230 protein-coding genes, 1 riboswitch and 1 other annotated feature (2 of these 232 only partly in view) are annotated in these 230,686 nt (G+C 47.5%); of the genes, 205 read left to right on the top strand and 25 right to left on the bottom strand.

Features of this window, described 5'->3' with window-relative positions:
- The 11 genes from LQ247_RS10355 to lepB all read left to right on the top strand — a co-directional run.
- Positions 1 to 1,424, top strand: partial view of an ABC transporter ATP-binding protein gene (locus LQ247_RS10355; RefSeq protein ID WP_023857282.1) — the 3' portion only. 334 nt of this gene lie to the left of the window's left edge; only the last 1,424 of its 1,758 coding nucleotides appear in the window; the start codon falls outside the window, past its left edge; it ends in the stop codon at positions 1,422 to 1,424.
- A gap of 12 nt (positions 1,425 to 1,436) precedes the next feature.
- A complete protein-coding gene (locus LQ247_RS10360; protein WP_026579782.1) occupies positions 1,437 to 3,257 on the top strand; it encodes an ABC transporter ATP-binding protein in 1,821 nt (606 codons plus the stop codon).
- Between the two features lie 125 nt (positions 3,258 to 3,382).
- Positions 3,383 to 4,078 (top strand): Yip1 family protein, encoded by a 696-nt coding sequence (locus tag LQ247_RS10365; protein WP_231006027.1) that lies wholly within the window; start codon positions 3,383 to 3,385, stop codon positions 4,076 to 4,078.
- Positions 4,079 to 5,215, top strand: a complete 1,137-nt coding sequence (locus tag LQ247_RS10370; protein ID WP_075213220.1) for an efflux RND transporter periplasmic adaptor subunit — start codon at positions 4,079 to 4,081, stop codon at positions 5,213 to 5,215.
- Positions 5,212 to 5,904 carry an ABC transporter ATP-binding protein gene (locus LQ247_RS10375; RefSeq protein WP_020451222.1) on the top strand — a complete coding sequence of 231 codons (693 nt, stop codon included), beginning with the start codon at positions 5,212 to 5,214 and terminating at the stop codon, positions 5,902 to 5,904. Before LQ247_RS10370 ends, LQ247_RS10375 begins: the two co-directional genes overlap by 4 nt.
- Positions 5,901 to 7,094 (top strand): ABC transporter permease, encoded by a 1,194-nt coding sequence (locus LQ247_RS10380; protein WP_231006029.1) that lies wholly within the window; start codon positions 5,901 to 5,903, stop codon positions 7,092 to 7,094. Before LQ247_RS10375 ends, LQ247_RS10380 begins: the two co-directional genes overlap by 4 nt.
- A gap of 252 nt (positions 7,095 to 7,346) precedes the next feature.
- Positions 7,347 to 7,994 (top strand): Yip1 family protein, encoded by a 648-nt coding sequence (locus LQ247_RS10385; protein WP_020451224.1) that lies wholly within the window; start codon positions 7,347 to 7,349, stop codon positions 7,992 to 7,994.
- A gap of 265 nt (positions 7,995 to 8,259) precedes the next feature.
- Positions 8,260 to 9,015: a DeoR/GlpR family DNA-binding transcription regulator gene (locus LQ247_RS10390; RefSeq protein WP_020451225.1), complete on the top strand. Its 756-nt coding sequence runs from the start codon at positions 8,260 to 8,262 to the stop codon at positions 9,013 to 9,015.
- On the top strand, positions 9,012 to 9,923 hold the full coding sequence (gene pfkB, locus LQ247_RS10395) for a 1-phosphofructokinase (protein ID WP_020451226.1): 912 nt from the start codon (positions 9,012 to 9,014) through the stop codon (positions 9,921 to 9,923). Before LQ247_RS10390 ends, pfkB begins: the two co-directional genes overlap by 4 nt.
- Positions 9,924 to 9,936: 13 nt before the next feature.
- Positions 9,937 to 11,835 (top strand): PTS fructose transporter subunit IIABC, encoded by a 1,899-nt coding sequence (locus LQ247_RS10400; RefSeq protein WP_020451227.1) that lies wholly within the window; start codon positions 9,937 to 9,939, stop codon positions 11,833 to 11,835.
- Positions 11,836 to 11,998: 163 nt separating this feature from the next.
- Positions 11,999 to 12,559, top strand: coding sequence for a signal peptidase I (lepB, locus tag LQ247_RS10405; RefSeq protein WP_020451228.1), 561 nt, complete (start codon positions 11,999 to 12,001; stop codon positions 12,557 to 12,559).
- A 45-nt stretch (positions 12,560 to 12,604) separates the two neighbouring features.
- Here the strand turns inward: lepB and LQ247_RS10410 are convergent, their stop codons facing one another.
- Both LQ247_RS10410 and LQ247_RS10415 read right to left on the bottom strand, forming a co-directional pair.
- Complete coding sequence (locus LQ247_RS10410) at positions 12,605 to 12,874, bottom strand: hypothetical protein (RefSeq protein ID WP_020451229.1); 270 nt, start codon at positions 12,872 to 12,874, stop codon at positions 12,605 to 12,607.
- A 12-nt stretch (positions 12,875 to 12,886) separates the two neighbouring features.
- Positions 12,887 to 13,129 carry a hypothetical protein gene (locus tag LQ247_RS10415; RefSeq protein WP_020451230.1) on the bottom strand — a complete coding sequence of 81 codons (243 nt, stop codon included), beginning with the start codon at positions 13,127 to 13,129 and terminating at the stop codon, positions 12,887 to 12,889.
- A 172-nt stretch (positions 13,130 to 13,301) separates the two neighbouring features.
- On the opposite strand from LQ247_RS10415, the gene LQ247_RS10420 reads away from it, so the two are divergent.
- Positions 13,302 to 14,921 carry an ABC-F family ATP-binding cassette domain-containing protein gene (locus tag LQ247_RS10420; RefSeq protein WP_101560812.1) on the top strand — a complete coding sequence of 540 codons (1,620 nt, stop codon included), beginning with the start codon at positions 13,302 to 13,304 and terminating at the stop codon, positions 14,919 to 14,921.
- Positions 14,922 to 14,977: 56 nt separating this feature from the next.
- Positions 14,978 to 15,352 (top strand): YybH family protein, encoded by a 375-nt coding sequence (locus LQ247_RS10425; RefSeq protein WP_020451232.1) that lies wholly within the window; start codon positions 14,978 to 14,980, stop codon positions 15,350 to 15,352.
- Positions 15,353 to 15,476: 124 nt separating this feature from the next.
- On the opposite strand, the gene LQ247_RS10430 is transcribed toward LQ247_RS10425, so the two are convergent.
- From LQ247_RS10430 to mreBH, 3 genes are all read right to left on the bottom strand, one after another.
- Positions 15,477 to 16,709, bottom strand: a complete 1,233-nt coding sequence (locus LQ247_RS10430) for an aminopeptidase (protein WP_020451233.1) — start codon at positions 16,707 to 16,709, stop codon at positions 15,477 to 15,479.
- Positions 16,710 to 16,798: 89 nt separating this feature from the next.
- Positions 16,799 to 16,930: a protein YkpC gene (locus LQ247_RS10435; RefSeq protein ID WP_003181378.1), complete on the bottom strand. Its 132-nt coding sequence runs from the start codon at positions 16,928 to 16,930 to the stop codon at positions 16,799 to 16,801.
- A 73-nt stretch (positions 16,931 to 17,003) separates the two neighbouring features.
- Entirely contained in the window at positions 17,004 to 18,011 is a 1,008-nt protein-coding gene (mreBH, locus tag LQ247_RS10440; RefSeq protein ID WP_020451234.1) for a rod-share determining protein MreBH, read from the bottom strand.
- A gap of 305 nt (positions 18,012 to 18,316) precedes the next feature.
- Here mreBH and LQ247_RS10445 point away from each other — a divergent pair, with 305 nt between their 5' ends.
- The 4 genes from LQ247_RS10445 (at position 18,317) to ade (ending at position 22,684) form a co-directional block, all read left to right on the top strand.
- Positions 18,317 to 18,604, top strand: a complete 288-nt coding sequence (locus LQ247_RS10445; RefSeq protein WP_020451235.1) for an AbrB/MazE/SpoVT family DNA-binding domain-containing protein — start codon at positions 18,317 to 18,319, stop codon at positions 18,602 to 18,604.
- Between the two features lie 167 nt (positions 18,605 to 18,771).
- The gene (locus tag LQ247_RS10450; protein ID WP_020451236.1) at positions 18,772 to 20,109 is read left to right on the top strand and encodes an ATP-binding protein; all 1,338 of its coding nucleotides are present in this window, start codon (positions 18,772 to 18,774) and stop codon (positions 20,107 to 20,109) included.
- 63 nt (positions 20,110 to 20,172) lie between these two features.
- Positions 20,173 to 20,835 carry a potassium channel family protein gene (locus tag LQ247_RS10455; RefSeq protein ID WP_020451237.1) on the top strand — a complete coding sequence of 221 codons (663 nt, stop codon included), beginning with the start codon at positions 20,173 to 20,175 and terminating at the stop codon, positions 20,833 to 20,835.
- A gap of 127 nt (positions 20,836 to 20,962) precedes the next feature.
- Positions 20,963 to 22,684: an adenine deaminase gene (ade, locus tag LQ247_RS10460; RefSeq protein ID WP_101561227.1), complete on the top strand. Its 1,722-nt coding sequence runs from the start codon at positions 20,963 to 20,965 to the stop codon at positions 22,682 to 22,684.
- Between the two features lie 47 nt (positions 22,685 to 22,731).
- Here ade and rnjA read toward each other — a convergent pair whose 3' ends face one another.
- Entirely contained in the window at positions 22,732 to 24,399 is a 1,668-nt protein-coding gene (gene rnjA, locus LQ247_RS10465; protein ID WP_020451239.1) for a ribonuclease J1, read from the bottom strand.
- Between the two features lie 4 nt (positions 24,400 to 24,403).
- A complete protein-coding gene (locus tag LQ247_RS10470) occupies positions 24,404 to 24,613 on the bottom strand; it encodes a DNA-dependent RNA polymerase subunit epsilon (RefSeq protein ID WP_020451240.1) in 210 nt (69 codons plus the stop codon).
- Positions 24,614 to 25,011: 398 nt separating this feature from the next.
- Between LQ247_RS10470 and LQ247_RS10475 the strand changes: the two genes are divergently transcribed.
- Complete coding sequence (locus LQ247_RS10475) at positions 25,012 to 25,788, top strand: Cof-type HAD-IIB family hydrolase (protein ID WP_026579777.1); 777 nt, start codon at positions 25,012 to 25,014, stop codon at positions 25,786 to 25,788.
- A gap of 37 nt (positions 25,789 to 25,825) precedes the next feature.
- Here LQ247_RS10475 and def (LQ247_RS10480) read toward each other — a convergent pair whose 3' ends face one another.
- Entirely contained in the window at positions 25,826 to 26,380 is a 555-nt protein-coding gene (gene def / locus LQ247_RS10480) for a peptide deformylase (protein WP_101561228.1), read from the bottom strand.
- Between the two features lie 120 nt (positions 26,381 to 26,500).
- Positions 26,501 to 26,632, bottom strand: a complete 132-nt coding sequence (locus tag LQ247_RS10485) for a YjcZ family sporulation protein (RefSeq protein WP_003181399.1) — start codon at positions 26,630 to 26,632, stop codon at positions 26,501 to 26,503.
- A gap of 257 nt (positions 26,633 to 26,889) precedes the next feature.
- Between LQ247_RS10485 and LQ247_RS10490 the strand changes: the two genes are divergently transcribed.
- The 5 genes from LQ247_RS10490 to lpdA all read left to right on the top strand — a co-directional run bounded on the left by LQ247_RS10490 (position 26,890) and on the right by lpdA (position 32,921).
- Positions 26,890 to 27,558, top strand: a complete 669-nt coding sequence (locus LQ247_RS10490) for a YkyA family protein (protein ID WP_105978951.1) — start codon at positions 26,890 to 26,892, stop codon at positions 27,556 to 27,558.
- A 397-nt stretch (positions 27,559 to 27,955) separates the two neighbouring features.
- Positions 27,956 to 29,071, top strand: coding sequence for a pyruvate dehydrogenase (acetyl-transferring) E1 component subunit alpha (gene pdhA, locus LQ247_RS10495; protein ID WP_020451244.1), 1,116 nt, complete (start codon positions 27,956 to 27,958; stop codon positions 29,069 to 29,071).
- 3 nt (positions 29,072 to 29,074) lie between these two features.
- Positions 29,075 to 30,052 carry a pyruvate dehydrogenase complex E1 component subunit beta gene (gene pdhB / locus LQ247_RS10500; RefSeq protein ID WP_020451245.1) on the top strand — a complete coding sequence of 326 codons (978 nt, stop codon included), beginning with the start codon at positions 29,075 to 29,077 and terminating at the stop codon, positions 30,050 to 30,052.
- A gap of 159 nt (positions 30,053 to 30,211) precedes the next feature.
- A complete protein-coding gene (locus tag LQ247_RS10505) occupies positions 30,212 to 31,504 on the top strand; it encodes a dihydrolipoamide acetyltransferase family protein (RefSeq protein WP_026579774.1) in 1,293 nt (430 codons plus the stop codon).
- Positions 31,505 to 31,508: 4 nt separating this feature from the next.
- Entirely contained in the window at positions 31,509 to 32,921 is a 1,413-nt protein-coding gene (gene lpdA, locus LQ247_RS10510) for a dihydrolipoyl dehydrogenase (RefSeq protein ID WP_020451247.1), read from the top strand.
- Between the two features lie 90 nt (positions 32,922 to 33,011).
- Here lpdA and LQ247_RS10515 read toward each other — a convergent pair whose 3' ends face one another.
- Positions 33,012 to 33,392, bottom strand: coding sequence for a hypothetical protein (locus LQ247_RS10515; protein WP_020451248.1), 381 nt, complete (start codon positions 33,390 to 33,392; stop codon positions 33,012 to 33,014).
- Positions 33,393 to 33,769: 377 nt separating this feature from the next.
- Between LQ247_RS10515 and LQ247_RS10520 the strand changes: the two genes are divergently transcribed.
- Positions 33,770 to 33,889, top strand: a complete 120-nt coding sequence (locus LQ247_RS10520; RefSeq protein ID WP_020451249.1) for a GapA-binding peptide SR1P — start codon at positions 33,770 to 33,772, stop codon at positions 33,887 to 33,889.
- A 45-nt stretch (positions 33,890 to 33,934) separates the two neighbouring features.
- Here LQ247_RS10520 and LQ247_RS10525 read toward each other — a convergent pair whose 3' ends face one another.
- Positions 33,935 to 35,407, bottom strand: coding sequence for an aminotransferase class I/II-fold pyridoxal phosphate-dependent enzyme (locus LQ247_RS10525; protein ID WP_231006101.1), 1,473 nt, complete (start codon positions 35,405 to 35,407; stop codon positions 33,935 to 33,937).
- A gap of 248 nt (positions 35,408 to 35,655) precedes the next feature.
- Here LQ247_RS10525 and LQ247_RS10530 point away from each other — a divergent pair, with 248 nt between their 5' ends.
- A complete protein-coding gene (locus LQ247_RS10530) occupies positions 35,656 to 35,931 on the top strand; it encodes a UPF0223 family protein (RefSeq protein WP_020451251.1) in 276 nt (91 codons plus the stop codon).
- Between the two features lie 52 nt (positions 35,932 to 35,983).
- On the opposite strand, the gene LQ247_RS10535 is transcribed toward LQ247_RS10530, so the two are convergent.
- On the bottom strand, positions 35,984 to 36,619 hold the full coding sequence (locus LQ247_RS10535) for a YktB family protein (RefSeq protein WP_023857270.1): 636 nt from the start codon (positions 36,617 to 36,619) through the stop codon (positions 35,984 to 35,986).
- 243 nt (positions 36,620 to 36,862) lie between these two features.
- Here LQ247_RS10535 and LQ247_RS10540 point away from each other — a divergent pair, with 243 nt between their 5' ends.
- From LQ247_RS10540 to LQ247_RS10550, 3 genes are all read left to right on the top strand, one after another.
- Positions 36,863 to 37,051, top strand: coding sequence for a hypothetical protein (locus tag LQ247_RS10540; RefSeq protein WP_003181425.1), 189 nt, complete (start codon positions 36,863 to 36,865; stop codon positions 37,049 to 37,051).
- Positions 37,052 to 37,192: 141 nt separating this feature from the next.
- On the top strand, positions 37,193 to 37,987 hold the full coding sequence (locus LQ247_RS10545) for an inositol monophosphatase family protein (protein ID WP_020451254.1): 795 nt from the start codon (positions 37,193 to 37,195) through the stop codon (positions 37,985 to 37,987).
- Positions 37,980 to 38,435: a GNAT family N-acetyltransferase gene (locus tag LQ247_RS10550; RefSeq protein ID WP_020451255.1), complete on the top strand. Its 456-nt coding sequence runs from the start codon at positions 37,980 to 37,982 to the stop codon at positions 38,433 to 38,435. The genes LQ247_RS10545 and LQ247_RS10550 overlap by 8 nt, the downstream gene beginning before the upstream one ends.
- A 147-nt stretch (positions 38,436 to 38,582) precedes the next feature.
- Here LQ247_RS10550 and LQ247_RS10555 read toward each other — a convergent pair whose 3' ends face one another.
- Positions 38,583 to 38,771 carry a YlaF family protein gene (locus tag LQ247_RS10555; RefSeq protein ID WP_020451261.1) on the bottom strand — a complete coding sequence of 63 codons (189 nt, stop codon included), beginning with the start codon at positions 38,769 to 38,771 and terminating at the stop codon, positions 38,583 to 38,585.
- Positions 38,772 to 38,931: 160 nt separating this feature from the next.
- Between LQ247_RS10555 and typA the strand changes: the two genes are divergently transcribed.
- Positions 38,932 to 40,770 (top strand): translational GTPase TypA, encoded by a 1,839-nt coding sequence (gene typA, locus LQ247_RS10560; protein ID WP_020451262.1) that lies wholly within the window; start codon positions 38,932 to 38,934, stop codon positions 40,768 to 40,770.
- 57 nt (positions 40,771 to 40,827) lie between these two features.
- Positions 40,828 to 41,148, top strand: coding sequence for a YlaH-like family protein (locus tag LQ247_RS10565; protein ID WP_003181448.1), 321 nt, complete (start codon positions 40,828 to 40,830; stop codon positions 41,146 to 41,148).
- A 21-nt stretch (positions 41,149 to 41,169) separates the two neighbouring features.
- On the opposite strand, the gene LQ247_RS10570 is transcribed toward LQ247_RS10565, so the two are convergent.
- The 4 genes from LQ247_RS10570 to LQ247_RS10585 form a co-directional block, all read right to left on the bottom strand.
- Positions 41,170 to 41,676 (bottom strand): MarR family transcriptional regulator, encoded by a 507-nt coding sequence (locus tag LQ247_RS10570; RefSeq protein ID WP_020451263.1) that lies wholly within the window; start codon positions 41,674 to 41,676, stop codon positions 41,170 to 41,172.
- Positions 41,677 to 41,748: 72 nt separating this feature from the next.
- Positions 41,749 to 43,245, bottom strand: coding sequence for a monooxygenase (locus LQ247_RS10575; protein WP_231006031.1), 1,497 nt, complete (start codon positions 43,243 to 43,245; stop codon positions 41,749 to 41,751).
- 138 nt (positions 43,246 to 43,383) lie between these two features.
- Complete coding sequence (locus tag LQ247_RS10580; protein WP_003181456.1) at positions 43,384 to 43,590, bottom strand: YlaI family protein; 207 nt, start codon at positions 43,588 to 43,590, stop codon at positions 43,384 to 43,386.
- Between the two features lie 119 nt (positions 43,591 to 43,709).
- The gene (locus tag LQ247_RS10585; protein ID WP_020451265.1) at positions 43,710 to 44,324 is read right to left on the bottom strand and encodes a YhcN/YlaJ family sporulation lipoprotein; all 615 of its coding nucleotides are present in this window, start codon (positions 44,322 to 44,324) and stop codon (positions 43,710 to 43,712) included.
- Positions 44,325 to 44,479: 155 nt separating this feature from the next.
- Here LQ247_RS10585 and LQ247_RS10590 point away from each other — a divergent pair, with 155 nt between their 5' ends.
- Positions 44,480 to 45,808 (top strand): PhoH family protein, encoded by a 1,329-nt coding sequence (locus tag LQ247_RS10590; protein WP_020451266.1) that lies wholly within the window; start codon positions 44,480 to 44,482, stop codon positions 45,806 to 45,808.
- Between the two features lie 142 nt (positions 45,809 to 45,950).
- Here LQ247_RS10590 and LQ247_RS10595 read toward each other — a convergent pair whose 3' ends face one another.
- Positions 45,951 to 46,433 (bottom strand): hypothetical protein, encoded by a 483-nt coding sequence (locus tag LQ247_RS10595; RefSeq protein ID WP_101560816.1) that lies wholly within the window; start codon positions 46,431 to 46,433, stop codon positions 45,951 to 45,953.
- A 102-nt stretch (positions 46,434 to 46,535) separates the two neighbouring features.
- On the opposite strand from LQ247_RS10595, the gene glsA reads away from it, so the two are divergent.
- The 4 genes from glsA to pyc all read left to right on the top strand — a co-directional run bounded on the left by glsA (position 46,536) and on the right by pyc (position 52,961).
- A complete protein-coding gene (gene glsA, locus LQ247_RS10600) occupies positions 46,536 to 47,480 on the top strand; it encodes a glutaminase A (protein WP_371268713.1) in 945 nt (314 codons plus the stop codon).
- Positions 47,481 to 47,612: 132 nt separating this feature from the next.
- On the top strand, positions 47,613 to 47,894 hold the full coding sequence (locus tag LQ247_RS10605) for a YlaN family protein (RefSeq protein WP_003181465.1): 282 nt from the start codon (positions 47,613 to 47,615) through the stop codon (positions 47,892 to 47,894).
- A gap of 333 nt (positions 47,895 to 48,227) precedes the next feature.
- Positions 48,228 to 49,439: an FtsW/RodA/SpoVE family cell cycle protein gene (locus LQ247_RS10610; RefSeq protein ID WP_231006033.1), complete on the top strand. Its 1,212-nt coding sequence runs from the start codon at positions 48,228 to 48,230 to the stop codon at positions 49,437 to 49,439.
- Between the two features lie 78 nt (positions 49,440 to 49,517).
- On the top strand, positions 49,518 to 52,961 hold the full coding sequence (pyc, locus tag LQ247_RS10615; protein WP_020451270.1) for a pyruvate carboxylase: 3,444 nt from the start codon (positions 49,518 to 49,520) through the stop codon (positions 52,959 to 52,961).
- A gap of 81 nt (positions 52,962 to 53,042) precedes the next feature.
- Here pyc and LQ247_RS10620 read toward each other — a convergent pair whose 3' ends face one another.
- Positions 53,043 to 53,951, bottom strand: a complete 909-nt coding sequence (locus tag LQ247_RS10620; protein ID WP_020451271.1) for a COX15/CtaA family protein — start codon at positions 53,949 to 53,951, stop codon at positions 53,043 to 53,045.
- 402 nt (positions 53,952 to 54,353) lie between these two features.
- On the opposite strand from LQ247_RS10620, the gene cyoE reads away from it, so the two are divergent.
- The 6 genes from cyoE (at position 54,354) to ctaG (ending at position 60,416) form a co-directional block, all read left to right on the top strand.
- The gene (gene cyoE, locus LQ247_RS10625) at positions 54,354 to 55,280 is read left to right on the top strand and encodes a heme o synthase (protein WP_020451272.1); all 927 of its coding nucleotides are present in this window, start codon (positions 54,354 to 54,356) and stop codon (positions 55,278 to 55,280) included.
- Between the two features lie 278 nt (positions 55,281 to 55,558).
- Positions 55,559 to 56,626: a cytochrome c oxidase subunit II gene (coxB, locus tag LQ247_RS10630; protein WP_020451273.1), complete on the top strand. Its 1,068-nt coding sequence runs from the start codon at positions 55,559 to 55,561 to the stop codon at positions 56,624 to 56,626.
- 32 nt (positions 56,627 to 56,658) lie between these two features.
- On the top strand, positions 56,659 to 58,527 hold the full coding sequence (gene ctaD, locus LQ247_RS10635; RefSeq protein ID WP_023857264.1) for a cytochrome c oxidase subunit I: 1,869 nt from the start codon (positions 56,659 to 56,661) through the stop codon (positions 58,525 to 58,527).
- Positions 58,527 to 59,150, top strand: coding sequence for a cytochrome c oxidase subunit III (gene ctaE / locus LQ247_RS10640; protein WP_020451275.1), 624 nt, complete (start codon positions 58,527 to 58,529; stop codon positions 59,148 to 59,150). Before ctaD ends, ctaE begins: the two co-directional genes overlap by 1 nt.
- Positions 59,151 to 59,152: 2 nt before the next feature.
- Positions 59,153 to 59,482: a cytochrome c oxidase subunit IVB gene (gene ctaF / locus LQ247_RS10645; RefSeq protein ID WP_020451276.1), complete on the top strand. Its 330-nt coding sequence runs from the start codon at positions 59,153 to 59,155 to the stop codon at positions 59,480 to 59,482.
- A 34-nt stretch (positions 59,483 to 59,516) separates the two neighbouring features.
- On the top strand, positions 59,517 to 60,416 hold the full coding sequence (gene ctaG, locus LQ247_RS10650) for a cytochrome c oxidase assembly factor CtaG (protein ID WP_025811368.1): 900 nt from the start codon (positions 59,517 to 59,519) through the stop codon (positions 60,414 to 60,416).
- 56 nt (positions 60,417 to 60,472) lie between these two features.
- Here the strand turns inward: ctaG and LQ247_RS10655 are convergent, their stop codons facing one another.
- Positions 60,473 to 60,832, bottom strand: coding sequence for a YugN family protein (locus LQ247_RS10655; RefSeq protein WP_020451278.1), 360 nt, complete (start codon positions 60,830 to 60,832; stop codon positions 60,473 to 60,475).
- Between the two features lie 168 nt (positions 60,833 to 61,000).
- Here LQ247_RS10655 and LQ247_RS10660 point away from each other — a divergent pair, with 168 nt between their 5' ends.
- From LQ247_RS10660 to coaD, 10 genes are all read left to right on the top strand, one after another.
- A complete protein-coding gene (locus LQ247_RS10660) occupies positions 61,001 to 61,447 on the top strand; it encodes a CBS domain-containing protein (protein ID WP_023857262.1) in 447 nt (148 codons plus the stop codon).
- A 141-nt stretch (positions 61,448 to 61,588) separates the two neighbouring features.
- Positions 61,589 to 62,632, top strand: coding sequence for a CAP domain-containing protein (locus LQ247_RS10665; protein ID WP_231006034.1), 1,044 nt, complete (start codon positions 61,589 to 61,591; stop codon positions 62,630 to 62,632).
- 178 nt (positions 62,633 to 62,810) lie between these two features.
- Positions 62,811 to 63,209, top strand: a complete 399-nt coding sequence (locus tag LQ247_RS10670) for a YlbD family protein (RefSeq protein WP_020451281.1) — start codon at positions 62,811 to 62,813, stop codon at positions 63,207 to 63,209.
- Between the two features lie 14 nt (positions 63,210 to 63,223).
- Positions 63,224 to 63,463: a YlbE-like family protein gene (locus LQ247_RS10675; protein WP_020451282.1), complete on the top strand. Its 240-nt coding sequence runs from the start codon at positions 63,224 to 63,226 to the stop codon at positions 63,461 to 63,463.
- A 78-nt stretch (positions 63,464 to 63,541) separates the two neighbouring features.
- Positions 63,542 to 63,670 (top strand): hypothetical protein, encoded by a 129-nt coding sequence (locus LQ247_RS22045; RefSeq protein ID WP_269146005.1) that lies wholly within the window; start codon positions 63,542 to 63,544, stop codon positions 63,668 to 63,670.
- A gap of 72 nt (positions 63,671 to 63,742) precedes the next feature.
- Positions 63,743 to 64,192, top strand: coding sequence for a YlbF family regulator (locus LQ247_RS10680; RefSeq protein WP_095290416.1), 450 nt, complete (start codon positions 63,743 to 63,745; stop codon positions 64,190 to 64,192).
- A gap of 70 nt (positions 64,193 to 64,262) precedes the next feature.
- Positions 64,263 to 64,535 carry a YlbG family protein gene (locus LQ247_RS10685; protein ID WP_009328559.1) on the top strand — a complete coding sequence of 91 codons (273 nt, stop codon included), beginning with the start codon at positions 64,263 to 64,265 and terminating at the stop codon, positions 64,533 to 64,535.
- A gap of 108 nt (positions 64,536 to 64,643) precedes the next feature.
- Complete coding sequence (locus LQ247_RS22050; RefSeq protein ID WP_256163752.1) at positions 64,644 to 64,778, top strand: hypothetical protein; 135 nt, start codon at positions 64,644 to 64,646, stop codon at positions 64,776 to 64,778.
- A 48-nt stretch (positions 64,779 to 64,826) separates the two neighbouring features.
- Positions 64,827 to 65,393 carry a 16S rRNA (guanine(966)-N(2))-methyltransferase RsmD gene (rsmD, locus tag LQ247_RS10690; protein WP_020451284.1) on the top strand — a complete coding sequence of 189 codons (567 nt, stop codon included), beginning with the start codon at positions 64,827 to 64,829 and terminating at the stop codon, positions 65,391 to 65,393.
- Positions 65,386 to 65,880 carry a pantetheine-phosphate adenylyltransferase gene (coaD, locus tag LQ247_RS10695; protein ID WP_020451285.1) on the top strand — a complete coding sequence of 165 codons (495 nt, stop codon included), beginning with the start codon at positions 65,386 to 65,388 and terminating at the stop codon, positions 65,878 to 65,880. Before rsmD ends, coaD begins: the two co-directional genes overlap by 8 nt.
- Before the next feature lie 8 nt (positions 65,881 to 65,888).
- Here coaD and ylbJ read toward each other — a convergent pair whose 3' ends face one another.
- On the bottom strand, positions 65,889 to 67,109 hold the full coding sequence (gene ylbJ, locus LQ247_RS10700) for a sporulation integral membrane protein YlbJ (RefSeq protein WP_020451286.1): 1,221 nt from the start codon (positions 67,107 to 67,109) through the stop codon (positions 65,889 to 65,891).
- A gap of 322 nt (positions 67,110 to 67,431) precedes the next feature.
- On the opposite strand from ylbJ, the gene LQ247_RS10705 reads away from it, so the two are divergent.
- Positions 67,432 to 68,454 (top strand): SepM family pheromone-processing serine protease, encoded by a 1,023-nt coding sequence (locus LQ247_RS10705; RefSeq protein WP_231006035.1) that lies wholly within the window; start codon positions 67,432 to 67,434, stop codon positions 68,452 to 68,454.
- A 19-nt stretch (positions 68,455 to 68,473) separates the two neighbouring features.
- On the opposite strand, the gene LQ247_RS10710 is transcribed toward LQ247_RS10705, so the two are convergent.
- A complete protein-coding gene (locus LQ247_RS10710; protein ID WP_105980923.1) occupies positions 68,474 to 69,724 on the bottom strand; it encodes a nucleotidyltransferase in 1,251 nt (416 codons plus the stop codon).
- 218 nt (positions 69,725 to 69,942) lie between these two features.
- Here LQ247_RS10710 and LQ247_RS10715 point away from each other — a divergent pair, with 218 nt between their 5' ends.
- From LQ247_RS10715 to gerR, 3 genes are all read left to right on the top strand, one after another.
- On the top strand, positions 69,943 to 70,458 hold the full coding sequence (locus LQ247_RS10715) for a YceD family protein (protein WP_023857255.1): 516 nt from the start codon (positions 69,943 to 69,945) through the stop codon (positions 70,456 to 70,458).
- 23 nt (positions 70,459 to 70,481) lie between these two features.
- Positions 70,482 to 70,655: a 50S ribosomal protein L32 gene (gene rpmF / locus LQ247_RS10720; protein ID WP_003181522.1), complete on the top strand. Its 174-nt coding sequence runs from the start codon at positions 70,482 to 70,484 to the stop codon at positions 70,653 to 70,655.
- 147 nt (positions 70,656 to 70,802) lie between these two features.
- Positions 70,803 to 71,408, top strand: a complete 606-nt coding sequence (gene gerR / locus LQ247_RS10725) for a sporulation-specific transcriptional regulator GerR (protein WP_144497609.1) — start codon at positions 70,803 to 70,805, stop codon at positions 71,406 to 71,408.
- Between the two features lie 36 nt (positions 71,409 to 71,444).
- Here the strand turns inward: gerR and LQ247_RS10730 are convergent, their stop codons facing one another.
- On the bottom strand, positions 71,445 to 71,924 hold the full coding sequence (locus tag LQ247_RS10730) for an N-acetyltransferase (RefSeq protein ID WP_231006036.1): 480 nt from the start codon (positions 71,922 to 71,924) through the stop codon (positions 71,445 to 71,447).
- 182 nt (positions 71,925 to 72,106) lie between these two features.
- On the opposite strand from LQ247_RS10730, the gene LQ247_RS10735 reads away from it, so the two are divergent.
- The 55 genes from LQ247_RS10735 to LQ247_RS11005 all read left to right on the top strand — a co-directional run bounded on the left by LQ247_RS10735 (position 72,107) and on the right by LQ247_RS11005 (position 132,638).
- Positions 72,107 to 72,994 carry a 2-dehydropantoate 2-reductase gene (locus tag LQ247_RS10735; RefSeq protein ID WP_144497610.1) on the top strand — a complete coding sequence of 296 codons (888 nt, stop codon included), beginning with the start codon at positions 72,107 to 72,109 and terminating at the stop codon, positions 72,992 to 72,994.
- Between the two features lie 78 nt (positions 72,995 to 73,072).
- Positions 73,073 to 74,689 (top strand): bacillithiol biosynthesis cysteine-adding enzyme BshC, encoded by a 1,617-nt coding sequence (gene bshC, locus LQ247_RS10740; RefSeq protein WP_079289142.1) that lies wholly within the window; start codon positions 73,073 to 73,075, stop codon positions 74,687 to 74,689.
- 125 nt (positions 74,690 to 74,814) lie between these two features.
- Positions 74,815 to 75,246: a division/cell wall cluster transcriptional repressor MraZ gene (mraZ, locus tag LQ247_RS10745; protein ID WP_009328555.1), complete on the top strand. Its 432-nt coding sequence runs from the start codon at positions 74,815 to 74,817 to the stop codon at positions 75,244 to 75,246.
- A 66-nt stretch (positions 75,247 to 75,312) separates the two neighbouring features.
- Entirely contained in the window at positions 75,313 to 76,251 is a 939-nt protein-coding gene (gene rsmH, locus LQ247_RS10750; RefSeq protein ID WP_020451294.1) for a 16S rRNA (cytosine(1402)-N(4))-methyltransferase RsmH, read from the top strand.
- Positions 76,252 to 76,282: 31 nt separating this feature from the next.
- Positions 76,283 to 76,636, top strand: coding sequence for a cell division protein FtsL (gene ftsL, locus LQ247_RS10755; RefSeq protein ID WP_020451295.1), 354 nt, complete (start codon positions 76,283 to 76,285; stop codon positions 76,634 to 76,636).
- Between the two features lie 6 nt (positions 76,637 to 76,642).
- The gene (locus LQ247_RS10760) at positions 76,643 to 78,778 is read left to right on the top strand and encodes a penicillin-binding protein (RefSeq protein WP_020451296.1); all 2,136 of its coding nucleotides are present in this window, start codon (positions 76,643 to 76,645) and stop codon (positions 78,776 to 78,778) included.
- Positions 78,779 to 78,924: 146 nt separating this feature from the next.
- Positions 78,925 to 80,859 (top strand): stage V sporulation protein D, encoded by a 1,935-nt coding sequence (locus tag LQ247_RS10765; protein WP_035338833.1) that lies wholly within the window; start codon positions 78,925 to 78,927, stop codon positions 80,857 to 80,859.
- A 208-nt stretch (positions 80,860 to 81,067) separates the two neighbouring features.
- Positions 81,068 to 82,534: a UDP-N-acetylmuramoyl-L-alanyl-D-glutamate--2,6-diaminopimelate ligase gene (locus LQ247_RS10770; RefSeq protein WP_144497612.1), complete on the top strand. Its 1,467-nt coding sequence runs from the start codon at positions 81,068 to 81,070 to the stop codon at positions 82,532 to 82,534.
- A gap of 127 nt (positions 82,535 to 82,661) precedes the next feature.
- Entirely contained in the window at positions 82,662 to 83,636 is a 975-nt protein-coding gene (mraY, locus tag LQ247_RS10775; RefSeq protein WP_020451299.1) for a phospho-N-acetylmuramoyl-pentapeptide-transferase, read from the top strand.
- A complete protein-coding gene (murD, locus tag LQ247_RS10780) occupies positions 83,637 to 84,992 on the top strand; it encodes a UDP-N-acetylmuramoyl-L-alanine--D-glutamate ligase (RefSeq protein WP_231006037.1) in 1,356 nt (451 codons plus the stop codon).
- A 52-nt stretch (positions 84,993 to 85,044) separates the two neighbouring features.
- Positions 85,045 to 86,145: a stage V sporulation protein E gene (gene spoVE, locus LQ247_RS10785; protein WP_020451301.1), complete on the top strand. Its 1,101-nt coding sequence runs from the start codon at positions 85,045 to 85,047 to the stop codon at positions 86,143 to 86,145.
- Positions 86,146 to 86,216: 71 nt separating this feature from the next.
- Positions 86,217 to 87,317 (top strand): undecaprenyldiphospho-muramoylpentapeptide beta-N-acetylglucosaminyltransferase, encoded by a 1,101-nt coding sequence (murG, locus tag LQ247_RS10790; protein ID WP_231006038.1) that lies wholly within the window; start codon positions 86,217 to 86,219, stop codon positions 87,315 to 87,317.
- 28 nt (positions 87,318 to 87,345) lie between these two features.
- Positions 87,346 to 88,257 carry a UDP-N-acetylmuramate dehydrogenase gene (murB, locus tag LQ247_RS10795; protein ID WP_144497614.1) on the top strand — a complete coding sequence of 304 codons (912 nt, stop codon included), beginning with the start codon at positions 87,346 to 87,348 and terminating at the stop codon, positions 88,255 to 88,257.
- Between the two features lie 206 nt (positions 88,258 to 88,463).
- The gene (locus LQ247_RS10800; protein WP_020451304.1) at positions 88,464 to 89,252 is read left to right on the top strand and encodes a cell division protein FtsQ/DivIB; all 789 of its coding nucleotides are present in this window, start codon (positions 88,464 to 88,466) and stop codon (positions 89,250 to 89,252) included.
- Positions 89,253 to 89,281: 29 nt separating this feature from the next.
- Positions 89,282 to 89,941, top strand: coding sequence for a DUF881 domain-containing protein (locus LQ247_RS10805; RefSeq protein ID WP_371268716.1), 660 nt, complete (start codon positions 89,282 to 89,284; stop codon positions 89,939 to 89,941).
- A gap of 25 nt (positions 89,942 to 89,966) precedes the next feature.
- Positions 89,967 to 90,692: a DUF881 domain-containing protein gene (locus LQ247_RS10810; protein ID WP_020451306.1), complete on the top strand. Its 726-nt coding sequence runs from the start codon at positions 89,967 to 89,969 to the stop codon at positions 90,690 to 90,692.
- The gene (locus LQ247_RS10815; RefSeq protein ID WP_003181559.1) at positions 90,692 to 91,045 is read left to right on the top strand and encodes a small basic family protein; all 354 of its coding nucleotides are present in this window, start codon (positions 90,692 to 90,694) and stop codon (positions 91,043 to 91,045) included. Before LQ247_RS10810 ends, LQ247_RS10815 begins: the two co-directional genes overlap by 1 nt.
- Before the next feature lie 183 nt (positions 91,046 to 91,228).
- Positions 91,229 to 92,527, top strand: coding sequence for a cell division protein FtsA (gene ftsA / locus LQ247_RS10820; RefSeq protein WP_020451307.1), 1,299 nt, complete (start codon positions 91,229 to 91,231; stop codon positions 92,525 to 92,527).
- Positions 92,528 to 92,561: 34 nt separating this feature from the next.
- Positions 92,562 to 93,695 carry a cell division protein FtsZ gene (gene ftsZ / locus LQ247_RS10825; RefSeq protein ID WP_231006039.1) on the top strand — a complete coding sequence of 378 codons (1,134 nt, stop codon included), beginning with the start codon at positions 92,562 to 92,564 and terminating at the stop codon, positions 93,693 to 93,695.
- Between the two features lie 369 nt (positions 93,696 to 94,064).
- A complete protein-coding gene (locus LQ247_RS10830) occupies positions 94,065 to 95,573 on the top strand; it encodes a S8 family serine peptidase (protein ID WP_331000501.1) in 1,509 nt (502 codons plus the stop codon).
- A gap of 191 nt (positions 95,574 to 95,764) precedes the next feature.
- Positions 95,765 to 100,063 (top strand): S8 family peptidase, encoded by a 4,299-nt coding sequence (locus LQ247_RS10835; protein ID WP_231006040.1) that lies wholly within the window; start codon positions 95,765 to 95,767, stop codon positions 100,061 to 100,063.
- Between the two features lie 184 nt (positions 100,064 to 100,247).
- A complete protein-coding gene (spoIIGA, locus tag LQ247_RS10840) occupies positions 100,248 to 101,177 on the top strand; it encodes a sigma-E processing peptidase SpoIIGA (RefSeq protein WP_026579754.1) in 930 nt (309 codons plus the stop codon).
- 59 nt (positions 101,178 to 101,236) lie between these two features.
- Positions 101,237 to 101,956 (top strand): RNA polymerase sporulation sigma factor SigE, encoded by a 720-nt coding sequence (gene sigE, locus LQ247_RS10845; protein ID WP_003181573.1) that lies wholly within the window; start codon positions 101,237 to 101,239, stop codon positions 101,954 to 101,956.
- Between the two features lie 139 nt (positions 101,957 to 102,095).
- Entirely contained in the window at positions 102,096 to 102,875 is a 780-nt protein-coding gene (sigG, locus tag LQ247_RS10850) for an RNA polymerase sporulation sigma factor SigG (RefSeq protein ID WP_003181576.1), read from the top strand.
- Between the two features lie 133 nt (positions 102,876 to 103,008).
- Positions 103,009 to 103,806, top strand: coding sequence for an ABC transporter ATP-binding protein (locus tag LQ247_RS10855; protein ID WP_106070707.1), 798 nt, complete (start codon positions 103,009 to 103,011; stop codon positions 103,804 to 103,806).
- Between the two features lie 264 nt (positions 103,807 to 104,070).
- Positions 104,071 to 104,958 (top strand): putative RNA methyltransferase, encoded by an 888-nt coding sequence (locus tag LQ247_RS10860; protein ID WP_231006041.1) that lies wholly within the window; start codon positions 104,071 to 104,073, stop codon positions 104,956 to 104,958.
- Between the two features lie 84 nt (positions 104,959 to 105,042).
- Positions 105,043 to 105,276 (top strand): YlmC/YmxH family sporulation protein, encoded by a 234-nt coding sequence (locus LQ247_RS10865; protein WP_011197962.1) that lies wholly within the window; start codon positions 105,043 to 105,045, stop codon positions 105,274 to 105,276.
- A 222-nt stretch (positions 105,277 to 105,498) separates the two neighbouring features.
- Positions 105,499 to 106,338 carry a peptidoglycan editing factor PgeF gene (gene pgeF, locus LQ247_RS10870; RefSeq protein ID WP_223254791.1) on the top strand — a complete coding sequence of 280 codons (840 nt, stop codon included), beginning with the start codon at positions 105,499 to 105,501 and terminating at the stop codon, positions 106,336 to 106,338.
- Positions 106,339 to 106,345: 7 nt separating this feature from the next.
- Positions 106,346 to 107,041: a YggS family pyridoxal phosphate-dependent enzyme gene (locus tag LQ247_RS10875; protein WP_020451316.1), complete on the top strand. Its 696-nt coding sequence runs from the start codon at positions 106,346 to 106,348 to the stop codon at positions 107,039 to 107,041.
- Positions 107,038 to 107,490, top strand: a complete 453-nt coding sequence (gene sepF / locus LQ247_RS10880; RefSeq protein ID WP_003181594.1) for a cell division protein SepF — start codon at positions 107,038 to 107,040, stop codon at positions 107,488 to 107,490. Before LQ247_RS10875 ends, sepF begins: the two co-directional genes overlap by 4 nt.
- Positions 107,491 to 107,500: 10 nt before the next feature.
- Entirely contained in the window at positions 107,501 to 107,767 is a 267-nt protein-coding gene (locus tag LQ247_RS10885) for a YggT family protein (RefSeq protein WP_025811370.1), read from the top strand.
- 134 nt (positions 107,768 to 107,901) lie between these two features.
- Positions 107,902 to 108,678 (top strand): YlmH family RNA-binding protein, encoded by a 777-nt coding sequence (locus tag LQ247_RS10890; RefSeq protein ID WP_023857245.1) that lies wholly within the window; start codon positions 107,902 to 107,904, stop codon positions 108,676 to 108,678.
- A 96-nt stretch (positions 108,679 to 108,774) separates the two neighbouring features.
- Positions 108,775 to 109,269: a DivIVA domain-containing protein gene (locus tag LQ247_RS10895; RefSeq protein ID WP_020451319.1), complete on the top strand. Its 495-nt coding sequence runs from the start codon at positions 108,775 to 108,777 to the stop codon at positions 109,267 to 109,269.
- Positions 109,270 to 109,330: 61 nt separating this feature from the next.
- Positions 109,331 to 109,560, top strand: a binding site (T-box leader).
- A 51-nt stretch (positions 109,561 to 109,611) separates the two neighbouring features.
- Positions 109,612 to 112,380, top strand: a complete 2,769-nt coding sequence (gene ileS, locus LQ247_RS10900; protein WP_231006043.1) for an isoleucine--tRNA ligase — start codon at positions 109,612 to 109,614, stop codon at positions 112,378 to 112,380.
- A gap of 223 nt (positions 112,381 to 112,603) precedes the next feature.
- Positions 112,604 to 112,969, top strand: a complete 366-nt coding sequence (locus LQ247_RS10905; protein WP_023857244.1) for a TraR/DksA family transcriptional regulator — start codon at positions 112,604 to 112,606, stop codon at positions 112,967 to 112,969.
- 44 nt (positions 112,970 to 113,013) lie between these two features.
- The gene (lspA, locus tag LQ247_RS10910; protein ID WP_223254792.1) at positions 113,014 to 113,553 is read left to right on the top strand and encodes a signal peptidase II; all 540 of its coding nucleotides are present in this window, start codon (positions 113,014 to 113,016) and stop codon (positions 113,551 to 113,553) included.
- A gap of 1 nt (position 113,554) precedes the next feature.
- Positions 113,555 to 114,469: an RluA family pseudouridine synthase gene (locus LQ247_RS10915; protein ID WP_023857242.1), complete on the top strand. Its 915-nt coding sequence runs from the start codon at positions 113,555 to 113,557 to the stop codon at positions 114,467 to 114,469.
- 176 nt (positions 114,470 to 114,645) lie between these two features.
- Positions 114,646 to 115,194, top strand: a complete 549-nt coding sequence (pyrR, locus tag LQ247_RS10920; RefSeq protein ID WP_020451324.1) for a bifunctional pyr operon transcriptional regulator/uracil phosphoribosyltransferase PyrR — start codon at positions 114,646 to 114,648, stop codon at positions 115,192 to 115,194.
- Positions 115,195 to 115,387: 193 nt separating this feature from the next.
- Positions 115,388 to 116,692, top strand: coding sequence for a uracil permease PyrP (gene pyrP / locus LQ247_RS10925; RefSeq protein ID WP_035338811.1), 1,305 nt, complete (start codon positions 115,388 to 115,390; stop codon positions 116,690 to 116,692).
- Between the two features lie 144 nt (positions 116,693 to 116,836).
- A complete protein-coding gene (locus LQ247_RS10930; RefSeq protein WP_023857239.1) occupies positions 116,837 to 117,757 on the top strand; it encodes an aspartate carbamoyltransferase catalytic subunit in 921 nt (306 codons plus the stop codon).
- A complete protein-coding gene (locus LQ247_RS10935; protein ID WP_020451327.1) occupies positions 117,741 to 119,027 on the top strand; it encodes a dihydroorotase in 1,287 nt (428 codons plus the stop codon). The genes LQ247_RS10930 and LQ247_RS10935 overlap by 17 nt, the downstream gene beginning before the upstream one ends.
- Complete coding sequence (locus tag LQ247_RS10940) at positions 119,024 to 120,118, top strand: carbamoyl phosphate synthase small subunit (RefSeq protein ID WP_023857237.1); 1,095 nt, start codon at positions 119,024 to 119,026, stop codon at positions 120,116 to 120,118. The genes LQ247_RS10935 and LQ247_RS10940 overlap by 4 nt, the downstream gene beginning before the upstream one ends.
- Positions 120,103 to 123,315, top strand: a complete 3,213-nt coding sequence (carB, locus tag LQ247_RS10945) for a carbamoyl-phosphate synthase large subunit (RefSeq protein WP_020451329.1) — start codon at positions 120,103 to 120,105, stop codon at positions 123,313 to 123,315. Before LQ247_RS10940 ends, carB begins: the two co-directional genes overlap by 16 nt.
- Positions 123,312 to 124,082, top strand: a complete 771-nt coding sequence (locus LQ247_RS10950; protein WP_023857236.1) for a dihydroorotate dehydrogenase electron transfer subunit — start codon at positions 123,312 to 123,314, stop codon at positions 124,080 to 124,082. Before carB ends, LQ247_RS10950 begins: the two co-directional genes overlap by 4 nt.
- Positions 124,082 to 125,017, top strand: coding sequence for a dihydroorotate dehydrogenase (locus tag LQ247_RS10955; protein ID WP_231006103.1), 936 nt, complete (start codon positions 124,082 to 124,084; stop codon positions 125,015 to 125,017). Before LQ247_RS10950 ends, LQ247_RS10955 begins: the two co-directional genes overlap by 1 nt.
- On the top strand, positions 124,986 to 125,705 hold the full coding sequence (gene pyrF / locus LQ247_RS10960; protein ID WP_020451332.1) for an orotidine-5'-phosphate decarboxylase: 720 nt from the start codon (positions 124,986 to 124,988) through the stop codon (positions 125,703 to 125,705). Before LQ247_RS10955 ends, pyrF begins: the two co-directional genes overlap by 32 nt.
- A complete protein-coding gene (gene pyrE, locus LQ247_RS10965; protein ID WP_269146006.1) occupies positions 125,702 to 126,331 on the top strand; it encodes an orotate phosphoribosyltransferase in 630 nt (209 codons plus the stop codon). Before pyrF ends, pyrE begins: the two co-directional genes overlap by 4 nt.
- A gap of 162 nt (positions 126,332 to 126,493) precedes the next feature.
- A riboswitch (SAM riboswitch) is annotated at positions 126,494 to 126,600 on the top strand.
- A 102-nt stretch (positions 126,601 to 126,702) separates the two neighbouring features.
- On the top strand, positions 126,703 to 126,819 hold the full coding sequence (locus LQ247_RS10970) for a YezD family protein (RefSeq protein WP_369878884.1): 117 nt from the start codon (positions 126,703 to 126,705) through the stop codon (positions 126,817 to 126,819).
- 85 nt (positions 126,820 to 126,904) lie between these two features.
- Entirely contained in the window at positions 126,905 to 127,606 is a 702-nt protein-coding gene (locus LQ247_RS10975; protein ID WP_023857233.1) for a phosphoadenylyl-sulfate reductase, read from the top strand.
- An 11-nt stretch (positions 127,607 to 127,617) separates the two neighbouring features.
- On the top strand, positions 127,618 to 128,682 hold the full coding sequence (locus LQ247_RS10980; RefSeq protein ID WP_231006047.1) for an inorganic phosphate transporter: 1,065 nt from the start codon (positions 127,618 to 127,620) through the stop codon (positions 128,680 to 128,682).
- Between the two features lie 25 nt (positions 128,683 to 128,707).
- Positions 128,708 to 129,844 carry a sulfate adenylyltransferase gene (gene sat, locus LQ247_RS10985; protein WP_020451336.1) on the top strand — a complete coding sequence of 379 codons (1,137 nt, stop codon included), beginning with the start codon at positions 128,708 to 128,710 and terminating at the stop codon, positions 129,842 to 129,844.
- Positions 129,845 to 129,857: 13 nt separating this feature from the next.
- Complete coding sequence (cysC, locus tag LQ247_RS10990) at positions 129,858 to 130,451, top strand: adenylyl-sulfate kinase (RefSeq protein WP_231006049.1); 594 nt, start codon at positions 129,858 to 129,860, stop codon at positions 130,449 to 130,451.
- Positions 130,452 to 130,602: 151 nt separating this feature from the next.
- Entirely contained in the window at positions 130,603 to 131,376 is a 774-nt protein-coding gene (cobA, locus tag LQ247_RS10995; protein ID WP_095290449.1) for a uroporphyrinogen-III C-methyltransferase, read from the top strand.
- Between the two features lies 1 nt (position 131,377).
- On the top strand, positions 131,378 to 132,163 hold the full coding sequence (locus LQ247_RS11000; protein WP_105978923.1) for a sirohydrochlorin chelatase: 786 nt from the start codon (positions 131,378 to 131,380) through the stop codon (positions 132,161 to 132,163).
- A complete protein-coding gene (locus LQ247_RS11005; protein WP_231006051.1) occupies positions 132,144 to 132,638 on the top strand; it encodes an NAD(P)-dependent oxidoreductase in 495 nt (164 codons plus the stop codon). The genes LQ247_RS11000 and LQ247_RS11005 overlap by 20 nt, the downstream gene beginning before the upstream one ends.
- Before the next feature lie 18 nt (positions 132,639 to 132,656).
- On the opposite strand, the gene LQ247_RS11010 is transcribed toward LQ247_RS11005, so the two are convergent.
- Positions 132,657 to 134,369 (bottom strand): Rqc2 family fibronectin-binding protein, encoded by a 1,713-nt coding sequence (locus tag LQ247_RS11010; protein WP_144497624.1) that lies wholly within the window; start codon positions 134,367 to 134,369, stop codon positions 132,657 to 132,659.
- 146 nt (positions 134,370 to 134,515) lie between these two features.
- Here LQ247_RS11010 and LQ247_RS11015 point away from each other — a divergent pair, with 146 nt between their 5' ends.
- The 17 genes from LQ247_RS11015 to spoVM all read left to right on the top strand — a co-directional run bounded on the left by LQ247_RS11015 (position 134,516) and on the right by spoVM (position 152,126).
- Positions 134,516 to 137,188, top strand: a complete 2,673-nt coding sequence (locus LQ247_RS11015) for a calcium-translocating P-type ATPase, SERCA-type (RefSeq protein WP_020451342.1) — start codon at positions 134,516 to 134,518, stop codon at positions 137,186 to 137,188.
- Between the two features lie 109 nt (positions 137,189 to 137,297).
- Positions 137,298 to 138,173 carry a YicC/YloC family endoribonuclease gene (locus tag LQ247_RS11020; protein WP_020451343.1) on the top strand — a complete coding sequence of 292 codons (876 nt, stop codon included), beginning with the start codon at positions 137,298 to 137,300 and terminating at the stop codon, positions 138,171 to 138,173.
- Between the two features lie 75 nt (positions 138,174 to 138,248).
- On the top strand, positions 138,249 to 138,518 hold the full coding sequence (gene remA, locus LQ247_RS11025; RefSeq protein WP_003181657.1) for an extracellular matrix/biofilm regulator RemA: 270 nt from the start codon (positions 138,249 to 138,251) through the stop codon (positions 138,516 to 138,518).
- A 7-nt stretch (positions 138,519 to 138,525) separates the two neighbouring features.
- Entirely contained in the window at positions 138,526 to 139,140 is a 615-nt protein-coding gene (gene gmk / locus LQ247_RS11030; RefSeq protein ID WP_003181659.1) for a guanylate kinase, read from the top strand.
- A gap of 2 nt (positions 139,141 to 139,142) precedes the next feature.
- On the top strand, positions 139,143 to 139,343 hold the full coding sequence (rpoZ, locus tag LQ247_RS11035; protein ID WP_020451344.1) for a DNA-directed RNA polymerase subunit omega: 201 nt from the start codon (positions 139,143 to 139,145) through the stop codon (positions 139,341 to 139,343).
- 81 nt (positions 139,344 to 139,424) lie between these two features.
- On the top strand, positions 139,425 to 140,642 hold the full coding sequence (gene coaBC, locus LQ247_RS11040; RefSeq protein WP_020451345.1) for a bifunctional phosphopantothenoylcysteine decarboxylase/phosphopantothenate--cysteine ligase CoaBC: 1,218 nt from the start codon (positions 139,425 to 139,427) through the stop codon (positions 140,640 to 140,642).
- Positions 140,639 to 143,056 carry a primosomal protein N' gene (priA, locus tag LQ247_RS11045; RefSeq protein WP_146873476.1) on the top strand — a complete coding sequence of 806 codons (2,418 nt, stop codon included), beginning with the start codon at positions 140,639 to 140,641 and terminating at the stop codon, positions 143,054 to 143,056. The genes coaBC and priA overlap by 4 nt, the downstream gene beginning before the upstream one ends.
- Before the next feature lie 29 nt (positions 143,057 to 143,085).
- A complete protein-coding gene (gene def / locus LQ247_RS11050; RefSeq protein ID WP_020451347.1) occupies positions 143,086 to 143,568 on the top strand; it encodes a peptide deformylase in 483 nt (160 codons plus the stop codon).
- 4 nt (positions 143,569 to 143,572) lie between these two features.
- A complete protein-coding gene (gene fmt / locus LQ247_RS11055) occupies positions 143,573 to 144,523 on the top strand; it encodes a methionyl-tRNA formyltransferase (RefSeq protein WP_020451348.1) in 951 nt (316 codons plus the stop codon).
- The gene (gene rsmB / locus LQ247_RS11060; protein ID WP_020451349.1) at positions 144,513 to 145,859 is read left to right on the top strand and encodes a 16S rRNA (cytosine(967)-C(5))-methyltransferase RsmB; all 1,347 of its coding nucleotides are present in this window, start codon (positions 144,513 to 144,515) and stop codon (positions 145,857 to 145,859) included. The genes fmt and rsmB overlap by 11 nt, the downstream gene beginning before the upstream one ends.
- A complete protein-coding gene (rlmN, locus tag LQ247_RS11065) occupies positions 145,859 to 146,944 on the top strand; it encodes a 23S rRNA (adenine(2503)-C(2))-methyltransferase RlmN (protein ID WP_020451350.1) in 1,086 nt (361 codons plus the stop codon). The genes rsmB and rlmN overlap by 1 nt, the downstream gene beginning before the upstream one ends.
- Positions 146,945 to 146,951: 7 nt before the next feature.
- Positions 146,952 to 147,716 carry a Stp1/IreP family PP2C-type Ser/Thr phosphatase gene (locus LQ247_RS11070; protein ID WP_195258059.1) on the top strand — a complete coding sequence of 255 codons (765 nt, stop codon included), beginning with the start codon at positions 146,952 to 146,954 and terminating at the stop codon, positions 147,714 to 147,716.
- The gene (gene pknB, locus LQ247_RS11075; protein WP_023857224.1) at positions 147,710 to 149,683 is read left to right on the top strand and encodes a Stk1 family PASTA domain-containing Ser/Thr kinase; all 1,974 of its coding nucleotides are present in this window, start codon (positions 147,710 to 147,712) and stop codon (positions 149,681 to 149,683) included. Before LQ247_RS11070 ends, pknB begins: the two co-directional genes overlap by 7 nt.
- A 12-nt stretch (positions 149,684 to 149,695) precedes the next feature.
- Positions 149,696 to 150,580 (top strand): ribosome small subunit-dependent GTPase A, encoded by an 885-nt coding sequence (gene rsgA, locus LQ247_RS11080; RefSeq protein ID WP_096748089.1) that lies wholly within the window; start codon positions 149,696 to 149,698, stop codon positions 150,578 to 150,580.
- Between the two features lie 3 nt (positions 150,581 to 150,583).
- Positions 150,584 to 151,240 (top strand): ribulose-phosphate 3-epimerase, encoded by a 657-nt coding sequence (gene rpe / locus LQ247_RS11085; RefSeq protein WP_039072720.1) that lies wholly within the window; start codon positions 150,584 to 150,586, stop codon positions 151,238 to 151,240.
- 75 nt (positions 151,241 to 151,315) lie between these two features.
- A complete protein-coding gene (locus LQ247_RS11090) occupies positions 151,316 to 151,960 on the top strand; it encodes a thiamine diphosphokinase (RefSeq protein ID WP_025811376.1) in 645 nt (214 codons plus the stop codon).
- Positions 151,961 to 152,045: 85 nt separating this feature from the next.
- Positions 152,046 to 152,126: a stage V sporulation protein SpoVM gene (spoVM, locus tag LQ247_RS11095; protein WP_003221545.1), complete on the top strand. Its 81-nt coding sequence runs from the start codon at positions 152,046 to 152,048 to the stop codon at positions 152,124 to 152,126.
- A gap of 122 nt (positions 152,127 to 152,248) precedes the next feature.
- Here the strand turns inward: spoVM and rpmB are convergent, their stop codons facing one another.
- Positions 152,249 to 152,437: a 50S ribosomal protein L28 gene (rpmB, locus tag LQ247_RS11100; RefSeq protein ID WP_003181685.1), complete on the bottom strand. Its 189-nt coding sequence runs from the start codon at positions 152,435 to 152,437 to the stop codon at positions 152,249 to 152,251.
- Between the two features lie 286 nt (positions 152,438 to 152,723).
- Here rpmB and LQ247_RS11105 point away from each other — a divergent pair, with 286 nt between their 5' ends.
- The 78 genes from LQ247_RS11105 to LQ247_RS11490 all read left to right on the top strand — a co-directional run.
- Positions 152,724 to 153,086, top strand: a complete 363-nt coding sequence (locus LQ247_RS11105) for an Asp23/Gls24 family envelope stress response protein (protein WP_003181687.1) — start codon at positions 152,724 to 152,726, stop codon at positions 153,084 to 153,086.
- A 17-nt stretch (positions 153,087 to 153,103) separates the two neighbouring features.
- Complete coding sequence (locus LQ247_RS11110) at positions 153,104 to 154,777, top strand: DAK2 domain-containing protein (protein ID WP_023857220.1); 1,674 nt, start codon at positions 153,104 to 153,106, stop codon at positions 154,775 to 154,777.
- Positions 154,778 to 154,956: 179 nt separating this feature from the next.
- Positions 154,957 to 155,619 (top strand): L-serine ammonia-lyase, iron-sulfur-dependent subunit beta, encoded by a 663-nt coding sequence (sdaAB, locus tag LQ247_RS11115; RefSeq protein WP_020451357.1) that lies wholly within the window; start codon positions 154,957 to 154,959, stop codon positions 155,617 to 155,619.
- A 17-nt stretch (positions 155,620 to 155,636) separates the two neighbouring features.
- Positions 155,637 to 156,539: an L-serine ammonia-lyase, iron-sulfur-dependent, subunit alpha gene (gene sdaAA, locus LQ247_RS11120; RefSeq protein ID WP_020451358.1), complete on the top strand. Its 903-nt coding sequence runs from the start codon at positions 155,637 to 155,639 to the stop codon at positions 156,537 to 156,539.
- The gene (gene recG, locus LQ247_RS11125; RefSeq protein ID WP_020451359.1) at positions 156,517 to 158,565 is read left to right on the top strand and encodes an ATP-dependent DNA helicase RecG; all 2,049 of its coding nucleotides are present in this window, start codon (positions 156,517 to 156,519) and stop codon (positions 158,563 to 158,565) included. The genes sdaAA and recG overlap by 23 nt, the downstream gene beginning before the upstream one ends.
- A gap of 117 nt (positions 158,566 to 158,682) precedes the next feature.
- Positions 158,683 to 159,249, top strand: coding sequence for a transcription factor FapR (gene fapR / locus LQ247_RS11130; RefSeq protein ID WP_020451360.1), 567 nt, complete (start codon positions 158,683 to 158,685; stop codon positions 159,247 to 159,249).
- Positions 159,250 to 159,266: 17 nt separating this feature from the next.
- Positions 159,267 to 160,259: a phosphate acyltransferase PlsX gene (gene plsX, locus LQ247_RS11135; protein ID WP_231006053.1), complete on the top strand. Its 993-nt coding sequence runs from the start codon at positions 159,267 to 159,269 to the stop codon at positions 160,257 to 160,259.
- Positions 160,260 to 160,276: 17 nt separating this feature from the next.
- Positions 160,277 to 161,236 (top strand): ACP S-malonyltransferase, encoded by a 960-nt coding sequence (fabD, locus tag LQ247_RS11140; protein WP_101560832.1) that lies wholly within the window; start codon positions 160,277 to 160,279, stop codon positions 161,234 to 161,236.
- The gene (gene fabG / locus LQ247_RS11145) at positions 161,223 to 161,966 is read left to right on the top strand and encodes a 3-oxoacyl-[acyl-carrier-protein] reductase (RefSeq protein ID WP_231006055.1); all 744 of its coding nucleotides are present in this window, start codon (positions 161,223 to 161,225) and stop codon (positions 161,964 to 161,966) included. Before fabD ends, fabG begins: the two co-directional genes overlap by 14 nt.
- Before the next feature lie 76 nt (positions 161,967 to 162,042).
- Positions 162,043 to 162,276 (top strand): acyl carrier protein, encoded by a 234-nt coding sequence (gene acpP / locus LQ247_RS11150; protein ID WP_003181706.1) that lies wholly within the window; start codon positions 162,043 to 162,045, stop codon positions 162,274 to 162,276.
- Positions 162,277 to 162,420: 144 nt separating this feature from the next.
- On the top strand, positions 162,421 to 163,170 hold the full coding sequence (gene rnc, locus LQ247_RS11155) for a ribonuclease III (RefSeq protein WP_023857216.1): 750 nt from the start codon (positions 162,421 to 162,423) through the stop codon (positions 163,168 to 163,170).
- A 99-nt stretch (positions 163,171 to 163,269) separates the two neighbouring features.
- A complete protein-coding gene (smc, locus tag LQ247_RS11160) occupies positions 163,270 to 166,830 on the top strand; it encodes a chromosome segregation protein SMC (RefSeq protein WP_231006057.1) in 3,561 nt (1,186 codons plus the stop codon).
- Positions 166,831 to 166,846: 16 nt separating this feature from the next.
- Positions 166,847 to 167,833, top strand: a complete 987-nt coding sequence (gene ftsY / locus LQ247_RS11165) for a signal recognition particle-docking protein FtsY (protein WP_020451366.1) — start codon at positions 166,847 to 166,849, stop codon at positions 167,831 to 167,833.
- Between the two features lie 133 nt (positions 167,834 to 167,966).
- Positions 167,967 to 168,290: a putative DNA-binding protein gene (locus tag LQ247_RS11170; protein WP_020451367.1), complete on the top strand. Its 324-nt coding sequence runs from the start codon at positions 167,967 to 167,969 to the stop codon at positions 168,288 to 168,290.
- 15 nt (positions 168,291 to 168,305) lie between these two features.
- Entirely contained in the window at positions 168,306 to 169,646 is a 1,341-nt protein-coding gene (gene ffh, locus LQ247_RS11175; protein WP_231006059.1) for a signal recognition particle protein, read from the top strand.
- 107 nt (positions 169,647 to 169,753) lie between these two features.
- On the top strand, positions 169,754 to 170,026 hold the full coding sequence (gene rpsP, locus LQ247_RS11180; RefSeq protein WP_006638197.1) for a 30S ribosomal protein S16: 273 nt from the start codon (positions 169,754 to 169,756) through the stop codon (positions 170,024 to 170,026).
- Positions 170,026 to 170,271, top strand: a complete 246-nt coding sequence (locus LQ247_RS11185; protein ID WP_023857213.1) for a KH domain-containing protein — start codon at positions 170,026 to 170,028, stop codon at positions 170,269 to 170,271. Before rpsP ends, LQ247_RS11185 begins: the two co-directional genes overlap by 1 nt.
- Positions 170,272 to 170,408: 137 nt before the next feature.
- Complete coding sequence (locus LQ247_RS11190; RefSeq protein ID WP_020451370.1) at positions 170,409 to 170,795, top strand: YlqD family protein; 387 nt, start codon at positions 170,409 to 170,411, stop codon at positions 170,793 to 170,795.
- Between the two features lie 4 nt (positions 170,796 to 170,799).
- Positions 170,800 to 171,324, top strand: a complete 525-nt coding sequence (gene rimM, locus LQ247_RS11195; protein WP_020451371.1) for a ribosome maturation factor RimM — start codon at positions 170,800 to 170,802, stop codon at positions 171,322 to 171,324.
- Positions 171,321 to 172,052 (top strand): tRNA (guanosine(37)-N1)-methyltransferase TrmD, encoded by a 732-nt coding sequence (gene trmD / locus LQ247_RS11200; RefSeq protein ID WP_020451372.1) that lies wholly within the window; start codon positions 171,321 to 171,323, stop codon positions 172,050 to 172,052. The genes rimM and trmD overlap by 4 nt, the downstream gene beginning before the upstream one ends.
- Before the next feature lie 138 nt (positions 172,053 to 172,190).
- A complete protein-coding gene (gene rplS / locus LQ247_RS11205; protein ID WP_020451373.1) occupies positions 172,191 to 172,538 on the top strand; it encodes a 50S ribosomal protein L19 in 348 nt (115 codons plus the stop codon).
- A 114-nt stretch (positions 172,539 to 172,652) separates the two neighbouring features.
- Positions 172,653 to 173,504: a ribosome biogenesis GTPase YlqF gene (gene ylqF, locus LQ247_RS11210; protein ID WP_020451374.1), complete on the top strand. Its 852-nt coding sequence runs from the start codon at positions 172,653 to 172,655 to the stop codon at positions 173,502 to 173,504.
- 77 nt (positions 173,505 to 173,581) lie between these two features.
- The gene (locus LQ247_RS11215) at positions 173,582 to 174,349 is read left to right on the top strand and encodes a ribonuclease HII (RefSeq protein WP_048350339.1); all 768 of its coding nucleotides are present in this window, start codon (positions 173,582 to 173,584) and stop codon (positions 174,347 to 174,349) included.
- A gap of 24 nt (positions 174,350 to 174,373) precedes the next feature.
- On the top strand, positions 174,374 to 176,071 hold the full coding sequence (locus LQ247_RS11220) for a hypothetical protein (protein ID WP_035338774.1): 1,698 nt from the start codon (positions 174,374 to 174,376) through the stop codon (positions 176,069 to 176,071).
- Positions 176,068 to 176,352, top strand: a complete 285-nt coding sequence (locus LQ247_RS11225) for a FlhB-like flagellar biosynthesis protein (RefSeq protein WP_020451377.1) — start codon at positions 176,068 to 176,070, stop codon at positions 176,350 to 176,352. Before LQ247_RS11220 ends, LQ247_RS11225 begins: the two co-directional genes overlap by 4 nt.
- 175 nt (positions 176,353 to 176,527) lie before the next feature.
- Positions 176,528 to 177,688: an ADP-forming succinate--CoA ligase subunit beta gene (gene sucC / locus LQ247_RS11230; protein WP_026579739.1), complete on the top strand. Its 1,161-nt coding sequence runs from the start codon at positions 176,528 to 176,530 to the stop codon at positions 177,686 to 177,688.
- Between the two features lie 18 nt (positions 177,689 to 177,706).
- On the top strand, positions 177,707 to 178,609 hold the full coding sequence (sucD, locus tag LQ247_RS11235) for a succinate--CoA ligase subunit alpha (RefSeq protein ID WP_020451379.1): 903 nt from the start codon (positions 177,707 to 177,709) through the stop codon (positions 178,607 to 178,609).
- A 112-nt stretch (positions 178,610 to 178,721) separates the two neighbouring features.
- A complete protein-coding gene (gene dprA / locus LQ247_RS11240) occupies positions 178,722 to 179,624 on the top strand; it encodes a DNA-processing protein DprA (protein ID WP_057957852.1) in 903 nt (300 codons plus the stop codon).
- Between the two features lie 204 nt (positions 179,625 to 179,828).
- Entirely contained in the window at positions 179,829 to 181,904 is a 2,076-nt protein-coding gene (gene topA / locus LQ247_RS11245; protein ID WP_231006062.1) for a type I DNA topoisomerase, read from the top strand.
- 75 nt (positions 181,905 to 181,979) lie between these two features.
- Positions 181,980 to 183,284, top strand: a complete 1,305-nt coding sequence (gene trmFO, locus LQ247_RS11250; RefSeq protein ID WP_020451382.1) for an FADH(2)-oxidizing methylenetetrahydrofolate--tRNA-(uracil(54)-C(5))-methyltransferase TrmFO — start codon at positions 181,980 to 181,982, stop codon at positions 183,282 to 183,284.
- A 66-nt stretch (positions 183,285 to 183,350) separates the two neighbouring features.
- Positions 183,351 to 184,265, top strand: coding sequence for a tyrosine recombinase XerC (xerC, locus tag LQ247_RS11255; protein ID WP_020451383.1), 915 nt, complete (start codon positions 183,351 to 183,353; stop codon positions 184,263 to 184,265).
- Between the two features lie 13 nt (positions 184,266 to 184,278).
- The gene (gene hslV, locus LQ247_RS11260) at positions 184,279 to 184,824 is read left to right on the top strand and encodes an ATP-dependent protease subunit HslV (protein ID WP_020451384.1); all 546 of its coding nucleotides are present in this window, start codon (positions 184,279 to 184,281) and stop codon (positions 184,822 to 184,824) included.
- Between the two features lie 16 nt (positions 184,825 to 184,840).
- On the top strand, positions 184,841 to 186,244 hold the full coding sequence (gene hslU / locus LQ247_RS11265) for an HslU--HslV peptidase ATPase subunit (RefSeq protein WP_231006063.1): 1,404 nt from the start codon (positions 184,841 to 184,843) through the stop codon (positions 186,242 to 186,244).
- A gap of 38 nt (positions 186,245 to 186,282) precedes the next feature.
- Positions 186,283 to 187,062 carry a GTP-sensing pleiotropic transcriptional regulator CodY gene (gene codY / locus LQ247_RS11270; RefSeq protein WP_003181756.1) on the top strand — a complete coding sequence of 260 codons (780 nt, stop codon included), beginning with the start codon at positions 186,283 to 186,285 and terminating at the stop codon, positions 187,060 to 187,062.
- Between the two features lie 351 nt (positions 187,063 to 187,413).
- Positions 187,414 to 187,803 (top strand): flagellar basal body rod protein FlgB, encoded by a 390-nt coding sequence (gene flgB, locus LQ247_RS11275; protein WP_020451387.1) that lies wholly within the window; start codon positions 187,414 to 187,416, stop codon positions 187,801 to 187,803.
- Positions 187,803 to 188,255: a flagellar basal body rod protein FlgC gene (gene flgC / locus LQ247_RS11280; RefSeq protein ID WP_025811385.1), complete on the top strand. Its 453-nt coding sequence runs from the start codon at positions 187,803 to 187,805 to the stop codon at positions 188,253 to 188,255. Before flgB ends, flgC begins: the two co-directional genes overlap by 1 nt.
- 13 nt (positions 188,256 to 188,268) lie before the next feature.
- Positions 188,269 to 188,586, top strand: coding sequence for a flagellar hook-basal body complex protein FliE (gene fliE, locus LQ247_RS11285; RefSeq protein WP_020451389.1), 318 nt, complete (start codon positions 188,269 to 188,271; stop codon positions 188,584 to 188,586).
- A gap of 50 nt (positions 188,587 to 188,636) precedes the next feature.
- Positions 188,637 to 190,238 carry a flagellar basal-body MS-ring/collar protein FliF gene (gene fliF / locus LQ247_RS11290; protein WP_020451390.1) on the top strand — a complete coding sequence of 534 codons (1,602 nt, stop codon included), beginning with the start codon at positions 188,637 to 188,639 and terminating at the stop codon, positions 190,236 to 190,238.
- A 13-nt stretch (positions 190,239 to 190,251) separates the two neighbouring features.
- Positions 190,252 to 191,268, top strand: a complete 1,017-nt coding sequence (gene fliG / locus LQ247_RS11295) for a flagellar motor switch protein FliG (RefSeq protein WP_020451391.1) — start codon at positions 190,252 to 190,254, stop codon at positions 191,266 to 191,268.
- Positions 191,252 to 192,019, top strand: coding sequence for a flagellar assembly protein FliH (gene fliH / locus LQ247_RS11300; protein ID WP_080131371.1), 768 nt, complete (start codon positions 191,252 to 191,254; stop codon positions 192,017 to 192,019). Before fliG ends, fliH begins: the two co-directional genes overlap by 17 nt.
- On the top strand, positions 192,019 to 193,332 hold the full coding sequence (gene fliI, locus LQ247_RS11305; protein WP_269146012.1) for a flagellar protein export ATPase FliI: 1,314 nt from the start codon (positions 192,019 to 192,021) through the stop codon (positions 193,330 to 193,332). The genes fliH and fliI overlap by 1 nt, the downstream gene beginning before the upstream one ends.
- Before the next feature lie 2 nt (positions 193,333 to 193,334).
- Entirely contained in the window at positions 193,335 to 193,778 is a 444-nt protein-coding gene (gene fliJ / locus LQ247_RS11310) for a flagellar export protein FliJ (protein ID WP_020451394.1), read from the top strand.
- A 13-nt stretch (positions 193,779 to 193,791) separates the two neighbouring features.
- A complete protein-coding gene (locus tag LQ247_RS11315) occupies positions 193,792 to 194,406 on the top strand; it encodes a MotE family protein (RefSeq protein ID WP_105978906.1) in 615 nt (204 codons plus the stop codon).
- Between the two features lies 1 nt (position 194,407).
- Positions 194,408 to 195,790 carry a flagellar hook-length control protein FliK gene (locus LQ247_RS11320; RefSeq protein WP_145654241.1) on the top strand — a complete coding sequence of 461 codons (1,383 nt, stop codon included), beginning with the start codon at positions 194,408 to 194,410 and terminating at the stop codon, positions 195,788 to 195,790.
- On the top strand, positions 195,790 to 196,257 hold the full coding sequence (gene flgD, locus LQ247_RS11325; protein ID WP_144497632.1) for a flagellar hook assembly protein FlgD: 468 nt from the start codon (positions 195,790 to 195,792) through the stop codon (positions 196,255 to 196,257). The genes LQ247_RS11320 and flgD overlap by 1 nt, the downstream gene beginning before the upstream one ends.
- A 27-nt stretch (positions 196,258 to 196,284) precedes the next feature.
- Positions 196,285 to 197,076: a flagellar basal body rod protein FlgG gene (flgG, locus tag LQ247_RS11330; protein WP_075752825.1), complete on the top strand. Its 792-nt coding sequence runs from the start codon at positions 196,285 to 196,287 to the stop codon at positions 197,074 to 197,076.
- Positions 197,077 to 197,118: 42 nt separating this feature from the next.
- Positions 197,119 to 197,334: a flagellar FlbD family protein gene (locus LQ247_RS11335; RefSeq protein ID WP_101560838.1), complete on the top strand. Its 216-nt coding sequence runs from the start codon at positions 197,119 to 197,121 to the stop codon at positions 197,332 to 197,334.
- Complete coding sequence (gene fliL / locus LQ247_RS11340; RefSeq protein ID WP_020451399.1) at positions 197,331 to 197,762, top strand: flagellar basal body-associated protein FliL; 432 nt, start codon at positions 197,331 to 197,333, stop codon at positions 197,760 to 197,762. Before LQ247_RS11335 ends, fliL begins: the two co-directional genes overlap by 4 nt.
- Positions 197,763 to 197,797: 35 nt before the next feature.
- Positions 197,798 to 198,796, top strand: coding sequence for a flagellar motor switch protein FliM (gene fliM, locus LQ247_RS11345; RefSeq protein ID WP_020451400.1), 999 nt, complete (start codon positions 197,798 to 197,800; stop codon positions 198,794 to 198,796).
- Positions 198,786 to 199,922: a flagellar motor switch phosphatase FliY gene (gene fliY, locus LQ247_RS11350; RefSeq protein WP_020451401.1), complete on the top strand. Its 1,137-nt coding sequence runs from the start codon at positions 198,786 to 198,788 to the stop codon at positions 199,920 to 199,922. The genes fliM and fliY overlap by 11 nt, the downstream gene beginning before the upstream one ends.
- A gap of 26 nt (positions 199,923 to 199,948) precedes the next feature.
- Positions 199,949 to 200,311, top strand: coding sequence for a response regulator (locus LQ247_RS11355; RefSeq protein WP_003181796.1), 363 nt, complete (start codon positions 199,949 to 199,951; stop codon positions 200,309 to 200,311).
- Positions 200,312 to 200,323: 12 nt separating this feature from the next.
- Positions 200,324 to 200,998, top strand: a complete 675-nt coding sequence (fliZ, locus tag LQ247_RS11360) for a flagella biosynthesis regulatory protein FliZ (RefSeq protein WP_025811387.1) — start codon at positions 200,324 to 200,326, stop codon at positions 200,996 to 200,998.
- Entirely contained in the window at positions 200,991 to 201,656 is a 666-nt protein-coding gene (gene fliP / locus LQ247_RS11365) for a flagellar type III secretion system pore protein FliP (protein ID WP_020451403.1), read from the top strand. Before fliZ ends, fliP begins: the two co-directional genes overlap by 8 nt.
- A gap of 15 nt (positions 201,657 to 201,671) precedes the next feature.
- Entirely contained in the window at positions 201,672 to 201,941 is a 270-nt protein-coding gene (gene fliQ / locus LQ247_RS11370) for a flagellar biosynthesis protein FliQ (protein ID WP_020451404.1), read from the top strand.
- A 7-nt stretch (positions 201,942 to 201,948) separates the two neighbouring features.
- On the top strand, positions 201,949 to 202,725 hold the full coding sequence (gene fliR, locus LQ247_RS11375) for a flagellar biosynthetic protein FliR (protein WP_020451405.1): 777 nt from the start codon (positions 201,949 to 201,951) through the stop codon (positions 202,723 to 202,725).
- The gene (gene flhB / locus LQ247_RS11380; RefSeq protein WP_095290474.1) at positions 202,725 to 203,804 is read left to right on the top strand and encodes a flagellar biosynthesis protein FlhB; all 1,080 of its coding nucleotides are present in this window, start codon (positions 202,725 to 202,727) and stop codon (positions 203,802 to 203,804) included. Before fliR ends, flhB begins: the two co-directional genes overlap by 1 nt.
- 33 nt (positions 203,805 to 203,837) lie before the next feature.
- The gene (flhA, locus tag LQ247_RS11385) at positions 203,838 to 205,874 is read left to right on the top strand and encodes a flagellar biosynthesis protein FlhA (RefSeq protein ID WP_020451407.1); all 2,037 of its coding nucleotides are present in this window, start codon (positions 203,838 to 203,840) and stop codon (positions 205,872 to 205,874) included.
- Entirely contained in the window at positions 205,871 to 206,983 is a 1,113-nt protein-coding gene (gene flhF / locus LQ247_RS11390; RefSeq protein WP_231006064.1) for a flagellar biosynthesis protein FlhF, read from the top strand. Before flhA ends, flhF begins: the two co-directional genes overlap by 4 nt.
- Before the next feature lie 2 nt (positions 206,984 to 206,985).
- Positions 206,986 to 207,873, top strand: a complete 888-nt coding sequence (locus LQ247_RS11395; RefSeq protein WP_231006065.1) for a MinD/ParA family protein — start codon at positions 206,986 to 206,988, stop codon at positions 207,871 to 207,873.
- Entirely contained in the window at positions 207,870 to 208,943 is a 1,074-nt protein-coding gene (locus LQ247_RS11400; protein ID WP_020451410.1) for a protein-glutamate methylesterase/protein-glutamine glutaminase, read from the top strand. Before LQ247_RS11395 ends, LQ247_RS11400 begins: the two co-directional genes overlap by 4 nt.
- Before the next feature lie 5 nt (positions 208,944 to 208,948).
- On the top strand, positions 208,949 to 210,970 hold the full coding sequence (locus LQ247_RS11405; RefSeq protein WP_095290479.1) for a chemotaxis protein CheA: 2,022 nt from the start codon (positions 208,949 to 208,951) through the stop codon (positions 210,968 to 210,970).
- Between the two features lie 23 nt (positions 210,971 to 210,993).
- Positions 210,994 to 211,470 (top strand): chemotaxis protein CheW, encoded by a 477-nt coding sequence (locus LQ247_RS11410; RefSeq protein WP_003181816.1) that lies wholly within the window; start codon positions 210,994 to 210,996, stop codon positions 211,468 to 211,470.
- 10 nt (positions 211,471 to 211,480) lie between these two features.
- Positions 211,481 to 212,110, top strand: a complete 630-nt coding sequence (locus LQ247_RS11415) for a chemotaxis protein CheC (RefSeq protein WP_003181818.1) — start codon at positions 211,481 to 211,483, stop codon at positions 212,108 to 212,110.
- Positions 212,107 to 212,613 (top strand): chemotaxis protein CheD, encoded by a 507-nt coding sequence (locus LQ247_RS11420; protein ID WP_003181820.1) that lies wholly within the window; start codon positions 212,107 to 212,109, stop codon positions 212,611 to 212,613. Before LQ247_RS11415 ends, LQ247_RS11420 begins: the two co-directional genes overlap by 4 nt.
- A gap of 22 nt (positions 212,614 to 212,635) precedes the next feature.
- Positions 212,636 to 213,400 (top strand): FliA/WhiG family RNA polymerase sigma factor, encoded by a 765-nt coding sequence (locus LQ247_RS11425; RefSeq protein ID WP_003181822.1) that lies wholly within the window; start codon positions 212,636 to 212,638, stop codon positions 213,398 to 213,400.
- 95 nt (positions 213,401 to 213,495) lie between these two features.
- Entirely contained in the window at positions 213,496 to 214,005 is a 510-nt protein-coding gene (locus LQ247_RS11430) for a DUF6115 domain-containing protein (RefSeq protein WP_023857198.1), read from the top strand.
- Positions 214,006 to 214,158: 153 nt separating this feature from the next.
- Positions 214,159 to 214,899, top strand: coding sequence for a 30S ribosomal protein S2 (gene rpsB, locus LQ247_RS11435; RefSeq protein ID WP_020451414.1), 741 nt, complete (start codon positions 214,159 to 214,161; stop codon positions 214,897 to 214,899).
- A 100-nt stretch (positions 214,900 to 214,999) separates the two neighbouring features.
- Positions 215,000 to 215,881, top strand: coding sequence for a translation elongation factor Ts (gene tsf / locus LQ247_RS11440; RefSeq protein WP_020451415.1), 882 nt, complete (start codon positions 215,000 to 215,002; stop codon positions 215,879 to 215,881).
- 149 nt (positions 215,882 to 216,030) lie between these two features.
- A complete protein-coding gene (pyrH, locus tag LQ247_RS11445; RefSeq protein WP_020451416.1) occupies positions 216,031 to 216,753 on the top strand; it encodes a UMP kinase in 723 nt (240 codons plus the stop codon).
- A 16-nt stretch (positions 216,754 to 216,769) separates the two neighbouring features.
- Entirely contained in the window at positions 216,770 to 217,312 is a 543-nt protein-coding gene (gene frr / locus LQ247_RS11450) for a ribosome recycling factor (protein WP_154495759.1), read from the top strand.
- Between the two features lie 129 nt (positions 217,313 to 217,441).
- Complete coding sequence (locus LQ247_RS11455; RefSeq protein ID WP_020451418.1) at positions 217,442 to 218,224, top strand: isoprenyl transferase; 783 nt, start codon at positions 217,442 to 217,444, stop codon at positions 218,222 to 218,224.
- 12 nt (positions 218,225 to 218,236) lie between these two features.
- A complete protein-coding gene (locus LQ247_RS11460; protein ID WP_020451419.1) occupies positions 218,237 to 219,040 on the top strand; it encodes a phosphatidate cytidylyltransferase in 804 nt (267 codons plus the stop codon).
- Between the two features lie 46 nt (positions 219,041 to 219,086).
- Positions 219,087 to 220,238, top strand: a complete 1,152-nt coding sequence (gene dxr / locus LQ247_RS11465) for a 1-deoxy-D-xylulose-5-phosphate reductoisomerase (RefSeq protein ID WP_026579731.1) — start codon at positions 219,087 to 219,089, stop codon at positions 220,236 to 220,238.
- Between the two features lie 6 nt (positions 220,239 to 220,244).
- Entirely contained in the window at positions 220,245 to 221,510 is a 1,266-nt protein-coding gene (gene rseP, locus LQ247_RS11470) for an RIP metalloprotease RseP (protein WP_095323561.1), read from the top strand.
- Between the two features lie 108 nt (positions 221,511 to 221,618).
- Positions 221,619 to 223,337: a proline--tRNA ligase gene (locus LQ247_RS11475; protein WP_231006066.1), complete on the top strand. Its 1,719-nt coding sequence runs from the start codon at positions 221,619 to 221,621 to the stop codon at positions 223,335 to 223,337.
- Positions 223,338 to 223,424: 87 nt separating this feature from the next.
- Positions 223,425 to 227,741 carry a PolC-type DNA polymerase III gene (locus LQ247_RS11480; protein ID WP_231006067.1) on the top strand — a complete coding sequence of 1,439 codons (4,317 nt, stop codon included), beginning with the start codon at positions 223,425 to 223,427 and terminating at the stop codon, positions 227,739 to 227,741.
- A gap of 391 nt (positions 227,742 to 228,132) precedes the next feature.
- Positions 228,133 to 230,094 carry a glycoside hydrolase family 9 protein gene (locus tag LQ247_RS11485; RefSeq protein ID WP_231006068.1) on the top strand — a complete coding sequence of 654 codons (1,962 nt, stop codon included), beginning with the start codon at positions 228,133 to 228,135 and terminating at the stop codon, positions 230,092 to 230,094.
- Positions 230,095 to 230,169: 75 nt separating this feature from the next.
- Positions 230,170 to 230,686, top strand: partial view of a glycoside hydrolase family 48 protein gene (locus LQ247_RS11490; RefSeq protein ID WP_231006070.1) — the 5' portion only. Its footprint extends 1,598 nt past the window's final position; 517 of the gene's 2,115 nt are visible here — the first part of the coding sequence; it begins with the start codon at positions 230,170 to 230,172; its stop codon lies beyond the right edge, outside the window.

Raw genomic sequence — 230,686 nt, forward strand, 5'->3', positions numbered from 1 at the left:
CGGGAGATTTAATGTCGAGGCTTACGGCTGACGTCGAAGGCATCAGATTCTTTTTATCTTTCGGTTTTGCTGAGGCGATTCGCTTTATCCTGCTTGTCACCTTCAGTCTGTCTGTCATGTTTTCTTATTCTGTGCCGCTGACTCTGGTAACGATTGCTTCTCTGCCGTTTTTAGGAGCGGTTGTCTACAGGTTTGATAAAAAAGTGCATCCGGCTTTTCGGAACATAAGAAAATCTTTCGCCCGTTTAAATACGAAAGTTCAGGAAAATATCAGCGGCATGAATACCGTTAAATCTTTATCAAAAGAAGATTTTGAGATTCAAAACTTTACTCATTCAAATGACCATTTTCGAAATAAAAACTTAAACGCTTCGTTTATCATGTCTAAATTCTTTCCGCTGATGGAGTTTATCGGCAATATTTGCCTCGTTGCCCTGTTGTCGTTCGGCGGCTGGCTCGTGATGCAAAACAGCTTAAAACCGGGGGAGCTTGTCGCTTTTTTCAGTCTTGTCAATTACTTAATGTGGCCGATCATGAACCTCGGTTATGTCATCAACCTGTTTTCACAAGCGAAAGCATCAGGAGAGCGGCTGCTGGAAATTCTTGATGCCAAAGAGGAAATCACCGACAGCGGACATGCGGTGAAAAACGGCAGACTGAACGGCGATGTCGTATTCAGCGATGTTTCCCTTCAATATACAAAAGAAAACGCTGAAGCACTGCATGGAGTGTCTTTTCAAGCCGAGCGCGGCAAAACGATCGGGTTAATCGGTGCGACGGGGTCAGGAAAGAGCAGTATCATTCAACTGCTGAGCCGCTTTTATGAGCCGACATCCGGCCGGATCATGATCGACGGCAAGCCGCTTGAACACTACTCATTAAAAATGCTGCGCTCCAATATCGGCGTCGTCCCGCAGGAATCGTTTTTATTTTCATCAACGATCAGATCAAACATATCTTATGGAAATCCTGATGCATCAATGGAAGAGATCATCGAAAGCGCGAAAAGAGCCCAGGCGCACGATTTTATCATGGAGCTTCCGAACCAATACGATACGATGCTCGGCGAGAGGGGGCTCGGACTGTCCGGTGGCCAAAAACAGCGAATCGCGATTGCGAGGGCGATTTGTCTGAACCCGGGCATTCTCATCCTCGATGATTCGACGAGTGCCGTTGACATGGAAACGGAGCACCGTATTCAGCTTGCATTGCGGGAAGTGATGCGGGATCGGACGACGTTCATCATCGCTCACAGAATCTCATCCTTAAAGCATGCCGACGAAATTCTTGTGCTCGATAAAGGTGTTGTTAAGGAAAGGGGAACACACGAACAATTATTGGAAGAAAACGGTTTATACAAACGGATTTTTGATTTGCAGTATAAAGATCAAAATGTGTTGAATGAGCCGCATTTTGCAGGATAGGAGGCTCTTGCTATGGAAAATCAGGCGAAAAAACAAACATTGATGAATCGGTTTTTTTATACTTCAGACCAAATCATTGAAAAGCCTTTTAACTGGGCGCAGATGTGGAGGCTGCTCAAATATTTAAAGCCTTACCGAAAAAATCTGCTGCCGCTCTCCTTTTTAACGGTCATGATCTCGGCGGCGATCCGGCTGACGGTGCCGATTTTGATCGGCGTCTATGCGCTCGACAAAGCAATCGCAGGCCGGGATATGAATCTTCTTGCGATTCTGATCTCCGTCATCAGTGGATTATATCTTGTCAATTATGTTAGCAATGTGTTGAGAATCCGCTGGATGAACAAGCTTGGCCAGCATGTCATTTATGATCTCAGACAGCATTTATTTACGCATGTTCAGCGGCTGTCGCATCGCTTTTTCGATGAGCGTTCGGCAGGTTCCATCCTTGTCCGGATCATGAATGACATCAATTCTCTGCAGGAATTATTTACGAGCGGAGTCATCAATTTATTGATGGATATCCTGCTCCTCTTCGGTATTATCGTCATTCTGTTTTCGCTCAGTCCTGAGCTGACCATCGCCATCATGGTGACACTGCCTGTTATGTTCTTCATTTCAACCAATCTCAGAAGGAAAATCCGACGATCCTGGCAAAAGGTGCGCTTAAAGCAGTCCAAACTGAATTCCCATTTGAATGAAAGCATTCAAGGCATCCGGGTCACTCAGGCATTTACGCAGGAAAAAGAGAATATGATGTATTTTGAAGGCGTCAACAGCGAGAACTTTGAAGCCTGGCGGGAAGCGACGAAAAAAAATGCGACATTCCGCCCGCTTGTAGAAATGACAAACGCCGTCGGGACGGCCATTTTAATCTGGTACGGCACAAGCTTAATCATCAATGAAACGATTACGATCGGTGTATTTGTCTCATTCGCCTTCTATCTCGGAATGTTCTGGGAGCCGATTTCAAGGCTCGGCCAAGTCTACAACCAGCTGTTGATGGGGATGGCTTCGTCAGAGAGGATATTTGAATTTCTGGATGAAAAACCGAGTGTGGCAGACAAGGAAGATGCGGTCAAAATTAAAGAATTAAAAGGCCGGATCGAATTTGAACAGGTGGAATTTTCTTATGACGGGAATCGCAAGGCGCTGCACAGCATTTCATTTGAGGTGCCGGCGGGAACATCGCTCGCGCTTGTCGGACATACAGGATCAGGGAAGACGACGATCGCGAATCTGATCAGCAGGTTTTACGATGCAACAGGCGGGACTGTCAAAGTAGACGGAATACCGATTACCGATATCTCGCTTTCCGATCTTCGTTCGCAAATCAGCATCGTGCTGCAGGATACGTTTATTTTTTCCGGAACGATTATGGAAAATATTCGTTTTGGTCGTCCGAATGCCGCCGATGAAGAAGTGATCGAAGCAGCAAAAGCTGTCGGGGCCGATTCGTTTATTTCAGCGCTTCCGAATGGATACGCCACAGAAGTGGAAGAACGCGGCAATGTATTATCGGCAGGTGAGCGGCAGCTCATTTCATTCGCGAGGGCGCTCCTGGCAGACCCTCGCATTCTGATCCTTGATGAAGCAACCGCAAGTATTGACACAGAAACGGAAGTCAAGATTCAGGCTGCATTGAAAACCCTGCTCCATGGCAGAACGGCTATTATGATCGCTCACAGGCTTTCAACGATAAGGGATGCGGATAAAATCCTGGTTCTTGACCACGGCCGGAAAATAGAGGAAGGAAATCACCAGGAATTAATCGAAAAACGTGGAATGTATTATGAGCTGGTGAAAGCGCAGTATCAAATGTTTCAGCGAAACTAAACTGAAACCGTCCGCGGCCGCATATTCTGAAATGCGGCCGGGGCGTTTTTTTGAGAAAACAGAGGTGAAACATTTTAGATGATTCTGCGTATAAACTGGTAATTCATTTTTCAAGGGGGATACATATGGAAACGCATTTAGAAACTGAAAAAGTAAAAAATCCGTCATTGTTCGGATTGATTACCCATCCCGGAGAACAGTTTGAGAGAATGAGAGAAAAGCCGGCTGTCTGGTTTCCGCTTGTTATTGTTTTATTATTGTCGGTTACCGGCGCGTATATGCTCAGCGAAAAAACGATGTTATCTACCGATTTGTCGGAAATGCCGGGAGATGATGAAACATTTGAAGCCACTATGAAGAGAATCGGGATCATCGGCGGGATCATCGGCGGGATCATCGGCTTTGTGATTGCCTTGCTGATCAGCGCTTTAATCTATTGGCTGATTGTCAAAATCGGAAGAGGAACAACCAATTTTGTTCACATGTTTTCGCTGTCTGTTTTTACATATTTTATTGCGGCTATCGGGCAATTCATAGGCGGGCTTGTGATCTATTATTCAAATATTGATCCCACGATCGCCATCACGTCTTTAAGCAGCATCATCCCGGCAGACGAGCCGCTCAAATCGGTATTAGGTGTATTTGATATTTTCACCATCTGGTCGCTCGCACTGGTTGCACTGGGTCTCCAAAAGGTTGGGGGCATCTCCAAAAAAGCGGCTTGGACCGGTGTGATCATTTTATTTGTGATCTCCATTTTGCTCGCTTTAACAGGCGGAATCGCGATGAATTTCTTCGATACATTTGAAGGAGCAATGTAAATGAAAAAAATATGGATCGGCATTATCATTGTTGGGGCTGCTGCGCTTTTTATCGGACTCAACCTCTACCGCTCGGTGCAAACGGGCGGAGGGGCTGAAACAGCGGTCCAAACCGTCAAATTGGAAGAGAAAGAGATTTCTTCTGAAGTCATGGTTCCGGGCGCCCTAAAGTTTGCCAACGAACAATACGAATATTTTGAACCCGAAAAAGGGAAAATTGCCGACATCAAAGTAAAAGAAGGCGACAAGGTGAAAAAAGGAGATGTGCTTTTCACCTATACGAACGAAGAAATTCGCCTGGAAAAAGAACAGAATGCTTTATCCATTCAATCGAAGGAACTCCAGCTTGAACAGGTAAAGCGAAAAATCAGCAGTCTAAAAAGCAAGGAAGACGAGCTGAAGGCTGAGCTGGGAGCGGAAAAAGCCAAAAGGCAAATGGATGACGAACGGTCCCAGCTTGAAATGGAAGAAAAATCGCTTCAGCTTGAGCTGAAACAAGCCGACCTGCAAAAGGAAACGCTCGCGAAAAAATCTGCAGCGCTGCAAGTAAAAAGCGGCATTGACGGGACAGTGATCACCGCTGATAAACAAGCCGCCTTAAAGCAATCGGATATTCAAAAGCCGGTTATACATATAGGTAACGAGGACAAGCTTGTCGTTAAAGGCGTGTTGTCAGAGTATGACACATTGAAAGTGAAAAAGGGACAGAACGTGACCATCACGTCGGATGTCATCCAAAATAAAGAGTGGCGGGGCAGAATCTCTCAAGTCGGATTGGTTCCCGAAGAAGAGGCGTCTGCAGGTGCTGCGGGAGGAAAGGAACAAGCTGTTCAATATCCGTTTGAAGTCAAAATAAAAGGGGAGCGTCCTAAAGCAAAGCCCGGCTTCAATATGATTCTCAAAATCCAGACGGACAAAAGAACCATTCAGGCTCTTCCTGAAGATGCCGTCAAGCAGGATGATGATCAATCATACGTGTATGCCGTCAGAGACGGAAAGGCGAAACGGATCAATGTCAAAACCGGCGAGAAAGCAGATGGCGTCGTTGAAATTACCGGCGGTCTGACGAACAATGATCGGGTTATCGCAAACCCGGCCGAGGACATGAAAAGCGGAACGGAAGTGAAGCTTCAATGATTGAGCTTTCCCGCGTGAAAAAAAGCTACCAAATCGGAGGGGAAACCATTGATGTTCTCAGGGAGATCAATATGAAAATTGAGCCGGGTGAATATCTGTCCATCATGGGGCCTTCCGGTTCTGGAAAATCGACAATCATGAACATTATCGGCTGTCTTGACCGCCCGACATCGGGTATTTACAGGCTGGACGGCGAGGATATTTCATCATATGGTGAAAGGGAGCTTGCCGGCGTCAGAAACCGTTTAATCGGTTTTGTTTTTCAGCAGTTTCAGCTTCTGCCGAGACTGAATGCCATAAAGAATGTGGAGCTTCCGATGATCTACTCCGGCATTCCAAGAAAAGAGCGGCGGGAGCGGGCCGAACGGGCGCTTGAAAAAGTCGGGCTCAAGGACAGAATGCGCCATTTGCCGAACGAGCTTTCCGGCGGCCAAAAACAGCGTGTAGCCATCGCAAGAGCGATCGTCAATGAACCGAAGCTGATATTGGCCGATGAACCGACCGGAGCGCTCGATACGAAAACAAGCCGGGACATCATGGAGCAATTCACCGAATTGAATGAGGAAGGAACGACGGTGGTGCTCGTCACCCACGAACCGGAGATTGCAGATTATACAAGCCGGATCATCATGGTGAGGGACGGTGTGATCGTCTCGCCGGAAACAGAGCGGAGGGGGACGGTGCAATGAATCTCATCGAAAACTTGAGAATGGCGTTAAGTTCCATCCTTTCCCATAAACTGCGATCGATTTTAACAATGCTCGGAATCATTATCGGTGTAGGCTCTGTTATTGTCGTTGTTGCAGCGGGGCAAGGAGGAGAGCAGATGCTCAAGCAGACGATCAGCGGGCCCGGCAACACGGTCGAAATCTATTATCAGCCCAGCAATGAAGAATTAACGGCCAATCCCAACGCCTATTTAGACGCCGGCTTCACCGAAGAAGACATCAGAAGTTTAAAGTCACTCGAAGGTGTGAAGCATGTCGTTGCGAAAACTACCGAGTCTATGAATGTCCGCTTCCGGGATGAAAAAACGGATGCCGCTGTAAACGGCATTAATGACGGATATATCAGCATCAACTCGATGGAAGTCGAAAAGGGAAGGGAGTTTTCAGAAGAGGATTACAATGCCGGAAGCAGGGTCGCCGTCGTTTCGCCGAAACTTGCGGAGGAACTTTTTTCTCAGCAGTCGCCTCTCGGCCGCGTCGTATGGATCAATGGCCAGCCCGTTGAAATCATCGGCGTATTAAAAGAAGAAGCCGGGCTGCTTGCGTTGGGGATGAATGAGATGTATGTTCCGTTTTCAATGTTAAAATCGTCCTTCGGCATCAGCGACTATGACTCTGTCTCCGTTCAAGCTGAATCTGCCGACCATCTGCAAGCCGTCGGAAAGCAGGCTGCCGCGGCCGTCAACAACAATCACGGCACCACGGACTCGTATGAAGTGATGAACATGGAGGCCATAGCGGCCGGAATCAGCCAGATTACAACAATTATGACGATGTTCATCGGATCAATTGCAGGCATATCTTTACTCGTTGGCGGGATCGGCGTCATGAATATTATGCTGGTGTCGGTCACGGAACGGACGAGGGAAATCGGGATTCGAAAATCGCTTGGTGCAACAAGAGGCCAGATTTTGATGCAATTTTTAATAGAATCGTCTTTGATCACGCTGATTGGCGGGGTGTTTGGCATCGGCCTCGGATACGGCGGAGCCGCCCTAGTTTCGTTTTTTGCCGGTTGGCCGCCGCTCGTTTCCTGGCAGGTGGTCCTCGGAGGCGTCCTGTTCAGCATGGCGATCGGGGTTATCTTTGGCCTCATCCCGGCCAATAAAGCGGCCCGCCTTCATCCGATTGATGCATTGAGGTATGAGTAAAGCGGCATATAGCCGTCAGCCGATAAGCGTCACTTTGAAACACCCGCTCCTACTCATGAGCATCGACTTAGCAGGCCTGACAACGAATGCGAGAGTTTGTCGACACGCTGAAACCGCCTTTAGAGGCGGTTTTTTTGTATGCGAAAATTAAACTAAATTTAAAAATACACTTCTTACATTAATGATAGACTTAAAAGTGCTGAAAAATTGATCATTATGTTATGAAAGAGGTATTACAGGAGGAATTTTAGAGTGGAAGCCAATATAGAAACAGCAACTCAAGTAAAAAAACCGTCACTGTTCGGTATCATCACGAGCCCTGTCCGTCAGTTTGAAAGAATGAGAGAAAGGCCCGCAATTTGGCTGCCGATGATCATCGTGCTGGCGTTATCCGCCTTTTCCGTTTATCTTGTTTGTTGGGAACTAAGTGAGTTTCTTGGTTTGGATATAGATCCTGGACTAGAGGCCGCCCGTAATGTTTTTCAGTCTGTCATATTCTTCGTGCTCAGCGCTTTAGTATTGTGGCTGATTGCTAAAATAGGCGGCGGAAACACCAATTTTGCCTGCATGGTGTCTCTGTCTGTCTTTGCCACATTTGTACCTGTTATCAGAGACGTCATCATCGGTTTGGTGTATTATGCTTCGAATTCTGAGATCGCGTTTTCGTTCTCATCTCTTGATGGATATATTCCGGCCGAGGAGCCTCTTCTGAGCGTCCTGGAGATGTTTGATGTTTTTACAATCTGGGCGTATGTGCTGGTGGCGGTAGGACTGCAAAAAGCAGCGGGCGCTTCAAAGCGGGCGGCTTGGATCGGCGTTTTCGTCATATTTATTATGATGCTGATGTTGTCTTATTTATTAGGCTTATGGCAAGTATTTTTAGAACGTTCATTAGGCTGATGCATTATTGTAAAACCTCATGCGGCGAGCATGAGGTTTTTCTGAATGGTGTTTGAAGGAATAGATAATAATAATGTCACATATTTTTGCGGATTTTTATAGTTTATACAGTTTACAAACGGTACATATCACGATAATATGTTAAAATGTGAAAGATTTTGATGGTTATTGAATGAATTTGAAAGATTTTTGTTGAGTTATGTCGAAAAAGCGTTTACAATGTAATTGTAAGCTAAATGAAGGCGTTTCCAAAAGGGGTGATAATGTGTTGACTCCCGAACGGCATCAGCTGATTATTGACGAGATTGAAAAGCATGATGTCGTGAAAATCCAGTACTTAATGAATTTAACGAACGCATCTGAGTCAACGATCAGAAGAGATTTGTCGACGCTGGAAGCCCGCGGATATTTAAAGCGTGTTCATGGAGGGGCATCGAGGCTTTCCGATATTCGTACAGAGCCTGACATGCTAGAGAAATCATCCAAAAACCTTCATGAAAAGAGAAAAATCGCTCAAGAAGCGGCCTCACTTCTTGAAGAAGGCGATTGTATCTACCTTGATGCCGGAACGACCACATTGCAAATGATCGATTTTATCGATCCGGAGATGGATATTATCGTGGTCACAAATGGAGTCATGCACATTGAGGCATTAGGTAAAAAAGGCATTACTTTTTATTTATTAGGCGGGTATGTGAAGTATAAAACCGGAGCAATCGTGGGCGGTTCGGCTTTATCAGCCATCAGCCAATACCGGTTTGACAAAAGCTTCATCGGCGTCAACGGCATTCATAAAGAAGCGGGATTTACGACTCCGGATCCTGAAGAAGCGCTTTTGAAAACAAAAGCTGTCAACCAGGCGAAAAAAGCATTTATTTTAGCTGACGTTTCCAAGTTTGGGGAAATTTCATTTTCTGCCTTTGCCGGTTTAGACGAAGCAACTATCATTACAGCAGGATCTGCAAAACATTCATTTGATAACTATCAAGAAAAAACTGTCGTAAAGGTAGTGAAAACATGATATACACTGTAACTCTCAACCCATCGGTCGACTATATTGTTCACGTTGAAGAATTTTCCGTAGGAGGGCTGAATCGTTCAGTCTATGACACGAAATATCCCGGAGGCAAAGGAATCAATGTCTCACGCGTACTGAACAGACACCATGTACCTTCTAAAGTTCTCGGTTTTATCGGCGGTTTTACCGGGGGGTACATCAAATCATTTCTCGAAGAAGAGAAGCTTGAAACGGCTTTTCATGAGGTGAATGGAGACACGCGCATCAATGTCAAATTGAAGACCGGGGATGAGACGGAAATCAACGGGCAGGGGCCCGTCATCAGCCAAGAAGATTTCGCGGCCTTTTTAGACCAGTTTTCAGCGATGAAAGAAGGGGACATTGTCGTATTGGCTGGCAGCATTCCTTCTTCATTGCCGCAGGACACCTATGAAAAGATTGCAGAAAAGTGTGAAGAGCAAAATGTCCGGGTTGTCGTTGATATTTCGGGTGAGGCACTCCTAAAAGCAGCAGAAATGAAGCCGCTTTTAATGAAACCGAACCATCACGAGCTCGGTGAAATGTTTGGGACAACCATCACTTCAGCGGAAGAAGCGGTGCCTTACGGTAAGAAACTCGTTGAACGCGGGGCCGAAAACGCGATCGTTTCCATGGCTGGGGAAGGCGCACTTTTATTTACAAAAGACGGCGTCTACCATGCCAACGTACCTAAAGGAAAGCTCGTGAACTCAGTCGGCGCCGGAGATTCAGTGGTTGCAGGCTTTCTCGCAGGCATTGAAAAACAGCTCGACATCAAAGAAGCTTTTCGCTTAGGTGTCGCGTCAGGAAGCGCAACCGCCTTTTCAGAGGAGCTGGGAACGGAAGAGCTCGTTCACAAGCTGCTTCCGGAAGTTCAAGTCAAAGCGATTTAAAGGAGGAAAGGTTATGAAAATAACAGAGCTACTAACGAAGCATACGATCAAGTTAAACCTTGAGAGCAGCCAGAAAGAAAACGTTATCGAAGAACTCGTCAGCGTTTTGGATCAGGCGGGCAAGTTGAATGATAAAGAAGGCTACAAAGAAGCCGTGATCAACCGTGAGAAACAAAGTTCCACCGGTATCGGCGAAGGCATCGCCATCCCTCATGCGAAAACGGCAAGCGTTAAAGAGCCTGCGATCGCGTTCGGCCGTTCAAAAGACGGCGTCGATTATGAATCCCTTGACGGCCAGCCAAGCCATCTCGTTTTCATGATCGCTGCTACAGACGGCGCGAATAACACTCACTTGGAAGCATTGTCAAGACTGTCGACTTTGCTTATGAGGGAAGAGATTCGCAAACAGCTGCTTGAAGCTTCATCCGAAGACGAAATCATCGACATCATCAATCAGCATGATAAAGATGATGAAGAAGAAGAGCAGGCCGAAGAAGCATCTGCACCATCAGCAAAAGGAAAAATCCTTGCGGTTACAGCATGTCCGACAGGGATCGCCCACACGTTCATGGCTGCCGATGCTTTGAAAGAAAAAGCGAAAGAGCTCGGCGTTGATATCAAAGTTGAAACGAACGGTTCAAGCGGTATTAAAAATGGTCTGACAGCGCAGGAAATCGAAGATGCGGTTGCGATCATCGTCGCCGCCGATAAGCAGGTTGAAATGGATCGCTTTCAAGGCAAACATGTCATTGAAGTACCTGTAACAGCAGGAATCAGACGTCCGAAAGAGCTGATTGAGCAGGCGCTGAAACAAGACGCGCCTATCTATCAGGGTAAAGGCGGCGGTGCATCTGCATCTGCTTCTGAAGACGGAGCTGCCAAAGGAAAAGGCGGCGGTTTCTACAAACACTTGATGAGCGGTGTCAGCAACATGCTGCCATTCGTCGTCGGGGGCGGGATCTTAGTTGCGGTTTCATTCTTCTGGGGAATTAACGCGACCAAACCGGGAGATCCCACTTATAATGAGTTTGCAGCTGTATTAAATACTATAGGCGGAACTCAAGCACTTGGATTAATTGTCGCTGTATTGGCAGGATTTATCGCGATGAGCATCGCGGATCGTCCGGGGTTTGCGCCTGGTATGGTCGGAGGTTTCATGGCGACGCAAGCCGGCGCCGGTTTCTTAGGCGGACTGATTGCCGGTTTCTTGGCTGGTTATATTGTTGTCCTATTGAAAAAAGTGTTCGCTGGTCTGCCGCAAGTGCTTGACGGATTAAAACCTGTCCTTCTTTATCCGTTGTTTGGAATATTCTTGACCGGAATCATCATGCATTATGTTGTCAATACGCCTGTCAAGTATATTATGGATGGCATGACACATTGGCTTGAAGGTCTTGGAACAGGAAACCTTGTTGTAATGGGTATTGTTTTAGGCGGTATGATGGCGATTGATATGGGCGGTCCGATCAACAAAGCGGCCTTCACATTCGGTATCGCGATGATTGAAGCTGGAAACTTTGGACCTCACGCAGCGATCATGGCGGGCGGTATGGTGCCTCCGCTTGGAATTGCCCTTGCAACGACTTTCTTTAAAAATAAATTTTCAAAACGGGATCGCGAAGCCGGAATTACCAACTACGTGATGGGCTTGTCATTTATTACTGAAGGTGCGATTCCTTTTGCGGCAGCCGATCCGGCGCGCGTCATTCCTGCTTCTATCATCGGATCAGCAGTTGCCGGAGGTTTGTCTCAATTTTTCCATGTCACACTGCAAGCGCCGCATGGCGGAATATTCGTTCTCTTCTTTACGACGAACCATGCGCTGCTGTATCTCCTCAGTATCTTGATTGGTGCGGTTGTGACGGCTCTCATTCTCGGCATCTTGAAAAAGCCGGTTCCAACTGAAAAATAAGTGCTGAAAGTGCCACAGTAATCCCTGTGTGGCACTTTCTTTTTTACCGTTTTTGCCGGAAGTGAACGCGGGAATTATGTATTCGGCAGGAACTTGTGATAAAGTATAGGAAAGCTTTATTTTGCATGTATGCTGTGACAGACTGTTTTTAGGAGGAAGCGTTTTGACTGAAGAAAAATCCACCCAAAATAAAAACTCTCTCTTTGAATGGGTAAAAGCCATTATTATCGCAGTCGTTCTGGCGTTATTGATCAGGGCATTTTTATTCGAACCGTATTTAGTCGAAGGTACATCAATGGATCCGACGCTGCACGACGGAGAGCGGCTGTTCGTCTATAAAACGGTTAAATACGTAGGCGAATTTAAGCGGGGAGATATCGTCATTATCGACGGCGATGAAAAAAATGTCCATTATGTGAAGCGCTTGATCGGCCTGCCGGGAGATACCGTGCAAATGAAAGACGACACGCTGTACATAAACGGGAAAAAGGTGTCTGAGCCGTATCTTTCGGAAAACAGAAAAGAGGCGGAAGCAGTCGGCGTCAAACTGACGGGCGATTTCGGCCCTGTGAAGGTTCCGGAAGGCAAGTATTTCGTGATGGGAGACAATCGCCAGAGATCGATGGACAGCCGGAACGGACTCGGACTGATCGATAAAAAACGAGTGGCCGGGACTTCACAATTTGTGTTTTTCCCGTTCAACGAAATCCGAAAAACAGACTGAAAAATGCCTGATGTCCATTTGGACAATCAGGCATTTTTGCTTGATTTATGCGGATAATGATGCCAGTACTGCGATAAACAGTACGGTAACGAACACAGAGGCCATAATCAGAAGAACGCTGTATAAGATTCTGATTTCCGCGGCTTCTTTTCCCCTTTTTGACAGCATTCGTTTCGCCGCGATATGAACGAACACGTAAATCATGGCAATCCCGATGTAAAGGCCCACATCCCGTGCTGTAAAGCCGGTTACGGCAAGATAAACCCCTGCGAAAAAAATAAACATGCAGTATTCCGTCAAAGTGATAAGCTTCATGTCTTCCTCCGTCTAACGATCCGAGTTTTCTTCAAATATCACCTTTTTATAATATATCTTTTGCAGCCATCCCACAAGGAGGCCGAAGCCGATCAGCAGACAGGAAAATATCAAAAAGTCCGAGGTCCACATATCAAACCCTTTGAAAAGCCCGATAGACATCGTAGAAATCACCATGGCCACTGACACGAAAAGCGCTTGGCGCGGCCTTGAATTGATCCACCTGATGATATCAGGGTCATCTTTTAATTTCATTATTCCTTCCCCCATTCTTCAATAATTGTAACATATTGTCACAAAGAAAGTGTGAACAAGTGTTTTTTTGATATATTTTTCTTTAAAACTTTATCGTAAAAAAGCAAAGCATTTCTCTTGCGGAATTTTCGTGTTATACTCTTTTTAATGAAGTATAGATGGAGGATTTTAAATGATAGCTGTTCAAAATGTCAGCTTGCGGTTTGCGGACCGGAAGCTGTTTGAAGATGTAAATATTAAGTTTACGCCGGGTAACTGCTACGGATTGATCGGAGCAAACGGCGCCGGAAAGTCCACTTTTTTGAAAATATTATCAGGTGAAATCGAGCCTCAGACGGGCGAGGTTCATATGAGCCCGGGCGAACGCCTTGCCGTTCTGAAGCAGAACCACTTTGAGTATGAAGAGCATGAAGTGCTGAAAGTCGTGATCATGGGGCATAAACGCCTTTATGAAGTCATGCAGGAAAAAGACGCGATTTACATGAAACCCGATTTTTCAGATGAAGACGGAATCCGCGCCGCAGAGCTTGAGGGCGAATTCGCCGAGCTGAACGGCTGGGAAGCCGAAGGGGAAGCCGCGATTTTGTTAAAAGGCCTCGGCATTGCTGAAGAACTGCATACGAAGAAAATGGCGGATTTGGGCGGTTCCGAAAAGGTGAAGGTCCTCCTTGCACAGGCCCTGTTCGGAAAGCCTGACGTCCTTCTTCTTGATGAGCCGACCAACCACTTGGATATTCAGGCGATCCAGTGGCTTGAAGAGTTTTTAATCAATTTTGAGAATACGGTTATCGTCGTATCGCATGACCGCCACTTTTTGAATAAAGTATGTACGCATATCGCCGACCTGGATTTTAACAAAATTCAAATTTATGTCGGAAACTATGATTTCTGGTATGAATCAAGCCAGCTTGCGCTTAAAATGAATCAGGAAGCCAATAAGAAAAAAGAAGAGCAGATCAAACAGCTCCAGGAGTTCGTTGCCAGATTCAGCGCCAACGCCTCAAAATCGAAGCAGGCGACATCAAGAAAAAAACTGCTTGAAAAAATTACGCTTGACGATATTAAGCCGTCATCGCGCAAGTATCCGTACGTACATTTCACACCTGAACGCGAAATTGGAAACGATGTGCTTGTTGTCACAGACCTGTCGAAAACGATTGACGGTGTCAAGGTGCTTGACTCGGTCAGCTTTATGATGAATAAAGAAGATAAAATCGCCTTTACAGGCCGGAATGAGCTTGCCGCTACTGTGCTCTTTAAAATCCTTGCCGGGGAAATGGAGCCTGACAGCGGATCGTTTAAATGGGGCGTCACAACATCCCAGGCGTTTTTCCCGAAAGACAACAGCGAGTATTTTGAAAACAGCGATATAAACCTTGTCGACTGGCTCCGCCAATTTTCGCCGCATGACCAAAGCGAAAGCTTCCTGCGCGGATTTTTGGGCCGGATGCTGTTCTCCGGGGAAGAAGTGCTGAAAAAAGCAAGCGTTTTGTCAGGGGGAGAGAAAGTCCGCTGCATGCTGTCCAAAATGATGCTGTCCGGCGCCAATGTGCTGATGCTTGATGAGCCGACCAACCATTTGGATCTCGAATCCATTACAGCGCTGAATAACGGTTTAATCAGCTTTAAAGGCGCTATGCTGTTTACATCTCATGACCATCAGTTTGTCCAAACAATTGCCAACCGGATCATCGAAATCACGCCAAACGGAATCGTCGATAAACAGATGAGCTATGATGAATTTTTGGAAGACAAAGCGGTTCAGGACAAGCTTGCTGAACTTTACGCGTAATGATAGAAAACCCGCCTTGAAAAGCGGGTTTTTTTATAAAAAGGGAGATGGTTGCCGTGTCATGCCGCAAGGCTCTTGAGCAATATATTCAAGCAACAAACACACATGAGTTTGAGAATGTCAAAAAGCTCCTTCATCCCGACGCTGTGTACTGGTTCTCGGATGAAACGTGCTCGGGCGTTAAGGAAATTCAGCGTTATTTTGAAAACGCCTGGAAGCAAATCGAAAACGAAGTATACAGCGCCAGTCATATCAGTTGGATCACGGAAACGGACGAACAGGCCGTCTGTCTTTATACATACGAATGGAAAGGGTTTTTTAGGGGCGAACCGGTTCAAGGGGCAGGCCGTGCGACAAACGTATTTGTAAAGGACGAGTCAGGAAGCTGGAAGCTGAAGCATGAACATTTAAGCAGTTTGCCCAAATCATGAGGAGGCAGGGCATTGGACGGCTTTATAGCTCCATCTATGTACGGAAGTTAGAAAGGCTGGCAGCATGCGGAAATGATATAAAAGGACCTCAGAAAACTTCTGAGGTCCTTTTGTGCGGAAGGCTTTAGATCGCCCAGTTGCCGTTTCTGAAAATCGGCTCTCTTTTTCCGTCTGCTGTGATTCCGTCTATATTCATTTCTCCTGAACCGATCATGAAGTCAACATGTGTAATGCTTTCGTTTAATCCTTCTTTCGCAAGCTCTTCGCGCGACATCTGCTTTCCGCCTTCGATGTTGAATGCGTACGCACTGCCGATTGCGAGGTGGTTTGAGGCGTTTTCGTCAAACAGCGTGTTGTAAAACAGAATATTGGACTTGGAAATCGGCGAATCGTGGGCAACGAGCGCAATTTCGCCTAAGTAGTGTGAACCCTCATCCGTTTCGATCAGCTCTTTTAAAATCTCTTCACCTTGTTCAGCTTTGACATCGGTGATCCGTCCGTTTTCAAATGTCAGCTGAAAGCCGTCGATCAGATTGCCGCCGTAGCTTAACGGCTTTGTGCTTGAAACAGTGCCGTTCACTCCGTCTTTTTTCGGAGCGGTGAATACTTCTTCTGTCGGCATATTGGCCATGAACTCGATGCCGTTTTCGTTTGTGCTTCCGGCGCCGACCCACAGGTGCTTCTCAGGAAGCTCGATCGTCAAATCTGTTCCTTTTGCTTGGTAATGAAGGGCTTGGTAATGCTTGTCGTTTAAGACGCTTACTTTATCGCGCAAAGTTTGATCGTGGTCTTTCCACGCCTGGACAGGATCTTCACGGTCGACGCGGGTCGTTTTGAAGATCTCATTCCACAGCTTTTGCATCGCTGTCTTTTCATCTGCGTCAGGGAATACTTTTTTGGCCCAGGCCGGTGAAGGTGCTGCGACGACAGTCCAGCTGACTTTATCCGATTGAATCATTTGCCTGTATGTATGCATCGCCTTTCCGGCGGCTTTTTGCTGGGCCGCGATTTTTTTGGAATCGATGCCTTTCAAAAGATCAGGGCTTGAAGAGACAATGGAAATAAAAGCGGCGCCTTCCTTAGCGAGCGTCTCCAGACCTTTCGCTTCCCACTCAGGGAATTCTTCAAAGGCTTCCGCTGGGGCCAGCTCATATTTCAGCCTTGTCACCTCATCATCCTGCCAGCGGACCGTTACGTTTTTTGCCCCTCTTTGATAGGCGCTTTTGACGAGGAGCCGTGCAAAATCGCGTACTTCTGTTGACGCGTTGATAACGACTTTCTGTCCTTTTTGAACGTTTACACCGACTTCGGCTACAAGCTTCGCATATTTGCTCAGTTTATCAGTAAACGAATTCATTGGCAAAACCTCCTTTATTGTCCATAACATCATATCAAATATTTGATTGAAAAGAAAAAAAGACGCAGCCCGGTAAGGCTGCATCTTTTTTAACGGTTGATTTTGGCCGTTTGGCCGGGGGGCGAGCTTGGCATGTTTGCAAGGGAGATGCTCATCCCCCCGAGAATAATACCGCTTAAAATAACGGTGATGGCCAGGCGTCTTCCCATATCTCTAAGCATGTTCTTCCTCCTTATCGTTTCTCCATTCCTCACGATATGAAAGAAGCAGGGAAAAAAGACGCGAAAACAAAAATTATTTAGCCGCTTTTTGCAATTTATCGATCACTTCAAGAGAGCGGCCCGTTCCGATGGCGACAGACTCGAGCGGATTTGCAGCAACATGCACGGGCACAACGATTTCCTGTGATAGCCATTCTTTGATGCCGTTCAATAGCGCGCCTCCTCCGGTTAAAATCACGCCCCGGTCGACAATGTCTCCGCTCAGCTCGGGAGGACAGTCTTCAAGCGTCGCTCTGATGGCTTCGATAATATGAAGGAGCGATTCGCGCATCGCCTTCTGAATCTCTATTGATTCCAGGGTAATTGTTTTCGGCAGGCCTGTGACAAGGTCGCGCCCTCTGACTTCCATCGTTTTCGTCTCATGGTCAATCAATGCGTAGCCGATCTCAATCTTGACTTCTTCGGCCGTCCGTTCACCGATCAGCAGGTTGTATTTTTTTCTGACGAATGACACGATGTCTTCATCAAGCTGGTCGCCGCCGATCCGGATCGAGTGGCATGAGACTACGCCTCCGAATGAAATGATCGCCACTTCTGTCGTGCCGCCGCCGATATCGACGACAACGTTTGCGACAGGTTCATCGACAGGCAGGTCTGCGCCGATGGCGGCAGCGACAGGCTCCTCAATCAAATGGACTTGCTTGGCTCCGCAGTTTTTGACAGCATCGCTGATCGCACGACGTTCAACCGCGGTTGAACCGGATGGCGTGCAGACGACGACGCTCGGCTTTCTGAAGGTAAAGCCGATGTTCTTTCCAGCTTTTTTCATAATCTGCTTCAAGAGGTCTGTCGTCATGTCATAATCGGCGATGACTCCGTCTTTCATCGGTCTGACCGCGACGATTTTTCCCGGTGTCTTTCCGATCATGTTTTTGGCTTCTGTGCCGACCGCCAATACGCTCTTTGTTTCCGTATCCACGGCGACAACGGAAGGCTCATTTAAAATGATTCCTTTGTTTTTGCTGTAAACCAATATGTTAGCTGTGCCTAGATCAATTCCGATCTCGGTTGTTTGAAACATGTTTTCACCCAATCTCTATTTAAAATTTTTCCGAAAAACGAAATTTTCTTCGTGCTGAAAAAATGAATTTCATTTAAATTTTCTCAAATGATCGGCGATTTTTGGGGGTTTGTGACGAGTTTGAAACCAATCTGTAAAATGCTGTCCTCATATTGACATGATGAGAAAAATATTCATTTTTATGACCGAATTTTTGTCAAAGAAACGTTCAATAAGGGAAACCTTTTTCAGTCTTCGTTCGTCTATCGTTATGCTAAGACAATATCTTAGAAAAATAGAAACAAAAGAGGAAGTAGGCGAAAGTTTTGAAAGCAATTGGAGTTGTGAGAAAAGTAGACGAACTCGGCCGGATCGTGATGCCGATTGAATTGAGAAGAGCTTTGGATATTTCGATCAAGGACAGCATCGAATTCTTTGTCGACCAAGATAAAATTGTCCTGAAAAAATATAAACCGCACGGTGTGTGCCTGATGACCGGTGAAATCACTTCTGAAAACCGCGAGTACGGAAACGGGAAAATTACGCTGAGTCCTGAGGGGGCCGAATTGCTTTTGGAAGAAATAAAAGCTGCCTTAAACGAAGTGAAAGCATAAGATTTGAAGCCCTTCATCAGAAGGGCTTTTTCTTGCGTCGGCAGAAGATAAAACCGCCGTCACTGAAAAATTCAGCCATAGAGACGATAAATACTTCGAACAATCCTCTCAAATGTGGTGTAAAGAATGTTACAATTGACTGAGAAATACAAGTGGCAGGTGGGGGTATGAAAAGATATCAAGGACGAATCATTGCAACCGTGCTGGCAATGACTTTTATCATGTTTTGGAATTTTTTATTCTATGGTGTGTTGGGAAATAAAATCAATTGGACGGTTGATCTGCTGTTTACACTGGTGACATTAATCAGCGTTTGGTGGCTCACGCTTTATATCGATGAGTCCAATCAGCTTGTCTATAAACTGAAGGAAAGCGAAAAGAAATATAAAGAGCTTTCTTCAGAAACCAACCGCATCATGGATAACCTTCAGGAAATCGTCTTTCAGACGGACCGGATAGGATACATTACATTTTTGAATCAGGCGTGGACAACGTTGACCGGATACAGTGTTGAAGAGAGTCTTGGAACGATGTACAACGATTACTTTGACCATGAAGAACGGATCTCGAATCACCTGATCGCCCAGCTGAAGAACAAGGAGCCTGAAGGCAGGATCGAGGTGCTCTACCATCGCAAAGACGGAAGCAAGTTCTGGGGCGAAGTTCACTATAAACTTTATTATAAAAACGGTCAATTTACGAGCAGCTTGGGGACGCTGACTGATGTGACGGAACGGAAAAAAGCGGAGATGGAATTGTTCAAGTCGAATCAGCGGCTGGCTATGCAGTCTCAGAAGCTGGCGATGGCCGGGCAGCTCGCCGCGGGAATCGCTCACGAAGTCAGGAACCCGCTGACATCGGTAAACGGATTTTTGCAGCTGATGAAAGCGGAATATCCCGACCGGAAAGATTACTTTGACATTATTTTCTCAGAGATTAAACGAATCGATTCCGTGCTCGGCGAACTGCTTGTACTGGCCAAACCGCACCAGGTTCAATTTAAAAAGATCAACATCAATTCGGTTCTTCAGCAGGTGGCAACGCTTCTTGAGACCAACGCCGTGCTTTCCCACATTAAGATCGAAAAAGCGTTTCAGCACGGGGAGGAGTGGGAAATAAACGGCGATGAAAATCAAATCAAACAGGTATTCATCAATTTAATAAAAAACGGGATAGAAGCGATGCCTGACGGCGGAAAAATCACGATCTCCTCGGAGGTTGAAGGTGACTATGTGAAAATCAGCATCAAAGACGAAGGGGGCGGCATTTCCCAAGCCGATTTGGCAAAGCTCGGGGAGCCTTTCTTCTCAACGAAAGAAGAAGGGACGGGTCTTGGGCTGACGATTTGCCTGAATATTATCGGCGCTCACAACGGAGAAATGAAAATCGACAGCGAATTGGGCGAGGGAAGCACATTCCACATCCTGCTTCCGATCGACAAAGGGGCGGCATCCGAAGAGAACGATATTCAGCAAGGATGCTGCAGCCGCGCAACGATAAAATAAAAGAGGAAAAATTCCACTTCATATGATAGAATTTGTTCAGATTGACCCATGGAGGAATTACCGATGAAAAAAGAATTTGCAGTAATTGGACTCGGCCGGTTCGGCGGCAGCATTTGTAAAGCATTGAGTGAAGAAGGGCTTGAGGTAATGGCGATCGACAGAGATGAAGATCGCGTAAACGAATACGCCAAAATTGCCTCACATGCTGTGATAGGAGACACTACAGACGAATCAGTGCTGAAAAACCTTGGACTGCGCAATTTTGACCACGTCATTGTAGCGATCGGGGAGAACATTCAAGCTAGCATTTTGACAACGCTGATTTTGAAAGAGCTTGGTGTGAAAATGATTACCGTCAAAGCTCAAAACGATTATCACGAAAAAGTATTATCCAAAATCGGAGCGGACCGGATCGTTCATCCGGAGCGTGAAATGGGAAAAAGAATCGCCCACAACATCGTCTCCAACAATGTGCTTGATTATCTTGAACTTTCTGATGAACATAGCCTTGTCGAAATCGCAGCGAACGGCAAACTGGCCGGAAATACGCTGCTTGACCTTGATATCCGGGCCAGATACGGAATTAATATTGTCGCGATCAAGCGGGGGAAAGAAGTCATCGTATCTCCGCTTGCCACCGAAGAGATTCAAAAAGACGATATTTTAATCGTCATCGGCTCAAATCCTGACATTGAGAGATTTGAAAAAAAAGTTTTTCAACATTAAAATGCCATCGATCAGCCGCGGGAACCCCACAGCCCGCGGTTTTTTTGATCTTTTCATTGACTGTTTCAAACGATTCGGCTACGATATTGAACCATATCCATATAAAAATGAGAGGGGACATATATCTTTGGACAATGAGATGTTCATTCACCGGCTTGGCGCCGCCAGTCATCGCAAAAAAGCGGATACTGTAATTAAAAACGGAAAGATCATGGATGTTTTTAATCAGGAATGGTTGAAGACAGACATAGCTATCACAGACGGGGCCATCGTCGGTTTGGGCGATTATGAGGGGGAGAATACCATTGACGCAGAAGGACAAATGATCGTTCCAGGCTTTATCGACGGTCATGTCCACATTGAGTCTTCAATGGTGACGCCGCCCGAATTTGCCAAAGCGGTGATTCCCCACGGTGTAACAACCGTTGTCACCGATCCCCATGAAATCGCGAATGTCTCAGGAGTGAGGGGTCTTGAGTTCATGTTGGAGCAGGCTAAGATGACAAGGCTGAACATTCGTTTTATGCTCCCTTCTTGTGTGCCTGCGGCACCATTTGAAAAATCGGGTGCGGTTTTGAACGCTGCGGATTTACATCCTTTTTACAGCCGCGAAGAGGTGCTCGGGCTTGCGGAAGTGATGGACTATGTGGCCGTTGAAGCGGGAGAGCCGGATATGGTGCAAAAACTCATGGATGCCCATAAAGCGGACAAGCGGATCGACGGACATCTGGCCGGCTTGTCAGCCGGGTTCGTCAATGTCTACAGAGCGGCGGGCGTGCTGACAGACCATGAGGTCACGACACCTGAAGAGGCGCTTGAACGGGTCAGAAGAGGAATGTACGTCATGCTGAGAGAAGGCTCTGCGGCAAAGAATACACGTCATGTTTTGCCTGCGGTTAATGAGAAAAATGCGAGACGCTTCTTTTTCTGTACAGATGATAAGCATTTGGATGAACTGGTCGATGAAGGAAGCATTAACCATCAGGTCAAGCTTGCCATTCAAGAGGGACTTGACCCGTTTCTCGCATATCAAATGGGCAGCCTCAATGCAGCGGAATGCTTCGGGTTAAAGACGAAGGGAGCGGTTGCCCCTGGTTATGACGCAGACCTCCTTTTCATCAGCGATTTTGAGAACGTCAGCATTTCAAAGACGATGATCAACGGCGTGATCTGGAGCGGGGCAGAACAAAGCGAATGGACGGGCGGCAAAGCGGCACCTGCACTGCTCCAATCTGTCCATCTCCCTGATTTACATGAGGATGATCTGGAAATTCCGATCGTTCAAGGGAGTGAAATCAGGGTCATTGACATTATCCCTAATCAGCTTGAAACAAAGCTGTCCCTAGCCAAGCCGAAAAGCGGCGTTTTTTTTCAGCCGGATCTGGAAAGCGATCTGTTGAAAATTGCAGTGATTGAACGCCATCGCGGCGTTAAAGGAATCGGACTCGGCGTTGTCAGGGGCTTCGGTCTAAAAGAAGGCGCCATCGCGACAACGATTTCTCATGATTCCCACAATTTAATCGCTGTCGGTACAAATGATCAAGACATCTTAAAAGCGGTTGAACGTCTCGGAGAAATCGGGGGAGGCCTCACCATTGCAAAAGGAGGGAAGGAGCTTCAATCCGTCGCTCTGCCGATTGCCGGCCTCTTGTCGGACAAACCGCTTGAGACGGTAAACGAAAGCTTAAAATCTCTTCATGCAGCATTAACGGAGACAGGATTTTCAGGAGCGTTTAATCCTTTTCTGACGCTTTCTTTTTTAGCGCTTCCTGTTATCCCCGATATTAAAATGACGACAGAAGGCTTGTTTGATGTTAAAGCGTTCAGGCATATCCCGATTCAACCATAAAAAAACGGATGCACACCGGTGCATCCGTTTTTTTGCTCAAGCCGCGATTAGACTTCCATAATAATCGGAAGGATCATCGGGCGGCGTTTTGTTTTTTCGTAGAGGAACGGAGCGAGCGTGTCTGTGATCTCGTTCTTAATTTCAGACCACTGCGTCGTTTTGCGTTCCATCACTTTTTTAAGGTGTCCTGCAATCAGGTCCTGGGCATCATTGATTAAATCACCGGATTCTCTCATGTAGACAAATCCTCTGGAAATTAAGTCAGGTCCTGCGGACACTTTGAACTCTTTCATGTTGATGCTGACAACGACAATGACAAGCCCTTCTTCAGAAAGAATCCGGCGGTCGCGAAGCACGATGTTCCCGATGTCGCCGATGCCGCTTCCGTCAATATAGACATTGCCTGACGGGATTTTACCTGCGACTGAGGCTTCTTCGCTTGTCAAAGCAAGCACTTCGCCGTTGTCCATAATAAAGCAGTTTTCCTCAGGAATTCCGCAGTCTGTCGCAAGTTTGACGTGCATTTTCTGCATTCTGTATTCACCGTGAATCGGCATGAAAAACTTTGGCTTGATGAGGCGGAGCATCAGCTTTTGCTCTTCCTGTCCGCCATGTCCTGATGTATGAATGTTAGTCACAGCTCCGTGGATGACATCGGCGCCCGCCCGGTAAAGCTGGTTAATTGTGCGACTGACGCTGATTGTATTGCCCGGGATCGGAGATGATGAAAATACGACCGTATCCCCGGGAATGATGGAAATTTGCCGGTGTGTGCCGTTAGCAATTCGGGATAGCGCAGCCATCGGTTCACCTTGGCTTCCGGTACAAAGAATCGTCACTTTGCCGGCAGGAAGCCTGTTGATTTCATTCGCTTCAACAAACGTATTTTTCGGACACTTAATATACCCGAGCGTTTGGCCGATTTCAATCGCCGACTCCATGCTTCGTCCAAATACGGCAACCTTCCGTCCGTTTGCAACAGCTGCTTCGATCACCTGCTGCAGGCGGTGGATGTTTGACGCGAAGGTTGCGAAGATGATCCGCCCTTCAACTTTTCGGAAAATATCATCAATGCTTTCTCCGACTTTGCGCTCTGACATCGTGAAATCAGGGATTTCACTGTTGGTGCTGTCAGAAAGCAGGCAAAGCACGCCTTCTTTTCCGATTTCGGCCATCTTGGTCAAGTTGGCAGGTTCGCCTACCGGTGTAAAATCGAATTTAAAGTCACCGGTATGTACGATGTTTCCTTGCGGTGTTTTTACGACAATCCCGTATGAGTCCGGAATGCTGTGGGTCGTCCTGAAAAAAGAAACCGACGTTTTTCTGAATTTGACGATATCGTCTTCTTCAATGATATGAAGCTTTGTTTGACGCAGCAGACCGTGCTCTTCAAGCTTCTTTCTGAGAAGGCCGATGGCGAGCTGTCCGCCGTAAACGGGAATGTTCACCTGTTTGAGCAGGTACGGAATTCCGCCGATATGGTCTTCGTGGCCGTGCGTAATAAAAAGACCTTTGATTTTTTCTTCGTTTTTGACTAAATAAGTGTAGTCGGGGATGACATAGTCGATTCCGAGGAGCTCGTCTTCCGGAAACTTAATCCCCGCATCGATGAGCACGATCTCGTCCTGAAACTGGACCCCGTACGTGTTTTTGCCGATTTCCCCAAGTCCTCCAAGGGCAAATACAGCCGTTTGATCATTTTTTACAAATTTCATTCATTCATAACTCCAATACTTTAAAATTTTCGCTTTGCTTTTCATATTCTAAAAAAGCGTCTTCAACTTGCTGTATAAACTCAATATTGTAGTTGTATTGTTTTAATTTAGATCTGACTTCACGTTCAGATTGAGCTTCCACAAAAATTGAATCTGTTTTTTCACGAACAGGTACTTCGTCATTGCTTGCTTGATAAAATACCTTATAGATCATCCAAATCTCTCCTTAACTGCCGATTGTTAGACTCATCTTTCTATTATATTCGAAATTGCCTCATAAGAAAAGCGCTTGAGAAAAAAAGGACTCTTCCACATGAGTGAAGGTCCTTTTAGGCAATCGACTTTCTGCGCATCATGCCATTCAGCTGTTTTTTTAATTTTTTCCGCAGTCGGCGTAGCATACGGATTCCTCCTTTCTCTGACTTGTCCGGTCACTACCGTATCTCTTTAGTTCTATTATATGATGAATCCGTCTATTGTTACATGGATATTATTGGCATGTTGATTTTGTTTTGATTTTGGAGTGAAAAGGTTTTCTCGCGTACGCAGTTTTTGTATGATGGTACAGGAGAACCATCAATCATACTAGCTAAGGGAGAAGGATTCACTGCCATGGATAAAAAGCTGATTTTCTTTGATATCGACGGAACGATTTATGATCATGATAAACGGATTCCCGACACCGCGAAACAGGCTGTCTCCGATTTAAAAGCGCACGGCCATCATGTTTTCATCGCATCAGGCCGGGCGCCGTTTATGGTCAGGCCTGTGCTTGAAGAATTGGGCATCGATTCTTTTGTCTCTTATAACGGACAATATGTCGTTTTTGAAGGAGAGGTCATTTATAAAAACCCCATTGCCGAACAGTCACTGGAAGCGCTGCTTGCGCATTCGGACAGCTGCGGCCATCCCCTCGTCTTCATGGGAGAAGAGGGGATGCGCACTACATCTGCCGGCCATCCGTTCGTCCACGAAGGAATCGGCAGCTTAAAAGTCAATCCGCCGGAAGAGGACCGCGCCTATTTTAAAGGCAGGGACATTTTTCAGGTCCTCTTGTTCTGTACGCAAGACGAGGAAGAGCGGTACAGCCGGTTTCAGGAGTTTGATCTCGTCCGCTGGCACGAGCGCTCCACAGATGTGCTGCCTTCTGGCGGGTCGAAAGCGGAAGGAATCAAAAAAGTCATTGAAAAGCTTCCGTTCGACAGAGAGGATACTTACGCGTTTGGAGACGGTCTGAACGACCTGCAGATGATCGAGTTTGCGGGAACCGGAGTGGCGATGGGCAACGCTGTGCCTGAGCTGAAAAAAATAGCCGACTTTGTCACAAAGCCCGTCGATGAAGACGGCATTCAATACGCGGTAGAAGCCCTCGGGCTTTTGAAACCATAAAAAAACGGATCTTGTCTGATCCGTTTTTTTATGTGCATTATCTGCCGACAGGCGTTGCGTTTTCGGGTTGTTTCAGCGGGTTTTCTTTGTCGATATGGTCGTAAAACATAATGCCGTTTAAATGATCGATTTCATGCTGGAATACGATTGCCGGAAATCCTTTTAAGCGGATGTCGACGTTTTCGCCATCAAGTGTCGTTCCTTTGACCCGGATCCGTTCATAGCGCGGAACATATCCGGGAATCGGTTCGTCGACGGACAGGCAGCCCTCGCCGCTTGTCAAATAGCATTTTTGAACAGAGTGGCTGACGATCTTCGGATTGAAAAGCGCATAGCTGTAAAGTGTCCCGTCTTCATTTTCGGCATGAACTGCGATCATTCGTTTATTGATATTAATTTGCGGAGCGGCTAGGCCGACACCAGGACGAAGGTTGTGCTTTTGAGCGATTTCAGGGTCCTGGCTGTTTTTGACAAACTCGATCATGTCGCTCAGCTGTTTGATTTCTTCTTCGCTAGCTGGCAATTGAACTTCTTCGGCGACGGTTCTTAAAGCGGGGTGCCCGTCGCGGACAATGTTTTCCATTGTGATCAACATCTTCACTCCCAACGATTCATTATGTAAAGTATAGCGGATCTTGCTCTTTTCGCGCAATCTCTGTGCATGATAAAATGACCAGCCGAAGGAGGCTGGTCATGACGGATTCATCAGGGGCTAGCAGCCTAAATAAGCGGCCCCTACAATAATCAGCAAAATAAAGAGAACGACGATCAAAGCGAATGTGCGGCCGTAGCCGTATCCATAACCGCCGCCGTACCCGTATCCAGGGCAGCAATAACCGTACATATGAAGACCTCCTCCGTTATTTTACGCCAGCCTTTTCTTTTTGGTAGGCATGGCGTCTAATATAAATTATGTAAAAGTCCAACGGTTGTATAGTCGAATGCCCAACTTCAAGGAATTTTCCCTGAATGTTTTGGTCTAAAAGCGAAGGCGGCGGCATACCGATCTGATATCGGCTTGTCCATACGCTTTAGACTTCTGTTGTCAAACAAACGAATTCATTTTATAGTGGAATTTGTCGAGATTGGGGGAAGTTCGAAGTGAAATTTTCAAACATGCGGGTGCCAGCAGGCATCGTTGTTCTTTTCACGGCAGCATTTGTACTATCAGGCTGTCTCTGGAAAGATCCTGTCGAGTCTTTTCACGGCTCGCTGGAGAAGATCGTGGAATTGGAAGAGCCTTTTAAACAAGAGCAGGGTTCCCTTAAAAGTCTGGAAAAAGCCGAATCTAAGCTTTACAAGGAAATGATCAGGCTCAATATGGATGATTTTGACCGGATCGCTGCGCTCTCCGACAAAGCGCTCAAGAAAGCCGGAAACCGCGAGAAGCACTTGAATTCTGAGAAAGAAAGCATAGACGAAGCAAAGCAGGAGTTTGAAGCGAATAAAGCGTCGGCGGAAAAAATCGAAGATCAGAAGGTCAGGAAAAAAGCTGAGAACGCTGCTTCTTTTATGGAAAAGCGCTACAAAGCCTACGACTCGCTTTATGACGCCTATCAGAACGCAATCGGCCTTGACAAAGAGCTGTACAAGCTGCTCAAAAACAAAGGTCTTAAACTGGATGACCTTGAGGCACAGCTGAAAAAAATCAATCAATCGTATGACAAAGTGCTGAAAGAAAGCAAACATTTCAATGAGTATACAAAGGATTACAACAAAGCCAGAAAAGATTTTTACAAGGCTGCGGGATTTGAGATGAAAGAGGGCTGAATATTCAGCCCTCTTTTTTCGACAAAATCTGTATTGCTATTGTAATACAGAATGCTGTCTATACTAGAACAGTTTGAAACAGTCTGAACAACGCTGAAACAGAAATTCAGTAAAGCGAATACATTTATTGAATTTCAGGAATGAAATCGATTGACGAGTATGATCGACTGGTGTAAACTTAGCCTTGGTGGAACTTGTTGTATTAGTTTGTCATAAACTATAAATGATACAGTTTTAGAACGCGTTGTGCTGTCCTTACATAAAAGTTTCGACAACCATCAAAGCGGCTAATAAGAAATAAATATGAGTTGCGCCCGTCAATTTAGGACACCCTAATTCTGTATGTATAAGGGATACACGTCTATGACTGTCAAAAGAAAGGAAGAGGTGACTTTATATGGCTGCAAAAACGAAAAAAGCAATCGTTGATAGCAAAAAGCAATTCGATGCCATTAAAAAGCAGTTCGAAACGTTTCAAATTTTGAATGAAGAAGGCGAAGTCGTTAATGAAGCGGCAATGCCCGATCTATCTGATGATCAATTAAAAGAATTAATGCGCCGCATGGTGTATACACGCATTTTGGATCAGCGTTCTATTTCTTTGAACAGACAAGGCCGCCTTGGCTTCTACGCGCCGACTGCCGGTCAGGAAGCGTCTCAAATTGCTACGCATTTCGCGCTTGAAAAAGAAGACTTTGTTCTTCCTGGCTACCGTGATGTTCCGCAGCTGATCTGGCACGGACTTCCGCTTTATCAAGCATTCTTGTTCTCTCGCGGACATTTCCGCGGCAACCAAATGCCGGATGATGTCAATGCGCTGTCGCCGCAAATTATTATCGGTGCGCAATACATCCAGACGGCTGGCGTTGCACTCGGCTTGAAAAAACGCGGCAAACAGGCTGTGGCGATCACTTATACTGGAGACGGCGGTGCTTCCCAAGGTGACTTCTACGAAGGCATCAACTTTGCCGGTGCGTATAAAGCTCCAGCTATTTTCGTTGTTCAAAACAACCGCTATGCGATTTCTACACCTGTTGAGAAGCAATCAGCAGCTCAAACAATCGCACAAAAAGCTGCGGCTGCAGGTATCGTCGGCGTTCAAGTAGACGGCATGGATGCCCTTGCTGTATACGCTGCGACACGCGAAGCACGCGAGCGCGCTGTAAACGGCGAAGGCCCTACCCTGATCGAAACGCTTTGCTTCCGTTACGGTCCTCATACTATGGCCGGTGACGACCCGACGAAATACCGTACGAAAGAAATCGAGAATGAGTGGGAGCAGAAAGATCCGCTTGTCCGTTTCCGCAAATTCTTGGAAAACAAAGGCCTTTGGTCTGAAGAAGAAGAAAGCAAGGTAATTGAAGAAGCGAAAGAAGAAATCAAGCAGGCGATCAAAAAAGCTGACGAAGAGCCGAAGCAAAAAGTGACCGACCTGATCGACATCATGTATGAAGAGCTTCCTTACAACCTTGCAGAACAAAAGGAAATTTATAAAGAGAAGGAGTCGAAGTAAGCCATGGCGCAAATGACAATGATTCAAGCAATCACTGATGCGTTACGCACAGAACTGAAAAATGACGAAAATGTCTTAGTTTTCGGAGAAGACGTCGGTGTTAACGGCGGCGTGTTCCGTGCGACTGAAGGATTGCAAAAAGAGTTTGGTGAGGATCGCGTATTTGACACTCCTCTTGCTGAATCTGGTATCGGCGGCCTTGCACTCGGCTTAGGCTTACAAGGCTTCCGTCCTGTAATGGAAATTCAATTTTTCGGCTTTGTGTACGAAGTGATGGACTCAGTTTCCGGACAAATGGCACGGATGCGCTACCGTTCCGGCGGCCGCTGGACTTCACCAGTGACAATCCGCTCTCCGTTCGGCGGCGGTGTTCATACGCCTGAACTTCACGCGGACAGCTTGGAAGGACTCGTTGCACAGCAGCCTGGACTTAAAGTCGTCATTCCTTCAACTCCGTACGATGCTAAAGGACTTTTAATCTCCGCGATCCGCGATAACGATCCGGTTGTCTTCCTTGAGCATATGAAACTTTACCGTTCATTCCGTCAGGAAGTTCCTGAAGAGGAATACACAATTGAAATCGGCAAAGCCGATGTGAAACGCGAAGGAACAGACCTTTCCATCATCACATACGGAGCGATGGTTCACGAGTCATTAAAAGCTGCGGAAGAGCTTGAAAAAGAAGGCGTATCTGCTGAGGTTGTCGACCTTCGCACAGTCAGCCCGCTTGACATCGACACGATCATCGCATCTGTGGAAAAAACAGGCCGCGCGATCGTCGTTCAAGAGGCGCAAAAACAGGCTGGAGTGGCTGCAAACGTTGTTGCCGAAATCAACGACCGCGCGATTTTGAGCCTCGAAGCTCCGGTGCTTCGCGTCACTGCTCCTGATACGGTATTCGCATTCTCTCAAGCTGAAAGCGTATGGCTTCCAAACCATAAAGACGTGCTTGAAACTGCGAAAAAAGTATTGGAATTCTAATAAGATCTGAACAATAAGGGAAAAGCTGATACCAGCCTTTTTCCCTTCATGCATTTCCACAGTCAGTCGGAGAAACTGTAGCCGTCTACTGACAGTCAGCCTAAATAAGCAGGCTGACCATTATATCAACTACGTAATAATCTTAGGAGGTCGAAAACTGTGGCATTTGAATTTAAACTTCCGGATATCGGGGAAGGAATCCACGAAGGCGAAATCGTAAAATGGTTCGTCAAGCCAAACGACGAGGTAAACGAAGATGACGTTTTGGCAGAGGTCCAAAACGATAAAGCAGTTGTAGAAATTCCTTCACCTGTTAAAGGAAAAGTATTAGAATTAAAAGTTGAAGAGGGAACAGTCGCAACCGTTGGGCAGACAATCATCACATTTGATGCACCAGGTTACGAAGATCTTCAATTCAAAGGCGACGAATCAGGCGAAGCGAAAGCGGAAGAAGCTGACAAACAAGAAACTGATGCACCAGCAGAAGCAGCGGAAGCAAACGAGCAAGCGGATGCAGATCCGAATAAGCGCGTCATTGCAATGCCATCTGTACGCAAGTATGCCCGTGAAAAAGGCGTTGATATCGTGAATGTTTCAGGTTCGGGCAAAAACGGCCGCGTTCTGAAAGAAGATATCGACAGCTTCTTAAACGGAGGAACTGCCGGAAACGCTCAGGCTGCTCAAGCTGAAGAAAAAGCAGAGCCTGCTGCACAAAAACCTGCAGCGGCGGTTCAAGTGCCTGAAGGCGAATTCCCTGAAACACGCGAGAAAATGAGCGGAATCCGCAAAGCCATCGCAAAAGCTATGGTCAACTCAAAACATACCGCTCCACACGTTACACTAATGGACGAAGTCGATGTGACAAACCTTGTCGCTCACCGCAAGCAGTTTAAACAAGTTGCGGCTGATCAAGGAATTAAGCTGACTTACCTGCCTTACGTGGTAAAAGCTTTAACATCAGCTCTGAAAAAATATCCAGTCCTGAATACATCAATTGACGACAATACAGATGAAGTGATTCAGAAGCACTACTACAACATCGGTATTGCGGCAGACACTGACAAAGGCCTGCTTGTGCCGGTCGTTAAAAATGCGGACCGCAAAGCTGTTTTTGAGATTTCAAATGAAATCAACGAACTTGCGACAAAAGCACGCGACGGCAAACTTGCTCCTGCTGAAATGAAAGGCGCTTCTTGCACAATTACGAATATCGGCTCTGCCGGCGGTCAATGGTTCACACCGGTTATCAACCATCCGGAAGTTGCGATCCTTGGAATCGGCCGCATCGCTGAGAAAGCTGTCGTTCGTGACGGCGAAATCGTCGCTGCACCTGTTCTGGCTCTTTCTCTAAGCTTCGACCACCGTATGATCGACGGCGCAACTGCACAAAACGCATTAAATCACATCAAGCGTTTGCTGAACGATCCACAATTAATTTTAATGGAGGCGTAATGTAATGGTAGTAGGAGATTTCCCTATTGAAACAGATACTCTTGTCATTGGTGCGGGACCTGGCGGCTATGTAGCTGCCATCCGCGCTGCTCAGCTTGGACAAAAAGTAACAATCGTTGAAAAAGGCAATCTTGGAGGCGTATGTCTGAATGTCGGATGTATCCCTTCAAAAGCGCTGATCAATGCAGGCCACCGCTATGAGAATGCAAAGCATTCTGAAGAGATGGGGATCACTGCTGAAAACGTAAAAGTTGACTTTACAAAAGTTCAAGAATGGAAAGCCTCTGTCGTTAATAAGCTTACCGGCGGTGTGGAAGGCCTTCTGAAAGGCAACAAAGTCGACATCGTAAAAGGCGAAGCGTACTTTGTAGACAGCAATTCTGTACGCGTGATGGATGAGAATTCAGCTCAGACATACACGTTCAAAAATGCGATCATTGCAACGGGTTCTCGCCCTATCGAATTGCCAAACTTCAAATATAGCGACCGTGTACTGAATTCAACAGGCGCGCTTGCACTGAAAGAAATTCCTAAGAAGCTCGTTGTCATCGGCGGCGGCTACATCGGAACTGAGCTCGGTACTGCATATGCAAACTTCGGCACTGAAGTTGTCATTCTTGAAGGCGGAGAAGAAATTCTTCCAGGCTTTGAGAAGCAAATGAGCTCTCTTGTTAAACGTAACCTGAAGAAAAAAGGCAACGTTGAAATCCATACAAAAGCTATGGCTAAAGGCGTAGAAGAAAAAGCTGACGGCGTAACCGTTACGTTCGAAGTGAAAGGCGAAGAGCAAACGATCGATGCGGACTACGTACTTGTCACTGTCGGCCGCGTTGCAAACACGGACGAGCTTGGACTTGAACAAGTAGGCGTTGAAATGACGGACCGCGGCATCATCAAAACGGACAAACAATGCCGTACAAACATTCCGAACATCTATGCGATCGGCGACATCATCGAAGGTCCTCCGCTTGCACATAAAGCTTCTTATGAAGGTAAAATCGCTGCTGAAGCGATTGCCGGAGAAGCAGCGGAAATCGACTATCTCGGAATTCCTGCGGTCGTCTTCTCTGAGCCTGAACTTGCATCTGTGGGTTACACTGAAGCACAGGCTAAAGAAGAAGGTCTTGCAGTGACTGCAGCCAAATTCCCGTTTGCTGCAAACGGACGTGCGCTGTCATTAAACGAAACTGACGGTTTCCTTAAACTTGTAACACGCAAAGAAGACGGCTTAGTCATCGGTGCACAAATTGCCGGAGCAAGTGCTTCTGACATGATTTCTGAGCTGAGTTTGGCAATCGAAGCAGGCATGACTGCTGAAGATATCGCCATGACAATCCATGCTCACCCTACATTGGGAGAAATCACAATGGAAGCTGCAGAAGTTGCCATTGGCATGCCGATTCACGTTGTAAAATAATTAAATAAAAAACCCCCAGCAGGGGGTTTTTTTATGTATTTTAGCAATCGCTCAAGATAGAAAATCCCCTAGCACATACACAGGGGATTTTTAATGCTTCAATTCTTTTTGAAGAAGCTTTACAATTTTATCTTTATCTTTTATTTTTCCTTCAATTTTAACCAGTACTTTTTTATCATGAACAAGCAGCAAGCTTGGAAAGATTTTAACCTCTTTTTTCCACTGGCCTTTTTCATGTGAAATTTCCATATTTGAAACCTGTTCGGGAAATTCTTTTTTTAAATCCAAAAGCGCATCATAGTAAGCCACTTCCTGCCCCATATGCTCGTCATCGGAAAAAAAGATGAGCTTGAGGTGGCGTTGGTTGGCGCTTTGCTGCTGCTCATGGTCAGGCATGATGTGAGATAAAGAACATCCACTCGTCAAAAAAAGGAAACAAATTGCGGCGGTGAATATCGCTCGAAACCACATGACGTCTCCTCACCTCTCTATATAATGCAAGCCGATTTTCCTGTTCGATTAGTAAACAATTCCTATTTTATCATGATAATTGAAATAATCTTTCGTTGTTACCCATTTGTTACACAATTGATAACTGCTGTTTTATTTATGAGACGTTGCAGATTGAACGGATTTGATGGGTACATAGTCGGAATCAGCAGGGAAGCGTTCTGCATAAGCTTTAAGCAGGAATACATATATAACATGAATGGCCTTTTTTTTGAAAAAAGAGCAAAAATGACTTAAATGTGTTATACAATTAACCATTGACAATATTAATGTGACATAATATTATAAAGGTAACAAATTTAAACGCTTCCATTTTGAAAAGAAAAGGGGAATGAAAGATGGGCACGATCGTTTGTCAAGACTGCAATGAAACCATTCAGCATTTTGAAGATGAGAAAGTGACGATTCTTTACGGAACGTGCGGACAGTGCAACTGCCATCTTAGAGAGGAAGAATAGAAAAAAGCATGCGGCCATTTACAGTGCCGCATGCTTTTCTGTTTTTTACAGGATTGCTTGCTGTTCTTTAATGACGCGGATCATATGGAGGGTGTCATCTTCCGGTCCCTGAACAGGCAGCCCTGCTTCGAGGTTCTTTTCGATGTAGTTGATATTATCCTCGGTAATGATCTCGCCTGGAATGAAGATCGGTATCCCTGGCGGATAAACCATCACAAATTCGGCAATGATTCTGCCGGCGGCTTTTTTAAACGGAATGATTTCCGTATTTGCATAAAAAGCGTCACGCGGTGTCATTGCAAGCGCTGGAATGTTTGGCAGAAGCACTTCAGGCTTGCGTCTGTTTTCCGCAGCAGAGGCGGCCTGCTGAGCGATGTCGGCTAAGCCTTTGATCAGCGCATCCGCATCCTCTTTCCGGTCTCCCGGTGTAAAAATGCACAGGATGTTGTATAAGTCAGAAAGCTCCACTTCGATTTGACATGACTCGCGCAGCCATTTTTCCACATCATGCCCGGTCAGCCCGAGGTCTTTCACAGATATGATCAATTTGGTCGGATCATAGTTAAAAGCCGCTTTGGAGCCGAGGATTTCCCTCCCGACGCATGAAATACCGTTGATTTCATTGATGCGATCCCTTGTTTCATCAGCGAGCTTTATCGTTTGTTCGATCAGTTCGTGTCCCTCTGTGGCTAAGCGTTTTCTTGCGACATCAAGTGAAGCGAGCAATAAATAGGAGGTCGATGTCGTCGTCAGCATGCTTAAAATCGATTGAACTCTTTCTTTTGAAACAAGACCTTCTTTCATATTGAGAATCGAGCTCTGTGTAAGGGATCCTCCGAGCTTATGAACGCTCGTCGCCGCCATATCCGCTCCGGCCTGCATGGCAGAAAAAGGCAGATCTTCGTGGAAATGGATGTGAACGCCGTGTGCTTCGTCAACAAGCACAGGGATATGAAATGAATGAGCCAGCTCCACGATGCTTCTTAAGTCTGCAGCTATGCCGAAATAAGTCGGGTTGATGACTAGAAGCCCCTTTGCGTCAGGATGCTCAAGCAGCGCTTTTTTCGCTGATTCAGGGGTGATTCCGTGTGAAATTCCCAACTCATCGTCAATTTCCGGATGGATGAAGATCGGTACTGCGCCTGAGAAGACGATCGCTGACATGACCGATTTATGAACATTTCTCGGCACGATGATTTTGTCTCCGGGTCCGCATACGGCCATGACCATCGTCATGATGGCGCCGCTCGTTCCCTGAACGGAAAAAAACGTGTAGTCGGCTCCGAATGCTTCAGCCGCCAGATCCTGCGCCTGTTTGATAATTCCTTTCGGTGCGTGCAGATCGTCGAGAGGCTCGATATTGATTAAATCTATGCTTAATGCGTTTTCTCCGATAAACGCCCTGAATTCAGGGTCCATCCCGGAGCCTTTTTTGTGCCCGGGTATATGGAACTGGATCGGGTTTTTGCCGGCGTGTTTTTTTAATCCGGTATATAGGGGTGTTTCGTGCTGCAACAATTGTTTTCCCACCTTCATGATAAACCTGCTATTTCCTTAAAGACTATTCTTTATCAAAAATCGTTGAGTTATTTTGCGTTTTTGCTTGATGGCATAAAACAAATGAATTATATTATGTTCTTGAAAGAATGTAAAGAACATTTTATCATCTTTAAGGCTTCTCTGTCCCTTTGGATAGTCGCAAAAAAGAAAACCAATACTAAAGCCAAACAAGCCGTCAGGCCGAACTGCACAAGGAGATGAACCAAATGGAAGAAGGATACCAATATCCGATGAATGAAGACTGGAGCACCGAGGAAGCGATAGACGTCATATCGTTTTTTCAGACGGTTGAGCTCGCTTATGAAAAAGGCGTAGAGCGCGATGTACTAATGAGTGCTTACCGCCGCTTTAAAGAAATTGTTCCGGGAAAAGCGGAGGAAAAAAAGCTCTGCAGCCAGTTTGAAGAAGCGAGCGATTACTCTCCGTATCAGGCAGTCAAAAAAGCAAAGGAACAAACGGAAAATACGAAAATTAAAATGTAATGAGAAAATCCAAAACAAAAAGGGATGGGCACAACAGGCCATCCCTTTTTGTTTAAACCGATACTTTCTGCGTCAGGCGGTAAAGGAAGGCGAGCTTTTCAAAAGCCGCTTCGATTTCGGATAGAAACGCCTCTTCGCTCATTTGCAGGACTTCGTCTTTTGCAAGCTGAATACCGCAAAGCGCTTCTGCTTTCTTCACGTTGACGAGCCGTTCAAACAGGTTCTCCAGCTCTTTATCGTCCATCTCAGACTGTCTTATGACGTCCGGTTTCGTATGATCGGCCGACCAGACAAAACGGCTTGGAATGTTGCTTTCAATGTCCGGCAGATGCTTTTTAAACAGCTGGCCGTATTCCTGCTTGAGAGGAGACTCATAGATCAATGCAAACCATACGAACACGTGGGTTTCCCATAAACCAATTTGGAAATGAGGCAGCTTTTTATAGCCGCGCTTATTGTTTGCAAAAGCAACCCAGCTGTCGTCCGGCGGATTGACCGAGCGGCGCGCGTGCTTTGCGACGTGGACAAACATTTCATCTCCTGTCAATGCGGACAGTACAGGCGCAAAATGATCGCCGAGCCCTTCAAGTTTCGGGCGCACGGTTTCTTTCAGAACGCTCATCCGCGCATCTAAACCTTCTATTGTAAATGTACGAAAATCCTCTTCAGTAAAACGCAGACTGCTCATTGTGTTCCTCCTTGTCCAATCAGTAAAGATATTGTATCACAGTCGGCTTTTCAAACAAAAAATTACGTTTCGCTTCGCGGATTTTGGGGAATCGTTAGGTAAACACACAATTTTTAGAATAACGTTGCGAATGTTTGAGCACTTCATACGATATGAATAAGAAATTAATATAAATCACGCTTAGGACTAAAACCAGAAGGATTCTCTTTGACATCAATTTTCTCTGGAGGGGGCGTAGGGCACATGAAACCAATTGTGAAACAAGGATTGAAAGAGGAAAAAGACAATCGGGCCGCTGTTTGGAGGCTTGAGGTCGATTATGAACTTGCAACGCTTTTTGAAGCCATGGAAAAAAAGGATGAAACCCAAATCGAGTTGAGCAAGCGCAAACTGGAACGACTCAGAAAAGAATGGATTAGATTACATGGTTGAAACCATAATAAAAACGAACCGTTTGAGAGGTTCGTTTTTATCTGGGCTGCCTGATCATTTGTCATTTTTCTTGATTTTTCCCGGCTAATATCAGTATGCTATGAATAAATCAACAGGTATACATAGAAAAGAGGTAGTGTGATGACAAACTGGAAGGAAATCGACCGCCTGGCGAAAAGCTGGGTGAAAGAAGCTGGTCAGAGAATTCAGCAGTCAATGAAAGAAAAGATGACAATCGAAACGAAATCGAATCCAAATGACCTTGTCACAAACATTGACAAGGAAACAGAGCGTTTTTTCATTGAAAAAATCCAATCGGTTTTTCCGGATCATCATATTCTTGGCGAAGAAGGCCAGGGGGACAAGCTTACATCTTTGGACGGCATCGTTTGGATCATCGATCCGATCGATGGCACGATGAACTTTATTCATCAAAAACGCAATTTTGCGATTTCAATCGGCATTTTTGAAAACGGAAAAGGCAAAATCGGTTTGATTTATGATGTGACTCACGACGAGCTTTATCATGCTTTTCAAGGCGAAGGTGCGTACATGAATGATACAAAGCTCGGCAAGATGAAAGAAGTGCCGCTTGAAGAATCGATTCTGGCCATCAATGCGACATGGATCACCGAGAACAGACGGATCGATCCAAGCGTATTATCTCCGCTTGTCAAGCGCGTCAGAGGGACCCGGTCATACGGTTCAGCGGCTTTGGAACTCGCTTATGTTGCAGCCGGCAGAATGGATGTGTATGTGACGATGAGACTTGCCCCTTGGGATTACGCCGCCGGCTGCATCCTGCTTGATGAAGTCGGCGGAACATATACGACAATTGACGGGAAGCCGCTCAATTTTCTTGAAAACCACAGCATCGTAGCCGGCAATCCGGCAGCTCACCGGGCGATTTTCAACGAATATTTGCCGCATGAATAGCAGGTCTTTCTCTTCTTCCGATTTCGCCTTTTTTGAGGAGCTGGCCGAAGCAAGCCCCGGGTGGGCGAAGGAAGAGCTTGACGGAAACAGCCTGGAACGCTATATGAGTGCTTATGCGATGTATAACGGTGAATGGCTCGTGTGGGAAGACAGGGGCCTGCCGGCGGCTCTGAGCTTTCATCTCGAATGGGCGCCTTCTAATGGCAAGCCTTGGCTCGGAACGCTTCTTGTCCATCCCGATTTCCGCCAAAAAGGCCGGGCAAAAGAAGTGATTGAAACGATCGGCAAACGTTTGAAAGAAAAGGGACATAAAGCGTTGTTTGCGGCGGTGCCATATGAAAAGGACGCGTGGCTGAACATGCTCGCCCGTTCGGGATTTGAACAGCTGAAAACGGAAAAAGATAAAGAGGGAAAACGATATTTGATTATGGTGTTGCCCCTTGCTTGATGCTTCAATGAGACTTGTTTGACAACAGGTCTCATTTTTTCGGGTTTATTTCAAACCGCAGAGGGATGAAAATGGTGCTAGATTATGATTTGCGCGGGGGTTCGGATTTAAAAATCAAAAGCCCCTTCAGCCGGAAGGGGCTCTTTTTTATTCAAGCAGGCCTTTTTCGCGCATTCTTTTTTTGAGAGTAAAACCGCTCCCCATAATGACGATCAGAATTGCGACGGCAATTGCGACGCCGGCAGCGCTTTTTTCGGCGACTGCAACGCCGATCATCATGATGCTGATCACTGCAGCAAGTGCGAATAATAAGAATATCCATTTGATTTGTTTCACTGTTTTCCCATCCCCTTAGTATGAAGTCTACTGTTAGTTTACAGAAAATCGTGCTGAATAGAAAGGGTCAACCGAATCTGGAAATTTGAAACAAATTGAAATAACTTCGTTCGTCAGTTATAATATGAAAGATTATCTAAATTTTTTAGGAGATGAAAATGTGAAACTTCGAGAAGATCTTCGCAATATCGCTATTATCGCCCACGTTGACCATGGAAAAACGACGCTTGTGGATCAGCTCCTCCATCAGGCTGGCACATTCCGTGCAAATGAAAACGTGGCGGAGCGCGCCATGGATTCCAATGACTTGGAAAGAGAGCGCGGCATTACGATTTTAGCGAAAAATACAGCGATTAACTATAAAGATACACGCATTAATATTTTGGATACTCCGGGACACGCAGATTTCGGCGGGGAAGTTGAGCGGATCATGAAAATGGTCGACGGCGTTCTGCTTGTTGTTGACGCTTATGAAGGCTGCATGCCGCAAACCCGCTTTGTGCTGAAAAAAGCACTTGAGCAAAACTTGACGCCAATCGTTGTTGTCAATAAGATCGACCGCGATTTTGCCCGGCCTGAAGAGGTCGTTGACGAAGTGCTCGATTTGTTTATCGAGCTTGATGCCAATGAAGAACAGCTTGAATTCCCGGTTGTTTACGCTTCTGCGATCAACGGCACCGCTTCAGCTGATCCGAAGCAGCAGGATGAAAATATGGAAGCTTTATTCGAAGCGATTGTCAACCATATTCCTTGTCCTGTCGATAACCATGAGGAGCCTTTGCAGTTCCAGGTCGCTCTGCTTGACTACAATGATTATGTCGGCCGTATCGGAATCGGACGCGTGTTCAGAGGAACGATGAAGGTCGGACAGCAAGTTGCTTTAATGAAGCTTGACGGTTCTATCAAGCCGTTCCGCGTAACGAAAATCTTCGGTTTCCAGGGCTTGAAAAGGGTCGAAATTGAAGAAGCGAAAGCCGGCGACCTTGTCGCGGTATCAGGAATGGAAGACATCAATGTCGGAGAGACCGTCTGCCCGATTGAGCATCAAGAGGCGCTTCCGGTTCTGCGCATTGACGAGCCGACGCTTCAAATGACGTTCGCGGTTAACAACAGTCCTTTTGCCGGTCGCGAAGGAAAATATGTCACGGCCAGGAAGATTGAAGAGCGCCTTGAACAGCAGCTTCAGACAGATGTCAGCCTTCGAGTCGATCCGACGCCATCTCCTGACGCCTGGGTCGTATCCGGTCGCGGTGAGCTGCATTTGTCGATTTTAATCGAAAACATGCGCCGTGAAGGCTTTGAACTGCAAGTATCGAAGCCGGAAGTCATCATTAAAGAAATCGACGGCGTTCGCTGTGAGCCTGTTGAACGCGTGCAAATCGATGTGCCTGAAGAGCATACCGGATCTGTAATGGAATCAATGGGCGCGCGCAAAGGTGAAATGATCGACATGATCAATAACGGAAACGGGCAGGTCCGCCTGATTTTCAACGTTCCTTCACGCGGATTAATCGGCTACTCAACCGAATTCCTTTCCCTTACACGCGGTTTCGGGATTTTAAACCATACGTTTGACAGCTATCAGCCTGTTGAGCCTGGGCAAGTCGGCGGACGCCGCCAAGGTGTGCTTGTTTCAATGGATACCGGGAAAGCTTCAGCTTACGGCATTCAAGGCGTTGAAGAACGCGGCGTGATTTTTGTCGAGCCGGGCACAGAAGTATATGAAGGCATGATCGTCGGCGAGCACAACCGTGAAAACGACCTTGTCGTCAACATCAATAAAATGAAGCAGCAGACAAACGTGCGCTCAGCGACGAAAGATCAGACGGTCAGCATGAAAAAACCGCGTATCATGTCGCTTGAAGAATCGCTTGAATACTTGAACGAGGATGAGTACTGCGAAGTCACGCCTGAATCCATCAGATTGAGAAAGAAAATTCTCGACAAAAACGAACGCGAAAAAGCAGCGAAAAAGAAAAAGCTGGCAGGATTGTCGTAACATTTGCAGAACCTAAAAAAAGAGCAACCCAACTAAGCAAAGGGGAGGGGAATCTTTTTGACTGATGTAAGTGAACGGCTGTCGTTTTTTGCCGCTCTTTATAAAGTGGACCAGAATCCTGAGGCGGGAATGTGGTGGCTTTATGCCACCATCTTCGTCCTGTCTGCGGTCGTCTTTAAACTGGGGTTCGCCAAACGGCTGCCGCTGTTGAAAACGGCGATCATTTACTTTTTTCTGGCGCTAGGCTGTACGTTTTTAACTTTTTTCGGCGTTTTTCTGCCGGTTGGAGAAGGGCTGATCGTAGCCGTTTTAATCCTTTCGATTTACAAAATCCGTCTGCACCGTTCGAAAAAAGAGCAGACGGGGGCGAATACGTAGAAAAGACATAGCCAAAGAAGGCTATGTCTTTTCTGTATCCGCCAGAAAATCCGCTGTTAATAAGTCCCGAAACAAAGCCCTGGCAAAAAGAATCTCATCTGCTGAATACCGGCTTAAAAATCGTTTAAACCTTTGTTCGATTTTTTCGTGCTCACGCTGGTGAAGGTGATGAATACTTCTCCCTTTATGGCTTAAGCGGAAGTAGATTTCTTTTTTATTGTCGCTGAGCTGTGTCTTGCTGACGAGGCCTTTTTCGGTCAGCTTTGCGGTGATCCTTGAGACCGTCGCTTTTGAAAATCCCATCTTCTCGGAAATCGAGGTGACGTTGATCGGTTCGTGGTCGCCAATGCAGCTGATCGTATGGATGTCAGACATGTTGAGTTTCAGTTCAGCTCCGAATTCGCGTTCCATCTTTTTCATTTCAGCGGAGATGCGCTCTTTCATGACGGTTTCTTGCTGCTCTTGCTGATGAATGAGCCTGATGTACAGATCGAATATTTCTTGTTTTGCGTGTGTTAAATGCTCCATGCAGAAAATCGGCTCCTTTAATCGATGTTTCTGTTTTGATTATATCATTTTGTTGCGCATGAAACAAAATGATTAAACAGACTGAATGTGAGAGTTCCCGCACCAGCGGTGGATACCATCGGCAATCAATTGCTCCGCGTTTTCCATGGATTCGTCGACAGCCCAGGCCACGTGACCGTCGGGACGGATCAGCGCTGCTTTTACCCCATTCCATTCAGGCCTGCCGTCAATTGCTTTCACTTGTATACGCCGGACGTGAGGAAGGATGGAAAATTCCTTCGTTTCTATCCCGAATGCTGCTAATAAAAAGCGTCCATCACGGAGAAAAGTGTAGAGCCGTTTGACAGTACCATCTGAAAGGGTCAGATCGATATCTGGGAGACGTTTTCCGTTCAGCTCATGTTCAGGCATCTTTTCATCTGCTTCGTATTGCACGCTGAGCGCCGCAATTTGTTCTGCCAGATAGCGATTGACGTCTGAAAATCCGAGAATGCCGGATAATAATTCGCGGAGGTACAGGCCTTCACGTGTAAAATCAAACAGCTTTGTTTGGATTTGTGTATTGACGAGCAGCGCTTCCCCGACAGGGTGTCTTTCATTATGGTAACTGTCAAGCAGCCAGCCGGGGCACCGTCCGTTGATCTTTGCCGCGAGTTTCCAGCCAAGGTTCATCGCGTCCTGAAGCCCGACATTTAAACCTTGCCCTCCCGCGGGAAAATGAATATGCGCGGCATCTCCAGCCAAGAAAATTCTGCCGGAACGGTAATGCTCCGCCAACTTGCTGGCATTTCCGAAGCGGGACATCCAAACCGGGCTGTCCATTCCAAGGTCCGTGCCGCAGATGCGCTTGAGTTCTGTTTTTAATTCTTCCAGTGTGACGGGCTCGTGAAGCAAAGCTTGAGGCATGTGCGGCGCCGTTATGAGGACGCGGAAAATGCCGCCGTCTAAAGGCACGATCACAACGCCGCCTTCACGGTTCTCGCAAGTATAAAAATGAGATTCCGGCGGATTTTCAAGCGACACATCACCAAGCATTGCCGTGATATTTGCATCAGTTCCGGAAAAAGCGATGCGCGCCTGTTTGCGAATGATACTTCCGGCTCCGTCAGCACCGACGATATAGGAAGCGGTTAGAAAGGACAGGCCGTCGGGTCCCTGGACGACGAGCTCGGCCGTTTCCTCATGCTCGCGGACAGCGAGAACTTCATGACCGCGAAGGATGCAGACACCGAGATTTCGCGCATGTTCCTCAAGCAGCTTCTCAGTTTCGTATTGGGGGATGAACAATGTAAAATTGGCTTGCGTGTCAAGCGCAGAAAAGTCCAATCCAGTCTTCAGACCGGCAAAATGCCCCGAAGGAATCGGTTTGCCAATTTCCTTAAACCGTTCTCCAAGCCCCCTCATTTCAAGTATCTCGATTGAGCGCGGATGCAGCGTGAGCGCTTTTGAGAATGGAGAAGGCTCTTTCAGCCGTTCGACAATACAGGTCTGGACACCGGCCAAAGCCAGCTCGGAAGCCGTCAGCAGACCGACGGGGCCGCCGCCTGCGATCAGTACATCAAAATCCATGATGAATCACTCCTTTTTTTGTTACGTATGAAACAATTTTAAAATACTACAAATGAAAATGTTTATCAACTATAATCTTTAATTTTGTTACTGATGTAACAAAAAGGCGATAAAAAAGCATGGAGCTTGTCCATGCTTTCATGACTTGATCTGCTCTTTATCTTTTCTGTGCGGATATAGCTTAAAACGGCCGGTTTTCATCCGGTTTTCTGTTTTGATTTTAATTCGTTCGCTGCATTCATGGCACATATAAGTATGTATCGGCCGGTTTCGGAGACGTTTGGCAATGAGTGTGTCATCATCGATTTTTTCGATTTTGTCACACAATGAACACTTTACCCTCACTTGATTCACCTCACTTACGATTCATTATACCTTAATCAATCGGACAAATAAATTTTCTCCTTTAGAAAAAAGGAAAAAGCCTGTGCCGTCAAGAAAACAGTGGCACAGGCTTTTAAAAGTTATGGCTGCCGATTTTTCATATGCTTGTTTGATTGCTTATTCTGCTCCTTTTCAAGCTGTTTCTGGTTTCTGTCATTCAGCTGGTCGTTGTTGGATTTTGTAGGATTTGTTTGCTGATTGTCTGTTGCGTCGTTCGGCACTTCAGGAAGGACGCGCCCGACGATAGCTGCCAGCTCGTCGAGAATCCCTTTGACAGGGCGTCCCGCTTGAATTTCCCTGCCCATTGCCCGCAGGCGGTTGACGGTGTCGGGATCTGCGACAACGGCGGCGTTTGCTCCGTAAGGGTCATTCTGCAGCGCTTCAGCCACGGAATACTTAATAGATTCGACTTTGCTGCGCTCCAAATTGTCTTTCACATCAATTCCGACGACGGCTAGCCTGCCGAGCACGACGGCGGTTGCATCATTGACACCCGGAACGCTTTCGGTGATCTTCACAAGGCGCCGCGAGATGGCTTGCCCGTCTTTACGGTTCACCGGCTCTTGAGAGCTGTTTTTTACTTGAATCGGTTTGTTGCCGGGAAGCTCGTTCGCTTCATTTCGGGCATTATTTTGAATGCCGCAGGCTGAAAGCAGCATAACGGTTTGAATTAGGATCAAAAAAAAGATTCGCACTTGAGGTTGCCTCCTTAAAAATGCTTTCATTAATTTTTATTGTTGAATTAACCTTCTATCTTTATTCACAAAAACATATATTTTAGCGGGCGCTCCATCAGCTTTTAACCCAATTGAAAAGAAAAGGCTAAAAATCCTGATCAGGAGGCGGAAGATTGAGTAAAATTTATGTGCTGGATACGAATGTGTTATTGCAGGATCCGAATTCAATCTTTTCTTTTGAAGATAACGAGGTTGTCATCCCGGCTGTCGTATTGGAGGAAGTCGACTCAAAGAAACGCTACATGGATGAAATTGGGAGGAATGCAAGGCGCGTATCTAAATTGATAGATGATTTGCGTTTAAAAGGAAGGCTGTATGAAAATGTTCCCCTACCAAACGGAGGGAGCTTGAGAATCGAGCTGAACCATCGCTCTTTTCAGCAGCTTCAAGAAATTTTTATCGAAAAAACAAGCGACAACCGTATTTTAGCCGTAGCGAAAAATCTCAGCCTGGAAGAGGAAACGAAAGAAGACGGCAGGCCGGTTATCCTTGTCAGCAAAGATATGCTGATCCGTGTCAAAGCCGATGCCATCGGCTTGATGTCAGAGGATTTTTTGCACGACAGGGTTGTCGACAATGATGATATATACAGCGGTTATACGGACGTGTACATTCGCCCGGATCAGATGAATTCCTTTTTTGAACATCACGATTTGCCGCTTCACGAAATCAGCAGTGAGATGCTGCGTCCGAACCAGTTTGTCGTTATGAAGGACGCGCTCGGCGGATCATCCTCTGCCGTAGGGATCGTAGATCAAAGCGGAAAAGCCGTTAAAAAGCTTGTTTTCGATCAGGAACAGGTTTGGGGCATACGTTCGCGAAATGTACAGCAGACGATGGCTTTGGAACTTCTTTTAAGACAAGATATTCCGCTTGTCACCCTGATTGGAAAAGCCGGCACAGGAAAAACCCTGCTTGCGTTGGCAGCAGGGCTGCTGCAGACAGAAGACCTGGGGAATTTTAAAAAACTTGTTGTCACAAGGCCGATCGTTCCTGTCGGAAAAGATCTCGGCTATCTTCCGGGTGAAAAAGAAGAAAAACTTCGTCCGTGGGTCCAGCCTATTTTTGATAACCTGGAATACTTGTTCAATGCAAAAAAGCCGGGGGAGCTTGATGATATTTTAGCGGGGATGGGCTCCATTCAAGTCGAAGCCCTCACATATATAAGGGGCAGAAGCATTCCTGACCAATTCATCATCATTGATGAGGCTCAAAATCTGACCAAGCATGAAGTCAAAACGCTTCTGACCCGCGTCGGGGAAGGCAGTAAAATCGTATTGATGGGAGACACCGAACAGATCGACCATCCTTATTTAGATGCGATGAACAACGGCCTGGCCTATGTTGTCGAGCGCTTTAAGGATCAAAAAATTTCCGGAAACGTGAAGCTTTTAAAAGGAGAGCGCTCCCGGCTCGCCAGGCTTGCAGCCGATCTGCTGTAAATAAAAAAACCCGGGCGTTTAACCCGGGTTGCAACTTGCATGGCCCGCGGGCCGGGTTGCCGGCAAGTGCCGATAGCCCGGCCGGGAAAGAGGAGGCGGAGTTTTTCATCGCCTCCGGCGCACCCGTTGCAGTGTTGTAGCTTTAAACAATGTGAATTTCTTTTACTCGTTTCACAGGAGTCATCCTGTTTGAACCGTCGGGAAAATAAACGTGTACAGGCCCGTCTTCGCCAAGCGGCTTGCCATTGTTGCTGAAGCAGAGAATCATGCCGCCCGCTTCTTCGATCGGAACGGAAACGTCTTCACCTTCCGTTTTGAAGAGGCATTTGACGGCGGAGCCTGTCACCTCCGCATTTTTCAAAAAAGGTTCAAGCTTGATCCCGAAAGTGCCGTCAAGCAATTTCTCCTTTTCATATTTTTTCTCTGATTTCAGTGTCGGCGGCGATACAGCACCTTCCCTGATTTGCCGTTCCCGGTCAATCACAAGGTCGTCATCTTCATCTTTTACCTCTCTGAAATCTGAAAAGAACTGATCGAGATCGAATTTTCGGTCATCAAAAATCCAAACGCTCGGATCGAGCGTAATCTGATACTTTACATTTCCTGTGATCGTTACAATGCTCATGTCTCTACCACTCCCTCACAAAAATTATAAGCGCTTTCTTTCAAATTGTCACTTCTCATAACAAAAGCCCTCTCCGGGAAAGATAACAGCAACGACGCTCGGATGGAGGGAAAAAACTTGAATTGCCGGGATAATGAGGAGCTTGAATATTTTGTCACAGAAGCGAAAAAAGTGACGGACAAAGGAAAGGTTGCATCTTACATACCGGCTTTGGCTGAATTATCGGAGGACGATTTATCGGCGGCGGTCTACTTTACGGACGGGACGTGTATATCAGCGGGAGACGTGGAAAAAGCCTTCACTCTGCAAAGCATCTCAAAAGTATTGTCGCTTGCTCTCGTCCTGATCGATCACGGCCCGGAAACAGTGTTTCATTATGTAGGACAAGAGCCGACTGGTGATCCGTTTAACTCCATCATCAAACTTGAAACCGTCAACCCGGGGAAGCCGCTGAATCCGATGATAAATGCCGGAGCATTGGTGGTGACAAGCATGATTAAAGGAGAGACGAATGCCGATAAGATCGGCAGGCTTCTTGATTTTATTAAAAAACTGGCAAATAACCGGAATATTACATTTTGTGAGAAGGTCGCCGAATCTGAATTTGAAACCTCGATGGTCAACAGGGCGATGTGCTACTACATGAAAGAGCACGGTATTTTTCAGGCTGAGGTTGAGGACGTCATGGATGTGTATACAAAGCAGTGCGCCATTGAAATGAACAGCTTAGACTTGGCGAAAATCGGTTCTGTTTTTGCTTTGAACGGCAAGCATCCCGAAACGGGAGAACAAATCATACCGAAGGATATCGCGAGAATTTGCAAAACATTTATGGTGACATGCGGAATGTATAATGCCAGCGGCGAATTCGCAATCAAAATCGGCATACCCGCCAAAAGCGGGGTTTCAGGGGGAATCATGGGTCTATCCCCATACCGTTTCGGCATCGGCATCTTCGGGCCCTCGCTTGATGAAAAGGGAAACAGCATCGCTGGAATCCGGCTTTTAGAGCTGTTATCGGCGAACTACAGTTTAAGCATTTTTTAAAACGTGAGCGGAAGCTTAAAATGCGAGTCTTTGAAATACGGCGAAAGGACAGAAATAGCTTGCTTTTTTTCGGCTGAGGCTTTATCATAAATAGAAGAATTAGGTACTCGCCTGGGGAACGGAGGGATACTTTTGGCGTCTGAGATTGTAGTCGACCATCGTGAAAAAGCACTTGCCCTGTTAAAACGTGATGCTGATAAAATCTTAAAGCTGATTCAAGTGCAAATGGACAACTTAACGATGCCTCAATGTCCTCTTTATGAAGAGGTTTTAGATACACAAATGTTCGGACTCTCTAGGGAAATTGATTTTGCTGTCCGCCTTGGATTAGTGGATGAAGAAGAGGGTAAAGAACTGCTTTACAGGCTGGAACGTGAATTGTCTGCATTACATGATGCATTTACAAAAAAATAAATGAACACCTCAGAAGAATCTTTCTGTCTGAGTCAGCTTGTCGACGACGTTTCGATAGAAACAAACTGCCGGCAGGCTTTTTTTGTTATGGAATGAGAAAGAAAACGTCCGCTGATGAAGGAATGAATGCTGTTCGTGCCGAATAAACGAAGACGCATGGTATGCCGATAAAAAAATAGAACGGCAGTCTTGGAACAGACGGACTTTTCTTTCAGACGAGATTCGAAGTCTTATGAAAAGGGTATCTTTCGTGCTTTTTAAGAAAGTGTAGTAAAATAACGAAGGAGTTACCACAAACACATTTTGAAGGCAAGTAAGGAAGAGGATAATAATATGATAAAAAGAATGCTCAAATCCTATGATTATTCATTAATCTTCGCTGTATTCCTGCTGTGCGGGTTCGGGCTCGTCATGGTGTACAGCTCAAGCATGATCACAGCCGTGACAAGGTACGGACGAGACAGCAGCTACTTTTTTGACAGGCAGCTGATGTTTTTGGCGCTCGGAACCGTCATATTTTTATGCGCGGCGCTTTTTCCGTATAAGGCTTTTGCCAATCAAAAATTCCAAAAGTTTTTGCTGCTCATTTCCGTTGTCGCTTTGTTCGGGCTGTTCGTTGTCGGACACGTGGCCGGGAATGCCCAAAGCTGGTTCAGGGTTTCGAATTACGGCATCCAGCCGGGGGAGTTTGTCAAGCTGACCGTCATCTTGTATCTTTCTTCCGTCTATGCCAAAAAACAAAGCTATATTGACAACTTGGGAGCCGGAATCGCCCCTCCCGCGATCATCACGCTTTTCATTTGCGCCCTGGTCGCTGCTCAGCCGGATGTGGGAACGGCCTTTATCATCGCTTTAATCGCTTTGTGCATTATTTTGTGCTCGGGATTCAGCGGCAAAACGCTGTTAAAGCTCGTACTTTTGGCCGGGGCTGTCCTTGTGCTCGTCAGCCCGCTCATTTATTTCAACTGGGACAGCATTTTAACAGAAGGACGGATGAATCGGTTTGAAAGCTACCAAAACCCGTTTAAAGACGCACAGAAATCTGGTTTTCAAGTCGTCAACTCCTACTTGGCGATCGGTTCGGGAGGGCTGTTCGGCCTGGGTCTCGGCGAAAGCGTGCAGAAGTATGGATATCTGCCTGAAACGCACACCGATTTCATTATGGCGGTCATCGCCGAGGAGCTCGGCATTTTCGGCGTCCTTTTTGTCGTGCTGCTGCTCGCTTTCATCGTTTTAAAAGGGTTTTATATTGCGAGAAAATGCGACGACCCGTTTGGAAGCCTGCTTGCGATCGGGATATCAAGCATGATCGCCATCCAGTCTTTCGTGAACCTGGGCGGCATATCCGGCTTGATTCCTTTGACAGGGGTGACGCTTCCGTTTATCAGCTATGGAGGGTCATCGCTCATTCTGCTGATGGCAAGCGCGGGGATATTGGTGAACATCAGCATGTTTAATGAATACTTTGACCGGTTCAAACGAAAACAACCTGTCGATACTACAAAAACCAAAGAAAATCAATATAAAAAAAGTATAAATTTTTAAAAAACTAAGCGTGTACAATGTCCATCCGATTCATTTAGAATAGATACATACTTAAAACAGCGGATGAGGGGGAACGACATGTCACAACAGTCTATTCAAAAAGTTCTTGTTGCAAACAGAGGGGAAATCGCTATCCGCGTATTTCGCGCCTGCACAGAACTGAATATCCGTACGGTAGCGATCTATTCTAAAGAAGACAGCGGATCATACCACAGATACAAAGCCGATGAAGCATACTTGGTCGGCGAAGGGAAAAAGCCGATTGATGCTTATCTTGATATTGAAGGGATCATCGAGATTGCGAAACGCAACCATGTGGATGCCATCCATCCGGGCTACGGCTTCCTGTCTGAAAACATTCAGTTTGCCAAGCGGTGTGAAGAGGAAGGCATCATCTTTATCGGACCGACCTCCAAGCACCTCGATATGTTTGGAGACAAAGTAAAAGCCCGTGAACAAGCTGAAAAAGCAGGAATTCCCGTCATACCGGGGAGCGACGGCCCAGTGGCTGATATCGCGGAGGTCAAACAATTTGCGGAGGAGTTCGGATATCCGTTTATCATCAAAGCGTCGCTTGGCGGCGGCGGCCGCGGCATGCGGATCGTCAGAGACGAATCGGAGCTGGAGGAATCCTATAACAGGGCAAAATCAGAGGCGAAAGCCGCTTTTGGTAATGATGAAGTGTATGTCGAAAAGCTGATCGAAAAGCCGAAGCACATTGAAGTTCAAGTCATCGGAGACAAAGAAGGTAACGTGGTTCACCTTTACGACCGTGACTGCTCTGTGCAAAGGCGTCATCAAAAGGTTATCGAAATAGCGCCGAGCGTTTCGCTTTCTGAGTCCCTCCGGGAAAAGATTTGCGATGCTGCCGTTAAGCTTGCGAAGAATGTTGATTATGTCAATGCCGGAACGGTTGAATTTTTAGTTGCGAACGATGAGTTTTTCTTTATTGAAGTCAACCCGCGTGTTCAGGTGGAGCACACCATTACGGAAATGGTGACGGGTGTCGATATCGTTCAGACACAAATCCTGATTGCTGCCGGACTCAGTCTGGGCAGCAGCGAAATCAGCATTCCGAACCAGGATGCCATCACGCTGCACGGATATGCGATCCAGTCAAGGGTTACGACTGAAGACCCGTCAAACAATTTCATGCCTGACACAGGCAAAATCATGGCATATCGCTCAGGCGGCGGTTTCGGGGTGAGGCTTGATACCGGAAACAGTTTTCAGGGCGCTGTCATTACGCCTTATTATGACTCGCTGCTTGTTAAGCTTTCAACCTGGGCTCTGACGTTTGAACAGGCGGCGGCCAAAATGGTCCGCAACCTACAGGAATTCAGGATCAGGGGAATCAAAACGAATATTCCTTTCCTTGAAAACGTGGCGAAACACGAAAAATTTCTCACAGGGCAATACGACACGTCTTTTATTGATACAACGCCGGAACTCTTTGTCTTTCCTAAGCAGAGAGACCGCGGAACAAAAATGCTGACGTATATCGGGAACGTAACGGTCAACGGCTTCCCGGGCATTGATAAAAAGAAGAAGCCGGAGTTCGACAAACCCCAGATCGTCAAAACGGATGTCGATCAGCCGATCGCGAGCGGAACAAAACAGATTCTTGATGAACGCGGAGCTGAAGGGCTCGTCAAATGGGTGAAAGATCAAGAGGAAGTGCTTCTCACTGATACGACGTTCCGCGATGCCCATCAGTCACTGCTTGCGACAAGATTCAGAACGCATGATTTGGAGAAAATCGCCAATCCGACAGCTGCGCTCTGGCCTGAGCTTTTCAGCCTTGAAATGTGGGGCGGCGCCACTTTTGATGTCGCTTACCGTTTCTTGAAAGAAGACCCGTGGAAAAGGCTTGAGAAGCTGCGGAAGGAAATTCCGAATACGATGTTTCAAATGCTGTTGAGATCTTCGAATGCCGTCGGGTATACAAACTACCCTGACAACCTGATTAAAAAGTTTGTCAGCGAATCCGCTGCGGCCGGAATCGATGTATTCCGCATTTTTGACAGCTTGAACTGGGTTAAAGGGATGACGCTCGCCATTGATGCAGTGCGCGAGTCGGGCAAACTTGCCGAAGCCGCGATCTGCTATACCGGAGACATTCTCGATCCGAACAGAACAAAATATAACCTTGAATATTATACGTCAATGGCAAAAGAGCTTGAATCAGCGGGGGCGCATATTCTCGGCATTAAAGATATGGCCGGCCTGCTGAGACCTCAAGCAGCATACGAACTGGTGTCAGCTTTGAAAGAGACGATCGATATTCCGATCCACTTGCATACACACGACACGAGCGGCAACGGTATTTTTATGTACGCGAAGGCGATAGAAGCAGGCGTCGACATCGTCGACGTAGCGGTCAGCTCTATGGCGGGCCTGACATCACAGCCAAGCGCAAGCTCGCTTTATCATGCGCTTGAAGGCGATAAACGCCGTCCGCAGCTGAATGTCGATGCGGTAGAGTCGCTGTCTCAATATTGGGAGTCTGTCAGAAAATACTACAGCGAGTTTGAGAGCGGCATGAACGCGCCTCATACCGAAATTTACAAGCATGAAATGCCTGGCGGCCAATACAGCAACCTTCAACAGCAGGCTAAGGGAGTCGGCCTCGGTGATCGCTGGAATGAAGTGAAAGAAATGTACAGCCGGGTCAACCACCTGTTCGGGGACATCGTAAAGGTTACGCCGTCATCTAAAGTCGTCGGGGATATGGCACTTTACATGGTGCAAAATAACCTGACGGAAGATGATATTTACGAAAGAGGAGAATCACTCGATTTTCCTGACTCAGTAGTCGAGCTTTTTAAAGGGTATATCGGCCAGCCTCACGGCGGATTCCCTGAGAAATTGCAAAAGCTGATTTTGAAAGGGCAGGAGCCGATTACAGTGCGCCCTGGAGAACTTCTCGAACCCGTTTCGTTTGACGATATAAAAGCGGAGTTTAAGGAAACGCATGATCTGGAGCTTTCCGATCAGGATGCTGTTGCATATGCGCTTTATCCGAAAGTGTTTACCGAGTATGTTAAGACAGCGGAACTGTACGGGGACATCTCAGTGCTTGATACACCGACCTTCTTCTACGGCATGACGCTCGGCGAAGAAATCGAAGTCGAGATCGAAAGAGGGAAAACGCTGATCGTCAAACTTGTCTCTATCGGCGAACCGCGTCCTGATGCAACGAGAGTCGTCTACTTTGAACTGAACGGCCAGCCTCGCGAAGTGGTCATTAAAGACGAAAGCATTAAATCGTCCGTTCATCAAAAGGTGAAAGCCGACCGTTCAAACCCGAATCATATCGCGGCGTCCATGCCGGGAACGGTGATTAAGCTTCTTGTAAGCAAAGGGGACCAAGTGAAGAAGGGCGATCATTTAATGATCAATGAAGCAATGAAAATGGAAACGACCGTTCAGGCTCCGTTTTCAGGAACTGTTGAAAACATTCATGTGACAAACGGAGAAGCCATTCAAACCGGCGACCTCCTCATTGAGCTGAAAAAATAAAAGTGCGGCCGCTGACTTTTGTCGGCGGCCTTTTTTTATGAAAAAATCCCCCGCAACAGGCGGGGGATCAACCGTTTATTGTTATTTTTGCGCCTGTCTGCGATAGCGCGCAACAAGCAGCAGGAAGTAGCAAAGGATTCCGAACAGGCAGGAAATGAAGAAAGCGTGGGCGAGTGCAAATCCCAAATCCAGCCTGCTGTAGACAACCGCAATTCCTGAGGCAGCCTGAAGGATAATCAGGATCAGGGAAATCATCCAGCCCCAATAAATGCGTTTTTGATTTTTATACTGTTTGGCCGCATGTATCGCTGCCGCAATGATCCAAGCGAACAGAAGAAGCGCCGCAGCCCTGTGTCCCATCTGCACCCATTCGTGAAACTTCCCTGGGAGCCAGCCGTTTTGTGTGCTGCACATCGGAAAGTCAAGGCACGCAAGGCTTGACTTCGTATGCCGGACATATGCGCCTGTATAAACGACGACATATGTGTATATAATGATTCCTATCATATGAAACTGCATGGTTTTTCCTATATAAAACGATTCGGCTTTCTGCTTGCTGTCAGCTTCAAACACGAGGAGCGTCAACAGCAGAACAGATGCAAAGGAAATAAGCGAGATTCCGAAGTGCAAAGCCATGATCAGGGCCGAAGACCCGAAGACGACCGCCGCAGCGCCCAGGAGCGCCTGAAGAATGAGGAAGACGACCGACATCACCGCGAGAAATTTCGTTTCCCTGATATGGCCGATTTTTTTCCATGTCCAAATGGCGAGAGCCAGCACAAGGACGCCGGATGTGCCGCTGACAAACCTGTGGCTCCATTCGATAATCGATTCAAGGGTTAGAGCCGGGAATATGCTTCCGTTGCAAAGCGGCCAAGATCTGCCGCAGCCCATTCCCGAACCCGTCTTTGTGACGAGGGCGCCGCCGATCAGCACGAAAAGCATGGCGATAGTTGTGATAATTCCCAAGCCTTTTAATGCTTTATTCATAAATTCAATTCTCCTTTTTTAATGCAAACTGACTAATAAAAAGATATTTACCACCTTCAAGTGTAAGCGAATTGATGTTCTGCTGCAATTCATAATGATTATTGTTCACAAAAATGCAATAGAAGGCGTTCACATTTTTATTGGTTTTGAAGACTTGATAATTGTGGCTTCGTTTGATAGAACTATATTAGAATGACAGTGGTTTTCCGCTCTTGTTCACAACTTTTCCTTCATCTGTAAAGAAAGTCATAAAAAGTTCACAAATATAAACCGGTTTGTCGATTAATATTTAATAGGCTGTTTTTTTCCAACCGGTAATCTTGTATGATAGAGTTGTAGGTTTTTTATGAATATACCGCTTCTCTTGACGTGATGAAGGTTTGAGTAAGGGGGGTTAGTATTATGGCTGAAACAAGAATTACAGCTGATACAGCAATGAATGGACAAATAGAAGAGACGACAGCATGGAAAGATTTCCTCGCCCTTATCAAAGTCGGGATTGTTTACTCGAACCTGATAACAACTTTTACGGGCTTGTGGCTCGCTTTTTACTTTTCAAATCTGAGCTTTCTAGGAAACCTTGATATCGTGCTGTTCACTTTAGCGGGATCCTCGCTTATTATCGCAGGATCATGCGTCATCAACAACTATTATGACCGTGATATTGACCAGCTCATGCAGCGGACGAGAACAAGGCCGACGGTGACTGGTAAAATCCAGCCTTCACAGGCATTGTGGTTCGGCATTCTGCTGACTGCGCTCGGTTTTATCATGCTGCTGATGACCAATCTGACAACTGCCGCAGTAGGCTTTGTCGGCGTCTTTACGTACGTGTTTCTATACACGATGTGGTCAAAGCGCCGCTATACCGTTAATACGATTATCGGAAGTGTGTCAGGGGCTGTTCCTCCTTTGATCGGATGGACCGCTGTCCAAGGCTCCATCGGAGTTGAGGCGTGGGTGCTGTTTTTAATCATGTTTATTTGGCAGATTCCCCACTTTCTGGCGCTTGCGATTAAGAAAACGGAGGAATACAGAGCCGCAAATATACCGATGCTGCCTGTTGTACACGGTTTTGAAGTGACGAAAAGGCAAATCATCATTTGGATTGCCTGCTTAATGCCGCTGCCGTTTTTCCTGGGCGGACTCGGACTGCCGATCGTCATTTTGGGAACGGTACTAAATATCGGCTGGCTCGTTTGCGGTCTGGTCGGTTACAGAAGCAAAAATATCATGAAGTGGGCAACGCTCATGTTTGTATATTCATTAAATTACTTGACCATATTCTTCGTTGCCATGGTCGTATTCACACTTTTTAAAATTGGATAGAACTCTATAATTCATCACATTGAAGGCTGTCACTTAACACTTCAAACAGACAACAATCATGTAAAAGCCGCCTTATCGATTTTTTTCGATTATGTTTAACAAGGCGGCTTTACGTTCATACATAGATGGTATTTTGAGTAAAAAACCTCATTATTTAAGAAATGAGGAAATGTAAGTGCTTTAATTTAAGTGGGGAGTCAGATGAATGAATAGGTGTCCTATAAACGTTTGAACAGTGAAAGTTTCAAAAGGATTGATTGAAAAGGGGTTGGGAAGAAATGTTAAAGAAATGGCGTCTGATGTCGCTGTTCACTATTTTGGCGCTCGTTTTAGCAGGGTGCGGAGAACCGTTCATATCAACGCTGCAGCCGGCGGGCGAGGTGGCTGATCAGCAGTATTTCCTAATGATTCTCAGCACGCTGATCATGGTTGTTGTTGTAGTGGTGGTAAGTTTCATTTTCGTATTTGTCATCGTCAGGTACAGAAGATCTAAGCTCGGTGATGACCACATCCCGAAACAGGTTGAAGGAAACCGCAATTTAGAAATTTTATGGACTGTTATTCCAATTCTTCTCCTTCTTATCCTGGTTGTTCCTGTTGTCGCACAGACCTTTGATCTTGCTGATACAAAACCGATGGATAAGAAAAACAGGGATCCGGAGAAGGCGCTGGTCGTCAATGTCCGGGCGAACCTTTACTGGTGGGAATTCGAATATCCTGACTACGGCGTGGTGACGAGCCAGGAGCTGGTCGTGCCGACCGATGAACGCGTTTACTTTAAGCTGAAAGCTTCCGATGTCAAACATTCATTCTGGGTTCCTTCAGTCGGGGGTAAGATTGATACGAACACAGACAATGAAAACAAATTCTTCTTAACGTTCGATTCAAAACGCGCTGAAAAAGCCGGAGACTATTTCTACGGGAAATGCGCCGAGCTCTGCGGACCTTCCCATGCTTTAATGGACTTTAAAGTTAAAGCGGTTTCGAAGGATGAGTTCAAGGAATGGATGAGCGATATGGAAAACTATAAAGCGGGGGCGAAAACCGATCTCGCTGTTGAAGGAGAAAAAGTGTTCAAAGAGAAAAACTGCCTGAGCTGTCATGCGACCGATTCAAAAGACCAAAGGGCGGAAGCGGCCAGAACGGCTCCGAACCTCGCGACTTTTGGAGACCGGTCGACGATCGCCGGCGTGAAGGAATTCAGCGATGAAAACTTGAGAGCGTGGCTCAAGGATCCTGAAAGCATAAAACCGGGCAACAAAATGACCGGCACATACCCTGATTTGAGCGACAAGGAACTTGATGCACTGACTGAATATTTAAAGGGGTTAAAAACGGAAGACTAACGCTTCAAAGGGAGAATGAGGGAGGTTACATTGTGAGTACGCTTAAGAAAAAGCAAGGTTTTGGGGCTGTATTATGGGACTATTTAACGACTGTCGATCATAAAAAGATTGCCATCCTTTATTTGCTGGGCGGCGGGTTCTTCTTTGTGCTCGGCGGAATCGAAGCGATGCTGATCAGGGTTCAGCTGATGATACCGAACAATGACATCATGAGCGGCGGAGTCTACAATGAAATCATGACGATGCACGGTACAACGATGATTTTCCTGGCAGCGATGCCGCTTTTGTTCGCACTGATGAACGCCGTCGTTCCGCTGCAGATAGGCGCGAGGGATGTTGCGTTTCCATTTTTGAACTCGCTCGGCTTCTGGCTGTTCCTTTTCGGCGGCATCTTTCTGAATTTAAGCTGGTTTTTGGGAGGGGCACCCGATGCCGGCTGGACGTCTTACGCGTCGCTTTCCCTTCATTCCGAAGGGCACGGGATCGATTTCTATGTTCTCGGTCTGCAAATTGCCGGGATCGGTACGCTGATTGCTGGAATTAACTTTCTCGCGACGATTATCAATATGAGGGCGCCGGGCATGACATACATGAGGCTGCCGCTTTTCACATGGACGACATTCGTCGCTTCGGCTTTGATTTTATTCGCGTTCCCGCCGCTGACCGTAGGCATCGCGCTCTTGATGCTGGACCGGTTGTTCGGAACGAGCTTTTTCAATCCGGAATTAGGCGGTAATACGATCATTTGGGAGCATCTGTTCTGGATCTTCGGACACCCTGAAGTTTATATTCTCGTACTCCCGGCGTTCGGAATCTTTTCGGAAATCATTCCGGTTTTTGCGAGAAAAAGGCTGTTCGGTTATTCTTCAATGGTATTTGCGACCGTATTGATCGGCTTTTTAGGCTTCATGGTTTGGGCCCACCATATGTTTACAACGGGACTCGGGCCTGTGGCGAACGCCATTTTTGCGGTGGCGACGATGGCCATTGCCGTCCCGACCGGAATTAAAATCTTCAACTGGCTGCTCACGGCTTGGGGCGGGAGCATTAAGTTTACAACGCCGATGCTTTATGCGATTTCTTTTATCCCGTCGTTTGTCATGGGCGGGGTGACAGGTGTCATGCTTGCTGCTGCACCGGCTGACTATCAGTTCCACGACACGTACTTTGTCGTGGCTCACTTCCATTACGTCATCATCGGCGGAGTGGTGTTTGCCATCCTCGCCGGCGCTCATTACTGGTGGCCGAAAATGTTCGGGAAAATGCTGAGCGAAGCGTTGGGCAAAATAACATTTGTGCTCTTTTTCATCGGGTTCCATCTGACTTTCTTCATCCAGCATTGGCTCGGGTTGTGGGGAATGCCGAGACGCGTGTTCACATACTTGCCGAATCAGGGATTTGACATGGCGAACTTAATCAGTTCAATCGGAGCTGTGTTTATGGCGGCTGCTGTCATCATACTCGTGATCAATATTATCGTGACGACTGCCAAAGGGGAAAAAGTCGGCAGCGATCCTTGGCATGACGGAAGAACGCTTGAGTGGGCCGTTTCTTCACCGCCTCCTGAATACAACTTTAAACAGCTGCCTCTGGTCAGAGGCCTTGATGCTTTATGGATCGAAAAAAGAGCCGGCAAGCAGTCAATGACCGCCGCGGAGCCGCTTCAGGACGTCCATATGCCAAACGGATCGATTCTCCCGTTCATCATGTCACTCGGTCTGTTTATATCCGCTTTCGGCTTCATGTACCGGACGGAATTTGCCTGGGGGCTGCCTGTCATTCTGATTGGATTAGGAATCACATTATTTATGATGCTTCTCCGGTCTGTAATTGATGACCACGGGTATCATATTCATAAAGAAGATCTGATGGATGATGACGACAAAGGGGTGAAGGCATAATGCATACAGAAGAGAAATTAACGGCTGAAACCTTCCCGGCTTCTCCTGAAAAAGCTACATTAGAAGGAAAAAATAAGTTTATCGGCTTTTGGCTATTTCTCGGAGGAGAGACGGTTCTTTTCGCGTCTCTCTTCGCAACATACCTTGCGCTGAAGAATTCAAATGCAGGAGGGCCGAAAACGACTGAGATGTTTGACATGGGGCTGGTCTTTCTGGCGACAATGCTCCTTTTAACGAGCAGTTTAACGAGCGTATATGCCATGTATCATATGAAGAACTTTGCTTTTAAAAAGATGCAGGTTTGGCTCGGAATCACTGTTCTGCTCGGTGCAGGCTTCCTGGCGCTTGAAATATATGAATTCACCCATTATATTCACGAATATGGGTTCACCATTCAAAGCTCGGCTCTCGGCTCCGCTTTTTATACGCTAGTCGGCACGCACGGAGCGCACGTTACGTTCGGGCTGCTCTGGATTCTTTCTTTGATGATCAGAAATGCGCGCCGCGGATTAAGCCTTTACAACGCGCCGAAGTTTTTTGTCGCAAGCCTCTATTGGCATTTTATCGACGTTGTCTGGGTGTTTATCTTTACCGTTGTATACTTGATGGGGATGGTGGGATAAAAATGGTGAATAACGAAAACAGAGGGAATCCCAAAACAGATCTTGCCTACCGCAAAAAGAAAAACGCGGAGGACATGAGATATCAGGTTATTTCATTCGGTTTGATGATCGGCTTGACCCTTGTCGCTTTTTTAACGGTCGCCTCAGATGCAGGCGTATGGTTTACGGTGCCGTTCATTCTGCTGCTGGCCGTCATTCAGGTTGCATTTCAGCTGTACTACTTCATGCATATGAGTCAGCGGGGGCATGAAGCGCCGACTTTGTTCCTTTATTCGGGCGTTTTGGTCGCTTTTGTTACCGTTTTGGCTTTTGTGACGCTTATCTGGTGGTAATCGAACCGACATACAGAAAGGAGGATGCCTCATGTTGGGCAGCCTTGAAATATTCGGTTTTCGCGCCCTGTGGAGCCCCTATTTCCTAGGGGCTGTCGTTTTCATAACCGTCCTTTACTTTTTTCTGATGAAACGATTTGGATCAGAAGAAGAGCGGGCATCCAGGAAAGAAATCGGTTTATTCGTGACAGCGATGTTTCTTTTATACGCGTCTAAAGGCAGTCCGATTGATTTGCTGGGACATATTATGTTCAGCGCGCATATGGCGCAAATGGCGGTTTTGTATTTGATCGTACCGCCTTTGATCATCCTTGGCATACCGCCTTGGTTTTGGAAAAAGGTCATTTTTCTGCCGGTCGTCAAGCCGCTGTTCCGGTTTTTTTCAAAACCATTGATCGCGATTATCGTGTTTAACGGTTTATTTTCGATGTATCACATTCCTTTGGTGTTTGATTTTATTAAGACAGATGCCGTTTATCATGCCGTCATTACGGTGCTGATCTTCATTGCGGCGTTTTTCATGTGGTGGCCGCTCGTTCACAAGGTCGAGGAGCTTCCGCAAATGAACGGACTTTTGAAACTCGGCTACATTATGGCTGACGGCATTTTGCTGACACCGGCGTGCGCGCTGATCATGTTCAGCGATACGACCCTGTATTCGACATATTCAGATCCTTCCGCATGGGCGGAGGCAATGAAACTGTGCGTTCCTCTCGATACGCTGAGCGGAATGACGCTTACAGGTCCGGAAATGTTCAGCAGCATGCCTGTTCTGGAAGATCAGCAGCTTGGCGCGATCGTCATGAAAATCTTACAGGAAATCGTGTACGGGACATTTTTGGCGATTATCTTTTTCGGATGGGCGAGGAAGGAAAGAGCCAAAGACGAAAAGGAACTGGAAGAAGAACGATACTCGCCGTCTACGGTTCATTAAGATGAAAAAAGGGTACAGCCTCATCAGAGGGGCTGTACCCTTTTTATGTACGTCTGCTACACTTCAAGCGCTGAAACTTTTTCTTTGATTGAATTCAGCACCGTCTTGCTTGTTTTGAGGAGCTGCGGCGGGAAATGTTCGTTTTCACCGTATTCCACTCCATGCGGATAATAATATTTGCCCAGAAGCGGTGTCATCAGTTTGATGACCGCGCGCCGGGCGCCCACATCGCCTTCGACGGCATATCCGAACACGCGGAGGTAGTACCTGCCTTCCACCATATCGAATTTGCGGTCATATGTGACGCGTTCATAATCCCATTGGCCAGCTCTTACGAACCCTTCGTTTTCCATGATGTCGTCTAACCGGTTAAGGTCAGCAGTCAAGCCTTCGATACCGGATTCTTCAAATTTCATCCCGTAAAACCCCCTTTAAAAAATTACCTTTACTGACAATCATAGTATGAAAGCGTTAAACTTTCAATCCTGGCTTTAGCCGATATATAAATATTTTTGTGAACAGTATGAATCGCGGGCGGCTTGACGACAATATGAACAAACGAAAGACAAGAGGAGGTCTTCTGATTGACACGTGTGAAAGATATTATGACAAAGGAAATATTATATTGTACAGTTCTTGATAATGTGTACGAGGCTGCCGTGAAAATGAAAGACGGAAATGTCGGAGCGATTCCGGTTGTGCTTGATGACGGTTTGGAACTGGTTGGGATCGTTACTGACCGGGATTTGGTGCTGCGGGGGATCGCCGTTAAAAAACCAAATTCGCAAAAAATTACAAATGTCATGACGACGGATCTCATTACGGTAAGTGAAGACGATTCAATTGAAAAAGCGGTTGATCTCATGGGAGATTATCAGATCAGGAGGGTCCCGGTTACACGGGGAAAGACGCTTGCGGGCATCATTACGCTAGGCGATGTTTCAACCCACAAAAAATCAAACCGGCAGGCTGGCGACGCGCTGACATTTATATCGGAAAACGAAGAGAGGCCTGGAGATTTTCTTCATTAAAACATATTTTGTCGCACATCTTAATAGGCTGTATTATCATTGAAAATTCATGTCAGTTCTGTTTAAATGACACTAAAGGCAAGTTTTTGATGCGGTGCGCCGTTTTATGGATAGATTGATCCGTCAGTCGGAGGTGAAAGTTTGAAAAATATATTAAGAGCGGTTGTGATCCTTCTCATCGTTGCGGCTTCATACACGCTGTTTATTCAATACGGTTCAACACCTGAGAAAATTGTGAAGGAAGACAAGCCGCAAGTCTCAAACGAGGATGCGAAAAAAGAGAAATCCTTGAACATTCCCGATTCCGGCTTGCTTTCTTTTATCGGAGAGTCGGCTGAGACGATCGAAAAGAAACTGGGGAAACCGGACAGGGTCGATCCTTCAGCATATGATTATGAATGGTGGGTCTATAGCCAAGGGGCAAAACAGTACGTTCAAATCGGCTTGATTGGCGGCAAGGCCGTGACATTGTTTGCGACAGGCGACGGGTTGAACACCGCTCCGTTTAAAATTGGACGGCCGTCAAGGGAAGTCTTCAAAACCGCCCAGATCGCCCCTTATGTCAATGTTCAATATAAAGGCAGTTCATACCGTTTCGAATTTTCTGAGGAAGACATGAATACAAGGCCGACGGTGAAAGTCGGAGACATTTATGTTCAGCTGTATATGGATAAATTCGAGGGAACGCTGTCAAGCATCAGGGCATTTGATGCGCCGACTTTCATCAAGCAAAGGCCGTATGAAGTTGTCTACAGAGGCACCCTGATCGAACCTCAAGCATTGACAGAATCGGATTGGAAAAAAATCGAGAAAGCAAATGAGAAGCAGATCTTTGATTTGACGAATGTCATCCGCGCAAGACACGGTCTTTCCCAGCTCTCTTGGGATGAAGGCGTATCAAAAGTGGCATACGGCCACAGCAGCGACATGAAAGAGCACCATTATTTCTCCCATGTGTCAGAAACGGAAGGCACGCTCAAAGACAGGCTGGAAAAAGGGAAAGTGAACTTTGAGCAGGCGGGGGAAAATATCGCGCTCAACTATGTCGACGGGCCTGCGGCGGTTGAAGGCTGGTTAAACAGCGAAGGACACAGAAAAGCGCTGTTAAATGCCGACTATACTCATCTCGGAGTCGGGGTGGACGAGAAATATTATACGCAGAACTTTATTAAAGAATGGCACTAGAGCCCGGGATCATACCCGGGTTTTTAGTTTTTAGAGAAAACCATGAAACTTTTAATGTTTGGTCTGCTGCTCACTCTTCCGCACGGACTCCTATAAAAAGAGGGATTTTTAGGCGAACACATTTTGCCGGGGCGGATTACACTATAGCAGGCATATGTTTTCGGAGGGGGTGTAGACGTTGGCAAATCAAAACGCGCAATCATCCATTGATGAATTTAAGCAATTTATTAAACGGCATCCTAAGTTGATTTCCGAAGTCCGGAAACAAGAAAAAAGCTGGCAGGAAGTATATGAAAACTGGGTTTTGCTCGGGGAAGACGATTCGATTTGGGATCCGTACAGGGAAAAAGAAGCTTCGGCAGAAAAGGAGCCTTCTGCTGGCGGCAAAAACGATTTCATTTCAAAAATGGTGACGGCCGTCCGAAAGATGGATGCCAATCAAATGAATGAGCAGATCAATAAAATGAGCCAGTCTATTTCTTCGCTGCAAAGCTTGCTCAGCCAGTTTTCGGGCGGAAGCCAAAAACAGCAGAATCAAAGCGGCGGCGAGCATCCGTTTTCTTTCCGAAAAGATTAGGGAAGGAGTCAGACATGCGTAAAGAAGTGCAGGAGTATGTGTTCGCTGATGAAGAGCGCCGCCGGTTCATCCGTGAGCAGCCGGTCTGGTACCGCAAGCTTTCGCGGAATCCGAATGACTTGTCAGCCTTTCATCTCGATATGATGAACTTTTATGAAAAAACGATTCCTCACAGGGTCAACCAGCTATCGGGCGGCATTCAGATGGCCCAGATGATGCTTCAAATGTTTCATGCGATGCGCACTCAGGATTAATTTAAAGCCTGAGTCTTTTTTTTATGATGATAAATCGCGTCATTCTGGCAAAGCTAGGTGTAAAGGAGTTGATCTGTGATGAAAAAGTGCTGGCTTGTAATCATGTTGTGCCTCTTGCTGGCCGGCTGCGCCACCCATAAACCAAAACCCAAGGGCGTTTCAGAATGGCGCGATGCAGCTTGTACAAGCGAAGTTTTTGGAAAATAATAGTTTGGAGGCGGCACAGACATTTTTGAAAACGGCTGTTTTGTGATACACTATAGCTGGAGGTGCATGTCTATGTTTGCCACAATGGAATCGTTGCGGCTTCAAAATGAAGCATATGATTTGGCCAACATGATTCTTCAATCAGAGGCGGCTGAACATTACAGAAAATGCTACAAGCGTCTCCGCGAAGATGAAGAGGCCGGACGTATTATCGCTTCGTTTACGAAAATAAAAGAACAGTATGAGGATGTGCAGCGCTTTGGCAAGTATCATCCTGATTATAAAGAGATATCCAAGAAAATGAGGGAAATCAAACGGGAGCTTGACCTTCACAATACAGTAGCCGAATTTAAAAAGGCGGAAACCGAGCTGCAATCTATCCTAGATGAAGTCAGCGTGGAAATCGGTCAGGCTGTATCAAAACATATCAAAGTACCGACTGGAAACCCTTATTTTGATAATCTTTCATCTTGCGGCGGCGGCTGCGGGTCAGGCGGAAGCTGCGGCTGTAAAGTTTCCTGATGAGGCTCGGTCGCCCCGAGTCTCGTTTTTTTTAGAACTTCATGCACAGAGCGACAGGCAGGTGAACAATTTGGAAATCAGGCGTCAAGGCTTAATCGTTTGGCTGCACTCCTTGAAGCAGGCGAAAATGCTCAGGAAATTCGGAAATGTTCATTACGTTTCAAAGCGGCTGAAATATGTAGTGGTTTATTGCAATATGGAAGATGCCGAAAGAATCATCGCTAAAATACGTTCGTACTCTTTTGTCAAACAGGTGGATCTTTCATACAAACCGTTCTTGAAAATGGAGTTTGAATCCAAGCAGGATAAAGCGAAAGAATACGACTATAAAGCCGGGCTCTAACTTGCTTTATTTTAAAAAAATCCCCGCAGAAATACCTCTGCGGGGTCCTTCTATTCCTTAAAAATCAAGGAGAAGGCAAAGGGAGAGGAGAAACCGGAGGAAGAACTTATGGGGAAACGTAAGTCTTCTCCGCGGTTGGCAACAACATCAATCGATGCTGTTGCTATTATTATCACCACTGAGCCTTTTTGCTATACATATGAATTTGTACTTTGGGTGTTTGTGCCAGAAAACACTTTATGATAAGATAGGAATGATTTTTTTCGAGTTTTAAGAAAAAGTGGTGGAAGTATGAGAGTGATTTCTGGGACGTATAAGGGACGTGCCTTAAAAGCGGTTCCCGGCACGTCGACAAGGCCGACGACTGATAAAGTAAAGGAATCCATCTTTAATATGATCGGCCCGTATTTTGAAGGCGGCACGGGTCTTGATCTGTACGCGGGAAGCGGCGGATTGGGGATTGAAGCGCTGTCGCGGGGGTTTGACCGCTTCATTTTTGTCGACCGTGATTTTAAAGCGATTCAAACCGTAAAAGGCAATTTGAAAACACTGGGCTTGGAAAAACGTGCCGAGGTATACAGGAATGACGCTGAACGGGCTCTCCATGCGCTGGTGAAAAGGGGCGCAAGCTTTGACGCCGTCTTTTTGGACCCGCCATATCGAGAACAAAAGCTGGAAGCGCTTTTATCGAAGATTGATGAAGCGGATATGCTGACTGACAGAGGTTTTATTGTAGCTGAGCATGGGAAGGAAGTTATCCTTCCGACCGAGGCGGGCGGACTTCAGCTTGCCCGTCAGGAAATATACGGCTTAACAGGCGTGACCATATACAGAAAGAGAGGGAATGGGGATGGCTAGCATTGCCGTTTGTCCCGGAAGTTTTGATCCGGTGACTTTTGGACATTTGGATATCATCAGGCGCGGGGCGAAAGTGTTTGACAAAGTGTATGTATGCGTCTTGAACAATTCTTCGAAAAAGCCGCTGTTTACGGTGGAAGAACGCTGTGGGCTGCTTCGCGAAGTGACGAAGGATATCCCGAATGTGCAAGTGGAATCTTTCCAGGGGCTATTGATTGATTATGCAAAGAGCAAGCAGGCGAACGTCATCCTGCGAGGGCTTAGAGCGGTATCTGACTTTGAATACGAGATGCAGGGAACCTCGATGAACAAAGTGCTTGATGAAAATATTGAAACGTTTTTTATGATGACGAATAACCAATACTCATTCCTTAGTTCAAGCATTGTCAAAGAAGTGGCAAAATATAAAGGTTCAGTCGCAGAACTCGTGCCGGAAGCGGTCGAGGCTGCACTTGAAAAAAAGTTTGCAAAAAATGAGCGGCCGTAACCGGCTGCTCATTTTTTAGCAGGGGCGTAAGATTTGGCATAAAGAATGCTGTAAATGAGAAGGGTGCCGATCGTAAGGAGCGGACCAATCTCTGCCAACGCGTTCCACATCTGCAGAAAGAAAGATTCCGTTTTCCCGGCCGTCAGAAAGGAGAAGGCCGGCTCCGTCGGAGAATAGAACGATGTATAAAGAGGCTTCCAAAGAATAAGAACAAAGATCGCTGCATAAATTCCCTGAAGGATGCGGGCGATAAAAAACGGCTTAAAGCGAATATCGGTTTCAGCAAGAATGCCTGCAACCTGCGCCTGAACGCAGAAGCCGCTGAAACCCAAAATAAAGCTGACAATCACCGCTTGCTGGAGAAGCGCCGCATCCGTGGCACTGACCAGTTTGCTGCCGAGCGTAATTTCAAACAATCCCGATAATAACGGTTTATCAAAATCACCGGGGAATTGAAGAGCAGTCAAAATCATTCGTGTGGCGTGCGAAAGAATGTCGGTGATGTGCATCACAGAAAGAATGTTATTAAAAACCGAAAAAAGAATGATGAAGCCGCCCACCATTAACAGCGTTTGGACAGAAGAGATGACAGCATCGCTCAAAAGTTTGCCGAGCGGCCGCTTTTCTTCAAGTCTTGCCTGATGGAGCGCTTTTAAGGCTTCTTTAATAGAAGGCAAAGGAAGCTTCTTTCGCACAGCGGTGCGGTTCTCTTCTTTTCTTCCGTAAGTACGCATCGTCAACCCGACTGCGAAATTGCCCAAATAATGGGCTGCCGCAAGCACGACGCCGAGAGAAGGATTATGGAAAAAGCCGACCGCAACGGCTCCGAAAATAAACAGCGGGTTAGATGAGTTGGTGAACGAAGCGAGCCGCTCTGCTTCGACCCGTGAAATCTGCCGCTCTTGTCTCAGCCTTGAAGTCAGTTTTGCACCGGCCGGATTTCCTGATGCCATTCCCATCGCAAGCACGAACCCTCCGACGCCGGGAACGCGGAACACCGGTCTCATGAAAGGCTCGAGCAGCAGCCCGACAAACCTGACGACACCAAATCCGATCAAGAGCTCTGATAAAATAAAAAAAGGCAAAAGGGAAGGGAATACGACCTCCCACCACATGGCAAGTCCACTTTTAGAAGCGTCAAATGATTCTTGCGGATGGGTGATGACGGCGGCTGTAAACGAAAGCAGCAAAACGGCAATCATAAGTGTCTTTACCTTTGACATGTCCATTTCTAACCCCCTTTGCGGCTGTGAATACACATTGGAAACAGGATCATGATAAAATAAACGAAAAGCTTGCCCGATTTGTGCGGAAGCCTTCTCCGTGAAACTTCTTTATCATTATACGAAGGCTGGTCCTCATTTTAGACCACCAGATTGCAGATCGGCGATACAAATGAACCGGAAGCTGCTTGAGACTTGCTGAAGCCCTTCTCCTTGATAAGCATCAATAGAAGGTATGGCATACATCTGTGAATTCATGCAGGCTGAAAATTTGGAACCGGACCGAAGATGTGAGCCGGTGAAAATAAAGATGGAGGGTTACATATACATGCTGAAAAAAAGAATTATACGCATCGCATTACTGATCGTTATCATCACGGCCGCGCTGTCATTTGTGAAGCTGCCTTATTACATCACAGAACCCGGCGAAGCGACTGAGCTGAAACCTTTAATTAAAGTTGATAACGGCTATCCTGAAAAAGGGAGCTTTTCTTTAATGACAGTGAAAGTCGGCCCTGCAAATCCGCTTACATACATGTGGGCAAAAGTGCGCCCTTACCACGAAATTCTTCCGGAAGAAAATTTCAAACAAGAAGGCGAATCTGATCAGGAATATATGAAGCGCCAGCTGCAAATGATGAGAGATTCCCAGGAAAATGCGATGATCGCCGCTTATAAGCGGGCCGGAAAAGAAGTCAGCTACACGTTTAACGGCGTATATGCCATGACGGTCGTCAGCGGCATGCCTGCAGAAGGAAAAATACAAGTCGGAGACAAAATTAAAAAAGCTGACGGAAAAACGTTCCGTTCAGCGGAGAGCTTCGTCCGCTACATCGAATCAAAAAAAGCCGGAGACCCCGTGAAAATCGTAGTTGAACGGGATAAAGAAGAAAAAACATATGAGATGAAGCTGAAAACATTTAAAGAAGATCCGAAGAGAGCCGGGCTTGGCGTATCCCTCATCACAGACCGCAATGTCAAGGTGAAGCCGGAGGTCGATATGGACATTGAAAACATCGGCGGCCCTTCGGCAGGGCTGATGATGTCAATGGAGATCTATAATCAGCTGACAAAAGAAGACGAGACGAAAGGACACCATATTGCGGGAACCGGAACGATCGATGACGAAGGCAAAGTCGGTCCGATCGGCGGCATCAGCCAGAAAGTCGTTGCCGCAGATAAGGCGGGAGCCGACATCTTTTTTGCTCCGAACGAAAGCGGAAAAAAAGGATCTAACTACGAAGAAGCGGTCAAAACGGCAAAAGATATTAAAACCGATATGAAAATCGTCCCTGTCGACACGATGGATGATGCGATTCATTATTTGGAAGATAAAGTGAAAACCGCCTGATGAGCAACATCAGGCGGTTTTATTTGCGCAAAAATATCCGGCTGTCTTCGTCATACCTGATCGGTGAAAGGGAATATTCCTGCTCCGTCAGCATCGTCCGCCCCGGCTCTTTGAGCGGGGCGCTGTATACTTGACCCGCTTTTATGTCGAGCTGAAGGGAAGGGTGGGAAAAAGATCCCGTCTTTGTAATAAGGGGTACGCTCAAGCTTTTTTTCTTTTCCGCTAAATAGGCCTGTCCTTTTTTTGTCATGCCGAGAAGTCTGATGTATGCCGGATACGGTTCGCTTAACATGCGCTTGACGTCGGCTTTCTTCGTTTTTGTGAGGATATGGGTGTTCATGCGCTGCAGCCTTGTCCACGTATAGCGCTTCGTTTTCAAAAGCTCCATGTATTCCTTAAATGAGCCTGCTTTTCGGATCGCTTTTTTGGCGCGGTGCTCAAGTCCTTCTTCCACTTCATAAATCCCTTTCAGCTCTTCTGTATCCATTGTATGGAGGCTGTATTTCAAAAAGGGGAAATAATCTTCGGGCGAGTGCCACATGCCGAAAGTCCGGGCGTATTCATCAAGCTCGTCGATCGATGGCTTTGGAAGGTAGAAGCGGCTGTTCGCGAGGCTTCCCGTTTCAAAGATCGATTTGCGTATGCTTGTGGCGCTTGCGATTCGGTCCGCTTCCGGGAAGGCCGAATCGTGATAGCCCGAGGATCGGCGCTTGACGGTTTCAGGCTTCATGCTCAATTGCTTTTGCACGATGGCTTTCACATAATGGAATCCGAGTATGTTGTTCGGCTTTGAAAGGTCAACAATGTTTCTGCCGTCTCCGGTTACAGCCCGGAACGCCTTTGCCATCGCTTGCGGGTAGCTCAGCCCAAACGCTATTTGTTTTTTTGCTTCTTCGTTGAGCCCGTCTTCGTGCTCTATCGTATGTGCGGCTGTATTGAGAAACGCCTCAATATCGCCGTGCTCGCTTCCGAAAAACAAAGAAGCACACCCTAACTCATTTAAAATCGCGACGGCGCCTTCAGCAAACGTTTCCGCTTTTTGAACAGCGAATATGTAAGGAAGTTCAACGACGACATCGGCAAAAGATGCGAGCGCCATCTTCGTTCGCGCCCACTTTGAGACGATGGCGGGTTCGCCGCGCTGCAAAAAGGAACCGCTCATAACGGCAACCGCCACCTCGCTCCGGGTTTCCGATTTTGCTTCCTTTATATGATATAAATGTCCGTTATGAAAAGGGTTGTATTCCACAACAAGGCCGACCGCTTTCATTTTTTCACCTCTCTTGCATCTCTTGAAATAGTTATGATACATTTACACATGGAATGTCCAGACGCCTAGCGAAAAACAGCATTTTTTCTAAGTGTATGAATTGTTGTTCACAATGTCAACGAATGAAAAGCGCAGGCGCATATCTGTAAAGAAAAAATATTGACAAAAAACATGATGAAAGCTATAATCATGTTTGTTGCTCACTTAGAGGTGATACAATGAAATGGACGATACATCAGTTGAATCAAATGCCGAAGAAAGACTTTGAATTTGATGAAACAGTTGATTTAAGCGAACTCTCTCAAAGCTCGGAAATACGCAGCATTTCACCGGTGCGGGTGAAAGGGCGCGCGGAATTCCGCTCAAAGCAGGCTGCATTTGATTTTACCATTTCAGGCGAGATGATCTTGCCTTGCTCAAGAACGCTTGTTGATGTTCGTTATCCATTCAGTATTTCTACAAAAGAACTGTTTATATTTCATAAGACCGAGGAATTGGAAGATGAAGACGTCCATATTGTTGAGGATGACCTCATCGACTTGACTCCGGTCGTGAAAGAAGAAATCCTTCTTGAGATCCCTATGCAAATCTTTTGTGAGTCTGTTCAAAAAGAAGAAGGTGCTCCGCAGGAGGGCAAGGATTGGCAGGTCATTACAGAAGATGACCGGAAAGACCGGATCGATCCGAGACTTGCCGGACTCGAGAAGCTCTTAAAACAAGATGATGAATCTTAACGCTCTTTAAGGAGGTGGGAATAATGGCTGTACCTTTTAGAAGAACTTCTAAAACGAAAAAAAGACTTCGTCGTACACACTTTAAATTGCAAGTGCCTGGTATGGTAGAATGCCCAAACTGTGGTGAGATGAAACTTTCACACCGCGTCTGCAAAGCATGTGGATCATACAAAGGAAAAGACGTAAAAAGCAACTAATCGTCAACAATGAAAAACACAAGACTTCAGGTCTTGTGTTTTTTTATTCCCTTCATCCTTTTATTTCCTGTAAAGAAAATAGTCTATCTACTCTATCAGCCGCATATGTATGAGGTAAATTCATAAAGTCATGGAGGGGGATAACATTTGACGATTACAAGGCAGGATGCATGGACACAGGATGAAGATATATTGCTGGCTGAGGTTGTTTTAAGGCACATTCGGGAAGGCGGCACACAGCTTTCAGCCTTTGAAGAAGTGGGCAAGGCTTTAAGCAGAACGGCCGCTGCCTGCGGATTCCGCTGGAATTCCTTTGTCAGAAAGCAATACCAATCAGGTATTGAACTGGCAAAAAAGCAGCGCAAAGAGCTGCGCAAAAAAATAGGCGTCCATTCTGCAAATCTTCCTGGATCTGTCAAAACGGTTTCCGGGAGCAATGCGGAAAATCTGACGCTCGATGATGTTATTCAATACCTTGAAAAGCTGAAAGAAGCCCCTGTTCAAAAAGACTTTATAGATGAGAAGAAAAAGCTCGCTGAAGAAATCAATGAGCTGAAACAAGAAGTTGAAAAGCTGCGAAGCGAAAATCAATCGCTGAAAAAACGGCTTGAATTGACGGAAGAGGACTATAAAGCCTTGATTGAAATCATGGAGAGAGCCCGAAAAATGGTCGTTCTTCAGGAAGGCGAACGAAACAAAAAGGTGAAGCCCCAGCCGGAGTCGAATGAAAATCTCGAGCCGCTTGAAAAATAGAAAACCGGCCATCCTCTTTCGGCCGGCTTTTTTCATTTAGGCTGATTCAGAACTTTGATTTGGTTCGCTCGCAGGATGCCAAACGAGCGGATTTTCCCCTTTATCCCGGGCCATATCGTATTTAACCGGTGTAAAGCCCATCTTGCTCCAAAAATCGGATGATTTGACACGCGGGCTTGTGCGAATCGGGAGTCCGAATGATTTGGCGAACTCCACCAGCATCGTACCGTAGCCGTTGCGCTGATACCCCGGCAATACTTCAAGCTTCCAGAGCTCGAGGTAATCCTGGCCTTCTTCAAAGTATTGGTTGGTTTTTCCATCTGCTTTATACAGGCTCATTCTTGCGACGAGCCGATCCCCGTAATAGATGCCGTAAAAAGGTGAATTGCTGTCGTTTTCAATCATGTTGCTTTCAAGGTCCTCCAGCATGGAAAGCTCTTGAATCCCGTACTCCCTGAACTTTTTAAATTCTTCAAGCGTTTTGTAATTGATCAGCAAACGTTCGATTTTGACCATTATGTTACCCCCTTGTTTGTGGTCTACTTCTATTGTAAACGCTTTTTTCAAAAAATCCAAATGATAAAAATTTTCTAATATAATGAAGCGAAATGGTTCTGAATATTTGAAACAACTTACAAGTCAACGGCGAAAATTTCTGCTATGATATACAGTATATGAAAAAATCAGGGTGTGAGCATGTGAAAATCGGAGTCATCGGAGGAGGCTCGGTCGGCCTCCTTTTTGCATACTATTTTTCATTCGGCCATGAAGTGACGGTGATCGCTCGGAGAAAGGAACAGGCTGAAGCGATTGAAGAAAAGGGAATCCGCCTTCTTGAAGACGAACAAGAGATGATCGTGAACGTCAGAGGCAGGACTGAACTTGATCCTGACTGCGATCTTCTTTTTGTTGCCGTAAAGGAGCATCAGCTCGGAGGCGTTCTGCCGGAACTGGAACAGGCCGCGCCTCGTGATATCATGTTCCTGCAAAATGGAATGGCACATATTCCCGTGCTTGAAAAATGGCAGACGGGCCACCGCATTTATACGGGATCTGTGGAACACGGGGCAGTCAGGGTGGATGACCGCACATTCCGGCACACGGGAAAAGGGGCCGTAAAATGGAGCGCGTTCCGAAGCCCATCCGCCTCCCGTCTGAAAAAAGAGCTCGCTTCAGTTCATGAAGCGTTCCCTTTTATTTGGTGCGAAGACTGGTATAAGACACTCGCCGGAAAATTGATTGTCAATGCGTGCATCAATCCGCTGACGGCTCTTTTGCGAGTGGAAAACGGCGCACTGCTTGAAGAGCCGATGTATGAGGCCTATATGAAGCTCGTTTTTGAAGAAGCGAGCCGGATTTTGAAACTTGAAGACCGCCAAGCAGCATGGGACCATGTTCTTTCCGTCTGCCGCCGGACAAAAAGCAACACGTCTTCGATGCTTGCCGATGTGCTGGCCGGAAGAAAAACGGAAGCCGATGCGATCATGGGCTATCTGCTGAAGCGGGCAAAAGAGTCAGAGGAGTCTGCTCCGCACCTTACCTTTTTATATCACAGTATCAAGGCGCTTGAAAACGAATGGAGCTAAATCTTTTGACCGAATCGCGGAACGTGCTATACTCGTTTCGGAAAGCTAACTATTTACTGGAGAAAGGAAGTTCTAAAGATGCAGCTTACTGAACTTTCCATACAAAGTCAAAACCCTTTTGTTCGAGACTATATAAATGGAAAAAAGGAGATAGAGCCGTTTTTCGATTACGGCCTGAGCAATGAAAGTTGGAGTGTCCGTTTGGATGACCTTTCCTCCCGGACGTATGACCGCGATGCTTTAGCTGACTATTTGCTCGACTATCACAGCAAATTTCAATCGGCAAGCATGAATGAAACGATCGAACGGCTTCGCGATCCGAAAAGCGTCGTCGTTGTCGGAGGGCAGCAGGCCGGCCTTTTAACGGGTCCTCTTTACACTATACATAAAATCGTATCGATCCTTGTATTTGCAAAGCAAAAAGAACAAGAGCTGAACGTTCCGGTCATTCCGGTATTCTGGGTTGCGGGGGAAGACCACGATCTGGAAGAAATCAATCACGTCTACATTTCTGACGGGGGCAAGGTGAAAAAGCACAAGCTCCCGCAGTCTCACTGGAAAAAAAGCCAGGCGTCAAAAACGGCGCTCGATGCCGAAAAAGCTGAAAAGTGGCTGGACGGGATTTTTGCCTCATTTGAAGAAACGGAGTATACGAATGATCTTCTCGGCCATTTGCGCCGATGTTTAAGGCAGTCTCTTTCCTTCACCGATTTTTTCGAATATCTTGTTGCCGGCATGTTTGAACAAGACGGACTGATCCTTCTGAATTCCGGCGACCCGGGCATCAGAGCCCTTGAAGCGCGTTTTTTCCGGCAGCTGCTGAACAGAAACGACGAGCTGACCGATTCTGTCAAACGGCAGCAGGAATTCATGCAACAACTGGGCTACACACCGATTATCGAAGGAGCCGCACAGCATGCGAACCTTTTTTATGAACACGACGGCGAGCGCTTTTTAATCGAAAAAGAAAACGGGGCGTTTTTTATAAAAGAGCTTCACCTTCAGTGGTCTGAAGCAGAGCTTTGCGATTTGATCTGCCAAAAGCCGGAAGCGTTCAGCAATAATGTCGTAACAAGGCCGCTCATGCAGGAATACCTTCTTCCGACATTGGCGTTCATCGCCGGTCCCGGAGAGATCAATTATTGGGGCGAGCTGAAAGGCGCTTTTCAGGTTATGGGCTATAAAATGCCGCCTGTCATACCGAGGCTTCAGGTTACATTCCTTGAGCGGCACATCGAAAAAAAGCTGGGCGAGCGGGGAATCGAACTCCGTGAATCGATTGAAAAGGGAGCGCGCGCCAAAAAAGAGCAGTATTTTGAAGATAAGGTTCCGAGCGGTTTTACCGATTCGGTCAAACAGGCGAAAGAAAAAATCGAAAACATCCATTCCGCTGTGCGCGCTGAAGCCCTCGAAATCGACGGGAGCCTCGGCCCCCTTTTAGAAAAAAACTCAGGCTTCATTCAAGACCAGCTCGAATTTTTGGAGAAAACGGTTATCAAAAGGATTGAAGAAAGAGAAAACTACATTTTGCGTGATTTTGACAAAATTCAAACGAGCATCAAGCCTTTAGACGCTCCGCAGGAGAGAATTTGGAACATCGTGTATTATTTGAACAAATACGGTCCGAATTTCTTGGAAAAATACAAGGATTTGCCATATTCATTTCAAAACATGCATCAAGTTGTCAAACTTTGAAATAATTTTTTAAAAAACCCTGAGTAGTTCAGGGTTTTTTTTTGTTCTAAAACAGTGTAAAATAAATTTGTGGAGAGAAGTGGTGGATAGTGGTGAGTTGAGGAACGAAAGTGGGGGCCGAGATCATGTTTATGGGTGAATACCAGCATACGATTGATTCAAAAGGCCGCATGATCGTTCCGGCGAAATTCAGAGAAGGCCTCGGCGAGCAGTTCGTTCTGACGCGCGGGCTTGATCAGTGCCTGTTTGGCTACCCGATGTCCGAATGGAAACTCATCGAAGAAAAACTGAAGGCTCTTCCTCTTACGAAGAAAGATGCACGCGCTTTTACCCGCTTTTTTTTCTCCGGAGCCACCGAATGCGAATTGGACAAGCAGGGCCGGATCAACATTGCATCACCGCTTTTAAATTATGCAAAGCTTGAGAAGGAATGCGTGGTCATCGGAGTTTCAAATCGAATTGAATTGTGGAGCAAAGAGATTTGGGAACAATACGTAGAAGAGCAGGAAGATTCATTTGCCGAAATAGCTGAAAACATGATCGGATTTGATATATAATGAATCTTTGCGCATGCGGCGCTTCTGCAATCAGTTCATTTGAATAAAGGTGGGACTAGTAAAGAAATGTTTGAGCATACAACAGTATTATTAAAAGAAACAGTTGACGGTTTAAATGTAAAAGAAGACGGTACATATGTAGACTGTACATTAGGCGGTGCCGGTCACAGCGAATATTTGCTTTCACAGCTGTCTGAAAAAGGAAAGCTGGTCGCTTTTGACCAGGATGAAACCGCACTCCGCCACGCGAAGGAAAAACTGGCGGATCATGAAGGACAAGTCGTTTTCATAAAAAGCAATTTTCGGTATTTAAAAGACCGTCTAAACGAAATCGGCATCACGAAAGTGGACGGTGTTTTATTTGATTTAGGCGTCTCATCTCCTCAGCTGGATACACCTGAAAGGGGCTTCAGCTATCATCATGATGCACCTCTTGATATGCGAATGGACCTGTCGGCGGGCCTTTCGGCAAAGGAAGTCATCAATGAATGGCCTTATGAGGATCTCGTGAAAATCTTCTTTAAATACGGAGAAGAGAAGTTCAGCAAGCAAATCGCCAGGAAAATCGAAAAAGCAAGAGAACAATCGGCTATTGAAACAACAGGCCAGCTTGTCGATATCATCAAAGAGGCGATTCCCGCACCGGCAAGAAGAAGCGGCGGGCATCCGGCTAAACGGATCTTCCAGGCGATTCGAATTGCCGTAAACGATGAATTGAGAGTGTTTGAAGAAGCGCTTTTACAGGCGATTGAGGTACTGAAGCCGGGCGGAAGGGTATCGGTCATCACGTTCCACTCGCTGGAAGACCGGATCTGCAAATCGACATTTAAAGAGATGTCATCGCCTCCTGAACTGCCTCACGGACTGCCCGTGATCCCCAAGGAGTTTGAACCGAAATTAAAGTTAGTCAACAGAAAGCCGATCACAGCTTCTGAAGAGGAGCTTGAACACAATAACCGTGCGCGCTCAGCGAAGCTGCGCATCGCGGAAAAAGCACGAGAGTGAGCTGTACGAATTAAAAGGAGGTCATCAGTCTATGAGCAATTTGGCTTATAAAGTAGAAAAACAGCAACGACAGACAAACAGTGCAGAACAATCCGTTATCATCCGGAGAAGAGCATCGATAACGCTTGGGGAAAAGGTACTGATTGTGCTTTTTGCCCTGGCTGTACTCAGCGCTTCACTTTTTATGATTTCAAAGGCTTTTGCCGCGTATCAGACCAATATTGAAATTCAAAAGCTCGAAAAGAAGGTTGAAACGGAAAGCAGCAGAGTTGGTGACCTCGAAAAAGAAGCCGATATGCTGAAAGAGCCGGACCGTATCATGGACATCGCCCGGAAAAAAGGCCTTAAATTAGGTGATAAAAAAGTGAAAGACATACAGGAATGATGCACAATGCCGAAAAAAAATAAATTCATGAACAGAGGAGCGGCAATACTCAGTATTTGTTTTGCCCTCTTTTTCTTTGTTATCGTAGGACGATTTGCGTTTATTCAAGCGACGGGAAAAGTGAACGGCGAAGTGCTTGCACAGAAGGCGAACGAACAGTATGAGAAAAAGCGGACGATCGAAGCCCACCGGGGATCGATCCTTGACCGGAACGGAAAAGTGCTTGCCGAAGACACTTCGACATACAAGCTCGTCGCGATTATGAGCAAAAAGATGGAACCTCAATACGTGAAAAACAAGCAGCTGACGGCTGAGAAGCTTGCGCCGATTCTCGGTATGGATGAGGGGAAAGTGCTCGATATTCTCAATAAAAAAGGAGCGTTTCAGGTTGAATTCGGATCGGCGGGGCGGGATTTGACATATGCCCAAAAAGAAAAAATCGAAAAGCTGAAGCTGCCTGGCATCGTGTTCACCCGCGATACGAAGCGCTACTATCCAAACGGAATCTTCGCTTCCAATCTCATCGGCTATTCGCAGATCAACGCAAAAACAGGTGAAATGCAAGGCATGATGGGCCTTGAAAAAACGCTCAACGATTATTTGAAAGAAACGGACGGATACATGACGTACGACACCGACAGAACGGGCTGGCGCCTGCCGAACAGCAACGAAAATATTAAAGCGCCAAACAACGGAGACAACGTGTATTTGACGATCGATCAAAAAATCCAAGCGTTTTTGGAAGACAGCATGACGACCGTCCAAAAAGAATACAAGCCGAAGAAGATTATGGCGGCGGTCGTTGATCCGAAAACGGGCAAAGTGCTCGCGATGGGGCAAAGGCCGAGCTTCAACCCGAACGTGCGCGATGTCACGAACTATTACAACGACCTTGTCTCCTACAGCTTTGAGCCAGGCTCGACGATGAAGATTTTCACATTGGCGGCAGCCATCCAAGAAGGCGTATATAATGGAGGAGAACAATACAAGTCTGGATCATATTCGGTGTCTAAAAAAGATAAGCCGATTAAAGACCATAATGGCGGCAACGGCTGGGGCCCGATCACATTTAATGAAGGTGTTGAACGCTCCTCAAACGTCGCGTTTGCGATCCTTGCCAATGATAAACTCGGCACAGACCGCTTCAATCAATATTTGCGGAAGTTCCATTTTTACGACAAAACGGGCATCGACCTGCCTGGAGAAGCGAACAGCAAAATCAATTTTGAATATTTGCGTGATAAAGTATCAACTGCCTTTGGTCAAAGTTCAGCGGTCACGCCGATCCAGCAGCTTCAGGCCGCGACAGCGATCGCGAATAACGGAAAAATGATGAAGCCTTATGTCATCGATCATGTCGTTGATTCTGACAAAAACAAAACGATTTATCAAAATAAACCGGAAAAAGTCGGACAGCCGATCTCTGCCAAAACGGCAAAAGAAGTGCGCGACCTGTTGGGAAAAGTCGTCACATCTGATAAAGGGACGGGGAAGCCGTACAAGATCGAAGGATTTGATGTCGCCGGAAAAACCGGTACGGCGCAAATTGCCGGAGAAGACGGCAGATATTTGACCGGCCGCGAAAACTACGTGTTCTCCTTCATGGGCATGGCGCCGAAGGACGATCCGCAGCTTCTCGTTTATGTAGCCGTACAGCAGCCGCAATTAAAGGCTACGGAAACAGGTTCTGCTCCGGTATCAAAAATTTTCAATCCGGTGATGAAAAACAGTCTTCACTATTTAAATATCACACCGACAGAGACCAAAAAAGAAGAAAAGCAGGAAGAAAAACAGCTGGAAATGCCTGATTTCACCGGCAAACGAGCCAAATCCGCCGAAAAAGAGGCGCAAAACAGCAGCCTTGTTCCGGTTACGATCGGCGATGGCTTGGCTGTGAAAGAACAGTACCCGAAAGCGGGAGAAGCCGTCCTGCCGAATCAGAGGGTCTTCCTGAAGGCCGACGGGAAAATCACACTGCCTGATATGACGGGCTGGTCAAAGCGTGACGCCCTCCGCTTCGGCGCCATGGCAGGCATTCATATCGAAACGAGCGGCCAGGGTTATGTGAAAAGCCAAAATGTAAAAGCAGGCAAAGAATTAAAAGCCAACTCGGTCGTAAAAGTCAGATTGAAAAACGAATAGATCCCGTCTAAAAGGCTATCGGCTCAGAGTCGATAGCCTTCCGTTTGGGCGCGGCCGCCTCCTGAGCATATAAAAATAAGGGCCGTTCTATCAAAACGCTCCAAGGCATAAAATGAAACAAGCCTAAATAAGGAGTGAACGGTCTCTTGCGCGTTTCCAATGTAACGGTCAGAAAACGTTTAATATTCGTTCTGCTTTTTGGTGTGATCATCTTTTTGATTATTGATACAAGGCTCGGATACGTTCAGTTCGTTCTGGGGGATAAACTGACGACATTAGCTAAAGATTCGTGGAGCCGGAACCTTCCTTTTGAGCCGGAAAGGGGCGAAATATTGGACAGGAACGGCGTCAAGCTGGCGACAAACCAAAGCGCGCCATCGGTTTTGGTTGTTCCGAAGCAGGTTGAAAATCCGATCAAAACGAGCAAACTGCTGGCCAGCGTGTTGAATATGTCGGAAGAAAAAGCGTACAAACATGTCACGAAAAAAACGTCAATTGAAAGGATCAATCCCGAGGGCCGGAAAATTTCCCATGAGAAAGCAAAAGAAGTCAGAGATCTCAACTTGAAAGGCGTATACATTGCAGAAGATTCGATCCGCCATTACCCGTTTGGCAGCTATCTGTCCCATGTGCTCGGATTCGCGGGCATTGACAACCAGGGTCTGCTTGGCCTCGAAGCTTTTTATGACAAAGAGTTGAAAGGTGAAAAGGGCTATGTGAAATTTTATTCTGATGCAAAAGGCAAGAGGATGCCGGGGGAGGCGGATGACTATACACCGCCGAAAGACGGGCTTGATATGAAGCTGACGATCGATTCAAAGGTGCAGACGATTATGGAGCGGGAGTTTGATATCGCAGAAGCGAAGTATAACCCGGACGGAATGGTCGGTGTTGCGATGAACCCGAAAAACGGGGAGATATTGGCGATGGTCAGCCGGCCGGACTTTGACCCCGCAAACTACAAATCAATCGATCCTAAAGTCTATAATCGGAACTTGCCTGTATGGAGCACATATGAGCCCGGTTCGACTTTTAAAATCATCACGCTTGCCGCAGCTTTGGAAGAGAACAAAGTCAACCTCCAAAAAGATCACTTCTATGATAAGGGTTCCGTTGAAGTGGACGGCGCAAGGCTGAAATGCTGGAAGCGCGGCGGACACGGCGCACAATCGTTTCTTGAAGTCGTCCAAAATTCGTGCAACCCGGGATTTGTTGAGCTTGGTCAGCGGCTTGGCAAAGAAAAACTGTTCAGCTACATTAAAAATTTCGGCTTCGGACAAAAAACCGGGATCGATCTACAAGGCGAAGGAACGGGCATCTTATTCCCGCTTGACCGCGTCGGTCCTGTAGAGCAGGCGACAACCGCTTTCGGCCAGGGGGTATCGGTGACACCGATCCAGCAGGTCGCAGCTGTTTCTGCAGCTGTCAACGGCGGAACGCTGTATACGCCGTATATTGCCAAAGAGTGGATTGATCCCGTAACAAAACAAACAGTGAAAAAACAGACGCCGATCGCCAAAAGAAAAGTGATTTCTGAAGAGGCATCGAAACAGATCCGTTACGCGCTGGAGAGCGTTGTCGCCCAGGGGACGGGGCGGAACGCTTTTGTCGACGGCTACCGGGTGGGCGGCAAAACCGGTACGGCGCAAAAAGTCAAGGACGGGAAATATTTAAAAAACAATCACATCGTCTCGTTTATCGGAACGGCTCCTTCAGATGATCCGAGCATCGTTGTTTACGTCGCCGTCGACAATCCGAAAGGCACGATTCAATTCGGGGGTACGGTTGCAGCGCCGATCGTCGGAAACATCATGAGAGACAGCCTTCCACAGCTCGGCGTTAAGAAGCGGAAAGATCAGATTGAACGCAAATATCAATGGCTGGACAAAAAGCTGATCGAGGTCCCGAACCTTATAGGGCTTTCCGTGACAGAGCTTGAACCATTGCTGATCAACCTCAGGCTGAAAGCTTCCGGAAAAGGCGATGTCGTCGTTCAGCAGTCCCCTAAGCCGGGCGAAAAAGTAAAAGAAGGATCGACCATTCGCATTTACCTTGACAATAAAGACGGAGCCTCTGATTAATTCGGATCATGATAAGGAGCGGCAACCGGCTGATGACCGGGGGCCGTTCCTCCTAAAAAATATATAGATTTTAAAGGATTAGCTGGATGTATCCTCTTTTTTACGCTAAAATATGAACTGTATGTCTGCATGCAGCTCGTGCGGTTAATCAACGCAGGAACAATATGACAACGAATGAAGAATGATTAGACTTGAGAGGTTTGATACGATGAAATTAACAAAGCTTCTTACATATTTAAAAAATGCACCTTCCTATGCCGGCCAAGAAGACCCTGATATAACTTCAATTGAGATGGACTCCAGGGAAGTCAAGACAGGGAGTCTTTTTGTTTGTATAAAAGGCTATACAGTCGACGGGCATGACTACGCCCGGCAAGCCGCTGAAAAAGGGGCTGCCGCTATCGTGGCGGAAAGGGAAGTGGACGCCGATGTGCCGGTGATCATCGTCCGCCATACGAAGAGAGCGCTTGCCGTGCTGTCGGACGCCTTTTACGGACAGCCGACGAAGCAGCTGAAGCTGATCGGCATTACAGGCACAAACGGCAAGACATCGACTTCTCACATGGTGGAGGAGATCTTTAGAAAAGCCGGGAGCCGCACAGGACTGATCGGCACGATGTACACGAAAATCCATGACGAAACCTTCGATGCAAAAAATACGACGCCGGAAAGCGTCACACTTCAAAAAACGTTTAGAAAAATGGTTGATCAGGATGTGGATACAGCCGTCATGGAAGTGTCTTCACACGCTCTCCACATGGGCCGGGTCCACGGGTGTGATTACGATATCGCCGCATTTACGAACCTGACTCAGGACCACCTTGACTACCACCGGACAATGGAAGAATATAAACATGCGAAAAGTCTGCTTTTCTCTCAGCTCGGCGGATCTTTTAACCACGATACACCGAAGTGGGCCGTGCTGAATGCGGATGACCTTGCTTCAGCGTATTTCGCCCAAGTGACGTCAGCACACCTTTTGACATACGGAATTCAAAACGATGCCGATGTCATGGCTGAAAATATCAAAATGGCTCCGAAAGGGACAACCTTTGATCTGGTGACGCCCAAAGGTACTGCACAAGTAACGATTCCGCTTGTCGGCCTCTTTAACGTCTACAATGTTTTAACGGCCGCGGGGATCGCACTAGCAGCGGATATCCCGTTTGCCACGATCACAGAAGGAATTGAAGGGCTGAAAGGCGTCAGAGGAAGATTTGAGCTTGTGGACGCCGGCCAGGACTTTCCGGTAATCGTCGACTATGCCCATACTCCTGACAGCCTCGAAAATGTCTTGAACACGTGCAGAGGCTTAACGGAAGGAAAGCTGTTTGTCGTCGTCGGCTGCGGAGGAGACCGCGATAAGACGAAGCGTCCGAAAATGGCGAAAATTGCCGTTGACCTTGCCGATGAACCGGTCTTTACAGCCGATAATCCGAGAAGCGAAGACCCGCTCGCCATTTTAAACGATATGGAGGAAGGCGTAAAAGGGGCTTACTATCACAGCATCGTCAACCGTGAGCAGGCGATCTTTTTTGCCATTGCAAACGCCAAAAAAGGAGATGTCGTCCTGATCGCAGGCAAAGGCCATGAAACCTATCAGCAGATCGGCGGTCAAACCTTTGATTTTGATGATGCTGAGGTGGCCAAAAGAGCCATTCTTGAGCTGAAATAACCGAAAAAGAACTACAGGAAAGAGTTGTTGAAATGATGGATGAAATAAATCAACATATGAAAAAAAACAGTGAATATGATAAATGCGTATGCTGCTACTTATATCACGCGGAAAGGAGAGAAGAACGATGCTCGAACAAGTAATTTTATTTACCATTATCATGGGCTTTTTAATCAGCGTTCTTTTATCTCCGATTTTCATTCCGTTTTTAAGAAGGCTGAAATTCGGGCAGAGCATCCGTGAGGAAGGTCCGAAATCCCATCAGAAAAAATCGGGAACGCCGACGATGGGCGGCGTCATGATCATATTGTCGATTATCGCGACGACCATTGTCATGACAATGAAATTTTCCGAAGTCAGCATGAACATGATCCTTCTCTTGTTTGTTACGGTTGGATACGGCTTGCTCGGCTTTTTGGATGATTATATTAAAGTCGTGATGAAGCGCAACCTTGGACTCACATCCAAACAAAAACTGATCGGCCAAATCGTGATTGCTCTGGTATTCTATGCCGTCTACCACTTCCAAGGGCTGCCGACTGACATCCGCATTCCGGGAACAGAGCTGTCATTTGATTTCGGCTGGATTTATCCGGTGCTTGTCATCTTTATGCTTGTCGGCGGTTCAAATGCTGTCAACCTGACTGACGGGCTTGACGGGCTGTTGTCGGGTACTGCTGCCATCGCGTTCGGTGCGTTTGCAATTTTGGCATGGAACCAGTCGCAATACGATGTCGCCATTTTCGCGGTTGCTGTTGTCGGAGCGGTGTTAGGATTTCTTGTGTTTAACGCGCACCCCGCGAAAGTCTTTATGGGAGATACAGGATCGCTTGCCCTCGGAGGGGCGATTGTGACGATCGCGATTTTAACGAAACTGGAAATCCTGCTTGTCATCATCGGCGGCGTATTTGTCATTGAAACGCTGTCCGTCATTTTGCAGGTCATTTCATTTAAAACGACCGGCAAACGAATTTTCAAAATGAGCCCTCTTCACCATCATTACGAACTTGTCGGATGGTCTGAGTGGAGAGTTGTCGTCACTTTTTGGACAGCGGGACTTCTGCTTGCCGTCTTAGGAATTTACATCGAGGTGTGGTTATAAGTGGATACTCAAGATTTATTGCAAAATCAAAATGTGCTCGTACTGGGGCTGGCGAAAAGCGGATATGCTGCCGCTTCGATCCTTCATGAAAAAGGCGTAAAGGTTGTCGTAAATGACCAGCTGCCTTTTGAGGAGAATGAACCTGCGCGGATTCTCGCGGAAAAAGGGGTGGAAGTCGTCTGCGGCTCTCATCCGACGGAACTGTTTGATCTTCATTCGATCGACATTCTGATTAAAAATCCGGGCATCCGCTATGAAAACGTGATGGTCGAAGAAGCGCTGAAGCGGGGCATACCGGTCTGGACGGAGGTTGAACTTGCCTATCATCTGACAGATGCTCCGTTCATCGGCATTACCGGTTCAAACGGAAAGACGACAACGACAACGCTTGTTTATGAAATGCTGAAAGCCGATTCGAAAAAAGCGCTCGTTGCTGGTAATATCGGCACGGCGGCAAGCGAAGTGGCCAATCAGGCCGGCGGAGACGAATGGATCGTGACAGAGCTGTCGAGTTTTCAGCTCATGGGGACTTATCAATTCAGACCGAAAATCGGATTGTTATTAAACGTATTTGATGCCCATCTCGATTATCACCATTCGCGCCAAAATTATGAGCTTGCCAAACAGCAGGTCTATCGAAATCAATCGGAAACAGACGTTGCCGTTGTCAATTTGGACGATGAGACAGTCGTACGGCTTGCCGAGTGTTCAAAAGCGGAGAAGGTGTATTTTTCGGTCCGCCGGACACTTGAGCGCGGAGCGTGCGTGAAAGACGGCGTGATCATGTTTAACGGTGAACCGGTCATGCCGCTTGAAGACGTCGTTTTGCCGGGAGAGCACAATTTGGAGAACATTTTGGCCGCCCTTTGCATTGTTAAAACCGCAGGCGTCTCCGATGAGGCCGTCCGCAAGGTGCTGACGAGCTTTACCGGTGTAAAGCACAGGATGCAATACGTCGCGACGATCAAAAACAGACTGTTTTACAATGACAGCAAAGCGACAAACATTCTTGCGACCAAAAAAGCGCTGTCCGCCTTTCAAAAGCCGGTCATTTTGCTGGCAGGGGGGCTTGACCGCGGAAATGAATTCGATGAACTAAAGCCGCATATATCTTTTGTCAAAGCGGTGATCACATTCGGCGAGACCGCACCGAAGTTTGAGAAGCTGGCCGAAGAAATGGGAATACAACAGGTTAAACGTGTCGATAATGTTGAACAAGCAGCAACTGCGGCGTTCAGCCTGTCAGACGAAGGAGATGTCATTCTTCTGTCCCCGGCCTGTGCAAGCTGGGATCAGTACAAAACATTTGAAGAACGTGGTGACATGTTTGTAAACGCCGTGCATATGCTTAAATAAGGGCTTGTCTCGTAAAGATAGCCCTAAGAATTAGAGCTTGGGGTGTTCGGCTTTGCAAACAAAAAAAACGTCACCGGATTTTTTGCTGGTTATCATTACGCTATTGCTTTTAACAATTGGACTGATTATGGTATACAGCGCCAGTGCAGTATGGGCGACTTACAAATACGACGACTCCTTTTTCTTTGCGAAACGGCAGCTTTTATTTGCCGGCATCGGAGTCATCGCCATGTTTTTCATCATGAATGTCGACTACTGGACGTGGAGAACTTATGCGAAAATACTGATCATAGTATGTTTCTTTCTGCTCATCATCGTCCTTGTTCCCGGGATCGGCATGGAACGGAACGGGTCGAGGAGCTGGATCGGAGTCGGCGCTTTCAGCATTCAGCCGTCCGAGTTTATGAAGCTCGCGATGATCGCATTTTTGGCCAAGTTTTTATCTGAAAAGCAAAAGAATATTACATCGTTTAGAAAGGGCTTTGTGCCGGCGCTGGGTATTGTCTTTTCAGCTTTTTTGATCATCATGATGCAGCCTGACCTTGGAACAGGAACCGTAATGGTCGGCACATGCATCATTATGATCTTCGTCGCGGGTGCGAGAATTTCACACTTCGTTTTTCTCGGTCTTCTGGGTCTGAGCGGCTTTGTCGGCCTTGTGCTGTCGGCGCCGTACCGGATCAAAAGGATCACTTCATACTTGAACCCTTGGGAGGACCCTTTGGGGAGCGGCTTTCAAATCATTCAGTCTCTTTATGCGGTGGGGCCCGGCGGGCTGTTTGGCCTCGGCCTCGGCCAGAGCAGGCAAAAGTTTTTTTATCTGCCTGAGCCGCAGACAGATTTTATTTTCGCGATTTTATCAGAGGAGCTCGGCTTTATCGGCGGATCGCTGATTCTTTTGCTCTTCAGCGTTCTATTATGGAGAGGCATCAGAATCGCGCTCGGTGCGCCCGATTTATACGGCAGTTTTGTCGCCGTCGGCGTCATTTCGATGATAGCGATTCAGGTTATGATCAATATTGGCGTCGTGACCGGCCTGATTCCTGTTACAGGCATCACGCTTCCGTTTTTAAGTTATGGCGGTTCATCACTGACCTTGATGCTTATGGCGGTCGGCGTGCTGCTGAATGTCAGCAGGTATTCTAGATACTAGATTTTGGCGATAACCCTGTTGCGAGATAGCAGGGTTATCGGCGTGTACATAAGGAATAAGGGGGAGAACAGATGCGGATTGTTGTTAGCGGAGGCGGAACGGGCGGCCATATTTACCCCGCCCTTGCGTTTATTAAAGAAGTGAAACGGCATCATGAAGATGTTGAGTTTTTATATATCGGAACCGAAAAAGGCCTGGAGAAAAATATCGTCGAGCGGGAAGGGATCTCTTTCAAGGCGATTGAAATTACGGGTTTTAAAAGAAAGCTGTCATTTGAAAACGTCAAAACCGTCATGCGCTTTTTAAAGGGTGTAAAAGAATGCAAAAAAGAATTAAAACGGTTTAAGCCCGACGCGGTGATCGGCACGGGCGGCTACGTGTGCGGACCCGTGGTATACGCCGCTTCAAAACTGGGGATTCCGACGATTATCCACGAACAAAACAGCCTTCCCGGACTCACCAATAAGTTTTTATCCAAATATGTTGATAAGGTAGCCATTTGTTTTGATGAAGCGAAACCGCATTTTCCTGCAGAAAAAGTTGTTTTTACAGGAAACCCGAGGGCGTCTGAAGTCGTCTCTATAAAAGGGGGTCGTTCTCTGACCGCTTTGGGCCTTTCAGAAGGCAAAAAAACGGTCCTTATTTTCGGAGGCAGCCGCGGTGCCGCTCCGATCAATGAAGCGGTTATCGCGATGCAAAACGAATTAAAAAAGCGGGATTACCAGGTTCTTTATGTCACAGGGGAAGTTCACTATGATAAAGTAACAGCTGCGCTTAAAAAAGAAGACCCCGCTCCGAATATGGTCGTTCAGCCATTTCTCCATCAAATGCCCGAGTACTTAAAAGAGTTCGAAGTCGTCGTGGCACGTGCGGGAGCAACGACAATAGCGGAAATCACCGCGCTCGGCATTCCAAGCGTATTGATTCCGAGTCCGTACGTTACGGCCAACCACCAGGAAGTGAACGCACGCTCACTAGGAGAGCAGAACGCCGCTGTCGTTTTAAAAGAATCAGAGCTTAATGGAGACCGCTTAATTCAGGCGATCGATCATATTTTACAAGACGAAAAAACGCTGCAAGAGATGAAGAGCCGCGCGAAGTCGCTTGGCGTACCGGACGCGGCCGAACGCTTGTACAATGTGCTGAAAGAACTGAAACATCATGCAAAATGATAAGACAGAAGGATTTTGGAGGTTTTCGATGGATAAGGTGATACAAGAATTAAAAGAACTTGAAGTCGGCAAAGTTCTGGAAAACGAGCCGCTCAGCAACCATACTACGATTAAAATCGGAGGACCGGCTGATGTGCTGGTGGTTCCGAAAAACATTCAAGCTGTCAAAGATACGATGAAGGTGATCAAGAAGCACGGCATCAAGTGGACGGCCATCGGCAGAGGCTCGAATCTTCTTGTCCTCGATGAAGGGATAAGAGGCGTTGTCATCAAGCTCGGACAGGGGCTTGACCATATGGAAATCGACGGCGAGCAAGTAACGGTCGGCGGCGGCTACTCTGTCGTAAGGCTTGCGACAGGCATCAGCAAAAAAGGGCTTTCCGGCCTCGAGTTTGCCGCGGGCATTCCGGGTTCGGTCGGCGGAGCGGTTTACATGAATGCCGGAGCCCACGGTTCTGATATCAGCAGGGTATTGGTGAAAGCATTGATCCTGTTTGAAGACGGAACGATCGATTGGCTGACGAATGAAGAGATGGCGTTCAGCTACCGCACGTCCATCCTGCAAAACGAGCGGCCGGGCATATGTCTTGAAGCCGTTCTCCAGCTGGAGCAAAAAGAACGCGATGAGATCGTTGCGCAGATGCAGAAAAACAAAGACTACCGAAAAGAAACGCAGCCTGTGTCCAACCCTTGCGCAGGCAGCATCTTCAGAAACCCGCTGCCTGAACATGCGGGCCGGCTAGTTGAAGACGCTGGTTTGAAAGGCCATCAGATCGGCGGGGCAAAGGTTTCGGAGATGCACGGCAATTTCATCGTCAACGCAGGCGGCGCAACAGCGCAAGACGTCCTGGATTTGATTGCATTCATTCAAAAAACGATTAAAGAAAAATACGATATCGACATGCACACTGAGGTCGAAATTATCGGAGAAAAACGGTAAACGGCCTCTCTACTTCAGATCGCCTTATGATATAATGTATGAAACAAACAAGCAAACGGCATCCTAGTATGTCGTTTGTTTCGCTAAATGGAAGCTTTTTAGCTTGCCCCGTGCTTTCATATGTCGAAAAGCGCGTCATTTTTCCGAACAAAAATAAGCAAATAAAAGTCTTTTTGTCTGCTTTATTAACCCTGAGGTGAGCCTACGTGAAACCCGGTATTGATAAAGAAAAAGTAGTGAATATAGAAGAACGGATTCCCAAAATCAAAGAACAGCGAAAGCAAAAGGCAAACCGCCGGCTGATCACCTTTATTCTGCTCTTTTTCACGATGATGCTGATCATCATTTACCTGCAGACGCCGATCAGCAAAGTTTCGACGGTAGAGATCAAAGGAAACAAAAACGTTTCAAAAGACCAGATCATTTCCCTGTCTTCGATCCATAAAGGACAGACGGAATTCTGGAGTCTGAGCAAGCAAAAAGCCGCAGAAAAGATCGAGCAGAATAAATTGATCAAAAAAGCCGAAATCTCTAAACAGCTGCCCAACAAAATCGCCATCTCCATCGAAGAGTATAAAAGCATTGCGTTTTTGCAAAAACACAATGTGTACTACTCCGTGCTTGAAAACGGCACGGTGCTTCCTGAAGAGGTGACGCCGACTGACATCGGACCGACCCTTAATAACTGGGAGGAAGACGAAAAGCTCGTTCAAATGGCAAAACAGCTGAACAAGCTTTCCGATTCCGTGAAAAAATCGATTTCCGAGATTAACTATACGCCTCAAAAATCAAATCCTTGGCTGATCAGACTGTATATGAACGACGGCTATATCGTGACGGCTTCGCTGAAAACGTTCGGACAGAAAATGAACAGCTATCCGGCGATCGTAAAAGAGCTGCCGAAAGGGGAAAAAGGCATTATCCATATGGAAGTCGCGACTTATTTTGAACCTCTGAAAAAAACGGATGAAAGCAAAAAGGGAGACGGAAATTGAAGAGGCACACAGTCAATCTTTCACTCGCCATGCTTGTCCTCGGATTCCTGCTGTCTTTCTCCTATCAATTCGCCAGGGAAAACAAAGACCATGAAGAAACAGCTGAAAATTGGAAAGAGGAGTATTCCTTGCGCGACCGGCTGATTTCCCAGGAAAAGCAAAATAAGAAGCTGGAACAGGAGCTTTACAAAAAACAGCAGGAAGTACAGAAAACAGAGACGGCTTTGAAAAAGGAAAAAAAAGAGTATTACAATATTGTTGAAGATGTTGAAAGGTACAGAATGTTCGTCGGGGAAATCGGCGTTCAGGGCGAAGGAATCAAGGTGACGCTGAAAGACGCTTCTTACATACCGGAAGGTGAGAATGTCAACAACTATATCGTCCATGAAAGCCACATATTCCGCCTGCTCAATGAGCTGTGGATTTCCGGGGCGGCCGCGGTGTCGATCAACGGACAGCGTGTGACACATCATTCTTACATATCGTGCAACGGTCCTGTCATCACGGTTGACGGCAACCAGTATCCCGCGCCGTTTGTCATTTCGGCCATCGGGGATCCGGATGTGCTGATGCCGGCGCTGAACATTGCAGGAGGACTTGTGGACCAGCTGAGCCGCGATCATATTTCAGTCAGCATCGAAAAACAAGACCAAATCGAGATGGAGCCCCTTTTAAAGCAGGGGGAATGAACGTTGAAAAGTTGGTGGGCGGACGTTGAAGAAAAATAATCGTTTCATCAGTTTGAGCATCCTGATGCTCATTTTCGGAATTATGCTGTCCGTACAGTTTAATTCGCTGAAAGCGCCGAAAGTCCGCGATACGCGGGACATCTGGGACCTCAGGGAGGATCTGAAGAAAGAACAGAAAAAACAGCTTGAGCTGATCAGCGAAATTGACAAATATGAAAAAATGCTGAACACATACAGTCATCAAGAAGAAACCTCGCGGACAAAAGCGTTGAATGAAACGCTTCAAAACTTAAAAAAACAGGCCGGCTTCACAGATGTTACAGGGAACGGAATCATCATCACCATTTCTCAGCTCTTCTCGGAAGAACTCACGGGAGAATCCATTCAAAATCCGCCGCCAGACCTTCTGAAAAAGCTGATTAATGAACTGAATATGTATGAAGCGGAAGAAATATCGATCAATGACAGAAGGGTTGTCAACACGACGGTGATCAGGGATATCAACGGAACAACCAAAATCGACGGATATCCTTTGGACAACTATCCGATAACGGTAAAAGTCATCGGCAAAAACGCCGATAAACTATATAGCCGAATGAATGCTTCATCCCTGCAGGATCTGTTCGCGGGAGAAAATCTGGATTTGCAAATCAAAAGGCCTGAAAAACAAATCAAAATCAAAGCTTATGAAGGTTCAATGCAAGTTGCGCCATTGAAACCGCTCGAGAAATCAAAAGGAGAGAATTCCTAATGTGGCTTCCGGTTTTAGGGCTTTTGCTCGGAATTACAATCGGGTTCAGCACGAACTTCACCATTCCGGATGAATACTCAAATTATTTGTCCCTGGCGATTCTTGCATCCCTTGATACTTTGATCGGGGGAATAAGGGCCCATTTGGAAAGTGTATACGATGAACTAGTTTTTGTGACGGGCTTTTTCTTCAATATTATTCTCGCCATAAGTTTGGCTTTTCTGGGCGTTCATCTTGGTGTAGACTTGTATTTAGTCGGTATGTTTGCATTTGGCGTGAGGCTTTTTCAAAACATCGCGGTCATCAGAAGAATACTGCTCGCCAAATGGACGGCCTCGAGGAGAAAAAATTAAAAAAAATCGGATTTAAAAGAGGATATACATAGGATATCACGAATATTCACAGTAATCCTAAAACTAAAAACGAAGCGTATTGGTTTGTATTGATTGTTACACACTTGTAAAACCAGATTCATTGTATTGTTGTTCGGCAAATAATAGAATAGAATTGACTGAAATGTGAGGAGGTGCCATAGAATGAACAACAATGAACTTTACGTCAGTCTAGACATCGGTACGTCCAATATTAAAGTGATCGTCGGTGAAATGTCAGACGATTCTCTTAACATTATCGGAGTCGGAAATGTTCCCTCAGAGGGGCTGAAAAAAGGATCAATCGTTGATATAGATGAAACGGTTCATTCTATAAAAAAAGCGTTTGAACAAGCAGAAAGAATGATAGGTTTTCCGCTGACCCACGCGATCGTCGGGGTTAATGGGAACTACATCCATATTCAAGATACGAACGGTGTTGTGGCTGTCTCAAGCGAGAATAAAGAGATCCACGTTGAAGACGTGCGCCGGGTGATGGAGGCCGCTCAAGTCGTTTCCATCCCGCCTGAACAGCTGATCGTCGATGTGATTCCGAGACAGTTTATTGTTGACGGCAGAGGCGATATTACAGATCCGAAAAAGATGCTCGGCGTCCGCCTTGAAGTGGAAGGATCGCTGATCACGGGCTCTAAAACGATCTTACATAACCTGCTGCGCTGTGTGGAAAGAGCGGGAATTGAAATAACGGATATTTGCCTTCAGCCGCTGGCCGCCGGATCTGTCGCTTTATCAAAGGACGAAAAAAACCTCGGAGTGGCTTTAATCGACATCGGGGGAGGATCGACAACGGTTGCCGTATTTGAGGACGGACATCTTCTTGCGACCCGCGTCATACCCCTGGGAGGAGAAAACATCACCAAGGATATTTCAATCGGATTGCGCACTTCCACAGACGAAGCTGAGCGGGTGAAGAAGCAGTTTGGACATGCTTTCTATGAAGAAGCGTCGGAAGAGGAAACATTTGAAGTCGCCGTGATCGGGACAGACCAAAAGCAAACCTTTTCTCAGCGGGAAGTGGCAGACATTATAGAAGCCAGGCTCGAAGAAATCTTTTTATTCGTGGCAGAGGAACTGCGGAACATGGGAATAAAAGAATTGCCGGGAGGGTTTGTGCTTACAGGGGGACAGGCTGGAATGCCGGGTGTCCTCAGCCTCGCACAGGATGTTCTTCAAAATAACGTCAGAGTGGCTAGCCCGAATTATATCGGTGTAAGAGAACCTCAATACATGACAGGAGTCGGCCTCATCCAATTCGCTTACCGCAACGCAAAAATCCAAGGCAGAAAAGTAGGGTTTAAGATGCCGGAACAAGCGGTTCAGGAAGTCGCGGCAACACATCAAAAAGAAGTGCAGCAGCGACCGAAGCCAAAATCCAAGCAGCACGCTCAAGCTGAGAAAAAGCCGAGCAAAATGAAGAAAATATTTAACTTCTTTTGGGAATAGAGATTAGTCATTCGACGGATTAGGAGGATTTAGCATGTTAGAGTTTGAAACAAATATAGACGGCTTAGCATCGATTAAAGTAATAGGAGTAGGTGGCGGCGGTAACAATGCCGTCAATCGGATGATCGAAAATGACGTTCAGGGAGTCGAGTTTATCGCAGTCAACACGGATGCCCAGGCTCTCAACCTGTCAAAAGCGGAAACGAAAATGCAGATTGGTGCGAAGCTGACACGCGGGCTCGGCGCCGGAGCCAATCCGGAAGTCGGCAAAAAAGCCGCAGAGGAAAGCAAAGAACAAATTGAAGAAGCGCTGAAAGGTGCAGACATGGTGTTCGTCACAGCCGGAATGGGCGGCGGAACAGGAACGGGCGCGGCACCTGTCATCGCACAAATCGCAAAGGAATTAGGCGCATTGACGGTCGGTGTTGTGACAAGACCGTTTACTTTTGAAGGCAGAAAAAGACAGCTTCAGGCGGCAGGCGGCATTACAGCAATGAAGGAAGCCGTCGACACCCTGATCGTCATTCCGAATGACCGTCTTCTTGAAATCGTCGATAAAAACACACCGATGCTTGAAGCCTTCCGCGAAGCGGACAACGTTCTCCGCCAAGGTGTTCAAGGCATTTCAGACTTGATCGCAACACCTGGACTGATCAACCTTGACTTTGCCGATGTCAAAACGATCATGTCCAACAAAGGTTCTGCACTGATGGGGATCGGCGTCGCCACAGGTGAAAACCGTGCTGCCGAAGCGGCTAAAAAAGCTATCTCAAGTCCGTTACTTGAAACAGCGATTGACGGTGCACAAGGTGTTCTCATGAACATTACGGGCGGATCAAACTTAAGCCTGTATGAAGTTCAGGAAGCAGCTGATATTGTAGCCGCCGCATCAGATCAAGATGTAAACATGATTTTCGGATCAATCATTAATGAGAATCTAAAAGATGAAATTGTTGTTACCTTAATCGCGACCGGCTTTATCGAACAGGATCAAGATGCATCTAAGCCGCAGAGACCTTTAAACCAAGGCTTAAAACAGCATCATCAGCCTGCTCCGAAACGGGAGGCGAAGCGCGAGGAGCCAAGCATGCCGCATCGCAGCCAATCACAGCCTGCCGAGGATACGCTTGACATCCCGACTTTCTTAAGAAACCGCAATAAACGCTAAAACGTCTATAATACATTGGAAAGCTGCCGACAAGAAGTCGGCGGCTTTTTTTATGCGCTGGAACGGAATCTCCCCTCCAAAAGCATCAATTGTCATTCTGATCGAAGCGCCTCCCTCAAAAGCCGTGCATCTAACCTCTCTCTTTTCTCCCGGATGCACGGATTTTCCTTTCGTCTTGTCATCTGGCCGAACTATGACGGTGAACAAGTCATATGTAAAAAGAACGAATTTACAAACCGTCAAAGGAAAAATGACAAAATACGACAATATCTATAAGTCTTTTCTTTTACCATTATTAATAGTTTCTGTTTCTAGACAAAGAAACGCAAGAAACGACTATATTTGCTATTGCTTATAGGAGGATGTCATGTGAAGAAAAAGCCATTATTCAGCACATTCATGTGCGCTGCACTCATCGGTTCACTTCTCACTCCGGCCGCTGTGCAGGCTGAAACAGGCACGACAGCGAAGGCCAAGGAACAAAACAAAATATCAAGCGCTCTTTACAAACGTTTTGAGAAAGAAGATAAAGTGACTTTTTTAATCAAAATGAAAAACCAGGCGAATCTTCAGCAAGCGGCGACAGCGGCTGAAAACCGGGCGAAAGCAAGCGTGATGACCGTGAAAAAAGTAAAAGAAATCAAACGTTCAGCCGTGCTGACGTCCCTGCGTACAAAAGCTGAGAGAACGCAAAAAGACTTAAAATCGTTTTTAGAAAAAGAAGAGAAAAAAGGAACAGCAAAGCAAGTGGAATCTTTTTATATTGTAAATGGCATTGCCGTGACAGCGACAAAGGATGTTATGGAAAAAGCGGCTTTATTTCCGGAGGTTGAAAAAGTGCTGCCAAATCAAAAAATTAAGCTCGGCAACACTGAAAAACCCACGGTAGAATCGAAAACGTCCGCAGATCGTTCCCCCGCTTCCAACATTCAGCAGGTTCATGCGCCTGATGTCTGGAAAAAGCGTTATAAAGGCAAAGGGGCCGTTGTCGCTTCGATTGACACCGGCGTTGAGTGGGATCATCCGGCGTTGAAGACAAAGTACAGGGGCTACAACCCTTCTAAACCGAACAGTCCAGACAATGAGTTCAACTGGTTTGATGCGACAAACAATAAGAAAACGCCATATGACGACTTGGGCCACGGCACACATGTGACAGGCACGATGGTCGGCTCAGAAGCCGGCGGCAAAAACCAGATCGGTGTCGCACCGACTGCGAAATGGATCGCTGTCAAAGCCTTTTCAGAGGACGGCGGAGACGAAAAATCCCTTTTGGCTGCAGGGGAATGGATTTTGGCTCCGAAAGATGCGAAAGGAAAAGCGCACCCCGAAAAGGCTCCCGATGTCGTCAACAATTCTTGGGCGGGTGAACGCGGACTCAATGAATGGTATTTGGATATTGTCAAAGCTTGGCGGTCAGCTGATATCTTTCCTGCATTCGCAGCAGGTAATGTCAGCGAATTGGAACCGGGCGGACCGGGTTCAGTTGAGAATCCGTCCAACTATCCGCAATCTTTCGCGATAGGCGCAGTTGACAGCGCAAACGCGTTAGCCGATTTTTCATTGCAAGGACCATCGCCATATGACGAAATCAAGCCCGATATTTCGGCACCGGGCGTCAGCATCCGCTCTGCTTATCCGGGACACAAGTATGCTGCGATGAGCGGAACATCGATGGCGACCCCGCATGTATCAGGGATCGTCGCTTTAATGAGGGAAGCCAATCCGGACCTCACAGTCGATGAAATCGAGCGCATCCTGCTGAATACGGCGACGCCTCTGACTGACAAAACGTTTAAAAAATCACCGAACAACGGCTACGGATATGGCTTGGTCAACGCTTTAAAAGCTTTTGACGCGGCTAAAAAAACAAAATGATAAAAAAGGACAAAACCGCTTTAACGGTTTTGTCCTTTTTTATCTAATTTTAAACATGATCTTGACAAATACCGACAAAAAAATTAACCAGTTTTTACTATATTTAAGTTACATCAAGGTCAGACAAGGCATCCACAAGGAGAGGAGGACGGACAAGTCCAGCCAATTTCATCAAAAAGGGGGATGTTCATTTGAAAAGAAAGCTGAGAAAAAAGGCGTTTTCCACCATTTTAAGCGGTTTGTTAATCGGCTCGCTGTTCATGCCCGCCGTTTCAGATGCCGCGGCAAAGCCTGCGCTCACTTCGATGAAAGAACAAGCAGTTGCAGGGAAGGGAAAAATTTCGAAATCTCTTGTCAAACAGTTCAAAAAAGAAGATCAAGTCACATTCTTGATCAAACTGAAAGATCAAGTCGATACTCCAAAGGTGGCCAAGCAGGCGGAAAAGAATGCGAAGAAAAAGTCGCTGAGCGCGGCTAAAACAGAATATCAAAAGCGCTCGGCTGTCGTCTCCGCTTTAAGAGTCAAAGCGGATGAGACGCAAAGCGATTTGAAACGTTATTTGAAAAAGCAGGAAAAACAAGGGAAAGTAAAAAAAATCCGCTCCTATTATATTGTCAACGGGATGGCCGTCCATGCGACGAAAGAGGTCATGGAACAAGTAGCGGCTTTTCCGGAAGTAGAGAAAGTGCTCCCGAACGAAAAAAGGCAGCTGATCAAACCGGCTAAACAGTCTGTGAAAAAATCGGCAGCTAAGGATGAAAAAGAAATCGAATGGAATATCAATCGAGTCGACGCGCCAAAAGCCTGGAAATTGGGATATGACGGAACGGGCATGGTTGTCGCGTCAATTGATACGGGCGTGCAATGGGATCATCCGGCATTGAAAGAAAAATACCGCGGATATGACCCGCAGCATCCCGATCAGCCTGATCACGAATTCAGCTGGTATGATGCGGTTTCTGGCGCTTCTGAACCTTTTGACGACCTGGAGCACGGCACGCATGTAACCGGGACGATGGTCGGATCAGAGCCTGACGGCCAAAACCAAATCGGTGTGGCGCCGGGTGCAAAGTGGATTGCCGTGAAAGCTTTTTCGGATGACGGCGGAACGGACGAAGACCTCCTTGCAGCGGGTGAATGGATTTTGGCGCCGAAAGATAAAGATGGCAACCCGCACCCTGAAATGGCTCCGGATGTTGTCAATAACTCGTGGTCAGGGGGAGCCGGGATTGATGAGTTTTACAGGGATATCGTAAAAGCGTGGCGAGCTGCCGGCATCTTCCCTGAGTTCTCTGCGGGGAACGCTGATTTCACCAATCCGGGAGGACCTGCTTCGATTGCCAATCCGGCAAACTACCCCGAAGCGTTCGCGACCGGTGCGACAGACATCGATAATCGCTTAGCCGATTTTTCACTTCAAGGTCCTTCCCCGTATGATGAGACCAAGCCTGAAGTAACAGCACCTGGGGTCAACATTCGCTCTTCTGTCCCTGGAAGCGGCTATCAAGACGGCTGGGATGGCACTTCAATGGCAGGACCGCATGTCGCAGCCGCGGCCGCACTTATCAAGCAGGCCGATTCGTCGATCACCGTTGATGGGATCGAAAAGATTTTGATGGAAACCGCAACACCGCTCACAGACAGCAAATTTACCGAATCGCCGAACAACGGATACGGCCACGGGCTCGTGAACGTGTTTGACGCGGTGTCCGCCGTCACAGAAGGGTTGGGCAAAGCGGAAGGGCAAGTCGGAAAAGAAGGCGAAGACAAAAATCCGCCGGTCTTAAACCATCAAGAGATCAAGGAAATTTACTCAGGCTCAGAAACGCCTCTTTCAGTTGATGTGGAAGACGATGTCAGCATCATATCGGTCAAATTAAGCTATAAAACCGATGATTCCGATTGGGTGACGATCGCTGCCAAACAAACTTCCGGCGACTATAAAAAAGGAACGTACGAGGCGGCCGTATCCGTTTCTGAAGGGAAAACGCTTTCCTACAAATGGATTGTCACCGATTTCGGAGGAAACAAAACGGAATCCAAAGTGTACGAAATCCCGATTTCTCCGGCTGTGACCACAGGGTATAAACAAGATTTCGAGAATGCTGCCAACGGCTGGATCACATCAGGTGTGAAGAATTCATGGGAGCGCGGTATTCCTCAGTCAGGCCCGAATGCCGCAGCATCGGGAAAAAACGTATTCGCAACAAATCTGACAGGGCCGTATCAAAGTTCGGCCAATATGAATCTTCTTATGCCTCCTGTCAGCGTTCCAAAAAATCAAAAACTTTATCTCACATACAAATATTGGCACGATATTGAAGAGGACTTCGATTACGGTTTCGTTTACGTACAGCCTGAAGGGAAAGATGAATGGATCCCGGCTGCTGAGTACAGCGGCAGGACGTCAGAATGGAAAGACGGACAGATCGATTTGTCGGAATACGGGGGACAGACGATTAAGATCATGTTCAACCTACAATCTGACGACAGCATTGAAGGTGACGGGCTTTATATCGATGATGTAGCGCTTGTGAAGGAAGTGAAGAGCGCAGGCACGAAAAAACGACTGGGCGTTGAAAAACAGCCGGCTAAAATGAAGGATAAGAAAACGAAGAAACAAACGATTGATCCGAAAAAAGCAAAACCGGCAGAAACCGTTCAAGAACATTCTGAGACGAAAAAAGCAGCTCCTGCAGTTCTTCCGGTGCGGGCTCAGGTCAGCGTGCTGGAGACGGGCAAATCGACATATTCCAACCAAGCAACAGGCGCATACAGTTTGGCTCATGCACCTGGAACGTATACGCTGAAAGCGGAAGCGTACGGATATGAATCAAATGCGCAAACCGTAAAAATCGAGGCCGACAAGACGACGACGGCAGACTTTGTCTTAAAGGAACTGAAGAAAGGGACGCTCACCGGAACGATAAAAAACAAAAAAACGGGCGAACCCGTCCGACATGCAAAGCTGTATATCGTTGAAGATGCATCCGTAAAACCGGTTCAGACGGACGGCGACGGAAGTTATTCATTAACGGCCTATGAAGGCTCGTATACGGTAAAGGTCTCTGCAAACGGATATTACAGCAGCGAGTTTTCCGTTGATTTAAAAGGAGATGTCTCGAAAGATATCGAGCTCGATCCTTTCATCGGCTATCCTGGGGAAATCGGCTATGATGACGGAACCGGGGAAAACGCCTGGGCTTTCTATGAATCCGGCAACGGGCTGGCCGTCAAAATGACGCTCGAAAACGGGCAGGAAAAAGCTATGCTGAAAGGCGGCTTGTTCAAATTCTGGGATACAGAATTCCCGGATCCGGGCGGCACTGATTTTGCAGTCGAGGTCTACGATGCGTCGGGTGAAAAAGGCTCTCCGGGCAAAAAACTCGCCGGCCCGTTCAAAGCTGAAGCGCTCCGCACAGGTGAATGGACGACCGTTGATTTGGGTGATGAAGGCATCCTCGTCGGAAAAGACTTTTACCTCGTGTACGTCCAGACAGAGGACCTGGCCAACTCACCTGGACTTGCTACAGATGAAGACGGGGAATATTCAGGCCGCAACTGGCAGTATACGGACGGCTCATGGTCGAAAGCGCCATCAGACCAAGGCAACTTCATGATCCGCGCTTTGGTCGACTATGAATTGGCGATGCCTGTGATTACGTCGCCTAAAGACGGATTCATTACCAACAAAAAGAATGCTGTCATCGAAGGGACATCGTCTCCGAACACGACCGTTCAGCTCTTTAACGGAGATGAAGAAGCCGGAACGGCGAAAACGGCGGGAGACGGCACTTTCTCAAAAGAGATTCCGCTGAATAAAGGTGAAAATGTGATCACCGCCAAATCGTCATCGGCTTCCGGAACGACGGATGCTTCAGACCCGGTCCGGATCGTCCTTGACCAGAAAAAGCCGAAGCTTACGATTGACACGCCGAAAAGCGGATCAAAACTCAATAAAGAGACTGTCACTGTGAAAGGAACAGTATCAGACGACCACTTAGAATCTGTTCATGTAAACGGCAAAAAAGCGGCTGTTGACAATGGCGAGTATTCTGCAAGGATTATGCTTGACAACGGCCAAAATGAAATCAAAGTAACGGCAGCGGATGCGGCAGGCAACAAAACGACCAAAAAAGTCACGGTGGATGTCAACTTTGAAGCGCCGCAAATCACCGGCTTGAAACCGGCTGAAGACCTCGAACTCAAAACGGGAGAAACCGTGAAAATCGAGTTTGAAAGCGCCGCTGATTTGGATGCTGTCTTTGTGATCAGAATGCCACTTACCAATTTCAAAACGGCTGCCCAAAACGTAACAGAGCTGCCGATCAGAGAAGTCTCAAAAGGCAAGTATGAAGGATATTGGACCGCGACTTCAACCGCAAAAGCAAAAGGAGCGGAAATCGAGGTCATCGTCCGGGATGATTACGGCAATGAAACGAGACAAACGGCAAAAGGCAAACTGTACATCAATGAAAAGCTGAAATAAAGGTGAAAAGACGCTGTCTTTAATGGCAGCGTTTTTTTTCGTTTTATGATCGACAAATTCAGTACGAAAACTTCAAAAAATGTACGATTTGCGCAACATTAATTGACAGACTTTACCTTTGGGCTTGATTTATACTTAGGAAAACAAACAATATGGTCACCGAGCCCAAAGAAAGGGGAAGGATGTGGAAATCTATTTAGATGCGATATGGCTGTTAAACTTTTGTTTTGACTTGCTGCTTTTAATGATGACCGCATTTATTTTAAAGCGAAGGGTTAAAAAGCGGAGGCTGATCTTAGGGGCGTTTGTCGCGTCAAGCATCGTTCTGTTTATGTTTACACCTTTTTCGCCGTACGTCCTTCATCCTGCAGGCAAACTGTCGTTTTCGGTTGTGATCGTTCTTGTGACATTTGGTTTTAAGCGGTTCCGGTTTTTTTTGCAAAATTTGTTTTCTTTTTATTTTGCTACTTTTTTAATGGGAGGAGGGATTATTGGAGCGCATTCTTTACTTGAAACGGATTCGATCATGGAAAACGGCGTCTTTATGACGAATTGGTCCGGTTTTGGAGACCCGGTCAGCTGGCTGTTTGTCGGTGCAGGTTTTCCGGCTGTATGGCTGTTTTCAAAAAAGCGTTTTGAAGATGCTGAAGCGAAGAAAATTCAATATGAAGAACGCGTCCGCCTAGAGACCGGCATTGATGAACATACGCTTCATTTCACCGGATTGATTGACTCCGGAAACCAACTCTACGACCCGATCACAAAAACGCCCGTCATGATCGTCAATATTGAAAAATTGAAAAGTGTATTGGGAGAAGAAGCGAGTGTGATCATCAAGGAAATGAGCCCGCTTGATGCCGTCGGCAAACTTGATGAAACACTCCCGTATATCGGGCGGATCCGCCTGATTCCCTACCGCGGGGTCGGCCATCAGCATCAGTTTCTGCTCTGCCTAAAGCCGGATCATGTGCTCATTTTTTCGGAAAGGGAGGTGATTGAAGCGCCGAAATGCCTGATTGGCATCAGCACCTCACCGCTTTCCGCGGACGGCGAATTTGACGCCATCGTCCATCCGAAAATGCTCGCCGGAAACCCGGTCAAACACGTTTCTTAAACTCGAAGTCTGTTACATTATCATACTCCTGAAGACGTTTATTTAGAAGGGGGAGGAAGATGAAAAAACTAAAATTAAGGTTAACCTATCTGTGGTACAAACTTTTAATGAAACTGGGGCTGAAAAGCGACGAAATTTATTATATCGGCGGAAGCGAAGCGCTGCCCCCGCCATTGTCAAAAGATGAAGAGCAGGTGCTTCTCCATAAGCTGCCTGACGGTGATCAGGCGGCACGGGCGATTTTGATTGAACGAAATCTCAGGCTGGTCGTCTACATCGCGAGAAAATTTGAAAATACCGGCATCAATATCGAGGATTTAATCTCCATCGGCACGATCGGCCTTATCAAAGCGGTGAATACCTTTAATCCCGAGAAAAAAATCAAACTGGCTACATATGCTTCCAGATGTATTGAAAATGAAATTTTGATGTATTTAAGAAGAAACAATAAAATTCGCTCAGAGGTATCATTCGATGAACCGTTAAACATCGATTGGGATGGAAATGAACTTCTTCTCTCAGATGTGCTCGGAACAGAAAACGATATTATTACAAAAGATATCGAAGCAAACGTTGATAAGAAGCTGCTGAAAAAAGCGCTTGAACAGCTCAATGACAGAGAAAAACAGATCATGGAGCTCCGCTTCGGGCTTGTCGGAGGAGAAGAAAAAACGCAAAAAGACGTTGCCGATATGCTCGGCATCTCCCAGTCATATATTTCCCGGCTTGAAAAAAGAATTATTAAAAGGCTGCGAAAAGAATTCAACAAAATGGTTTAATTTTTTTATGAAATTTGAAGTGTTGACAGCCAAGGGTTTTCGACTTGATCTTCTTATTTTTGGAAATTAACGATGCATATTTTTCCCACCCGAGGAGATACTGAACTTTGTACAGCAGCTCCTGTAGGGAGGGAAAAAAGTGTCGAGAAATAAAGTTGAAATCTGCGGGGTTGATACATCAAAACTGCCCGTACTGAAGAACGAAGAGATGAGAAAGTTGTTCAAGCAAATGCAGGATGAAGGAGACACGACAGCAAGAGAAAAGCTTGTTAACGGTAATTTGCGCCTTGTCTTAAGCGTCATTCAAAGGTTTAACAACAGAGGAGAGTATGTTGATGACTTATTCCAAGTCGGCTGCATCGGACTAATGAAATCAATTGATAATTTTGATCTGAGCCACAATGTTAAGTTTTCAACATATGCTGTACCAATGATCATCGGAGAAATCCGCAGATATTTGCGCGATAACAACCCGATCCGCGTCTCACGGTCACTCAGGGATATCGCGTACAAGGCGCTGCAAGTGAGAGAACGGCTGATCAGTGAGACAAGCAGGGAGCCGACGGCTCAGGAGATCGCGAAAGAGCTTGAAGTGTCCCATGAAGAAATCGTTTTTGCGCTTGACGCTATTCAAGATCCCGTATCTTTGTTTGAGCCGATTTACAATGACGGAGGAGATCCGATTTATGTCATGGATCAAATCAGCGATGAGCGCAACAAGGATTCGCAATGGATCGAAGAGCTCGCCTTAAAAGAAGGCATGAGACGGCTGAATGAACGGGAAAAAATGATCCTCAGAAAACGCTTCTTCCAAGGCAAGACGCAAATGGAAGTCGCTGATGAGATCGGAATCTCCCAAGCCCAGGTCTCAAGGCTGGAAAAAGCCGCCATTAAACAAATGAATAAGAACATTCACTAAAGCCGCAGTCAATCTGCGGCTTTTCACATGCTAAAAATGGAAAATCTCTCATTCACTTTGTTATATAAATAAGCTATAATAAAAGAATTATATTTTAATTTATCAGAATATTTACATAAAAGGAGGACTTCAAATGGTTTTGCAGCTTGAGAATGCTTCACTAAAACGAAACGGAGAGTGGATATTAAAGGATATTGATTGGACGGTGAAAAAGGGGGAGCACTGGGCGCTATACGGATTGAACGGAGCCGGCAAAACCGCTCTGTTGAACATGCTGTGCGCTTATTATTTTCCGACAACAGGAAAAGTCACCGTGTTAGGGCGCGAATTTGGAAAAACGGAGCTGAACGAAAAGCTTCGCCAAAAAATCGGCCTTGTGTCAGCGGCCCTGCAGCAGAAGCTGTATCCTGAAGACAGTGCATTTGAAATTGTCTTAAGCGGCGCTTTCGCTTCGATCGGCCTTTATGAATCGCCTTCACAGTCTGTCAGGGAGAAAGCGATCGCCCTCCTGGAGGAATTCGGCTCCATCCGTTATGCGGACAGGAGATATGAAACGCTCTCTCAGGGAGAAAAACAAAAGGTGCTGATCTCAAGGGCCTTAATGGCCGATCCAGAGCTGCTCATTCTCGACGAGCCTGTAACCGGTCTTGATTTCATCGCGAGGGAGCAGGTGCTGGAGACGGTTGAACAAATTGCCAAAAAAGACAGTGCACCGTCCATGCTTTATGTTACTCACCATGCGGAAGAAATTCTCCCCGCTTTCAGCCAAACGCTGCTGTTGAAAAAAGGTGAAGTGTTTGCCTTGGGGAAGACAAGAGAGATGATGTCCGGCGAGGTTTTGTCCGAATTTTTCGATATGCCCGTCCAGGCGGTATGGACGGACGGCAGACCGTATTTGTCCAAGAAAAAGCCTCTAAACCTCAGCATTTAAAACGGCTGGTTCTTTGGCAGCCTCCTTGTTTGGAGGCTCTTTTTCAGCTTTCATCCTCTTAAAAAAGCTGGTAAGATAATAGAGAACGTCATGTTAAAGAGGGGTTCATCATTATGATCATTCAATTCATTCGCTACAGATAATGAAAGGTATAGACAAACGCTTAAACCATCCACACCTTCGTCTTTAAAAAATGCCGAAGGTGCGGGTTTATTTGTCTATGCCTTTTTCATTGATCTAAATGTGAATGAATGAGGTGTAACAATGATGAATAAAAAATTAAAAAGAGCATCGCTCATGAAAAGGCATGAAACGATGTTTCAGTGCCCGATATGCGCAACGAATATGGCGGTCACCGATTTAAAAAGCCTGATCTGTAAAAACGGACATACGTTTGATATCGCAAGAGGGGGATATGTCAATGTCACAACGCATGCTCCTTCTGTTAAATATGATAAAGAATTATTTGAAGCGAGAAGAATGTTAGCCGCCCGCGGCTTTTTTGAACCGCTTAGCGGCGCTTTGACAGACCGTCTCGAACAAGCAGGCCTCCCGTTTTGCAACTTTGTCAGCATCCTCGATGCCGGCTGCGGGGAAGGTTCGCATTTGGCGCGGATCGTTGAAAAGCTTCAAATGCGTTCCGGATCGCCTGTCCTTGGCGTCGGGCTTGATTTGGCGAAAGCCGGGATTGTGTCTGCGACTAAGCAAGAAAGAGAGGCGATCTGGTGTGTCGCCGATCTGGCTGCCGCGCCGTTTCGGAATCGTTCATTCGACGCGATCCTCAATATATTGTCGCCTTCTAATTACGCGGAATTCGAGCGGCTGTTATCTGATGACGGCATCGTTTTGAAAGTGATTCCGAAAATCGGCTATCTGAAAGAACTGCGGGGGTTTTTGTATGACGGCTTGGACAAACAAGCCTATACTAGCGAGGATACGGCTGAGCGGTTCTCGTCTCATTTCGATCTGATCGACAGAACGGAGATCGCCTACAGCAAACGTTTAGACCAAAGCCTTCTCGCTCCGCTCATCAAGATGACGCCATTATCATGGCGCGCAGAAAAGGAGCGGATCAAAGCCTTTTTAAAGAAAGAATCCGCTGTTACGACCGTCCATCTCGACATTTTAGCCGGCAGGAAAAAAACGAAATAAACCACTGAAAAGGCAGTCTAAATAAAGGACTGCCTTTCATATAATCTTAAAAGGACATTTGATCAGAGGAGGCGTGCGGTGGACATGATGAACATTTCTGATTTCCAGATAAAAGATGTCGTTAACGTATCAAACGGGAAAAAGCTCGGCAGCATCGGCGATATCGATATTAATGTAACGACAGGCAAAATACAGGCGATTGTCATCGGAGGAACGGGGAAAGTTTTCGGATTTTTCGGAAAAGAAGAGGAAATCGTCATTCCGTGGCGAAATATTGTTAAAATTGGAGAAGATGTGATTCTTGTGCGTTTAAGCTGATCAAGCATATGAGATGATGCCTGATCAATCGGCGGGCCCTTATCCGCCTGCTTTTTCAACATTATTGTATACGGTGAGACCGTCTGCAAAAACGGCGATAAATGTTGCAAACAATACATTTCGTTTAGTTTTTTGAAACGAAACTAAACGAATGCATCAAGATGTGTTAAAATAGGAGCGATATGATGAAAGACTACGATGTTTGTCGAAAGGCTGATCACCATGAATACATATAACCCCTTTCGTCTTGATGCTCCGTCAATGCTTTTGATTGAGGAATGGAATCAGACGGCGGAAACCGGCGGAGCCGTCACAGCCGGATTTACGACAAAAAACGGCGGAGAAAGCGAACCGCCTTTTCACTCACTGAATACAGGGCTGCACGTTCAGGATCATGAACAGCATGTCATCAATAACAGAAAACAGATTGCCGACATCTTAAAAACCGATCTGCACGACTGGGTATTTGCCGATCAGACGCATGAAGACCGGATTCAAAAAGTGACGGATAGCGATCGCGCCAGCGGCGCTTTCCGATACGATACGGCGCTGAAGGCTACGGACGGACTTTATACAGACAGGCCAAACCTGTTTTTGGCGCTTTGCTTTGCCGACTGCGTTCCCGTTTATTTTTACGATCCGGTCCGCTCGCTGGCCGGAATCGCTCACGCGGGCTGGAAAGGCACCGCGCTCGGGATCGCAGCCAGCATGGTTGACACGTGGGTCAGCCGGGAAGGATCAAATCCCGCAGACATCCACGCCGTGATCGGGCCTGCGATCGGCTCGTGCTGCTACACTGTCGACGATCATGTAATAGACAAAATCAGGAATCTTCCTCTTCAGCAAGAAGACAAAGCCTTTTTGACGATAAAAGAAGGGGAGTACCGTCTCGAATTAAAAGAAGTGAACAGGCAGCTGCTTGTACACGCCGGAATTCCAAACGGCCAGATCAAGGTGAGTTCCCTTTGTACGAGCTGCGAGCATTCACTGTTTTTCTCCCATCGGAGAGACCGGGGAAAAACCGGACGGATGATGTCCTTCATCGGATTAAAGGAGGTATAGCTTACAGGTGGATGTGAAAAGCAATTTACGACATATAAATGACAGGATCAACGAAGCGTGTATCAAAGCGGGAAGAACGCCCGACGAAATATCCGTCATCGCTGTCACGAAATATGTTTCCCCGGAACGGGCGCAGGCAGCGCTTGATGCAGGAATCAGACATTTGGGAGAAAACCGCGATACCGGACTGCTTCACAAGCTCGACGCTCTGAAAGACAGCGAACCGGTATGGCATTTTATCGGAACCCTGCAGACGAGAAAGGTAAAAGCAATCATCGATCATGTCTCATATATCCATTCTTTAGACAGGCTTTCATTGGCCGACGAGATTCAGAAGAGGGCAAAAAAACCGATTGACTGTTTTGTTCAGGTCAACACATCTCTTGAATCTTCAAAACACGGCATGGCAAAAGAAGAGGTTCTTTCTTTTGTAAAAAAACTGTCTGCATATGAAAACATCCGGATTGCGGGATTAATGACGATGGCTCCTTTTACGGATGACGAGACGGCAATCAGAAGCTGTTTTCGCTTGCTGAGAGAGCTGCGCGACGAGGTTCGCGGGCTCGGTCAATGGAACGCCCCGTGCAGCGAGCTTTCGATGGGGATGTCTAACGACTATACGATCGCAGTCGAGGAAGGCGCGACATTCGTCAGAATCGGATCTTCCTTAGTCGGAAATGAAACTGGAGGTGGACAATCATGAGTTTGAAAAACAAATTTAAAAACTTTTTTTCCTTGGATGATGAGGAATACGAATACGAGTACATTGAAACAGACAGGGAGGAAATCCCTGAAGAGCATGAATCGAAAGACAGAACCGCCTACCAGTCTAAAGCGGCTGGGAAGCAGAATGTCGTAAGTTTGCAAAGCGTTCAGAAATCTTCTAAAGTAGTGTTAAGTGAGCCTCGGGTGTACGCGGAAGCCCAGGAAATCGCAGACCATATCAAAAACCGGCGCGCCGTCGTCGTGAACCTGCAGCGCATTCAGCACGATCAGGCGAAAAGAATCGTTGATTTCTTGAGCGGAACTGTATATGCTCTCGGCGGCGATATTCAGCGGATCGGAGCGGACATCTTTTTATGCACGCCTGAAAACGTCGATGTCTCCGGCACGATTTCCGAGCTCATAGAAGAAGAACATCAGAGGTGGTAAATCGCAGATGATCCTACTTTATCAAATTTTAAGCACGCTTATAACCGTCTATTCGTTTGCGCTCATTATTTACATTTTTATGTCTTGGGTGCCTAATGCAAGGGAGTCTTCATTCGGCCGGGTGCTTGCTTCACTTTGCGAGCCTTATCTCGAACCGTTCAGAAGGATTATTCCTCCGCTCGGGATGATTGATATTTCTCCGCTCGTGGCGATTTTCATCCTGCGGTTCGCAGATGCAGGGCTTCTTGCGGTTTTCAGAATGCTCGGCGCTTTTTAAAGACATTATGCCGATCTCCCGTAAGACTTACCGCAGGCAGCGGCGCCGTGGTTCAGGAGCGTGCCTTCAATCTTTGCGGGCCGAGTATCGGGCTTGGCTGTAGGCCAGGCCTCTTTACATAGAAAGGAAAGACAATGAGCGATATTTACCAGCATTTCAGAAAAGACGAAGAGCCGTTTATCGACCAGGCTCTTGAGTGGAAAAGAATTGTGGCGGAACAGTACCGGATGAAGCTGACCGATTTTTTGGACCCGCGGGAACAGGTGATCCTGCAATCTGTCATCGGTCAGTCGGACGAAGTGAGGCTTGAATTTTTCGGGGGCTTCCCTGAGGCCGAACGAAAGAGGGCTTTACTATTCCCTGAATATGCCGAGCCGTCTGCCGAAGATTTTCAGCTTCAGGGCTGGGAAGTCATCTATCCGCAAAAATTCGCCTCCATCGAGCATCGCGAGCTTCTCGGCTCATTGATGGGCATCGGATTGAGGCGCCAAAAGTTCGGCGACCTCATCTTTTCGGACGGGACATGGCAGTTTATCTGTTCGGAAGAAGTCGCTGATTTTGTTTTCACCCAGCTGACACAAATCGGCAAGGTGAAAGTTTCCCTTGAAAAAATTCCGCTTTCTAAGCTTAAAGTACCGGAGCAGGATGTCGAAATAAGGGATGATACGGTTTCATCTTTGAGGCTTGATGCGATTTGCTCGGCAATGAGCAGGCAATCCCGGCAAAAAGCACAGGTTCTCGTGAAAAATGGCCTCGTGAAAGTGAACTGGAAAGTCATTGAAGACCCTTCATATGCACTGGCGGAAGGGGATATGGTTTCGATCCGGGGGTTTGGCCGGTTCAGGATGAAAAACATTGACGGCAAAACGAAGAAGGGCAAATGGAGATTGACGTTTGAAAAACAAAAATGACGCGTTTTAACAGTTTTTTCTCCGCCCGGTCGAATTTTGCTTTATAATGTTGACTAGGACAAGTGTACATAAAGAAAAATAATGGAGGTGGGCAGCATGCCTTTGACGCCAAATGACATTCATAATAAAACATTTACAAAAGCGTTCCGCGGCTATGACGAAGATGAAGTGAACGAGTTCCTGGCCCAGGTGAGAAAGGATTATGAGATCATTCTGCGCAAAAAAAATGAGCTTGAATCAAAGGTGAACGAGCTTGACGAGCGTCTCGGCCATTTTTCGACGATCGAAGAGACGTTGAATAAATCGATCCTTGTCGCACAGGAAGCAGCAGAAGACGTAAAGCGCAATTCCGAGAAAGAAGCGAAGCTCATCATTCGTGAAGCTGAGAAAAACGCTGACCGGATCATTAATGAGTCTCTTTCAAAATCGAGAAAGATCGCGATGGAAATCGAAGAGCTGAAAAAGCAGTCAAAAGTGTTCAGAACCCGTTTCCAAATGTTGATCGAAGCGCAGCTTGACCTGTTGAAAAACGACGACTGGGATCATTTGCTTGAATACGAAGTAGACGCCGTCATGGATGAAAAAGAATAGAATTTCATTTGCGTTCTTGACATATCGTCATCCGTTCGCATATAATACGTTCATAATTGAGTGAAAAACGTTTGAGAGGGACAGACATTGATTTCTGAAAACAATGAAAGCGACCCGGGGGCGGTGTAAGCCCGGGATTGTTGGAATCGTTGTGAATCAGCCCTCAAGTTTCCTTTCTGAACCGTCCAGTAGGAAAGGACGTCCCATCACGTTACGATGTTTGAGCGGATAAGCCGAATCGGCTTGTCTAAAAGGGTGGTACCGCGAGATCAAAGCCTTCTCGTCCCTTATGGGATGAAAAGGCTTTTTTTGTTTTAGAAAAGATGTTTTGGAGGAATGGTAATGGATTATAAAGATACACTCTTAATGCCGAAAACAGATTTTCCGATGAGAGGAAACCTGCCGAACCGTGAACCTGAAATCCAGGGGAAATGGGAAGATATGGACATTTACAGCCTCGTTCAGAAACGAACCGAAGGCCGGCCGATGTTCGTGCTTCATGACGGACCTCCGTATGCGAACGGCGATATTCATATGGGCCATGCGCTCAACAAAGTACTGAAGGACTTCATCGTCCGTTCGAGATCGATGAGCGGCTATCATGCACCGTATGTTCCGGGTTGGGATACACACGGCCTGCCGATTGAAACAGCGCTCACGAAAAACAAAAAAGTGAAGCGCAAAGAAATGACGGTAGCCGAATTCCGCAAGCTTTGCGAAGAATATGCATGGCAGCAAATCGAAGGTCAAAAGACGCAATTTAAGCGCCTCGGTGTCAGAGGAGATTGGGAAAACCCATACGTGACGCTTAAGCCGGAGTTTGAAGCGCAGCAAATTAAAGTATTCGGCGAAATGGCGAAAAAAGGCTATATTTACAAAGGGAAGAAGCCGGTTTACTGGTCCCCTTCAAGCGAATCCGCTCTGGCTGAAGCTGAAATCGAATACCATGATAAACGCTCGCCGTCTATCTATGTTGCATTTGATGTAAAAGATGGAAAAGGTGTATTAACAAACGGCGAAAAAATCGTCATTTGGACGACAACGCCGTGGACGATCCCGGCCAACCTCGGCATCGCCGTACACCCTGAATTGGAGTACAGCGTCGTTGCTGCCGGAGGCGCGCGCTATGTGATGGCAAGCGCATTGATTGAAAGCGTGGCAAAAGCGATCGGCTTTGAAGATCATGAAGTCGTTCAAACTGTTAAAGGGAAAGACCTGGAACATATCGTCGCGGTTCATCCTTTATACGGCAGAGATTCGCTTGTCATGCTCGGTGAACACGTAACAACAGATGCCGGTACAGGCTGTGTTCATACTGCTCCGGGACACGGTGAAGACGACTTTATCATCGGTCAGAAATACGGACTTGACGTGCTTTGCCCGGTTGATGAAAAAGGACATATGACGAGCGAAGCCCCTGGTTTTGAAGGACTGTTTTACGATCAGGCCAACAAACCGATTACAGAACAGCTCGAAGAAAAAGGCGCTTTGCTGAAGCTCGATTTCATCACCCACTCCTATCCGCACGACTGGAGAACGAAAAAACCGACCATTTTCCGCGCGACCTCCCAATGGTTCGCTTCTATCAAAGACTTTAGAGACGAGCTTCTTGACGCGGTGAAAGAAACAAAATGGGTGCCTGAATGGGGCGAAACGCGCCTCTACAATATGGTCCGCGACCGCGGCGACTGGTGTATCTCAAGACAGCGCGCATGGGGCGTGCCGATTCCGGTATTTTATGCCGAAAATGGGGAGCCGATCATCACGGATGAAACGATCGACCACGTTTCTGAACTATTCAGGGAGCACGGTTCGAACATTTGGTTTGAAAAAGAAGCGAATGAACTGCTTCCGGAAGGCTTTACGCATCCGGGAAGTCCGAACGGCAAGTTCACAAAGGAACAGGACATCATGGATGTCTGGTTTGATTCAGGTTCGTCACATCAGGCCGTACTGGAAGAGCGCGATGATCTTGTAAGACCTGCGGACTTGTATCTGGAAGGATCTGACCAATACCGCGGCTGGTTTAACTCATCGATTTCGACAGCCGTTGCCGTAACGGGTAAAGCACCATATAAAGGTGTGCTGTCACACGGTTTTGCCCTTGACGGAGAAGGCCGCAAAATGAGCAAATCGCTCGGGAATGTCGTTGTTCCGGCAAAAATCATGAATCAGTTCGGGGCCGATATTTTAAGACTGTGGGTTGCGTCTGTCGACTATCAAGCAGATGTCCGCGTATCTGACGCGATCTTAAAGCAAGTCGCAGAAGTGTACCGGAAGATCCGCAACACGTTCCGTTTTCTTCACGGAAACATTGCTGATTTTGACCCGGCGAAAGATGCAATCGCTGTGGAAGAACTTCGCGAAGTCGATCAGTACATTTTGATCAAGCTGAACAGCCTTATTGAAAAAGTCAAAAAAGCATATGAAGAATATGATTTTGCGGTCATTTACCATGCTGTCCACAACTTCTGCGCGATCGAGCTCAGCTCATTCTATATGGATTTTGCCAAAGACGTCGTTTATATTGAACACGCCGATCATAAAGACCGCCGCAGCATGCAGACCGTTTTTTACGAAACGTTGCTCGGGCTTGTCAAGCTGATCGCGCCGATCCTGCCGCATACTGCTGACGAAATGTGGAGCCACTTCACATTCGTATCGGAAAAAAGCGTGCAGCTTACCGATATGCCGGAAACAAGAGACATTCCAAATGCAAAAGAGACGGAAGAGAAGTTCGACAGCTTCATGAAGCTTCGCGGCGATGTTCTTAAAGCGCTTGAAACAGCGCGTAATGAAAAGATCATCGGAAAATCTTCGGTTGCGAGCTTGACGCTGTATCCAAATGAAGAAGCAAAAGCGCTGCTTTCTTCGATCAAGGAAGACGTCAAACAGCTGTTCATCGTGTCAGAGCTTCTCATCGGCGGAACGGAAGCCGAAGCGCCTGAAGGTGCGCAGACGTTTGACACAGGAAAAATCGTCGTTGCTCAGGCAGAAGGCGAAACTTGTGAGCGGTGTCGCATGGTTTCCAAAGAAATCGGCCAGGATGCCGATCATCCGGAGCTTTGCCCTCGCTGTGCCGGAATTGTGAAGACGTATTATCAAAATTAACCACTAAGCGGTTCGGAGTTTTTCCGAACCGCTTTTAATATGCCGCCAAACCTTATCAGGCCTGCCCAGGCGTCCTGTCTGAACGCACATCCTGTGAAAGTCCGGAGAAAGGATGCCATTGCTGACATCGTTTTGTACGTCAGGAAAAATCTTTTGGGCTTGGATACCGGCTTTGTCGGTAACACTAAGGTCACAAACGATAAGAGCAGGAGTTGATGTAGGCGTGAACGATCAGCTGGCGGCAATTCATACCGAACTTCTTCAAATGAAGGAAGAACTGGAAGCAAGGCTTTTTGAATACTCCTTTTTTCAGCAGGATTCTCAAGGCATCAATTCGTATCAGCAGGTAACACTTATGTATCATGTCAAAGAAGAGCTGCAGGACGTGCTTTTGGCCCTTTCAAAAATCGAAAACGGAACATACGGCATTTGCGAAGAAACGAATCAGGCAATTCCGCTGGAAAAAATGGCTATTCTGCCGACGGCGCGCACCGCGAACGATTTTTTATATCATGCCCAGTTTGAAAAAAAGACGCTTCCTATTTGGGCTGAGACGGATGAGACGTTCAACCGGGCGCTCTACTCATAACATTCTGCAAGAGGGGAGGGCTTTTGCCCTCTTGCATGATGTCAATGAATATTCCTTTACTCCTTTTCTTTTTCTTGTTAAAATGCTTAAATGAAGAGAAACAGAAACTGGAGGAACGGTTTGTGCCTTATTACATAATTGCAGTGCTCATTATCGGTATCGATCAATTTACAAAATGGCTGGTCGTCAGCAAAATGGAGTACGGTGAAAGCATTCCCGTCATCGACGGTTTCTTTCAAATTACGTCGCACAGAAATACAGGCGCAGCATGGGGCATTTTGGCCGGACAGATGTGGTTTTTTTACATCATTACCACGGCGGTTATCATCGGCATTGTTTACTACATTCAAAAACATGCCAAAGGACAAATCCTGCTCGGAACCGCTCTCGGATTGATGCTTGGCGGTGCTGTCGGCAATTTTATCGACCGCGTGTTCAGGCAAGAAGTTGTCGATTTTATACACGTGACGATCGTCAATTATCATTATCCGATTTTCAACATTGCCGATTCATCTTTATGCGTCGGTGTCCTGCTCTTATTTATACAAATGCTGTTAGACGGAAAGAAGAAGAAGGAGCTGTAACATGGAGCATTATGATATGACCGTTCATGAAGAACATAAAGGTGAACGGATTGACAAGTACTTGACCGCAGTTGAAGCGGATTGGTCGCGGACTCAGGTGCAGCAGTGGATTAAAGAAGACCGCGTGCTGGTTAACGGAAATGCGGTCAAAGCCAATTATAAAGTTCAGGATGGGGATGCGGTGTCAGTCCATGTTCCCGAACCGGAACCGCTTGATGTCACGGCTGAACCGATGGATCTTGATATTTATTATGAGGATCAGGACGTTCTTGTCGTCAACAAGCCGCGCGGAATGGTGGTTCATCCGGCTCCCGGCCATCTGACGGGGACGCTTGTCAACGGTTTGATGGCGCATTGTGACGATCTGTCAGGCATCAACGGCGTGATGAGGCCGGGCATCGTCCACCGGATTGACAAGGACACTTCAGGTCTGTTGATGGTTGCCAAAAACGACATGGCGCATGAATCGCTCGTGAATCAGCTTGTCAACAAAACGGTGACGAGAAAATACACCGCGCTTGTCCACGGCGTCATCCCGCATGACCACGGGACGATCGACGCGCCGATCGGCAGGGATAAAAAAGACAGGCAGAGTATGACGGTCACAAGGGAAAATGGAAAGCATGCCGTCACTCATTTTGAAGTGATCGAACGGTTCGACGATTTCACTGTTGTTGAATGCCAGCTTGAAACGGGGCGAACCCATCAAATTCGCGTGCATATGAAATATATCGGTTTTCCTCTGGCGGGAGATCCGAAATACGGCCCGAAAAAGACGGTCGATTTCAACGGCCAGGTGCTGCATGCGGGCGTATTGGGATTTGACCATCCGCGTACCGGAGAATATGTTGAATTTGAGGCGCCTCTGCCTGATGACATGAAAAATCTCCTCGACAAAATTCGAAATAAACGTTGACAGACGTTTTCTTTTTTGAAATAATAAATGCAGTTAAATCAGATTCTTTAACACAGTCCAGAGAGGCTGAGAAGGATACCGGACAAGCGAATCAATGAATTCGTTTCAAGACCCCTCTCTGCCTTTATGCAGAAGGGGTTTTTGTTTTATCCTTTAAAAGATGCGGGGTGCTGGCCATGCAGGAACAAGAAAAGGCTGTTGTGCTTGACGAACAGGCGATCAGAAGGGCGCTGACAAGAATCGCCCACGAAATGATTGAACGAAACAAAGGAATGAACAACTGTATCCTTGTCGGAATCAAAACGAGAGGCATCTATCTGGCCAAACGGCTTGCCGAACGGATTGAGCAAATCGAAGGAAACAAAGTCACCGTAGGAGAGCTCGACATCACCCTTTACAGGGATGATCTCTCCAAAAAAACGTCTAATGAAGAGCCGCTTGTCAAAGGAGCGGACATTCCGGCGGACATCACCGATCAAAAGGTGATCGTCGTCGATGATGTGCTTTACACGGGACGGACAGTCAGAGCGGCCATGGATGCGCTCGTCGATGTCGGGCGGCCTTCATCCATCCAGCTCGCGGTGCTTGTCGACCGCGGCCACAGAGAGCTGCCGATCAGAGCCGACTATATCGGGAAAAACATCCCGACATCGAAAACCGAAAAGGTCATGGTTCAATTGGAAGAAGTTGACGGACGCGACCTTGCGGCGATTTATAAAAAGTGAATGACAATCCTTTTTTAAATGCATTCCAGTGAGTTTGCAAAGAGGGATAGAACGAAAGATGCCGCCTCACCATGCGGCGGATCTTTGTCTGCCTCTTTGCGCAATTTAAGCAAAGAGGCTTTTTTAATGGGCGCAATCTTTTCAGGATATAAAGACATCATAGACAGTGAGTCAACCATCAGGAGGAAAAAATATGAGTCAGAAAAAAGTGAACCTTGGTGTCAGAGAAGTACCAAAACCTTTGAATTGGATAACTTTCAGCCTGCAGCATCTGTTTGCCATGTTCGGAGCGACGATCCTCGTGCCAAAGCTTGTAGGCTTAAGCCCAGGCGTGGCCCTTATAACGAGCGGGCTAGGAACGCTTGCATATCTCTTGATTACAAAAGGACAGATCCCGGCTTACTTAGGTTCATCCTTTGCATTTATTGCCCCGATTATCGCGGCAAAAGCCGCCGGAGGCCCTGGGGCGGCCATGATCGGCGCATTTATGGCAGGCATCGCCTACGGGCTGATCGCCCTGCTCATCCAGCAGCTGGGAACGGACTGGCTGATGAGGCTCCTGCCGCCTGTTGTCGTCGGTCCGGTCATTATCGTCATCGGACTCGGGCTGGCAAGCACGGCTGTCAATATGGCCATGTATGAAGATTCGGGAGCAAAAGTGCTCGTCTACAGCGCCAAACATTTTGGCGTTGCAGGATTCACACTCGCGCTCACCATAATCTGCGCGATTTTCTTAAGAGGATTTTTCAGCCTGATTCCTGTCTTGATCGGAATTATCGGCGGATACTTGTTCGCCCTGACCCAAGGCATCGTCGACTTCCAGATGGTCCTTGACGCCAAATGGTTTGCTGTTCCAGATTTCGTCATTCCGTTTGTCGACTATACGCCGAGCGCGGCGGCTGTCGGAATTGGAATCGCCATGGTGCCCGTTGCTTTCGTGACAATGTCAGAACATATCGGCCACCAAATGGTATTAAGCAAAGTCGTCGGTCAGGATTTCATTAAGAAGCCCGGGCTTCACCGCTCGATTTTCGGCGACAGTGTCGCAACGATGCTGGCATCATGCATCGGCGGACCGCCGACAACGACCTACGGAGAAAACATCGGCGTACTCGCCATCACAAGAGTATTCAGCGTATTTGTCATCGGCGGAGCGGCTGTTATTGCACTGTGCTTCGGGTTTATCGGCAAAATTTCGGCCCTGATCAGCTCTGTCCCTTCTGCAGTCATGGGAGGCGTTTCCTTCCTGCTGTTCGGTATCATCGCATCAAGCGGACTGCGCATGCTGATTGATAACAAAATTGACTTGGAAAATAAGCGAAACCTGATCATCTCATCCGTCATTCTCGTCATCGGAGTGGGCGGCGCATTTATCAAAATCTCAGGGTTCGAGCTGTCAAGCATGGCGCTTGCAGCGATCGTCGGAGTGGTTTTAAACCTTGTCCTGCCTGAATCAAAGGGAGATCAGGACGGGATTGAAATAGAAGAGCATATTTAAAAACCTTTTAAATGAAGTCCAGAGAGGCTTGAAAGGGTTACGGAGAGAGAAGTGCAAAAAAGCGCATTCTCTGGTTCACTGTACCCCAAGCCGTTGTGGCTTGGGGTTTTTTTACAGGAAATTAAAGCCTGAGGGGGAGAAAAAATGAAACACTTGACCGCAATGAATGAGCTTAGTCTTGAGGATATTCACGAGCTGATTGAAGAGGCGAGAGAGCTGAAAAAAAGGAAATTCGATTCCGTCCTCTCCGGAAAGTTTGCTGCCAATCTGTTTTTTGAACCGAGCACAAGAACGCGCTTCAGCTTCGAAGTGGCTGAAAAGAAACTCGGCATGAATGTGCTGAACCTGGACGGTGTTTCAACAAGCGTACAAAAAGGAGAATCGTTGTACGATACTGTCAAGACACTCGAATCCATCGGCGCTGATGTATGTGTGATCAGACACTCTCAGGATCATTATTACGATGAACTTATCGGACATGTCGGCATTCCGGTGATCAATGCCGGAGACGGCTGCGGTCAGCATCCCACTCAATCTTTGCTCGATTTGCTGACGATTTACGAGGAATGGGGCGGATTTGCCGGGCTGACGGTATCCATACACGGAGATATCAAACACAGCAGAGTGGCAAGATCGAATGCCGAAGTGCTGACAAGGCTCGGAGCAAAGGTTCTTTTCTCAGGTCCGGAAGAATGGCGGGATGACAACAATCCTTACGGGACATATGTGTCGCCTGATGAAGCGGTCGCAAATTCGGATGTCGTGATGCTTCTCCGAATTCAGCACGAACGTCATGAGAAAAAGGCGGCAGAACGCGATTATCTTGAAACTTTCGGACTGTCGCTGAAGCGGGCGGAGCTCCTGAAAAAAGACGCGGTCATCATGCATCCTGCGCCTGTTAACAGAGGCGTCGAGATTGACAGTGCGCTGGTCGAATCCACTCAGTCGAGAATTTTCAAACAAATGGAAAACGGTGTATATATCAGAATGGCGGTTTTAAAAAGAGCGCTTCTAAACGGCGAAAACAAAAAAAGGGGAGATCAGGCTTATGTCTTATTTAATTAAAAACGGCTTCATACTCGACGAAAAAGGTGAAAAAGTACAGTGCGACATCAGGGTTGAAGGCGATGCAATCAGCGAAATCGGAAGCCTTGAGGCCGCTTTGGGAGAAACGGTCATCAATGCGGATGGGCTTTTCGTCTCGCCGGGGCTTGTTGACCTTCACGTTCACTTCAGAGAGCCGGGCGGCGAGAAGAAAGAAACGATCGAAACAGGTGCAAAAGCCGCGGCAAGAGGCGGGTTTACAACTGTCGCCGCAATGCCGAATACGCGGCCTGTCCCCGATACGAAAGAGCAGATGGAGTGGCTCGTCAACCGCATTGACGAAACGGCATCTGTCAGAGTGCTGCCGTACGCTTCCATCACCATCAGACAAACAGGTCAGGAAATGACCGACTTCGAAGGGCTGAAAGACGCAGGTGCGTTTGCGTTTACTGATGACGGCGTCGGCGTTCAAACGGCGGGGATGATGTATGAAGCGATGAAAAAAGCGGCTTCGATCGATAAAGCAATTGTCGCCCACTGTGAAGACAATTCACTGATCTACGGCGGCAGTGTCCACGATGGGAAATTTGCCAAAGCCAACGGTTTAAACGGGATTCCTTCGATATGCGAAGCCGTTCACATCGCAAGGGACGTTCTTCTGGCCGAAGCGGCAGGCTGCCATTACCATGTCTGTCATATCAGCACGAAGGAATCGGTCAGGGTCGTCCGCGACGCCAAAAAAGCGGGAATCCGTGTGACAGCGGAAGTGACGCCTCACCATCTGCTCCTTTCAGACAGCGACATTCCCGGTCTTGATACAAATTATAAAATGAATCCGCCGCTCAGAAGTCCGGAAGACAGAGAAGCGCTCCTTGAGGGGCTTACAGACGGAACAATCGATTTTATCGCTACGGATCATGCCCCTCATACAGAAGATGAAAAACAACAGACAATGAGCCTGGCGCCATTTGGGATTGTCGGCTTGGAGACGGCTTTTCCGCTTCTTTACACGCACTTTGTCAAAACGGGAAACTGGACGCTGAAACAACTCCTCGATTATATGACGGTCAAACCTTGCGAGGCGTTCGGACTTCCTTACGGTAAGCTTGAAGCCGGACGGTCCGCGGATATTACGCTGATAGATCTTGAACGCGAAGAAAAAATTGATAAAAACACCTTTCTTTCTAAAGGGAAAAACACGCCGTTTGACGGCATCAGCTGCTTCGGCTGGCCGGTTATGACAATGGCAAAGGGAAAACTCGTTTACCAAGAGGGGAGACTTGTAAAATGAAAAGACGTCTTGTACTAGAAAACGGAACAATTTTTGAAGGGGAAGCTTTCGGCAGCCTGGAAAACACCATGGGAGAAGTCGTCTTCAACACGGGGATGACAGGCTATCAAGAAATCCTCTCAGACCCGTCATACTGCGGACAAATTGTCACACTGACCTACCCGCTGATCGGGAACTACGGAATCAACAGAGACGACTTTGAATCTATCACCCCTTATGTGAAAGGGTTTATCGTAAAAGAGTTATGTCAACTTCCGTCAAACTGGCGCTCTGCTTATACCCTTGATGAATATTTAAAAATGAAAAACATCCCGGGACTCTCGGGAATTGACACGAGAAAGCTGACAAGAATGATCAGAACGGCAGGTACGCTGAAAGGGGTTTTTGCCGGCCCGGAAGAAGATGCTGAGGCTTTGGTTCAAAAGCTGAAAGAAACGAACCTTCCGACCGATCAGGTCAGCCAAGTTTCAACAAAAACGGCATATCCGAGCCCTGGGAGAGGGAAGCGAATCGTGCTTGTCGATTTCGGAATGAAGCACGGCATCTTAAGAGAGCTGAACAAGCGCAAATGCGATGTGATCGTCGTTCCTCACAATGTAACAGCAGAAGAAGTGATGCAGCTGAAGCCTGACGGCGTAATGCTGTCAAACGGACCCGGAGATCCAACGGACGTACCCGAAGCAATTGCCATGATTCAAAACATTCTCGGCAAGGTTCCATTGTTCGGCATCTGTCTCGGCCATCAGCTGTTTGCCCTCGCCTGCGGAGCAAAGACGGCGAAAATGAAATTCGGACACCGCGGTTCCAACCATCCGGTTAAAGAGCTTGCAACCGGAAGAGTATCAATTACGGCTCAAAACCACGGCTATACCGTATCGACCGTTGAAAACACGCCGCTTGAAGTGACGCATGTGGCGATTAATGACGACACAATCGAAGGGCTTAAACATAAACACGAACCGGCTTTCACGGTTCAATACCATCCGGAAGCTTCACCGGGACCGGAAGACGCCAACCATTTATTTGATCAATTTTTACACATGATTGAAACCACAGAGAAAGAAGGGGAAGCGGTATGCCTAAACGCGTAGATATCAAAAAGATTTTGGTGATCGGATCAGGGCCGATTATTATCGGGCAGGCGGCGGAATTTGATTATGCGGGTACACAGGCCTGCCTCGCTTTAAAAGAAGAAGGCTATGAAGTCATTCTCGTTAACTCGAATCCGGCGACGATCATGACGGATACGGAAATGGCCGACCGCGTATATATCGAACCGCTGACGCTTGAATTCTTAACACGTATCATCCGCAAAGAGCGGCCGGACGCCATTTTGCCGACATTGGGCGGGCAGACGGGCCTCAACTTGGCGGTCGAACTGTCCGAGCACGGCATCCTGGCTGAGTGCGGTGTTGAAGTGCTCGGCACGAAATTGGCTGCGATCCAACAAGCGGAGGACCGCGACTTGTTCAGAAGCCTGATGAATGAGTTGAATGAACCGGTTCCGGAAAGCGAGATCATCCACTCGCTCGAGGAAGCGCGCGAGTTCGTCGAGCGCATCGGCTTCCCCGTCATCGTCCGGCCTGCATACACGCTCGGCGGAACAGGCGGAGGCATCTGCTCAAACGAAGACGAGCTGAAGGAAATTGTTGAAAACGGCTTAAAAATGAGCCCGGTTCACCAATGTCTGCTTGAAAAGAGCATCGCCGGCTACAAAGAAATCGAGTATGAAGTCATGAGAGACTCGAGCGATCACGCGATCGTCGTCTGCAATATGGAAAACATCGATCCGGTCGGGATTCATACCGGGGACAGCATCGTTGTAGCGCCGAGCCAGACGCTGAGCGACCGCGAATACCAAATGCTTCGCAATGTATCGCTGAAAATCATCCGAGCGCTTGAAATCGAAGGTGGCTGTAATGTTCAGCTGGCGCTTGACCCGGACAGCTTTCAGTACTACATCATCGAGGTAAACCCGCGGGTCAGCCGTTCATCAGCGCTTGCCTCAAAAGCGACGGGCTATCCGATCGCAAAGCTTGCCGCTAAAATTGCCGTCGGTTTGTCTCTTGACGAAATGATGAATCCTGTGACAGGAAAAACGTACGCGTCTTTCGAACCTGCACTCGACTATGTCGTTTCAAAAATACCGCGCTGGCCGTTTGATAAATTCGAATCGGCAAACCGCAAGCTCGGCACGCAGATGAAAGCGACAGGCGAAGTGATGGCGATCGGAAGAACGTGGGAGGAATCTCTCCTGAAAGCGGTCCGTTCTCTTGAAGCGGATGTCTATCACCTGGAGCTGAAAGATGCCGGTGAGATCTCGAATGAAGTGCTTGAAAAACGGATTAAAAAAGCGGGAGACGAACGTCTCTTTTACTTGGCCGAAGCGTTTAGAAGAGGATACACGGTCAGCGATCTCCACGAATTTTCGGCAATTGACCTGTTCTTCCTGCACAAGCTTGAGGGAATCATTCGCTTTGAAGAAAAGCTGAAAGCCGGGCGCGGTGACCTGGGTCTTTTGAAAGAAGCGAAAGAGCTCGGTTTTTCAGACCGCTTCATCAGCCTTCTCTGGGAGATGCCTGAAAGAAAGCTTTATGATCTTAGAAAAGAAACAGGCATCACGCCTGTTTATAAAATGGTTGATACATGTGCGGCCGAATTTGAATCGGAGACACCTTATTTCTACAGCACATATGAAGAGGAAAACGAATCGGTCAGAACAGACAAAAACAGCGTTATCGTTCTTGGCTCCGGCCCGATCCGGATCGGCCAGGGGGTCGAATTCGATTATGCGACTGTGCATTCGGTTTGGGCGATCAAAGAAGCCGGCTATGAAGCAATCATTATTAACAACAATCCTGAGACGGTTTCAACGGACTTCAGCATCTCCGACAAGCTCTACTTTGAGCCGCTTACTGTTGAAGATGTCATGCATATCATCGATTTGGAGCAGCCGAAAGGCGTCGTCGTTCAGTTTGGCGGACAGACTGCGATCAACCTTGCCGACGAGCTCGCAGAGCGGGGCGTCGCCATTCTTGGAACATCCCTTGAGGATTTGGACCGCGCCGAGGACCGCGACAAGTTCGAACAGACGCTTGAAACGCTGCATGTGCCTCAGCCGCTCGGAAAAACGGCGACATCTGTGGAAGGCGCTGTTGAAATCGCAGCCAACATCGGCTATCCGGTGCTTGTCCGCCCATCGTATGTACTTGGGGGGCGTGCGATGGAGATCGTCTACCATGAAACAGAGCTTCTCCATTATATGAAGAATGCAGTGAAAATCAATCCGCAGCACCCTGTCTTGATCGATAAATATTTGACCGGAAAGGAAATTGAAGTGGATGCGATTTCTGACGGTGAAACGGTCGTCATTCCGGGGATTATGGAGCACATTGAACGGGCCGGCGTCCACTCAGGGGATTCGATTGCCGTTTACCCGCCGCAATCCCTTTCAGAGGACATCAAGAAAAAGATTGAAGCATACACGATTAAGCTTGCAAAAGGCTTAAACATCGTCGGCCTGCTCAACATTCAGTTTGTCCTTTCAAAAGATGAGGTTTACGTCCTTGAAGTCAACCCGAGATCGAGCCGCACGGTGCCGTTTCTCAGCAAAATCACCGGCATTCCGATGGCCAATCTCGCAACAAAAGTGATTCTCGGCGGGAAGCTTGCCGATATGGGCTATACTGAAGGCCTTCAAAAAGAGCAGGAAGGCGTATATGTGAAAGTGCCGGTCTTCTCGTTTGCAAAGCTGAGGAGAGTGGATATCACGCTCGGACCGGAAATGAAATCGACCGGGGAAGTCATGGGCAAAGACAGCACTTTGGAAAAAGCGCTGTACAAAGGACTGATCGCTTCAGGCATCCAAATTCCGAATTACGGCTCTGTTCTCCTGACAGTTGCTGATAAAGATAAAGAGGAAGGTCTATTGATCGCCAAGCGGTTCCATGCGATCGGCTATAAAATATTGGCTACGGAAGGAACGGCCGGCTATTTAAGAGACGCATCCGTACCTGTTAAAACCGTCGGGAAAATCGGCGAAGAAGGCACAAATCTCCTTGATGTCATTCGAAACGGGGAAGCGCAGTTCGTCGTCAATACGCTGACAAAAGGGAAGCAGCCGGCAAGGGACGGCTTCAGAATCAGACGCGAATCCGTTGAAAACGGCGTTGCCTGCCTGACATCCCTTGATACGGCGGAAGCGATTTTGCGGGTGCTTGAAAGCATGAGCTTCCGCGCCGATCATATGCCGGCGATTAGAATTGAGCAAAAGGCGGCCGTCAGATGAGAAAAGGGTATATGACAGTCCGTTCAAACAAGTGTATCGCGGATCATATTTATCAAATGGTACTGGAAGGGGAGATTGCCGAAGTTTGCGGCGCTCCCGGCCAGTTTCTTCACATCAAGGTCTCAGATTCCCTCACGCCGCTTTTGAGGCGGCCGATCAGCATCGCCGACATCAACAGAGCCGCCCGGCAGGTGACCATCATCTTTCGCAAGGATGGGGAAGGCACGAGTCTCCTGTCTTTAAAACAGGAAGGAGATCAGATCGATGTCCTTGGTCCGCTCGGCAACGGTTTTCCGGCTGAATCGCTTGAACCGGGGAAAACGGCTCTTCTTGTCGGAGGGGGGATCGGTGTTCCGCCGCTTTACGAGCTGAGCAAACAGCTGACAAATAGAGGGGTGCACGCGATCCATGTGTTAGGATTTGCTTCTGCAAAAGACGTCTTTTACGAACAGGAATTCAGCCGTTTCGGGCGTGTGTATGTGGCAACCGCAGATGGCACCCGAGGTTCAAAGGGATTTGTTACAGATGTCATTGAAAACGAGGGGCTTCAGTTTGACTGCATAATGGCCTGCGGACCGACACCGATGCTGAAAGCTTTAAAACAGCGCTATCCGGATAAAGAGGTTTATCTGTCAATGGAAGAGCGCATGGGATGCGGGATCGGCGCTTGCTTTGCCTGTGTCTGCCATACGGAAGAAAGCGAAACATCTTATGTGAAGGTATGCCTTGACGGTCCTGTTTTCAAAGCCCAGGAGGTGCTGTTATGATGCTAGAAGTCAATTTGCCGGGCCTTCAATTGAAAAATCCGATCATGCCGGCTTCAGGCTGCTTCGGATTTGGGAGAGAATTTGCGAACTTTTACGATCTTTCACGTCTCGGTGCGATCATGATTAAAGCGACGACGAGCGAACCGCGCTTCGGGAATCCGACGCCGCGCGTCGCCGAGACGCAAGCCGGCATGCTTAATGCCATCGGTCTGCAAAATCCGGGTTTAGAGGCTGTCATGGAACACGAATTGCCGTGGCTCGAACAGTTCGATACACCGATTATCGCCAATGTCGCCGGCTCGCAGATCGACGATTATGTTGAAGTGGCTGAAGAAATCAGCAAAGCACCGAATGTTCATGCGCTCGAGCTGAATATTTCCTGTCCTAACGTGAAAACGGGAGGGATCGCCTTCGGTACGCAGCCGGAAATGGCCAGTGAGCTGACGAAAGCGGTGAAAGAGGTTGCGAGCGTTCCCGTCTATGTGAAGCTGTCGCCGAATGTCGCGAATATTACCGACATCGCTCTTGCCATAGAAGAAGCGGGAGCGGACGGTTTGACGATGATCAACACCCTGATCGGGATGCGGCTCGACTTAAAAACGGGAAAGCCGATCTTGGCGAACAAAACCGGCGGATTATCAGGCCCTGCTGTTAAACCGGTGGCCATCAGAATGGTGCATGAAGTCAGCCAAAAAGTCAGCATTCCGATCATCGGCATGGGCGGTGTCCAGTCAGCGGAAGATGTGCTTGAGTTTTTGCTGGCGGGTGCGAGCGCAGTCGCCGTCGGCACCGCAAACTTTATTAATCCGTTTGTTTGTCCCGAAATCATCGCCGATTTGCCGCGCGTTTTAGAAAAATACGGATACCGTTCGTTGAACGAGTGTATCGGAAGGAGCTGGAAGGATGAAACATACGCCGCCCATCATCGCGCTTGATTTTGCATCAGCACAGGAAACATATGCGTTTTTGGACCGGTTTCATGGAGAAGAGCTTTTCGTGAAGGTGGGCATGGAGCTTTTTTATCAGGAAGGGCCGGCCATCCTTGAAAAGTTACAGGAGCGCGGCTGCCGCATTTTCCTTGATCTAAAATGCCACGACATTCCAACGACCGTATACAAGGCGATGAAAAGGCTGGCGGGGTTTGGCGTCAGCCTTGTCAATGTGCACGCAGCAGGCGGAAAGCAAATGATGGAGTCGGCGCTTGAAGGCCTTGAAGCGGGGACTCCGGCAGGCCGAAAACGCCCTTCATTAATTGCTGTGACCCAGCTGACAAGCACGTCTTCAGAAATGCTTCAGCAAGAGCTGCTGATTGAAACGCCGCTTCTCGATACAGTTGTTCACTACAGCAAGTTGGCTAAAGAAAGCGGACTTGACGGTGTCGTCTGCTCCGTCCATGAAGCCGAACACATTTACCGGGCCGCGTCTTTAGATTTTCTGACCGTGACACCCGGAATTCGCATGGCGGATGACAAAAACAACGACCAGGTCCGGGTGGCGACGCCTGGCTACGCAAGGGAAAAAGGCGTGTCGGCGATCGTTGTCGGCCGTTCGATTACACAGGCGGAAGATCCTGTGTCAGCCTACAGAAGAATAGGACATGAGTGGGAGGGAACCAAGGCATGAAAACAGACATTGCAAACCATTTATTAAGAATCAAAGCGGTTTTCCTGCGCCCGAACGAGCCGTTTACATGGGCGAGCGGCATCTTGTCGCCCATCTACTGCGACAATCGTTTGACGCTTTCATATCCGGAAGTAAGGGATGATATAGCTTCAGGGCTTGCCGGACTGATTCAAGACAAGTTTCCCGGAGCCGAAATGATCGCCGGTACGGCAACTGCGGGAATCCCCCATGCCGCGCTTGCCGCCGACAGGCTGAGCCTGCCGATGTGCTACGTCAGAAGCAAACCGAAGGCGCACGGCAAAGGAAACCAAATTGAAGGCGCTGTTGTAAAAGGACAAAAAGTCGTTGTAATTGAAGATTTAATTTCAACGGGAGGAAGCGTCCTTGAAGCGGCAGCCGCTCTCACAGAGGCGGGATGTGAAGTGCTCGGTGTCGCCGCCATTTTCACTTACGGGCTTCCTAAAGCTGCCGCCGCCTTCAGCGAAGCGGGCGTTGAATACCGTACGCTGACTGATTACGATACATTGACAGAGGCTGCGCTTGCCGGCGGATATATCAGCGAACAGGATGCCACCAAACTGAAAGAATGGAAGGCGGATCCTGAAAGCAAGTCTTGGATGGATTAATGATAAAAGCCGTATTCTCCTAATGGGAGAACGGCTTTTTTGCGTCTTTTTACAGATTTAAAAATAGTAAAATCGGATTATTTTTATTTTTTATTAATCCTATAAAAAAAGTCGGGTTGACTTTTGTTCGAATTGTGCTAAAATTTTAAAATAACAAAAGCAAACTTATCAAGAGCGGTGGAGGGACTGGTCCGATGAAACCCGGCAACCTGCGTGTGAAGCGTAAGGTGCTACTTCCAGCAAAATGCCCTCATTTTGAGAGATAAGGAATAGCGGAGTTCCTCGTCTTTCTTTCAAATTTGGAAGAAAGATTTTAATTTTTAGGGGCAGAGGAGGAGCTAGAAGTGAAGACAGATGAACAGCTTGAAAAGGTGATCATCAAAATGAAAGACATGCTGAAAGACATGAATTACGGATCGATCACATTCGTTGTTCAGGACGGCAAAGTCATTCAAATCGAAAAAAATGAAAAAATAAGATTGAAATAGCTGACTAGACAAACTAGAGGCGGTTTTCACAGTTTTTTTCTGCTGGAAGCCGTTTTTTTGTTGGCGAAAAAAGGGGGAACCGAAAATTTTTACTTACAGCACATGGGAAGAACCAAATATCTCTTTTCAGGAAGATGACTCTTATAAAGGAGCGCTGTCCGTCTTGAAATGGGCGTACGGACATTACGGAAATCAGCTTGTATATGCGTGCAGCTTCGGAATTGAGGGAATCGTCCTGATCGATTTGATTTATAAGGTGAAAAAAGATGCGGTCATCGTTTTCCTTGATACGGGATTTCATTTTAAAGAAACGTATGAAACGATCGACGCTGTCAAAGAACGATATCCAGGCCTTCAGATTATCATGAAAACACCGGAGCTTACCGTCGAAGAGCAGGCGAAAGAATATGGGGACGAACTATGGAAGACCGCTCCGAATTCCTGCTGTGAAATGAGGAAGGTCATTCCTCTCCGCGAGACGCTTTCAGGCTACCCGGCGTGGCTGTCGGGCCTGCGCCGCGAGCAATCGCCCGGGCGGAGCAAAACGAATTTTTTGAACAAAGATGAAAAATTCAAGTCTATCAAAGTTTGTCCGCTCATTCATTGGACGTGGAAGGATATTTGGAGATATGTGACAAAGCACGATCTCCCGTACAATCCGCTTCATGATCAAGGCTACCCGAGCATCGGCTGCGCTCCGTGCACCTCTCCGGCCTTTACAATGGATGATCTTCGATCAGGCCGCTGGAACGGATCGGCTAAAACAGAATGCGGATTACACGAGTAAGGAGATGAGTCATGGAACTTGCCGCCATTTTATTTAGCATGTTTTTTGCGATGAATATCGGAGCGAGCGGTGCAGCTGCTTCAATGGGAATCGCCTATGGATCTGAAGCCGTCAAAAAGAAGTTTCACGCACTAATAATCTGTGCAGCAGGCGTTCTCTCGGGCGCCGTCATCGGCGGAGGAAACGTCGTGAAAACGATCAGCTCAGGCATCATTCCCGAACGGGTGATTTCGCTTGAAATCGTCTGCATTATTATCGGCTCGGCGGCACTGTCGCTCTTTATCGCAAATGTACTCGGCATCCCACTTTCGACAAGTGAAGTGACGGTCGGATCTGTTGTCGGAGTAGGTGTTGCTTACCAGGTTTTATATGTGAAATCTTTGCTTGTCATCGTCTCATTTTGGGTCGTTGTACCAATCGTCGCTTTTACCTTTACATTTGCGATGGCAAACATCATGAAAAAAAAGATCAAACGTCCAGCCTCGGGAAAGAAAGCAAAGGTTTTGGCGGTCATTCTGTTGATCACCGGGTTTTTTGAAGCCTTCTCAGCAGGCATGAACAATGTCGCAAATGCTGTCGGACCTCTGGTGGCGGCGCATGTTTTGACAGTCGGGGAAGGAACGCTCTACGGCGGACTGTTTGTAGCGCTGGGCGCCCTTTTACTGGGCAGGCGCGTTCTTGAAACAAACGGCAAAAAAATAACGAAATTTTCAAAAGGAGAGGGGATCATCCTTTCCGGAACAGGAGCCGGGCTTGTCATCATCAGTTCGATTTTCGGTTTGCCGGTTCCGCTTGCGCAAGTCACATCATCTTCTATTATAGGGATGGGAATGGCAAAAAACGGCGGCAATGTCTTTCATAAACAAGTGGTCAAAACGATGCTGAAAGTATGGATCGTCTCGCCGTTCCTTTCATTAAGCCTGTCTTATATGCTGGTCAGCCTTTTATTAAAAGGAGACTATTATGCTCTCATCGTCGTCACAAGCGTCCTTCTGGCATCTGTCGGGACGATCAGCCTGATGAGAGCAGTCAAAAAAGAGCACAGCTCCGTCCATGAACAAGGCGGAGGAATTTAAACACAAAGTAGGGGGAAACAAGTTTATGAGTTTAGCACCACACGGCGGTGTATTGGTTAACCGCGTCAATGAAGCATACGATTTTCAACATATCGCACAGGAAATTGAACTGGATTTAATGGCTTTTTCAGATTTGGAGCTGATCGGAATCGGTGCGTACAGCCCGATCCAAGGCTTTATGACAGAGAAAGACTATCTGTCCGTTGTCGAAAATATGAGACTGTCAAGCGGCGAAGTATGGACGCTTCCGATCGCTCTGCCTGTTGACGAGCAAAAAGCTTCAAGCTTAAAAGCGGGGGACACCGTCCGCCTCACCTATAATGGGGAAACATACGGCGTCATCGAGATCGAAGACATCTATACGCCGGACAAGAAAACGGAAGCCGTCAATATCTATAAAACCGACGAACTCGAGCATCCGGGCGTCAAAAAATTGTTTGACCGCGGCAGCGTTTATGTGGGCGGGCCGATCACTCTCATTAAACGGAGCGTAAAGCAATTCCCGGCCCACACATTCGAACCTCTGGAAACAAGAAAAAAATTCGCAGAACTCGGCTGGAAAACGATCGTCGGATTCCAGACGAGAAATCCGGTTCACAGAGCGCACGAATACATTCAAAAAACGGCGCTCGAGACAGTAGACGGTCTTTTCCTCAATCCGCTCGTCGGGGAAACAAAATCAGACGATATTCCGGCTGATGTCCGCATGGAAAGCTATCAGGTGCTGCTTGACGGCTACTATCCGAAAGACCGCGTCTTTCTCGGCGTTTTTCCGGCGGCGATGCGCTATGCGGGGCCGAAGGAAGCAATCTTCCATGCGCTTGTCAGAAAGAACTACGGATGTACGCATTTTATCGTCGGAAGAGACCATGCCGGAGTCGGCGATTACTACGGCACATATGAAGCGCAGGAACTGTTCGATCAGTTCGCGCCGGAAGAGATCGGCATTACGCCGCTGAAATTCGAACACAGCTTCTACTGCAATGTCTGCGGTTCAATGGCTACGGCGAAAACGTGCCCTCACAGCAAAGAACATCATGTCATTTTGTCCGGTACAAAGGTGAGGGGCATGCTGAGAAACGGCGAGTTCCCGCCGAGCACATTCAGCCGTCCAGAAGTCATTCAAACATTAATCAAAGGCTTAACGGCCGGGGTTTCTTAAGGGGGAGCATCTCTTGGTAAATAAAGATATTGTCTGGCATGAAGCGTCCATTACAAAACGGGAATATCATGAGAAAAATAAACATAAAAGCTCGATCGTTTGGCTGACGGGCTTGAGCGGTTCAGGAAAATCAACAATTGCCAATGCCGCAGCGCGTGAGTTGTTTGAACAAGGCTACCAGGTCACGGTGCTCGACGGCGACAACGTCAGGCACGGACTGAACAAGGACCTCGGGTTTTCCGATGAAGACCGGAAGGAAAACATCCGCCGGATCGGCGAGGTCGCGAAGCTCTTTGTCGAACAGGGGACGATCGTCATTACGGCGTTCATTTCCCCTTTTAAAGAAGACCGCGGGCTTGTCAGACAGCTCGTCGAGGAAGATGAGTTTCATGAAGTCTATGTGAAATGCGATTTGGCGACGTGCGAGGAGCGCGACCCGAAAGGCTTGTATAAAAAAGCGAGAAACGGAGAAATTCCATTTTTCACGGGGATCGATTCGCCTTATGAAGAGCCTGAAACGCCTGAGCTAGTCCTTGATACAGGCGCACATAACCGGGAAGAGTGCAAAAATCAGCTCGTCCAATACGTGAAAGATCTAACGAAATAAAACGCGGGTGAAATAGGAAAGTGCTGCACATGCACTTTCCTATTTCATAAAGAAAACGTTTGGTTTTTGTGATATTTTCAGGCACCAAACGCTTTCTTTATGATTTATAATGATTGAAGAAGACGTTGATCAGATCGGGGGGAGATCTAAGATGGGGAAAGTATATATCGTTGGGGCAGGTCCTGGAGACCCCGATTTACTGACGATCAAAGCTTTAAAAGCCATCCAGACAGCCGATGTCATTTTGTATGACAGGCTTGTGAATAAACAGATTTTACAGCACGCCAAGGAGGGAGCGGATCTCATCTACTGCGGAAAGCTTCCGGACTACCATATGATGAAGCAGGAAACGATCAATCATTTTCTCGTCAAGTATGCGAAAAAAGGGAAAACCGTTGTCAGGCTGAAAGGCGGCGATCCTTTCGTATTCGGCAGAGGCGGCGAGGAAGCGCAAACCCTCGCTGAACACGGAGTTGCTTATGAAATCGTGCCGGGAATCACCTCGGGGATTGCCGCCGCTGCTTATGCGGGCATTCCAGTGACACACCGGGAAGCGAGTTCAAACGTCGCTTTCGTGACAGGACATTATCAAAAAGATGAACATTTTGAAGAGAAGTGGAAAGCGCTAGCCACAGGGATCGATACGCTTGTCATTTATATGGGGATTAAAAACGTGAAGCAAATTGAAAGGCTTCTGATCGAAAACGGCAGAGATCCGTCTACCCCTGCCGCTTTCATTCATTGGGGAACGACGGACAAACAAAAAACGGTGCTTTGCACGGTTGAAACGCTTGCAGGTACAGTCGAAAGCGAAAAAATTGAAAACCCGAGCCTGATTGTCATCGGGGATGTCGTTCAATTCAGCTCACAGTTAAGCTGGTTTGAACCCGAGCTGAAAGATCCGGCATTAAGCGAGGCGCTTTAATATGAAACAAGCGATTTTATATATCGGCCACGGGAGCCGTCTGAAAAGAGCTCAAACAGAGGCAGCCGCTTTTTTGGAGAGCTGCAAAGAAACCATGTCCGCCCCCATTCAGGAAATTTCTTTTTTGGAACTGGCGGCACCGGATATCGAAACCGGTTTTAAAGCGTGTGTGGAAAAGGGCGCGACGCATATCGCGGCTGTGCCGCTTCTCCTCTTGACAGCCGCGCATGCCAAAAGGGACATCCCTGAGGAGCTTGCCCGCGCTTCTTCGCAGTATCCTTCCGTTAGCGTCGCTTACGGAAAGCCGATCGGCGTCGATCAGGAAGTCGTCAAAGCGGTTTTTACAAGGATCGAAGAAACGGGGACGCCATATGAACATGCAAGAGTCGTGGTGATCGGAAGGGGGAGCTCTGATCCGGATGTCAAACGGGATGTCAATGACATTTGCGAGCGGCTGAGAGACCTCGCGCCCGTTGACGAGGTCATTCCCTGCTTTATGACAGCCTGTGAACCGCACTATCTGGATGTGTTTAAACAGCTTAAAGAACGGGACGGAAAAACGACATTTATCGTACCGTATTTGCTGTTTACCGGTATGCTGATGAACGAGATTGAAAGGGAAACCGCCAAGCTGAAAGAAACCAATCCGGACGTCGTGCTGACGGATTACCTCGGCTTCCACCCTCATGTGAAAAATGCCTTTTTGCACCGCGTTGAGGAAGCGGTTATCAACAAAGCCGGCCGCTTTGATTTTACAGGAGCATCAGATGCTGCCGCTTCACATTAACATCAAAGGCAAATCCGCAGTCATTGCAGGCGGAGGGGAGATCGCGGCGCGGCGTCTGAAAACGGTGCTGGCAGAAGGTGCGTCTGCAACCGTCATCAGCCCCGAAGCATCAGAAGAGATGCTCGGATTGATCGAAGAGCACGGCATCGAATGGAAGAAGAAAAAAGCGGAACCCGGCGATTTCAAGGATGCATTTCTGATCATTCTCGCGACCGATGATCACGAGGTGAACAAGCGGATCGCCGCATCAGCTGCTCCTGAACAGCTTGTCAATGTTGCGAGTGAAGCGGAGCTTGGAAATGTATATGTTCCGAAAATAATCAACAGAGGAAACATCACCATATCCGTCTCGACAAACGGAGCCAGCCCGCGTCACACGATCAAACTGGCCGGACAGATTGATGATTTGATCGATGATGGGCTTGTCCAAGAGATCGACGAGCTTTTCCGTAAAAGAAGAGGCCTGAACCAGTGAGGTTCAGGCCTTTTAGCATTATTTTTTCAGCTTGATGATCAGGTCTTCGTCAGGTGTTACAAAAACGGTTTGCTGGCTGTCGTAGGTGACAAAACCGGGCTTTGCGCCATTCGGCTTTTTGACATGGCGTATTTTTGTATAGTCGACAGGAACCGAAGCCGAGTTTTTCGCTTTGCTGTAATAGGCAGCGATCTGCGCTGCTTCAAGGATGGTTTGCTCGTCCGGATCGCTCGATTGGATGACGACGTGCGACCCCGGAATATCTTTCGTGTGAAGCCAGATGTGGTCGCGGGCGGCAAGTTTCATCGTCAAATATTCGTTCTGCTTGTTGTTTTTGCCGACGAGAATCGTTTCTCCTGCGCTGGATTCGTATGTTTCGAGCGTCGGCGCCTGTTTCTTCTGTTTTTTCTGGCCTCCTTGCTGTTTGGCCCGCAAATACTTTCCTTCGGCGAGCTCTTCGCGGATTTCGGTTATATCTTTCGGAGAGGCAGACGAAAGCTGCTGAATCAGCTGGTCGAAATAAGCGATTTCCTCTTCTGCTAATCTGATCTGCTCCTTCACGACTTCCACCGAATTTTTCGCTTTTTGATATTTTGTAAAATAGCTTTGCGCGTTTTCGGAAGGCGTTTTATTCGGATTGAGCGGTATCGTGATTTCTCCGCCGTTTTCATCATAGTAGTTGATGACTCTCGCCGCTTTGTCTCCTTTTTTCAGCTGGTACAGGTTCGCTGTCAACAGCTCTCCGTACAGCTGAAAATCCTTCGCGTGTTCGGACTGCTCAAGCGTTTTTTTCAGCTTTTTGATTTTGTTTTCGTTCTTTTTCTTTTCGTTTGCCGCGAAACGCTCTAAATCATGAGCCTGCTGTTTGACGCGGTCTCGCTCCGCTTTTCCGAAATAGTAGCGGTCAAGAAGTTCGCTCAGCGTATGAAAGGGTTTGTTATCGCCTTTTATATGGGTCAGCTCAAGAAGGTAAAAATATTCTTTTCCATCTTCTGTCGTGATAAGCTGGGGCTGAAAACGCCGGTTGTTGATTTCGCTGAACATCTCCGTCAAGACGTTTGGCAGTGTCGCCCTGTTGGCAAGGCCCGCGCGAAAGACGGCTTCTTTCGCAAACAGAGGCGAGACGCCGGAAAAGGTATCGACGATCTGCCTGTCCAGTTTGCCTTCCTGGAAATTCAAATGGCGGAGAATATCTTCAGTTTCCGCTTCCAGCGGTGACAATTTGTTCTGGGCGGGAGGGAGAATGTAATCGTATCCCGGAAGCACGGTGCGGTAGCTGTTCACCGAAGGTGACAGGTGCTTCAAACTGTCGATGATGACATCTTTTTCTCCGTCGGTTAACACGATGTTGCTGTGCCTTCCCATGATTTCAACCATCAGCTTTCTTGTCAGCGTGTCGCCGATTTCGTTCCGGCTCCTGATATGAAAGACCATCATTCTGTCCATGCCGACTTGCTCGACTCGGTCGATAAAGCCGCCTTCCAGATGCTTCCGGAGGAGCATGCAGAACATCGGAGGGGTGCTCGGGTTGTCATAGGTTTCGTTTGTCAGGTGAACCCGCGCATAACTCGGGTGAGCGGAGAGCAGCAATTTGCGGTTCTGCCCGTTCGCTCTGATATGAAACACCAGCTCGTGCTTAAACGGCTGGTGGATTTTTGCGATTCGTCCGCCTCGAATCGTTTCATTTAATTCTTCGATCATTCCGTATGTAAAAATGCCGTCAAAAGACATATGAAAAACTCCCTTTTCTCGTTAATCCTCTTCGTAAAGCGTCTATTCAATAATTATAGCATGATTTGGGACGAGTCTGAATAAATTGACTTATAGAGATGGATATACCAAGAGCAACCTTTAGGGCAGGAGGAGTGGACGATTCAATGAAATGGCACGAGATGGGACAAACCGAATTGTTAAACATAACAAAAACGTCCATCGGCAAAGGTTTAACAGAAAAAGAGGCCGAAAAGCGGCTGGAAAGACACGGAACAAACGAACTTCAGGAAGGGGAAAAAACATCGGCGATCGCACTGTTTTTTTCTCAATTCAAGGACTTCATGGTTCTTGTTTTGCTTGCGGCCACGTTGATCTCTGGTTTCCTCGGGGAGTATATTGACGCCATCGCGATCATTGCGATCATCTTTGTAAACGGCATTCTCGGCTTCTTTCAGGAGAGACGAGCGGAAAGATCGCTCGAGGCTTTGAAGGAACTGTCGGCTCCTCAAGTGGCTGTGCTCCGGGAGGGGGAATGGGTAAAGATCCCTTCCAAAGAGCTCGTTCCGGGAGATGTTGTCCGTTTTGCAAGCGGAGACAGAATCGGCGCCGATCTCAGGCTTGTCGAGACAAAGAGCCTTGAAATAGAAGAATCGGCTCTTACGGGTGAATCGCTTCCCGTGTCTAAACAGGCAGAAGCTTTTCAGGCGTCCGACGTATCGCTGGGCGATCTGAAGAATATGGCTTTCATGGGAACGTTGGTCACAAGGGGGAGCGGCACCGGCGTCGTTATCGGCACGGGAATGAACTCTGCGATGGGAAAAATCGCCGATATGCTCGAATCTGCCGGGAATACGGCGACCCCGCTGCAAAGAAGGCTTGAAGAGCTCGGCAAAATTTTGATTGTCGCCGCTTTGTTCCTGACGCTGCTTGTCGTTGCTGCCGGAGTCATCCAGGGGCATGACCTATACAGCATGTTTTTAGCGGGCGTTTCCCTTGCCGTCGCTGCCATACCTGAAGGGCTGCCGGCCATTGTCACGGTCGCTCTGTCTCTCGGCGTACAGCGGATGATCAGGCAAAAGTCGATCGTCAGAAAGCTCCCCGCGGTTGAGACGCTCGGCTGCGCGTCCATAATTTGCTCCGATAAAACCGGGACGATGACGCAGAACAAAATGACGGTCACCCATGTCTGGTCAGGCGGGAAAACGTGGAACGTGTCAGGGATCGGCTACGAACCCGAAGGCTCCTTCACCATGAACGGGCGCGACGTGCAAGCCAGGCATCATAAACCGCTCCAACAGGTCCTTCTGTTCGGCGCATTATGCAATTCATCTTCGATTATCGAAAAAGACGGGGAGTTTCGTCTTGACGGCGATCCCACCGAAGGCGCTTTGCTGACGGCAGCACGAAAAGCGGGTTTTACGGACAGATATGTTGACGAACATTTTAAAATCATCGAGGAGTTTCCGTTTGATTCGACGCGGAAAATGATGTCTGTCATTGCGGAAGATAAGAGCGGCAAGCGCTTTGTCATCACAAAGGGCGCGCCTGATGTATTGATGAAGCGTTCGTCGCATACGCTGACGGACGAAAAGCGCGAAATCTTCACAAAGGCAAGACTCGCCGAAACAAGCGCGGCGCTGGAAACGCTTGCGTCCCAAGCGCTGAGGACGATTGCTGTCGCGTATAAACCGATCAAAGAAACAGAAAATCTCTCGCTCGAAAAAGCGGAGTCAGGCTTAACTTTCATCGGGCTGTTAGGGATGATCGATCCGCCGCGGCCCGAAGTGAAAACAGCGATTAAAGAGTGCCGGGAAGCGGGGATCAAAACAGTGATGATCACCGGCGATCATGTGATAACGGCAACAGCCATCGCAAAAGATCTCGGGTTATTGCCGCCGCGCGGAAAGGTCGTGGACGGCCAGATGCTGAACGAGCTCTCGCAGGAAGAATTGGCGGAAATTGTTGACGATGTTTACGTGTTTGCAAGGGTGTCGCCCGAACATAAGCTGAAGATCGTGACCGCCTACCAGGAAAACGGCCACATCGTCGCCATGACTGGAGACGGAGTCAATGATGCCCCTGCGATTAAACAGGCGGATATTGGCATTTCGATGGGGATTACGGGAACGGATGTTGCCAAGGAGGCATCATCGCTCATTCTTGTCGATGATAATTTTGCGACGATTAAATCGGCCATCAAGGAAGGACGCAATATCTATGAAAATATTAGAAAGTTCATCAGATATTTGCTCGCATCCAATGTCGGCGAAATTTTGGTCATGCTGTTTGCGATGCTGCTCGCTCTGCCGCTGCCGCTTGTTCCGATACAGATTCTATGGGTCAACCTTGTGACGGACGGCCTGCCTGCCATGGCGCTCGGCATGGATCAGCCTGAAGACGATGTGATGCAGAGGAAGCCGCGAAGTCCGAAAGAAGGCGTGTTTGCAAGGGGGCTCGGCTGGAAGGTCGTATCGCGCGGCTTTTTAATCGGAATTGCCACACTCGGGGCGTTTATGTTCATTTACAATCGCAACCCGGAAGCGCTTGAGTATGCTCAGACGGTCGCTTTTGCAACGCTCGTCCTTGCACAGCTGATCCATGTGTTCGACTGCCGGAGCGAGCGGTCTATCTTTGACCGCAATCCGTTTGAAAACATTTATTTGCTCGGCGCAGTATTGTCTTCGATTCTTTTAATGCTTGTCGTTATTTATTATCCGCCGCTGCAGCCGATTTTCCATACGGTTCCGATTTTAATGGCAGACTGGCTCCTGATTGTCGGAATGTCGGCGATTCCAACTTTTTTATTGGCCGGGTCACTTTTGACAAGAAAAAAATAGGCTTGTATGATATAATCTTAAAGGTAATAGAGGTTTCTATTGCCTTTTCATCTTGCGTAAATTTAAATCAAAGAAGTCTTTTTCACTTATACGGAATTGGGTGTGTTTTATGATACGGAGTATGACCGGTTTCGGCAGCGCGAGCAAAACGAAGGATGGGCTGACAGCAGCTGTTGAGCTGAAATCTGTCAACTATCGGTTTAAAGAAGTAAACGCACGCATGCCAAGACCTTTGCTCTATTTAGAAGACAAAATAAAGCAAACGATTTTTAAACATATACAAAGGGGGCGGCTGGAGCTGTTCGTGTCCGTTGACGACGAGGCTCTGGTCACCCGGAAAATCCAGGTTGACTGGCCGCTGCTTGAGGAGTACCAGAAAGCCGCGCGCGAAATGAAAGAGCGCTGCCGGCTTTCTGGAGAGATCACGCTTCAAGACGCCTTTCAGTTTGACCATGTCATCCAAGTTGAAGAAGAGACGATCCAAAACGACAAGCTTGAAGAAGTCCTTCTTGAAGCGGTCGAGGCTGCCGTTCTTGAATTATGCAGCATGCGCGAAGCAGAAGGGCTGAGGCTGAAGGATGACTGCCTTCAGCATATTGAAAGGCTTGAAAAGCTGACAGACGACATTGCAGAGCTTGCTCCCAAGGTCGTCGGCCACTATCGGGAACGCCTTGAGGCGCGCCTTGAAGAATGGTCAACAGACGGTCTCGATGAAAGCCGTCTGCTGACGGAAGTCGCACTGTTTGCAGACCGATCGGATATCACGGAAGAAGTGACGAGGCTGAAAAGCCATTTCCGCCAGTTCCGCGATATTTGCGAAGCGGGTGGGGCCGCGGGGAGAAAGCTCGACTTCCTCGTCCAGGAGCTGAACCGTGAAGCGAACACGATCGGTTCAAAAGCGAATGATCACCAGATCACAAAACATGTGGTCGAAATGAAAAGCTCTATTGAAAAAATAAAAGAACAAGTGCAAAATATAGAATAGCGATTGTGCGTATTGTTTACGGATGTTCTCTGCAGGTTAAACTAGAGACGTCCAAGTACAGGGGGAACGTATAGGATGACGATTAAACTGATCAATATCGGCTTTGGTAATATCATATCCGCGAATCGGCTGATCTCGATTGTGAGTCCGGAGTCCGCGCCTATTAAGCGGATGATCCAGGATGCCAGAGACCGCGGCATGCTTATAGATGCTACATATGGAAGAAGAACCCGTGCGGTTGTCATTATGGACAGTGACCATATCATCTTATCTGCCGTCCAGCCTGAGACAGTAGCACAAAGGCTTTCCGTTAAAGAAGAAATTATGGATGAAGGGCAGGGATAAGAGCTTTATGAAAGAAAGAGGTTTATTAATCGTTCTCTCCGGCCCTTCCGGCGTCGGAAAAGGAACAGTCAGGCAGGCGCTGTTTGCTCAGGAGGACACAAAATTTGAATATTCGATTTCGGTGACGACAAGAAAACCGCGGCAAGGCGAAAGAGACGGTGTCGACTACTTTTTTAAGACGCGCGAAGAGTTCGAAGAGATGATCGAGAACAACAAGCTGCTCGAATGGGCCGAATATGTCGGCAACTATTACGGAACACCCGTTGACTACGTCGAACAGACCCTTGAAAGCGGCAGGGACGTTTTTCTCGAAATTGAAGTCCAAGGTGCGCTGCAAGTCAGAAAGGCATTTCCTGAAGGCCTGTTTATCTTTTTGGCGCCTCCGAGTCTCGCCGAATTGAAAAACCGGATTGTCACAAGAGGGACAGAAACAGAAGCCCTGATCGAAAACCGGATGAAAGCGGCGAAGGAAGAAATCGAACTGATGGACGCCTACGATTATGTTGTCGAAAATGACAGCATTGAGCTTGCGTGCGAAAGAATCAAAGCAATCGTTCTCGCCGAACATTTACGGCGCGACCGCGTTGCTCCAAGATATAAGAAAATGCTGGAGGTTGAATAATTATGCTAGATCCGTCAATTGACTCTTTAATGAATAAACTGGATTCAAAATACACGCTCGTTACCGTATCGGCCCGACGCGCCCGCGAAATGCAGATCAACAAAGACGCGCAGATCGAAAATCCGAAGTCGCATAAATTTGTAGGCAAAGCGCTGGAAGAAATTGATGCCGGACTGCTTACATTCGAAAAGGAAAATCGCTAATAGCCTTAAAAATAGCAACCTATACACTAGGTTGTTATTTTTTTCAGGCCGGCGAACAGAACATAAGGGGGAGAAAAAACGATGCTGAAAAATCGCAACATCCTGCTGGGAGTAAGCGGAGGAATCGCAGTATACAAAGCGGCCGCCTTGACGAGCAAGCTCGTACAGGCAGGAGCCAATGTGAAAGTCATCATGACAAAATCCGCCTGTGAATTTGTGTCTCCGCTCACCTTTCAAGCGCTTTCGCGCAATGAAGTATATACCAACACGTTTGAAGAACCGAATCCCCGTGTCATCGCCCATATCGATGCCGCGGATTGGGCTGATCTTGTGATCGTTGCTCCGGCAACGGCCAATGTGATCGGAAAACTCGCTTCAGGCATTGCCGATGACATGCTGACGACGACGCTTTTAGCGACGACTGCGCCGGTTTGGATCGCTCCGGCCATGAACGTCCATATGTACGACCACCCGGCCGTTCAGCGGAACATCAGCGTTCTTTACAAAGACGGCTGCCGGTTTATCGAGCCGAGTGAAGGCTACCTTGCGTGCGGCTATATCGGCAAAGGCAGACTTGAAGAGCCCGAACGGATCGTCCAGTTGGCCGAGTCGTATTTTTTAAACGAAAACAGCGGTTTGCTTGAAGGAAAGCGTGTCTTAATTACAGCGGGCCCGACAAGAGAACAAATCGATCCCGTCCGCTTTTTCTCCAACCGTTCGACAGGGAAAATGGGCTATGCTTTCGCTGAGGAAGCGGCAAAAATGGGAGCGTGCGTAACGCTGATTGCCGGCCCGACATCGCTTGATGATCCCGCAGGAGTTGACGTTATTCATGTTCAGTCTGCAGAAGATATGTATCAAGCGGCTTTATCTGTTTTCGATGAGAGCGACATCGTCATCAAAACGGCAGCTGTCGCTGATTACAGGCCAAAGCATATTCACGATCAAAAAATGAAGAAAAAGGACGGCGGTCTCGTCATTGAGCTTGAGCGGACGAAGGATATTTTAAAAGCGCTGGGAGAACGGAAAACAAAGCAAGTCTTGGTCGGCTTTGCAGCTGAAACGCAGCACGTCGAAGACTATGCCAAACAAAAGCTGGAGAAAAAAAATCTCGATCTGATTGTCGCCAACAATATCACGGCCGAAGGCGCCGGTTTTGGAACGGAAACCAACATCGTGACGGTGTTTCACCGAGACGGCAAAAAGACGGCGCACCCTCTGATGTCAAAACGGGAGGTTGCCGCCGAAGTCTTGAAGGAAGCCGCTGAGCTTGCCGGCCGGAGCGGAACGTCCTCATGAATTTCGCTGAAGTGATCGTCGATGTTACAACCAAAAATATCGACAGACCGTTTGACTACCGCATTCCCGACAAATTCAAAGGGATGATTAAAAAAGGGATGCGCGTGATTGTTCCGTTCGGCGCCCGCAAAATTCAGGGATTTGTCACCGGCGTGAAAGAATCGTCTGAGCTCGCCGGCCGTTCGGTTAAGGATATCGAGGATATCCTTGATCTGACGCCCGTTTTGACGGAGGAGCTGCTTGAGCTGTCAGATTGGCTGACAGAAAAAACACTTTCTTTTAAAATTACGGCTCTTCAGGCGATGCTCCCCGCGGCTATGAAAGCAAAATACGGCAAAGAAATCAAGGTGATCGGTGATAAGCCGCTTCCCGAACCGCTTAAAACCCTGTTTTTGCAAAAAGAAACACTTTCTTATTCCGATATAGATGACCATGGGACATTAAAGCTGATTCAGCGCCAGGTTCAAGAGGGCAACCTTGAAGTGGCCTATAAAGTAAAGCAGAAAACAAACAAAAAAACGCGGAGAATGATCGCTCCCCTTTGTGCGAAAGAACATTTAAAAGAAGCGCTTGACGGCCTCTCCCCGCAAGCTGTCAAACAAAAAGCGGTCCTTCAGTTTTTCATCGACCGCAAAGAATCCGGTGCTGTTCCGGCAAAAGAGCTGATCGGCAAAACGGGAGGCTCTTCCGCGTCCGTAAAAGCGCTGATCGACAAGGGGCTGTTAAAGGAAAGCGAAGAGGAGGTTTACAGGGATCCTTATCAGGACAGAATGTTCAAAAAAACCGAACCGCTTCCGCTGACTGAAGAGCAGGCGCAGGCCTATGAGGCGATAGCAGAGGCGATCGAAGACAAGCGGCACGATGTGTTTCTTCTTCACGGAGTGACCGGAAGCGGAAAAACGGAAGTCTATCTGCAATCGATCGAAAAGGTGCTGGAAGCCGGCAAAGAAGCGATCGTTCTCGTTCCGGAAATTTCGCTGACGCCGCAGATGGTCAACCGCTTTAAAGGCCGCTTTGGCTCACAGGTAGCCGTCCTGCACAGCGGGCTTTCAACAGGAGAAAAATATGATGAATGGCGGAAAATCCACCGCAAAGAAGTCCGGCTTGTCGTCGGTGCGCGCTCGGCGATTTTCGCGCCGTTTGAAAATCTCGGCATGATTATTATCGATGAAGAGCACGAAACATCGTACAAGCAGGAAGAGATGCCGAGATACCATGCGAAAGAAGCGGCGATTCAAAGGGCCGAATACCACCGCTGTCCGGTCGTCCTCGGCAGTGCGACGCCGACGCTCGAATCGTTCGCAAGGGCGAAAAAAGGCGTGTACAAGCTTCTTTCCCTCAAGCACCGCGTCAATCACCAAGTCATGCCTGACGTGTCTCTCGTCGATATGAGGGAGGAACTGCGCAGCGGAAACCGCTCGATGTTTTCCAAAGACTTAATGGCCGGACTTGAGGAAACCCTTGAAAAAGGAGAGCAGGCCGTTCTGTTTTTAAACAAAAGGGGATATTCCTCATTTGTCATGTGCAGGGACTGCGGATATGTCATCCAGTGCCCTCATTGCGAAATCTCGTTGACGTACCACAGGTATGGACAGCGTCTGAAGTGCCATTACTGCGGCTATGAAACCGGCATGCCGTCAAGCTGCCCCGAATGCGGAAGCGAGCATATCCGCTACTTTGGCACAGGCACACAGCGGGTCGAAGAAGAATTGACGAAGGTACTGCCGGCTGCAAGGGTGATCCGCATGGACGTCGATACAACCTCGAGAAAAGGAGCGCATGAAAAGCTGCTCACATCCTTTGGCAAAGGTGAAGCCGATATTCTGCTCGGAACACAGATGATCGCCAAAGGGCTCGATTTTGAAAACGTCACGCTCGTCGGTGTTTTGAGCGCGGATACGATGCTGCACATCCCCGATTTCAGAGCCGCTGAAAAAACGTTCCAGCTGATGACACAGGTGAGCGGAAGAGCGGGGCGCCACGAAAAGCCGGGCAAGGTGATCATTCAGACGTACACCCCGTCCCATTACAGCATTCAGCTCACGAAAACGCACGATTATGAAACGTTCTTCCGGCAGGAGATGCTGCACAGAAGGGAACAGGCCTATCCTCCCTATTATTATTTGGCGCTCGTCAGCGTATCGCACGAAGAAGTGACGAAGGCGGCGCTCGTGACTGAAAAAATCGCCAACTATTTAAAAAAGAACATTTCAAGCGAGGCGAAGATTCTCGGCCCAGTCGCATCGCCGATCGCCAGGATCAAAGATAGATATCGCTATCAATGCGTGATAAAATACAAACAGGAAAACCAGCTTACATCGTTGCTTAAAAACATTATGGATCATTACAAACGAGATATTGAACAAAAGCAATTGATGATTTCGATCGACATGAATCCATATATGATGATGTAAAAATAACAGTGTGATGGAGGGCTTCTAGATTGGCAGTAAAACCGATCGTAACGTATCCGGCGGAGGTTCTTGAAACCCCTGCCGAACCCGTTGCGTCTTTTGATAAATCATTAAAGAAACTGCTCGACAATATGTATGATACGATGCTTGAGCTGGACGGAGTCGGGCTTGCCGCCCCGCAAATCGGCGTTTTAAAAAGAGCGGCAGTCGTCGATATCGGCGATGACACGGGCAGAATTGAACTGGTCAACCCGGAGGTCATCGAAGAGAGCGGCGAACAGACGGGCCCTGAAGGCTGTTTGAGCTTTCCCGATCTATACGGTGAAGTGAAGCGTTCGGATTATGTAAAGGTCAAGGCGTTCGACCGCCGCGGAAAACCGTTCACGATTGAAGCTGAAGGCTTTTTGGCGCGGGCGCTGCTGCATGAAATCGACCATTTGGACGGTATTTTATTCACATCAAAAGTTACGCGCTATTATGATGCGGAAGAACTTGAGGAAATGGAAGGATGATTGGATGACAAGGATCGTTTTTATGGGAACGCCGGATTTTTCCGTCCCGGTGCTCAGCACATTGATTGATGACGGCTATGAGGTGGTGGGTGTCGTCACCCAGCCTGACCGCCCGAAAGGCAGAAAAAAAGTGATGACCCCTCCGCCTGTCAAGGAGGAAGCGCTGCGCCGCGGCATTCCCGTGCTCCAGCCTGAAAAAGTGAGGGAAGATGCGGAGACGGACAGGATTTTGGCGCTTGAACCCGATCTAATTGTAACCGCGGCATTCGGGCAGATCCTGCCGAAAAAGCTCCTCGATTATCCGAAATACGGCTGTATCAATGTCCATGCCTCTCTTCTGCCCGAGCTGCGCGGAGGAGCTCCGATCCATTACGCCATTCTGGAAGGCAAAGAGAAAACGGGCGTGACGATCATGTACATGGTCGAAAAATTGGATGCAGGCGATATGCTTGCCAAAGTCGAAGTTGACATCGAAGAAACCGATAATGTCGGCACGCTCCACGACAAGCTGAGCAAGGCCGGGGCTGAGCTTCTTTCCGAAACGGTTCCGAAGGTCATTGACGGTTCGGCAACCCCTGAAAAACAGGATGAACGGGAAGCGACATATGCGCCGAACATTAAACGCGAACAGGAACTGATCGACTGGTCAAAGCCCGGCGAAGTCCTGTACAACCAAGTCAGGGGCTTGAATCCTTGGCCTGTCGCATACACGGTTTTAAGCGGCCAGACGCTGAAAGTATGGGCTGCGAAAAAATGCGAAGCCTTAAAACAGGCAGAGCCGGGAGAAATCGTCTCCGTTGAAAAAGACGGCATTGTCGTCGCTACCGGAAATGGCACCGCGTTAAAATTAACGGAAGTGCAGCCTGCGGGCAAAAAAAGAATGAAGGCCGAAGATTTTGTCAGGGGAGCGGGTCTTCAAGCCGGAATGAAATTGGGTCATAGCGATGAAAAATAATGTGAGGGAAGTCGCGCTTGATGCACTGATTAAGCTTGACCAGAATCAGGCATACAGCAATCTTTTGCTTCAGTCTGTCATGAAAGCGAACGATTTAAGCGACAAAGACAGAGGCCTTTTGACAGAACTCGTTTACGGCACCCTTCAAAACAAGCTGGCGCTCGATTATATGCTGAAGCCGTTTATTAAAAAACCGGAAAAAGTGAAAGACTGGGTCATCCATCTGTTGAGAATGTCGCTGTACCAGATGGAATACCTGGAGAAAATCCCTGACCGGGCCGCCCTTTTTGAAGCTGTTGAAATCGCTAAAAAACGCGGGCATAAAGGAATTTCTTCATTTGTTAACGGCGTTCTGCGCTCTGTTCAGAGAGAAGGCGTGCCTTCTTTTGCTGATATTGCCGACCCGGTTGAACGCCTTGCGGTTGAGACAAGCCATCCGGAATGGCTTGTCAGGGAATGGACCGATGCCTACGGGTTCGAAGCGGCAGAACAAATCTGCCGGATTCACATGATCCCGCCGAAGCAGACGATCCGCGTCAACAGGCTGAAACACGACCGGGATACGCTTCTTTCCCGCCTGAATGAAGCGGGGATTGAGGCGGAAGAAGGCGACTTGTCCGAAGACGCTGTCAAACTGCAAAAAGGAACGATTGCGTCCACTCCTTTTTTCAAAGAAGGCGAAGTCACCATACAAGATGAAAGCTCAATGCTGGTAGCGCGAGCCCTCGGTCCTGAGCGGGGAGAAACGGTGCTGGACGCCTGCGCAGCGCCGGGAGGAAAATCCACTCATATCGGCGAACTGCTCGAAGATACGGGAAAGATCATTTCCCTTGACCTTCATCAGCATAAAGTAAAGCTGATCAAAGAAGCGGCAGGCCGGATCGGGCTTTCCAACATTGAAGCAAGGGCGCTGGATGCCAGAAAAGCCGGCGAAGCCTTCGAACCGGAGCAGTTTGACCGGATTCTCGTCGACGCTCCGTGTTCGGGCTTCGGTGTCATCCGCAGAAAACCGGATCTCAAATACAGCAAAACGCCCGAAGACAGCGCGCGTCTCGCTGGGATTCAGCTGGCGATTTTAAACGAAATCGCACCTTTATTGAAAACAGACGGGACATTGGTCTACAGCACATGCACAATGGACCCGACCGAAAATGAACAAGTCATGCATGCTTTTTTGAAAGAACACGATGAATTTGAAGCAGACCCCACCCTCGCCGAGCGGCTGCCCGAAAAAGCGGCGCCGTATGTCAAGGATGGAAGCATTCAAATCCTTCCCCACTACTTCGGAACGGACGGCTTCTTTATTTGCAGCATGAGAAAGAAGGGATCACAATAATGGAATCGAAACAAAAAGTAAGAAAAGAATTGCGGACAGAAAGACCGTCCATCTATTCTTTTGAAATAGAAGAACTGAAAAGCTGGCTTTCGGAAAACGGCGAAAAACCTTTCCGCGCCGCGCAAATATTCGAATGGCTTTACGAAAAGAGAGTCACGTCATTTGAAAAGATGACAAACCTTTCAAAAGAGCTGCGGACAAAGCTGAACGAACATTTCGTATTAACGACGCTGAAAACGGCCGTCAAGCAGACTTCACAAGATGGAACGATGAAGTTTTTATTTGAGCTTCATGACGGCTACACGATCGAAACCGTATTAATGCGGCACGAATATGGCAATTCTGTTTGTGTAACGACACAGGTGGGCTGCCGAATCGGCTGTACGTTTTGCGCGTCGACCCTCGGCGGCTTAAAGCGGAACCTGGAAGCCGGAGAGATCGTCGCCCAGGTTGTCAAAGTGCAGCAGGCGCTTGATGAAACAGATGAACGCGTCAGTTCCATCGTCATTATGGGAATCGGCGAGCCGTTCGATAATTTTCAGGAAATGCTTGCATTCCTGAAAATCGTCAACCATGATAAAGGGCTGAATATCGGGGCGCGCCATATCACCGTATCAACGAGCGGGATCATTCCGAAAATCTATGAGTTTGCAGACGAGAAGCTGCAGATCAACTTTGCGATTTCTCTGCACGCCCCGAACACTGAGATCAGAAGCCGGCTGATGCCGATCAACAGAGCCTACAAGCTGCCGGAGCTGATGAAAGCGGTCGATTACTACATTAAGAAAACCGGCAGAAGGGTTACGTTTGAATACGGGCTTTTCGGCGGTGTTAACGATCAGGTTGAACACGCGGAAGAGCTGGCTGAATTGCTAAAAGGAATCAAATGCCACGTCAACTTGATTCCGGTCAACTATGTACCTGAACGAGACTATGTCAGAACACCGAAAGAACAGATTTTCGCCTTTGAAAAAACATTAAAGTCTCATGGAGTAAATGTCACGATCAGAAGAGAGCAAGGCCATGATATTGACGCTGCCTGCGGACAGCTTCGTGCAAAGGAGCGCCAGGAAGAGACGAGGTGAATCAAGGTTGAAAACAGCCTTAAAAACGGACAGGGGAAAAATACGCCAGCACAATGAAGACGATGCCGGCATTTTCACAGAAAAAAACGGACTGGTTTTCGCTGTTGTCTGCGATGGAATGGGAGGTCATCTGGCCGGCGACGTTGCCAGCAGGATGGCCGTCTCAGCCCTTCGGGATATCTGGGAGGAAACCGAAGAAGTCCCGGCTTCGCCGGCTGAATGCGAAGCTTGGCTGAAAGAGCAGATTTCAGCCGTCAACCAAAAACTTTTCGACCATGCGAGGGCGCATGAAGAGTGCCAGGGAATGGGAACAACGGTCGTCTGCGCTTTATACACGGGAAAAACGCTGACAGTCGCCCATATCGGAGACAGCCGCTGCTATCTCCTGCAAGGCGGCCATTTCATACAGCTGACGGAAGATCACTCGCTTGTCAATGAACTCGTGCGGACAGGGGGGATTTCGAAGGAAGATGCCGAACACCATCCGCGGAAGAACGTGCTGACAAAAGCGCTTGGCACTGATCCGGAAGTGAAGGTTGAAGCCCATACTTTTGAAATCGAACCGGGCGATCAAGTTCTATTATGCTCTGACGGGCTGACGAATAAAGTAGACGATGAGTCACTGAAGGATATGCTTACAGCTCTTTCTTCTGCGGAGGAGAAAGCGGAACAGCTCGTTCAGCTGGCCAATGACAACGGCGGCGAGGACAATATCACCGTCGCGCTATTGGAACTTCCTTCTCAAATAGAAGAAGGTGAAGACAAGTGTTAATCGGCAGACGGATCAGCGGACGTTACGAAATCCTGCGCGCCATCGGCGGCGGGGGGATGGCGAACGTTTATTTAGCGCTGGACATCATCCTCGACCGTGAAGTCGCGATAAAAGTGCTGCGGTTTGACTTCGTTCACGATGCCGATTTTATCAGGCGGTTCAGAAGGGAAGCGCAGTCCGCTGCAAGCCTCGACCACCCGAATATCGTCAGCATTTATGATGTCGGAGAAGAAGATGACATCTATTATATCGTGATGGAGTATGTCGAGGGGATGACCCTGAAAGAATACATAAACCGAACAGGCCCGCTTCATCCAAAAGAAGCGGTCCAAATCATGGAGCAGATCGTATCCGCCATCGCACACGCCCATGATAACCAGATTGTTCACCGGGATATTAAGCCCCACAACATTTTGATCGACCATATGGGCCACATTAAAGTGACCGATTTCGGCATCGCCATGGCGCTCAGTTCGACGACCATCACGCACACCAACTCGGTTTTGGGCTCTGTCCATTATTTGTCGCCCGAACAGGCGAGAGGCGGATTGTCTACGAAAAAATCCGATATCTACTCGCTCGGCATCGTGCTTTTCGAGCTGCTGACGGCGCGTATGCCGTTTGAAGGAGAATCGGCGGTCAGCATCGCGCTGAAGCATCTGCAATCAGAAACGCCGTCGGTGAAAAGGTGGAACCCGGCTGTGCCGCAAAGCATAGAAAACATCGTCCTGAAAGCGATGGCAAAAGATCCATTCCACCGCTATGAAGCGGCCGAAGAGATGGAATCCGATTTAAAAACGGCTTTCGACCCGGACAGGCTCAACGAAAAGCGATTCACGATTCCAGCTGATGATGAGATGACGAAAGCTGTTCCGATCATCAAAAACCTGCCGGAAGACGAGAGCGGCGACAAGTCCGGCGACGGAGAAGCGGAAGCGGCTCCGTTATCAAAGAAAGAAAAGAAGAAGCAGGCAAAAGCAAACAAGAAGAAAAAAAGAAAGAAATGGCCGCTTATATTGCTGACGGTGTTTTTCGTTCTCGTTGTGTCAGCCGTCTTGGCTTTGACGGTGTTTCCGTCGCTCTTTATTCCAAAAGATGTAGCCGTTCCCGATGTAGCAGGCCTTGAGTATGAAGAAGCCGTCATCAAGCTTGAAGACGAAGGGTTTGAAGTGGATCCGAATGCTGAAGACATTGCCGACGATAAAATTGAAGAAGGGCTGATCGTGAAAACGGACCCTGCAGCCGGCGATATCGTAAAGGAAGGCTCAACTGTCAAGCTTTATAAAAGCTCAGGCAAAGAGAAAACAGAAGTGGAAGATGTGGTCGGCCAGAAAGTCGACGCCGCCAAAAAGCTTCTCGAGCAAAAGGGCTTTAAAAACATCAAGACAGAAGAAGTGCACCATGAAGAAGAAGCAGGCACCATCATCGAACAGGACCCCGCAGCCGGCACCGAAATCGTTGCCGCCGACGACGAGATCAAATTAACGGTCAGCCTCGGTCCGGAAGCCATTACTTTAAGGGATTTAAAAACATACAGCAAACAGGCGGCTTCGGGCTATTTGGACGACCATCAGCTTGTCCTTGTCGAAAAGGAGGCGCATTCTGAAGATGTGCCGGAAGGTCAGGTCATCAAACAAAAGCCGGGGGCGGGGGCATCCGTCAAGCCGGGAGACAAAGTCGAGGTTACGTTTTCGCTCGGACCTGAGAAAAAACCCGTCAAAACGGTGACCGAGAAAATTGATATCCCTTATGAACCGGGAGCGGAGGGCGAAGAACAAAACGTCCAAATTTCGATCGATGATGAAGAACACAGCATTTCCGACGTCTATGAAAATTTTAAAATCACGGCGCCGGCAGAGCGGACGATCAAATTCAGGATTGCGCCCGGGCAAAAAGGGTATTATCAAGTAACGATCAACGATAAAGTAGTCAGGTCAAAAACGATTGAATATCCTGAGGATGAATAAGGGAGGTGCGATATGCCTGAGGGCAAAATCATTAAAGCATTAAGCGGATTTTACTATGTTTTGGATGGTGATCAGATCATTCAGTGCAGGGGAAGAGGGGTTTTCAGAAAAAATAAAATCACCCCTCTCGTCGGCGACGATGTCGTCTACCAGGCCGATAACGATAAAGAAGGCTACATTCTCGAGATTAAAGACAGATTCAATGAATTGGTCAGACCTCCGATCAGCAACGTGGATCAGGCGGTGCTCGTGTTTTCGGCAAAAGAGCCGACATTCAGCACGTCGCTATTGGATCGTTTTTTAGTGCTGGTTGAGGCGGGTGGCATCAGGCCGATCATATGCATTACGAAAATGGACCTCGTGGATGATGACGCGCTCAAAGAGCGGATTCACCAATATGCCGATGACTACCGGAACATTGGGTACAGCGTCTATATGACATCGATGAAAAACGGAAGCGGCATCGAAGACATCGTCTCCCATTTTCAAGACAAAATCACCGTATTCGCCGGCCAGTCCGGCGTGGGCAAGTCTTCGCTTTTAAATGCGATCAGCCCCGACCTTGAACTGAAAACCGCCGGGATTTCCGCTCACTTAGGAAGGGGAAAGCATACGACCCGCCATGTGGAGCTGATCGATATAAACGGCGGGCTCGTCGCCGACACCCCGGGCTTCAGCTCGCTTGAGTTTGCCGGTATTGAAGCTGAAGATTTAGGGTCTGCGTTTTTGGAAATCAGCGAAAAAAGCGCCGAATGCAAGTTCCGCGGGTGCCTGCATATGAAAGAGCCGAACTGCGCCGTCAAACGCGCCGTGGAAAATGGTGAAATCGCCCAGTATCGCTACGACCATTATGTTGAATTTTTAACAGAGATCAAAGACAGAAAGCCGAGGTATTAAGATATGGTATATGTTGCTCCTTCGATTCTTTCAGCCGATTTTGCCCGTCTAGGGGAAGAGATTCGGGATGTTGAACAAGGCGGCGCCGATTTCATCCACATCGATGTGATGGACGGCCATTTCGTTCCCAACCTGACCATCGGGCCGCTTGTAGTGGAAGCCGTCCGCCCGATCACAGAACTTCCGCTCGACGTTCATTTAATGATTGAAGCCCCTGACCGCTATATACCTGCTTTTGCAAAAGCGGGCGCCGATATTTTGTCCGTCCATGTTGAAGCGTGCCCGCACCTTCACAGGACGATCCAGCTCATCAAAGAGCAAGGAGTCAAAGCGGGTGTTGTCTTGAATCCGCATACCCCTGTGCAGCAGATCGAGCATGTGCTTGAAGACCTTGATCTCGTACTATTGATGACAGTGAATCCGGGCTTCGGCGGACAGTCGTTTATTTCCTCAGTCCTGCCGAAAATCAGGCAGGTCAAGGAGATGGCCGAGCAAAAAGGGCTCGCCGACCTGCTGATTGAAGTGGACGGCGGCGTCAACAAAATGACGGCAAGACAGTGTATCGAAGCAGGGGCAAATCTGCTTGTTGCGGGCTCTGCCGTTTATAACGAAAAAGACCGCAAAAAAGCCATTTCCGATATAAAAGGTGCGCTTGGGTAAGGTTTCCCGATGAAAAAGAGCCGGCTTTCTCAAGCTGAGCTCTTTTTTTACGGCGTTTACAGAAAGGACAATGCGATGAAAACGATCAATATTGTAGCGGGAGGTCCCGATCATCTCATTCCCGACTTGCTGCAGTATCAGGACGGCGATGCGCTTTGGGTCGGGGTTGACAGAGGTGCTGTAACCCTTTTGGCAGCGGGGATCGTGCCTGATGAAGCGTTCGGGGATTTTGACAGCATCACAGACGAGCAAAAAAAAGCGATTGAAAAGGCGGCTCCCCGCCTCCATATTTATCAGGCGGAAAAAGATCAGACGGACTTGGACCTTGCGTTGAGCTGGGCGGTCGGACAGCGGCCTTCATGCATTAGAATGTTCGGCATTTCGGGAGGCAGAGCAGACCATTTTCTCGGGAATCTGCATCTCCTTTACACCGCGATGAAGCAAAACGTCAAGACCGTCATGATCGACCGCCAAAATACGATCAGCATGCACCCCCAAGGCTCTTACACCGTCATGCGTGATCAAACAAAACCGTACATTTCATTCCTGCCGTTTACGGAGACGGTAAAAAACCTTTCCCTCGAAGGATTTAAGTATTCTTTAAATAAGTGTCATATTGCTCTAGGTTCGACACTATGTATTAGTAACGAACTCATCCATTCACAAGGTGCTTTTTCGTTTTCTGAAGGCATATTAATAATGATAAGAAGCACTGATTAAATATCCTGGCGCTTCCGCTCGCTTTGTGTTTGGGATCCGATGTTGAAGGTGGATGCGGTTGCGGACTCTTTGAGGAGGGAAGGGAATGAAATTTTACACCATTAAATTACCGAAGTTTTTAGGGGGAATCGTCCGGGCGATGCTTGGCTCGTTTCGCAAAGACTAAGAAGCGCCGGGTGCGCTTTTTTTGCGGAGCGGGTCAAAGGGCTCTCCCCGGATGGCAAGCAAAAGAACGAAAAAACGCCTGCCTAAAGCGTACAGTCGCTCTTGGCAGGCGTTTATTTTTTCTTATACACGCTCAACTTTTCCAGATTTCAAAGCTCGAGCAGATACATATACTTTTTTAGGCTTGCCGTTCACAAGGATGCGCACTTTTTGAACGTTAGCGCCCCATGTGCGTTTAGAAGCGTTCATCGCGTGAGAACGAGAGTTGCCAGAACGTGATTTTCTGCCTGTAATAACGCATTTACGTGCCATTTGTTTCCCTCCTAACTATCAAAAAAAACATCATCATTCATTATCAGTTGATCACCTGTGATGCTTCAGATACTTTAATAATTTACCACAGCTGAAAACCGTTTGCAACTATTGATTGCTCTGCTTTCAAGAAAAATCCCTTGACATCTTGAAAAAATGAACGCGCTGTAGTATAAGTAGGGTTAGGTTTGGAGAGAAGCCTGCCTGTTCTTTTAAAAAGAAGGTCCTTATAGTAGAATGATGTTAACCAGAGGTCAGAAGCGAGACTCGAAAAGGAGGAACCAACGTGTCCATTGAATTCCGAACAAAATACGGACAGATTGATATATCAAACGAAGTGGTCGCCATGGTTGCCGGAGGCGCAGCGATCGACTGCTACGGGATCGTAGGTATGGCATCCAAGAACCAAATTAAAGACGGACTGACTGAAATCCTCAGAAAAGAAAACTTTGCAAGAGGCGTCATCGTCCGCCAAGAAGAAGATCGTATTCATATTGACATGTACATCATTGTCAGCTACGGAACAAAAATTTCAGAAGTGGCACATAATGTTCAAACAAAAGTCAAATATACGCTCGACCATACAGTGGGTCTTGCAGTGGATTCCGTAAATATTTACGTTCAAGGAGTACGAGTGACGAACCCGTAGTTAGGAGGAAAACAAGAGTGTCTATACGAAATCTGGATGGAAAAGCTTTTGCAGAAATGGTTCTGTACGGCGCACGCCATCTGTCTCAAAACGCAAATGTAGTTGATGCGTTAAATGTATTTCCGGTTCCGGACGGAGATACAGGAACGAACATGAATCTGTCGATGACATCCGGTGCAAAAGAAGTGGAGCAGATCGATGCCGCCAATATCGGCAAAGTGGCACAAAGCCTGTCAAGAGGGCTTCTGATGGGAGCGCGGGGAAACTCGGGCGTCATTTTGTCCCAGCTGTTCAGAGGCTTTGGCAAATCGATTGAACAGAAATCGGAAATTAACGCGAAAGAATTTGCCGCCGCGTTCCAGGCCGGAGTGGACACTGCCTACAAGGCCGTCATGAAGCCTGTCGAAGGCACGATCTTGACGGTTGCCAAAGATGCGGCAAAAAAAGCAGTGCTCACCGCTCAAACTGAAACCGATATCATCAAGGTGATGGAAGCCGTCGTGAATGAAGCGGAGGCTTCATTGGAGCGGACGCCTGAGCTGCTTCCGGTTTTAAAGGAAGTCGGTGTCGTCGACAGCGGCGGAAAAGGGCTGCTTTACGTGTATGAAGGGTTTCTCGCTTCTTTAAAGGGAGAAAAGCTTTCTGAAAAAGCGGCCGCTCTTCCGTCATTGGATGATCTTGTCAGCGCGGAGCACCATAAAAACGCTCAAAGCCACATGAATACAGAAGACATCGAATTCGGCTATTGCACGGAATTTATGGTAAAGCTCGACAGCGGTAAAAGAAACTTTAATGAAGATGCGTTCCGCCAGGATTTAAGCGGCTTCGGTGATTCACTGCTCGTCGTCTCAGACGAAAATATCGCCAAGGTGCACATCCACGCCGAATATCCGGGGGAAGTCATGACTTATGCGCAAAAATACGGCAGCTTAATCAACATGAAAATCGAAAACATGAGAGAGCAGCACAGCGCGATTCTCAATCAGAACAAACAGGAGGCAGCTGCCCCGGCAGAAAAAGCGCCGGCTGAAAAGCAGCCGTACGGCGTCGTCACAGTGGCCATGGGAGAAGGAATCGCCGAACTTTTCGAAAGCATCGGCGCCACAAAGGTCATCGAAGGCGGTCAGACGATGAATCCGAGCACGGAAGACATCGTTCAGGCGATAAAAGACGCCAACGCGGACACGGTCGTGATTCTGCCGAATAATTCAAACATTGTCATGGCGGCGAACCAGGCCGCGGATGTTGCCGGACAACATGTGATTGTCATCCCGACGAAGACCGTTCCTCAAGGAATGGCCGCGCTCCTCGCATTCAACCCGGCCCTTGGAGCGGACGAGAATGAAGCCGCTATGCTCGGTGCGATCGGCGAGGTGAAAAGCGGACAAATCACCTATGCGGTCAGAGACACTAACATTGACGGCATCGATATTAAAAAAGGCGATTTTATGGGCATCTTAAACGGTAAAATCGTTGAGACGGCATCAGACCAGTTAGCAGCAGCGAAAAAGCTGCTCGCAGGCATGATCGATGAAGACAGTGAAATCGTCACTGTGATCAAAGGGGAAGACGCGCCGGAAGAAGAGGCCGAAGAACTCGCAGCCTTTATCAGCGAGACGTACGAAGACGTTGAAGTGGAAGTGCACGACGGAAAACAGCCGCTGTATTCCTACATTCTGGCTGTTGAATAATCGATCAAAGGCAGAAGGGCATGATGATAAAAGCCCTTCTCTTCTTTTGGCTTTTTTTAAAGCATCAGCCCGCTCGGACGTTGTCTGCTTGCCAATTGGGGAATGATCGATTAGTCTAAAAAAAACGGCTTTTTTTCCTCTGTACAGCGGGGGAATCTGTGTGTAAAAGGGGGATAAGGATGAAGTACAGAAGTGTGTTTGATATTATCGGGCCCGTCATGATCGGTCCGTCAAGTTCTCATACGGCCGGCGCGGCCAGAATCGGCAGAGTCGCCAGAAGCGTGTTTGGGAGGGAGCCGAAACAAATCGTTGTGTCATTGTACGGTTCTTTTGCCGAGACGTATAAAGGACATGGAACAGATGTTGCGATCATCGGCGGCCTTTTGGATTTTGATACATTTGATGAAAGAATCAAAGATTCGATCCGCCTAGCTGAAGAAAAGGGAATCGCCATCGAGTTCCGGGAAGAAGAAGCGGTTCCAACGCATCCCAATACAGCCCGCATCCTCATCTCTGATGATGAAGGCTCCCTTGAACTCGCAGGCATCTCAATCGGCGGGGGGAAAATCGAAATCATTGAGCTGAACGGCTTTGAGCTCAGATTGTCGGGAAATCACCCTGCTATTTTAGTCGTCCATAACGACCGCTATGGAACGATTGCAGGCGTAGCCAATGTGCTTGCAAAGTTCGCAATCAACATCGGCCATATGGAAGTGGCCCGCAAAGACGTCGGCCAGGAAGCGCTCATGACGATTGAGGTCGATCAAACGATCGATCCGGCTGTTTTTGAAGAATTGAGAGCGCTGCCGAACATCATTGAGGTGACCCAGATCGCTGACTAAAAGGAGGGTGAGACGATATGTTTCGAAATGTAAAAGAATTAATTCAGCTGACAAAAGAAAAGAACGTGTCCATCTCTGAAATCATGATCGCGCAGGAGATCGAGGTGTCAGGCCGGACGCGGGAAGAAATATTCGAGCAGATGGAAGCCAACTTGACCGTGATGGAAGATGCTGTGCAAAAAGGTGTTGAAGGCGTCGTGTCGCACTCCGGATTGACGGGGGGAGACGCCGTTAAGCTTCAAGCCTACCTCAAATCGGGCAAAGGGCTGTCAGGGGATGTCATCCTTGACGCTGTCAGCAAAGCGGTTGCGACAAATGAAGTCAACGCTGCGATGGGAACGATTTGCGCAACGCCGACGGCCGGTTCGGCCGGCGTTGTCCCGGGGACGCTTTTTGCGGTAAAAGAGAAACTTCAGCCGACGAAAGAGCAGATGGTCCGCTTTTTATTTACATCGGGAGCGTTCGGATTCGTCGTTGCCAACAATGCGAGCATTTCGGGAGCCGCGGGAGGCTGTCAGGCTGAAGTCGGCTCGGCCTCGGGCATGGCGGCTGCCGCCATCGTCGAAATGGCGGGCGGAACCCCTGAACAGTGCGCCGAAGCGATGGCCATCGCTTTAAAAAACGTACTCGGTCTAGTCTGCGATCCTGTCGCAGGGCTTGTTGAGGTGCCGTGTGTGAAGCGGAACGCAATGGGCGCAGCCAACGCGATGGTCGCGGCTGATATGGCGCTTGCCGGCATTACAAGCCGCATTCCATGCGATGAAGTGATCGATGCGATGTATAAAATCGGGCAGACGATGCCGACGGCACTGAGGGAAACAGGCCGGGGCGGTCTTGCTGCAACACCGACGGGCAAAGAATTGGAGAAAAAAATATTCGGAGGAGCGTCAGCTGCACGTGGAACACAATCTGCAACTTAGTATATCTGTTATAAAAGGCGTCGGGACGGAAACGGAAAAAACGTTAAATGAGCTCGGAATCTATACGGTTCTTGATCTTTTAAACTACTTCCCGTACCGATATGACGATTATGAATTGCGCGATTTGGAAGAAGTGGCACACGACGAACGAGTGACGGTAGAAGGGAAGGTTCACAGCGAGCCTTCTCTTGCCTATTACGGGAAAAAGCGGAGCCGCCTCACGTTCCGGCTATTGGTCGGAAACTATTTGATCACAGCAGTTTGTTTTAACAGGCCTTATTTGAAAAAAAAGCTTGCGATCGGTTCGATCGTTACCGTAACCGGAAAATGGGACAAGCACAGACAATCCGTGATGGTACAGGAGCTGAAAAACGGGCCGCACCAAGGTGACCAGTCGATTGAGCCCGTTTACTCCGTCAAAGAAAATATCACCGTAAAGACAATGAGGAAATTGATTCAGGAAGCCGTCCGCAGCCATTTGCCGTCTGCCGAAGACCCCCTTCCGGAAAAGCTTAGGACCGCCTATAAACTTCTGTCTTACCAGGAGGCGGTGAAGGCGATGCACAAGCCCGAGTCGAGGGAAGCTTTAAAACATGCGCGGCGCCGCTTTGTATATGAAGAATTTTTACTGTTTCAGCTGAAAATGCAGGCTTTACGGAAGTTCGAGCGGGAGGCGTCCGACGGAATCAGCCACACCTTTAAAACGGAAGACGTCAATTCGTTTGTCAAAAGCCTCCCGTTTCCTTTGACAAACGCGCAGGCGAAAGCGCTCGACGACATATTAAGGGACATGGCTTCAGGGTATAAAATGAATCGGCTTTTACAAGGAGACGTCGGATCAGGCAAAACGGCCGTCGCCGCGATTGCGTTATACGCCTCGCTGCTTTCGGGATTCCAGGGAGCGATGATGGTGCCGACCGAAATACTGGCGGAACAGCACGCCGATTCATTGGTATCCCTCTTTGAGCAGTACGATGTCAATGTTGCGCTTTTAACAAGCTCTGTGAAAGGGAAAAGGAGAAGAGAGCTTTTAGAAAGATTAAAAGAAGGAGAAATTGATATTTTGGTGGGGACGCACGCCCTTATTCAGGACGATGTCCATTTTAAACAGCTCGGTCTCGTGATCACCGATGAACAGCACCGCTTCGGTGTCGAGCAAAGAAAAAAACTGAGAAGCAAAGGGAAAGATCCCGATGTCTTGTTTATGACGGCGACGCCGATTCCAAGGACACTGGCGATTACGGTTTTCGGGGAAATGGATGTGTCCGTCATCGATGAAATGCCGGCTGGGCGAAAGCGGATTGAGACTTATTGGGTGAAGCACGACATGCTCGAACGAATTCTCGCGTTTATCGAAAAAGAACTGAAAAAAGGCAGACAGGCATATGTGATTTGTCCCTTGATCGAAGAATCGGACAAGCTCGACGTTCAAAACGCCATCGATGTGCACAGCATGCTGACCCATGCTTTCAGAGGAAGGTGGCAGATCGGTCTCATGCACGGAAAGCTCTCAAATGACGAGAAAGAACAGGTGATGAGGCAGTTCAGCAAAAACGAATGCCAGATTCTCGTTTCCACAACCGTCGTTGAAGTCGGCGTAAACGTTCCGAATGCGACGGTCATGCTGATCTATGATGCCGACCGGTTCGGTCTTTCCCAGCTGCACCAGCTTCGCGGCCGGGTCGGGCGGGGCGACCACCAGTCGTATTGCATCCTGATGGCAGATCCGAAATCTGAAACGGGCAAAGAGCGCATGAGCATCATGTCTGAGACGACCGACGGCTTTGAGCTTTCTGAAAAGGACCTTGAACTCAGAGGACCCGGGGACTTCTTCGGCAAAAAACAGAGCGGGATGCCGGAGTTTAAAGTCGCTGACATGGTTCACGACTACCGCGCGCTGGAAACGGCAAGAAGAGACGCTGCAGAACTTGTCTCTTCAAAGGCGTTCTGGACGGATGCCGAATATGAAAGCCTGCGGGAACACTTGCAAAACAGCGGGGTGATGGAAGGAGAAAAGCTGAGCTGACCTGGAAGTCCTGTGAAAATTTATTGTCGGCGGGTAAAGAAAGATTGCATTCCAATCTATGAAATTATATACTACTATTAGTACCTAGTCATAATTGCGCGGATGGTGTTTAAAAACATGAGAAAAAGTAAGAGAGAACGCCAAGAATTGCTGCAGCAGACGATTCGTACGACCCCGTTTATTACGGACGAGGAGTTAGCGGAGAAATTTAACGTCAGCATTCAGACGATTCGCTTGGACCGTTTGGAACTTTCCATACCTGAACTGAGAGAAAGAATCAAAAGTGTTGCCGAGAAATCTCTTGAAGATGAAGTCAAGTCTCTCCCGCTCGACGAGGTCATTGGCGAGATCATTGATTTGGAGCTGGATGAGCACGCGATTTCCATTCTGGAGATCAGAACGGAGCACGTTTTCAGCCGAAATCAAATCGCCAGGGGACACCATTTGTTTGCCCAGGCCAACTCGCTCGCCGTTGCCCTCATCGACGATGAGCTCGCATTGACGGCCAAAGCGGACATCCGCTTTACCAGGCAGGTCAAGCAAGGCGAACGGGTCGTTGCAAAAGCGAAAGTCGTAAAGCTTGATAAAGATAAAGGCAGAACGGTTGTTGAAGTGAACAGCTATGTTGCCGAAGAGCCTGTGTTTTCAGGCGAATTTGTCATGTATCGTTCAAAACAATCATAGAAGGTGGCGCGTAAGTCATGAAAATTGCTGTAGATGCCATGGGAGGAGACAATGCTCCCAAAGCGGTTATTGAAGGCGTGATGAAAGCGGTCGAAGATTTTGAAGACCTCGAGATTACGCTGATCGGCGACCGGGAAAAAATTGCCGCCCATTTAACGGAGCACGGGCGGATCACTGTCAAGCACGCGGAAGAAGTCATCGAGGCGACAGAAGAACCTGTCAGAGCCGTCAGAAGAAAGAAGAATTCATCGATGGTTCTGATGGCCGGAGAAGTCGCCGAAGGCAGGGCGGATGCCTGCATTTCCGCCGGAAACACCGGAGCGCTTATGACGGCCGGGCTCTTTATCGTCGGCCGGATTGAAGGGATTGAAAGGCCTGCGTTGGCGCCGACATTGCCGACTGTCTCCGGAGACGGCTTTCTCCTTCTTGATGTCGGAGCGAATGTGGACGCCAAGCCCGAACATCTCGTTCAATACGCCATTATGGGATCTGTTTACGGAGAACAGGTGCTGGGCGTCAAAAATCCGCGCATCGGACTTTTAAACGTCGGAACCGAAGACAAAAAAGGAAATGAGCTTGCCAAGCAGACCTTTCAAAAATTAAAGGAAACCGATTTGAATTTCATCGGCAATGTGGAAGCGCGCGACATGCTGGACGGAGTCGCTGATGTCATCGTGACAGACGGCTTTACCGGTAACGTTGCCTTGAAAACGGTCGAGGGCGCGGCGCTGTCCATTTTTAAAATGCTGAGAACGACGCTGACTTCGAGCTTCACGGCGAAGCTCGCCGCCTCTGCGCTGAAGCCGAAGCTGAAAGAAATGAAAACGAAGATGGATTACTCTGAATACGGCGGAGCCGGATTGTTCGGCTTAAAGGCGCCCGTCATCAAAGCGCACGGATCATCTGACGGACGGGCCGTTTATCACGCGATCCGCCAGGCCAGAGAGATGGTCAGCCAAAATGTCGCTGAATTTATCGAAGAAAAAATTCAACAAAAAGCAGATGAATAGTCTGGAGGTTTTAACATATGGGCAAGATTGCTTTTCTATTCCCGGGCCAAGGTTCGCAGCATATCGGCATGGGACACGAATTGTATGAAAAAGAACCGAATGCAAAGAAGATTTTTGAAGAAGCGGATCAAACGCTTGAAACAAAACTGAGCACCCTCATGTTTGAAGGGGATGCAAAAGAACTGACACTTACATACAACGCGCAGCCAAGCCTTTTAACAGCGAGTACCGCAGCGCTTCAAAAACTGAAGGAATACGGCATTAAAGCCGACTATGCGGCAGGGCACAGCCTCGGCGAGTACAGCGCATTGGTAGCTGCCGGCGCCTTGTCGTTTAAAGACGCGGTTTATGCCGTCAGAAAGCGCGGCGAATTCATGAATGAAGCCGTGCCCGCAGGTGAAGGCGCGATGGCGGCCATTCTCGGCATGGACAGCCAGGCGCTGAAAGAAGTGACGGACAAAGTTTCCGAAGAAGGAAACCTTGTTCAGCTCGCCAATTTGAACTGCCCCGGGCAGATCGTCATCTCGGGAACAGCTAAAGGCGTCGAGCTCGCTTCAGAGCTTGCCAAAGAAAAGGGCGCAAAACGCGCGATTCCTCTCGAAGTCAGCGGGCCGTTCCATTCCGACCTGATGAAGCCGGCAGCTGATAAGCTTCGTGAAGTTCTTGATGCGTGCAAGATCAGCGATGCAGCCATTCCGGTCGTCTCCAACGTAACAGCCGACTTTGTAACAGATAAAGACGACATTAAGAATAAACTGATTGAACAGCTGTATTCTCCTGTGCGATTTGAAGAAACAATCAGCCGCCTGATTGACGAAGGCGTGACGACGTTCATCGAAATCGGCCCCGGAAAGGTTTTGTCAGGGCTTGTGAAGAAAGTGAACCGCAGAGTCAAAACGATTGCTGTGTCAGACCCGAACACAATTGAACTTGCCGTTCAAACGTTGAAGGAGGAAAACGAAAATGCTGGAGAATAAAACAGCCGTTGTTACAGGAGCCTCAAGAGGGATCGGCCGCACGATCGCCCTGGACCTGGCGAAAAACGGAGCAAATGTCGTCGTCAACTACGCGGGCAATGAAGCGAAAGCGAACGAAGTTGTAGACGAAATCAAAGCGCTCGGCCGCGATGCGTTTGCTTTTAAAGCAGACGTTTCCAATGCGGATGAGGTTCAGGCGATGATGAAGGAAGCGGTCGGCCGCTTCGGCACGCTTGACATCCTTGTCAACAATGCGGGTATTACAAAAGATAATCTGTTCATGAGAATGAAAGAAGATGAATGGGACGACGTCATTAACATAAACTTAAAAGGTGTGTTCAATTGTTCAAAAGCCGTAACAAGACAGATGATGAAACAAAGAAGCGGCCGGATCATCAACATCACCTCGGTTGTAGGCGTCGTCGGTAACGCCGGACAGGCCAACTATGTCGCGGCTAAATCAGGCGTGATCGGCTTGACGAAAACGCTGGCGAAAGAGCTTGCGTCAAGAAATATCACCGTTAATGCAATCGCTCCGGGGTTTATTTCGACGGAAATGACGGACAAGCTGACAAAAGATATTCAAGACGAAATGCTGAAGCAGATTCCGCTTGCACGGTTCGGCGATCCGTCTGACATCAGCAGCGCCGTTGTTTTCCTCGCATCTGACCATGCGAGCTACATGACCGGCCAGACGCTGAACATCAACGGCGGAATGGCTATGGTTTAAACGAAATCAAAAATTGAATTATCTCTGGTTTTTTAAAAACGAATCAACTATAATACTTGAGGGGAGGTGAATAGCTATGGCAGACGCATTAGAGCGTGTAACAAAAATCATCGTAGACCGCCTCGGCGTGGATGAAGCCGACGTCACTCTTGAAGCTTCTTTTAAAGAGGATTTAGGCGCTGATTCCCTTGATGTAGTTGAGCTTGTCATGGAACTTGAAGACGAGTTTGATATGGAGATTTCTGACGAAGATGCTGAAAAGATTGCAACAGTCGGTGACGCTGTGAACTACATAAATAGTAAGCAGTAAGCTCATTTAAAGTCCCGTTTAAAGACGGGGCTTTATCCCTTTATAAATGCGGCTTTAATTTTAATGTTTTGCTGCCCAATGATACACGAACCTGCCTTTTCATAGGAGGTGAGGTGAACTTGATGTGCCCATATGGAGGTTGCTATGTCAAAACATTCACATTTCAGAGACAAAAAAATGTTTCAAAAGAAAGCGGAGCAGTTTAAAAAGTTTCAGGAACGGATTTCGGTTCAATTTCAAAACGAGAAGCTTTTATATCAAGCATTTACACATTCATCTTATGTGAATGAGCATCGAAAGAAGCCATATGAAGATAATGAGAGGCTTGAATTTTTAGGAGACGCCGTTTTGGAACTGACGATTTCTCAATTTTTATACGCCAAATACCCGGCGATGAGCGAGGGTGATTTGACGAAATTGAGAGCGGCGATCGTATGTGAGCCTTCTTTGGTTTCCCTGGCCCATGAGCTTTCTTTCGGAGAGCTTGTTCTATTGGGAAAAGGAGAGGAAATGACTGGAGGAAGAAAGCGTCCGGCGCTTTTAGCCGATGTGTTTGAAGCTTTTATCGGTGCGCTCTATCTGGATCAGGGGCTCGAAGCTGTCGTGGCCTTTCTGAAAGCGTACGTTTTCCCTAAAATCGACGATGGTGCTTTTTCTCATGTGATGGATTTTAAAAGCCAGCTGCAGGAATTTGTACAGCGCGACGGACGAGGTATTCTGGAGTATAAAATCCTTCAGGAAAAAGGACCGGCGCACAACCGCGAATTTGAAGCAAACGTATCGCTAAAAGGAGAAGTACTTGGGGTGGGAAGCGGCCGTTCCAAAAAAGAAGCAGAACAGCATGCCGCTCAAGAAGCGCTCGCGAGGCTGCAAAAACACCATATGAAACAATAAATCCCCCTTGCAAAACTCAGGGGGATTTCAATGTATTTTAAGCCTTTTCGATGGGGTTATGATAGAATTGTAATACTTTAATACATAAGGAGGATCACCATGTTCCTCAAACGTTTAGACGTGATAGGATTTAAATCGTTTGCAGAACGAATTTCTGTAGATTTTGTAAAAGGCGTGACAGCTGTCGTCGGTCCGAACGGCAGCGGAAAAAGCAACATTACCGACGCGATCCGCTGGGTGCTCGGTGAACAGTCCGCCAAATCGCTCAGAGGCGGTAAAATGGAAGACATCATTTTTGCAGGCAGCGATTCGCGGAAAAAGCTGAATCTTGCCGAAGTGACGCTGACGCTTGACAATGACGACCGCTTTTTGCCGATCGATTTTCACGAAGTCAGTGTGACGAGAAGAGTCTACAGATCTGGGGAAAGCGAATTTCTCATCAACAACCAGCCGTGCCGTCTGAAAGATATCATTGATCTTTTTATGGATTCGGGGCTTGGAAAAGAAGCGTTTTCCATCATCAGCCAAGGCAAAGTCGAAGAGATTTTAAGCAGCAAGGCTGAAGAGCGGAGAAGCATCTTTGAAGAAGCGGCCGGCGTATTAAAATACAAAACGAGAAAGAAAAAAGCCGAAAACAAGCTGTTTGAGACACAGGACAATTTGAACCGTGTCGAAGACATCCTCCACGAGCTCGAGGGGCAGGTGGAGCCGCTGAAAGTGCAGGCTTCGATCGCCAAAGACTACCTTGAAAAAAAGGATGAGCTTGAAAAAATCGAAATCGCGTTAACGGCGTATGATATCGAAGAGCTTCACGGAAAATGGGAAGCCCTTCAGCAGAAAGTCGAAAAGGCGAAAGACGAAGAGATGTCTTCGTCTGCGGCCATCCAGGCAAAGGAAGCCAAAATCGAAGAGGCAAGAGACAAAATTCAAGCGCTCGACGAATCGGTCGATGAGCTTCAGCAAGTGCTGCTTTTGACAAGCGAGGAACTGGAGAAGCTTGAAGGCCGGAAAGAAGTGCTGAAGGAACGCAAAAAAAACGCGACGCAAAACAGAGCTCAGCTTGAAGAAGCGCTCGTCCAGCGCAGTGAAAAAGAGCGAAGCCTGAAAGAAAAAATCGCCGCGCAGAAGCTTGTGTTTGAAAAGCTCGAGGCCGAAGCAAAAGAGCTTGCCCGAAAGGTGAAAGAAAAGAATCAGGCTCTATCCGGATACAGCGAAAATGTAGAAGAAGAAATCGAACAGCTGAAAAGCGATTATTTCGAGCTCTTGAACGAACAGGCATCCGTCCGAAACGAGCTTCAATTTCTTGAAGACCAAATGTCCCAATCCGCGGCGCAGCAAAAACGACTCGCGCAAAACAATGAAAAATATTTAAGCGAGCGGAAGGAAATCGCCGACCGAAAGATGAAAACCGAACACGAATTCAGCCTCGTCGACGAGCGCCTTCACAGCCAGATTCAAGCATTCAGGGACGCGCAAAAAAGCTATGAACAGAAAAAAAGCCAGTACGAGAAAAAGGAATCCGCCCTTTACCAAGCTTATCAATACGTTCAGCAGGCGCGCTCCAAAAAGGAAATGCTTGAAGCGATGCAGGAGGACTTCTCAGGGTTTTATCAAGGCGTCAAAGAAGTATTAAAGGCCAAGAGCGAGCTTCCGGGCATTCGCGGTGCGATTGCAGAGCTGTTAAAGACGGACGAGCGGTATGAAACAGCGATTGAAATCGCGCTCGGCGCAACGGCCCAACATGTTGTCACTGACGATGAAGACGCCGCCAGACGGGCGATTCAATATTTGAAAAAGCATTCGTTCGGAAGGGCGACCTTTCTCCCGCTTTCCGTCATCAAAGAGCGCCGCATTCAGTCGCGAGATATCGAAGCGGCGAAAGAAAATCCGTCGTTCATCGGCATCGCCAGCGAGCTTGTTTCGTTTGATCCGGCCTACCGGACCGTCGTGCAAAACCTGCTTGGCACCGTGCTGATCACCGAGCATTTAAAAGGCGCCAACGATCTTGCCAAACGGCTCGGCCACAGATACCGGATCGTCACCCTTGAAGGGGATGTCGTCAATCCGGGCGGTTCAATGACGGGAGGAGCCGTTAAGAAAAAAAGCAGCTCGCTTCTGGGACGCAACAGGGAGCTGGAAGCCCAGACAAAACGTCTCGCCGAGATGGAAGAGAAAACCGAATTGCTCGAAAAAGAAGTGAAAGCCCTGAAGCAGACGATGCAAGAGCTTGATGCCAAACTTCAGTCACTCCGCGAGGACGGGGAAGGCTTAAGAACCGAACAGCAGGAAATCAAAGGGCGTCTGTACGAACTCGAAATCGCCGAGAAAAACGTCAACAGCCATTTGGAGCTCTACGATCAGGAAAAATCGGCTCTGCTCGAAGGGGACGAAGACAAGAAACGGCGTAAAAAAGAGCTTGAAGAAAAGCTCACATCGATCGCCGGCGGGCTGAAGCGCCTCGATTCCGAAATCGAAGCGATGACGGAGCGGAAACAGACACAGACCTCGACGAAAGAAGCGCTGCAAAGCGAGCTGACCGATTTGAAAGTGGTGCTGGCGAAAACCGAACAGTCGTGTGCGAATGAACGGGAAAAGCTCGCAAGGCTTGAAGAAGAGTATGCCGAGAATGCGGAAGCGCTCAAAATTGCCGAAGAGGATCTCTCTTTCTTGACGACAGAAATGTCCTCCAATACTTCCGGGGAGGAAAAACTTGAAGAAGCTGCGAAAACGAAGCTGAACGACAAAAATAAAACCGCAGAGCTTATCGCATCAAGAAGAGAGCAGCGGATGAAACTGCAAAAAGGCCTTGAAACCGAAGAGCTGGAACTGAAAGAAATGAAGCGCCAGTATAAGCAGATGGCAGGCCTCTTAAAAGACGAAGAAGTCAAGCTCGGCCGCATGGAAGTCGAACTCGACAACCTGCTCTCTTTCCTGCGGGAAGAGTATGGACTTTCATTTGAAGGGGCGAGGGAAAAATATCCTTTGGAGCTTTCCCCTGAAGAGGCGAGGAAGCGCGTCAAGCTGATCAAGCTTGCAATCGAAGAGCTGGGAACGGTGAACCTCGGCAGCATTGAGGAATTCGAAAGGGTCAATGAACGCTACCTCTTCCTCTCGGAGCAGAAAGACGACCTGCTCGAAGCGAAAAATACGCTCTTTAAGGTTATCGAGGAAATGGATGAGGAAATGACGAAGCGTTTTGCGGAAACATTTGCACAGATCAGTTCTCATTTCGAAGACGTCTTCCGGGCGCTGTTCGGCGGCGGAAGAGCCGAACTCAAGCTGACAGATCCGAATGACCTGCTCCAATCGGGCGTCGATATTATCGCTCAGCCTCCGGGCAAAAAGCTGCAGAACCTGAGCCTGCTTTCCGGCGGGGAACGGGCCTTGACGGCGATCGCGCTCCTGTTTTCGATCCTCAAAGTCAGACCGGTTCCGTTCTGCGTGCTGGATGAAGTCGAGGCGGCGCTTGACGAAGCGAACGTGTTCCGCTTTGCCCAATACTTGAAAAAATACAGCCATGAAACCCAGTTTATCGTCATCACCCACCGGAAAGGAACGATGGAAGAAGCCGATGTTCTTTACGGCGTGACGATGCAGGAATCAGGCGTTTCCAAGCTGGTCTCAGTCAAGCTTGAAGAAACAAAAGAACTAGTTCAATAAAGCGAGGTTACAGGACATGAGCTTTTTTAAAAAACTGAAAGAAAAAATCACACAGCAGACCGATTCGGTTTCAGGCAAATTTAAAGAAGGCCTGGCGAAAACGAGAAATACGTTTCAGGAGCGGGTCAATGAGCTTGTCTCCCGCTACCGGAAAGTGGACGAGGATTTTTTTGAAGAGCTTGAAGAGGTTCTGATCAGCGCTGATGTCGGCGTTTCAACGGTGATGGAGCTGATTGACGAACTGAAAAGCGAGGTCAAACGAAGAAATATTCAGGACCCGAAAGAGGTTCAGTCCGTCATTTCTGAAAAGCTCGTCGAAATCTATGAAGGCGGGGAGCAGGAAGCAGCAGAGCTCCGCGTCGAAGACGGCCGCTTAAACATCATTTTATTCGTCGGCGTAAACGGCGTCGGCAAAACGACGACGATCGGCAAGCTTGCCCATCAATTCATCAAAGAAGGCAAAAATGTCGTCCTTGCTGCCGGAGATACATTCAGAGCCGGCGCGATCGATCAGCTTGAAGTGTGGGGAGAGCGCGTCGGCGCGCATGTCGTCAAACAGGCTGAAGGCTCGGACCCTGCGGCCGTTATCTATGACGCCGTTCAAGCCGCGAAAGCGCGCGGCGCCGATGTTCTGCTTTGCGACACGGCAGGACGTCTCCAAAATAAAGTGAACTTAATGAAAGAACTCGAAAAGGTAAAGCGCGTGATTCAGCGCGAAGTGCCTGATGCACCTCATGAAGTGTTGCTCGTACTGGATGCGACGACAGGACAGAACGCGATGACACAGGCGCGCGAATTTTCCAAAGCGACTGATGTCTCCGGCATCGTGCTGACGAAGCTCGACGGAACGGCAAAAGGCGGCATCGTCCTCGCCATCCGCCACGAGCTCCAGATTCCGGTCAAGTTTGTCGGACTGGGAGAAAAAATGGATGACCTGCAGCCGTTTGAAGCAGAGTCATATGTATACGGCCTGTTTTCCGATCTGATCGAGAAAGAAGAGTAGGCGCGGAAAACCCCTTCGCCGGGGTTTTCTTTTTCGCCGTCATGTATGACAAGATAAAAACTTGACAGATCAAATATTTCAGCGTAAACTAATGTATCGTAAAGGGATTTGACTTAACAAAGGGGAGAGTCTCATGACGCTTGAAAAAACAACGAGAATGAATTACCTATTCGATTTCTATCAGTCGTTGTTGACATCAAAACAAAAAAGCTACATGTCGCTTTACTACTTAGACGATTTCTCCCTTGGCGAAATAGCTGAAGAATATCATGTCTCAAGGCAAGCGGTCTATGACAATATCAAGCGGACCGAAGCCATGCTTGAGCAATATGAAGAAAAGCTACTTTTGTTTAAAAAATTTCAAGAGCGCAATAAGATTTTTGAAGAGCTGAGAAAGCTGACTGACGGTCAGCCCGAAGCGGAATCCCTGATCGACGCGCTTGAGAAATTAGATTAGGAGGCGGCACTTAATATGGCATTCGAAGGATTAGCCGACCGACTGCAGCAAACGATCTCAAAAATCCGCGGAAAAGGAAAAGTAACGGAGCAAGACGTCAAAGACATGATGCGCGAAGTCCGTTTAGCGCTCCTTGAAGCGGACGTCAATTTTAAAGTCGTGAAAGATTTTGTGAAAAAGGTAAGCGAACGAGCTGTCGGACAAGACGTCATGAAAAGCCTGACGCCCGGACAGCAGGTCATTAAAGTGGTAAAAGAAGAACTGACGGAGCTGATGGGCGGCGAGGAAAGCAAGATTGCCGCTGCAAAGCGTCCGCCGACCGTCATCATGATGGTCGGTTTGCAAGGGGCCGGTAAAACGACGTCGACCGGAAAGCTCGCCAACCTGCTTCGCAAAAAACATAACCGCAATCCGCTGCTCGTGGCAGCAGACATCTATCGCCCGGCGGCGATCAAACAGCTGGAAACGCTCGGCAAACAGCTCGATATGCCGGTATTTTCACTGGGTGACAAGGTCAGTCCGGTTGAGATTGCCAAGCAGGCCATCGAAAAGGCGAAAGAAAATCATCATGACTACGTTCTCATCGATACGGCGGGACGCCTTCACATTGATGAAGACCTGATGGATGAGCTTGGGCAGGTAAAAGAAACAGCTCAGCCGGAAGAGATTTTCCTTGTCGTTGATTCCATGACGGGTCAAGATGCGGTAAATGTTGCCAAAAGCTTCAACGAACAGCTCGGTGTGACGGGTGTCATTCTGACGAAGCTTGACGGTGATACAAGAGGCGGGGCGGCCTTGTCGATCCGCGCCGTGACCAACACGCCGATCAAATTTGCCGGAATGGGCGAAAAGCTTGATGCGCTGGAGCCGTTTCATCCCGAACGGATGGCCTCGCGAATTCTCGGAATGGGCGATGTGCTCACCCTTATCGAGAAAGCCCAGGCCAACGTAGACGAAGAAAAGGCGAAAGAACTCGAGCAAAAAATGAAAAATATGAGCTTTACGCTCGACGACTTTTTGGAACAGCTCGGACAGGTCCGCAATATGGGGCCGCTTGAAGATCTGATTCAAATGATGCCCGGCGCAGGCAAAATGAAAGGCTTAAAAAACGTTAAAGTTGATGAAAAACAGCTCAGCCATATCGAAGCCATCATCAAGTCGATGACCGGGAAGGAAAAAGAGCAGCCTGAGATCATCAATGCAAGCAGGCGCAAACGGATTGCGAAAGGAAGCGGGACATCCGTACAGGAAGTCAACCGTCTTTTAAAGCAATTTGAAGAAATGAAAAAAATGATGAAACAGATGACAAACATGACAAAAGGCAAGAAAAAAGGGTTTAAACTGCCCTTCATGTAAACCTGTTTTCAGATGATAAAAACGTTGTTAAGAAAAAACACTTTACAAACACTTTTATCATTGTTAATATACTATCTTGTTGAAATATTTTCGGAGGTGCTAGTAAAATGGCAGTAAAAATTCGTTTAAAACGTATGGGAGCAAAAAAATCTCCTTTCTATCGTATTGTTGTAGCAGATTCTCGTTCACCGCGTGACGGCCGTTTCATCGAAACAGTCGGAACTTACAACCCGGTTGCAAAACCAGCGGAAGTCAAAATCGACGAAGAGCTTGCGCTTAAATGGCTTCAAACAGGAGCTAAACCATCTGACACGGTTCGCAACCTGTTCTCTAAAGAAGGCATTATGGAAAAATTCCACAACGCTAAACAAAGCAAATAATGAGTGATCTGCACTTGGAAGAGCTGATTGTATCACTGGTCAAACCGCTTGTGGATCATCCGGATGACGTTCAGGTTTTCAGAGAGGAAAATCCAGAGCGGACGATGTTCCGCTTGTCTGTCAACAGAGAGGATACCGGCAAGATCATCGGCAAAAAAGGGCGCACTGCAAGGGCGATACGCTCTGTCGTATTTGCGGCAGGCGCACAGTCTTCTAAGAAAGTTCAACTTGAGATCGCAGACTAAGGGGAGAGGGTGAAAACCTCCCCCTTTTTTAACATGTAAGAAAAATAGAAACAGATGAACGATTCCGATTGTCAGCTTATGCCAGGCTGCCGGATTTCAGGGAAAGGAAAAATCACGGGACAGTAGGTGATGATGCCATGCAAATTATCCAACGTGTTACCGTTATGCAGGTTTTGACTGAAAACAGCAAAAAAAAGCTGCTGGCTTCTTTTGAAGAACGAAAGGAAATCCTTGAGCGCGAATGCAACCAGCTCTATTTTCAGCTCAGGAAGCACGAAAAGGAACACCACAATCCGGCAGCGACTGAATCATTTAAAAAAGAAATTGAAAAACGTCAGGACAAGATTAAAATGATCGTTTTTCAAATCAATCAAATCCATACACTGCCGCTTGGCAGCGAAGTAAAGGAAAAAGAAATCGACGCTTTAATGGACATTGAAGTCGGGGATAATTGGCATGATATGACGACGGGAAAAACAATCGTGATTAAAGACGGGATCGTCATTGAAATTCGTCCGAGGTGAAGAAATGCTGAAACAATGGTTTAATGTAGGGAAAATTGTTAATACTCATGGGGTAAAAGGCGAAGTCCGCGTCATTTCAAGAACCGATTTTCCTGAGGAACGGTACAAGCCCGGAAACGCTCTCTACTTGTTCCGTGAAGGAACAGACGAGCCTGTCAAGGTGACCGTCAGCGCCCACAGGCTTCATAAACAGTTCCACCTTTTGCAGTTTAAAGAGGTTGAAACGCTCACCGAAGCCGAAAAATTAAAGAATGCCTTGATTAAAGTTCCCGAAGACCAATTAAGCCAGTTGGCGGAAGACGAGTACTACTTTCACGAAATCATCGGCTGCGATGTTTTTTCGGAAGACGGGGATTTAATCGGCAAGGTCAAAGAAATTTTAACGCCGGGCGCCAACGATGTCTGGGTCGTGGCCAGACCGGGAAAGAAAGACGCGCTTATCCCTTATATCGACGCCGTTGTCAAAGAGATTAATGTGGCGGATCAAACGATCAAGATTCATATCATGGAAGGGTTACTTGACGAATGAAAATCGATTTTTTAACGCTTTTTCCGGAAATGTTTGAAGGTGTGCTCGGCTCGTCGATCCTGCAAAAAGCTCAGGATAAGGACGCTGTCCACTTTCGCGTGGTGAACTTTCGGGCCTTTTCCGACAACAAGCATCAAACCGTTGATGATTATCCATACGGCGGGGGAGCAGGAATGGTGCTGAAACCGCAGCCTGTCTTTGATGCGGTCGAAAAGCTGACAGCTGAAGCCGAAGGGTCTCCGAGAATCATCCTCGTCTGCCCCCAAGGGGAACGCTATACCCAACAGAAGGCTGAAGAACTGGCGCAGGAAGAGCATTTAATGTTCATTTGCGGGCATTATGAAGGGTATGATGAGCGGATCAGAGAGCACCTGTCTACAGACGAAATTTCGATCGGAGATTTCGTTTTGACAGGGGGAGAGCTGCCGGCGATGATGATCGCAGACAGTGTTGTGCGGCTTTTGCCGGGCGTACTCGGCAAGGAAGAATCGCACCTTGAAGACTCTTTTAGCACGGGGCTTCTTGAACACCCCCATTATACGCGGCCGGCAGATTATAAAGGCCTGAAGGTGCCGGACGTTCTGACATCCGGGAACCATGCGAAAATCAAAGAATGGCGGCGGAAGGAGTCTCTCAGGCGCACTTTTTTAAGGCGGCCCGACCTTCTGGAAAACTATCCTTTATCTGAAGAAGAGCGAAAATGGATTTCTGAATGGAAAAACCGGTAGATTCTATTGCACCCGGAAAAAAGGTGTGGTATGATACTACTTGTGACTTGAACGGGAACGCTCGTTTAAGTTTGAAAACGATGTTCCGCTGTGCCGGTTAACTCGCGCAAGAGCATCTGTTGGAAGGAGTTGAAGACGATGCAAAAATTGATTGAAGATATCACAAAAGAACAATTGCGCACTGATTTGCCTGCGTTCCGTCCTGGTGATACTTTACGTGTACACGTTAAAGTTGTCGAGGGTAACCGTGAGCGTATCCAGGTTTTTGAAGGTGTCGTGATTAAGCGTCGTGGTGGCGGAATCAGCGAAACTTTCACAGTTCGTAAGATTTCTTACGGTGTCGGAGTTGAGCGTACATTCCCATTGCACACACCGAAAATCGCGAAAATCGAAGTTGTCCGTCATGGTAAAGTACGCCGTGCGAAACTTTATTACCTGCGCGAACTTCGTGGAAAAGCGGCTCGTATTAAAGAAATCAGACGATAAAGATAACGAACGAAAAGAGCTTGTTAACCATAACAAGCTCTTTTTTTGTCAAACAAGTATAAATGCACCGCACCATTAAAAGAATAGCAATAACAGAAAGTAGGTGTCAGACAAATGGTGATCCAATGGTTCCCAGGGCATATGGCCAAAGCGAGGCGGGAAGTAACGGAGAAACTCAAGCTGATCGACATTGTATACGAACTGGTCGACGCCAGAATTCCGATGTCTTCAAGAAACCCGATGATTGAAGAGATTTTAAAAAACAAACCGAGGATCATGCTGCTCAACAAGGCGGATAAAGCGGACTCCTCCGTGACGAAGGCTTGGAAGCAGCACTTTGAAAAAGACGGGATTCCTTCTCTCGCCATCAACTCGGTCAACGGACAGGGGCTCAATCAAATTCTTCCCGCTTCAAAAGAGTTGCTGAAAGAAAAGTTTGATAAAATGAAAGCAAAAGGTGTAAAGCCGCGCGCGATCAGAGCGTTGATCGTCGGCATTCCGAACGTCGGCAAATCGACTTTAATCAACCGGCTGGCGAAAAAAAACATCGCCAAAACGGGCGACAGACCCGGGATCACAACGGCGCAGCAGTGGGTGAAGGTCGGAAAAGAGCTCGAGCTTCTCGATACCCCGGGGATTTTATGGCCGAAGTTTGAGGACGAGCTTGTCGGGCTGAGGCTTGCGGCAACAGGTGCAATTAAAGATTCGATTATCAACTTGCAGGATGTCGCCGTCTACGGTTTGCGCTTTTTGGAAGAGAATTACCCTGAGCGCTTAAAAAAGCGCTACGATCTGGAAGAGATTCCAGAAGAGATTGCAGCGCTTTTTGATGAGATCGGAAAAAAACGCGGCTGTCTCATGGCCGGAGGCGAGATCAATTACGACAAGACGACAGAAGTCATCATCCGCGATATCCGCACCGAAAAGTTCGGTCCGCTTTCTTTTGAAAAGCCGGAGGATATGTAAAAAGGCGCGCTTTTAAAAGAGCGGGCCTTTATTTTTGCAGGAGATGCGCCGATAAGAACATTAGGGGAGAAGAGAAAGTGAAAACATTAACCGTCAAAGAAATTAAAGAACATCTTCAATCGGTGAGTGATGAAAAAGACCCTTTTATAGAGCAGTGCAAAAATGATGGGCGAAAAAGCGTCCAAGCGCTTGTCGACGCCTGGCTGAAGAAAAATGAAAGGCTTTCGGCCATGCAGGAAGAGTGGCAGGTGATGACGTCTTTCGAACGGTCGCTGAGAGCGCGGGGCTATCAATATATCGCCGGAATCGACGAGGCGGGCAGAGGGCCTCTCGCAGGGCCTGTTGTTGCCGCCGCTGTCATCCTCAAAGAAGACTGTGAAATATTAGGGCTGACAGATTCGAAAAAACTGTCAAAGCAAAAAAGAGAAGACTATTATTCATACATTATGGAAGAAGCCGCAGCAGTCGGCGTCGGGATCGCTGACGCTGATGAGATCGATGAGCTGAATATTTATGAAGCCTCGAAAGCGGCGATGCTGAAAGCGGTCCAAGCGCTGGACGTCGCTCCGGATTATCTTCTAATCGACGCCATGTCGCTTGCAGTCGAAACAGAGCAGTCATCGATCATTAAAGGGGATGCAAAAAGCGCATCGATAGCGGCAGGCGCATGCATCGCAAAAGTGACGAGAGACAGGCTGATGGATGAATACGCCGCAAAGTATCCTCTCTACGGCTTTGAAAAGCATAAAGGCTACGGAACAAAAGAGCATCTGCATGCCCTTGCCAAATACGGCCCGTCGCCGATACACCGAAGATCGTTCGCCCCTGTTAAAGCACATGAATAACGTTCCGGAGGAAGAATGACTTTGATGATGCTGAACGATGTACATAACAGCTTAAGAAAACAATTTGAACAAGCTGATCCTCTCCAGCGGATCAGCGGAACGGAGACGGATCAGAAAAGGCTGATGCTCGGCAAAGTGCTCCGCTTTATCAGCGAGCAGTTCGCCGAAATACAAATCGGCAATACGAAATGGCAGGGGAAGCTTGAGGCACCCCTGAAAGCGGGCGCTCATTACTGGTTTTCGTATGAAAAGAAGCCTGATGAAGCGACAGGCCGCCTTCAGGTCGTTGAAGCGTTTGACAAAAACCCAAAGACAGTGCAGGATGCCGCTTTTAAGCTGTTGAACGGGCTTTCTCTGAAGCGGACGAAGGAAGCTGTCTTTCTGGTCGGAGCGTTGCTGAAGGAGCAGCAGCCGATCAGGGAAAACGATTTAAGAGCCGCCATCAAGTGGCTTGAAAATCTGCCGAAGTCTGACGCCCAAAAAGGCGCCGATGCCGTCATGTTCGCTCTTAAACGCGAACTTCCCGTCCATCCCGGCGTGCTCGATTCGATTTTGGCCGTCAAAAACCCAGTACCGCTGAACGAGCAGATTGCCAAAACATTTGATATGATCACGAACGCCACTCAGCAATCCGCAGGCATGGAAAAGCTGAAGCAGGCGCTTTTGCCTGTTTTACAAGCGGAGACCGAGGTGCATGCCGAAAAGCTGATTCAAAAGCTTGCAGAACACGTCAGGTCGCTCGAAAAAGGAGAACTGCAGGGCGTTCAGCCATTAAAGCCGCAGGTTCATTCAGAAGTCGGGAATCCTTTGCAAAAAGCTGACGCCGGCGGCACCCAAGGACAAGAAGCAAAAGCTGTTCAGCAGCAGCCGCAAAAAGCAGAAATCGCGGCAGCTAAAGACCTGCTCGCTAAATTGGCGGCACAAGCCGAAACGAACGGGACGCATATTGTAAAAGAAGCGGCAGGCGTCATCAGAGCGCTTGAATCGAGCGGATCTCTAGGACAAGCTCCGGCCGTTCCGGGCGGATTCACGCCAAAAGAGACGGAATTATTGCAGCATATCATGAAAGAAACAGCACCTGCATTAACGAATAAAGCCGATGTATTTTCCGTTCTCCTCAAGATCAAAGACCTTTTAGGCGTCAGAGATGAACTCTCATTGTTGAGAGCGATGGAAAACGGCGCTGTTCTCAAAGATCAGGGCCTTCAATCTTTAAAGCTCGTGCTGAATGAAATGAGGCATGCTTCCGATCTTCCCGCTCCTGTAAAACAGGAAGCTGATCAAATCTTTCACCGTTTAAACGGACAGCTGTTTTTGCAAAATGATCAGCCTGCCCAGAGCCAGCTTTTTCTGTCGTACCCTTTGTTTTCAAAAAACGGCGTTCAGGATTTGACCGTTTTCTTAAAAGGGCAGAAAAAGGACGACGGAAAGATCGACCCTTCCCAGTGCCGCCTTATGTTTTACCTTCAGTTGGAGGCCTTGGAAGAGACGGTGATCGATTGTTTAATCCAGCAAAACGTCATGACGGTTACAATTGAAACAGGATTCGACTTGGAGCCTTTGCTTGAACCGCTGGTCCCCGCTTTAAAGGAAAATCTGAAAGAACTGGGCTACAGCTTGTCAGGCGTCACAGCAAAAAAACGGGAAAACATGAAGCTTGCTCCTTTTCTGGACGCCCGCTTTGAACAAATTACAGAGAGCGCAGTGGATGTGAAAATATGAAGGAAGAATCTGTTCCATTAAGAAGAGCTGTTGCGCTTCACTACGATGAAATGAAGGATAAGGCGCCGAAGGTGGTTGCCAAAGGATCGGGATACACGGCGGAGAAGATCATTGAAGAGGCGCAGAAAGCCGGCGTTCCGATTCAGGAAGATGCGACGCTTGTCGAATTAATGCGCCACTTGGAGCTTGACGATCACATTCCTGAAGCGCTTTACGAAATCGTCGCCGAGATCTTTTCATTCGTCTATACGCTTGATGAAAAATTGAAAAAGAGGGAATGACTTTTGAAAAAAAGCCGTTTCCTCTATTAATTTTATATTTTTAATAAAATAAAAGTGTGAATGTTTAGAAGGATTTTACGATTTCTCATCGAAACCTAGACAATCGATCTATGATTATATAAAATGAAAGCGCAGTCTATTTTTATTTTTGCTACATAAGTTAGGAGGATGGGAAATGAATATCCATGAGTACCAAGGGAAAGAAGTACTCAGACAATACGGAGTGGCTGTTCCGGAAGGTAAAGTGGCATTTACAGCAGATGAAGCGGTCAAAGCAGCGGAAGCGCTGTCCAGCTCGGTTTATGTCGTGAAAGCTCAAATTCACGCCGGCGGACGCGGTAAAGCTGGCGGGGTTAAAATTGCAAAATCAAAAGAAGAAGTCAAAGCCTATGCGGATGAATTGTTGGGGAAGACGCTTGTCACTCACCAGACGGGTCCTGACGGCCAGCAAATAAAACGCTTACTTATTGAAGAAGGCTGCGATATCAAAAAAGAATACTATGTCGGTCTGGTTCTTGACAGGGCGACTTCACGCATCGTGCTGATGGCATCCGAAGAAGGCGGCACGGAAATTGAAGAAGTCGCTGAAAAAACGCCGGAAAAAATCGTCAAAGAAGTGATCGATCCGGCTGTCGGACTGCAGGGTTACCAGGCGAGAAAAATCGCCTTCGCCATCAATATCCCGAAAGAGCTTGTCGGCCAGGCTGTTAAGTTTATGATGGGATTGTACAAGGCGTTTACTGAAAAAGACTGTTCCATTGCTGAAATCAATCCGCTCGTCGTCACAGGTGACGGAAAAGTCATGGCCCTTGACGCCAAGCTGAACTTTGACAGCAATGCGCTATACAGACAAAAAGACATCTTGGAGTACAGAGATCTCGATGAAGAAGATCCGAAGGAAATCGAAGCATCCAAGTATGATTTAAGCTATATTTCGCTCGATGGAAACATCGGCTGCATGGTCAACGGAGCGGGGCTTGCGATGTCGACCATGGACATTATCAAGCACTACGGAGGGGAACCGGCCAACTTCCTTGACGTTGGAGGCGGCGCGACAGCTGAAAAGGTAACGGAAGCGTTCAAGATCATTTTGTCTGATCAAAACGTCAAAGGGATCTTTGTCAATATTTTCGGCGGTATCATGAAATGCGACGTCATTGCAGAAGGTGTTGTTGAAGCGACGAAACAAGTCGGTCTGACATTGCCGCTTGTCGTTCGCCTTGAAGGCACCAATGTCGATCTCGGCAAGAAGATCCTCGATGATTCAGGACTCAATATTACGTCTGCGGAATCAATGGCTGACGGCGCGCAGAAAATCGTATCCTTAGTGAAGTAAGAAAGGCAGGGGACCAAAATGAGTGTATTTATTAATAAAGACACAAAAGTCATTGTTCAGGGGATAACGGGTTCAACCGCTTTGTTTCACACAAAGCAGATGCTTGAATACGGAACGAAAATTGTCGGCGGAGTCACACCGGGCAAAGGCGGAACAGAGGTTGAAGGGGTGCCTGTGTTCAACACGGTCGAAGAGGCTGTAAAGCAGACCGGAGCAAATGCGTCTGTCATTTACGTTCCTGCGGCTTTTGCAGCCGATGCGATTATGGAAGCGACAGATGCTGAGCTTGATCTTGTCATCTGTATTACTGAGCACATTCCGGTGCTGGATATGGTAAAAGTTAAAAGGTATATGGAAGACAAGAAAACAAGGCTCATCGGTCCGAACTGTCCAGGAGTCATTACGCCTGAGGAGTGTAAAATCGGGATCATGCCCGGATATATCCATAAAAAAGGCCATGTCGGCGTTGTGTCGCGTTCAGGAACCCTTACATATGAAGCGGTTCATCAGCTTTCAGAAGCAGGAGTCGGCCAGTCAACGGCAGTGGGCATCGGCGGAGACCCTGTCAACGGGACGAACTTCATCGATGTGCTGAAGGCGTTTAATGAAGATCCTGATACACATGCAGTAATCATGATCGGCGAAATCGGCGGAACAGCTGAAGAGGAAGCGGCCGAATGGGTGAAAGCCAACATGACCAAACCTGTCGTCGGTTTCATCGGAGGAAAAACAGCGCCTCCTGGCAAGCGTATGGGGCATGCCGGCGCCATCATTTCCGGAGGAAAAGGAACGGCGGACGAAAAGGTCAAAACAATGAACGCCTGCGGAATCGAAGTGGCTGAAACGCCTTCTGTTATGGGAGAAACATTGATTAAAGTGCTGAAGGAAAAAGGCCTTTACGAAACGTGTAAAACACACTGATCTTAACATGAGCAGGAATAGTCCGATTGGTCTATTCCTGCTTTTTCATAACTGGTTAAATCGTTTAGTACTTTCAGATTGTTTTGTTTTAAAAATGTTTGGAGGTTTTTGAATGAACGACAGCAGCGAGCTTTTGATATTGCTCCGCCTTCGCGGCACACTCTCCCCTTCTCTGCTGACCAAGTGGTGGAAGCAGGATCCTTCCTTGTCTCTTACGGGCGAAAAAAACCATCTTTTAACGAAGCTTTCATTAAAAAGATCAGACTTGTGCTCCATACGAAAACTGGCGGAACAAGAACTGTCTAATGTTAAACGGCTCATCCGTTCTTACGAAGCGGCTGGAGTCCGCATGGCCGCCATATGTTCCCCCGATTATCCAGCCAGCCTGAAAACCATTCATGACCCGCCTCCCGTCCTTTTTTTAAAAGGAGATGTTAAACTTCTCAATGAACAAAGACTGATCGGAATCGTCGGAACCCGCAGCCCGTCATTATACGGAAAAAGAGCAGCGGTTCACCTTGTCAGGGAGCTTTGCAAAAAAAGCTGGACGATCGTCAGCGGCCTTGCAAAAGGAATTGACGGTCTTGCCCATCAGGAGAGCATCTGTTCAAAGGGAAGGACAATCGGCGTCATCGCGGGCGGATTCAATAGCATATATCCCCGTGAACACCGCCAGCTCGCCGGTCAAATGGCCGAAAACCACCTGCTGGTATCAGAGCACCCTCCCCACGTTAAACCTCAAAAATGGCACTTTCCGATGCGAAATCGGCTGATCAGCGGATTAACGGAAGGAATCGTTGTCGTCCAGGGAAAGGAAAAGAGCGGGTCGCTCATCACAGCATATCAAGCCCTTGAGCAGGGGCGGGAGGTGTTCGCCGTGCCTGGTCCGATCTTTGACGCCAACTCTTTCGGTCCTTCAAGGCTGATCCAGGAAGGGGCGAAACTCGTATTGAATATTGAAGATATTTTGAGCGAACTGCCGCCTTCACGCACTCAATATCCGGAACCTGTTTAGAATTATCGTTTGACAAACTGTATTGTAATATTTAATAATAGTGAGGATTTCAAGTTTAAACGCTTTAATCGGCGTTCAACATATAGAAGGATTAAATCAGACACTTTTCGTAAAAATAATGATTATATAAACGACGATTATGCTGAATACAATAAAAAGGCTAAATTGAAAAGAGAGAGAACACCTCTTGAGGGGGATAATGTTATGTCCGAATACTTAGTCATCGTGGAATCGCCTGCAAAGGCAAAAACGATTGAGCGATACTTAGGAAAAAAATATAAAGTGAAAGCTTCGATGGGACACGTCAGAGACTTGCCGAAAAGCCAGATGGGCGTTGACATCGAGCAGAACTTTGAACCAAAATACATCACGATCCGCGGGAAAGGCCCCGTGTTAAAAGAATTAAAAACGGCCGCCAAAAAGGCAAAAAAAGTCTATCTCGCAGCCGACCCCGACAGGGAAGGGGAAGCGATCGCGTGGCATTTGGCACACAGCCTTGATCTGGATCTGAATTCCGACTGCCGCGTCGTATTTAATGAGATTACAAAAGATGCGATCAAAGATTCATTTAAGCATCCGCGCATGATCAATATGGATCTTGTCGACGCCCAGCAGGCGAGAAGAATTCTGGACCGCCTTGTAGGGTACAAAATCAGCCCGATTTTATGGAAAAAAGTAAAAAAAGGCTTGAGTGCGGGACGTGTCCAATCTGTTGCACTCCGCCTTATCATTGACAGAGAAAAAGAAATCAACGATTTTAAACCTGAAGAATATTGGACCATTGAAGGGTCTTTTCTCAAAGGCAAAGAAACATTTGAAGCGAGTTTCTTCGGAATAAACGGCGAAAAGCACCAGCTGAAAAGCGAAGAAGATGTAAAACAAATCCTCTCCCAGATCAAAGGGAACAAATTTGAGGTTAAAAAGGTTACGAAAAAAGAACGGAAGCGGAACCCTGCGCTCCCGTTTACAACATCGACGCTTCAGCAGGAAGCGGCGCGTAAATTAAATTTCCGGGCAAAGAAAACGATGATGATCGCCCAGCAGCTTTATGAAGGAATCGATCTCGGCAAAGAAGGAACTGTCGGGTTAATCACTTATATGAGAACGGATTCAACCCGCATCTCGAATACAGCTCAAGAAGAAGCGGCATCATTCATCGGCGAACAGTACGGAAAAGAATTTTTGGGGAGCAAGCGAAAACCTGCCAAAAAGAATGAAAACGCCCAGGATGCCCACGAAGCGATCAGGCCGACCTCGGTGCTCAGAAAGCCTTCCGATCTGAAGGCGGTATTGGGAAGAGACCAGCTTCGACTATACAAGCTGATCTGGGAGCGCTTTGTCGCAAGCCAGATGGCTCCGGCGACACTCGATACGATGAGCGTCGATCTTGAAAACAACGGGTTGACATTTCGGGCGAACGGCAGTAAAGTCAAGTTTTCAGGTTTCATGAAGGTGTACGTTGAAGGAAAAGACGATCAGATGGAAGAGAAGAATAAGATGCTTCCGGATCTCGCTGAAGGCGACACCGTTCTTTCAAAAGATATCGAACCCGAACAGCACTTCACACAGCCGCCTCCGCGCTATACGGAAGCAAGGCTGGTCAAAACGCTTGAAGAGCTGGGAATCGGCCGTCCGTCGACTTACGCGCCGACGCTTGACACAATTCAAAAGCGCGGGTATGTCGCCCTTGATAACAAACGCTTTATCCCGACTGAACTCGGTCAAATCGTGCTTGACTTGATCATGGAGTTTTTCCCTGAGATCATTAATGTTGAGTTCACCGCCAAAATGGAAAAAGAGCTTGATGACGTTGAAGACGGAAACATTCAATGGGTGCAGATCATCGATTCCTTTTACAAGGACTTTGAAAAACGCGTTGAAAAGGCGGAAGCCGAGATGCAGGAAGTGGAAATCGAACCGGAGTATGCGGGTGTGGACTGTGAAGAGTGCGGCCACCCGATGGTCTATAAAATGGGCCGCTACGGCAAATTTATGGCCTGCTCCAATTTTCCGGACTGCCGCAACACCAAGCCGATTGTAAAAGAGATCGGGGTCAAATGCCCTTCATGCAAAACCGGCAACATCGTCGAGCGCAAATCGAAAAAACGCCGTATTTTTTACGGCTGTGACCGCTATCCTGAATGCGAATTCGTATCATGGGATAAACCGCTTGAACGGAAATGTCCGAAATGTGAGGACATGCTTGTCGAGAAAAAGCTCAAAAAAGGCGTTCAAGTGCAGTGCGTGAATTGCAATTATAAGGAAGAACAACAAAAGTAGCGGTGAGCAGGGCTTTGCTCACCTTCTTTGTTGTGTTAAAAGATGAAGTCAACTCATAAATTAGGAGATGTGAATATGAATCAAACAGTAAATGTCATCGGTGCAGGACTTGCCGGAAGCGAAGCTGCATGGCAGCTTGCCAAGCGAGGTATCAATGTCCGTTTATACGAAATGAGGCCTGTTAAACAAACGCCGGCACACCATACAGATAAATTCGCAGAACTTGTCTGCAGCAACTCGCTTCGGGCGAATTCATTAACGAACGCTGTCGGTGTATTAAAGGAAGAAATGCGGGTTCTTGACTCGGCCATCATCGCTGCTGCTGACGAATGTTCTGTTCCTGCCGGCGGTGCGCTTGCCGTAGACAGGCATGAATTTGCCGCAAACGTTACCGAAAAAGTAAAGAATCATCCGAATGTGACTGTGCTCAATGAAGAAGTCACGGAAATACCGGAAGGACCGACTATTATTGCAACAGGACCGCTGACGTCAGAATCGCTTTCCGCGAAGCTCCGGGAGCTGACAGGAGAGGACTATCTGTACTTTTATGACGCCGCTGCGCCGATAGTTGAGAAAGACAGCCTTGACATGGATAAAGTCTATTTGAAATCCCGCTATGACAAAGGGGAGGCAGCGTATTTGAACTGTCCGATGACTGAAGAAGAATTTGACAGATTTTATGACGCCCTTGTGTCTGCGGAAACTGTTCCATTGAAAGAATTTGAAAAGGAAATCTTCTTTGAAGGCTGCATGCCGATTGAAGTCATGGCGAAGCGCGGCAAAAAAACGATGCTGTTCGGCCCGATGAAGCCTGTCGGCCTTGAAGATCCCAAAACAGGAAAGCGTCCATACGCCGTTGTGCAGCTGCGCCAAGATGATGCAGCCGGCACGCTTTACAATATCGTCGGTTTTCAGACCCACCTCAAATGGGGCGACCAAAAGGAAGTGCTCCGCCTCATTCCGGGACTGGAACAAGCTGAAATCGTCCGCTACGGCGTAATGCACAGAAATACGTTCATCAACTCGCCGAGTCTTTTAAAAGCGACCTACCAGTTTAAAAAACGGGACGATCTGTTTTTCGCCGGCCAAATGACAGGTGTTGAAGGGTATGTTGAATCAGCGGCTTCAGGTCTTGTTGCCGGAATAAATGCGGCTCGGCTCATTCAGGGAAAAGAACCGGTCACTTTTTCAAATGAAACAGCGATCGGCAGCATGGCCCATTACATCACGGAAACAAACAAGAAAAACTTCCAGCCGATGAATGCGAACTTCGGTCTGTTCAAGGAATTGGGGGTTAAAATTAAAAACAAGCAGGAACGAAATGAACAGTATGCTTCGCGGGCATTGGAGACAATTCAAAATATTTCGAAAACGCTATAGTTATTCATTGCCAGATGAACTTGTTATGTGATAACATTTAAAAGCCCTTTTCGAAGAGGTGTAATGATGGCAAATGTTAAGAATTTTTTAACTTTATTCATTGAATATTTACAAATAGAAAAGAATTATTCAAAATATACAATTGTGGGTTACATTTCTTCTATTGAAGACTTTGAACGCTTTTTACAAGTTCAGGGCATAAAAGGTTTTGAAGACGTGACTTATCCGGATGTGAGAATTTTCTTGACGGAAGCGCATGAAAAAGGGCTTACTCGCAGGACGATCAGCAAGAAAATTTCGGCTCTGCGAAGCTTCTATAAATTTTTATTAAGGGAAAAGATGGTAAAAGAAAACCCGTTTCTGCTTGTCAGTCTTCCGAAACAGGATAAACGGATTCCAAAATTTTTATATGAAAAAGAACTTGAAGAACTGTTTGAGGTTTCGGACTTGAGTACACCGCTCGGCCAAAGGAATCAGGCGCTCTTGGAACTTCTTTACGCAACAGGCATGCGGGTAAGCGAACTTTGCAGCCTGAAGGAATCCGATTTGGATCTGTTTTTAGATACGGTTTTGGTTCACGGGAAAGGCAGGAAGCAAAGGTATATTCCATTTGGTTCATTCGCCCGGGAGGCTTTGGATCTGTATTTGCAAAATGGAAGACGCATCCTGCTGTTAAAAGCGAAAGAGCCCTGCCCTTTTATTTTTTTGAATCAAAGGGGCGGGCCCTTAACCCCGAGGGGGGTTCGTTACATTTTGGGAGAACTGGTCAAAAAGACTTCGGGTACATTACATATACATCCGCATATGCTCCGCCATACTTTTGCCACCCATTTGTTAAATGAGGGTGCGGATCTCAGGAGCGTTCAGGAACTGCTTGGGCATTCAAACCTTTCTTCAACCCAGGTGTATACGCATGTATCTAAAGATATGCTCAGAAAGACATATATGTCTCATCACCCTCGGGCACATAAAGGGAAATAAAGGAGGTTCTTTTATGTCATCTTTTCACGCAACGACGATATTCGCCGTCCAGCACAACGGAAAAAGCGCGATGGCGGGAGACGGCCAGGTTACGTTCGGTCAGGCTGTCGTCATGAAGCATACCGCTAGAAAGGTAAGAAAGCTCTTCAACGGGAAAGTCATTGCCGGCTTTGCCGGTTCTGTTGCGGACGCTTTCACTCTCTTTGAAATGTTTGAAGCGAAGCTTGAAGAGTACAACGGCAATTTACAGCGTGCGGCAGTCGAGCTTGCAAAAGAGTGGCGAAGCGATAAAGTCCTCAGAAAGCTTGAGGCGATGCTGATCGTCATGAACGCTGACAGCATGCTGCTCGTTTCCGGAACAGGCGAGGTGATTGAACCTGACGACGGCATTTTGGCGATCGGCTCAGGCGGAAACTATGCCCTGGCAGCCGGAAGGGCGTTGAAACGTCATGCAGGCGGCCAGCTTGACGCAAGAGCGATTGCGAGGGCCTCACTTGAAACCGCGGGCGAAATCTGTGTGTATACGAACGATCAGATCATTGTAGAAGAACTTGAATAGAAAGGATATGAGGCATATGGAAAAAAAGCCGCTGACTCCTAGGCAGATCGTCGAAAGGCTTGATCAATACATCGTCGGCCAGCTCGATGCGAAAAAAGCGGTCGCCGTGGCATTGAGGAACCGCTACAGAAGAAGTCTTCTTGATGAAAAACTGCGCGAAGAAATCGTTCCGAAAAACATATTGATGATGGGTCCGACAGGTGTGGGAAAAACCGAGATTGCAAGACGAATCGCGAAGCTCGTCGGCGCTCCGTTCGTCAAAATCGAAGCGACGAAGTTCACGGAAGTCGGTTATGTGGGCAGAGATGTTGAATCGATGGTCAGGGATCTTGTGGAAACGTCAATCCGCCTCGTCAAAGAGGAAAAAATGAACGAAGTGAAAGGCATCGCCGAAGAAAACGCAAATAAACGCCTCGTCCGCCTGCTTGTACCGGGAAGGAAAAAACAGTCAGGTGCGAAAAATCCTTTTGAAATGCTGTTTGGCGGAAATCAGGATCAAGAGACGAATGAAGCGGAAAAGCATGAAGACACGGATATCGAAAACAATCGGAAGCGGATTGCACATCAGCTTGCTCTCGGCGAGCTTGAAGACCATTATGTCACCGTGGAGGTGGAGGAGCAGCAGCCATCCATGTTTGATATGCTCCAAGGCTCGGGTATGGAACAGATGGGCATGAACATGCAGGATGCGCTCAGCAGCCTGATGCCGAAAAAGAAAAAGCGCCGCAAGCTGACGGTCAGGGAAGCACGAAAAGTGCTGACGAATGAAGAAGCGGCAAAGCTCATCGATATGGACGAAGCTGCCCAGGAGGCCGTCCTGAGAGCCGAACAGTCGGGAATCATCTTTATCGATGAGATCGATAAAATCGCCAAAAAGAGCGGTACTTCTTCATCGGCCGACGTCTCAAGAGAGGGCGTGCAGCGCGATATTCTTCCGATTGTAGAAGGCTCTACCGTCATGACAAAGTACGGTGCGGTCAAAACGGATCACGTGCTGTTCATCGCTGCAGGTGCATTCCATATGGCGAAGCCTTCAGATCTAATTCCAGAGCTGCAGGGACGCTTTCCGATCCGCGTTGAGCTTCAAAAGCTGAGCATCGATGATTTTGTGAAAATCTTAACTGAGCCTGACAACGCTCTTCTAAAGCAGTATAAGGCTTTATTGAAGACGGAAGGTATATCTCTTGAATTTTCTGACGATGCTATTCGTAAGATTGCAGAAGTGGCTTATCATGTGAACCAGGACACAGACAATATCGGGGCGAGAAGGCTTCACACCATTTTGGAACGGCTTTTGGAAGAACTGTCATTCGAGGCTCCGGATGTGATGATGGAGGAAGTTGTCATCACGCCTCAATATGTTGAAGAAAAGCTCGGTTCGATCGCTAAGAATAAGGATTTAAGCCAGTTTATTTTATAAACAATTAAATAAGAGTAATTTAGGAGGATCAATTTATTATGGCTTTATTACAAAAAACAAGAAAGATTAATGCAATGCTGCAAAATGCGGCAGGGAAGCCGGTTAATTTTAAAGAAATGGCCGAAACGCTTCGCGATGTGATTGATTCGAACATTTTCGTTGTCAGCCGCAGAGGAAAGCTTCTCGGTTTCTCGATCAACCAGCAGATCGAAAATGACCGGATGAAAAAAATGCTTGAAGAGCGCCAGTTTCCTGAAGACTATACAAAAAGTCTGTTCAACATTCCGGAAACTTCATCCAACCTTGACATTAACAGCGAATATACGGCTTTCCCTGTGGAAAACCGCGATTTGTTCCAAGCGGGTCTGACCACAGTCGTTCCGATCATCGGAGGGGGCGAAAGACTCGGCACCTTGATTCTGTCCCGCCTTCAGGAGAAATTCGAGGATGACGATCTGATCCTTGCTGAATATGGCGCAACGGTCGTAGGAATGGAAATTCTCAGAGAGAAAGCTGAAGAGATCGAAGAGGAAGCACGCAGCAAAGCGGTCGTTCAAATGGCGATCAGTTCATTATCTTACAGTGAGCTTGAAGCAATTGAACATATTTTTGAAGAGCTTGACGGAAATGAAGGTCTGCTTGTCGCAAGTAAAATTGCAGATCGCGTTGGTATCACCCGCTCGGTCATTGTCAATGCGCTGCGCAAACTTGAAAGCGCCGGTGTCATTGAATCAAGGTCATTAGGGATGAAAGGCACATACATTAAAGTCCTGAACAACAAATTTTTAATGGAATTAGAAAAACTAAAGTCTCATTAAAAGACGAAAGCCGCAGAACATGCCGTTCTGCGGCTTTTTTTATTTCACATTTTAAACTATATTATCGTAATTTTTTCATATCAAAAACAACTAAAATGCGTTGCTGAATCAATGCGTTGCTTGAATAAAAAATATACTAACATAATGTTTTGAAACTTTAACAAACGTAACATTACATAGTTCTTATAATCTAGGTCGAAATACCTATTCATAAAATAGATATTTATTACGATTTTTTTTTGCGTCCAGATCATAGACTTTAAGCCTATTATTCCTTACAATAGGCTTATGGTTTTTACAATTCTCGACAAGATTTTGAGACAGATGGAAAAAGATTGGAGGTATTTGGCGATGGATATATTTTCAGGAACAATACATAGACTAGAGGGAGCCTTGAATCAAGCGAACATTAAGCAAAAAGTCATAACGAACAATCTGGCCAATGTAGACACACCGAACTACAAGGCGAAAAAAGTATCCTTCAAAAATGTGCTGAATGAGGAGTCCTCCCGAATTAACGCTATAAAAACAGACTATAGACACATTGACTTCAAAGGAAATGAGTCAAATTATTCAGTTGTGTCGAGAAAGAATACAAGTTATCAGGAAAACGGGAACAACGTGGACGTTGATCAGGAAATGAGTGAAATGGCGAAAAATCAAATCCAGTATCAAGCGCTGGTTGAAAGAATAAGCGGCAAATTCAACTCACTGCGGACCGCGATTACAGGAGGTAAATAATGGGGGTATTCAATAGCATCAACATCTCAGCTTCGGCGTTGACTGCACAGAGAGTCAGAATGGATACCGTTTCTTCCAACCTGGCAAACATGGACACAACAAGAGCGAAGCTGGTCGACGGACAGTGGCAGCCGTATAGGAGAAAGCTTGTATCGACGGCTCCGAAAGGCGAATCTTTTTCATCCGTGCTCCAATCATCGATGAATGCATCGGCGAGAGTCGGTGAAGGGGTAAAGGTGACCAAGATCACCGAAGACAAAACACCGTTTAAACTCGTTTATGATCCGACGCATCCCGACGCAAACGAAGACGGATACGTGCAGATGCCGAATGTCGATCCGCTAAAAGAGATGGTTGATTTAATGGGCAGCACAAGGTCATATGAAGCGAATGTCACAGCGATGAACGCGACAAAAGGAATGCTGATGAAAGCACTAGAAATCGGAAAGTAGGGTGATGACACGAATGGTTAATGGAATCTCTCCATTTGGAATTCAACCCGTGCAGGCGGGAACGAATGCAACAAATCAGATCACGAACAAGCAGGACGGTTCAGAGAACCAAGTCAGCTTTTCCAACGTGCTGAAAGATTCTATCAATGCTTTGAATCAATCTCAAAATGAATCTGATAAACTGACAAACGCGCTTGCTCTCGGTCAGGATGTCAACCTTGATGAAGTAATGGTTGCAGCCCAGAAGGCAAATATTACATTGACGGCTGCGACGGAATTCCGCAACAAAGCGGTTGAAGCTTATCAGGAAATCATGAGAATGCAAATGTAAGAAAGGAGTCTGAAAGCGAAGAGAATTAGTGTAACTACCGGGGGAGTAAGATGAATCGTACTTTATTGCAAATCAAAACGAAAATAACAGATTTTTGGAAAAACAGATCAAAGCTGCAGAAGTTTTTGATGATCGGCATCGTCGCTCTGGCAGTGATCCTGTCAATCATCATTGGAATTGTTGCTTCGTCGAATAAAATGGTGCCGCTCTATAAAGACTTGTCAGCTGAAGAAACCGGCCAAATCAAAAAAGTGCTCGATGAAAAAGGTGTTCCATCTGAGGTTGCAGCTGACGGTTCAGTCATTAAAGTTCCGGAAGAAAAAGTCGACGGGCTGAAAGTCGATCTTGCGGCAGAGGGTCTTCCGAAAAGCGGAAGCATCGATTATTCGTTCTTTGGTCAAAATGCCGGTTTCGGTATGACGGACAACGAATTTGACGTATTGAAAGTGAAAGCAACGCAAACCGAGCTTTCCAACCTCATCAAAGGAATAGACGGGATTAAAGATTCAAAGGTCATGATTAACCTGCCGAAGGAATCCGTCTTTGTCGGAGAGGAAAAGCCGGAAGCATCCGCTTCGATTGTTCTTCAGGTGAAGCCCGGCCACACGCTTGATCAAAATGAAATCAACGGCCTTTATCATCTCGTATCGAAAAGCGTGCCGAACCTTGATCCGGAAAACATCGTGATCATGGATCAAAACTCCACGTATTACGATCAAACCGGCAAAGATTCAGGTTCATACGCTGACAGCTACTCTTCACAAAGGCAAGTCAAAGCTCAGATCGAAAAGGACCTGCAGAGACAAATTCAAACCATGCTCGGCACGATGATGGGACAGGATAAAGTAGTTGTATCCGTCACATCCGACATCGACTTCACAAAAGAAAACAGGACGGAAGATCTGGTTGAACCTGTCGACAAAGAAAATATGGAAGGGATCACGGTCAGCGCAGAGCGCGTCAGTGAAACGTATTCCGGACAGGGAGCGCAAGCTGGAGGCGTCAACGGAACAGGTGAAAACGATGTAACAAACTATGCGGAGACAGAAGGCGGAACAGGCAACGGAGACTACGAAAAAAGCGAAGAACGAATCAACAATGAAGTCAACAAAATCCATAAAGAAATCGCCGAAAGTCCGTACAAAATCAGAGATCTGGGCGTCCAGGTCATGGTTGAACCGCCTGATGCGAAGAACCCGCAGTCACTGCCTGCTGAAAGAGAAGATGATATTAAAAAAATCCTCTCAACCATTGTGAAAACATCGATCGACAAGAAGTATGAAGAAGAGCCGCTGACAGATGAGGATATTGAAAATAAAATCGTTGTTTCTGTCCAATCGTTCGACGGCAAGCAGACAATCGATGAAGGAACGGAAACAGGCGGCATACCGATGTGGATTTACATCGCAGGCGGAGCAGCGCTTGTTGCTGTAATCGGCCTCATCATCTGGCTTGTCAGAAGACGTAAAAATAGAGATGACGAATACGAGGAAGAATGGTATGAAACGCCTCAGGAACCGATTCGTGTTGCTGATGTGAACAATGAAAAAGAGACGGAAGAAACTGTCAGACGAAAACAGCTTGAAAAAATGGCGAAAGATAAGCCTGAAGAATTCGCCAAATTGTTGCGCAGCTGGCTGACCGAGGATTAGGAGGAGTATTGAAATGGCAAAAATGAAACAAGACAGGCTTACAGGCAAACAAAAAGCGGCCATTCTCATGATATCCTTAGGGCTTGATGTGTCAGCTTCCGTTTACAAGCATTTAACAGATGAAGAAATCGAAAGGCTGACGCTTGAAATATCAAATGTCAGAGCTGTATCACCAGAGAAAAAAGATGAAATTATTCAGGAATTTCATGAAACGGCTATTGCTCAAGAATATATATCACAAGGCGGCATTCACTACGCCAAGCAGGTGCTTGACAAAGCGCTCGGCGAAGACAAAGCCGCCAGCATTATCAACAGGTTGACATCGTCTCTTCAAGTCAGACCGTTCGATTTTGCCAGAAAAGCGGATCCCGAGCAGATTCTGAACTTTATCCAGCATGAACATCCGCAGACGATCGCATTGATTCTGTCTTATCTCGATCCCGTGCAATCCGGTCAGATATTATCAGAACTAAATCAGGATGTGCAGGCAGAGGTTGCAAGACGGATCGCTGTCATGGACAGGACGTCGCCGGAAATCATCAATGAAGTCGAACAGATTCTGGAGCAAAAGCTATCCTCCACATTCACTCAGGACTACACGCAGACCGGCGGCATTGAAGCCGTTGTCGAAGTGTTGAACGGAGTTGACAGAGGTACCGAGAAAACGATCCTTGACTCCCTTGAAATCCAGGATCCTGAGCTTGCCGACGAGATTAAAAAGCGGATGTTCGTCTTTGAAGATATCGTTACGCTTGATAACCGCGCCATTCAAAGGGTTATCCGCGATGTGGAAAACGACGATCTGCTTCTCTCCCTCAAAGTGGCCAGCGAAGAGGTCAAAGACATCGTCTTCAGCAATATGTCGCAGCGTATGGCTGAAACATTTAAAGAAGAAATGGAGTTCATGGGTCCTGTGCGTCTGCGTGACGTAGAAGAAGCTCAATCCAGAATCGTAAGCGTCATCCGAAGACTTGAAGAAGCAGGTGAGATCGTAATCGCCAGAGGCGGAGGAGATGATATCATTGTCTAACATTATTAAACAGCGATTATCATCAATACCGCCAAAAGAAAGGCGGACGATTTCATTAAAGGAAGTCAAACTTCCTGAAACAGAAACTGAACTTGATACCGGACAGGATCCGGAATTCCTCCTCGATCATGCCAGACAGGAAGCAGGGAAAATATACGAAAAAGCGAACGCTGAACTCGAACAGGTCAGACGGCAAATCGAAGAGGAAAGGATAAGCTGGGAAACAGAACGCGAAGCGCTGATAGACCAGGCGAAACAAGAAGGCTTTCAAGCGGGGTTTGAACAGGGAAAGGCCGAGGCCCAAAGCACTTATCAATCCTATTTGGATGAAGCCAACGCCATCGTCGGAGCGGCGAGGCGTGACTATGAAGAAAAAATCGAACAATCTTCCGAAGAAATTGTCGAACTTGCCGTGTCGCTGGCTAAAAAAGTTTGGAATCAAAAGGCTGACGACAAAGAAGCTTTTTCAGCCCTCGTCAAACAGGTGCTGTCCGAAATGAAAGAGTTCGATGATATTGCCGTCTATGTGGATCCGGAGTATTACACAGAGGTTCAAAGCCACAAAAACGAACTTGAGCAGCTCCTCCAATATGGCGCCCATCTCGCGATATACGCCGATGAAAAAGCGTCAAAGGGAACGTGCTATGTTGAAACGGCCTTCGGAAGAATCGATGCAGGAATCGACACTCAATTACAGCAGCTGAAACAAAAACTGCTCAGCCTGCTTGAAACGGCAGGTGTTGTCCAGTGATGCTTGAGCAGCTGCTTGAATGTATAGAAACCGCAGACTCCTACAAACGTTACGGAAAAGTCAAACAAGCGGTCGGCCTGATGATTGAATCCAAAGGACCTGAATGCTCAATCGGCGATGTCTGCAAAATCTATACAAAAGGTGACGGGCCAAAGGCCATCAAAGCTGAGGTCGTCGGCTTCAAAGACCAAAATATTCTTCTCATGCCATATTTGGAAGCGGCCAATATTGCACCCGGCAGCATTGTCGAAGCGACGGGAGAATCGCTCAGAGTCAAAGTCGGCTCCGGCTTGATCGGGCAAGTTGTCGATGCATTCGGCAATCCGCTCGACGGCAGCACGCTTCCGAAAGGTTTGGCTCAAGTTTCGACAGACCAGGCGCCACCTAATCCGATGAAAAGGCCGCCAATCAGAGAAAAAATGGCGGTCGGCGTCAGATCAATCGACAGTCTGCTGACCGTCGGAAAAGGACAACGAGTTGGGATATTCGCCGGAAGCGGCGTCGGAAAAAGCACGCTCATGGGCATGATAGCAAGAGAGACGGCCGCAGACTTGAATGTCATCGCTCTTGTCGGAGAGCGGGGCCGCGAAGTCAGAGAGTTCATTGAGAAAGATCTCGGCGAAGAAGGGCTGAAGCGCACGATCGTTGTAGTGGCTACTTCCGACCAGCCGGCATTGATGCGGCTGAAAGCGGCCTATACAGCAACAGCGATTGCCGAGTACTTCCGCGACAAAGGACAAAACGTGATGTTCATGATGGACTCGGTGACAAGGGTTGCCATGGCTCAGAGGGAAATCGGCCTGGCGACGGGCGAACCGCCGACGACGAAAGGTTATACACCCTCAGTGTTCGCTATTTTACCTAAGCTCTTAGAACGAACAGGAACGACGGAAAACGGGTCAATAACTGCTTTCTATACGGTTCTTGTCGACGGTGATGATATGAATGAACCGATCGCCGATACTGTCAGGGGAATCTTGGACGGTCATATCGTTCTTGACCGGAGCCTTGCGAATAAAGGCCAGTTTCCGGCAGTCAACATTTTAAAAAGCATCAGCAGGGTGATGTCAAACATCGCCGGGAAAGATCATATAAGAGCAGCGAACCGGTTCAGGGAAATGCTGTCAACCTATCAAAACTCAGAGGACCTGATCAACATAGGAGCCTATAAAAAAGGGTCTTCCAGAGAAATTGATGAGGCCATACAATTCCACCCTAAGCTGATCAGCTTCCTCAAGCAGGAAGTGGATGAAGCGGCGTCGCTGGAAGAGAGCATTTCTTTATTAAAGAGTCTTACAGGAAGAGAGGATTAAGAATGGCTTATTCATTTAAATTTCAAAAGCTCCTCGAGCTTAAAGAAAATGAAAAAGACCAATCATTCGCTGAATATCAGCACTCAGTTTCCGAATTCGAAAAGGTCGCGGAAAAGCTGTATGAAAGCATGAACCAAAAAGAAACGCTAGAAAAAAACAAGGAAATCAAGATGCAGACAGGAATGAGCGTTCAGGAAATGCGGCATTATCAGCAATTTGTCACAAATCTTGAAACGACTATCTACCATTATCAAAAGCTCGTCATGATGAAGAGAAATGAAATGAATGAAAAACAGCACGATCTGACGGAAAAAAATATCGAGCTGAAAAAATTTGAAAAAATGAAAGAAAAGCAGTTTGAAATGTATTCGCTGCAAAACAAAGCAAATGAGTTAAAGGAAATGGACGATATCTCCATTGCCCAGTACATAACTCAAGGAAGCTAGGGGTAAAAAAACGATGACCGAAGAAAAAAAAGCCGGTAAATTTCAGACATTTTTGTTTGTCATCGTCATTCCGCTGATCTTTTTAATCGTTGCAGCGTTTGTCGGCATGTGGCTTTTGGGCGTCAATTTCCAGGATGCAGCCTCCAAAATCCCCGTTGTTAAAGAGCTTGTGAAAAACGGCGAGGATCAGGACAAAGATCACGCAGCAAAGCAGCAGGAGAACAAAGCAGAAAAGCTCCAAAAGACGATCGATGAACAAAAAAGCGAAATCGAAACGCTGACGAGTGACTTGAAAACGAGTGATCAAGAGATTAAAAGGCTGAAACAAAAAATCAGCTCGTTCGAAAAAACGGAAAAAGATGAAAAAGAGCAGAAAGAAAAGAACACCGAAGGTCAAGGAGACGGAAAAAAAGTCGTCAAAATTTATGAAAGCATGCAAAGCAATAAAGCTGCAAAAATTTTAAGCGAATTAAAAGAAGAAGAGGCAATCAACATTTTAGATTCTTTAAGCAAAAAGAAAGTGACTGAGATCCTCTCCAAAATGTCTCCTGATAAAGCGGCTGTATTCACAGAAAAGCTTGTGAAAAACGAAGCGAAAAATGACAAGAAAAAAGAAGGGGGGGAATAGCTTGAGGCTTTTTGACGCAATCTCTTTTGATGCCAAGCCTGCGGCGGATACCGCAACTGCAAAAACGAGCAGGACGCCTCTGGGCGGACTCTTTCAAAATGTGCTCCAAAAGGAAAACAGCTCACTTTCCCCTTTTCAAAAGGGAGAAGAACCTTCTCAGGACACGTCATTGGAAGGGCTTTTGCATGAACTGAAGCAATGGCTTTTAAATAATGAAGGCGGCTCCTTCAATGAAGACTGGTTGAATTCCCTCCAGCATGTTGAAGAGCTGAATCCATCTCCGGATGAACTCGCATTGGCAGAACAGCTGTTACAGCAAATAAAAGAGCTGCTTGAAAATGCCGCTCTGCCTGGACAATCAGGCAAAACAGCTGATGCTATTGAAGCTGTGCCTGCTGACGAAAGCGGGACAGAAGAGCCGAAACTGACTGACCTGCAAATTCTTGGTCAGATTCAGCAGCTGCTCGCTGTGATCGTAAATGAAAATCAACCGGCACTCAAAACTTCACAAATCGCAGAAATATTGAAACAAGCGCCGGAATTTCTCGCCGCTCTTCAGACAAAGGCGGGAACAGAAGGGCTGATTGATGAACTTAAACGCCAATTTTTCACAAAAGATCCGGGTGAGTCGCAGCTTTTGTCCATGTCAAACGCCGAGCTGAAAAGCTTGAAAAGTGTAATGGAGCAGATGATGAACGCAAACGCTGAACCGGATCAAAAAGAGTGGAAAATGGCGGAAAGCGAACTAAAGGCAATGCTCATGAGCAAAAAAACCGATGTCTCTCTTTCTGAGAAGCCGTTGTCCTTTGTTTTGAACGGAAGGGAAATTCAAACTGAAGGAAAGCAAGGCCAAAAGGAACAGCCGATTCAATCCTCTGTACTGGCCAATCATCGGACAGGCGCAGTGCTGATCCAGGGTCTCCAAACTTCGGCGGCAGAGGAATCTTCCGCTCAGCCGAAAAGCTTTTCAGAACAAATTCTCAGCTCATGGAAACAGATGAAGTATACACCGTTCGGCAGATCGACAGGCAGTTTCACGATCCGCCTGAATCCTGAAAATCTTGGCTTTATCACGATCAAGCTCGTCAAACAGCACGGGATGTTTTCGAGCAAAATCATCGCATCGACCCAGTCGGCTAAAGAGCTGCTCGAACACAATCTCGCGCATCTTAAACAGGCGCTGCCCAACATGTCTGTACAAATTGACCGCTTCGGTGTACCGCTTCAAAACGGCGATCAGACCTTCGGACAGCTGGCGGACGAACAGAAAAACCAGCAGCAGCCGAAGCAAGATCAGCAAAAAGAGCAGGAAAATGAGGGCTTTCAGGAGTTTTTGGATGATCTTATCGAGACTCGATCACAGGACAGCGAGGAGGAGATCTAATGCCTGACACTTCAATTGATACAAGAACTGCCATAGGGACAACAAACACAAAATCAACGACATCCAATTATTTGTCCGAGGCAAAAAAAGCCGAGAAAGCAGGGAGCGGCTCCAACCTTGGCAAGGATGAATTTTTGAAACTGCTCATGAAACAACTGCAGTACCAAGACCCCTTAAATCCGATGGAAGACCGTGAATTCATTGCGCAAATGGCGACCTTTTCAAGCCTTGAGCAACTAACGAATCTAAACTCAACGATGTCGACGTTTGTCGGACTTCAGGACCCGATGACGATGTATGTCAGCTGGATCGGAAAAGAAGTTACTTATGAAGGCGAAGACAGCGAAGAGAAAACGGCGCTCGTCAAATCAGTTAAAAGCTCAGACGGACAGTATCTGCTTGTCCTTGACGATGGAACCGAAGTCAATCCGTGGAATGTGACGGCGGTAAGCCATTCTGACAAATAAAAACAGATAATTCAGGGAGGAATAATTATGTTACGTTCACTATATTCAGGAATCAGCGGCATGAAAAACTTTCAGACAAAGCTTGATGTCGTGGCAAACAACATTTCGAATGTCAATACGGCAGGCTATAAGAAAAGCCGGGTTACGTTTAAAGATATTGTCAGCCAACAGCTTTCCGGTGCGTCGTCGTCTACTGCAAATCGCGGTTCTGTCAACGGCCAGCAGGTCGGGCTCGGTGCAACGATCGGATCGATCGATATCATTCATACAAACGCAGCGCCTTCAACAACAGGCCGCCAGCTTGACATGACCATTACAGGAGACGGCTACTTCCGAGTTGGAACAGGAGAAGAAGAATACTACACAAGATCCGGAAACTTCTACCTTTCTGATGAAGGTGACCTCGTCACTGTTGATGGGCTGTTCGTCTTAACGGCCAACAACGGAAGAATCAATATCCCGCAAGACGCGCAAAGCTTCAGCATCGCACCTGACGGAACCGTGTCTTATGTCGATCAAAACAACGAGAACCAGACCGCCGGCCAAATCTCGCTTGCGACATTCAGCAACACATCCGGCTTGTCAAAAGCGGGAGACAACCTTTACCGCGAAACATTGAGTTCTGGAGCTCCGCAAGTCGTCGTGCCTGGAGAAGGCGGCTCAGGAAAGATTCAAACGAGTGCGCTTGAAATGTCGAACGTCGACCTTTCAGAAGAGTTTTCCGAAATGATTATCGCGCAGCGCGGTTTCCAGTCCAATGCGAAAATCATTACAACCTCTGATGAAATTCTTCAGGAACTCGTCAATCTGAAGCGATAGGAGGGAAGGAGGCGCCCTCGTAAAGGCGCCTCTTGATAACACATGATCAAAGTTACGCGATTAAACGGACAGCCTTTTATTCTGAACGCGCTATTCATTGAGCAAATTGAATGTTTTCCGGATACGACAATTACGCTGTCAAACGGAAAAAAGTTTGTTGTCAAAGAAGATGAAGATACAGTTGTGGATACAATCGTGTCATTCTATCAAAAAATCCAAATACTTTCTTGTGACAAAAGAATTGAGGAATCTGAATGAATAAAAAACTTCTAGGAATTATGCTGACGATTATTCTGGCAATTGCTGTGTTAGGAACCGCTGCGTTCTTTGTCATTAAGGGAAGCGCAAGTGAAAAAGATCAAACGAAAGAACCTTCGATCGATGAAGTGGTCGAATCATCAGTTGAAGTCGCCGAAATCACGACAAACTTGAAATCGGACAATGTGGTCCGTTTGTCAATCAAGCTTGAAACCGATTCGAAAGAAGCGAAAGAAGAGCTTGAAAAGCGGGATTTCCAAATTAAAGATTCAGTCATCTCCCTTTTGGCAAACACGAACGCAGATGATCTTGAAGGACAAAAAGGAAAAGAAAAATTTAAAGAGCAGCTGAAAGAAAAGCTGAACACGAACTACATGAAAGAGGGAAAAGTGAAAACTGTATACATTACCTCCTTTAATCTGCAGTAGGAACATAGATGACAGAACCATGGAGGTGAAAACAGATGGCAGGAGAAGTACTCTCCCAAAATGAAATCGATGCACTGCTTTCAGCGATATCGACAGGTGAAATGGACGCCGACGAGCTGAAAAAAGAAGAGTCCGTTAAAAAAGTAAAAGTCTATGACTTTAAACGGGCGCTCCGCTTTTCAAAGGATCAGATCCGCAGCTTGACAAGGATTCATGATAACTTTGCAAGGCTGCTAACGACTTATTTCTCGGCTCAGCTGAGAACCTATATCCAGATCTCGGTCAGCTCGGTTGATCAGGTTCCTTATGAGGAATTCATCAGATCCATTCCGAATATGACGATCCTCAATCTGTTTGAGGTTCGCCCTCTTGAAGGAAGAATCATGATGGAGATCAACCCGACCATCGCCTATACGATGATGGACCGGGTGATGGGCGGGATCGGTTCGAGCCACAACAAAATTGACAGCATGACAGAAATTGAGACGAAAATCATGTCCAATTTATTTGAAAGCTGCCTCTCGAATTATAAAGATGCGTGGGAATCCATCACGGAAATCGAGCCGGAAATGTCCGATTTTGAAGTGAATCCGCAGTTTGTGCAAATGGTATCGCCGAATGAGACGGTCGTTGTCATTTCGCTGAACACGCAAATAGGAGACATCAGCGGGGTTATCAACCTGTGCATCCCGCACGTCGTCCTGGAACCGATCATTCCTAAGCTTTCCGTTCACTACTGGATGCAATCAGACAGAATTGAACCAAAACCGGAGGAAACAAAGTCGATAGAAAAGCGGATTATGACGGCGCGAATTCCAATTGTCGCAGAACTCGGATCATCGGAATTAACCATTGAAGAGTTTTTAAATTTAGAAATTGGAGATTGTATCACTTTGGACAAATCAGTAGCAGAACCTCTTACTGTTTTGGTCGGAGATAAACCGAAATTTCTAGCACAAGCCGGCCGAATGAATCGAAAGACTGCGATTCAAATTCTAGATCACGACATAAGAGGTGAAGAATATGGAGAATAACAATAGGTTATCACAGGATGAAATTGATGCGCTGCTTAAAGGTGGCGATGATACGGCTCAAGAGCAGCCGGAATCAGGGTTGTCCCTGATGGAACAGGATACGATCGGGGAAATCGGAAACATTTCCTTTGGGAGCTCTGCAACAGCTTTGTCCACTTTATTGAATCAAAAAGTCGAAATTACAACACCGACTGTTTCGGTGATTGAAAAAAGCCATTTAAATGATGAGTTCCCGCACCCGTATGTTTCAATCGGTGTGAGCTATACGGAAGGTTTTTCAGGAAATAATCTTCTCGTCATCAAGCAGGAAGATGCCGCGATCATCGCTGATTTGATGATGGGTGGAGACGGGACGAACGCAGATCCGTCGCTTGGCGAAATTCATCTAAGTGCCGTTCAGGAAGCGATGAACCAAATGATGGGTTCCGCAGCGACGTCGATGTCCACCGTCTTCAGCAAGAAGATTGATATTTCTCCGCCGGAAGTTGACCTCCTTGATGTGAATGAAGGGGAAGGAACAGAGCAAATTCCGAAAGAGGACCCGCTCGTCAAAGTATCTTTCAGACTGAAAGTCGGAGAACTGATCGATTCGCATATTATGCAGCTTTATCCGCTGACCTTTGCAAAAGACCTGATCGATGAATTAACGAATCAGGACGGCGGAGAAGAGCCTGTGCAGACTGAAGAGGTAAAGCAGCCGCCCGTACAGGAAAACCCGGCGCCTAGTCCGAGTCCGGCACCAGCTCAGACACAAAGACAGGAGCCTGCGCCTAAACGGCAAGGGACGGCAAAAGTTTCAGAGCCTGTGCAGGTGGCACCGGCAGAGTTTCAATCCTTTGCCCCTCAGACTGACGCGCAGCCGCACCTTCAAAACCTTGACATGCTCATGGATATTCCTTTGTCCGTCACAGTCGAGCTGGGGAGGACAAACCGCAGCGTCAAAGAGGTGCTTGAACTGTCAACCGGCAGTATCATTGAGCTTGACAAACTCGCAGGCGAGCCTGTCGACATCCTGGTCAACCAACGCGTCGTTGCCAAAGGCGAAGTCGTCGTCATCGATGAAAACTTTGGCGTCAGGGTGACAGACATTTTAAGTCAGGCGGAACGAATCAGCAAATTACGATAATAACAGATTGATTGGAGAGATTAATAATGGCTTACAAGATTTTAGTAGTTGATGATGCAGCATTTATGAGAATGATGATTAAAGACATTTTAGTGAAAAACGGCTTTGAAGTCGTCGCAGAAGCGCAAGACGGAGCGCAGGCTGTTGAAAAATATAAAGAGCATTCACCTGATCTTGTCACAATGGATATCACGATGCCGGAAAAAGACGGAATCACGGCTCTTAAAGAAATCAAGGAAATCGATCCGCAGGCAAAAATCATCATGTGTTCGGCAATGGGCCAGCAATCGATGGTTATCGACGCTATTCAGGCGGGAGCGAAAGACTTTATCGTCAAACCGTTCCAGGCTGACCGCGTCATGGAAGCGATCAATAAAACGCTAAGCTAAAGGGTGTACAACTTGTTTAAGAAACCTCTTATTTTCATAGCCGGCCTTTGTCTATTTGCCTTTCTCGTGCTGCCGTACGCTCCGGCTCTCGCAGAGGAATCGGGGGATCAGACCGTTGACCATCTGTTTGAGCAAAAAGGTGCGGGCAAAGAGAAAGAAAAAGCAAAAGACAAAGACAAAACCGAGGAAAAAAGTTCTCTTAAGGAAGAGGCGGAGGCCGAACCCCCGTCTCCTTCCGTTTCCATATTTGATTTTGTGAAAATGATCGGCGCGTTACTGTTCGTCATTTTTCTGATCTACGCTTTGGTCAAATTCATGAATAAACGCAACCGCCTGTTAAAACCCTTCCAGTATGTCGAAAACATCGGCGGAACTTCGCTCGGGCAAAACAAGTCCGTACAGCTGATTAAAGTAGGGAACAGGGTGCTGGTCGTCGGTGTCGGCGAGAATATCCAGCTGCTGAAAGAGATCGATGATGAAAAGGAATATAAAGAAATTCTCACGCAGCATGAAGCTGCGATGAACAGCAAGATTGAATGGCAGAAATGGATGGATCAAGTCAAAGTTCCAGGCGTGCAAAAGCAAAGCGGCACGGCATCTTTTTCCGAGTCGTTAAAAGCACAGCTCGCGGAACTGAAACAAAATCGCGCAGAAGGCAGAAAGAAAGGCCAAAATCAACATGAATGAGTTTATGGATTTATTTAATTCAAGCGATGCGGCAAACGTCAGCGCCAGCGTCCGGCTCTTGCTGCTTTTGACAGTATTTTCGATCGCTCCGGGGATCTTGATCCTGATGACGTGTTTCACAAGGGTTGTCATCGTATTGTCCTTTGTCCGGACATCGCTGGCAACACAGTCAATGCCCCCAAACCAGGTGCTGATCGGACTTGCACTGTTTCTGACATTTTTCATTATGGGGCCGACTTTTTCCGAGATTAATAAAGAAGCGCTAACGCCGTTAATGAACAATAAAATCACCTTGGATGAAGCTTACACAAAAGCGGAAACCCCGATCAAAACCTTTATGAGCAAGCATACAAGACAGAAGGATCTGGCTTTATTTATGAATTACGCAAAGATGGAGACGCCTGAATCCATTAAAGATATTCCGCTTTCAACGATGGTTCCCGCGTTTGTCATCTCGGAATTGAAAACCGCGTTTCAAATGGGATTTATGATATTTATACCGTTTCTGATTATCGATATGGTTGTGGCAAGTGTTTTGATGTCGATGGGGATGATGATGCTTCCGCCGGTCATGATTTCACTGCCGTTTAAGATTTTGCTGTTTGTGCTTGTAGATGGCTGGTATTTAATCGTTAAATCTTTGCTGCAAAGCTTTTAGAGTAGGTGCTAATACATGAATTCAGAATTTGTTATATCGATGGCTGAAAGGGCTGTATACGTTACATTGCTTATCAGCGGGCCGCTTTTGGCGCTCGCTCTTCTCGTCGGGCTGATCGTCAGCGTTTTTCAGGCAACCACCCAAATACAGGAACAGACTCTTGCATTCATTCCGAAAATCGTCGCCGTTTTGGTCGGGCTCGTCATTTTCGGCCCGTGGATGCTGTCGACGATTTTATCATTCGCGACTGAGCTGTTCTCTAATTTAAACCGTTTTGCAGGGTAGTTTTAACATGTCAATAATTGAATCATTTCCAGCCTTTTTACTTGTATTTGTCAGAATCACAGCATTCTATGTAACGGTGCCTCTATTTTCTTATCGGTCAATTCCTGCCGTTCATAAAATAGGTTTTGCATTTTTTCTTGCGCTCGTCAGTTTTCAGGCGATTGAAAAGCCTCCTCAGCTTGATGTTGACGGAGTTTACATGATGTTGGCCATGAAGGAAGCGCTGATCGGGCTTCTGCTTGGGCTGATCGCCTACATGATGATCTCGGCCGTTCAAATCGCCGGATCATTCATCGATTTTCAAATGGGATTTGCGGTGGCGAATGTGATCGATCCCCAGACAGGAGCGCAAAGCCCGCTTGTCGGCCAGTTTTTATATACGTTGGCGCTGCTCCTCATGCTGAGCCTGAATGCGCATCATCTCCTGCTTGACGGGATTTATTACAGCTATCAATACATCCCGGTCGATAAGATGGCGCTGTCGTTTGGAAGCGAAGGATTTGCCGAGTTTATTGCAAAGAGCTTCAACACGATGTTTATAACAGCATTTCAATTGTCTGCGCCTGTTGTGGCTTGTTTGTTTTTAGTCGATCTGGCATTGGGGATTGTGGCGAGAACGGTGCCGCAGCTCAACGTGTTTGTCGTCGGGCTTCCTTTGAAAATCGCAATTACCTTTATCATGCTCATCATCTGCATGGCCGTTATGTTCAGCATGATGCAGCACGTCTTCGAATTTGCCATTCGGACAATGAGAGATCTATTAACTTTGCTTGGGGTGGCATGATGAAGCTGACGTTGGATTTGCAATTTTTCGCAGGTGAAAAAACGGAAAAAGCGACGCCGAAAAAACGGCGGGAAAGCAGAAAAAAAGGACAGGTTGCCAAAAGCGCAGATGTCAATACAGCGATCACGCTTCTTATCGTGTTTTTATCATTTTTATTCATCGGGCCTTTTATGAGAGATCGCCTGCTCGCCCTGATCGAAAAATATTACAAAGATTTGATCACGATGAAGGTGTCAGTCGCCAATATTCCCGGCCTGTTTCAAAGTCTTGTGCTTGAATCGGGCTTCATTATGGCACCGCTTTTGCTGACAGCCGTCGTCTCCGGGGTCTTGAGCAACTATCTGCAAGTCGGGTTTTTATTTTCCCCTGAAGCGATCAAGCCTGATTTGAAAAAGCTTGACCCGCTTAAAGGATTCAAGCGGATTTACAGCATCAGAGCGATCGTTGAACTGCTTAAATCGATTTTAAAAATCGTGATTGTCGGCGGCGTGACATTCGCCGTTCTATGGCTGAACTTTGACAAAATTCTCAGAATCCCGGCGCTGTCCGCGGGCGAGGCTTTGTCATATGTCGGCTGGCTCACCTTTTTAATGGGGGTTTCCGCTGCAGTCGCCCTGATTTTTCTCGCGGTGCTCGATTACCTCTATCAAAAATTTGATTATGAAAAAAATATTCGCATGTCAAAACAGGACATTAAAGACGAATACAAAAAAACCGAAGGCGATCCTCTGATTAAGTCGAAGATCAAGCAGAAGCAAAAGGAAATGGCGATGCGCCGCATGATGCAGGATGTGCCAAAAGCGGATGTCATCATCACAAACCCGACCCATTACGCCGTCGCGCTGAAATATGACGAAAACAAAATGGATGCGCCGTTTATCATCGCAAAAGGGGTCGATCTGATGGCTCTGAAAATCAGGCAGATCGCCAAAGAACACGATGTCATGACAGTCGAGAACAGACCTTTGGCGAGGGCGCTTTATGACCAGGTTGAGATCGATCAGGCCGTTCCGGAAGAATTCTTTAAGGCCGTAGCCGAAATCCTGGCGTATGTTTACAAAACAAAGCAAAAAATCTAGTGAATTTTTCAGTTTTAAAAGGAGAGAAACAGCATGTCAGCAAGAGATTTATCAGTTTTATCAGGCGTTGTCCTCATTGTGGCAATGCTTATCATACCCTTTCCACCATGGTTGTTGAGCGTTTTAATTATCGTGAATATTTCTCTTGCGTTAATCGTGCTTCTCACCACAATGAACATGCAAGAACCGCTGCAATTTTCGATATTTCCTTCTTTGCTGCTCCTCTTGACGCTGTTCCGCCTCGGGCTGAATGTATCGACGACACGTTCGATTCTGTCCAACGGAGATGCGGGAAAAGTAGTCGAGACGTTCGGGTCTTTCGTTGTCGGCGGAAACGTTTTGGTCGGTCTCGTTGTCTTTATCATTTTGATCATTATCCAATTTATCGTCATAACGAAAGGGGCGGAACGGGTTTCTGAAGTTGCTGCCAGATTCACGCTCGACGCCATGCCGGGGAAACAGATGAGCATTGATGCCGATTTGAACGCCGGAATGGTGACCGAACAGGAAGCGAAAGTGCGCCGTGAGAAAGTGGCCCGTGAAGCCGACTTCTACGGCGCGATGGACGGTGCGAGCAAATTCGTGAAAGGGGATGCGATCGCAGGGATCATCATCGTCCTCATTAACGTCCTTTTCGGAATTGTCATCGGCATGCTGCAAAAACAAATGAGCATTCAGGAAGCCGCTTCACACTTTACGCTCTTGTCTGTAGGCGACGGGATCGTATCTCAGCTGCCTGCGCTCTTGATCTCAACGGCGACGGGTATCGTCGTCACAAGAGCAGCGTCGGACGGGAACCTCGGACACGATATTACAGGCCAGCTGTTTGCTTATCCAAAGCTTTTGTATGTGACGGCGGGAACGATTTTGCTGCTCGGGATTTTCACACCGATCGGCATTCTCCTGACAGGTCCTCTGGCTCTTCTTCTCGCCATCGGCGGCTATACGCTCTCCAAAGCCGGTGAAGAGAAGGAAAAAGTGGAGGATATCCTTGAGGAAGAAGCTGAAGTGGACGAATTAAAAAGTCCCGAAAGCGTCGTTCATCTGCTCGATATTGATCCGATCGAATTTGAATTCGGCTACGGATTGATTCCGCTTGCAGATGCAAATCAAGGCGGCGACCTTTTAGACAGAATCGTCATGATCAGGCGTCAGCTTGCGCTTGAACTCGGTCTCGTCATTCCGGTCGTCAGAATCAGGGATAACATCGCTCTTCAGCCGAACGAGTACAGGCTCAAAATTAAAGGAAACGAAGTCGCAAAAGGCGAGCTTCTCCTCGATCACTTTTTGGCGATGTCTCCGACAGGCGAAGACGATCAGATCGAAGGAATTGACACGATCGAACCGTCCTTCGGCCTCCCGGCAAAATGGATACCGGAATCTCAGAAAGATCAGGCCGAAATGCTCGGATATACGGTTGTCGATCCGGCTTCAGTCGTGTCGACCCACATTACAGAGCAGGTGAAAAAGCACGCTCATGAACTGATCGGAAGACAGGAAACAAAACAGCTGATCGACCACTTGAAAGAATCTTATCCTGTACTGGTCGAAGAGGTCTCGCCGAATCCGCTGTCTGTCGGTGATATTCAGAAAGTGCTGGCCAAACTTCTGAAAGAAAAAGTATCGATCAGGAACTTGGTGACAATCTTTGAAACACTGGCCGACTACGGAAAGCTGACGACGGATTCAGATATGCTGACCGAGTATGTAAGACAGGCGCTTGCCAAGCAGATCACCGCCCAATATGCGAAGGAAAATGAGACGCTGAAAGTGGTGACGTGTTCGGGCCGTGTCGAAAAGGCCGTGGCGGAAGGAATTCAGCAGACTGAACACGGCAACTTTTTATCTCTTGAACCTGCATTATCCGAAAATATCATTCAATCTGTAGCAAGAGAAATCGAACAGCTCTCATTAAGGCAGGAAGTGCCGATCCTTTTATGTTCACCGCCTGTCAGAATGTATGTCAAACAGCTGTTAGAGCGCTATTTCCCTGATCTGCCGGTTCTTTCTTATAACGAACTGGAAGCCAATGTAGAAGTTCAAAGCATCGGAGTGGTGGATATTCAATGAAAATTAAAAAATTTGTAGCTGGTTCTATGCAGGAAGCCACAAAGCAAATTATACAAGAGCTCGGGAATGACGCCGTAATCTTGAATTCTAAAAAAATTCATACGAGAAAATTTCTCGGCTTTGTGAAAAAAGCCGGGGTTGAAGTGATTGCGGTTGTCGACCAGGACTTTTCCGACGCGAGGAAACCGGAGCGGCAAAAGCCAGTTTTACGTGAACAAAGCCCTTCGCCTGTCCCGCAGCCGGACCACCTCGATTTGGCAAGCCAAGTGAAAGAGCTGAAAGAACTGCTGGAAATGCGGCATCATGAGCAGCCTGTTGATGTGCTGCCTGAGCCGCTGAAAAAGGCGGACCAGCTTCTGGCAAAGCAAGGGGTATCGCCGGCCATCCGTACGAAAGCGCTCGGCCGGTTGATCAGCACTTCTTTAAAAAACGGCGAAGAATGGACGGATAAAAAGGCGCTGGCCCACTTAACAGATGCTTTGGCCGATCTTCTTCCCGATAATCGGGAACAGGACGTGGCGATTCATTCCCAATATGTCGTGCTCTTCGGATCGACCGGAGTCGGCAAAACGACGACATTGGCAAAGCTTGCCGCTTCTTCCGTGCTGGAAAAGCAGAAAAAAATCGCTTTTATCACGACGGATACGTACCGGATTGCAGCGGTTGAACAGCTCAGGACATATGCCGAGCTTCTGAATGCGCCGCTCGAGGTGTGCTACACGAAAGAAGAATTTAAAGCGGCCCAGCAAAAGTTCGCCGATTTTGACCACGTCTTCATCGATACGGCGGGCCGGAATTTCAAAGACGGGCAATATGTCAGGGAGCTGAAGGAAATCATTCCTTTTGAGCGTAAGATACAGGCGTTTCTCGTCATGTCCGCGACGAGCAAGTACGAGGATATGAAGGAGCTCATTAAGCAGTTCTCAAGCATTCCGATCGATCAGTTGATATTCACAAAAGTGGATGAAACCGATTCATTGGGAAGCGTCATGAATCTGCTCGCCGAATCGAGAATCGGCCTCGGCTATATGACAAACGGACAAAATGTTCCGGAAGATATCCGCTACTTGTCAAATGCATCATTTGTCAAACTGCTTACGGGGTGTTGAACATGGATCAGGCAGAAAGCTTACGAAGGCGGATGGGGCAGCGCTTCGCCGAACCGCCCGCCCCTGTCGCTCATCCAAAAGCGAAAACGCTCGCTGTTATGAGCGGAAAAGGAGGCGTCGGGAAGTCGAATATATCGCTGAATACGGCTCTCGCCTTATTGGAAAAAGGAAAGAGCGTGCTGTTGATCGATCTAGATGTCGGAATGGGGAACATCGATATTTTGATCGGCCGGCAATCGCTCTGCACCGTGATGGATCTCCTTCAGCAAAAAATACCGTTTGAGCGCGCCTTGTCAGCCGGTCCGCGTGGCCTTCAATACATTTCGGGCGGAACGGGACTGGATGGGATGTTCGAATTGAACGGGGAAAACTGGGCGTTCTTTCTGAAAGAATTAACGCGGGCTTTGACAAGCTTCGATTATGTCATATTTGATATGGGAGCAGGGCTGTCGAAAGATCAGCTGCCATTCGTCCTGTCAGCGGATGAAATTCTGGTCGTCACCACGCCGGAGCCGACATCGATCATGGACGCTTACAGCGCGATCAAGCATTTGGCATTAACGGGACGCGATCTTCAGCTGAAAGTCGCTGTCAATCGCTGTACAACCCAAAAAGACGGAATTTCCGCCTTTCTCCGCCTTTCCAACACGGTAAACGCTTTTTTACAGCAAAAGCTTGCATATGCAGGGCCGATTCCTGAGGATCCCCTGGTACCAAGAGCCGTTGTGGAGCAGCAGCCGTTTCTGATGAAGAACCCGCGTTCCAAGCCGAGCAGGGCGGTTTACCTGCTGGCAGAATCGCTGCTTGATAACGGCAGAACGGAAATAGGCGAAAACCGGTCCTTTATCGATAAATTATCTTCATTCCTGAGGAGGGGCAATACATTATGATTCGTGTTCTTGTCGTTGACGACTCTGCTTTTATGAGAAACATGATCACCAAGTTTTTAACATCCAATCACGAGATTGCTGTAGCAGGAACGGCAAGAAACGGCGAGGAAGCGCTCCAAAAAATCAAGGAGCTCCGCCCGGATGTGATCACATTGGATATTGAAATGCCTGTGATGAACGGAAAAGAAACATTGAAAAGGATCATGGCGAGCGATCCGCTTCCGGTTGTCATGGTATCGAGTCTGACGCAGCAGGGGGCTGATATCACGATCGAATGTCTTGAGCTGGGGGCGATCGATTTCGTCGCAAAGCCGTCGGGTTCAATTTCAATTGATTTATATAAAGTAAGAGACATGCTGATTGAGAAAGTGTTGACAGCAGGGCGGGTGAAACTGAAAGGCCGGCCTGTTCCGATTTCAAAACCCGCCATCGAGACGGCAAAGCGGCCGCCGGTGAGCGGCAGCGATTCAGTCCGTGTTCGGGCTGGAAAACAGCTCATCTGCATCGGTACATCGACAGGGGGGCCGAGAGCGCTGCAAAGAGTGCTTCCCAAGCTTCCCAAAACGTTGAAGGCGCCTGTTTTTGTCGTTCAGCACATGCCAAAGGGGTTTACAGCCTCATTAGCGAACAGGCTGAACCACCTCTCAGAAGTAACCGTGAAGGAGGCTGAAAACGGTGAGAGAGCGAAAGACGGCTGGGTTTACATTGCCCCCGGAGGGAAAAACATGGCAGTCGGCCTTGAAAAGGGCGAATTGGTGATCACGCTCGATGACCGCGACACAGAGAGCCGTCACAAGCCTTCTGTTGACTATTTGTTCCATTCCCTGGCCTCACTTCGGGAGTTTGAAAAAATCGCCGTCATTATGACGGGGATGGGAAGCGACGGAACAGAAGGCGTAAAAGGCCTTTTGAAACATGGAAGCGGAACGGTGATCGCCGAAGCAGCCGAGTCGTCCGTCGTTTTCGGAATGCCGAAATCGGTCATTAACAACGGACTTGCAAACGACATCAAGCATGTTGATGAGATTGCCGCAGCCATTATGACGTATATGAAAAAAGAGAGGGCGTGACTCATATGGATATGAATCAATATTTAGACGTCTTTATTGAAGAAAGCAGAGAACATTTGCAAACCTGTAACGAAAAATTGCTCGAACTCGAAAAAAATCCGACAGACCTGCAGCTTGTCCATGATATTTTCAGAGCGGCTCATACCTTGAAAGGGATGAGCGCTACGATGGGCTATGAAGATATGGCTCATTTAACGCACAGTCTGGAAAACGTGCTGGACGCGATCCGAAATGAAGAAATGACCATTACGTCAGAGTGGATGGACGTCATGTTTGAAGCGCTCGATGACCTTGAAGCGATTGTCCTTTCGATCATTGAAGGGGGCGACGGCAAAAGAGACGTTTCAGAAGTCTGCGCCAAGCTTGATGTGACAGGCGCAAACAAGGAGGCGGCTGCATCGGCAGAAGCGCCTGAAGCGGCGTCGTCTGAAACGAAATGGGCCTATGACGAATTTCAGCGGACGGTCATCGCCGAAGCTGAGGAACAAGGCTTTAAATGTTACGAAATCAATGTTGCGTTGAAAGAGGACTGCCTGTTGAAGGGCGTTCGGGTGTACATGGTATTTGAACAGCTGAACGAAATCGGCGAAGTCGTCAAAACGATTCCGGAAACGGAAGTTCTCGAGTCGGAAGATTTTGATTCCGAATTCGTCGTGTGCTTTTTAAGCAAACACGGGGAAGAAGAGATTTTCAACAAAATCAACGGCGTATCTGAAATCGAAAAAATTGAAGTAACCGAGCTGAAAAACGATTTTTCGGCACAGGAAGAAGCCGCGCCTGCAGCGCCTGAAAAAGAAACGGCACCGAAAGACGCGGAGAAAACCCCGGCTAAGCAGCCGGACGGCAAAAAAGAAGCGGCGAAACCTGCAGCAGGCGGCGGAACGAAGACGATCCGCGTCAACATCGACCGCCTCGATTCATTAATGAACCTGTTTGAGGAGTTGGTCATTGACAGAGGGCGCTTAGAGCAGATCGCCAAAGAGCTTGAACACGGCGAATTAACAGATACCGTCGAACGGATGACAAGAATTTCAGGCGACCTGCAATCGATCATCCTCAACATGAGAATGGTTCCGGTAGAAACGGTGTTCAACCGCTTCCCGCGCATGGTCCGCCAGCTGACAAAAGAATTAAATAAAAAGATCGAGCTGTCGATTTTCGGGGCGGAAACCGAGCTTGACAGAACGGTAATAGACGAGATCGGCGACCCGCTTGTCCACCTCTTGAGAAACAGCCTTGATCACGGGATCGAGGCGCCTGAAGTCAGGGTGAAAAATGGTAAGCCTGAAACGGGTCAAGTCCGTCTGAAAGCATATCACAGCGGGAACCACGTCTTTATCGAGGTCGAGGATGACGGAGCCGGCATCAACCGCAAAAAGGTGCTTGAAAAAGCGCTTGAACGCAACGTCATTACCGAACGTGACGCCGAAACGATCGAAGATCATGAAATCGACGCACTCATTTTTGCACCGGGATTCTCAACCGCAGATCAAATCTCGGATATTTCAGGACGCGGGGTCGGCTTGGACGTTGTCAAAAGCAAGCTGGAATCTTTGGGCGGTTCTGTCAGCATCAGGTCGAGCGAAGGCGAAGGTTCGCTTTTCTCCATTCAGCTTCCGCTTACACTGTCGATCATATCCGTGCTGCTAGTCAAACTTGAAAACGAAACGTTTGCGATACCGATTTCTTCTATTATAGAAACGGCTGTCATCGATAAGAAAGATATTCTTCAGACGCACGACCGCGAAGTGATCGATTTCAGGGGCCATATCGTACCGGTGGTTTACCTGAAAGAACAGTTTAATGTTGAGGATTCTTCGGATGATCTTGATCAGCTTCACGCCATCGTCGTGAAAAAAGGAGACAAGCTGACGGCATTTGTTGTCGACTCCTTTATCGGCCAGCAGGAAGTCGTACTAAAATCACTCGGCGATTATTTAACAAACGTCTTTGCCATTTCCGGCGCGACGATTTTGGGAGACGGACAAGTAGCCCTGATCATCGACTGCAACGCCCTTATCAAATAGAAAGCGAAAGGAGAGCGATCCTCTTGACCACACAGACTACCACCGGTGAAAAAATGATTGTGTTCAAAGTAAATCATAAAGAGTATGCCATCTCTGTATCCGAAGTGATGTCCATTGAAAAATGGCAGCAGCCAACAAGGGTGCCGGGAGTGGAACCGTATATTTGCGGCGTCATTAATTTGAGAGGTGTTGTCACGCCTGTCATCGATTTAAGAAAGCGGATTGAAGCGCCTGGAGATACGATTACAGATGAAACGAGAATCATCATCATCACCCATCAGGACATTGAAGTCGGCTGGGTGGTGGACGAGGCGAACGATGTCATCACTGTCGAGGAAGAGGAAATTGAATCGGCTCCCGAAACGGTAGGAAAAGACGGCAGGCAATGGATTAAAGGCATCGTCAAGCAAGGGTCCAGACTTCTCAATCTGATTGACTCTGAAGCTGTTTTAAACCGGAAGTCGAGCCTTGCCGCCGCTTCTGAAAATGTGAAGAAATAAGGAGCCTATGATGAGCGTATTTAACGGAATTAGAGAAGAGCATCTTGATATATTGCGGGAAGTCGGGAATATCGGAGCGGGTCATTCCGCTTCTGCCCTGGCTCTATTGCTGAACAGGAAAATCGAAATGGAAGTGCCGTTTGTCAAGCTGATGTCGTTTGATGAGCTTGTCAACCTATTCGGCGGTGCAGACCTTCCTGTCGCAAGCATCTTTTTGCGCATGGAAGGGGATTTTCCCGGTTCTATGTTCGTGATCATGCCTTTTTCAGAGGCCGAGCAGCTGATCAGGGAGCTTGTCGGCAATCCGGAATTCGAGATTGACAGCATGACGCCGAATGATATCGGAGCCTCCGCCCTGCACGAACTCGGGAATATTATGGCGGGATCTTATTTGACCGCTCTCGCTGATTTGACAAACCGGCAAATGTACCCGAGCGTCCCTGAACTGACGCTTGATATGTTCGGAGCCGTCATCAGCGAAGGGCTGATCGAGCTCAGCCAAGTTGGAGACCAGGTTATCGTGATCGACAACTCCATTTTTGACGAGGAGCACAACCGGAAAGTAAAAGCGCATTTGTTCCTTCTGCCGGACTATGATTCTTTTGAAAAGCTCTTTCATGCATTGGGTGCAGCTCTATGAAAATCTTAGAAAAAGAAACATCGATTATCAGAGTGGGAATTGCCGATGTGAAAATAGTCCGCACTCCCGACAAGATCAGGACATCGGGTCTCGGTTCGTGCGTCGGACTCGTGCTCTATGATTTGGAAGCGAAGACGGCCGGTCTCGTCCACGTCATGCTTCCCGACTCTTCCTTATCCAAGACACCGGACATCAATGTGGCAAAGTACGCGGACACAGCTGTCGAAGCGACGGTCAAGATGCTGCTTGAAGCCGGATGCCGAAAATACGCTTTGAAAGCGAAAATGGCCGGAGGAGCCGAAATGTTTAAATTTAAGATGACAAATGATTTGATGAAAGTCGGGCCAAGAAATGTGCTTGCGATTAAAAAACATCTATCTCTCTTAAACATTCCGATTGTAAGCGAGGATACAGGCGGAAACAGCGGAAGAACGATCGAGTTCGATCCGCAGTCAGCCGAACTTGTCATCCGGACAGTTAAACAAGGTGTAACGACGATTTAATATGCAATATAGGGGGATAAAGATGCAATCCTTGAACTATGAAGATCAGATGCTTTGGTCGCGGTGGAAAGAATGGAAAGATCCTCAGGCAGGCGATGATTTAATCCGCCGCTATATGCCGCTTGTGACATATCATGTCGGCCGGATAGCCGTCGGCTTGCCCAAGTCCGTTCATAAAGACGATTTGGTCAGCCTTGGCATGCTGGGTTTGTATGACGCCCTTGAAAAATTTGATCCGGGAAGGGATTTGAAGTTTGATACATACGCTTCCTTCAGAATCAGAGGCGCTATTATCGATGGCCTTCGCAAAGAAGACTGGCTTCCGAGAACATCCCGTGAAAAAACGAAGAAAGTGGAAGCTGCGATCGAAAAGCTCGAACAGCGCTACTTAAGAAATGTTTCGCCGAGCGAAATCGCCGCTGAGCTGGGAATGAGCGAGCAAGACGTCGTGACCACAATCAATGAAGGTTTCTTTGCGAATCTCCTTTCAATTGATGAGAAGCTTCACGACCATGAAGACGGGGAGAACGTCCAGGTGATGATCAGGGACGACAAAACGAGCACGCCGGAAGAAAAAATGCTCAAAGACGAACTGATCTCCCAGCTTGCGGAAAAAATAAACGAGCTTTCAGAAAAAGAACAGCTCGTGATCAGCTTATTCTATAAAGAAGAGCTGACCCTGACGGAAATCGGACAGGTTTTGAATTTGTCGACTTCCCGCATTTCACAGATTCACTCCAAGGCGCTTTTGAAACTGAAGCATCTGCTGGATAAAGTGGTACAATAACATGTAAGCTGCCGGCATGAAACCGGCAGCATTTTTTAAGCGTCCGACAGGGAAGTCTTTTTTTGATTAAATTTCATGGTTAGCGAGTGAAAAATATGTCAACAATATTATGGCTTGTGAGCTTTACGCTCCACGGTATATTGATTTATTTCGTCATCATTCTGAATGCGAGGCTCAGCGCTTTTAAGGCGGCGGAGAAAGAGCAAAAACAGCTTTTGGAAGAAACCGAGAATACATTGACCGCTTTTTTGATGGAGCTAAAAGACGAAAATGAAAAACTCGTTCGCGAGATTCGGGCGAATGCCGAAGAAGAGCCGCAAAGAGTGCAAACACAGCCTGACATTCCTGCTCAAACCCCCGCCCTTCCGGAAGCGGACGAATCGCGCGATCTGCCGCTTCACATCGAAGCGATGATCAATGAGGTGGAGCAGGAAGAGGATGAGCTCAATCAAAAAGAGCAGGAATCCGTATCATATGAAGAAGAAGCTCTCGCATTATATGAAAAGGGGCTCTCTCCGGAGGAAATCGCAAGACAGCTGAAAAGCGGGAAAACAGAAATCGAGCTTTTCTTAAAATTTCGCGGAAAGCTGAAAAACGATTCTTGATTGTCGAGAAAGCTTATGTTATATTATTTCTTGGTGTTAATTACACACGCTTAACGATTTATGCAAGCGGTGCTGTGCGGTTCTCGCGTGCAGTCCTGCATAAAAATGACCTAAGCGGAGGAAAAAAACCATTATATTAGGAGGAAATAACACATGTCAGTCATTTCTATGAAGCAATTGCTTGAAGCTGGTGTTCACTTCGGCCACCAAACGCGCCGCTGGAACCCAAAAATGAAGCGTTACATCTTCACGGAGCGTAACGGAATCTACATCATCGATCTTCAAAAAACAGTCAAAAAAGTTGAAGAAGCATACAACTTCACGAAAAACCTTGCAGCTGACGGAGGAAAAATCCTTTTCGTCGGTACGAAAAAGCAAGCTCAAGACTCTGTTAAAGAAGAAGCGGAACGTTCTGGAATGTACTATGTCAACCAACGTTGGCTTGGCGGTACGTTAACAAACTTTGAAACGATCCAAAAGCGTATCAAACGCCTTAAAGATATCGAAAAAATGCAGGAAAACGGCACATTTGACGTACTTCCTAAAAAAGAAGTCGTTCAATTGAAAAAAGAATTAGAGCGTCTTGAAAAATTCCTCGGCGGAATCAAAGAAATGAAAGAGCTTCCTGACGCACTGTTCATCATCGATCCTCGCAAAGAGCGCATCGCGGTTGCAGAAGCGCGCAAGCTGAACATTCCGATCATCGGAATCGTTGACACAAACTGTGATCCTGATGAAATCGATGTTGTCATCCCTGCGAACGATGACGCCATCCGCGCTGTTAAATTGCTGACTTCTAAAATGGCAGATGCCATCCTTGAAGCAAAACAAGGTGAAGAAGTAGCTGAAACAGAAGCGAAAGAAGCAGAAACAACTGAAACAACAACTGCTTAACCTGGTCAAAAGGTGATAAGGGGGTCTGCCTTTTATCACCTTTTTTTTCACCAGATCAACACTTACATATTTTGTTTGATATATAAGGAGGAAATCAAAAATGGCAATTACTGCACAAATGGTAAAAGAGCTTCGTGAAAAAACTGGCGCAGGCATGATGGACTGCAAGAAAGCGTTAACTGAAACTGACGGCAACATGGATAAAGCGATCGATCTTCTAAGAGAAAAAGGAATCGCAAAGGCTGCCAAAAAAGCTGACCGCATCGCGGCTGAAGGTTTGACTTTGATCAAAACCGACGGCAACACAGGCGTTATTCTTGAAGTGAACTCCGAAACGGACTTCGTTGCGAAAAACGAAGGCTTCAAAGAGCTTTTGAACGACCTTGCTGACCACATTCTTGCTGAAAAGCCTGAAAGCGTTGAAGCTGCTATGGCTCAAAAAATGGCTAACGGTTCAACTGTAGAAGAATACATCACAAGCGCGGTTGCTAAAATCGGAGAAAAAATCACGCTTCGCCGCTTCACTGTCCTGACAAAAGGCGATGACGCTGCATTCGGCGCATACCTGCACATGGGCGGAAAAATCGGCGTATTGACTGTCCTTAACGGCACAACTGACGAAGAAACAGCAAGAGACATCGCGATGCACGTTGCAGCTGTAAACCCTCGCTTCATTTCCCGTGACCAAGTGTCAGAAGAAGAAGCGAACCGCGAGCGCGAAATCTTGACTCAGCAGGCGCTTCAAGAAGGAAAGCCTGAAAACATCGTCGCAAAAATGGTTGAAGGCCGCCTGAACAAATACTTCGAAGAAATCTGCCTGCTTGATCAAGCATTCGTTAAAAACCCGGATGAAAAAGTGAAACAGGTCGTTGCTGCGAAAAATGCAACAGTTGAAACATTCGTCCGCTACGAAGTTGGAGAAGGTATCGAAAAACGCCAAGAAAACTTTGCTGAAGAAGTTATGAACCAAGTGAAAAAATAAGATTGAAAAGCCGCTTGCCTTAAAACACACGGCAGGATCTTTTCAAAGAAAATAGGGGACACAATTTGTGTCCCTATTTTTAAAACAGTTTACAAACCTTTTTTTCTCTTGCATAATAAATAACGGCAAGCATGCACTTGGAGGTTATTATGGAAAAACCAAAGTATAATCGTATCGTATTAAAGCTTAGCGGAGAAGCCCTTGCGGGTGAACAGGGAAACGGCATCAACCCGACCGTGATCCAGTCTATCGCCAAACAGGTGAAAGAAATCGCCGAGCTTGATGTTGAAGTGGCGGTCGTCGTCGGCGGCGGCAACCTGTGGCGCGGAAAAACGGGCAGCGATCTCGGAATGGACCGCGCAACAGCGGACTACATGGGAATGCTTGCAACGGTCATGAATTCCCTTGCGCTGCAAGACAGCCTTGAAACGCTCGGCATTCAATCAAGAGTTCAAACATCCATCGAAATGCGGCAGGTCGCTGAGCCATACATAAGAAGAAAAGCGATTCGCCATCTTGAAAAGAAGCGCGTCGTCATCTTCGCTGCCGGTACAGGCAATCCATACTTCTCAACGGATACGACAGCAGCGCTCAGAGCGGCTGAAATCGAAGCCGACGTCATCTTAATGGCTAAAAATAATGTCGACGGTGTATACAATGCCGATCCTCGAACTGACGAAACAGCCGTAAAATATGAAAAATTGTCTTATCTCGATGTGTTAAAAGACGGTTTGGCCGTCATGGATTCAACCGCCTCTTCACTTTGCATGGATAACGACATCCCGCTGATCGTCTTTTCTATTATGGAAGAAGGAAATATTAAAAAAGCCGTTTTAGGCGAACAAATCGGTACAATCGTAAGGGGGAAATAACGTGTCAACTCAAGTGATGAATGAAACAAAAGAACGGATGGAAAAAGCGATAGGCGCTTATCAGCGCGAATTGGCGACTGTACGTGCAGGACGTGCAAATCCGTCTTTGCTGGACAAAGTGACAGTTGAATACTACGGAGCGCAGACGCCTTTAAACCAGATCGCGTCCATTACGGTTCCGGAAGCGCGCATGCTTCTCATCACACCATATGACAAAACAGCGCTCGGCGATATTGAAAAAGCGATTCAAAAAGCCGACCTCGGCATAACTCCGTCAAACGACGGCAACATCATCCGGATCACGATCCCTCCTCTAACTGAGGAGCGCAGAAAAGAGCTTGCCAAGCTCGTGAAAAAATATTCGGAAGATGCTAAAGTCGCGGTCCGCAACATCCGCCGCGATGCCAATGACGATCTGAAAAAACTAGAGAAAAATGGTGAAATGACTGAGGATGAATTGCGCTCTTCAACGGAAGACGTACAAAAGCTGACAGATGAATATGTGTCAAAAATTGATGAGATCACAAAAGATAAAGAGAAAGAAATCATGGAAGTTTAATGAAAAACTCTGTACAATAGATAATAGTGAAAAGACCCTCTCATGTTTACAGGGGGTTTTTTTGTTAATACTGTTGTTATCAAGAACGATATAACAGGAAAGCAACCTTTTGGGTGATGGAGGACTCTCATGCTCAATATACTCAAAAATTGGAAGAATCAGCATTCAGCTGCTTCCAACATGGAATGTTACACAAAAGAAAATATTTTAAAAGGAGAAATTCCTGAACATATCGCCATTATTATGGACGGAAACGGCCGTTGGGCAAAGAAACGGGCGATGCCCCGCATCGCGGGTCATCACGAAGGCATGAAGGTAGTCAGACAGACGACAAAGCTTGCCAATGAGCTCGGTGTCAAAGCGTTGACGCTGTATGCCTTTTCGACGGAAAATTGGAAGCGTCCTAAGTTTGAGGTTGACTTTCTGATGAAGCTGCCTGAAGAGTTCCTGGGAACGTATCTCCCGGAGCTGGTCGAAGAAAATGTCCGGGTCCGCTTGACAGGCGATAGGGAAGGACTGCCGCCCCACACGATCCGCGCGGTTGAAAAAGCAATCCGTGATACGGAGAACAATGACGGACTTATTCTTAATTTTGCATTGAATTACGGGGGACGTGCAGAAATCGTCAGAGCCGCAAAGAGAATTGCCGAAGAAGCGAAAAAAGGCACATTGAATACCGAGGAAATCGACGAAAAGCTATTTTCCGATTATTTAATGACAGAAGCTTTGCAGGACCCTGATTTGCTGATTCGCACAAGCGGCGAGATCAGGCTGAGCAACTTCATGCTTTGGCAGCTTGCCTACAGCGAATTTTTATTTACCGATGTATTGTGGCCTGATTTTAAAGACGTTCACTTGCTTCAGGCTATCGGAGAATATCAGCGTCGCGGGAGAAGGTTTGGCGGAATTTAGAGGATGGTGCAGATGAAACAGAGAATATTGACGGGTGTGATCGCGGCAGCGGTTTTTCTGCCGCTCGTGATTTTCGGCAAGCTGCCGTTCACCCTGCTAGTTTATGCAATAGGTATACTCGCTCTATTTGAACTTTTAAGAATGAAAGGCCTGAAGCTTATCAGCGCTCCGGGTATCATCAGCCTGCTGCTTTTGGCGGTTTTGCTGTATCCAAGCCAATATGCGGAAGACGCGGGGCTGGGCATAACCAAAGGGGAGGTCGTCTTTTTGGCCGTCCTTTTGCTTTTGGCATACACGGTGCTCAGCAAAAACTCGTTTACTTTTGACGAAGCGGCATTCGTGGCGCTGGCAGCAGTTTATATCGGATTCGGGTTTTATTACTTTATTGAAATCAGAAACATCGGACTCAGCTATGTCTTTTTTGCAATCGGCGTCGTCTGGTCAACGGATTCCGGCGCTTATTTTATCGGAAAGGCGTTTGGAAAGCGGAAGCTCTGGCCTGAAATCAGCCCTAACAAAACGGTTGAAGGCTTTTGGGGCGGGATTTTGACAGCGGTCGTTTTTTCCGCGATTTATCAGGCTGCCACAGGTTTTCCGCACGCTTATCTGTTTGTGCTGATCATTACCGTGCTTTTATCAATCGTCGGTCAGATCGGCGATTTGGCCGAGTCTGCGTTCAAAAGGCACTACAAAGTGAAAGACTCGGGCCGGATCCTTCCGGGACACGGCGGAATGCTGGACCGCTTTGACAGCTTTTTATTTGTCATGCCGGTTCTATACTTCCTGCTTGTTCTTTTTCAGCCGTTCGGGCTATGATAGAAAAGGGTACTGATAGCTAGAAAGAAACAGAGGTGCGGCAATTTTGAAGAACATATGTCTATTGGGGGCGACAGGCTCCATAGGAGAACAGACGCTTGATGTGATCAAAGCGCATGACGATAAGTTTCAGCTGACCGCCATGTCTTTCGGAAAAAACGCCGAAAAAGCGGCAGAAATCATTGAAACATTTAAACCGAAGTATGTATCTGTAGGGGATGAGCATACATATGAAGCATTAAAACAGCATTCTTTTTCTTACACCTTTAAAACAGGGATCGGGGAGGAATCTTTAATCGAAGCGGCCGTTAGTCCGGAAGCGGATGTCGTCGTCAATGCTCTCGTCGGCAGCGTCGGTCTTCTGCCGACTTTAAAGGCGATGGAGCATAAAAAAACAGTCGCGCTTGCAAATAAGGAAACTCTCGTGACAGCCGGTCATATAGTGAAAGAACACGCCCAAACATACGATGTCCCGCTCTTGCCAGTCGACAGCGAGCATTCTGCGATTTTCCAGGCGCTCCAGGGGGAAAATCCGAAGCATATTAAACGGCTGATCGTCACGGCTTCAGGCGGCAGCTTCAGGGACAGAACAAGGCAGGAACTTGAAGGGGTCACAGTGGAAGAAGCCCTCAATCATCCAAATTGGTCGATGGGTGCAAAAATCACGATCGATTCGGCTACAATGATGAATAAAGGGCTCGAGGTCATTGAAGCGCACTGGCTGTTTGATCTGCCTTATGACCGGATCGATGTCCTCCTTCACAAAGAAAGCATCATTCATTCAATGGTGGAATTCCACGACCGAAGCGTCATCGCCCAGCTTGGCACACCTGATATGAGAGTGCCGATTCAATACGCGCTCAGCTATCCGGAACGCCTGCCGTTTGATGAAGCCAAATCACTCGAACTCTGGGAAGTCGGACAGCTGAATTTTGCCCAAGCTGATTTTGAAAGGTTCCGTTGCTTACAATTCGCTTATGAATCAGGTAAAATAGGCGGTACAATGCCGACTGTTTTAAACGCGGCCAACGAGGAAGCCGTTGCGGCATTTCTTTCAGGCAGGATTTCCTTTCTCGGGATTGAAGACATCATTGAAAAAGCTTTGGAACGCCATCAGGTGATCGCAAAGCCGAGCCTTCAAGAGATCCGTGAAGTGGACAAAGACGCCAGAAAGTTTGTCCAAACATTACTCACATAAGGTGGTATGTTCGTGAATACTGTGATCGCGTTTATTCTTATTTTTGGAACGCTCGTATTTTTCCATGAGCTTGGTCATCTCATCCTTGCTCAAAGAGCCGGAATACTGTGCCGGGAGTTTGCTATCGGCTTCGGTCCGAAAATCTTTTCTTTTAAGAAAAATGAGACCGTTTATACGATCAGGCTTCTTCCGATCGGCGGCTTTGTCAGAATGGCCGGTGAAGATCCTGAGATGATTGAAGTGAAGCCCGGTTATACGGTCGGGCTGTTGTTCGACAGCGAAAACAAAGTCGAAAAGATCATTATCAACCAAAAAGAAAAGTATCCTGACGCATTGGTCATCGAAGTGGAGCAGGCTGACCTGGAGCATCAGATGAGGATTACGGGCTATGAGCACGGCAATGAAGATCATCTCTCATCCTTTTCTGTCAGTGAAACGTCCTTTTTCATCGTAGACGGGGAAGAAGTCCAGATCGCTCCTTACAATCGCCAATTCCATTCAAAAACGGTTTGGCAGCGTATAAAGGCGATTGCGGCCGGCCCGATCATGAACTTTATTTTGGCTTATGTCATTCTCGTAATGCTCGGCCTGATGCAGGGAGTGCCGTCTGACGAGCCGGTGCTCGGCAAGTTGATAGACAACGGACGGGCGGCGGAAGCGGGACTCCAGGAAGGAGACCGCATTCAAACGATCAACGGGGAGAACATGAGATCGTGGACGGATATTGTCAACACGGTCAGGGAACACCCTGAAAAAGAACTGAAAATCGTTGTGATGCGCGACAACGTCAAGGTGACGAAATACGTAACACCTGAAGCAGTCAAGGCAGGGGACGAAACCGTCGGCAGATTCGGCGCTTACAACCCGGTGAAAACAGGAATTCTGACATCAATTTCCTACGGTGCGACCGAAACGGCGACAGTAGCGCAGAGCATCGTGACCAATCTCGGAAAGCTCGTCACGGGACAATTCTCAATCGACATGCTGGCCGGTCCTGTCGGCATTTATGACATGACAGACCAAGTGGCCAAGACAGGCGTTATCAATCTGCTGAAGCTGGCCGCATTTTTAAGCATTAACCTCGGGATCGTCAACCTTCTGCCAATCCCTGCGCTGGACGGCGGCAGACTGTTGTTCCTGTTTATTGAAGCGATCCGCGGAAAGCCGATCAACCGAGAAAAAGAAGCGTTTGTCGTCTTTGTCGGCGTCGCATTTTTGATGCTCTTAATGCTTGTCGTCACATGGAACGATATCCAGCGCTTATTTCTGTAAAACCAATTGCCTTTTTTAAGTGCAGCCAAGCCTTTTAAAAGGCTCTTTTTTAGGGACGCCGTTCCCGACTCAAAAAGTAACCAACTGAAACAAATGAGGTGCGAACGAATGAGACAGAGCAGGACTTTAATTCCTACGCTCCGCGAAGTGCCGGCTGATGCTGAAGCAAAAAGCCATCAGCTTCTTCTCAGAGCGGGGTTTATCAGACAAAACACAAGCGGTGTATACAGCTATATGCCTCTTGCCAATAAAGTCATTCATAAAATCCAGAGCATTGTCCGCCAAGAAATGGAGAAAATCAATGCCGTCGAAATGCTGATGCCTGCTCTCCAGCAGGCGGAAACTTGGCAGGAATCGGGAAGATGGTACACGTACGGTCCTGAGCTCATGAGGCTGAAAGACCGCCACGGCCGCGAATTTGCCCTTGGCGCGACACACGAAGAGGTCATCACAAGCATCGTCAGAGATGAAGTGAAATCGTACAAGCGCCTTCCGCTGACCCTTTACCAGATCCAATCGAAATTCCGCGATGAAAAGCGCCCGCGCTTCGGTCTGTTGAGAGGCCGGGAATTCATCATGAAGGATGCGTATTCCTTCCATTCTTCCGCCGAAAGCCTTGATGAAACGTACAATGATATGTACCAGGCGTATACGAATGTGTTTACGCGCTGCGGCTTGAATTTCAGACCGGTCATTGCAGATTCAGGCGCGATGGGCGGAAAGGATACCCATGAATTTATGGCATTGTCCGATGTCGGTGAAGATACAATTGCGTATTCTGATCAGTCTTCATACGCTGCCAACATCGAAATGGCTGAAGTGAAGGAAGCCGGTGCTGGCGAGCAGGCTGAAATGAAAGAGCTCCAGGAAGTCCACACACCTTCGGTCAAAACGATCGAAGAAGTTGCCGCATTTCTTGGCATATCCCCGTCAGACTGCGTGAAATCAATGCTCATGAAAGCAGACGGACGTTTTGTCCTCGTGTTGACGAGAGGGGATCATGAAGTCAACGATATTAAGGTGAAGAATCTGCTCCAAGCAGAAACGATCGAATTCGCGAGCGCCGAAGAGGTTGCTGAGATAACAGGTACTGAGCCTGGCTTTGTCGGACCGGTGGGGCTCGACCGTGAAATCGAAATCTTTGCAGACTTTGCTGTGAAGGCGATGGCAAACGCAGCAGCAGGAGCGAATAAAACAGATTACCATTATCAAAACGTGAATATCAGCAGGGATGTGCACAATGTGACATTCACCGATCTCCGCTTTATCCAGGAAGGAGACCCTTCACCGGATGGAAACGGAACGATCCGTTTTGCAAAAGGAATCGAAGTCGGACAAGTTTTTAAACTCGGCACCCGCTATTCTGAAGCGATGGACGCAACATACCTTGACGAAAACGGACGCGCTCAGCCGATGCTGATGGGCTGCTATGGAATCGGGATTTCCCGGACACTTTCGGCCATCGTTGAGCAGCATCATGACGATAAAGGCTTGATCTGGCCGCTGGAAGTGACGCCGTATGACCTGCACATCCTCGCGCTTAACATGAAAAATGACGCGCAGGTTCAGCTTGCCGAAAAGCTGTATGAAGATTTTAAAGCGAACGGCTATGACGTATTGTTTGATGACCGTGCTGAACGGGCCGGCGTTAAATTTGCAGATTCCGATTTGATCGGTCTGCCGATCCGCATCACGGTCGGAAAAAGAGCTGATGAAGGCGTTGTCGAAGTGAAGATCCGCAAAACCGGAGAATCATTTGAAGTCGCCGCTGAAGAGCTTTTGGACTTTATCGAAAAACAAGTCAAGAGCTTATCTTCTCACTCTTAAAGATGTTAAACTAGAGTAAAGGAAGGTACCTCGGGAATCGTCCCAAGGTACCTTCAATTATGATTTTCTTTTAGGGAGGAATCTGTCTTGGAAGACCAGCTTTCTGTCAACAGAAGACAGTTTCAAATTCTTCTGCAGCAGCTGAATGTAACGGAAGATACGATGATCCGTCACCTTGAAGGCGGACAAATCATAAAGCTGACCGTTCATAAAAACAAGAAGACATGGCACTTTCACTTTAAATTGAAAAATGTCCTGCCTTATCAAATCTTCGAACGGTTTCACACCCAGCTGACCCGCACCTTTTCCCATATCGCTCAGGTCACCTGTTCCATCGAGGCGGAAAACCTTTCGATTGACGAGCAGCTTGTTCAGGATTACTGGACGCGCTGCATCCAGGAACTCGATGGTATTTCCCCGCCGATTTTGACGCTTTTGAACGACCAAAAGCCCAAGCTTACGGGGAACAAAATCCTGCTTAAAACGAAAACAGATACAGAAGCATCCGCTTTAAAAAAGAAATACAGCTCGCTCATCCAGTCAAGCTACTGCACATTCGGTTTTCCTGAGCTCCAGCTCGACACAGAAATCTTTGTGTCAGATCAAGAGATTCAGAAATTCAGAGAGCAAAAAATGGCCGAAGATCAAGAGAGAGCCCTTCAGGCTTTAATCGAAATGGAAAAGCAGGATAAGGAAGCCCAAGACGATGAAGCGCCGTCAGGCCCTCTTCAGATCGGCTACCAGATTAAAGACTCTGAAGAGATCAGAACGCTTGACAGCATCATGGATGAAGAGCGGAGAATTACGGTGCAAGGCTATGTATTCGACGCTGAAACAAGAGAGCTGAAAAGCGGCAGAACGCTTTGTATCTTTAAGATAACCGACTATACAAACAGCATTCTCGTCAAAATGTTCGCACGTGAAAAAGAGGACGCTGTTTTGATGAAGTCCCTGAAAAAAGGGATGTGGGTAAAGGCGAGAGGAAGCATACAAAACGATACATTCGTCCGCGATTTGGTGATGATCGCCAACGATGTCAATGAAATCAAAGGGAAAACCCGTGAGGATACAGCACCGGAGGACGAAAAACGTGTCGAGCTCCACCTCCATTCACCGATGAGCCAGATGGATGCCGTATCAAGTATCGGCAAGCTTGTCGAACAGGCGAAAAAATGGGGGCATCCGGCTATCGCGCTCACTGATCACGCTGTTGTCCAATCGTTTCCTGATGCATTCGCGGCGAGCAAAAAGCATGGCGTGAAAATGATCTACGGACTTGAAGCCAACCTCGTCGACGACGGCGTGCCGATTGCCTACAATCCGGTGCACCGTCTGCTTGAAGAGGAGACATATGTCGTGTTCGACGTCGAGACGACGGGGCTGTCGGCCGTCTATGATACGATCATCGAGCTGGCCGCCGTAAAAGTAAAAGGCGGGGAGATCATCGAACGCTTTGAAAGGTTTGCAAACCCGCATCGCCCTTTATCGGCTACGATCATCGAGCTGACTGGGATTACCGATGATATGCTGAAAGATGCGCCTGAAGCCGAAGAGGTCATCCGAGATTTTAAAGAATGGGTCGGAGATCACACGCTTGTCGCTCACAATGCAAGCTTTGACATCGGCTTCATCAATGTCGCCTACAAGCGTCTGCTGAATTCGGAGAAAGTGCAGAACCCGGTCATTGACACACTTGAGCTGGGCCGTTTTCTTTATCCGGAATTCAAAAACCACAGGCTGAATACGCTTTGTAAAAAGTTTGACATCGAGCTCACCCAGCACCACAGGGCGATTTATGATACCGAAGCGACGGGCTATCTCCTTGTGAAAATGCTGAAAGACGCGGCCGAAAAAAATATCATGTACCACGATCAGCTGAATGAAAATATGGGGCAGTCCAATGCCTATCAGCGTTCAAGGCCATATCACGCGACCCTTTTGGCAGTCAATGAGACAGGTTTGAAAAACCTTTTCAAACTCGTGTCGCTTTCACATATCCATTATTTTTACAGGGTGCCGAGGATCCCGAGGTCACAGCTTGAAAAGTACAGAGAAGGCCTTTTAATCGGTTCGGCATGCGACAAAGGCGAAGTATTCGAAGGCATGATGCAGAAATCGCCGGAAGAGGTCGAAGACATCGCTTCATTTTATGACTATCTTGAAGTCATGCCGCCTGAAGTCTACCGGCACCTGCTCCAGCTTGAACTCGTCAGGGATGAAAAAGCGTTAAAAGAAATCATCGCCAACATCACAAAGCTCGGCGAGAAACTGAATATTCCAGTAGTAGCAACAGGGAATGTTCATTACCTGAACCCTGAGGATAAAATTTACCGCAAGATTCTGGTTTCCTCACAAGGCGGCGCAAATCCGCTCAACAGGCACGAACTGCCGAACGTTCATTTCCGTTCGACGGATGAAATGCTTGAGGCCTTTTCATTTTTGGGTGAGGAAAAAGCGAAAGAAATCGTCGTCAAGAACACCCGTTTGATCAGCGAGCGAATCGAAGAAATCAAGCCGATCAAAGACGATCTTTACACACCGAAGATCGAAGGCGCAGATGACGAAATCCGCCGCATGAGCTATGAGAAAGCAAAAAGCATTTACGGCGACGACCTTCCGGAAATCGTCGAAAAGCGGATCGAAAAAGAGCTGAAAAGCATTATCGGCCATGGATTCGCCGTCATCTATCTGATCTCTCATAAGCTTGTAAAACGCTCCCTTGATGACGGCTATCTTGTCGGTTCAAGGGGATCGGTCGGTTCTTCCCTTGTCGCAACATTGACGGAAATTACCGAGGTCAACCCGCTGCCGCCGCATTACGTCTGTCCGGATTGCCGCCATTCCGAGTTTTTCAACGATGGATCGGTCGGTTCGGGATTTGATTTGCCTGACAAAGACTGTCCGAAGTGTGGAGCGGCCTACAGAAAAGACGGCCACGACATACCGTTCGAGACGTTTCTGGGGTTTAAAGGGGACAAGGTTCCTGATATCGACTTGAACTTCTCGGGCGAATATCAGCCGCACGCCCACAACTACACGAAAGTCCTGTTCGGAGAGGATAACGTCTACCGTGCGGGAACGATCGGCACAGTCGCCGAAAAAACGGCTTACGGGTATGTCAAAGGGTATGCTAACGACAACAATTTGCATATGCGCGGGGCGGAAATCGACCGCCTTGTCCAAGGCTGTACAGGCGTCAAGCGGACGACAGGGCAGCACCCGGGCGGAATCATCGTTGTGCCTGATTACATGGATATTTACGACTTTTCACCAATCCAGTTTCCGGCGGATGCCACCGATTCCGAATGGAAGACGACGCACTTTGACTTCCATTCCATCCATGACAACCTGCTGAAGCTGGATATTCTCGGACACGATGATCCGACGGTCATCCGTATGCTCCAGGATCTGAGCGGAATTGATCCGAAGACGATTCCGACCGATGATCCCGAAGTGATGAAAATTTTCCAAGGGACAGAATCTTTAGGGGTAACCGAAGAGCAGATCGGCTGTAAAACCGGAACGCTTGGCATCCCTGAATTCGGAACCCGCTTTGTCAGACAGATGCTCGAAGACACCAAGCCGACGACATTTTCCGAGCTCGTTCAGATTTCCGGCCTGTCACACGGTACGGACGTATGGCTCGGCAACGCGCAGGAGCTGATTCACAATAATATTTGTGAACTGAGCGAAGTGATCGGCTGTCGTGATGATATTATGGTGTACTTAATCTACCAGGGGCTTGAGCCATCCCTCGCCTTTAAGATTATGGAATTTGTCCGTAAAGGTAAGGGACTGACACCTGAGTGGGAAGAAGAAATGAAGAATAATAATGTTCCGGACTGGTATATCGACTCGTGTAAAAAAATCAAATACATGTTCCCGAAAGCCCACGCTGCGGCATATGTTTTGATGGCGGTCAGAATCGCTTATTTTAAAGTCCATCATCCGCTGCTCTACTACGCAGCATACTTTACGGTGCGGGCCGATGACTTTGATATCGAAACGATGATCAAAGGGTCGACAGCGATTAAAGCCGTCATGGATGACATCAACTCTAAAGGCCTTGACGCTTCTCCGAAAGAGAAAAGTTTGCTCACGGTGCTTGAGCTGGCGCTTGAAATGTGCGAAAGGGGCTTCTCTTTCCAAAAAGTCGACTTATACAGATCGAGCGCTTCCGAATTCATCATTGACGGAAACAGCTTGATTCCGCCGTTTAATTCAATACCGGGGCTTGGAACAAACGCCGCTTTGAATATTGTCAAAGCAAGGGAAGAAGGCGAATTTCTTTCCAAAGAAGATTTGCAAAAAAGAGGCAAGGTGTCAAAAACGATCATGGAATACTTGGAGCGCCACGGCTGTCTCGAGTCGCTCCCAGATCAGAACCAGCTGTCTTTATTTTAAAGGCTGCCGACTTATTCGGCAGTCTCTTTTTTGTTTTCTAACCCAGCGCGTGCTTCGAAGATTCAGAGACGCGAATAGTGCGGAAAGTTTGTTAGATTGATTGACAATAAAAATACATTAATGTTAATATTTTCAAAATGATATTATTCTATAAAGAAGTTCACTTTTTCAGTGAACAGAAGTTAGTTTCTTGATTAAACAAACAAAGTTCTTCGTTCCTCCGGCAAACATTGAACCTGCGTGAATCTGCAGCACATCTTCAAATTTCAAAAATTCAATCAGTCTCTTCTCCGCTTACCGAAAGACACCATTTGTCCGTCACTAAAGGAGGTGAGTGTCATGTAAACATCGGCTGTTTTGAAGGAAAACAAAATGAGGAGGAAGGAGTCCGTTGAAAGAGAAAGCTTTTTTGAAAATGAAAGCGTTTTTCTTTGTTTTACTGCTTACGTTTGCGATGTTGTTCATGCCGGCTTTCGGCAAGGCGGACATTGCATTTGCGAAAGAGAACCAAAATTATGCGGAGTTGCTGCAAAAATCAATTCTTTTCTATGAGGCGCAGCGCTCCGGAAAGCTTCCGGAAGGCAGCCGTCTGAATTGGAGAGGGGACTCTGCGCTTGAGGATGGAAAAGATGTCGGCCATGATTTGACAGGCGGATGGTATGATGCAGGAGATCACGTGAAGTTCGGCCTTCCAATGGCTTATTCTGCGGCCGTTCTGTCATGGTCCGTCTATGAGTACCGCGATGCCTATGAAGCGGCCGGACAGCTTGATGCGATATTAGACAATATCAGATGGGCGACAGACTATTTTATTAAAGCGCATACAGGCCCTTATGAGTTTTGGGGCCAAGTCGGCCATGGGGCCCAAGATCATGCCTGGTGGGGCCCGGCCGAAGTAATGCCTATGAAGCGGCCGGCTTATAAGATAGATGCAGCCTGTCCCGGTTCAGACCTTGCCGGAGGTACAGCAGCAGCCCTAGCATCTGCATCAATCATTTTCCAGCCGACAGACGCTTCTTATTCAAATAAACTATTGGCCCATGCCAAGGAATTGTACGATTTTGCCGACCGCTACCGCGGCAAATATTCAGACTGCATTACAGACGCGCAGCAATATTATAATTCGTGGAGCGGGTATAAAGATGAGCTGACTTGGGGAGCAGTCTGGCTCTACTTGGCAACCGGCGAACAAAACTATTTGGATAAAGCGCTTTCTTCGGTCTCAGATTGGGGCGATCCCGCAAACTGGCCTTATCGCTGGACGCTCTCTTGGGATGACGTCACTTACGGAGCACAGCTGCTGCTCGCTCGTCTGACGAACGAATCCCGATTCACCACATCTGTCGAACGCAATCTTGATTATTGGTCGACAGGCTACAATTATAATGGAAGCACAGAGCGTATCACTTATACACCAGGCGGGCTGGCATGGCTTGAGCAGTGGGGATCGCTGCGCTACGCTTCAAACGCCGCTTTTCTCGCTTTTGTTTATTCAGATTGGGTAAAAGATGCCGGCAAAGCAAAAAGGTATCGGGATTTTGCGGTTCAGCAAATGAACTATATGCTTGGGGATAATCCGCAACAGCGCAGCTTTATCGTCGGGTACGGAACAAATCCGCCGAAGCACCCGCATCACCGCACCGCACACGGTTCATGGGCCGATCATATGAATGTGCCTGAAAACCACCGCCATACCCTTTACGGCGCGTTAGTAGGCGGACCGGGAAAAGATGATTCGTACCGGGACGAAACAAATGATTATGTGTCAAACGAAGTTGCGATCGATTACAATGCGGCTTTCACGGGCAATGCAGCCAAAATGTTTCAACTGTATGGTGCCGGGCAATCACCGCTGCCTCATTTTCCCGAAAAGGAAACACCAGAAGATGAATTTTTTGCGGAGGCATCCATAAACAGCTCGGGAAACAACTACTCAGAAATCAGAGTGCAGCTTAATAACCGATCAGGATGGCCGGCAAAGAAAACCGATAAGCTGTCTTTCCGCTATTACGTGGACCTGACTGAAGCGGTGAATGCCGGATTTTCTTCGGAAGATATAAAGATCTCAACCGGATACAACGAAGGGGCGTCGGTGTCCCAGCTGAAGCCATATCACATCGGCGAACACATTTACTATACGGAAGTCAGCTTCAGCGGGGTTATGATATACCCCGGGGGTCAATCCGCCCATAAGAAAGAAGTTCAGTTCCGCCTAGCGGCTCCGGCGGGGACGTCTTTTTGGAATCCGAAAAATGACCACTCTTACCGGGGGCTGTCACACACGCTGGCAAAAACCCGGTATATACCAGTATATGATGAAGGCCGGCTTGTTTTTGGAAATGAGCCCGACTAAAAAACACCCGGATTCAATCCCCGGCAGTCCCATCATATGAAACGAAAGCTTGAAGCTTCAAAAGGAGGACGCATCATGGACAATAAAACACGCTTTATGCAATTGTATGAGCAAATTAAAAATCCGCAAAACGGCTATTTTTCGCCTGAAGGCATTCCTTATCATTCAGTTGAAACGCTCATATGCGAAGCGCCTGATTACGGCCATATGACAACATCTGAAGCATACAGTTATTGGCTGTGGCTTGAAGCGATGTACGGCCGATACACACAGGACTGGTCAAAGCTAGAAGCCGCCTGGGACAATATGGAGAAATATATCATCCCGGTCAATGAAGGCGATGGAAACGAAGAACAGCCGACGATGAACTATTATAACCCCTCAAGCCCTGCCACATATGCCGCCGAACACCGCTACCCAGATCTTTATCCTTCGGCTTTGACCGGACAATATCCGGCCGGAAACGATCCGCTTGACAGTGAGCTTAGATCCACATACGGAAGCAATGAAACGTATTTAATGCACTGGCTGCTTGATGTCGATAACTGGTATGGATTCGGGAACCTGTTGAACCCATCACACACCGCCGTTT

It is taken from the genome of Bacillus sp. BS3(2021), assembly GCF_021043345.1.
Taxonomy (GTDB): Bacteria; Bacillota; Bacilli; order Bacillales; family Bacillaceae; genus Bacillus; species Bacillus paralicheniformis.

What these genes read in the sequence shown, in the direction of transcription:
- LQ247_RS10360 (WP_026579782.1), top strand. Translation starts at nt 1,437, where the DNA reads ATGGAAAATCAGGCGAAAAAACAAACATTGATGAATCGGTTTTTTTAT.
- LQ247_RS10365 (WP_231006027.1), top strand. Translation starts at nt 3,383, where the DNA reads ATGGAAACGCATTTAGAAACTGAAAAAGTAAAAAATCCGTCATTGTTC.
- LQ247_RS10370 (WP_075213220.1), top strand. Translation starts at nt 4,079, where the DNA reads ATGAAAAAAATATGGATCGGCATTATCATTGTTGGGGCTGCTGCGCTT.
- LQ247_RS10375 (WP_020451222.1), top strand. Translation starts at nt 5,212, where the DNA reads ATGATTGAGCTTTCCCGCGTGAAAAAAAGCTACCAAATCGGAGGGGAA.
- LQ247_RS10380 (WP_231006029.1), top strand. Translation starts at nt 5,901, where the DNA reads ATGAATCTCATCGAAAACTTGAGAATGGCGTTAAGTTCCATCCTTTCC.
- pfkB (WP_020451226.1), top strand. Translation starts at nt 9,012, where the DNA reads ATGATATACACTGTAACTCTCAACCCATCGGTCGACTATATTGTTCAC.
- LQ247_RS10400 (WP_020451227.1), top strand. Translation starts at nt 9,937, where the DNA reads ATGAAAATAACAGAGCTACTAACGAAGCATACGATCAAGTTAAACCTT.
- LQ247_RS10410 (WP_020451229.1), bottom strand. Translation starts at nt 12,874, where the DNA reads ATGAAGCTTATCACTTTGACGGAATACTGCATGTTTATTTTTTTCGCA.
- LQ247_RS10415 (WP_020451230.1), bottom strand. Translation starts at nt 13,129, where the DNA reads ATGAAATTAAAAGATGACCCTGATATCATCAGGTGGATCAATTCAAGG.
- LQ247_RS10420 (WP_101560812.1), top strand. Translation starts at nt 13,302, where the DNA reads ATGATAGCTGTTCAAAATGTCAGCTTGCGGTTTGCGGACCGGAAGCTG.
- LQ247_RS10430 (WP_020451233.1), bottom strand. Translation starts at nt 16,709, where the DNA reads ATGAATTCGTTTACTGATAAACTGAGCAAATATGCGAAGCTTGTAGCC.
- LQ247_RS10435 (WP_003181378.1), bottom strand. Translation starts at nt 16,930, where the DNA reads ATGCTTAGAGATATGGGAAGACGCCTGGCCATCACCGTTATTTTAAGC.
- mreBH (WP_020451234.1), bottom strand. Translation starts at nt 18,011, where the DNA reads ATGTTTCAAACAACCGAGATCGGAATTGATCTAGGCACAGCTAACATA.
- LQ247_RS10450 (WP_020451236.1), top strand. Translation starts at nt 18,772, where the DNA reads ATGAAAAGATATCAAGGACGAATCATTGCAACCGTGCTGGCAATGACT.
- LQ247_RS10455 (WP_020451237.1), top strand. Translation starts at nt 20,173, where the DNA reads ATGAAAAAAGAATTTGCAGTAATTGGACTCGGCCGGTTCGGCGGCAGC.
- rnjA (WP_020451239.1), bottom strand. Translation starts at nt 24,399, where the DNA reads ATGAAATTTGTAAAAAATGATCAAACGGCTGTATTTGCCCTTGGAGGA.
- LQ247_RS10470 (WP_020451240.1), bottom strand. Translation starts at nt 24,613, where the DNA reads ATGATCTATAAGGTATTTTATCAAGCAAGCAATGACGAAGTACCTGTT.
- LQ247_RS10475 (WP_026579777.1), top strand. Translation starts at nt 25,012, where the DNA reads ATGGATAAAAAGCTGATTTTCTTTGATATCGACGGAACGATTTATGAT.
- LQ247_RS10485 (WP_003181399.1), bottom strand. Translation starts at nt 26,632, where the DNA reads ATGTACGGTTATTGCTGCCCTGGATACGGGTACGGCGGCGGTTATGGA.
- pdhA (WP_020451244.1), top strand. Translation starts at nt 27,956, where the DNA reads ATGGCTGCAAAAACGAAAAAAGCAATCGTTGATAGCAAAAAGCAATTC.
- pdhB (WP_020451245.1), top strand. Translation starts at nt 29,075, where the DNA reads ATGGCGCAAATGACAATGATTCAAGCAATCACTGATGCGTTACGCACA.
- lpdA (WP_020451247.1), top strand. Translation starts at nt 31,509, where the DNA reads ATGGTAGTAGGAGATTTCCCTATTGAAACAGATACTCTTGTCATTGGT.
- LQ247_RS10515 (WP_020451248.1), bottom strand. Translation starts at nt 33,392, where the DNA reads ATGTGGTTTCGAGCGATATTCACCGCCGCAATTTGTTTCCTTTTTTTG.
- LQ247_RS10520 (WP_020451249.1), top strand. Translation starts at nt 33,770, where the DNA reads ATGGGCACGATCGTTTGTCAAGACTGCAATGAAACCATTCAGCATTTT.
- LQ247_RS10530 (WP_020451251.1), top strand. Translation starts at nt 35,656, where the DNA reads ATGGAAGAAGGATACCAATATCCGATGAATGAAGACTGGAGCACCGAG.
- LQ247_RS10535 (WP_023857270.1), bottom strand. Translation starts at nt 36,619, where the DNA reads ATGAGCAGTCTGCGTTTTACTGAAGAGGATTTTCGTACATTTACAATA.
- LQ247_RS10540 (WP_003181425.1), top strand. Translation starts at nt 36,863, where the DNA reads ATGAAACCAATTGTGAAACAAGGATTGAAAGAGGAAAAAGACAATCGG.
- LQ247_RS10545 (WP_020451254.1), top strand. Translation starts at nt 37,193, where the DNA reads ATGACAAACTGGAAGGAAATCGACCGCCTGGCGAAAAGCTGGGTGAAA.
- LQ247_RS10550 (WP_020451255.1), top strand. Translation starts at nt 37,980, where the DNA reads ATGAATAGCAGGTCTTTCTCTTCTTCCGATTTCGCCTTTTTTGAGGAG.
- LQ247_RS10570 (WP_020451263.1), bottom strand. Translation starts at nt 41,676, where the DNA reads ATGGAGCATTTAACACACGCAAAACAAGAAATATTCGATCTGTACATC.
- LQ247_RS10575 (WP_231006031.1), bottom strand. Translation starts at nt 43,245, where the DNA reads ATGGATTTTGATGTACTGATCGCAGGCGGCGGCCCCGTCGGTCTGCTG.
- LQ247_RS10595 (WP_101560816.1), bottom strand. Translation starts at nt 46,433, where the DNA reads ATGAGCATTGTAACGATCACAGGAAATGTAAAGTATCAGATTACGCTC.
- glsA (WP_371268713.1), top strand. Translation starts at nt 46,536, where the DNA reads ATGGAGGGAAAAAACTTGAATTGCCGGGATAATGAGGAGCTTGAATAT.
- LQ247_RS10610 (WP_231006033.1), top strand. Translation starts at nt 48,228, where the DNA reads ATGATAAAAAGAATGCTCAAATCCTATGATTATTCATTAATCTTCGCT.
- pyc (WP_020451270.1), top strand. Translation starts at nt 49,518, where the DNA reads ATGTCACAACAGTCTATTCAAAAAGTTCTTGTTGCAAACAGAGGGGAA.
- LQ247_RS10620 (WP_020451271.1), bottom strand. Translation starts at nt 53,951, where the DNA reads ATGAATAAAGCATTAAAAGGCTTGGGAATTATCACAACTATCGCCATG.
- cyoE (WP_020451272.1), top strand. Translation starts at nt 54,354, where the DNA reads ATGGCTGAAACAAGAATTACAGCTGATACAGCAATGAATGGACAAATA.
- coxB (WP_020451273.1), top strand. Translation starts at nt 55,559, where the DNA reads ATGTTAAAGAAATGGCGTCTGATGTCGCTGTTCACTATTTTGGCGCTC.
- ctaE (WP_020451275.1), top strand. Translation starts at nt 58,527, where the DNA reads ATGCATACAGAAGAGAAATTAACGGCTGAAACCTTCCCGGCTTCTCCT.
- ctaF (WP_020451276.1), top strand. Translation starts at nt 59,153, where the DNA reads ATGGTGAATAACGAAAACAGAGGGAATCCCAAAACAGATCTTGCCTAC.
- LQ247_RS10655 (WP_020451278.1), bottom strand. Translation starts at nt 60,832, where the DNA reads ATGAAATTTGAAGAATCCGGTATCGAAGGCTTGACTGCTGACCTTAAC.
- LQ247_RS10675 (WP_020451282.1), top strand. Translation starts at nt 63,224, where the DNA reads ATGCGTAAAGAAGTGCAGGAGTATGTGTTCGCTGATGAAGAGCGCCGC.
- LQ247_RS22045 (WP_269146005.1), top strand. Translation starts at nt 63,542, where the DNA reads ATGAAAAAGTGCTGGCTTGTAATCATGTTGTGCCTCTTGCTGGCCGGC.
- LQ247_RS10680 (WP_095290416.1), top strand. Translation starts at nt 63,743, where the DNA reads ATGTTTGCCACAATGGAATCGTTGCGGCTTCAAAATGAAGCATATGAT.
- LQ247_RS22050 (WP_256163752.1), top strand. Translation starts at nt 64,644, where the DNA reads ATGGGGAAACGTAAGTCTTCTCCGCGGTTGGCAACAACATCAATCGAT.
- rsmD (WP_020451284.1), top strand. Translation starts at nt 64,827, where the DNA reads ATGAGAGTGATTTCTGGGACGTATAAGGGACGTGCCTTAAAAGCGGTT.
- coaD (WP_020451285.1), top strand. Translation starts at nt 65,386, where the DNA reads ATGGCTAGCATTGCCGTTTGTCCCGGAAGTTTTGATCCGGTGACTTTT.
- ylbJ (WP_020451286.1), bottom strand. Translation starts at nt 67,109, where the DNA reads ATGGACATGTCAAAGGTAAAGACACTTATGATTGCCGTTTTGCTGCTT.
- LQ247_RS10705 (WP_231006035.1), top strand. Translation starts at nt 67,432, where the DNA reads ATGCTGAAAAAAAGAATTATACGCATCGCATTACTGATCGTTATCATC.
- LQ247_RS10710 (WP_105980923.1), bottom strand. Translation starts at nt 69,724, where the DNA reads ATGAAAGCGGTCGGCCTTGTTGTGGAATACAACCCTTTTCATAACGGA.
- LQ247_RS10715 (WP_023857255.1), top strand. Translation starts at nt 69,943, where the DNA reads ATGAAATGGACGATACATCAGTTGAATCAAATGCCGAAGAAAGACTTT.
- rpmF (WP_003181522.1), top strand. Translation starts at nt 70,482, where the DNA reads ATGGCTGTACCTTTTAGAAGAACTTCTAAAACGAAAAAAAGACTTCGT.
- LQ247_RS10730 (WP_231006036.1), bottom strand. Translation starts at nt 71,924, where the DNA reads ATGGTCAAAATCGAACGTTTGCTGATCAATTACAAAACGCTTGAAGAA.
- bshC (WP_079289142.1), top strand. Translation starts at nt 73,073, where the DNA reads ATGCAGCTTACTGAACTTTCCATACAAAGTCAAAACCCTTTTGTTCGA.
- mraZ (WP_009328555.1), top strand. Translation starts at nt 74,815, where the DNA reads ATGTTTATGGGTGAATACCAGCATACGATTGATTCAAAAGGCCGCATG.
- rsmH (WP_020451294.1), top strand. Translation starts at nt 75,313, where the DNA reads ATGTTTGAGCATACAACAGTATTATTAAAAGAAACAGTTGACGGTTTA.
- ftsL (WP_020451295.1), top strand. Translation starts at nt 76,283, where the DNA reads ATGAGCAATTTGGCTTATAAAGTAGAAAAACAGCAACGACAGACAAAC.
- LQ247_RS10760 (WP_020451296.1), top strand. Translation starts at nt 76,643, where the DNA reads ATGCCGAAAAAAAATAAATTCATGAACAGAGGAGCGGCAATACTCAGT.
- LQ247_RS10770 (WP_144497612.1), top strand. Translation starts at nt 81,068, where the DNA reads ATGAAATTAACAAAGCTTCTTACATATTTAAAAAATGCACCTTCCTAT.
- mraY (WP_020451299.1), top strand. Translation starts at nt 82,662, where the DNA reads ATGCTCGAACAAGTAATTTTATTTACCATTATCATGGGCTTTTTAATC.
- murG (WP_231006038.1), top strand. Translation starts at nt 86,217, where the DNA reads ATGCGGATTGTTGTTAGCGGAGGCGGAACGGGCGGCCATATTTACCCC.
- murB (WP_144497614.1), top strand. Translation starts at nt 87,346, where the DNA reads ATGGATAAGGTGATACAAGAATTAAAAGAACTTGAAGTCGGCAAAGTT.
- LQ247_RS10805 (WP_371268716.1), top strand. Translation starts at nt 89,282, where the DNA reads ATGCTTGTCCTCGGATTCCTGCTGTCTTTCTCCTATCAATTCGCCAGG.
- LQ247_RS10815 (WP_003181559.1), top strand. Translation starts at nt 90,692, where the DNA reads ATGTGGCTTCCGGTTTTAGGGCTTTTGCTCGGAATTACAATCGGGTTC.
- ftsA (WP_020451307.1), top strand. Translation starts at nt 91,229, where the DNA reads ATGAACAACAATGAACTTTACGTCAGTCTAGACATCGGTACGTCCAAT.
- ftsZ (WP_231006039.1), top strand. Translation starts at nt 92,562, where the DNA reads ATGTTAGAGTTTGAAACAAATATAGACGGCTTAGCATCGATTAAAGTA.
- sigE (WP_003181573.1), top strand. Translation starts at nt 101,237, where the DNA reads ATGAAAAAACTAAAATTAAGGTTAACCTATCTGTGGTACAAACTTTTA.
- LQ247_RS10855 (WP_106070707.1), top strand. Translation starts at nt 103,009, where the DNA reads ATGGTTTTGCAGCTTGAGAATGCTTCACTAAAACGAAACGGAGAGTGG.
- LQ247_RS10860 (WP_231006041.1), top strand. Translation starts at nt 104,071, where the DNA reads ATGATGAATAAAAAATTAAAAAGAGCATCGCTCATGAAAAGGCATGAA.
- LQ247_RS10865 (WP_011197962.1), top strand. Translation starts at nt 105,043, where the DNA reads ATGATGAACATTTCTGATTTCCAGATAAAAGATGTCGTTAACGTATCA.
- pgeF (WP_223254791.1), top strand. Translation starts at nt 105,499, where the DNA reads ATGAATACATATAACCCCTTTCGTCTTGATGCTCCGTCAATGCTTTTG.
- sepF (WP_003181594.1), top strand. Translation starts at nt 107,038, where the DNA reads ATGAGTTTGAAAAACAAATTTAAAAACTTTTTTTCCTTGGATGATGAG.
- LQ247_RS10890 (WP_023857245.1), top strand. Translation starts at nt 107,902, where the DNA reads ATGAGCGATATTTACCAGCATTTCAGAAAAGACGAAGAGCCGTTTATC.
- LQ247_RS10895 (WP_020451319.1), top strand. Translation starts at nt 108,775, where the DNA reads ATGCCTTTGACGCCAAATGACATTCATAATAAAACATTTACAAAAGCG.
- ileS (WP_231006043.1), top strand. Translation starts at nt 109,612, where the DNA reads ATGGATTATAAAGATACACTCTTAATGCCGAAAACAGATTTTCCGATG.
- lspA (WP_223254792.1), top strand. Translation starts at nt 113,014, where the DNA reads ATGAATATTCCTTTACTCCTTTTCTTTTTCTTGTTAAAATGCTTAAAT.
- LQ247_RS10915 (WP_023857242.1), top strand. Translation starts at nt 113,555, where the DNA reads ATGGAGCATTATGATATGACCGTTCATGAAGAACATAAAGGTGAACGG.
- pyrR (WP_020451324.1), top strand. Translation starts at nt 114,646, where the DNA reads ATGCAGGAACAAGAAAAGGCTGTTGTGCTTGACGAACAGGCGATCAGA.
- pyrP (WP_035338811.1), top strand. Translation starts at nt 115,388, where the DNA reads ATGAGTCAGAAAAAAGTGAACCTTGGTGTCAGAGAAGTACCAAAACCT.
- LQ247_RS10930 (WP_023857239.1), top strand. Translation starts at nt 116,837, where the DNA reads ATGAAACACTTGACCGCAATGAATGAGCTTAGTCTTGAGGATATTCAC.
- LQ247_RS10935 (WP_020451327.1), top strand. Translation starts at nt 117,741, where the DNA reads ATGTCTTATTTAATTAAAAACGGCTTCATACTCGACGAAAAAGGTGAA.
- LQ247_RS10940 (WP_023857237.1), top strand. Translation starts at nt 119,024, where the DNA reads ATGAAAAGACGTCTTGTACTAGAAAACGGAACAATTTTTGAAGGGGAA.
- carB (WP_020451329.1), top strand. Translation starts at nt 120,103, where the DNA reads ATGCCTAAACGCGTAGATATCAAAAAGATTTTGGTGATCGGATCAGGG.
- LQ247_RS10950 (WP_023857236.1), top strand. Translation starts at nt 123,312, where the DNA reads ATGAGAAAAGGGTATATGACAGTCCGTTCAAACAAGTGTATCGCGGAT.
- LQ247_RS10955 (WP_231006103.1), top strand. Translation starts at nt 124,082, where the DNA reads ATGCTAGAAGTCAATTTGCCGGGCCTTCAATTGAAAAATCCGATCATG.
- pyrF (WP_020451332.1), top strand. Translation starts at nt 124,986, where the DNA reads ATGAAACATACGCCGCCCATCATCGCGCTTGATTTTGCATCAGCACAG.
- pyrE (WP_269146006.1), top strand. Translation starts at nt 125,702, where the DNA reads ATGAAAACAGACATTGCAAACCATTTATTAAGAATCAAAGCGGTTTTC.
- LQ247_RS10980 (WP_231006047.1), top strand. Translation starts at nt 127,618, where the DNA reads ATGGAACTTGCCGCCATTTTATTTAGCATGTTTTTTGCGATGAATATC.
- sat (WP_020451336.1), top strand. Translation starts at nt 128,708, where the DNA reads ATGAGTTTAGCACCACACGGCGGTGTATTGGTTAACCGCGTCAATGAA.
- cobA (WP_095290449.1), top strand. Translation starts at nt 130,603, where the DNA reads ATGGGGAAAGTATATATCGTTGGGGCAGGTCCTGGAGACCCCGATTTA.
- LQ247_RS11000 (WP_105978923.1), top strand. Translation starts at nt 131,378, where the DNA reads ATGAAACAAGCGATTTTATATATCGGCCACGGGAGCCGTCTGAAAAGA.
- LQ247_RS11005 (WP_231006051.1), top strand. Translation starts at nt 132,144, where the DNA reads ATGCTGCCGCTTCACATTAACATCAAAGGCAAATCCGCAGTCATTGCA.
- LQ247_RS11010 (WP_144497624.1), bottom strand. Translation starts at nt 134,369, where the DNA reads ATGTCTTTTGACGGCATTTTTACATACGGAATGATCGAAGAATTAAAT.
- LQ247_RS11015 (WP_020451342.1), top strand. Translation starts at nt 134,516, where the DNA reads ATGAAATGGCACGAGATGGGACAAACCGAATTGTTAAACATAACAAAA.
- LQ247_RS11020 (WP_020451343.1), top strand. Translation starts at nt 137,298, where the DNA reads ATGATACGGAGTATGACCGGTTTCGGCAGCGCGAGCAAAACGAAGGAT.
- remA (WP_003181657.1), top strand. Translation starts at nt 138,249, where the DNA reads ATGACGATTAAACTGATCAATATCGGCTTTGGTAATATCATATCCGCG.
- gmk (WP_003181659.1), top strand. Translation starts at nt 138,526, where the DNA reads ATGAAAGAAAGAGGTTTATTAATCGTTCTCTCCGGCCCTTCCGGCGTC.
- rpoZ (WP_020451344.1), top strand. Translation starts at nt 139,143, where the DNA reads ATGCTAGATCCGTCAATTGACTCTTTAATGAATAAACTGGATTCAAAA.
- coaBC (WP_020451345.1), top strand. Translation starts at nt 139,425, where the DNA reads ATGCTGAAAAATCGCAACATCCTGCTGGGAGTAAGCGGAGGAATCGCA.
- priA (WP_146873476.1), top strand. Translation starts at nt 140,639, where the DNA reads ATGAATTTCGCTGAAGTGATCGTCGATGTTACAACCAAAAATATCGAC.
- fmt (WP_020451348.1), top strand. Translation starts at nt 143,573, where the DNA reads ATGACAAGGATCGTTTTTATGGGAACGCCGGATTTTTCCGTCCCGGTG.
- rsmB (WP_020451349.1), top strand. Translation starts at nt 144,513, where the DNA reads ATGAAAAATAATGTGAGGGAAGTCGCGCTTGATGCACTGATTAAGCTT.
- rlmN (WP_020451350.1), top strand. Translation starts at nt 145,859, where the DNA reads ATGGAATCGAAACAAAAAGTAAGAAAAGAATTGCGGACAGAAAGACCG.
- rsgA (WP_096748089.1), top strand. Translation starts at nt 149,696, where the DNA reads ATGCCTGAGGGCAAAATCATTAAAGCATTAAGCGGATTTTACTATGTT.
- rpe (WP_039072720.1), top strand. Translation starts at nt 150,584, where the DNA reads ATGGTATATGTTGCTCCTTCGATTCTTTCAGCCGATTTTGCCCGTCTA.
- LQ247_RS11090 (WP_025811376.1), top strand. Translation starts at nt 151,316, where the DNA reads ATGAAAACGATCAATATTGTAGCGGGAGGTCCCGATCATCTCATTCCC.
- spoVM (WP_003221545.1), top strand. Translation starts at nt 152,046, where the DNA reads ATGAAATTTTACACCATTAAATTACCGAAGTTTTTAGGGGGAATCGTC.
- rpmB (WP_003181685.1), bottom strand. Translation starts at nt 152,437, where the DNA reads ATGGCACGTAAATGCGTTATTACAGGCAGAAAATCACGTTCTGGCAAC.
- sdaAB (WP_020451357.1), top strand. Translation starts at nt 154,957, where the DNA reads ATGAAGTACAGAAGTGTGTTTGATATTATCGGGCCCGTCATGATCGGT.
- sdaAA (WP_020451358.1), top strand. Translation starts at nt 155,637, where the DNA reads ATGTTTCGAAATGTAAAAGAATTAATTCAGCTGACAAAAGAAAAGAAC.
- fapR (WP_020451360.1), top strand. Translation starts at nt 158,683, where the DNA reads ATGAGAAAAAGTAAGAGAGAACGCCAAGAATTGCTGCAGCAGACGATT.
- plsX (WP_231006053.1), top strand. Translation starts at nt 159,267, where the DNA reads ATGAAAATTGCTGTAGATGCCATGGGAGGAGACAATGCTCCCAAAGCG.
- fabD (WP_101560832.1), top strand. Translation starts at nt 160,277, where the DNA reads ATGGGCAAGATTGCTTTTCTATTCCCGGGCCAAGGTTCGCAGCATATC.
- fabG (WP_231006055.1), top strand. Translation starts at nt 161,223, where the DNA reads ATGCTGGAGAATAAAACAGCCGTTGTTACAGGAGCCTCAAGAGGGATC.
- acpP (WP_003181706.1), top strand. Translation starts at nt 162,043, where the DNA reads ATGGCAGACGCATTAGAGCGTGTAACAAAAATCATCGTAGACCGCCTC.
- rnc (WP_023857216.1), top strand. Translation starts at nt 162,421, where the DNA reads ATGTCAAAACATTCACATTTCAGAGACAAAAAAATGTTTCAAAAGAAA.
- smc (WP_231006057.1), top strand. Translation starts at nt 163,270, where the DNA reads ATGTTCCTCAAACGTTTAGACGTGATAGGATTTAAATCGTTTGCAGAA.
- ftsY (WP_020451366.1), top strand. Translation starts at nt 166,847, where the DNA reads ATGAGCTTTTTTAAAAAACTGAAAGAAAAAATCACACAGCAGACCGAT.
- LQ247_RS11170 (WP_020451367.1), top strand. Translation starts at nt 167,967, where the DNA reads ATGACGCTTGAAAAAACAACGAGAATGAATTACCTATTCGATTTCTAT.
- ffh (WP_231006059.1), top strand. Translation starts at nt 168,306, where the DNA reads ATGGCATTCGAAGGATTAGCCGACCGACTGCAGCAAACGATCTCAAAA.
- rpsP (WP_006638197.1), top strand. Translation starts at nt 169,754, where the DNA reads ATGGCAGTAAAAATTCGTTTAAAACGTATGGGAGCAAAAAAATCTCCT.
- LQ247_RS11185 (WP_023857213.1), top strand. Translation starts at nt 170,026, where the DNA reads ATGAGTGATCTGCACTTGGAAGAGCTGATTGTATCACTGGTCAAACCG.
- LQ247_RS11190 (WP_020451370.1), top strand. Translation starts at nt 170,409, where the DNA reads ATGCAAATTATCCAACGTGTTACCGTTATGCAGGTTTTGACTGAAAAC.
- rimM (WP_020451371.1), top strand. Translation starts at nt 170,800, where the DNA reads ATGCTGAAACAATGGTTTAATGTAGGGAAAATTGTTAATACTCATGGG.
- trmD (WP_020451372.1), top strand. Translation starts at nt 171,321, where the DNA reads ATGAAAATCGATTTTTTAACGCTTTTTCCGGAAATGTTTGAAGGTGTG.
- rplS (WP_020451373.1), top strand. Translation starts at nt 172,191, where the DNA reads ATGCAAAAATTGATTGAAGATATCACAAAAGAACAATTGCGCACTGAT.
- ylqF (WP_020451374.1), top strand. Translation starts at nt 172,653, where the DNA reads ATGGTGATCCAATGGTTCCCAGGGCATATGGCCAAAGCGAGGCGGGAA.
- LQ247_RS11220 (WP_035338774.1), top strand. Translation starts at nt 174,374, where the DNA reads ATGATGCTGAACGATGTACATAACAGCTTAAGAAAACAATTTGAACAA.
- LQ247_RS11225 (WP_020451377.1), top strand. Translation starts at nt 176,068, where the DNA reads ATGAAGGAAGAATCTGTTCCATTAAGAAGAGCTGTTGCGCTTCACTAC.
- sucC (WP_026579739.1), top strand. Translation starts at nt 176,528, where the DNA reads ATGAATATCCATGAGTACCAAGGGAAAGAAGTACTCAGACAATACGGA.
- sucD (WP_020451379.1), top strand. Translation starts at nt 177,707, where the DNA reads ATGAGTGTATTTATTAATAAAGACACAAAAGTCATTGTTCAGGGGATA.
- dprA (WP_057957852.1), top strand. Translation starts at nt 178,722, where the DNA reads ATGAACGACAGCAGCGAGCTTTTGATATTGCTCCGCCTTCGCGGCACA.
- topA (WP_231006062.1), top strand. Translation starts at nt 179,829, where the DNA reads ATGTCCGAATACTTAGTCATCGTGGAATCGCCTGCAAAGGCAAAAACG.
- trmFO (WP_020451382.1), top strand. Translation starts at nt 181,980, where the DNA reads ATGAATCAAACAGTAAATGTCATCGGTGCAGGACTTGCCGGAAGCGAA.
- xerC (WP_020451383.1), top strand. Translation starts at nt 183,351, where the DNA reads ATGGCAAATGTTAAGAATTTTTTAACTTTATTCATTGAATATTTACAA.
- hslV (WP_020451384.1), top strand. Translation starts at nt 184,279, where the DNA reads ATGTCATCTTTTCACGCAACGACGATATTCGCCGTCCAGCACAACGGA.
- hslU (WP_231006063.1), top strand. Translation starts at nt 184,841, where the DNA reads ATGGAAAAAAAGCCGCTGACTCCTAGGCAGATCGTCGAAAGGCTTGAT.
- codY (WP_003181756.1), top strand. Translation starts at nt 186,283, where the DNA reads ATGGCTTTATTACAAAAAACAAGAAAGATTAATGCAATGCTGCAAAAT.
- flgB (WP_020451387.1), top strand. Translation starts at nt 187,414, where the DNA reads ATGGATATATTTTCAGGAACAATACATAGACTAGAGGGAGCCTTGAAT.
- flgC (WP_025811385.1), top strand. Translation starts at nt 187,803, where the DNA reads ATGGGGGTATTCAATAGCATCAACATCTCAGCTTCGGCGTTGACTGCA.
- fliE (WP_020451389.1), top strand. Translation starts at nt 188,269, where the DNA reads ATGGTTAATGGAATCTCTCCATTTGGAATTCAACCCGTGCAGGCGGGA.
- fliF (WP_020451390.1), top strand. Translation starts at nt 188,637, where the DNA reads ATGAATCGTACTTTATTGCAAATCAAAACGAAAATAACAGATTTTTGG.
- fliG (WP_020451391.1), top strand. Translation starts at nt 190,252, where the DNA reads ATGGCAAAAATGAAACAAGACAGGCTTACAGGCAAACAAAAAGCGGCC.
- fliH (WP_080131371.1), top strand. Translation starts at nt 191,252, where the DNA reads ATGATATCATTGTCTAACATTATTAAACAGCGATTATCATCAATACCG.
- fliI (WP_269146012.1), top strand. Translation starts at nt 192,019, where the DNA reads ATGCTTGAGCAGCTGCTTGAATGTATAGAAACCGCAGACTCCTACAAA.
- fliJ (WP_020451394.1), top strand. Translation starts at nt 193,335, where the DNA reads ATGGCTTATTCATTTAAATTTCAAAAGCTCCTCGAGCTTAAAGAAAAT.
- LQ247_RS11315 (WP_105978906.1), top strand. Translation starts at nt 193,792, where the DNA reads ATGACCGAAGAAAAAAAAGCCGGTAAATTTCAGACATTTTTGTTTGTC.
- flgD (WP_144497632.1), top strand. Translation starts at nt 195,790, where the DNA reads ATGCCTGACACTTCAATTGATACAAGAACTGCCATAGGGACAACAAAC.
- flgG (WP_075752825.1), top strand. Translation starts at nt 196,285, where the DNA reads ATGTTACGTTCACTATATTCAGGAATCAGCGGCATGAAAAACTTTCAG.
- LQ247_RS11335 (WP_101560838.1), top strand. Translation starts at nt 197,119, where the DNA reads ATGATCAAAGTTACGCGATTAAACGGACAGCCTTTTATTCTGAACGCG.
- fliL (WP_020451399.1), top strand. Translation starts at nt 197,331, where the DNA reads ATGAATAAAAAACTTCTAGGAATTATGCTGACGATTATTCTGGCAATT.
- fliM (WP_020451400.1), top strand. Translation starts at nt 197,798, where the DNA reads ATGGCAGGAGAAGTACTCTCCCAAAATGAAATCGATGCACTGCTTTCA.
- fliY (WP_020451401.1), top strand. Translation starts at nt 198,786, where the DNA reads ATGGAGAATAACAATAGGTTATCACAGGATGAAATTGATGCGCTGCTT.
- LQ247_RS11355 (WP_003181796.1), top strand. Translation starts at nt 199,949, where the DNA reads ATGGCTTACAAGATTTTAGTAGTTGATGATGCAGCATTTATGAGAATG.
- fliP (WP_020451403.1), top strand. Translation starts at nt 200,991, where the DNA reads ATGAATGAGTTTATGGATTTATTTAATTCAAGCGATGCGGCAAACGTC.
- fliQ (WP_020451404.1), top strand. Translation starts at nt 201,672, where the DNA reads ATGAATTCAGAATTTGTTATATCGATGGCTGAAAGGGCTGTATACGTT.
- fliR (WP_020451405.1), top strand. Translation starts at nt 201,949, where the DNA reads ATGTCAATAATTGAATCATTTCCAGCCTTTTTACTTGTATTTGTCAGA.
- flhB (WP_095290474.1), top strand. Translation starts at nt 202,725, where the DNA reads ATGAAGCTGACGTTGGATTTGCAATTTTTCGCAGGTGAAAAAACGGAA.
- flhA (WP_020451407.1), top strand. Translation starts at nt 203,838, where the DNA reads ATGTCAGCAAGAGATTTATCAGTTTTATCAGGCGTTGTCCTCATTGTG.
- flhF (WP_231006064.1), top strand. Translation starts at nt 205,871, where the DNA reads ATGAAAATTAAAAAATTTGTAGCTGGTTCTATGCAGGAAGCCACAAAG.
- LQ247_RS11395 (WP_231006065.1), top strand. Translation starts at nt 206,986, where the DNA reads ATGGATCAGGCAGAAAGCTTACGAAGGCGGATGGGGCAGCGCTTCGCC.
- LQ247_RS11400 (WP_020451410.1), top strand. Translation starts at nt 207,870, where the DNA reads ATGATTCGTGTTCTTGTCGTTGACGACTCTGCTTTTATGAGAAACATG.
- LQ247_RS11405 (WP_095290479.1), top strand. Translation starts at nt 208,949, where the DNA reads ATGGATATGAATCAATATTTAGACGTCTTTATTGAAGAAAGCAGAGAA.
- LQ247_RS11415 (WP_003181818.1), top strand. Translation starts at nt 211,481, where the DNA reads ATGAGCGTATTTAACGGAATTAGAGAAGAGCATCTTGATATATTGCGG.
- LQ247_RS11420 (WP_003181820.1), top strand. Translation starts at nt 212,107, where the DNA reads ATGAAAATCTTAGAAAAAGAAACATCGATTATCAGAGTGGGAATTGCC.
- LQ247_RS11425 (WP_003181822.1), top strand. Translation starts at nt 212,636, where the DNA reads ATGCAATCCTTGAACTATGAAGATCAGATGCTTTGGTCGCGGTGGAAA.
- LQ247_RS11430 (WP_023857198.1), top strand. Translation starts at nt 213,496, where the DNA reads ATGTCAACAATATTATGGCTTGTGAGCTTTACGCTCCACGGTATATTG.
- rpsB (WP_020451414.1), top strand. Translation starts at nt 214,159, where the DNA reads ATGTCAGTCATTTCTATGAAGCAATTGCTTGAAGCTGGTGTTCACTTC.
- tsf (WP_020451415.1), top strand. Translation starts at nt 215,000, where the DNA reads ATGGCAATTACTGCACAAATGGTAAAAGAGCTTCGTGAAAAAACTGGC.
- pyrH (WP_020451416.1), top strand. Translation starts at nt 216,031, where the DNA reads ATGGAAAAACCAAAGTATAATCGTATCGTATTAAAGCTTAGCGGAGAA.
- frr (WP_154495759.1), top strand. Translation starts at nt 216,770, where the DNA reads ATGAATGAAACAAAAGAACGGATGGAAAAAGCGATAGGCGCTTATCAG.
- LQ247_RS11455 (WP_020451418.1), top strand. Translation starts at nt 217,442, where the DNA reads ATGCTCAATATACTCAAAAATTGGAAGAATCAGCATTCAGCTGCTTCC.
- LQ247_RS11460 (WP_020451419.1), top strand. Translation starts at nt 218,237, where the DNA reads ATGAAACAGAGAATATTGACGGGTGTGATCGCGGCAGCGGTTTTTCTG.
- rseP (WP_095323561.1), top strand. Translation starts at nt 220,245, where the DNA reads ATGTTCGTGAATACTGTGATCGCGTTTATTCTTATTTTTGGAACGCTC.
- LQ247_RS11475 (WP_231006066.1), top strand. Translation starts at nt 221,619, where the DNA reads ATGAGACAGAGCAGGACTTTAATTCCTACGCTCCGCGAAGTGCCGGCT.